Below are 221,908 nucleotides of genomic sequence, written 5' to 3' on the forward strand. Positions count from 1 at the left end.
GTCCTGTGGGCCATGCTCCGCGACGACGCTGGCTACCACGCTTCACCTCCGATTTCGGTGGCTGCGTGACTTGACAACCCCCATTGGGAAGTCCTTTGTGGAGTTCTCAACATCAACCCCGCCATCCGCCGAGAAAGAAGGGAAAGACCGATGGGCTCCGCCGCGATACCCTCGCGATATGGACGACGTCGAGGTCCGTGAGCTGCGGTACTTCCGCGCGGTCGCCGAAGAGCTGAACTTCTCCCGCGCCGCCGAGCGGCTCGGGATGGCGCAGCCCCCGCTGTCGCGCGCGATCCGGCTGCTGGAGCGGCGGCTGGGCGTCCAGCTCTTCGAACGCACCAGCCGGCACGTCGAGCTGACGCCGGCCGGGAACGTCCTGTTCGCGGAGTCGGCGAAGGCACTCGACGCGGTCGCGAACGCCGTCCGGCGCACCCGGCGGGCGGCTCAGCAGCCGCCGGCGCTCGTCGTCACCGCGAAACCCGGCGTGGCCACCGAACTGCTGCGGCGGATCGCCGACGGGTACCGGGGGCCGATCGAGATCCGGGTCAGCGGGTTCCCCGAGCGGGGCAGCGTGCTGCGCGACGGCCGGGCCGACGTGGCCGTGGTCGGCTGCCCGGGCGACCACGGCGAGCTGGACGTCGAGGTGCTCTTCACCGAGCCGCGCGTCGCCGCGTTGTCCTTCCGGCACGAGCTGGCCGACCGGTCCACGCTCAGCTGCGCGGACTTCGCCGGGCGGCCGACGCCGTGCTGGCCGGACGCCTCGGCCGCGGACCGGGCCTACTGGTCGGGCCAGGACGTGACCGGCCGCCCGATCACGCCGGGGCCGGTGGTGCGGGACAGCGCCCAGCTGCTGGAGACGGTCGCGCTCGGACAGGCGATCGCGCTGCTGCCGGCGTCGTTCGCGGAGTGGCACCCTCGGGCCGACGTCGTCTACCGGCCGGTCGGCGACGCGACACCGTACTCGCTCGCGCTCGCCTGGCCGGCGGGTGCGCGGGACGTGCGGATCGCGCGGTTCGTGCGGACCGCCGTCGAGGTCAGTGAAGCAGTACCTCGACCGGGTGCCGTCCCGGCGGGGTGACCGAGCGGACACCCCGTCGGCGCCGTCGAGCAGCGATGACTCAGCCCGCCTGCGCCGCCAGTTCGCCGCGGAACGTCGTGCGGTACGCGCTCGGTGACACCCCGAGCGCGGCCTGGAAGTGCTGGCGCAGCGACGCCGCCGTGCCGAAGCCGGCTTCGGTCGCCACTCGGTCGACCGGCAGGTCCGACTCCTCCAGCAGCTGGCGGGCGCGCTCGATCCGTTGCTGCGTCAGCCATTGCAGTGCCGAGATGCCGACTTCCTCGCGGAAGCGGCGGGTGAATGTCCGGGTACTCATCGCCTCGCGGGCGGCGAGCTCGCGCAGCGTCAGCGGGCAGTGCAGGTTCTCCAGCGCCCACGCGCGCGCCGCCTTCGTCGACGACGTGCGCGGCTCCGGCACGGGCCGGCGGACGAACTGGGCCTGGCCGCCTTCGCGGTGCGGGGAGACGACCGTGCCGCGGGCGACTTCGTTGGCGACGGCGGCGCCGTGGTCGTGGCGGATCATGTGCAGCACCAGGTCGATTCCCGATGCGACGCCCGCCGAGGTCAGGACGTTGCCGTCGTCGGTGTAGAGCACGTGCGAGTCGACGTCGACCTCCGGGAACCGGTTCTGCAGCTCATCGGCGGAGCGCCAGTGGGTGGTCGCCCGGCGGCCGTCGAGGAGACCGGCCGCGGCGAGCACGAACGCGCCGGTGCAGATCGACGCGATGCGCGCGTCCGCCGGGATCCGATCCAGTGCGGCCGCCAGCGGCGGGGTCAACACGTGCGCGAGGGGTTCGTATTCGGCCCGCGACGCGGGGACGATCACGGTGTCGGCCTCGGCCAGCACCTCGGGCCCGCGATCGACCGGGATGGTGAAGTCCGAGTCGGTGCGGACCGGGCCGGGTTCGAGCGCGCAGGTCACTACCTCGTACAGCGGCTCGCCGGACGCCGAGCGCGCCTGCCCGAAGAGCCGGTGGACGATGCCCAGCTCCATCACGAGCATGCCGTGCCTGACCAGCACGGCGACGTGGTGACGGTCCGGGTGCGCGAATTCGGCCATGGCTCGATTCTTGCACATGTTGGCTATCAGGCCACTCGATCAAGCGGGTGGCCGGAGTGACCATCGAGGCCATGAACGTGTTGTGGGTTTTCGCGCATCCCGAGCCGCGCTCGCTGAGCGGGGCCCTCCGTGACGACGGCGTCCGGACGCTCCGCGAACTCGGCCACGAAGTCCGGGAGTCGGATCTGTACGCGATGAAGTGGAACCCGGTGGTCGACGCGGCCGACTTCGGCACCGAGGCCGGTGACGAGCGGCTGATCGTCGGGGCGACGTCAGCCCGCGCGCACGCGCGGGGCGAGCTGAGCCCGGACATCGTGGCCGAGCAGGAGAAACTCGACTGGGCGGACGCGCTCGTCGTGCAGTTCCCGTCGTGGTGGTACGGCCTGCCCGCGATCCTGAAGGGCTGGTTCGACCGGGTGTTCGTGAAGGGCTTCGGCTACGGCGTCCGCGCGGAGGACGGCCGCACGTTGCGCTACGGCGAAGGCCGGCTTGCGGGCAAGCGCGCGATGGTGGTGCTGACCGCGGGAGCCCGCGAGCCGGCCATGGGCCCGCGCGGGGTGAACGGCGCGCTGAACGACGTCCTCTGGCCGCTGCACCACGGAACGCTGTTCTACGCGGGGATGTCGGTGCTGCCGCCGGTCGCGGTCTTCGGCGCCGACCGGGTGCCGGACGCCGAGTTCGCCGAGGCTCGGGAGCAGCTGCGCACGCGCCTGAGCACGCTGGATACGACGGACCCGATCCCGTTCCGCCCGCAGAACGGCGGCGACTACGACGACGACCTGGTCCTGCGCCCCGAGCACGCGCGAGGAGCGACGGGCCTGGCAATCCACCTCGCCTAAAAGCCCCTCAAGAACTACGCCGGCAACGTGAGCCGCTGGCCCAAGCCGCCGTCCACTGGCAGGTCCGCGCCCGTTGTGAACGTTGCCTCGAACGCCAGGAACAGCACCGCCGCCGCCACTTCCTCGACCGTCGCGTGCCGCTTCAACGGCGTCACCTCGTCGCCGGTCTTCTTGAACGCGGCGAGCACCGGGTCGGGCACCCCCGTCACGCCCATCGTCGGGGTGTCCGTGTACCCCGGGCTGACCACGTTGACCCGGATCCCGCGCGGCGCCAGCTCGGCCGCGTACGTCAGCGCGAACGACCTCACTGCCGCCTTCGCCGCCGAATACGGGCCCATTCCCGCGATTCCCGCGCCGGCCGCCACCGACGTCGTGAACACGAACGATCCGCCGGGCCGCACCAACCCCGCCAGCCGCTGGGCCGTGAAGTACGCGCCCTTCGCGTTCACGTCGAATGTCCGGTCGTAGATCTCCGGCGTCGCCTCCGCGTACGGCGTGAGAGTCGCGAACCCGACGTTGACGAACACCAGGTCCACCGTCCCGAGCCGGTCCGAAGTCGCCGCGGCCAGTGCGTCGATGTCGGCCAGCGACGACGCGTCCGACGACAGCAGGTGCGCCCCCGGGATGTCCAGCCCCGAGACGTCCCGGCCGGTCGCCAGGACCTCCGCGCCGCCGTCCAGCAGCGCGCGCACCACCGCCAGGCCCATTCCGTGCGTGCCGCCCGTGACGACCGCCTTCTTCCCCGCAAACTTCACCGGATCTCCTCGATGACACTCGCGATCGCGTGTGCGCCGTGACCCGAGGCCACCGCGCGGTCGAACAACTCCCGCAGCGCCGCGGGCACCGAAGCGGAGATCCCTTGGGCGCGGCTCGTCTCCACCAGCAGCCCCAGCCCGGTGGCGTTGATGTCCAAAGCGGACACCTCGGTCGAGTACTCCCCGCTCGCCACCTGCGAACCGATCCCCGGCAGGAACCCGCCGACCGCCGAGAGCCACGACAACGCCATCGGCGTGAACGTCGACGGCGCCACGCCTTCCGTCCCGACCAGCGCCAGCGCGTGCAGGTACCCGGCCATCGTCGACCACATGATGCCCAGCAGCGCCAGGTCGTAAAGCGCCGCCAGCCCGGCGTCCTCGCCGAGGAACACCGGCTCCCCCAGCACCGACAGCACGTCCCGCTGCGCGTCGAACGCCGTCGGCGAACCGCCGTAGAGGATCCGCGCGGCCGGAGTCCCGATACCCTGCGGGACGGCCATGATCACGCCGTCCACGTACTCGATCCCCGCCGACGATGCCCACAAGGCGGTCGAGCGAGCTTCCGCGGGCGTCCCCGAAGTCAGATTGATCAGCACCTTCGGCGAAGCCGCTTCCAGTAATGGTTGTTGAGTGTCGTATGTGGACAGACAGCTGAGGACGACGTCCGCCGAAGCCACCTCGGCGGGCGTCGCCGCGAGACGCGCCCCGCGGTCGAGCAGCGGCCCCGCCTTGAGCGGCGACCGGTTCCACACCACGACGTCGTGGCCCGCCCCCAGCAACGCGCCGGCGAGGGCGGCGCCCATCCGCCCCAGGCCGAGCACGCCCACCTGTTTCTTGCTTTCTCCCATAGCGATCATGCTGCTGACGCGCTTTACGATGGACAAGTACCGACTAATAAGTCAGGTACCCACCAAAACGTAAGGATCCTGGATGCTGGCGAGAACCTACCGCTGCGGACTGGACGCGGCAATCGACGTGGTCGGCGGCCGCTGGAAGGCCTTGATCCTCTGGGCGCTGCACGCCGAACCGCTGCGGTTCGGCGAGCTGAAGCGGAAGGTGGCCGGGATCAGCGAGAAGATGCTCATCCAGGCGCTGCGGGAGCTGGAGGCGGACGAAGTCGTGCACCGCGAGGTGTTCCACGAGATCCCGCCGAAGGTCGAGTACTCGCTGACCGAGCTGGGTCAGCGGCTGAACACGGCGTTGCTGCCCCTGGGCGACTGGGGCGAGGAGAACATGCCCGGCATCGCGAAGCGCCGCGGCGTCACACCGGCGCCCCCACATACTCCTTCAGCATGATGGCGTTGCCCGCCTTGAGCGGCAGCTCCTCGATCACCTTGCGCCACGTCAGGTACGGCAGCAGCTTGTAGTTGAGGTGGCACGCGTCGACGATCGCGACGCTCGTCCCCATGCCCGATGGTCGTATTCGAGCGAATCGGCGCCGAACCAGAACAGGGCCTTGGCCTCGGCGTTGTCCCGCGCGCTGTAGACGCCGACCTTGTGGTCGAGGCCGAGGTGGTTCGGCACCGTGCCGATCGAGACGCAGTAGCCGAGGTCGCGGCGGTACCAGGACTCGTCGCCGAAGACCAGCGAGCGCACGGCCGAGTGCAGCCCGTCGGCGCCGACGACCAGGTCGCGCGGGAAGCCCTGCTCCACACCGCGCTGATCGAGGCGAACGAAGAGTGGGGCGAAACGCTCGCCAAGGTACTGCAGGTCGAGACGCCCGCGGGCGCGTCACCAGCCGGGCGAACGCGCTGGAGCTGGCCCGCGTCGGCCTGGCGAACCTCTTCCCGGGCCTCGACCACGGGAGCGACGAGGCCCGGGCCGTCGGCACGGTGCACCAGGCCCTGCTGTCGGGCGTGGTGCACCAGTGGCTGATCGACCCGGACCGCGCCCCCTCGGGCGCCGACCTGCGCCTGATCGCGAAGGACTTCCTTACGCGGTGACCAGGTCCGCGCCGGCGAAGAACGTCGAGGCCGCCGACATCGCGTCGGCGTCCAGGAGCACGTCGCCCGGACGGCTTCCGTTGCCCAGGAGCACTCCGCCCCAGTTCATGGCCAGGTACTCCGCGCACAGCTCCAGCGTGCCGATCAGCGGCTGGGCCTCGCGCGCCGTTTCGCTCAGGACGCTCACGCCCCACAGCGTCTTGCCGCGCATCTTCGGCTTGAACTCGACCGGCAGCCGCATCCAGCCGGACCAGTAGTCCAGGTACAGCTTCACGCTCGCCGCGACCGAGTACCAGTACACCGGCGACACGATCACGATGTCGGTCGCCGCGAAGGTCGCGTCCATCAGCAGCTGCTCGTTCGCGCCGGGCTCCGGGTGCGAACCGGCGCCGTGGCGGCGGTCCTCGAACGGCGGCAGCGGCAGCTCGGGCAGCCGGAGCCACCGCTGCTCGACGTCGCAAGGCAGCTCCTTCGCCGCCCGCCGGGCCAGCATCTCGGTGTTCCCGCCGGCCCGCGCCGCGCCGACCAGGAAGAGGAAGTTCCGCGTCATCGTCGATCCCCTCAGTTACTTGCATGTACATATAAAGACTGCCCATGGACTATCCTGACGTCAAGAGGAGGGCGGGAAATGACCGTCGACGAACAGTCCTGGGGACGCATGCTCGTGCTGCACGCCCGGGTCGAGCAGGAGCTGGGCAAGGCGCTGCAACGGCGACACGGGCTCGGCCTGTCCGAGTACCGCGCACTCGGCAAGCTGGTCGCGGGCCCGCGCGGCGGCCTGCGGATGCAGGAGCTCGCCGAGGCGATCGGGCTCAACCAGAGCTCGGTCAGCCGGATGTGCGCGCGCCTCGAAGACGCCGGCCTGACCATCCGCGACCTGTGCGAAGACGACCGCCGCGGCGTCTACTCGGTGATCACCGACGCCGGCCGCAAGCGCTACGCCGAATCCGAGCCGACGTACTGCGCGGTGCTGCGGACTTCACTGGACAAGGCCGCGAGCGACCCGGAGCTCACCGCCGCGGTCGCCGCCGTCCGCGGCGCTTGACCCGTATATGCCTCGGTGGTTATATACAGGCATGCCCGCGAAACTGCTGACCGACGAGGACCGCCCCGCCCTCCGGCTGGAACGCCGGCTGAAGCACGCGCCCGAGCAGGTTTGGCGCGCCATCACGGACCCGGCCGAGCTCGAGCACTGGTTCCCGGCGAAGGTCGACGTCGAACTGCGTGACGGCGGCGCCATCCGGTTCACCTTCCCCGGCGAGGACCAGCCGACGACCGGGCACGTCGTCACCGCCGACCCGCCGCGCGAGTTCACCTTCGTCTGGAACGACGACACCCTGCGCTGGCTGATCACCCCGGACGGCGACGGCAGCCTCCTGGAGTTCACGCACACCTTCGGCCGCGGCGAACCGGCGATCGCGAAGCTGGCCGCGGGCCGCACCGCCGCCGGCTGGGACGTCTGCCTCGACGCCCTCGACGCGCGGCTGTCCGGCCGCGACGCCGAGCAGCCGAAGGACTGGCACGCCCGGATGGCGTCCTATGTGGACGAATTCGGCCTGGGCTACGGCGAAGTGCTCGCCGACGGCACGATCCGCTTCCGCCGCGACCTCGTGTGGAAGCCGGTGGACGAGGTCCGGGCGCTCCTGCCCGACGAGCCCGGCTGGCACGTGGTCCAGGAGCCGCTGGAAGGCACCCGCGTCGAGTTCACCGAAGCGGCCGAAGCGGACGTGCCTGCTCAGCTCGCCCGGCGGCACGAACAGCTCGACAAGCTGTTCGCCGCGACGCACGGCGTCGACCTGCCGGACTGGACGTCCGAGCACGTCGAGGCCGTGAAGAAGCATTACGCGGAGCGTCCGACTCAGGGTTGACGCGCGGCGCGGGCGTCCGCATTACGTTCGTCCCATGCGAATTCGCGTGGTGCTGGACGCGCTCGCGGTCCTGGTGCTCACGGTGGGGGCCGGCGGGAACCTCGCGGCCGGGGCGTGGTCGCTGCCGCTGTGGCTCCCCGCCTGGCTCGGCTGGACGATCATGCTGACGAGCGCCGTCCCGATCGTGCTGCGGCGCTGGTGGCCGCGGCCCGCCTACGTCCTGGCCCTCGTGCTGACCGCGGCGGCCGTACCGATCGGCGGGCCGGTGCTCGCGGTCGCCGTCGTGTCGGCCGGGTGCGCGCTCTTCACGTTCGTCGTGCACCGGGGCAGCCGGGCCTCGCGGGTCGGGTTCGTGGCCGGGCTGCTCGGCGTCGGCCTGCTCGGGGTCGTGGTGCCGAACCCGAGCACCGCCACCACCGTCAACTTCGGGGCGTCGGCGCTGATCGTCGGGTTCGCGCTCGGCGTCGCGGTCCACGGGCGCCGCGAGTACGCCGCGGCCGAGCGGGAAAACCACGCACGGGAAGCGGTTTCGGCGGAACGGTTGCGAATCGCGCGCGAGATGCACGACGTCGTCGCGCACAGCATGAGCCTGATCGCGGTGAAGGCGGCCGTCGGCAACCACGTCGCTTCGGAGCAGCCCGCGGAGGCGCGGGAAGCGTTGCGCGTCATCGAAGACACGAGCCGCGAGACGCTGGCCGAGCTGCGGCGGATGCTGGGTGTCCTGCGCGACGGCACGGGTGTCCCGGCGCTGGCGCCCGCCCCGACGCTCGACGACCTGCGCGCGCTCGCCGAACGCGCGGAGCTGGCGGGCCCATCGGTCGATCTCGCCATCGAGGGTCTCGACGAGCTGCCGGGCGGCATCGGCCAGTCGGTGTACCGGATCGTGCAGGAGGCGCTGACCAATGTGGTCAAGCACGCGGACGCGACGACGTGCCGCATCCGCGTCACGGGCGGCGAGGGCGAGGTGCGCATCGAGGTCCACGACGACGGCCGCGGCGGCGTCGCGACGCCGGGCCACGGGCTGATCGGGATGCGCGAGCGAGTGGCGGTCTACGGCGGCGACTTCTCCGCGGGCCCGCTCGAGCCCGGCTTCCGCGTGTTCGCCCGGCTCCCCTACGAGCCGGCGGTGGCCCGATGACCCGCGTCCTGATCGCCGACGACCAGGCGTTGCTGCGCGGCAGCTTCCGCGTGCTGGTGGACAGCGCCCCGGGCTTGGAGGTGGTCGGCGAGGCCTCGGACGGCGTCGAGGCGGTCGCGCTGGCCCGGCGCGAGCAGCCGGACGTCGTGCTGATGGACGTCCGCATGCCCTCGATGGACGGCATCGAGGCGACCCGCCTGATCTGCGCTTCGTCGGAGGTCCGGGTGCTGATGCTGACCACGTTCGACCTGGACGAGTACGTGTACGCGGCGCTGCGGGCGGGCGCGAGCGGGTTCCTCCTGAAGGACACGCGCCCGGCGGACCTGCTGTCGGCGATCTCGATCGTGGCGTCGGGAGAGGCGCTGTTGGCGCCATCGGTGACGCGGCGGCTGGTGGCGGAGTTCGCGCGCCTGCCGACGGGGCCGGTGAAGCGGTTGGAGGGAGTGACGGCGCGGGAGCAGGAGGTCTTGGCGTTGATCGCCCGCGGGTTGTCGAACGACGAGATCGCGGCGCGGCTGCACGTGGGGATCGCGACGGTGAAGACGCACATCGGTCGGCTGCTGCACAAACTGGCGGCGCGAGATCGGGCTCAGCTGGTGATCGCGGCCTACGAGTCCGGCTTGGTGCGTCCTACATCGCCCGCGTGAAGGGCGCGAAGCGGAGTGACGCGTCGCACCGAAGCCGACGACCCCGGCGACGCACCCGGCCCACCGTCGTCGGCGAACTTTCCGACGTGACCCCAGCACCCGCCGTCGAGCACGAAACCCATCGACTCGGCGTCCGGATCTCCATGGACGTTGTCTACGCCACACGCGAAGTGACCGGCAAGTAGCTAAGCTCCCGGGAATGAGCAGTGCGACGGAGCCGCTCGGGACGCCGCCCGAGGATGAACCGGACATCCACACCACGGCCGGCAAGCTGGCCGACCTGTACCGCCGCTACGACGAGGCGGTGCACGCGGGCTCGGCCCGCGCGGTGGAGAAGCAGCACGCCAAGGGCAAGAAAACCGCGCGGGAACGCATCGAGCTGCTGCTCGACGAGAACTCGTTCGTCGAGCTCGACGAGCTGGCCCGGCACCGCTCGACCAACTTCGGCCAGGAGAAGAACCGGCCCTACGGCGACGGCGTCGTCACCGGCTACGGCACCGTCGACGGCCGCCCGGTCTGCGTCTTCAGCCAGGACGTCACCGTCTTCGGCGGCAGCCTCGGCGAGGTCTACGGCGAGAAGATCGTCAAGGTCATGGACCTGGCCATCAAGACCGGCCGCCCGATCATCGGCATCAACGAGGGCGGCGGCGCGCGCATCCAGGAAGGCGTCGTCTCGCTCGGCCTCTACGGCGAGATCTTCCGCCGCAACGTGCAGGCCTCCGGCGTCATCCCGCAGATCTCGCTGATCATGGGCGCCAACGCCGGCGGGCACGTCTACTCCCCTGCGCTGACCGACTTCATCGTGATGGTCGACGAGACCTCGCAGATGTTCATCACCGGCCCGGACGTCGTCAAGACGGTCACCGGCGAGGACGTCACCTTCGAGGAGCTCGGCGGCGGCCGGACCCACAACACGAAGTCCGGCGTCGCGCACTACCTCGGTTCCGACGACGAAGACGCCATCGCCTACGTCAAGGAACTGCTCTCCTACCTGCCGCAGAACAACCTGTCGGACGCCCCGGTCTTCGAGCCGTCGGACGCGCCCGCCGGTTTCTTCGACGACGTGACCGACTCGGACCGCGAGCTCGACACGCTCATCCCGGACTCGCCGAACACGCCGTACGACATGCACGAGGTCATCAACCGCGTGGTCGACGACGGCGACTTCCTCGAGGTCCACGAGCTGTTCGCGCCGAACATCATCGTCGGCTTCGGCCGCGTCGACGGCCAGAGCGTCGGCGTCGTCGCCAACCAGCCGACGCAGTTCGCCGGCTGCCTCGACATCGACGCCTCCGAGAAGGCCGCGCGGTTCGTCCGCACCTGCGACGCGTTCAACATCCCGGTGCTCACCTTCGTCGACGTCCCGGGCTTCCTCCCGGGCACCGACCAGGAGTGGAACGGCATCATCCGCCGCGGCGCGAAGCTGATCTACGCCTACGCGGAGGCGACCGTCCCGCTGGTCACGATCATCACGCGCAAGGCGTACGGCGGCGCGTACGACGTCATGGGCTCCAAGCACCTCGGCGCCGACATCAACCTCGCCTGGCCGACCGCGCAGGTCGCGGTGATGGGCGCCCAGGGCGCGGCGAACATCGTCCACCGCAAGACGCTCGCCAACGCGGCGAACGAGGGCAAGGACGTCGACGCGCTGCGCGCCGAGCTGATCCAGGAGTACGAAGACACGCTCTTGAACCCGTACGCGGCGGCCGAGCGCGGCTACGTCGACTCGGTGATCGTGCCGGCGCACACCCGCGGGCACGTCGCGCGCGCGTTGTCGCTGCTGCGCAACAAGCGCGAGTCGCTGCCGCCCAAGAAGCACGGGAACATCCCGCTGTGAGCGACGACCGGAAGCCCCTGCTGCGGGTGGTCCGCGGGAACCCGAGCGACGCCGAACTGGCGGCGCTGACGGCGGTCGTCGCCGCGGCGTCGGCGGCTCCGCCCGCGAAGAAGCCGAAGCCGCGTACGTCGTGGTGGGGCGATCACGCTGCTTCGCTGCGTAGACCGCTCCACCCCGGCGAAGGTGCTTGGCGTGCTTCGGGCTTCCCCAGCTAGCTCACGGTGACGGCGGTGTCGTCGACGACGAAGGACGTCTGCAGCTGTGAGCCCTCTACGCCGCTGAAGCTGAGCGTCACGGACTGGCCCGCGTACGCGGACAACGAGAAGCTTCGCTGCTGATAGCCGCTGGCCGCGTTGAGGTTGCTGTACGTCGCCAACGTCGTGCTGCCCGCCTTCACCGTCAGCTTGTCGTACGCGGTCGTGCCCGTCTCGGCCGTGTCGATGTGCAGCCAGAACGAGAACGTGTACGCCGAACACCCGCTCGGCAGCGTCACGGTCTGGCTGACAGTGTCCGTGTGCGCCGAGCCGTAGCCGTCGAGCCAGGCGCTCCACGTCCCGGTGCGGGCGGGCTCGCTGGTGCCGTGCTGGCCGATCACGCTGGCCGAAGCCGTCCAGGCCGTCGCGCCCGACTCGAAGCCGGGGTTGGCGAGGAGCTGCCCGGCCGTGCAGCCGCCCGGCGGCGGGGGCGGCGTGGTGGTGCCGCTGCCCGCGAGCCACGCTGTCGCGTTCAGGCCGAGCGCCGCGTTGTCGGCCGTCGGGTCGGTCCAGCCGTTGTAGAGCGTGTTGCCGGACTGGCCGGTGCCGTCGTCGATGGTCGAGCTGTCACCCCAGATCGCGACGCGGCCGGAGCCGAACGTGCTGGTCACGAAGAAGGCGTTCGAGTTCCCCGGTGACGCCGTGCTCAGGTACACGAGGCCCTTCACCGCGGGATTGTCCGCCGGATTGAGGGTGAACGTCGTGCCGTTGGCGATCAGGCTGTGCTTGACCGTGCCGAAAGCGCCGTTGAGCACGGGGTTCGCCGAGTCGCTGATGGCCACCGGGTGGTCGCTGGAGATGTTCTTCAGGTCGACCGATAACCCGAACGGATCCGTGTTGTCGACGCCGTTGTTCGTCATCAGGTCGTTGATGATCTTCGGGGAGTCCCAGCCGTCGTTGTTGCGGTCGCTGCCGGTGTGGTCCGAGATCAGGAAGAGCCCGCCGCCGTTCTGGACGAACTTCATCACCGCGGTCTTTTCGGACGCGCTCAGCACGACGTTCGGCTCGGGCAGCACGAATTCGTCGAAGTTCTGGAGGTCGAGCGCGCCGCCGGTGCCGTAGGTGATGGTGTTGCCGGCGGGCAGCGTCTTCAGGCTGTACTGCCCGGTCTTCTGCAGCGCGACACCCCACGCCGAGAGCGCGCCGGTCCAGTCGGTTTCCTTCTGCGGCGCGGAGTTCTGCGCCGTCGGGTCGGGCTGGGACGTGCTGACGATCCAGTCGGCGTTGCCCGCAGTCTCGGCCTTCGTGTTGTCGAAGAGGACACGGTGGACGGTCGCGGCGTGCGCCGGGACGGCGAGCAATCCCGCGGCGACGGCGGCGACAGCGAAGGGGATGAGGCGCTTCATGGTGCTCCTCGACGGCAGGGGAACCTGGCGCTCCTACTGTCACCCGGCCGCGGCCCGACGAAAGTCGGAATCAGATGACGTCGAGGAAAACAGTCGGCACCTCGTTGTCGCGCACCACCCGGCCCAGCAGTGCCGCGAGCCGGTCGCGGTCCGGGGTGGGCAGGCCCGCCGCCAGTTCGTCCACGCGCCGGCACGTTGCCGCGTAGAACTCCTCCGCCAGGTCGCGCCCCTCGTCCGTCAAGACCACCTGGACCGCGCGGCGGTCGTCCGGGTCGGGCTCGCGGCGGACCAGCCCGCGCCGGACCGCGCGGTCGACCAGGCCCGTCAGGCTGGACTTCTCGAGGCCGAGCGTCGCGCCCAGGTCACCCATGCCGTACGGCCTGCCCATCAGCACGCACAGCAGCTGGCCCTGCTGCACGGTCAGCCCGTACTCGCGGGCCGACTCGGCGTAGACGGCGTTCACCAGGAACGACGCCCGCACGAGCCCGGCCACCACACCGAGGTCCTCCCCGCGTTTCCCCATCGCGCCAGCCTACTTCGCGACGGCTTCCCGCACGGCGGGCACGATCTCCCCGGCCCAGCGCGCGGCGGACACCGCGTCGGGGGTGCTGCCGCCGGGGCCGAAGAGGACGAACCCGGCGGCGGCGTGCTCCAGGACCGCGCCGGTCAGCTCCTCGACCCACTGGTCCGGCGAGCCGCCGATCCAGCGGCCGTCTTCGGTGCGGGTCTTCGGCAGCGGCTCCGCGATGATGCGGCCCGGGAAGTTGTAGACGGTGGCGATGTCGGCGGGGTCGCGCCCGGCGTCGACGGCGGCCTCGTCGATCAGCGGACGCGAAGTGCGGAAGCGCTCGCTGAGCCAGTCGGCGGCGCGGCCGGGCATCCACCCGTCGGCGACCCGCCCGGTGACCACGAGGGACTTCGGCCCGACGGACCCGGTCCACACGGGCGGCATGGTTTCGGCAGCAGGCTCAAGGTCGGTGACCTGGTAGAACTCGCCGTCGAAGGTGACGGGGTCGCCGCCCCCGCCGAGCATCTTGACCAGCCGGATGCCCTCTTCGAACGCGCGGACGGCCTGGCCGGGGGTCAGTTTGGGGAACCCGAGCCGCGCGATGTCGTCCCACAGCCCGCCGACGCCCATCCCGAGCACGATCCGGCCGCCGGTGAGCGCGGACAGGCTCGTGATGGTCCGCGCGAGCATCGACGCCGGGCGCGTCGGCAGGTTGGTGACGCTGACCAGGCCGGAGATCCGTTCGGTCCGCCCGAGGAGGACCCCGATTTCGGCGTACGCGTCGAGCCGGTCGGCGTGGTAGGGGTGATCGGAGACGGTGAGCAGGTCCAGCCCGGCGCGATCGACCTGGACGGCGAGGTCGAGGGTGCTCGGAACGGCGGCGACCGCAGTGGAGACGCCGATGCCGAAGTGCGTCATGATTCCTCCCAGTGGTAGTTCGTGTTACGAACTGACGATACATAGTTCTTAGCACGAACTAAGCCCTGATCGCCAGGCGCGCCGGAAGCCGGCCGGATATTCGGTTCCCTCGCGGCGCCGCGGCGGCTAACGTTGCTCTCGCCCGGTGCGGCGGTGAGGGTTACTTCTCTGGTATCCCATGGGTTCGAATCCCGAAAGCCTTCACCACTTCGATCTCGGGCACGCACTCCCGGTGCGAAGATCTCGGGAGCCGCGGCCACACCGATGCCCGGTGCGCAGGCGAGGGTTACTTCCTTGTAATGGGCGGGTCGGGGGTTCGAATCCCTCCCGGGCCACTCGGTCCGGTAGCTCAGCCTGGCAGAGCAGCAACGTACCTTCACCGAATTCGATCTCGGGCATCGCCGTGGCCGCGGCTCCCCACGAAACAGGGGGAGAAATGAGCAAGTTCAACACCGCACGCGCGCCCGCGGCGACTTCACCCGTCCGCAGCGAGGCGTCCGGGGTCACCTACGAAGGTGGCGCCGGTTACGCGCGCGACGCACGGTCCGAGCTCTTCCTGCTCGCCGTCACCAACATGGTCGGCGAGCACACCTTCTACGAGTCCGCGAACGCGCGCGACACGCGCTACACCGCGCTCGTCCACGCCGCGACGCTCGAGGATCCACAGTGGACCGCTCGGTTCCTGCGCTGGCTGCGGTCCGAGGCGAACCTGCGCACCGCGTCGCTCGTCGGCGCGGCCGAGTTCGCCAAGGCTCGCCTCGACGCCGGGCTCGACGGGCTCGGCCGGCAGGTCGTCGCCGACGTCCTGCAGCGGGCCGACGAGCCCGGGGAGCTGCTCGCCTACTGGACTTCCGTGCACGGCAAGAACATCCCGAAGCCGGTCAAGCGCGGCGTGGCCGACGCGGCGCGGAAGCTCTACGACGAGCGCTCCTACGTCAAGTGGGACTCGGCGGCGCGGGCGTTCCGCTTCGCCGACGTCCTCGAGCTGACGCACCCGGCCACCCGCGACGCCGCCCAGGGCGAGCTGTTCAAGCACGTCCTCGACGAGCGCCACGACCGCGGCAACCCGCTCCCGGGCGCGCTCCGGGTGCTGCGCGCCCGCGCCGAGCTGACGGCGTGGGACGCGCCGCGCCGGCGTGAGCTGTTCGCGCAGCCGGACGCGGCGGACGTCCTGCGCGCGGCGGGCATGACGTGGGAGTCGGTCGCCGGCTGGCTGCAGGGCCCCCTGGACGCGCGCGTCTGGGAGGCGCTCATCCCGTCGATGGGCTACATGGCGCTCGCGCGGAACCTGCGCAACTTCGACGAGGCCGGCGTCTCGGACGAAGTCGCGCAGCGCGTTGCCGCGAAGCTCGCCGATCCGACGCAGGTCGCAAAGTCGCGGCAGCTGCCGATGCGGTTCCTGTCCGCTTACCGGGCCGCGCCGTCGCTGCGGTGGGCGTGGGCGCTGGAGCAGGCGATCGCGCACTCGCTGGGAGGTGTTCCGGAGCTGCCCGGGCGGACGCTCGTGCTCGTCGACACCTCGACGTCGATGAACATGGGCTTCAGCCGCGACGGCACCCTGCTGCGCTGGGACGCCGCCGCGGTCTTCGGGCTCGCGCTGGGGCGGCGGTGCGCCGATGCCGACGTCGTGTCGTTCTCGGACCGGCTGCTCGGCGGCACGCGCACCAAGACGTTCAAGCTGCGGCCCGGCGGGTCGCTGCTCAGCGACGTCGAGCGCTGGAGGTCCGGCGGGTTCTTCCTCGGCGGCGGCACCAACACCGCCGGCGCGCTGCGGAAGCACTTCGCGAAGCACGACCGCGTCGTCATCCTCACCGATGAGCAGGCCGGCGACGGCGACGTCGGGCAGGCGCTGCCGCCGCACGTTCCGCTGTACACGTGGAACCTGGCGGGCTACCGGTTCGGCCACGCGCCGTCCGGCGGCGCGCGGCGGCACGCGTTCGGCGGCCTGACCGACCAGGGTTTCCGGATGATTCCCCTGCTCGAGGCGGGGACGAACGCAGACTGGCCGTTCTGAGAGAAGCCGCGGAGGCCCCCATGACGGGATCATGGGGGCCTTCGCGCTGTGTACGGACCGTCACAGGATTGGCCGTGGACCGGGCGCTAGTCTGCGCCGTATAGTCCACGTGGAATAAACGACCTGGAGTCATCCGAAGGGATTAACGATCATGGCCTCGGCCAAGCTGACCCCGCTCGGCATCGCCGTGCTGGAGCTGCTCCACGAGAAGCCCATGCACCCGTACGAGATGGCCCAGCTCATGCGCGAGCGGTACGTCGACACGCGGGTGAACGTGAAAGCGGGATCGCTCTACCACACCGTGGAACGCCTGCACCGCAACGGTTTCCTCGAGGTCGTCGACACCCAGCGCGACGGCAGGCGGCCCGAACGGACCGTCTACGGCATGACCCAGGCCGGCCTGGACGAGTTCAACCAGCGCGGCCGCGAACTCCTGGGGGACCTCACGAAGGAGTACCCCGCCTACCTGTCCGGGCTCGCCGTCATCGACGAGCTGGGCCGGGAAGCGTCGCTGCTCGAGCTCGAGCACCGCGTCACGCGGTTGCGCGCCGGGGTGGCCGCCGACCAGGCCGTGCTCGACCACCTCGCCGGGGACGGGACGCCGGAGATCTACTGGCTCGACTGGCGCTACCAGTGCGACCACCGGAAGTTCGAGCTCGAGTGGACCGAGCGGCTGCTCGAAGACCTGCGGTCCGGACGGATCCCGTTCCACGACAACCACCACGAACCCATCCTGAAGCTCATCACCGGGGAAGACGACGATGAACGCAAGACAAGCTAACCCGTGGGCGGCGCTCGGCGCGCTGTGCCTCGGCTTCTTCATGATCCTGCTCGACACGACGATCGTGTCGATCGCGATCCCGACCATGCTGCGCGAACTGAACGCCGGGCTGAACTCCGTCGTCTGGGTGATCAGCGTCTACCTGCTCACCTACGCCGTGCCGATGCTGTTCACCAGCAGGCTCGGCGACCGCTTCGGCCCGAAGCGGGTGTTCCTCGCCGGGCTGGTCGTGTTCACCGGCGCGTCGCTGTGGTGCGGCCTGTCCGGCAACGTCGAGATGCTCATCGCGGCGCGCGCGGTGCAGGGGCTCGGCGCCGCGCTGATGACGCCGCAGACGCTGGCGTTCATCACGCACCTGTTCCCGCCGGCCAAGCGCGGCCCGGCGATGGGCATGTGGGGCGGCGTCGCCGGCCTGGCGACGATCACCGGCCCGCTGCTGGGCGGCGTGCTCGTCGACCACTTCGGCTGGGAGTGGATCTTCTACGTCAACGTGCCGATCGGCGTGATCGCCATCGTGATGACGCTGGTTCTGGTGCCGGACTGGCAGCCGAAGCACTCGCACTCGTTCGACCTGCTCGGCATCGTCCTCTCCAGCGCGGCGCTGTTCTGCATCGTCTTCGGCGTCCAGAACGGGCAGCAGTACGACTGGGGCACGGTGTTCGGCGGCGTCACGGTGTTCGAGATCATCGGCGCCGGGGTGCTGCTGCTGGTCGGGTTCCTGGTGTGGCAGCGGGTGAACAAGCGCGAGCCGCTGCTGCCGCTGCAGGTGTTCTCGAACCGCAACTTCTCGGCGGGCACGCTCACGGCGACGACGGTCGGCTTCGCGATGACCGGCATGTTCCTGCCGCTGGTGATCTACATCCAGTCGGTGCTCGGGCTCACCCCGACGATGGCGGGCCTGCTGACCGCGCCGATGTCGCTGCTGTCCGGGATCGTCGCGCCGTTCGTCGGGAACCTGTCCGACAAGGTGAACGGCAAGTACCTGGTGATGTTCGGCCTCACGGCGCTGGCGGCCGGGCTGGGGATCATCGCGCTGCAGGCGGCGCCGGACAGCAGCCCGTGGAGCTTCATCCCGGCGCTGCTGGTGTGCGGCCTGGGGATCGGCTGCATCTTCTCGCCGATGAGCAACATGACGATGGGCTCGGTGGAACCCCGCCTGGCCGGGACGGCGTCCGGGATCTTCAACACGTCCCGCCAGGTCGGCGGCGTGCTCGGCTCCGCGGCGATCGGCGTGCTGCTGCAGGCCCGGGTGAGCTCCTCGATCGCGGACGAAGCGGCGAAGGCGGCGACGCAGCTGCCGGAGCAGTACCGGGCGCCGTTCGCCGAGGGGCTCGCGAAGGCGGCGGCGAGCACGGGCGAGTTCGGCTCGGCCGGCGGGCCGTCGCCGATGCCGGGGCTGCCGGCCGAGGTCGCCGCGCAGGCCGGCAAGCTGGCGACCGAAGCGGTCCACAGTGGACTGACGGACGCCGCCCGCGTGACGATGCTGCTGCCGATGGTCGTGCTGTTGCTCGGGGTCGTTTCGGCCGCGGTGCTGCGGCGGGTCAAGCCGCGCTGGGAGACTCCGGCACCGGCCCCCGAGGCCGCCGCGGCGTGAAAACCGTGCGAGCCTCCGGGTGTCGGGTACCGGAGGCTCGCACGGACCGCGGGAGCGGTGGCTTCAGCGCGCGGTCTTCGGCGTCGACGCCGAGTCCGCGCGGATGGTCTCGCGGCCCTTGGGGGTCCGGAGCCTGGCCCACCACAGCGGCTGCGACCTGGTGGCTGACGTGGCCGTCACCCGTACGGTCATCGGTCACCTCCGAGCATCCCGGTGCCATATGTTGCGAGCCACAACAAAATAACTCCGTTGCGAAGTGGCGCCGGTCACAATTCGGTCACGACGGGCACCCGGGTACGTTTCCCGCTGTGCCCGTTCAAGCTGTGCAGTTCGTCCTCGCCTCCCAGTCCCCCGCCCGCCTCGCCCTGCTGCGCTCGGCGGGCCTCGATCCGGCCGTGTTCGTCTCCGGCGTCGACGAGGACGCCGTCGCGGCTTCGCTGACGGATCCGTCGCCGTCGGAGCTGGTCGCGGCCCTCGCCGCGGCCAAGGCCGAAGCGGTCGTCGACAAGGTCGCCGCCATCCACCCCGACGCCGTCGTCGTCGCCTGCGACTCGATGCTGAACATCGGCGGCCGGATGGTCGGCAAACCGGCCGATCCGGACACCGCGCGGCAGCGCTGGGCCGCGATGGCCGGGACATCCGGTGAACTCCTCACCGGGCACGCGGTCGTCCGGCTCGAGGGCGGGACGCGCGCGAAGGAGACCAGCGGCTGGGAATCGACGACCGTCCGGTTCGGCACGCCCAGCCCCGAGGAGATCGACGCCTACGTCGCCAGCGGCGAGCCGCTGCACGTGGCCGGCGGCTTCACGATCGACGGCCTGGGCGGCTGGTTCGTCGACGGGCTCGACGGCGGCCACACGAGCGTCATCGGCATCAGCCTGCCTCTCACGCGCCGGCTGCTCGCCGAGGTCGGCGTGAGTGTCGTGGATCTCTGGCGTGGTTCCGCATCCTGAGAAAGGCGCCACACCCACGGGCGTTCCGGAAGAGTCCTCCCCTGCCTGACGTTCTCCTGATCAGGCAATACAGGAAACTTTCGAGCACCGGAGTAGCCCCGTGTCTTTTGTACGGACATACACCAAGCCGCGGGTGTTCGCGGCCGCGGTCCTCGGCTCGCTCGTCGTCGGCGCCGCGCTCGGCGTCGTCGCGCGGCAGACCGAGGCCGGCTGGCTGACCGATCTCCTCGACCAGATCGGCACCATCTTCACGACGCTGCTGCAGATCGCGGTGATCCCGCTGGTCTTCACGGCGATCGTGGTCGGCATCAACAGCCTGCGCAAGCTCGGCGGCGGCCGTACGGCTGCCCGCCTCGGCGGCAAGACGGTCATGTGGTTCGCGATCACGTCGTTCATCGCGTCGCTGATCGGCATCGCGGTCGGCCGGATCTTCAACCCGGGCTCCGGCGGGCTCGGCGGCGTCACGGCGACCGCCAAGAACGCCGGCAAGGCCGCGGCCAGCGTCGACCACTGGGGCTCGTGGAGCGCCTTCATCAACGGGCTGCTGCCGGAGAACTTCGTGAAGGCGTTCGCCGACGGCGAGACGCTGCAGGTGCTGTTCCTCGCGCTGGTGCTCGGCGCCGCCGCGTACAGCCTGGGTGACAAGGCCAAGCCGTTCGTGGACTTCACGACGAGCGTCTTCGAAATCATCCAGCGCTACCTCGGCTGGATCGTCCGGCTGGCCCCGATCGGCATCATCGGCCTGATCGGCGCGGCGGTGTCCAACTACGGCGACGCGCTGTTCCGCCCGCTGTTCTCGACGACGCTCGCGGTGTACGTCGGCTGCCTGCTCGTGCTGTTCGTCGTCTACCCGATCCTGCTGCGGTTCGTCGCGAAGGTCAGCCCGCTGAAGTTCTTCTCCAAGGCGGGCACGGCGATCCAGTTCGCGTTCGCTTCGCAGTCCTCGGCCGCGACGCTGCCGCTGACCCGCCAGTCCGCGGTGAACCTCGGCGTCCAGCCGGCGTACGCGGCTTTCGCGACGCCGCTCGGCAGCGCGACGAAGATGGACGGCTGCGCGGCGGTCTTCCCGGCGATCGCGGCGATCTTCGTCGCCAACCTGGCCGGGGTGTCGCTGAACTTCTGGCAGTACGTGGGCATCGTCGTGGTCGCCGTGGTCGGCGCGCTGGCGACGGCCGGCACCACCGGCTGGCTGACCGCGTTCACGCTGACGACGTCGTTCATCGGCCTCGACGCCAAGCAGGTCGCGCTCGGCCTGGCGCTGATCTACTCGGTCAACCCGATCATGGACATGATGCGCACGGCGACGAACGTGGCCGGCCAGATCGTGGTCCCGACGATCGTGGCGCGCAGCGAGGGCCTCCTCGACGACGAGGTCCTGAACGCCCAGACCGACCGCCCGCAGACCACGGACGACGGCTCGGTGGCCCGCCACACCGAACCGGCCCCCGCCTGACCTCAGGAGCTGGGGCAGGTGTGCAGGTCGGCGCGCGTCAGGCGGATGTCGGGCCAGCCGCGCAGGTCCGAGGGTGCGGTGTACCGCCGCGTGCAGCCGACCGACTTGCCCGTCAGGTCGTACACCTGCCCCAGCACCGGGGCCGCGTCGCACTTGGCCGTGCCCGAGTCCGCGCCGCGGCAGTCGTGGCGGACCACGATCACGTCCGGCCGCCCGTCGCCCGTGACGTCGTAGAGGGACAGCGTCCCGGCGTCCGCGAAGTACGGTTTGCCCTGGCCGCGCCACACTCCCCCGCTCGCCACGAGCAGCTCGCCGTACGCCGCCTTGCCGTCTTCGCCGACGTCGCCGCGGACCAGGCACGTCGGTGCCTCGCCGTCGATGCAGCGCAGCGAGTTCTGGTCCAGCCGCACGCCCAGCTGGGCGATCGACAGGTCGACCACCGTCCCCGGCTCGGCCCCGACGCGCACCCGCGCGGAACCGCCGGTCGCGTCGGTGAGCAGCACGACCGGCGTCCCGCCGACCGTCACCGCCGCGAGCTGGCGGCACGGGCCGCCGCCGCACGTCGCCACCGGGGTCACCGGGACGGCGGCGGGCTCGGCCGCGCCGGACGGCGCCTCGGGCCGCGGCCGCAGCAGGAACACCGCGCCGATCGCGCCGAGCGCCACCACCGCGGCCAGCACCGCGGTGAGCAACGCCGACCGAGGCGTCCGCGCTGCCGAAGTCCGCATGAGACAGAGCGTAAGCCGCTTCGCGACTGTGTGTGGGCAGCGCCCCGGCGGGGTGTGGCCGAAATCCCCCGGCCGCGCACCCGGCGGAGGCAACCCGTGGTAGCGGACTGTGCCCGTCTATGTTGTCCGGGTGACCAACCCGAACCTGCCCCCCGCCCTGTACCTGCCGACCGGCCCGGTCGACGTCGAAGCCGAAGGCGCGTCGATCGAGCTGCGCCGCACGCCCGACGGCCGCACCGCCCTGGTCGCGTTCACCGCGCTCGACCGGCTGGTCGACTGCTGCGGCGAGCACCAGCCGTGGGTCCTGGTCAACACCGAGCACCTGCCGAAGGTGCACGCGGCGAACCCGTACGACGTCATCGTGCTCGACTCGCCGCTGCCCCAGGAGCTGCGCCACCACGTCTGAGCGTGGTTCAGCTCTCACTCAAGGGACTCCCGACGCCATATCCGTAGACTCCCCCGTACCGCGAGGGCGGTCAGCAATGCAGCTGTCGGGACGCAGGAGGTGCGGGGTGGCCGAGCAGGTCGGCGAATCCACCGGTGGTCCGGTGACCAAGATCCTGGTCGCCAACCGGGGCGAGATCGCGGTACGCGTGATCAGAGCCGCCAAGGACGCTGGGCTGGCCAGCGTGGCGGTGTACGCCGATCCGGACCGCGACGCACCCCACGTGCGCCTGGCCGACGAGGCGTTCGCGCTCGGCGGCACGACGGCCGCCGAGAGCTACCTGAACATCGAGAAGCTCCTCGACGCCGCCAAGCGCGCGGGCGCCGACTCGGTGCACCCGGGCTACGGCTTCCTCTCCGAGAACGCGGACTTCGCCCAGGCCGTCCTCGACGCCGGGCTGACCTGGATCGGGCCGAGCCCGCAGGCCATCCGCGACCTCGGCGACAAGGTCACCGCCCGCCACATCGCGACGCGCGCGGGCGCGCCGCTGGTGCCGGGCACCAAAGAGCCGGTCAAGAACGCCGAGGAGATCGTCGCGTTCGCCGACGAGCACGGCCTGCCGGTGGCCATCAAGGCCGCGTTCGGCGGTGGTGGCCGTGGCCTCAAGGTCGCGCGCACCCGCGAAGAGATCCCCGAGCTGTTCGAGTCGGCGACCCGCGAGGCGGTCGCCGCGTTCGGCCGCGGCGAGTGCTTCGTCGAGCGCTACCTGGACAAGCCGCGTCACGTCGAGGCCCAGGTGCTGGCCGACATGCACGGCACCGCGATCGTCGTCGGCACCCGCGACTGCTCGCTGCAGCGCCGCCACCAGAAGCTCGTCGAGGAGGCGCCCGCGCCGTTCCTGAGCGACGAGCAGCGCAATCGCATCCACGAGTCCGCGAAGGCGATCTGCAAGGAAGCCGGCTACTACGGCGCCGGCACGGTCGAGTACCTCGTCGCGACCGACGGCACGATCTCCTTCCTCGAGGTCAACACCCGGCTGCAGGTCGAGCACCCGGTTTCGGAGGAAACCACCGGGCTCGATCTCGTCCGCGAGATGTTCCGCATCGCGCGTGGCGAGAAGCTGCGGATCACCGAAGACCCCGAGCCGCGCGGCCACTCGATCGAGTTCCGCATCAACGGCGAGGACGCCGGCCGCGGCTTCCTGCCCGCCCCGGGCACGGTGACGAAGTTCGTCGCGCCGAGCGGGCCGGGCGTGCGCGTCGACTCCGGGGTCGAGTCCGGCAGCGTGATCGGCGGGCAGTTCGACTCGATGCTGGCGAAGCTGATCGTCACCGGCTCCGACCGGAACAACGCCTTGGAGCGCAGCCGCCGGGCCCTGGCCGAGATGGTCGTCGAGGGCATGGCGACCGTGCTGCCGTTCGACCGCGTGATCGTCGACGACCCGGCGTTCATCGGCGACGAGAACGGCTTCAGCGTGCACACCCGCTGGATCGAGACCGAGTTCGACAACAAGATCGAGCCGTTCGTCGCTCCGGACGTCGAGACGCCCGAAGAGTCGCCGCGGCAGAACGTCGTCGTCGAGGTCGGCGGGCGCCGGCTCGAGGTGTCGCTGCCGGGCGGGTTCGCGCTCGAAGGCGGCGGCTCGGGCGGTACCGCGGTCAAGGCCAAGCCGCGCAAGCGCGCCGGCGGGGGCAAGGCCGCGGTGAGCGGTGACGCCGTCACCGCGCCGATGCAGGGCACCATCGTCAAGGTCGCCGTCGAAGAGGGCCAGAGCGTCGAAGCCGGCGAGCTGATCGTCGTCCTCGAGGCGATGAAGATGGAGAACCCGGTCACCGCCCACAAAGCGGGCACGGTCACCGGCCTTTCGGTCGAGGTCGGCGCCGCCGTGACGCAGGGCACGCAGCTTCTCGAGCTCAAGTAGCGCGGTTCGTTACAGATGTCGTGGTGGGCCGCCCCCGGGGCGGCCTACCATCGACTACGTGACCGAAGTCCCGTCTCCGCAGCTGCGGATCAGCGACCAGAACCGCGAGTCCGCGCTGTCCGCGCTCGGTGAGCACATGAGCGCGGGGCGGATCGACATCGACGAGTACGGCGAGCGCTCGGCGCGGATCACCGCGGCCAAGACGCGCGGCGAGCTCGTCGACGTCTTCGCGGACCTGCCCGCGCCGCACCCCCAGTACGAGGACGTCCCCCAGGCCGTCGCGCCGGCCCCGGAAGCCGCGCCGGCCCCGCGGCCGCCGAACCGGCCGGACGGCTGGTCCGGCGGGCAGCGGTTCGTCGCCGCGTTCCTCCCGCTGATCTGGATCGCGACCATCGCCCTGATCGCGACCGGCGTCGTGCACGGCACGCTGATCCTCGTCCCGATCGGGCTGAGCATCTTCGGCCGGGCGATGTGGGGCCACGGCGGCGGCCACCACGACCGCCACGACCGGCACCTGCGCGACCGGGAGCGCCGGCGCGAGCTGCGCGACTCCTACCGCGACCACCGGCGCGGCTTGGACCGCTGAGCCCGCCGTGAGCGACATGCGGCTGAGCGACGCCGAACGCCAGGACGCCCTGGACGTCCTCGAAGAGCACGTCCGCAGCGGACGGCTCGACATCGACGAGTACGGCACCCGCTCCGCGAAGGTCACCGCGGCCAAGCGGGTCAGCGAGCTCGTCCCGCTGTTCGACGACCTGCCCTCGCCGCGGCCGAGCGCCCTGCTCAACGGGGCCACCGCGCCCCAGGTGCCGGTGATGTCCGGCGACAGCCCGCTGGTGACCTTCCTTCAGCGCGGCGCGGTCCCGATCGCGATCGTGCTGGCGATCGTGGTGCTCGTCCTGTCCCGCGGCCGGCTGCTGATCGTCTCGGTCGCGCTGCCGCTGGTGATCGCGATGCTCGCGGGAGCCCGCCGTCGCCGCTGAGCCTGCGAGAATCGGCCCGTGATGGGCGTGGTCCCGGGCGTGCTGGACGCCCGGGGCGAACGGCGGGCGGGCCCGGTCTTCACCGGGGTCGGCCTGGCCGCGCTCGCCGCGTGCGTGATCTGGGGACCCGGGGTCCGGGGTGTCACGCTGGTCGTCGTCGTGCTGACGGCGGTGTGGGTGCCGCTGCTGGTCCCGCTGTTCCCGCACCGGCGGACGCACCCGTGGCTCGCCGCGGGCTACTACGCCGGGGTGCTCGCGGCGGCGACGGTGCTGGTGACCCGCGACGACACGTTCATGGGCTTCGCGTCCTTCGGCTATCCGCTCGCCTTCGTGCTCTTCCCGGCGCGCTGGGGGTTCTTCGCGGTCGCCGCGACCGCGACCCTGCCGCTGCTGGCCGCGAACTCGGATTCGCCGAGCCCGACGTGGGTGCTGGTCCTGTCGATGGCCGGCCCGCTGCTGTACGCGGCGTGGTTCGTCGGGGTGGAGAGCGAGCAGCGACGGAAGGCGAACGTCCGGCTGGAAGCCGCGTTGGCGGAGAACGCGAGCCTGCACGCGCAGCTCGTGGCGCGAGCGCGGGAAGCCGGCATCCTCGACGAGCGGCAGCGGCTGGCCGGCGAAATCCACGACACGCTCTCCCAGGGCCTGACCGGGATCGTCACGCAGCTGGAGGCCGCCGACGGCTCCGACCGCGACCTGCGGCTGGCACTGGTGCGGGAGCTGGCCCGCGACAGCCTCGTCGAAGCGCGACGCGCGGTCCAGGCGCTGCGGCCGGAGCCCCTCGACGCGGCCCAGCTGCCGGAAGCGCTTTCCGAACTGGCCCGGCGGGCGTCCGAGACGTCCGGCATCGCGGTCCGCGTCGAGACGACCGGTGAGCCCCGGCCCCTGCTGCCCGAACTGGAGGTGACGCTCTACCGCGTCGCCCAGGAGGCGCTGGCGAACGCGGAGAAGCACGCGAAGGCGTCTCGGATCGGGCTGACCCTGTCCTATTCGGACGATCTGGTCCTGCTCGACGTCGTAGACGACGGCGTGGGCTTCCGGCCCGGCGACCGCGGCGACGGCACCGGCTTCGGCCTGGAGGCCATGCGCCGGCGCGTCCAGCGGGTGGCGGGGACGCTGACGGTGGAGAGCACCCCGGGCGACGGCACGGCCGTGAGCGCCCAGGTCCCGGCCCTCTGAGGTTGCTCCGTTCGCGGGACAACCGGTTCCCCTTCCCGGACGTGGTGAGCACGCAGGTCGGGGGAAAGGGGACAAAATGAAGAAGACGTGGTTGCGGGCGGGGGCGATCGTCACCGTGGCGATCGCCGTCACCGCGCTGGGGGCGCCGGCGGACGCCGCGGCGATCCGCATCCCGTGGCGGCCGACGATCCTGCCGCTGCCGCCCGGTGCGACCTCGGGGAACATCACCGGGTCGGACGGCAAGGGCGAGTACACCGGCACGTTCACGGTCAACGGCGTGACGCAGGTCGTGAGCTGGCGCAACGGGCAGCCGGTCTTGCGCGGCGTACCCAGCGGGTTCGAGCGGGTGGACGCCAACGACGAGAACGACTCGGGTGTCGTGGTGGGCACGATCCACGACTACGACACCATGGTCAGCCGGACGTACACCCTGGACGCGTCGGGCTACCACATCAAGGACAACCCGGCGGGCTACCGGGAGGTGACCGGCGTCGCGATCAACACGCGCGGCGACGTGCTGGGTCAGGCCTACCAGACCGGCGGCAACTGGGCCGTCGTCCTCTGGCGAGCCGACGGCAGCGCGCCGGTGGTCATCCCGGAAACGGGAGACATCTCGTACCCGCGCGACCTGGACGACGACGGCACGATCCTGCTGGCCTCGGGCAGCGGCTCAGCGCTGTGGAAGGACGGCGTCCTGCGGTACCTGTCGCCGAGCCCGTCGGGCTGGGCGGAAGGCTACGCGATCCGGAACGGGATCGTCGTCGGCTCACGCTCCTGGGGTGGCAACCAGGCGGCCCGGTGGTCCACGCCGGACGGGTGGGTCGGCCTGGAAGGCGGCGGGACGGCGCATGACATCAACAAGGCCGGGTTGACCGTGGGCCTGGTGCCGACGCCCTCGGGGCCGCAGATCTACGGCAACGGAGCGGTGTGGCGCGGCACAGTCCCGGGCGTCGTGCTGGGCCCGAGCGGCTATTCGGTGTTCAGGCCGGAGGTCGCGGCCGACGACGGCACGCTCGCGGGCTACGCGTCGAACGACCCGCAGGTTTCGAGCGGGGTGCCGGTGATCTGGCGCTTGACGCCCTGATCCGGCCTTGATCGCCGGGCCGGGAGCGACGTGCTCCCGGCCTGGCTAGGCTGGGTGGAGTGGAACCGGTGGAGATCAACGCGGGCACGTATTACCTGCGCCAGCTGCGTGCCGACCGGCACCTCGACGACCGCCCGCTGCTGATGGAGGCGTTTGCCGACCCGACGCACCGCAAGTACGTGCTGAATTACCGCCTGCGCACGCTCGACGAGGCCACGGAGTACGTCGCGCTGCGGGCGGCCCAGTGGGCGGGCGACGAGCGCTGCTCGTGGGCGATCGCGGAGCCGACGTCGGGCTGGCTGCTCGGTGAAGTGGGGCTGCGCGAGCTGAACCTGGACGCGAACTACGCCGAGGCGACGATCTGGGTCCACCCGGCCGAACGCGGCAAGGGCATCGCGACCACGGCGTTGAGCGCGGCGCTGCGCTTCGGGTTCGGTGGCCTCGGGCTGAGCGAGGTGACCTACCGGTACGAGGAGAGCAACGCGGCCTCGGCGATCGTGGCGGAGCGCTGCGGGTTCACGCTGGTGGGCCCGGAGGCCGAGCGGGCGCCGACCGGTGAGCGGCTGATCCGCTGGCACCGGACGGCCTGACCGCCGCTCAGCTCACCGGCTCCACGATGCCCGCGCGGGCCTCCGGGGCCGCCGACCGCAAGGCGTCCGCCGCTTCGTCACTCGGCTGGGACTGCGACTCCCGCTCCGCCTCGACCCGCGCGTTGTAGACCTCGATCTCGCGCTTCACCGTTTCGGGTGACCAGCCGAGGACTTCACCCACCAGGGTCGCCACCTGCTCGGCGCAGTCGACGCCGCGGTGGGCGTACTCGATCGAAATGCGCGTCCGGCGGGCCAGGACGTCCTCCAGGTGCAGCGCACCCTCGTGCGAAGCCGCGTACACCACCTCGACGCCCAGGTAGTCCGGTGCGTGCTCGATCGGCTTGAGCAGCTCCGGGCGGCCGTTCGCCGTCGCCAGGACCTCGTTGACCAGCGAGCCGTAGCGGTCCAGCAGGTGCCGCACCCGGTAGGGGTGCAGGCCGTGCTCGGCGGCCAGGTGGTCGGCCTGGTTGACGAGCGCGTGGTAGCCGTCGGCGCCCAGCAGGGGGACCTTGTCCGTGATCGACGGCTGCGAGCGGCCCGGCAGGTCCACCGCCGCCGCGTCGACGGCGTCCGCCGCCATCACCCGGTACGTCGTGTACTTGCCGCCCGCGATCGCGACCAGGCCGGGGGCCACCCGCGCCACGGCGTGCTCGCGCGACAGCTTCGACGTCTCTTCGCTCTCCCCCGCCAGCAGCGGGCGAAGGCCCGCGTACACGCCTTCGATGTCGTCGTGCGTCAGCGGCGTCGCCAGGACGCTGTTGACGTGCTCGAGCAGGTAGTCGATGTCGTGTTTCGTCGCCGCCGGGTGCGCCAGGTCGAGGTTCCAGTCCGTGTCCGTCGTCCCGATGATCCAGTGGTTGCGCCACGGGATCACGAACAGCACCGACTTCTCGGTGCGCAGGATCATCCCCGATTCCGAGACGATCCGGTCGCGCGGCACGACGATGTGCACGCCCTTGCTCGCCCGCACGCGGAACCGCCCGCGGCCGCCGGACAGGCGCTGCAGCTCGTCGGTCCAGACGCCGGTGCAGTTGATCACCGCGGCCGCCGAAATCTCCGTCTCGCGGCCGTCCTCGACGTCGCGCACGCGCACGCCGGACACCCGGTCGGCCTCGCGCAGGAAGCCGACGACCTGGGTCGACGTCCGCACGACCGCGCCGTAGTGCGCCGCCGTCCGCGCCACCGTCATGGTGTGGCGGGCGTCGTCGGACTCCGCGTCGTAGTAGCGGATCCCGCCGATCAGGGCCGACCGCTTGAGCGCGGGCACCATCCGCAGCGCGCCCGCGCGGGTCAGGTGCTTCTGGCCCGGGACACTGCGGGCGCCGCCCATCGTGTCGTACATCAGCAGGCCGGCCGCGGTGTACGGCCGTTCCCACACGCGGTGGGTCAGCGGGTAGAGGAAGCTGACCGGCTTGACGAGGTGCGGGGCGAGGGTCGTCAACATCAGCTCGCGCTCGCGAAGCGCTTCCCGGACCAGGCCGAACTCGAGCTGCTCCAGGTAGCGCAGACCGCCGTGGAACAGCTTGCTCGACCGGCTCGACGTCCCCGAGGCGAGATCCCGGGCTTCGACGAGCGCGACCCGCAGCCCGCGCGTCGCGGCGTCGAGCGCCGTGCCCGCGCCGACCACGCCGCCGCCGATGACGACGAGGTCGAACGTCTCGTTGCCGAGCCGCTGCCAGGTCTCTTCCCGCTTGGCCGGGCCCAGTCGAGCCGGGTTCGTCTCCGCTGCGTACTGCGCCACGTGACATTCCTCCTCGTGCCGGCGAAGGCTTCCAGCATCGCACGACCTGGTGATCCTCCGCCCGTCCACGGATGACACGTGTGGCGTAACCGTCAGTGATCTTGAAAAGATTCGGCTAGCCGGTGCTTGGAATCCGCTTCTACGCCCCGGTAACGTCGCGCGAACGTGGGTCGGCAACGGTGCCGTGGCACGCCGTGATCGACCCTGCGCAGAGTGTCCAGTGTGGAGGTGCAGCGGTGAGTGCTGGAGCAATAATCGTCTGGGAACTACTGGGAACGGCCGCGCTGATCCTGCTCGGCAACGGTGTGGTCGCCAACCACGTGCTCCGCAAGAACAACGGGCACCAAGCAGGCTTCCTGTTCATCAACTTCGGCTGGGCGTTCGCCGTCTTCACCGGCGCCAGCATCGCCGCCCCGAGCAAGGCGCACCTCAATCCGGCGGTCACGCTGGGTCTCGCGATCGCCGACAAGACCAAATGGGCCGACGTACCTTTCTACTTCATCGGCCAGTTCGCCGGCGCCATCATCGGTGCGGTGCTGTGCTGGGCTGCGTACAAGCTGCAGTTCGACGACCACCCCGAGCCCGAGAACACGCTCGGCATCTTTTCCACCGCACCGCAGATCCCGAACGTCGCTTGGAACCTCGTCACCGAGATCATCGGCACCTTCGTGCTGGTCGCCTGGATCCTGCTCAGCCCGACCTACGCCGCCGGCGACGGCGGGACGCCGAACTTCGGCAACTCCGCGCTGGGCTACGCGGGTGTCTCGTTCGTGGTGTTGGTCATCGGCACCTCCCTCGGCGGGCCGACGGGCTACGCCATCAACCCGGCGCGCGACCTCGGTCCGCGCATCGCGTACGCGTTCCTGCTGCCGATCAAGAACAAGGCGAACGCCAACTGGGGCTACTCGTGGATCCCGGTCGTCGGCCCGCTGGCCGGTGGCGCGCTCGCCTCGCTGGTCTACCTCCTCGTCCACAACCTGAAGTGATCGCCCGTCCGAAAAGAATTCCTGGAGCACACATGACTTCGTACGTAGCCGCGATCGACCAGGGCACCACCTCGACCCGGTGCATGATCTTCAACCACGAGGGCCGCGTGGTCTCGGTCGACCAGCGCGAGCACGAGCAGATCTTCCCGAAGGCGGGCTGGGTCGAGCACAACGCCGAGGAGATCTGGGAGAACACGCGCCGGGTCGCCGCCGGCGCGCTCGCCAAGGCCGACCTGACCGCCAAGGACATCGCGGCCGTCGGCATCACCAACCAGCGCGAGACCGCGCTCGTCTGGGACAAGAACACCGGCAAGCCGGTGTACAACGCGATCGTCTGGCAGGACACGCGCACCGACCGGATCGTCACGGAGCTCGGCAACCTCGGCGGCGGCCAGGAGCGCTACCGCGAAAAGGTCGGCCTGCCGCTCGCGACGTACTTCTCGGGGCCGAAGATCAAGTGGATCCTCGACAACGTCGACGGCGCGCGCGAGAAGGCCGAAGCCGGTGACTTGATCTTCGGCAACATGGACACCTGGGTGCTGTGGAACATGACGGGCGGCGCCGACGGCGGCGTGCACGTCACCGACCCGACGAACGCGTCGCGCACGATGCTGATGGACCTCGACACCCTGCAGTGGGACGAGGGCATCGCCGGCGAGATGGGCATTCCGCTGTCGATGCTGCCGGAGATCCGGTCGTCGTCCGAGGAGTACGGCAAGGTCCGCGAGAAGGGCGCGCTGGCCGGCGTCCCGATCGCGGGCATCCTGGGCGACCAGCAGGCCGCGACGTTCGGCCAGGCCTGCCTTTCGCCCGGCGAGGCCAAGAACACCTACGGCACCGGCAACTTCATGCTGCTCAACACGGGCACCGAGAAGGTGATGTCGCAGAACGGGCTGCTCACGACGGTCTGTTACAAGATCGGCTCGAACGACACGGTGTACGCGCTGGAGGGTTCCATCGCGGTGACCGGTTCGCTGGTGCAGTGGCTGCGCGACAACCTGGGCATGATCACGACGGCGGCCGAGATCGAGGACCACGCGCGCAGCGTCGAGGACAACGGCGGCGCGTACTTCGTCCCGGCGTTCTCGGGTCTGTTCGCTCCTTACTGGCGGTCCGACGCCCGCGGCGCGATCGTCGGGCTCACCCGGTTCGTGAACAAGGGGCACCTGGCCCGCGCGGTCCTGGAGGCGACGGCGTTCCAGTCCCGCGAGGTGATCGACGCGATGAACGCCGACTCGGGTGTCCCGCTGAAGTCCCTGAAGGTGGACGGCGGCATGGTGGTCAACGAGCTGCTGATGCAGTTCCAGGCCGACATCCTGGGCGTCCCGGTGATCCGCCCGGTGGTGAACGAGACAACGGCCCTGGGCGCGGCGTACGCGGCGGGTCTGGCGGTCGGGTTCTGGAAGTCGGAGGACGACATCCGCACCAACTGGGCCCAGGACAAGCAGTGGGACCCGTCGATGGACGACGCCCGCCGCGAGCGCGAGTACCGCAACTGGAAGAAGGCGGTGACGAAGACGTTCGACTGGGTGGAGGACGAGGACTGAAGGCGAGCGGGCCGGGGGCGCTGAGCGCTTCCGGCCCGCTGGTTCGGCGGAGGCCACGCAGGTGGGCGGCGCTGGTCGGAACGCGCGCAGCCCGGCCTGCGCGGTCACGCACTGGGCCCGCCCGCGCAGCAAGCAGCCGGCGACCGCGCCGGGCGAGATAGCCGGCGCGGGAGCGCGGCGGCGGCTCGGCGGGCGAGCGACCGAGAGCGCCGCGCAATCAGCCGACCCTCACCAACAGCCCGGCCCAGCCCTCCCCCTCCCGGCCGGCCCTCCCCAACCGGCCCGAACCTCCTCAGTCCTCCCAGCCCTCCGGCTTCCCGGACTGCTCATTCGGCGCGATGACCAAGAACGGCACCCCCTGGTCGTCCATCACCCGCACCTGCCGCCCGTACGGCGAATCGAACGGCTGGTCCAGCACGCGCCCGCCCAGCTCGGTCACGCGAGCCGCGCTCGCGTCCGCGTCCGCCACCGAGAAGTACGTCGACCAGTTCGACGGCACCTCCGCCGGTACCGAGTCCGGCAGCGCGCCCAAGCCTCCGACCGGGCGGCCGTCGATCAGCAGCACCGCGTACGTGAAGTCGTCGTTCGACAGGTCCTGGAAGCCGTAGCCGAACACCTGCTCGTAGAACGCCTTCGCCGCCGGGTAGTCGCGGCTCATGCACTCGTTCCACGCCAGCGTGCCCGGGGCCGCCGTGACCTGGGTGCCCAGGTGGTGGCCAGGTTCCCACAGCCCGAACACCGCGCCCGCCGGGTCGGCTGCCACCGCCATCCGGCCTTCCTTCATCACTTCCATCACCGGCATCACGAGCTGGCCACCCGCTTCGGTGATCGCCGCCGCGGTCTTGTCCACGTCGGACACCGACAGGTACGTCGTCCACACCGGAGGCATCTCCTGCCCCGGCGGGATCTGGCCGATGCCGGCGACCGGCCGGCCGCGCAGCTGCGCCATGCCGTAGAAGCCGGTCTCCTCACCGCCCGTCTGCACGTCCCAGCCGAACAGCCCGCTGTAGAACGCCACCGCTTTCGCTTGGTCGGGCACCATCAGGTCCACCCAGCTGGGCGTGCCGTCTGGCCACCGCTCGTCCCGGAACAACATCTCTGCTCCAACCCTCGTCCGCGCCGCCTCGGGTGACGGCCGACACAGTCTGGCACCCACCACCGACAAAACCAGGGCCGAAGGACTCTCAACGCCCGATGAGGTGGGCGTACACCACGATGTTGTCGACGTAGTTGTGCGCGCCGCGGTCGAAGACACCGCCGCAGGTGATCAGCCGCAGCTCGGGACCGGGGGTGTCGTCGTAGACACCCTCCTTTTCGAACTCCTGCTTCGGCACCTGGTGCACCTTCGTCACCTCGAACAGCGCGGTCGTGCCGTCCTTGCGCGCGATCGAGACGCGGTCGCCCGCGGTCAGCTCCTTGAGCCGGTAGAAGATGCCCTTCTGGTGGTTGCCGTCGACGTGGCCGAGGACGACGGCCGGGCCGACCTCGCCGGGCGTCGGCGCGTACGTGTACCAGCCCGCCTGCAGCGGGGTGGTCACCGGCGGCACCTGGATCGTGTTGTCCGCGTTGACGCCCAGCGGGACCAGCGTCGAGTGCGCGGCGATCTTCGGGATGTCGATCGAAACCGGGTCGGACTTCGGCAACGCGGCGACGGCGTCGGCATCGCCGTCGGCGGCGGAAGCGGACGCGGGCTCCGGGTCGACCGCGACCGGCCGCGCGGGCGACGGCTGCGCGGTGGACGGCCCGGGGCCGTCGCCGAGCGTCAGCGCCAGCACCACCAACGCGGCCAGCAGCGCCACGATCAGCGCGATCAGGTACCCCCGCCTGCCGGTGGTCCTCGTGGTCATGTGCTCCCCCTTCCCGCGGGTTTACACGTCCGGGCGACCCCGATCGGGGGTCGCCCGGACGCTACCCCCACTCCCCCTCCCCGGGTCAGCGGCGCCGGGCCCGCTTGGCCAGCACGAGACCACCGCCGCCGACCGCGAGCACCCCCATGGCGGCCGCGGCCGCGAGCGGTGTGCTGGAGTCGCCGGCAGGGGCGTCGGTGCCGCCGGTCTGCGGCGCGCCCGCCGGCACCTTGGTGACCTGCTTGGCGGCCGAGGCACCCAGCACGGTGAACTTCGCGCTGATCTCCGCGCCGCCGCAGGAGAACGACACCGGGTAGACGCCCGGCTTGACCTGCTTGACGACCGCGGACGCGACGGCGGCCGGCGCCGTCGCGGGGTCGTTCTGCGGGCCGGTGCGGCGCAGCGAGCTGATGGTGAGCGCCGGCGACGTCAGGCCTTCCGTGCTCTCGGCGGCGCAGCCGAGGCGGATCTCCACCTTCCCGCCCGGACGGGCGACCTTCGGCAGCACGCGGAGGTACGCCTTCGGGACGCCCGCGTGCTCCGAAGCGGGCTGCGGCGTGGCGGTCGGCGTCGTGGCCGCCAGCGCCGCGCCGGGCGCGAGGACGAGGAAAGCCGCGGCGGCACCCGCGACGACAACGGTCTTCTTCATTCTTTTCTCCCCTGTGGAATGATTCGGCACGGCGTTTTCCGGACGCCGGTCGCAGTTCCCCCTGCCTCGGCGTTGTCCGTTTGCCTATATCCCCTAAGACGTCTCTACCTGCGACAGGTTGCGCCCGCGGAAAACAAAACCGCCCCGGAGCCGAGCTCCGGGGCGGTTCGCCGCACTAGAAGAATCAGCCGGCCATGCTGCCGTCGCCGGCTTTCGCGGCGCCGGAAGGCACCTTGGAAACCTGCGGCGCGGGCACGGTGAACTGCGTGCTGTACGTCTGGCTCCCGCAGGTGACGGTCAGCGGGTACGTCCCGGCCGCGGTGCCCGGCTTGAGCGCGGCGTCCGCGCTGATGTTCGCGTCGGCGCCCATGAACGGGCCCGGCGTGTAGTTGGAGAACGTCAGCGCCGGCGAGGAGAACGCGGGCGAAGCGCCGTCGCACTTGGCGAGCGCGACGTTCGGCGCGTCCCGGACGTACTTGTCCACGAGCGTCTGGTTGATCGCGGTGTTGACGTTGAGCTGGACGCTGCCCTTGGCCGGAGCGCCGCTCGGCGCGGGGACCGTGCTCTGCTGCGCCATCGCCGGCCCCGCCAGCGACGTCGCCCCGATCACCGCTGCCACAACGAAAACCACCGTCTTGCGCACCTATCGCACCCTTCGCGTCCTTCAGCCGTACAACCGACAAGACGCGACGGGGCGCGACGGGTTGCCTACTGATCTAATCCAAATCGTCGTGGCGCATGAGCTGGCGCCCGGCCTCGGTGATCGAGCCCGAGAGCGAAGGGTAGACCGAGAACGTCAGGGCCAGGTGGTCCACCGTGAGCTGGTTCTGGACGGCGAGCGCGATGGGCAGGATGAGCTCGCTCGCCTGCGGCGCCACGACGACACCACCGACGACCACGCCGGTGGCGGGGCGGCAGAACAGCTTCACGAAGCCTCGGCGGAGGCCCTCCATCTTCGCGCGCGCGTTGGTGGCCAGCGGCAGCATGATGGTGCGCGCGGGCACCTCGCCGGAGTCGATCGCGTGCTGGCTGATGCCGACGGTCGCGATCTCCGGGTGGGTGAAGACGTTGGCGGCGACGGTCTTGAGCTTGATCGGCGCGACGCCCTCGCCCAGCGCGTGCCACATCGCGATGCGGCCCTGCATGCTCGCCACCGAGGCGAGCATCAGCACGCCGGTGCAGTCGCCGGCGGCGTAGATCCCGGGCACGGTGGTGCGCGAAACGCGGTCGACGGTGATGAACCCGCCGGGGCCGGGCGAGATGCCGACCTTGTCGAGGCCGATGTCCTTGGTGTTGGGGACCGACCCGACGGTCATCAGCGCGTGGCTGGCTTCGATCACGCGGCCGTCGGCGAGGAAGATCTCGACGCCCTTTTCGGTGCGCTCGACGCGGTCGGCGCGCGCCTGCTTCGCGACGGTCGTGCCGCGCTGCGAGAAGACCTCCTCGAGCACCGCGGCGGCGTCGGCGTCCTCGTGCGGGAGGACGCGGTCGCGGCTGGAGACGACGGTGACCTTGACGCCCATTTCGGTGTAGGCGGACGCGAACTCGGCGCCGGTGACGCCCGAGCCGATCACGGCGAGGTGCTCCGGCAGCTCCTGGAGCTCGTAGAGCTGACGCCAGTCGAGGATGCGCTCGCCGTCGGGCACCGCGCCGGGCAGGACGCGCGGGGTGGCCCCGGTGGCGATCAGGACGACGTCGGCGGGCAGCTTCTCGGTGCCCTCGGACGTCGTGACGGCGACCTTGTGGGTCGCGAGGCCGGGCTCTTCGTCGCAGAAGCGGGCTTCGCCGATGACGACGCGGACGCCTTCGCGCTGGACGCGGGCGCGGATGTCGGCGGACTGGGCCAGCGCGAGGCCCTTCACCCGGCCGTGCACGGTCGGGAGGTCGACGCTGGTGTCGGCCAAGTCGGTGTTGATGCCGAGCTCGCCGAGGTCGTGCATCTTCGCCAGGGCGCCGGAGCTCGCGATGAACGTCTTCGAAGGAACGCAGTCGTAGAGGACGCAGGCGCCGCCCAGGCCGTCCCGCTCGACGATCGTGACGTCGGCTCCGTGCTGAGCCGCGACCAGCGCGGCTTCGTAGCCGGCCGGGCCCCCGCCCATGATCACGATCCTGGTCACCTGGGTCCTCCTCAAGGCTGTCCGTGCGGTGCTCTCACCGTACGCGGCGAAGGTGACCGGACACTGAAGTGGGCGAACACGGCGAGTGCGTCCACTCGGGTCAGCCAGGTGTCGCTACGCTGTCGGGCGTGCCGTTGTATGCCGCGTACGGATCGAACATGGAGCCCGCCCAGATGCTGGAGCGCGCGCCGCACTCTCCGATGGCCGGCACCGGCTGGCTGGAGGGGTGGCGCCTGACCTTCGGCGGCGAGGACCTCGGCTGGGAAGGTGCCCTGGCGACGATCGTCGAGGACCCGGCTTCCCGGGTCTTCGTCGTGTTGTACGACGTGACGCCGCTCGACGAGACCGGGCTGGACCGCTGGGAAGGCGGCGAGCTCGGGATCCACTCGAAGATCCGGCTGCGGGTCCAGACGATGGACGGCTCGGCGCTGGCCTGGCTGTACGTCCTGGACGCCTACGAGGGCGGCCTGCCCTCGGCCCGCTACCTGGGGGTCCTGGCCGACGCCGCGGAAGCCGCCGGTGCGCCCGCCGACTACGTCGACGACCTGCGGACGCGCCCCTGTTCGGGCATCACCGGCTGACTCCACACCCTGTGGACAACTCGGCCACCTGAGCGCTACCACGGCCCGCTGCCGGACCGCACCAGCACCCCCGCGACCACGTGGCCCCGAACCGTCGCGCCCGTTTTCCCGCGCCCTCACGCGAACCCGATTCACGTTGTCGCACAAGGAAAAGCGCAGGTAGACCGGGCTCCCGGAGCCAGGCCGTCGTCCAGTTTGCCGCCATGATCGCGGACACGCAAAACGGCCCTCCCCCGATCAGGGGAAGGGCCATTTCACGACCTGTGGACAACCGGGAAAAGCTGTGGACAACTCCGCTCAGGCGAGGGAGGTCAAAGCGGTGTGGACCAGGGTCCGGACCCCGCAGAGCAGGGCTCGCTCGTCGAGGACGAACGTGGGGCGGTGAATGTCGGACTGGGGGTCCGGCGCGCCGGGCCAGACACCCAATCGGGCGAAAGCGCCCTGGACGTGCTCCAGGTACCAGCCGAAGTCCTCGCCGCCGGAGGACTGCTCCGTCGGCGCGACCGCGCCCTCGCCGAGCGCCGCTTCCGCGCCCGCGCGCATCAGGGCCGTCGAGTCCGCGTCGGACACCACCGGCGGGACCCCGCGGCGGTAGTCCAGCGAGAAGCCGACGCCCAAGGGCGCCAGCAGGGACTCCACCGACGACGCCACCAGCGGCTCCAGCGCGGTCCAGACCTCGTGGTCCGCGGTGCGCAGGGTGCCGCGCAGGACGCCGTCCTGCGGGACGGCGTTGGCCGCCTGGCCCGCGTGGACCGCGCCCCAGACCAGGACCGTGCCCGAGCGCGGGTCGACCCGCCGCGAGAGCAGCGCGGGCAGCCCGGTGATCACCGAGCCCAGCGCGTGGACCAGGTCGGCCGTCAGGTGCGGCCGGGACGTGTGCCCGCCCGGCGAGGTCAGGCGCAGCTCGATCAGGTCCGCGGCCGACGTCAGGGCGCCGACGCGCATGCCGATCTTGCCGACCTCGAGCCGCGGGTCGACGTGCAGGCCGTAGATCCGCTCGACGCCGTCCAGCGCGCCGGCCGCGATCATGTCCAGCGCGCCGCCGGGCATGACCTCCTCGGCGTGCTGGAAGACCAGCCGCACGCGGCCGGGCAGCTCCGGCGCGCCGGCCAAGGCGCGGGCCGCACCCAGCAGGATCGCCGTGTGGGCGTCGTGGCCGCACATGTGGGCCGCGCCCTCGACGGTCGACGAGTAGGGCAGCCCGGTCGCCTCGGTGAGCGGCAGCGCATCCATGTCCGCGCGAAGCGCCACGCACCGCTCGCCGCTGCCGATGTCGCAGACGACGCCGGTGCCGCCGGGCAGCACCCACGGCTTGAGCCCGACCGAGCGCAGCAGCGTGACGACCAGTTCCGTGGTCGCGAACTCGTGGCGCGACAGCTCCGGGTGCGCGTGGATGTGCCGACGCCAGGCCAGCACGTCGGTCGCGTTCGCGCGCAGCCAGTCGTCGAGCCAGAACGGGCCGCGGCCCGCACCAAGGTCCTCCACGGGAGCCATGCTTACGCCCGCTTCGGAAATGAGCGCCTCGGACCCCTCCATGGGGTTGATGATGCGCCCATGGGGGTCGCCTGGAACGTCCGGTCGTGAGTCCAACACCGTCACGCCGCACCTCCTCCCGCAACACGGGTAACCCGGGCAGCGGCTGGGGTCACGCAACGTGCCGATCGATCTGTCGTACGCATTTGCAGACGATCGTGCACCATGCAGGCGGCAACGCGCGCCTCGAAAACGGCCGTCCTAGATGGCCGGTACCGGATCTGCGTTGAACGGTGTGCAGTACTTCGGCACACCCGAACGCGTCAGGAGCTCTTCGCCTTCTTCGAACGGATCCGCCGGCCCCAGATCACGATGCCGAGCAAAGCGACGGCGACCACGCCCGCGATCAGCTTGTTCTTCGTCTTCTCGCTGTTCGCCTTGTCGGTCTGGGCCGGGTCGAGGACCGGGCCGGGCGGCTGGGTCTGCGCCAGGACCGGCGCGGCGGGCGCGTGCGCCACCGCCACGGCCACCGTGTCGTGGGAACGCACCGGTCCGGCGTACGCCGGCGACGCGGTGAACAGCACCGCGCCCAGCACGCCGGCCAGGACCAGACCCCGCAGCTTCGCCATGTCATCCCTTCGCCTCGACCAGGCATTCTCCCGCGGAACGCCCGGCGCGTCAGCCCCCACGCGGTGGACCGAACGCGTCGAGGATCCGCTGAGCACCGAGGGTAGCCGTCAGCTCACCGTCCCGCACCGCCCGTTCGACGTCGGGAACGACCGTTCGCACGTCCGGATGCGCCGCCAGGCGACTCAGCAGCTGTTCGCGCACCATCGCCCACGTCCAGTCGACCTGCTGCTGCCGGCGGCGCGCGTCGAGCTCGCCGGACGCCGTGAGCGTCTCGCGGTGCCGCTCGATCGCGCCCCAGACCTCGTCCAGCCGCAGGTTGTGCAGGCCGCTGCAGGTGAGCACCGGCGGCGTCCACGACGCTTCGGGCCCGTAGATCATCCGCAGCGCGCCGGACAGCTCCCGCGCCGCCCGCTTGGCGTCCCGTTCGTGGTCGCCGTCGGCCTTGTTGACGGCGATGACGTCGGCGAGCTCCAGCACACCCTTCTTGATGCCCTGCAGCTGGTCACCCGTGCGCGCGAGCGTCAGGAACAGGAAGCAGTCGACCATGTTCGCGACGGTCACTTCGGACTGTCCCACCCCGACGGTCTCGACCAGGACGGTGTCGTAGCCGGCGGCTTCCATCAGCACGATCGTCTCGCGCGTGGCCCGCGCGACGCCGCCGAGCGTCCCGGACGTCGGCGACGGGCGGATGAACGCCCGTTCGTCGACCGCGAGGCGCGCCATCCGGGTCTTGTCGCCGAGGATCGAGCCGCCGGTGCGCGTCGACGACGGGTCGACCGCCAGCACGGCGACGCGGTGCCCGGCCGCGGTCAGGTCGGTGCCCAGCTGGTCGATGAATGTCGACTTGCCGACACCGGGCACGCCGGTGATCCCGACGCGCCGCGCGCCGCCCGACGACGGCAGCAGCTCGACCAGCAGTTCCTGCGCCAGCGCTCGGTGGTCCTCCCGCTGCGACTCGACCAGCGTGATCGCCTTCGACAGCGTCCCGCGGTCGCCCGCCAGCACGCCCTTGGCATAGGCGGTGACGTCGATCTTGCGCGGCAAGGGTCAGGACTCCTGCGCCGTCAGCTGGCCGAGCAGGTCGATGGCGGCGTCCGCGAGCACCGTGCCGGGGCCGAAGATCGCGGCCGCGCCGGCCTCGCGCAGCGCCGGGTAGTCCTGCGGCGGGATGACCCCGCCGACGACGACCATGATGTCCTCGCGGCCCAGCTCGGCGAGCTCGTGGCGCAGCGCGGGCACCAGCGAGAGATGCCCCGCGGCCAACGAGGACACCCCGACGACGTGCACGTCCGCCTCGATCGCCTGCCGCGCGACCTCGGCCGGGGTGGAGAACAGCGGGCCGACGTCGACGTCGAAGCCGATGTCGGCGAAGCCGGTGGCGATCACCTTCTGGCCGCGGTCGTGGCCGTCCTGGCCCATCTTCGCGACGAGGATCCGCGGCCGGCGGCCCTCCTCCGCGGCGAACTCTTCGACCAGCGCGCGGGCCTTCTCGACGTTCTGCGACTTACCCACCTCTTCGCGGTAGACGCCCGAAATCGTCCGGATCTGCCCGGAGTGGCGGCCCCAGATCTTCTCCAGCGCGTCGGAGATCTCGCCGACCGTGGCCTTCGCGCGGGCCGCGTCGATCGCCAGTGCCAGGAGGTTGCCGCCGTTGCCGGCGCCTTCGGTGAGCCGCCGCAGCGCGTCCTCGGTCGCCTGGCCGTCGCGCTCTTCCCGCAGCCGCCGCAGCTTTTCCAGCTGCTGCGTGCGGACGCCGGCGTTGTCGACCTTGAGGACTTCGATGTCCTCGTCGCTCGTGACCTGGTACTTGTTGACGCCGATGACGGGCTGGCGGCCGGAGTCGATCCGTGCCTGGGTCCGCGCGGCGGCTTCTTCGATGCGCAGCTTGGGGATGCCCGCGTCGATCGCCTTGGCCATGCCGCCGGCCTGCTCGACCTCGCTGATGTGGCCCCACGCCTTGCGCGCGAGGTCGTAGGTCAGCTTCTCGACGAAGGTGCTGCCGCCCCACGGGTCGATCACGCGCGTCGTGCCGGACTCCTGCTGCAGCAGCAGCTGCGTGTTGCGCGCGATCCGCGCGGAGAAGTCTGTCGGGAGCGCGAGGGCCTCGTCGAGGGCGTTGGTGTGCAGCGACTGCGTGTGCCCCTGGGTCGCGGCCATCGCCTCGACGCAGGTGCGCACGACGTTGTTGTAGACGTCCTGCGCGGTCAGCGACCAGCCGGACGTCTGGGAGTGCGTACGCAGTGAGAGTGACTTCGAGTTCTGAGGGTCGAAGCCCTTCACGAGCTTCGCCCACAGCAGGCGTGCCGCGCGCAGCTTCGCGACCTCCATGAAGAAGTTCATGCCGATCGCCCAGAAGAACGACAGCCGCGGCGCGAACTTGTCGACGCCCAGCCCGGCGTCGACGCCCGAGCGGAGGTACTCGACACCGTCGGCAAGCGTGTACGCCAGCTCGAGGTCGGCGGTCGCCCCGGCTTCCTGCATGTGGTAGCCGGAGATGGAGATCGAGTTGTACTTCGGCATGTGCTGCGAAGTGAAGGAGAAGATGTCGGAGATGATCCGCATCGACGGCTGCGGCGGGTAGATGTAGGTGTTGCGGACCATGAACTCCTTGAGGATGTCGTTCTGGATGGTCCCCGCGAGCTGTTCCGGCTTCACCCCCTGCTCCTCGGCCGCGACCACGTACAGCGCGAGCACCGGCAGCACGGCGCCGTTCATCGTCATGGACACCGACATCTTGTCGAGCGGGATGCCGTCGAAGAGCTGGCGCATGTCGTAGATCGAGTCGATCGCGACGCCCGCCATGCCGACGTCGCCCGAGACGCGCGGGTGGTCGGAGTCGTAGCCGCGGTGGGTGGCCAGGTCGAAGGCGACCGACAGGCCCTTCTGGCCGGCCGCGAGGTTGCGCCGGTAGAAGGCGTTGGACTCCTCGGCGGTGGAGAACCCGGCGTACTGGCGGATGGTCCAGGGCTGGTTGACGTACATGGTCGGGTACGGGCCGCGCAGGAAGGGCGCGATCCCGGGGTACGTGCTCAGGAAGTCCACATCGGACAGGTCGTCGGCGGTGTAGACCGGCTTGACGCCGATGCCTTCGGGCGTCTCCCAGGCCAGGGCGTCGGGGCCCTTGCCGGTGGCTTCCTGGACGGCCTTGGCCCAGGTGTCCCGGTCGCCCGGCGATGGCGTGCCGAGGTCGAGACCGGCGAAGTTCGGGATGCTCATCGGGAAACTCCCAGCTTGGCGTGCAGGCCGTTCAGGACGTCGAGGGCGTCGCAGCCGGCGAAGACGTTGGCGTCCACTCCGTCGTAGGTACCCTTGCCCGCCAGTAGTACGTAGTCGGCGCCGAGCGACTTCGCGACCTCGGCCGCCTGCGCCGCGTAGGCGTCGTCGGTGCCGCAGAGGCAGGCGATCTTCGCGCCGGACGCGCGGAACGCGCCCGGCAGGTCGTCGGTCGCGCCCGGGTTGACGGCTTCGAGCCCGCCCGCCTGGAAGAGGTTGGCGGCGAAGCCGGCTCGCGTGGTGTGCGCGGCGACCGGGCCCAGCGTGGCGAGGAAGATCTTCGGCCGTTCGCCGTGCTCGGCGAGGTACGCATCCGAAGCGTCGCGAAGCGTCTCGAAGCCTTCGGCGTACCGGTGCCGCGGCAGCCCACCGTCCACAGGGGACTCCAGCGGCGTCCGGACCACCGGTTTCTCCGCCAGGTTCGGGAACTCGCTGACGCCGGTGAGCGGGTCGCGGCGGGTGGCGATCCGCTTGGACCGCTTCTCCCACGTCTCGGCGAGCCGTCCGGCCAGCGCGCCGGACGCGAGTTCGTCGGCCAGGCCGCCCGCGCCCTCGATGGCGGTGAACTCGGCCCAGGCCGCGTGCGCGAGGTCGTCGGTGAGCTTCTCGACGTACCAGGAGCCGCCCGCCGGGTCGACCACGCCCGCCAGCTTGGACTCCTCCAGCAGCACCGCGTGGGTGTTGCGGGCGATCCGCGCGGAGAAGGCGTCGGGCTTGCCGATCGCCGCGTCGAACGGCAGCACGGTGACCGCGTCCGCGCCGCCGACGCCCGCGCCGAAGCAGGCGACCGTCGTGCGCAGCATGTTGACCCACGGGTCGCGCCGGGTCAGCATCGCCGGCGACGTCACGGCGTGCTGGCGCATCGGCGCGGAGAAGCCGCACACCTCGGCGACGCGCGCCCACAGGCGGCGGGCCGCGCGCAGCTTGGCGATGGTCGAGAACTGGTCGGCGGTCGCGGCGATCCGGAATTCCAGCTGCCCGGCCGCGGCCTCGACGTCGAGACCCGCGTCCGTCAGCGAACGCAGGTAGGTGACACCGGCGGCGACGAGCGCGCCCAGCTCCTGCGCGTCCGAACCGCCGGCCTCGTGGAACGGCAGGCCGTCGGCGACGATCGTGCGCACCTTCGGGTACTTCGCGGCGACACGCGCGGCGAGCGCGGCAGCCGGTCCGAGGTCGGCGGGCGAGCCGGTGCGCGCCGCGAGCCCGATCGGGTCGGCGCCCAGCACCGCGGTGGCCTCGCTCGCCGGGATCTCGCGTTCGGCGAACAGCTCGAACAACGCGTCGGCGGCGGCTTCGAAGTCGGCACCGGCGTCCAGGACGACGGGCGCCAGGTCGAGGTAGACCTCGTTGAGCGCGTCGGCCAGCGATGCGGGTGGCACCGCGAGCCAGATCGACGTCACACCGCCTTCGAGGTCGGCGAGGATCGCCTGGTTGACCGCGCGGGCGTCGTCGCCGGCGAACCGGGCCCGGACGTCCCAGCCGGTGCTCACCTGGCCGTCCGGCCGCGCGCCGCGCACGTAGGGCGGCAAACCGGGGAAGCCGGCGTCGCCCGGCGCGTCCTCGGCCGTGTACAGCGGCTGGATCTCGATGCCGTCGTAGGTCCGCGTGACGAGCTTGCTCTCCGGGGCGCCCGTGAAGTCTGCGGGGTCTTCGGGGAGCCTGCCGCTCTTGCGCAGGACACCGGCGACAAGCTCCTGCCACTGCTCGCGCGTCGCCTGGGGGAACTCGGCCGCGAGGTCGAGCTCGGAGATCGGCACTGACTCCGGACCGGCCACTTCAGTCATACCCAGTGATGGTAGAGGCACGGGCCGCGTCGGACCTGTGACTCTAGTCGCGCCCCTATGCGGTCAGGGGTGGTTCGGGTACGACACAATCAGGGGGTGCCCCCCTCCAGCGAAGAGACACGAGTGGTCGCCGGTCGCTACCGGCTGCGTTCGGTGCTCGGCTCCGGGTCGATGGGCACCGTCTGGTCGGCCTACGACGAGTTCCTGCACCGCCAGGTGGCCGTCAAGGAGATGAAGGTGCCGCCGGGCATCCCGGCGTCGCAGGCGGACGAGCTGCGGGAGCGGACGCTGCGCGAGGCGCGCGCCATCGCCGTGCTGTCCCACCCGAACGTGATCATCCTGCACGACGTCGCCCGCGAGAACGACCAGCCGTTCGTGGTCATGGAGCTGCTGCCCTCGCGCAGCCTGGCGCACATCCTGCGCGACCACGGGCCGCTGACCGTCGAGCAGGCCGCCGCCGTCGGCATCGCCGTCGCGTCGGCACTGGAGGCCGCGCACTCCGCCGGCATCACCCACCGCGACGTCAAGCCGGGCAACGTCCTGGTCGCCAGCGACGGCCGGATCAAGCTGACCGACTTCGGCATCGCCCGCAACGTCTCCGAGGCGACCATGACCCGCACCGGGATCATGCTCGGCTCCCCCGCCTACATCGCGCCCGAGGTCGCCTCCGGCGGCGCGGTCGTCCCCGCCGCCGACCTCTGGGGCCTCGGCGCGACGCTGTTCGCCGCGGTCGAGGGCGCGCCGCCGTACGACGCCGACGGCGACCCCCTGGAAACCGTCGGCAAGGTCGTCAACGGCAAGGTGCCCAAGCCGAAGGCCGGGCCGCTGGCCGACGTCATCACGGCGTTGATGAAGAAGGAGCCGGGCGACCGGATCACCCTGCGCGAGGTCCGGTACCGGCTCTACCCGCTGCAGACGAAGACGCCGCTCGACCTGTTCGGGCCCGAGCTGTTCCGCACCCCGGACGGGAAGAAGACGTCCGCGCAGCCGGACGCGACCGACACGCAGGTGATCAAGACCGTCCTGCCCGAGAAGGCGGGGAAGAAGTCCGAGGAGTCGAGCAGCGAGCTCGCCACGGACCCCGGTCCGCTGCCGTTCCTGCGGCCGCCGACGTCGGCGCCGTCCCCTTCCCCGATGCCGTCACCTTCGCCCTCGCCGGAGCCGGCGACGCTGTTCGTCGCGCCGCCGCGGACCGGGCGGCGCACCGCGCGGGCGACGGCCGTGCTCGTCGCCGTGGCGATCCTGCTCTTCCTGCTGGCCGCGGGCGGCGGGTTCGCGCTGGCCAGGACGGTCGGCGGGCAGTCGCTGCTGCCCCCGGCCGCCGAGCCGGCGGCCACGTCGAACGGGCCGACGGAGGTGCCGCCGCCGACCCTGGTCCACCAGATCGGCAACGGCAGCTACATCACCAACGACGGCGGCCAGTACGCCCTCGACGTGCCGCAGGGCTGGCAGAAGTTCGTCGCCCCGCACAACTCCAGGTTCGGACTGAGCCTGGTCGTGCAGTACGTCTCGCCGGACGGGCGCCGGTCGCTGCGCCTGGAGCGGCTGGCGAAGTACTTCGAAAAGACCGACGGCTACGACGACTACGTCACCTGGCTGCGGCAGTCCTACCCGAGCGACTCGTTCGCGCTGTACGGGCCCTGGCCCCAGCCGGACAAGACCGAGACGCTGACCTACCGCCTGGCCGAGGACGGCGCGCTCCCCCAGGGCGACGGCAGCGGGGGCACCCTCGTGACGTTCATGAAGATGGTCCAGGCCGGGACGAGCCTGTGGATCCTGTCGGTGACGGTGCCGGCCCCGCAGGAGAGCGCGGGCCAGCACGACGTCTTCGAGCCCGTGGCGAAGACGCTGCAGGTCTCCGACTAGGGCGCCCGGTTCAGCACCTCGCGGGACACGGACTCCTGCGCGAGGTGGCGCAGGCCGGTGAAGATCCGGTCGCCCAGGACCGTCGCGACCAGGCCGGCCTCGATGATCTTGTCGAACGACGTCAGGCCCGTCACGACCTCGACGTCCAGCTCCGCGACGCGCATCGCCAGCGCGAAGTACTCGTCGAGGCGGTCGGCGAGTTTCTCGTGCCCCAGCTCCTTCGCCGTGGCCAGCGCGGCGATCAGGTTGCCGACCGTGTGGTCCTCCGTCCCGTGCCACTTCCAGCCGTGGCGGTCGGCCAGGCCGTGCAGCAGGCCGGTCGCCCACTCGGCGGCTTCTTCGGACACCTTCGGCGGCGGCCCGGCCAGCTCGTCCTGGACGACGCCCATCGTCTCGTGCGGGGTCGCGTCGCCGTCGATCGCGGCGAGGACGGCCCCCACCGACGCCAACGGCAGCCCGCCGACCTCGGTGAGCGCCTTGACCAGCCGGAGGCGCTGGACGTGCGCCGCGGAGTACCGCGCCTGGTTGGGGCTGGTGCGCTCGCCCGGCGGGAGCAGCCCTTCGCGCAGGTAGTACTTGACGGTCGCGACCGGCACCCCCGACTCGGCGCTCAGTTCGGCCATCCGCATGCGCATCCGCTCCGATCCCGGGGTTCGCCTCCGGGGCAACCCTGAAGACTTTTCAGCATGGATAGTTTAGCTTCCCATAACGGAGAGCTTGACTATCCATTCTGGGAGGAACCATGACCATCCTTGCCGACGTCCGGAGCAGAACGCGCGGGTGGCACCGCCCGTCCGCGATCGCGGCCGCCACCCTGGGGGTGGTGGCGGTGCTGTGCGTCGCCGCGCTGCTCGTCGACCAGCGGACCTTGGCCGGCGCCCCGATCTGGGCGAAGCCGTTCAAGTTCGCGGTGTCCGGCGCGCTCTACTTCGCCACCTGGAGCTGGCTCGTCTCGCTGCTGCCGCGGTTCCGGCGCACGGCGTCCTGGCTGACGAACTTCCTGGTCCTGATCTTCGCCGCCGAGTACGTCCTGCTGGTCTTCCAGGCGGCCCGCGGCCGGGCGAGCCACTTCAACAACGCGACGCCACAGGACGCCTTGATCTACAACGTCATGGGCAAGATGATCATGGGCCTGTGGGTCGCCACGCTCCTGCTGACCGTCCTGGTCATGTTCACCAAGCTCGAAGACCGGGCGAGCTTCTGGGCCGTGCGCGCCGGCGCCGCGCTGTCGCTCGTGGGGATCTCGCTGGGCATCCTGATGACGGTGCCGACCGCGCAGCAGCTCGCGCGGTGGCAGGCCGGTGGCAAGCCGGACATGGTCGGCGCGCACACCGTCGGGCTCGCCGACGGCGGTCCGGGCCTGCCGATCCTCGGCTGGAGCACGGTGGCGGGCGACCTGCGGATCCCGCACTTCGTCGGGATGCACGCGCTGCAGTTCCTGCCGCTGCTGGCGATCGCGCTCGCGGCGCTGGCCCCGCGGTTCGCCCGGCTGCGCGACGACGTCGTCCGCACGCGGCTCGTGCTGATCGGCGCGGCCGGGTACGCCGGGCTGACGGCACTGGTGACGTGGCAGGCCCTGCGGGCGCAGTCGATCGTGCACCCGGACGCGGCGACGCTGGGAGCGTTCGCGCTGCTCGTCGCGGCCGTCGGGCTGGGCTCGTGGGCCGCGGTGCGCGTCCGATGACCCTCTTCTTCGACCTCGCGTTCCCGCTGGCCGTGCCGTTCTGGGCGCTGATGGTCCTGGCGCCGGCCTGGCGGTGGACGCCGCGGGTCATGGCGTCGCCGTGGGTGCCGCTGTTGCCGCTGGCCTGCTACTTCGCGCTCGTGCTGCCGCACTTCGGCGAGTGGGGGCGGGCGATGCTGCGGCCCGACCTCGGCGTGCTGCAGACGCTGCTGGGCACGCCGTGGGGCGCCGGGCTCGTCTGGGCGCACCTCATCGCGTTCGACCTCTTCATCGCGCGGTGGATGTACTTCGAAGGCCGGGCGCGGGGGATTTCGCCGTGGATCGTCAGCCCGATCCTGGTGCTGACGATCTTCCTCTCGCCGTTCGGCCTGGTGGTGTTCCTCGTGGTGAGAGCCGTCCGGATACGCTCCCTCGCATGAGTGAACACGAGGCCGCGGCCGCCATCGCCAAGCGCACCGGCGTGGACGCGCACGACATCGCGGTGGTCCTGGGATCGGGCTGGCGCCCGGCGGCGGACGTCATCGGGGAGTACGAGACGGAGATCCCGTTCGCCGAGCTCCCCGGCTTCACCACGCCCGGCGCGGTGGGCCACGGCGGCACCATCCGTTCCTTGAAGATCGGCGACAAGAACGTCCTGGTGATGCTGGGGCGGACGCACTTCTACGAGGGCAAGGGCGTCGACCGGGTGGTGCACAACGTGCGCACCGCCGCGGCGGCCGGCGTCCGCTCGGTGCTGCTGACGAACGCGGCCGGCGGGCTGCGCGAGGGGTTCCACGTCGGCCAGCCGGTGCTGATCTCCGACCACCTGAACCTGACGGCCCGGTCGCCGATCGTGGGCGCGAACTTCGTCGACCTGACGGACCTGTACTCGGCGCGGCTGCGCGGGATCGCGAAGGAGATCGACCCGTCGCTCGAGGAGGGCGTCTACGCGGGCCTGACCGGGCCGCACTTCGAGACGCCGGCCGAAATCCACATGCTGCGCACGCTGGGCGCGGACCTGGTCGGCATGTCGACGGTCCTGGAGGCGATCGCGGCCCGCGCGGCCGGCGTCGAGGTGTTCGGGCTGTCGCTGGTGACGAACCTGGCGGCGGGCATGACGGGCGAGCCGCTGAACCACCAGGAAGTCCTCGAAGCCGGCCGCGCGGCGGCCACCCGGATGGGTTCCCTGCTGCGCGAGCTGGTCACCCGCGCCTGAGGGCCGGGAGCTGGGCGGCCACCTCGGCCGGGGATGGCATCGCCGCGACTTCCCCGGCCAAGGTGCGAACCGCGTCGCGGACCGAGGAGTCCGTGAGCAGGTGACGGGCTTTCGCGGCCACCGCTTCGGCGGAGACCTCGGCGGCCAAGAGGCGGTCGCCGACACCGGCCGCGAGGACCGCGTCCGCGTTGCTGAACTGGTCCGCTCCCTGCGGCAGCAGCAGCTGCGGGAGGCCCGCGCCGAACGCACCGAGCGTCGTGCCGCTGCCGCCGTGGTGGACCACCAGGTCGACGTGCGGGAGCAGCGCCGCCTGCGGGACCCACGCCTCGAGCCGGACGTTGGCCGGGACCTCGCCGAGCGCCGCCGGGGCGACCGTCGGGCCCGTCGCGACCAGGACGTCGACGTCCAAACCGGACAGTCCGGCGATCGCCTCGCCCAGCACGCCCGCGTGGCCCATCGCGGTGCCCAGCGTCAGGTACACCAGCGGCCGCGAGCGGTCCAGCACCCCGGCCGGCAGCTCGCCCGGCTCGCTCCAGCCCACCGGCCGCAGCGGGACGCGCGTCGTGCGCGCCAGGAAACCCGCCTCCTGCACCGATTCCGGGCAGATGTCGATGAACGGCCCGCCGAACGCCAGGTCCTCCCCAACGGTGATGCCCAGTTCCGAAGCGTGCGAGCGGATCGCGTCGCGGATCCGCGTCACCATCGGGTCGTCGCTCGACACGCGGCCGAACCCGTGCGCCACCACCGGGATCCCGGCCTTCATCGCGGCGAACGCGCCGCCCGAGTTGCCGGACTCGCTGACGACGAGGTCGGGCCGGAACCGCGAAAACAGCGGCAGCAGGTCGGCGACGAACCGCTTCGGCATGAGCTCGCCGAACACCTTCGCGACGATCGGCCCGAGCACCTCCGGCGGGATCTCGCCCGGCGGGCGCCGCGGCCCGGGCGGCCCGGACCCGGCGAAGGCCTGCCCGAACGCGTCGCGGATGGCGAGCCCGGCGGCCGCCGTGTCCAGGCCGGCTTTCGTCAGCTGTGGCAGGAAGTCTTCCGAGGTGGCGAAGACGACGTCGTGGCCCGCGTCGCGCGCGGCGACCGCCAGCGGGACGAGCGGGAACGTGTGACCGAAGGACCCTAGTGAGGTGAAGAGCAAGCGCACTCCCCCGACCCTAGCCCGTAGGCTGGCGCGGTGACGATGGATTCCACCTTGCGCGACGCCGCCTTCCGCTGGATCGCCGACGACCCGGACGACGACGCGCGCGCCGAGCTGCAGAACGTCCTCGCCAAGGCGATGGGCGGCGACGCCGGCGCGGCCGCCGACCTGGCCGACCGGATGGCCGGGCCCCTCGAGTTCGGCACCGCGGGACTGCGCGGGCCGGTGCGCGCCGGGCCGAACGGGATGAACGTCGCCGTCGTCACGCGGACCACCGCCGGGGTCGCGGAGTGGCTGAAGGCACACGGGCACGCCGGCGCGCTGGTCGTCGTCGGCCGGGACGCGCGGCACGGCTCGGAAGCCTTCGCGACCGCGGCCGCCGAGGTCCTCGCCGCGGCCGGGTTCGACGTCAAGGTGTTCCCGAAGCCGCTGCCGACGCCGGTGCTCGCGTTCGCCGTCGGACGCCTCGGCGCGGTGGCCGGCATCCAGATCACCGCGTCGCACAACCCGCCCGCCGACAACGGGTACAAGCTCTACGACGCGACCGGCGGCCAGATCGTCCCGCCGTCCGACGGCGAGATCGAGCGGGCCATCCAGGCCGCGCCCGCCGCGGTGAGCGTGCCGCGGGCGCCCGGCGCCGAGGTCGTCGACCTGCTCGACCGGTACCTCGACGAGGTCGCGACGCTGCCGATGGGCGCCGAGCGCGCGGTGCGCGTGGCCGCGACGGCGTTGCACGGCGTCGGCGCCGACACGCTGCGCGCCGCGTTCGAGCGGGCCGGGTTCACCGACCTGCACCTCGTGGACGACCAGGCCGCGCCGGACCCGGACTTCCCGACCGTGTCGTTCCCGAACCCGGAGGAGCCGGGGGCGACCGACCTGCTGCTGGCGCTGGCGTCCGAAGTGGACGCCGACCTGGCGATCGCGCTCGACCCGGACGCCGACCGCTGCGCGCTGGGCGTGCGCGAGCGGGACGGCGGGTGGCGGATGCTGCGCGGCGACGAAACCGGCGTCCTGCTCGGCTCGTACGTCCTGTCCACAGTGGACCGCACGGTGCTGCCGGACCCGCTGGTCGCGACGACGATCGTGTCGTCGTCGATGCTCGGCGAGATCGCGAAGGCCGAAGGCGCCCGCTACGCCGAGACGCTGACCGGGTTCAAGTGGCTGGTCCGCGCCGGCGAAGGCCTGGTCTTCGCCTACGAAGAAGCACTCGGCCTGTGCGTCAACCCGGGCTTCGTCCGGGACAAGGACGGCATCGCCGCCGCGACGCTGGCCGCCGGCTACACCGCGCGGCTGAAGGCGCAGGGCCGCACGCCGCTCGACGTCCTGGACGAGCTGGCCGAGCGCCACGGCGTCCACCTCACCGACCAGGTTTCCTTGCGGGTCACCGACCTCGCCGTCCGCGGGCAGCTGATGGCGAAGGTGCGGGAGACGCCGCCGGCCGAGCTGGGCGGGGTCGCCGTCACGCTCGAAGACCTGCTGCCGGACGCGGACGTGCTGCGCCTGACCGGCGACGGCGTGCGCGTGGTCGTCCGCCCGTCCGGGACCGAGCCGAAGCTGAAGGCGTACCTGCAGGTCGTGGCGCCGGTGACGGCTTCGCTCGCGGAAGCCCGCGAGGCCGCGAACACGCGGCTGAGCGCGTTGCGGACGGCCGTCGAGGAGCTGCTCGCCTGATGCCCAGGCTGCTGATCGTGCACCACACGCCCTCGCCGTCGACGCAGGCGCTGTTCGAGGCGGTGCTGGCGGGCGCGACGCACCCGGACATCGAGGGCGTGGAGGTGGTCCGCCGCGCGGCGCTCGCGGCGACCGTCCCCGACGTCCTCGAGGCGGACGGCTACCTGCTGGGCACGCCGGCGAACCTGGGCAGCATGAGCGGTGCGCTGAAGCACTTCTTCGACACCGTCTACTACCCGTGCCTGGACGCGACGCGAGGTCGCCCGTTCGGGTACTGGATCCACGGCGGCAGTGACACGTCGGGAACCGAACGCCAGCTGCTGGCCATCACGACGGGCTTGGCCTGGGAGAAGGTGGCGGAGCCGGTGATCAGCACGGGCGAGCCGGACAAGCGGACCCTCGAAGCGTGCACCGAGCTGGGCGGCACGGTGGCCGCCACGGTGATGTCCTGAAGCTCGGGGTCCTGAAAAGTAAGGGGCCTGTCACCGGAAGCCCTGGGGGTCGACCTCCGGCAACAGGCCGTGACCAAGGGATCGCCGCTAGGGCGTTCGACCTTGGCAAGCTGAAGCGTACTACACCCGCGCGATCATGACGAGTCGAGAAGACACGACAGCCTCTCGTCTTGCGGTTCCGTACACCCCCAGGGTACGGAGAGCAAGACGAGAGGCGTGCCAACTGTAAACCACTGCATACGATAGCTGTCAACATGTGCGTACAGTGGTTTCCCGGCTAGAATTTTCACGGTGGAAACCTAGGGGGCGGGTATGGCACGGGAACGCACTTTCGCGGAACGGCTGAGCGCCCTGATCGAGGCGGCTCGGCTGGACGGGCGCGCGCCGCACAGCTACCGGGAGATCTCGGCGGCGGTCGAGCGGGCGGGTGGGCCGGCGATGTCGCCCGCCTACCTGCAGCAGCTGGCCACGGGCAAGCGCGTCAACCCGAAGATCCACTACGTCGAGGCCTTGGCGAAGCTGTTCGGGGTGCCCGTCACGTACTTCTTCGACGAAGAGGCAGCCGCGCCCCTGGCCGGGGAAGCGCAGCTGATGGCGATGCGGGCGCAGGAGCTCTCCCCGCAGGGGCGCCGGCAGGTGATGGACCTGCTGGAGCTGGTGGAGCGCTACGAACGGGCCGAACGCGAAGGCCGCAACCCGGAGGACGCCGCGCGATGAAGGAACGGGAGCTGCGCCGCCGCTGCCGCAAACTGCTGAAGCAGCTCGACATCGGCCCGCCGCTCGACGTCGAAGTGCTCTGCGCGCGGCTGGGCGAACAACGGGGCAAGCCGATCCGGCTGATGGCCTACCCGCTGGAGGTGCCCGGCCCGTTCGGGTGCTGGATCGCCACCTCTTCGGCGGATTACATTTTCTACCAGGCCGAAACCACGAAATCCCACCAGGACCACATCATCCTGCACGAGCTCGGCCACATGCTGGCCGACCACCACCCGCACGGCGACGCCGAGCCCGCCGACTTCCTGCGCGGGCCGGTTCCGGATCTTGACCCGGATGCAGTACACCGCGCACTGCGGCGGTCGTCCTACGATGACGCGCACGAGTGGGAAGCCGAGACCGTCGCCACCATCATCCTCGAGTGGGCGTCGGTCCTGAACTACACGATCCCGCGGCGCGCTGCGGACCGGGATCTCCGCCGGATCCAGGGGGCGCTCGGCGATCACCAAGGGTGGTTGTGAGCACACTTTTCAGCCCCGTGAACCTGATCGCGATGGTGCTGTTCGCCGTCGCGCTCGCGTGGCGGATCTACCAGGTGCAGCGCGCGCCGACGGTGCCGAACTGGGCCGTCACCGCGTGCGTCGCCGGGTTCGCCGCGGCGTTCCTGCTGCAGCAGCAGATCGTGTCCGACGACATCGACGCGGTCTTCGGCCGCGGCGCGGCGCGCGTCGCCAACAACGCGCTGCTGGCGTGCGCGGTGTGCGCGCTGGTCATCTTCTTCCTCGGCTCGGCACTGGGCCCGCGGCGCTACCGGCGGGTGGCGGTCGAGCTGGTGCCGCTGGCCGCGGCGATCACGCTGATGGTCGTCTCGATGGCGCTGACACCGCCGGAGCTGCGCGGGCAGGCGCTCGGGCCGGCGACGATCCACGACAGCGGGATCGCGGTGTTCTACCTGGGCGCCGGGCTGTACCTGATCTACGGCCTGATCGCGTGCACGGCGTGGATCGTGCGCTACCTGCGGGTGGCCGACCGGCACCTGCGGATCGGCCTGCGGCTGAGCGCGGTCGGCATGGCCTGCGCGGCGATCGGCAGCATCTTCCGCGCGCTGTACATCGTGGTCGCGTGGCTGTTCGGCCCGGTCGTCAAGGTTCTGCTGCTGCTCGGGGTGCCGTTCGTGATCGTCGGCGGGATGCTGTTCCTGCTCGGCGTCACCTACCCCGGTGTGCGGGCGCGGGTTTCCGCCTTGCGGCGGCGTCGTCAGCACCGCCGTGAGCACGAGGCGCTCGGTCCCTTGTGGACGGTCCTGGTCCAGGCGTTCCCCAGCATCGTGCTGCGGACCCCGCCGCGCCGGCGTGGCGAACGGCTGTCGCCGCGCAGCATCCACCGCGTCCACTACCGCCGGGTGATCGAGATCCGGGACGGCCTGGTGCAGCTGTCGCCGTACCTGGACGCGGGTTTCGGCGACGTCGTCGCGACCGATCCCGGCGCCGCGGCGGCCGCGTTGAAGACGGCGCTGGCCCGGCACGCGGCGGGCGAGGAGAGCGACGGCCACGCCAAGCAGGTCCTGCCCGCGCCGGCGGACGACATCGAATCCGACGTCCGGCCGCTGCTGGCGCTGTCGGCCGCGATGGAGTCGTGACGTGGACACGGTGATCACGGCCGGTCGCGTGCTGCCGCGGCCCTCGGCGCCGGTGCTCGACGGCGCGGTGCTGGTCCGCGACGGCGTGCTCGTGGCGGCCGGCCCGCGTGCGGAGGTGCTGCCCCAGGCCGCGCCGGACGCGGCCCGGTACGACTTCCCCACCGCGACGGCCATGGCGGGGCTGTTCAACGTCCACGTGCACCTGGCTTTCGACGCGTCGCGGGAGATGCTGGCGCACTTCCAGGCCGGTACTTCCGTGGAGGACGCGCGTTCCCGGCTGTCGTCGATGCTGCGCAGCGGCGTGACGACGGTACGGGACCTCGGCGACCGCGACCACCTGGGCGCGGCAGTCCGGCGGTCGTTCGCGGGATCGGCCGCGCCGCGGCTGCTGGTGTCGGGCCCGCCGATCACGGTGCCGCGCGGGCACTGCCACTTCTTCGGCGGCGAGGTGACGTCCGACGAGTCGATCCGCGCGTTGATCGACGCGAACGCGGCGGCGGGCGCGGACGTGATCAAGGTGATGGCCAGCGGCGGCCAGATCACCGAGGGCGGCGCGGACATGTGGGAGTCCCAGTTCTCCGCGCGCGAGTTGTCGGTGGTGGTGTCCCACGCGGTGTCCCACGGTTTACCGGTGGCGGCCCACGCCCACGGCGCGGACGCGATCGAGGCGGCGGTCGAGGCCGGGGTGTCGACGGTCGAGCACTGCAGTTTCCTGACGGGGCCGCGATCGTTCGACCGGCGTTCCGCGGTGGCCGCGCGGATGGCCGAGTCGGGGATTTCGGCGTGTTCGACGAGCAGCCGCAACTGGCGGGTGATCGTCGAGAAGCTGGGGGACGAAGCGGCCGAGGCGATGTACGGGCGGTTGCCGTGGCTGGAGGAGCACGGGGTCCGGCTGCTCGCGGGGACGGACGCGGGGTTGCCGGGGTCGGTGTTCGACGATCCGGTGGGGGCTTTGGAGCTGTACGAGTGGCTCGGGTTTTCGCGGCGGCGGATCTTGGAGATCGCCACTTGCGATTCGGCGGCCGGGTTGGGGTTGGCTGCCGTGACCGGGCGGCTCGAGGCCGGGTTGGCGGCGGATGTGCTGGTTGTCGAGGGGGATCCGCTCGCTTCGCTCGCCTCGCTGCGGAATCCGGTGCTGGTGATGGCTCAGGGGCTTATCGCTTAAGGCTGGGGCGCGAACGGGCTGCTTCGCGCGGGGTTCGCGGCGCGAAAGGACCGGTCGCTCCCCTCCGGGCGGCGCGAAAGGACCGCTCGCTCCCCTCCGGGCGGCGCGAACGGACCGCTCGCGCCGGGCGCGCGGCGCGAAAGGACCACTCGCTCCCTTCCCTGCGGCGCGAGGGGGCCACTCGCTCCCTTCCCTCCGGCCGGGACGGACCGCTCACGGGGGACTCGCAGCGCGAAAGGACCACTCGCTCCCCTCCGGACGGCGCAAAAGGACCGCTCGCGTCGGGGTTGCGGCGCGAAAGGGCCACTCGCTCCCCTCCGCGCGGCACGAACGGACCACTCACGCCGGGCACGCGGCGCGAAAGGACCGCTCGCTCCGGTCCGCGCGGCGCGAAAGGGCCACTCGCTCCCTTCCCTACAGCCCGAAGGGGCCACTCGCTCCCCTCCCCACCGCACGAACGGACCGTTCGCACCGCCCGCGTTCACCCACCCGGGCCCCAAACCACCCCACCCACCGCGAGCCACCCCCACCCCCGACCACCCCCACGGCAAACTCCCACCCGGCCACTTCCCCAACCGGGGAATGCCAACTTCGGTGACACCGTTTTAAAACAGTGTTACGGTATCCTCACCACCCCGACAAGGAGCCCCCGATGCACGGACCCACCCAGCTCTTCACCGTGATCACCCTGGTCTCGCTGCCCACCGTCATGTACGGCGGCTACGCCCTGATGGGCGTCCTGCGCGAGCGGAAACTCACCGAACACCAGCGCGCGATGTTCCGCGCCGGGCACGCGCACGCCGGCGTTCTGCTCGTCCTCGCCCTGGTCGCGCTCCAGATCCTCAGCCGGACCGACCTCTCCGGCACCACCCTCTGGGTCGCCTGCTTCCTGCTGCTCTTCGGGATCCTCGCCCAGTCCGGCGGCTTCTTCCTGCACCTGCTCCCCAACCAGGGCCGGCGAGGCGGGCGCGTCACCAGCGTCGGCGCCGTGCTGCTCGCCGCCGCCGTCCTCATCACCGCCTACGGCGTCGCCTGAACCGGTCGTTAAGCTGGTGACGTGCCTGAATACCTGCCGACCGCGCCCTACAAGGGGACCCGGGACTTCCTGCCCGCCGAAATGTCCGTGCGTACCCAGGTGTTCGGTCATCTCTACGACGTCCTGGAGCGCCGCGGCTTCGTCCGCTACGACGGCCCGATCCTCGAATCCGCCGAGATCTACGAGCGGAAATCGGGTCAGGAGCTCGCCGACAAGCAGCTCTACACCCTCACCGACAAGGGCGGGCGGCGCCTCGCGCTGCGCCCCGAGATGACGCCGTCGGTCGCGCGGATGATCGCCGGGAGCGCTAAGTCGCTGTCGTTCCCCGTCCGGTGGTACAGCCACCCGAACTGCCACCGGTACGAGGCGCCGCAGCGCGGCCGCGTCCGGGAGCACTGGCAGATCAACGCCGACATCTTCGGCTCGGACAGCGCCAACTGCGAGATCGAGATCTTCGAGCTGGTGCACGACATGATGGCCTCGCTGGGCGCGACGCCGGACATGTTCGTGCTGCGCGTCAACGACCGGAACCTGCTGACGTCGGCGCTGACCGACGTCGCCGGCGTCTCCGAGGACCACCTGGCCCAGGTGTTCGCGCTCGTCGACCGGTGGGAGAAGTACCCGCGCGAGAAGCTGGCCGAGAGCGCCGGTGAGATCGGGCTGTCGGACAAGCAGTTCGAGAAGCTGGCCGAGACGCTCGACATGGGTGAGGCGCTGCTCGAGGAGATCCCGGCCGAGGTGCGCGAGCAGTCGAACCTGGTCAAGGTGCTGAACAGCGGCGCCAAGGAGCTGGTGAAGTACGAGCCGATCATCGTGCGCGGGCTGGCGTACTACACGTCGACCGTGTTCGAGGTCTTCGACACCTCGCCGGAGAACCGCCGCGCGCTGTTCGGCGGCGGCCGCTACAGCGACCTCGCGTCGATGTTCACGCCGCAGCAGATCCCGGGCATCGGGTTCGGCATGGGCGACGTCACGCTGATGGACTTCCTCGACACGCACGGCCTGACCCCGGCCCCGCGCAGCGAGGTCGACGTCATGGTGATCCCGGTGACCGAGGACCTCTCGGACGCGGCCCGCTCGGTGGCGGCGTCCCTGCGCGGTGCGGGCCTGCGGACGTCGACGCCGATCGAGCACCGCAAGCTGGGCAAGGAGCTGACCCGCGCGGACAAGGCCGGCGCGGCCGCGGTCGTGATCATCGGCCAGGACGACTGGGCGGCCGGGAACGTGACGGTCCGCTCCCTCGCGACCCGCGAGCAGAACCCGGTCGCGATCGCGGACGCCCCCGCGGCGGTGCGGGCCCTGCTGAGCTGAAAACCGGCTCGACGCCCCTGGCACGCTGAGGGGGTGTTCGATGCCGAGATGCCCGACCTCGATGCCTTCGCCGCCGGTGACGTGCGGCGCTGGGCGGAGTTCGACACGGCCGTGCGGCGAGCGTGGTGGACCAACCAGCGCTGGTACAGCCATCCTGCCCGCGAGCACCCGATCCGCTCGCGGGCGGACCGGGCCGAAGCCGCTTGCCACGCGAACGGCCGGATGCGCGAAGCGGCGGTGAAGCTGCTGGCGGACAGCACCGATCCCGAAGCGCTGCCGCTGCTGCTGATCCGCTGCGTCGACTGGGTCCGGCCGGTGCGGGAAGCGGCGCGAGGAGCGGTGCTGTCCAAAGTGGACGAGTCGTCGCTGCGCGCGATGCTGCCGTTGATCGGCGTCCTGCGGCGGCGCGAGGTCGACGACTGGATGACCGCCCTGTTCCACGAAAACTTGCCGGAGCTGCTCGACGCCGCGCTGGGCCTCGAAGACCGGGAGACCCGTCGCTGGGCTCACCGCGAGGCGCTCGGTCTCCTTTCGCGTGAGCGACTGCTCGACATTGCCACGCGCGACGAGGACTTCGCGGTCCGCGCCATCGCGGGCAACGCGCTGCTCGACCGCGGCGAATGCGTCGAGGAGTTGCTGACGGACGGGGTGCCGAAGATCCGGATGCGCGCCCTCACCATGACCGGCCGGGCGGAGGAGTACCTGGCCGACCGGTCTTCGGCCGTCCGCTCGATGGCGCAGGCCCTGGTGCTCAAGGCCGGGGGTGATCCGGCCGAGCACTACCGCGCGATGCCCGTGTCCTTCGGCGTGCTCGCTGGGCTCGGCGAGACCGGCACGGCCGAAGACACCGCCCTGCTGGACCGGCACCTCACCGACGAGCGTCCCCGGATCCGGCGGACGGCCGTGCGCGGCCTGCGCCGGATCGCGCCGGAGTCGACCGCGGTGCTGCCGCTGCTGACCGACCCCTCCCCCGCCGTGACCCGCCAGGTGGTGGAGTTCCTGCGCGGCAAGTTCATCGAGGTCACCACGCTCCGGGAACTGCTGGCAGCGAACCGCCCCGTCCACACGCGACGGGCGGCCGCGGCCCTGCTGCGCGACCGCGACACCTGGGTGCGCCTGCACACCGACCTCGTCCTGCTGGCGGACCCGGAGCTGGCCGCCGAGGCCCACCAGGACGTCTGCTCCTGGCGCCAGCACGTGACCGGCATGTACACCCGACCGCCGGCCGGCTGGCGAGCGGAAATGGAGGTCCTCTGCGATCAGCTCGATCCGGCGCTGGCGCGGGAAATCCGCTTCGCTCTGGGCTTCACGGGCTGACCTCGCCGGCGCGGCGCAGCCGGAGCGTGAACGTCGCGCCCGCGCCCGGGCGGCCCGCCGCCGCGATCGTGCCACCGTGGCCCGTCACCACTTCGCGGACCAGTGCCAGCCCCAGGCCGAACCGGCGGCCGTCGCCGTCGGACCCGCGGGCGAAACGCTCGAAGATGCGGTCCGCGTCGGCCGCCGGGAAGCCGACTCCCGTGTCGCGGACCCGCAGCTCCACGTGCTCTTCGTCCGGGACGCCCAGCCACACCTCGATCGACCCGCCCGGCGGGGTGTGGCCCAATGCGTTGTCCAGCAAGGCGGACAGCACGCGTCGCAACGCCGTCGGGACGCCCTGGACCACGTACGGCCGCCGCTCGCGCGTCACCGCCAGCCGGACCCGGCCCTCCCCCGCGCGGTCCGCTTCCGCCGCGACGGCCTCCTCCGCGAGCGACCCCAGTTCCACCAGCTCCAGCGATTGCCGGTCGCACGCCCGCGCCGACAGCAGCAGGTCCTCGACGACTTCGCCGAGCTCCCGCGTGCCGCGGACGAGCTGGTCGAGGTCGTCCGCGTCGCGGCCGGACGCGCGCCGGGCCAGCAGCTGCGCCCGCGTGTGCAGGCGGGTCAGCGGGGCGCGCAGCTCGTGGGACGCGTCCGCGACGAACGTCCGCTGCCGGCGCAGCGCGTCGGCCAGCGGCCGGATCGCCCGGCAGGCCAGCACCCGGCCGCACAGGACCGCGGCCAGCAGGGCGAGCACTTCCGCGACCACCAGCCCGGACACCAGCGACGAGCGGTCCTGGATCTGGTACAGCTCCTCGAAGAACGCCTGCGAGACGACGCCACCGCGGTTCTCGACGCGGATCGTGTACGTCATGCCGCCGATCGAACGCCGTTCCGTGTGGACGTCGCCGGCCGCGGGCACCGTCGCGGCCAGCGCCGCGATCGGCATCCCGGCCGGCGGCCGGCCCGCGGGCGCGTGCAGGGCGGGGGTGAACAGCCAGACGCAGCCGGGCGGGGTCTCCGCCGGTCCCAGCTCGACCGTCCGGGCCAGCGTGCGGTCGGCCTCGGCGTGCTGGCGCGACAGCAGCATCGCGTAGGCGATCCCGCCCGCGACGGCCACCAGCAACGACACCACCACGGCGATCTGCGCGGTGATCGCCCACCGCGCCCGCCGCAGGGCCCGCTCCTCCGGGTCGGGGTTCATACCGCGCCGATCTGGTAGCCGAGGCCGTGCACGGTCCGGACGACGTCGCGGCCGAGCTTGCGCCGCAGGTAGTAGACATACGTGTCCACAATGGACTCCCCGGTCGAGTCGGCGAAGACGGATCCCCGCAGCGCCGCGCGCGGGTGGATCGCCTTCGGCCGCTGCGCCAGCGTCCGCAGCAGCTCGAACTCCCGCCCGGACAACGTGATCCGCTCGCCGCGCGGCAGCACGACCTCGTGCCGCTGCAGGTCGAGCGCCGCCGCGCCGAGCGGCAGGCACTCCGCGCCCTCGAGGTCACGGCGTCCGAGCGCGCGCAGGCGAGCCAGCAGTTCGTCGGCCTCGAACGGCTTGACGAGGTAGTCGTCCGCGCCGGCGTCGAGCCCGCCCACGCGGTCGGCCAGCTCGCCCAGCGCCGAGAGCACCAGCACGCGCGTGGTCACCGCGCGGGCCCGCAGCTGCCGCAGCAGCTCGAGCCCGTCCAGCACCGGGAGCCGGCGGTCGATGATCATCACGTCGTAGTGCCCGGTGAGCCCGAGGTGCAGGCCCCGCTGCCCGTCGTGCGCCGCGTCGGTTTCGTAGCCTTCGTCCGCGAGCAGCTCGGCGAGCATGCCCGCCAGTTCCCGGTCGTCCTCGACCAGGAGCACTCGCGGTTTAGTTGCCCCATCGTGCACGCATCCATACTGGCAGTGATTTTCCGAAATTGAACAGTCAACTTTTCCCGGTCACCGGCACCGGTTCCGCCATCAGGAGCACTTCATTGCTCCCCTTGCGGGTATCGCGCCGGTCGAGCCAGGCGAGCACCGGCGCGGTCATGATCGTGGTGACCAGCGCGACGAGCACCAGCACCGTGAACAACGCCGGCGAGACGATGCCGGCGGCGAGCCCGACGTTGAGGGCGATCAGCTGCATCAGCCCGCGGGCGTTGATCAATGTGCCGACGCGCAACGCCACCGGCTGCGACTCCCCCGCCAGCCGCGCCGCGCCCCAGCAGGCTCCGAGCTTGCCGACGATCGCGACGACCACGCACAACACCGCGAACGCGAGCAGCTTCGGGTCGGCGAGCAGCGCGAACCGGGTGTTCAGGCCGGAATAGGTGAAGAACAGCGGGAGGAACACGATCCGCCCGATCGGCATGATCTTCGCGAGCACGGCGTCCGCGGCGGGCACGCGGGGGAACACGATGCCGACGCAGAAGGCGCCGAACACCGCGTACAGCCCGATGATGTCGGTGAACCAGGCGGCCGCGAACAGCGTCAACGCCGTGATCAGCATCTTCTGGTCGGGGGAGATCCGGTCACTGCCCATCGCCTTGGCGAGCACCCGGCGGCCGACGAGCACGAGCAGCAACGCGAACAGCAGGCCGCCGCCCACGGCCAGCGCGACCGGGCCGGCCGAGTCCGCGTGCATGCCCAGCACGACGGCCAGCAGGACCCACGCCAGGACGTCGTCGAGGGCACCGCAGGCCAGCGCGAGCGAGCCGAACCGGGTGCCGCCGAGACCGCGTTCGGTGATGATCCGGGCGAGCATCGGGAACGCGGTGATGGCCAGCGCGACCCCGACGAACGCCGCCGACGTCGCGAGCGAGACGCCGTCCTTGCCGATGCCGGCCCAGGTCGAGCCGAACACGGCGACGCCGACACCGAGCGCGAGCGGCACCACCGTGCCCGCGGCCGAGATCGCGCCGACCGACTTCGCGGAGCCGCGGATGCTGCGGAGGCTGAACTCGTACCCCGCGCCGAACATGTAGATGACCAGGCCGATCTGGCCGCCGACGTAGAGCAGCGGGCGGATGCCGTCCGGGAACAGCGCCGTCTGCACGCCCGGGAGGACCAGCCCCAGCAGGGACGGGCCGAGCAGCACGCCGGAGATCATCTCGCCGACCACCGGTGGCTGACCCAGCCGCACCGCGACCACGCAGACGAGCCGGCACACCACGAGGATGACCGCGACGGCGAGGAAGAACGTGGGTGCCGCCTCGGACGGGGTCATGAGTTACCTCCGGCGAAGTAGGTGGTGCACAAGGCTTGGCGACGGGCGTCGAGGACCATGTACGTGCCGAACAGGAGCTGGGCGAAGCTGCGCCAGACGTCTTCCCAGCGGTCGCGGACCGCGAGCCACGCCAGCGGCGCTCGCCGGGTGCGCGCGCCGCGCGGGGTGAGCAGCGCCGGGCCGCGGTTCGGGATCGAGCGCGTGTGCCCGGCCGTCGAGGCGAGGCTGAACCGGCGCAGCACCTCGCGCGTCACGACGCGCATGGTGGGCGGGGCCAGCCCGCGGGCCGGGCAGGCCCGGTTCTGCGCGACGCCGAACGGGATGAAATCGTCTTTTCCGGACTGTGCGGCGTAACCCGGGTAGCTGAAGCACAGCACCGTCCCCGCCGGGATCGTCAGGTGCTCGAGCTCGATGTCCGCGGTGGAGATCCGGTGCGCGATGCCGAACAGCGGGAACTCGCGCAGGCCGTCGTCGATGACGCGGTCGAGGTAGGCCTCGTCGTCCGGGTTTTCGGCGAGCCGCCGTTGGACCTCCGGCCGCTGCGCGATGATCATCAGCAGGTGCGCCATCGCCTCCGACATCTGCACGACGGCGGTGTTGAAGAACGTCCCCTGCAGGTAGAACGCCTGCTCCTCCGGCGTCAGGGACTGCGGCAGCGGGTGCGGGACGTCGGCGAGGCGCCGCCGCAGGTACTTCGTGAGCCGGGCCCGGCGGCGCATGTTGCGCGGCCGCACGCACTTCAGGGCCGAGACGACGTCGTCGGCGTGCCCGACGATGAGGTCGCGCGCCTCGGGCGGGCACGGTTCCTCGAACACCAGCTCGTAGTACAGCTCGGCCCAGATCGGCATCATCTCGTCGCGGAACCGGACGAGCCCGGGCCGGACGCCGTCGAGGACGTGCGCGGCCACGCGCCGGGCCAGCTCTTCGGAGTCCTTTTTGGACCGGACGAGGATGTGCCGGGTGCACTTGGCGACCTCGTCGTAGCGCGGCCCGGCTTCCAGGTGCTCCTGGTGCACCTGGGGTCCGGGCGCGAGCCAGTACCAGAACAGGTCGGACAGCGCGGCGCCGCGGCTGCGGCCGTTCGCCGCCGGATCGGCGTAGACGCGCTTGAAGTCCGCGGGGCCGACCTGCTCCCCCGGGATCGTCACCGCGTCCTGGCCGTTGACCAGCGCGAAGATCTTCATCCGCAGCGCGACGACCCGGGCGGGCAGCCAGGCGGGCGCGGTCGCCACCGCGGCGGCGGCGAGTGCTTTCCCGATCATCGCCGCACCTGGTCCGGGGTCAGGTCGGCCGGGGTTCGGCCGCCGCACATCGCGAGGGCCTGGTCGAAGTCGTCGCGCAGCAGGTCCAGGACCCGCGTGACGCCTTCGCGCCCGCCCGCGGCCAGGCCCCACACGACCGGGCGGCCGACGCCGACCGCGTCCGCGCCGAGGGCCAGGGCCTTGACGACGTCGGTGCCGCGGCGGATCCCGCCGTCGAGCAGCACCGGGATCGCCCCGCCGACCGCCGCCGCGATCTCGGGGAGGACATCGATCGTGGCGGGCACGGTGTCGAGCTGGCGGCCGCCGTGGTTGGACACGACGACCCCGGCGACGCCGTGGTGCACCGCGAGCCGCGCGTCCTCTGCGTGCAGCACGCCCTTGATCAGCACCGGGAGTTTGGTTTTCGACCGCAGCCACGCGATGTGGTCCCAGTTCAGCCCGGCCGACATGACGATCTCGCGGACGTGGCTGGCGTTGCCGCCGCTGCGGTTCTCCCCCAGGTTGCGGAGGTTCTCCACGACCAGCCCCGGCGGCAGGTCGTGGAAGTCGTTGCGGTCGTCGCGCTCGCGGCGGCCGAGCACCGGCGAGTCGACGGTCACGACGAACGCCTTGACCCCGGCGTTTTCGGCGCGGCGCACGATCGCCTCGGTGAACTCCAGGTCCGGCTGCAGGTAGAGCTGGAACCACAGGCCCGGGTCCGGCGCGACCTCGCGCGCCGCCGCGGCGATGTCCTCGATCGCCGTGGTGGCGGCCATGCTGACGATCATGATCGTGCCCGCGCGGGCCGCCGCCCGCGCCGTCGCCAGTTCGCCGTCGGCGTGCGCGAGCCGGTGGAACGCCGTGGGCGCGACGAGGATCGGCATCGACGACGGTGTCCCGAGCAGCTCGATGCTGAGGTCCCGCTTGTCGCTGCCGCGCAGGACGCGGGGCAGCAGCCGCAGCTTCTTGAACGCCGTTTCGTTCTCCGCCACGGTGATCTCGTCCTGCGCGCCGCCGGCGAAGTAGTCGTAGTGCACCGGGTCGAGGCGCTGCCGGGCCGCCGCCTCGAACTCCGCGATCGTCCGCATCACAGCTCCCGGGTGAAGAACGCGGTCAGCGGCTCGACGTGCACCTCTTTGTCCCACTCGTTCTCGAGGTTCTCGGTGACGTGGTGGGTCGCGACCAGCTCGCCGCGGCGGTAGTGCCGGACGATCGGGTGCAGGTAGTGGCCTTCGCCGGTGTCGTTGGCCTGGTCCTGGGCGGCGCGCGCGACGAAGTCGAACGGGTCGATCTTGTCGTGGTCGGGCCCGTAGTCGAGGGTGACGACGTAGGCGTCGTCCGGAGGATCGGCCAGAACGCGGTCGACCGGCACCTCTTCGAGGTAGCGGGCGGTGTCGCCGTCGACGACCAGGACGTCGCCGAGGAAGCCGAACTGCTGGTACAGCGCGGAAGTCCGGTTGATCCGGGTGATCACGGCGTCGGTCAGCGCGTCCGGTTTGGCGGGCAGCTCGGTGCTCGGCCACGGCCTGTCGTGGTGACGCTCGTTCAGGACCTTGGTCAGCGCGCGGACGCCGTAGCGGAAGCCGTGGATGAACGCGCTAGTGGCCTTCTTGAAGTCGCGGACCTGCGTGATGGTGCCGGCGAAGTAGAGGCCGGGCACGTTGACCGACTCCCAGTCCGGCGTCTGCGCCGGGAAGCGGTCGTTGATGGTGAGCTGCGGGCGGCAGTCCTCGTCGAACAGCGACGCGTCGAAGCGGAAGCCGGTGCAGCCGATCACGCGGTCGTAGCGGATCTCCTTGATGACCTCGTCGGCGCGGGCGAAGGCGAACTTGACGTGGTAGCCGTCGGCGCCCTTGCGGACCTCGCGGACGTCGCCGTCGAGGATCGCGTGCTGGAGCTTGAGCTGGTACATGTCGAGGATGCCGGCGTTGTAGGCGCGCAGGTGGCCGACGAAGTGGGTGCGCCAGGCGAGCTTCACCGGCCGCGGACCGCCGACGTGCACGACCGCGGCCGTCTCGATGAGGTTGTCCGCGGTCTCGAACGCCGAGTTTCCCTTGCCCAGCACGAGAACGCGCTGGTCGGTGAAGCTCTTCGGGTCGACGTCGACGTCCACGTACTGGTCGATCAGCTCGACGCCGGGGAACTGCGGGAGGTACGGCTTGGTGACGCCGGTGGCCATGACCAGCCGTCGCGCCTGGAACTCTTCGTCACCCGCAGTGAGAACGAAGAGAGCGCTTTCCGGGTCCCGGCGGATGCGCGTCACCCGGGTGTCGTAGCGGACGTCGACTTCGTGCTTCGCCGCGTAGTCGGCGATGTAGCGCAGGAAGTCCGGGGCGTCCGGGAAGAGCTTCTCGCTGTAGTCGGTGAAGACGACCGGCTCGGCGTCCCCTTCGGCCAGGATCGAGTTCCAGTCCATCCGCATGCGCAGCTCCGGGTCGGCGTACCCGGTGTGCTTCTTGTTGATGGAGATGAGAGTCCGGTGCCGGGGGAAGGTCTCGAAGAAGTGGCCGGGCGCGGACCCGGCCTCCAGCACGAGGTACCGGTGCCCGGCGTGGCCGAGGTGCTGTCCCAGCTGCACCCCCGCGGGCCCCGCCCCGACGACCAGATAATCGAGCACTTCCTCCACCACGACCTCCTGAGGCTCGGCACCGACCTTGATCGGCGCCGAGCCTGCTCCGGAGATCTCAGAAAAGGCTCAGAAGCGCGTTACTTCCCGGCCGCGCGGGCCAGGCGTTCCGGGTAGCGCTCCCCCGCGATCGCGTCCGCGGGAGCCGCCGCCGCGATGGCCGCCAGGTCGTCCGCCGTCAGCTCCAGCGACGCCGCCGCGACGTTCTCCTCCAGGTACTTGCGGCGCTTGGTCCCCGGGATCGGGACGACGTCGTCGCCCTGGGACTGCACCCACGCGAGCGCCAGCTGCCCCGCCGTGACGCCCTTCTCCTCGGCCAGCTTGCGCAGCGCGTCGACGATCGCCATGTTGCGGGCGAAGTTGTCCTCGGCGAACCGGGGCAGGCCGCGGCGCATGTCGTCCTCGGGCAGGTCCGCGACCGACTTCACCGCGCCCGTCAGGAACCCGCGGCCCAGCGGCGAGAACGGCACCACGCCGATGCCCAGCTCGCGGCACGTGTCGAGGATTTCGCCCTCGATGCCGCGGGTCCACAGCGACCACTCGCTCTGCAGCGCCGTCACCGGGTGCACCGCGTGCGCGGCGCGGATCGTCGCCGCGCTCGCCTCGGAAATCCCGGCGTACCGGATCTTCCCGGCCTCCACCAGCGAAGCCAGCGCGCCCCAGGTCTCCTCGATCGGCGTGTCCGGGTCGACGCGGTGCTGGTAGTACAGGTCGATGTGGTCGACGCCGAGCCGGCGCAGCGACTCGTCGCAGCACTGCTTCACGTAGGCGGCGTCCCCGCGGGCGCCCATCGCGCCGTCGGTCCACACGATGCCGAACTTCGTCGCGAGCACGACCTCGTCGCGGCGGCCGGCGATCGCGCGGCCGACCAGCTCCTCGTTGGCGCCGGCGCCGTAGACGTTCGCGGTGTCGAGCAGCGTGACGCCGAGGTCGAGAGCCCGGTGGACCGTCGCGATCGACTCGTCGTCGTTGTCGCGGACGCCGTAGGCCTGGCTCATCCCCATGCAGCCGAGCCCCTGCGCGCCGACCTCCAGACCGCCGAGCTTCCTGGTCTTCACGCGGAAATCTCCTCCCTGCCGGGTTCCACGCCGAGCACGTTGCGCTCGACCTGGGCGTAGTTGTCGATCTTGTAGTCGAGGATGTCGAGGCACCCCTGCAGCTCGGCGATCCGCTCGGCGACCGACCGGCGCTGCTCCACCAGCAGGGCCTTGCGGCGGCCCGCGCTGGCCACGCCGTGGCGGCGCAGCGACGCGTACTCGCGCATGCTCTTGATGGGCATCCCGGTGGTGCGCAGCTTGGTCAGGAACCCCAGCCAGTTGAGGTCGTCGTCGGAGTACGCCCGGCGGCCCGCGGTGTCCCGGGCGGGCGGGTCGAGCAGTTTGATGCGCTCGTAGTACCGGAGAGTGTCGATCGACAGTCCGCTACGTCGCGCGGCTTCCGCTATCGAGTAGCTCATGAGCCGACACTACGACCTGGAGTGCACTCCAGGTCAACTCTTCACTCTAGCCATAAATAACAGTGTTGCACTACGCTGCGTAGATGGCTCGACCACGGACACACGACGAAGCTCTCCGGCTGAAGCTCCTCGACCGCGCCGGTGAGCTCATCGCGGCCGACGGGCCGAAGGCGCTTTCGCTGCGGAAGCTGGCCGCCGACGCCGGGACGTCGACCACCGCCGTGTACTCCCTCTTCGGCAGCAAGCCCGATCTGGTGAACGCGCTCTACACCGAAGGCTTCCGCCGCTTCGGCGCCCGCATGGCCGGCACCGCGCTGACCGGTGACGCGGTCGAGGACCTCGTCGCGCTCGGCAGCGCCTACCGCGCCAGCGCGCTGGCCGACCCGAACCTCTACGGGATCATGTTCACCAGGTCGGTGCCCGGGTTCGAGCCCAACGAAGACGCCGAGAAGCTCGCCCGCAAGACGCTCGAGCCGCTGGAGGCGATCATCCGCCGCGCGATCGCCGACGGCGTCTTCCTCGACGTCCCGCCGGAGACGGTCGCGGTCGGCTGCTGGGCCGTCGTGCACGGGCTCGTCTCCCTCGAGCTGACCGGCAACCTGCCGGAGGAGTTCGACGTCACGGGCTCCTACGAAACGGCCCTGCGCGCGAACGCCTCCGGCTGGCTGCGCCCTCAGAGCAGCCGCAACGACCCGTCGTAGACGGTCCGGCCGAGCGCGTCACGCGCGCGGACGTGGAAGGTCGCGTCCGGGGTCACGGCGACGCCGGCCGGGCGCCAGGCCAGCGCCATGCCGTCGACGACCACCACGTCGGCTTCGCTCCCCGGGCCGAAGTCCAGGGCCGCCCCGGTCGCCGTCGCGGGCAGCGCCACGACGACCGGGTTGCGGGCCTTCCCCGCCGGAGCGCCCGATTCGCCGGCGCCGAGCGTGCTCACCCCGAGGACCCGCGCGGGGGCCTGCCGGTTCTCGACGAAGTCCGGGTACACGCGGGCCTGGGTCTGCCCGGGGTGCTGGTAGTCCGGCTCCCGCGTGCAGACGATCACCCGGTCACCCCGGCGGCCCGTGACGACTTGGTAGTCGTCGTCCTGCAGGAGCGGCCCGGGCCGGTAGGCCGCGGCGTCCGGGACCACCTCGTCGGCGTCGGCGAGGCAGTCCCCCAGCACCCGGCCCGCCGGTGAGGTGCGGTCGGCCGGCTCCGGTCGGTCGGTCACCGCGAGCAGGGGCGCCGGCGCGCCCGGCAGGTCCACCTGCCGGGGCGTTCCGGCGCCGACGTCGGCGAGCGCGATCCGGGCCGGGCCGGGCCCGACGCGGGTGAACGCCGCGAACTGGCGGCTGACCGGCGAGGCCTCGAGCTCGTTCCCGCTCGAGCCCCGGGGCGTCGTGACGGCGAGGCTCGCCTTCGGCCAGGCCGGGTCGAGCACCCCGCCGACCAGCCCGGTCGGGCTGCGCAGCAGCAGCCCGGTGCGTGTGCCCGGCGCGTACGCGGGCGTGGCCGCCGGGTCCGACAGCGTCACGGTCGTCTCGGTCGTCTCGCAGAACATCGGTTTGCCCGCCGCGGTCGCCGCGACCATCGAGTCCGCCGCCAGGACCTCAGTGAACAGCGGGACCCACTCCTCGCGCGGCGGCACCCGGTCCGTCTTGCCGGCGGCCTGGACCGCCGCCCAGCAGCGATCCAGCGCCGTCGTCGCGAGCCGGACGTCGAGCGTCAGGCCGCCGGTGACCGCGGGCGGAACCTCGGCGGGCTGCCGCAGCTGCCGCGTCGCGACGACCGCGCCCGCGGCCAGGACGAGCACCGCGGCCGCGGCGGCGTACCAGACGCGGGGCGGCCGGCGCTTCCCGATGCCTTGGCGGACTTCGACGCGCAGCCGGTCGCGGACGTCGTCCGGCAGCGCGCGCCGCGGCGGGAGACCGAGGTCGTCGCTCATTTCTCTGCCTCCTTCAGCAGCGTGCGCAGGCGTGCGCGGGCCCGGGACAGGTGGGCGCGGACGGTGACCTCGGCGACGGCCAGCGCCGCGGCCGCGTCGGCGACGCTCAGGTCGCCGAGCAGGCACAGCTCGACGACCGCGCGCTGCGCTTTCGGCAGCGCCCGCACGGCTTCGACGATCTCGCGCAGCCGCTCCTCGCCGTCGAGCCGTTCGGCGACCGCGTCGGCGTGGTCGGACACCACCGGCGGGTCGGGGATCTTCCGGAGCAGCCGCAGCCGCCGTCTCGCGCCGCGGTGCTCGTCGCGGGCGGCGTTGCCGGCCACCGTGTAGAGCCACGGCAGGGCGCTGTCGCGCACCAGCGTCACGTCGGCGCGACGGCGCCAGGCGGTGAGGAACGTGTTCGAGGTGAGGTCCTCGGCGGCGCTCCACGACCCGGTCAACCGGTAAGCGTGGTTCCAGACGGCTTCGGCGTGCCGCTCGAAGAGTTCGCCGAAGGCCGTCTCATCGCCGCCCGCGGCCCGGTCCCACAGGACCCGATCGTCCACCGGCGCCCCCGTCGCATGGCTGGTCACACCCCTCAGTGGCCGGCACCGGCCGGGATGTTGCGCGCAACTCCCGCGGACCCGGCGGCCACTTCCGGTCGTGATCATGGAGCAGGTCCGGACCACGGACAACCTTCGCCTGCGGCTGCCCGCGGCCGTCGCGTGCGTGTCGGCGCTGGTGTTCGCGCTGGGCCGCCAGCACCTCATCGACGACACGTTCATCACGCTCGCGTACGCGCGCAACCTCGCGTTCCACGGGCACTGGGGATTGCTGGCCGACGCGACGTCGAACTCCGCGACGTCCCCGGCGAACGTCCTCGCCTTGGCGGCCTTGACGTTCGTGGTGCGGGACGCCGTCTTCGCGGCCGGAGTGCTGTACGTACTGAGCCAGGTCGCGCTGGTCCTGGCCCTGCGACGGCTCGGCACGGCGCTGCCGCGCTGGTTCCCGGCGCTCACGTTCGCGGCGCTGACCGTGAACCCGCTGCTGCTGTCGTCGATCGGGCTGGAGGTCGCGCTCGGCTCGGCGGTGCTCGGGTGGGTGACGGTGTTCGCGGCCGAACGGCGTCCGCTCGCCTTCGGGCTCGCCGCGGGCGCGCTCGCGCTCGTCCGGCTCGACCTGCTGATCTTCGCGGTCGTCTTGGGCTTCTCCGTGCGCTCCGGCCGGGCGGTGCTCGCCGCCGTCCTGGTGGCGCTGCCGTGGTTCGTGTTCAGCTGGGTCGTGCTCGGCGCTGCGGTGCCCGACACGGTCGTGATCAAGACGCTGCAGGGCGCGCAACGTGCTTGGGGCGACTGGGATTTCGGCAACGGCCCGCTCTTCTACGCCCGGACCGCCTGGTGGACGACCGTGTTGTCGTTCCTGCCGCTCGCGGTGGTGCCGTTCGCGTTCCGGCTGCGGCCGTTCAGGTCGCTGGCCTTGGGCGGCGCGCTCTACTACGGCGCGTACGTGCTGCTGAACGTTCCGCCTTACCACTGGTACTACGGGCCGGTGATCACCGCGGCGACGGTGTGCGCCTGCGCGTGGGCGGCTTCTCACCGCGTCGCGACCGGAGCCGTCCTCGCGGTGGTGGCCGCTTCCGTGGTCGCATACGCGGGCTCGTCACGGGAGTTCGCGCCGCTGACGTCGAACTACGCGTCGACGACTCGCTATGCCGAGATCGGCCGCGACCTGCGTGGTCTGGCCGGTGGCCGGGTGATCGGCAGCGCCGGCGAAATCGGCGTGCTGGCGTACAAGTGCGAGTGCGCGATCGTCGACGTCTTCGCCGACCGCGGCCTGCTCCCCGCGGCCATCGAAGCCCGCGGGGCGGGGAACCGCTGGGTGCGCGCGGCGCTACGCGTCGACTACGCGTTCTTCGACTTCGACGTCCGGCCGCGGCGGCCCGACCTGGTCCTGCGGCGCCTGCCGAGCCCGCCGCCGGACGCGCTCGCCCATTGGACGCTCGACGCGCCGACGCTCGGGAAGCAGGACCTCTACCTGGTACCGAACTGAGCGTCCGCGAGATCGAGTTCCGCGTGTTCGCCGCCTTCGAAGTCGGCGCCCTCCTCGAAGATCGTGCGCGAAAACTCGAACCGGCCCCCAGAGCGGATCCGGGTGAAGCGGACGTTGCCGGCGAAGTGCGCCCGGGAGAAGAAAGCGCCTTCCTCGAAGACCGACCGGTCGAAGTTCACGATGTCGCGGAACTCCGTGCCGTAGAACCCCACCTGGCGGGTGAAGCGCGTGCCGCGGATGTGGAGCTGACCGACGAAATGCGCGCGGCTGAAGTCGGCGGCGGCCAGGGTGCAGCCGCTCAGCCGGAAGTCGACGAGCGTGGCTCGCTGCAGGTCGATCGACATCCCCGGCCAGTAGCCCGCCGCGTCCTGGGTCAGGTGCGTCTTGAGCAGCTCCTGCACGGCCAGCCGGACGAGCAGTTCACTGTCCCCGGGGTCGTCGGCCAGGTCGCGGGCCGCGCTGCCCTTGAGCCCGAAGTCCGGGGCCTTGAACGGCATCCGCAGGTACGCGCAGAGCACGTTCACGATCGTCTGGCGCTGCTTCGGGTTGTCCTGCCCGAGCCGCTCCAGCGCGTACAGCCCGCCGAGCCGCACGGGTGCCTTGTCGTTGCCGAGCTGCTCGACGGCCTTCGTGTACAGCTCGGTGACCCGCCGCTCTTCGAGGTCGCGTTCGGTCACGCCCGCGACGCGGGTCGTCTCGGCGAGCTGCAGCTCCATCGTGCGCTGGCGGCGCGCCGCCAGCCACAGCGCGAAGACGCCGCCCGCGCCGGCGCCGATGCCGAACGCCGTCTTGACGGCGTCGATGCGCACCGGCGCGTCCGGCGTCCCGGACCAGCCCAGCAGCAACCACAGCAGCCCGGCCGTGACGACCGCGACCGCGGCGCCCGCGGCGGCGACCCACCGCCACTTGAGTACCGGCAAGGCTCAGACGGCGCCGTACTGGCGGTCACCGGCGTCGCCGAGACCCGGGACGATGAACCCCGAGTCGTTGAGGCGCTCGTCGATGCTCGCGGTGACCACGCGGACCGGCAGGCCGGTCTTTTCGAGGTGCGCCAGGCCTTCCGGCGCGGCTAGCGCGCAGATGGCCGTGACGTCGTCGGCGCCGCGGTCGGTGAGCAGCCGGATCGTGTACTCCATCGAGCCGCCGGTGGCGAGCATCGGGTCGAGCACCATGACCGGCCGGTCGGCGAGCGACTCCGGCAGCGACTCCAGGTACGGCGTCGGCTTCAGCGTCTCCTCGTCGCGCGCGAGGCCGACGAAGCCCATCTGCGCGTCCGGGATCAGCTTGTGCGCCTGGTCGGCCATGCCGAGCCCGGCGCGCAGCACCGGGACGAGCAGCGGCGGCTTGGCCAGCGTGTAGCCCTCGGTGCGCGCGACCGGCGTGTGGATCCGCTCGGTCTTGACCGGCACGTCGCGCGTGGCTTCGTAGACCAGCATGACGGTCAGCTCGTGCAGCGCGGCCCGGAACGCGGCGCTGTCGGTGCGCGCGTCGCGCATCGTGGAGAGCCGGGCCTTCGCGAGGGGGTGATCGACGACGTGCACATCCATGCGGGTCAATCTAGCCGTTTCGCGAAGCTCTTCACCCAGCCGCGCTGCCAGGGCGTTTCGACGGCGCGTTCGTGGTAGTGCTCTCGGGTCCAGGCGACGGCTTGGTCCGCGGGGACGCCGGAGAGGATCGCCAGGCAGGCCATCACCGTGCCGGTCCGGCCCGCACCGCCGTAGCAGGCGACTTCGACGGTCTCGGTCTGCGCTTTTTCGTGAAGGGCCTTGATCTGGCGGCGGGCTTCTGTTGGGTTCGTCGGCAGCAGGAAGTCGGGCCAGGTGACCCATTCGTGCGGCCAGGTGATGCCCCCGCCGTGCTTGCGCCGCAGCCGGCTGGTGCCCAGGTAGAGCCCGAAGTCCGGCTCGGGTTCGTCGGGTCGCGGGCGGGCGAGACCTCGCCCCCTTACGCGGGTTCCGTCCGGAAACTCGACCATAGGGGTCAGTGTCCTCCTGAAGGTGGACACGGTGGGTGGTTTTCGCCGCTAAGCTCCGCCGGGTGAGCGAACTGACGCCCGACCAGATGCGGGCTTCCGACGCGGACCGCGAACGCGTCGCCCAGGTGCTGCACAACGCCCTCTCGGAAGGGCGGATCACGGTCAACGAGCTGGAAGAACGCCTTTCGACGGTGTACGCGGCGAAGACGGTCGGCGAGCTCAAACCCGTGACGGAGGACCTGCCGTCGACGTCGGGGGCGGTCGAGCCGGCGACCACGCGCGCCCTGGGCTTCCCCGACCAGCGCATCGGCGGCCACCCGGGCAGCCCGGTGTCGATCGGCGTGATGTCCGGCGCGGTCCGCAAGGGCAGCTGGGTCCTGCCCCCGCAGCACACGAGCTTCGCGTTCTGGGGCGGCACGGAGATCGACCTGCGCCAGGCCCGCTTCGCCGACCGCCACAGCACGATCACGGCGATCGCGATCATGGGCGGCATCCAGATCACGGTCCCGGACGACATCAACGTCGACGTGACGGGCATCGGGTTCATGGGCGGGTTCGTCCTGGAGGACAAGTCCGGGGCGCCACCGGCCCCGCCGACGGCACCGACGGTGAAGATCAACGGGCTCGGCTTCTGGGGCGGCGTGGTCGTGTACCGGAAGCCCGCGAAGCGGGACGAGCCGCCGCAGATCGAAGGGGCCTGACCTCGGCGTTGTGACGCGTCACGCACCCAGCGTCACAACCAACGGGGGCTCGCGGTGCCGGACCCGCCGCCTAGACTCAGGCGCATGACAGCCACGACCAGCACGTCAGCGGCGCCGGCCACCCCGGCACCGCTGGTGGACGCGACTCGCGATGACGCGAGCCTGCGCCGCTTCCTGCTCGGGCTGCCCGGTGTCGACCAGGTCGGCGTCGAGCAGCGCGCGGCGGGCCTCGGCACGCGCAGCATCAAGAAGGACGCCAAGCGGTGGGCCATCGACACCGCCATCTCCATGGTCGACCTGACCACGCTGGAGGGCGCCGACACCCGGGGCAAGGTCCGGGCGCTCGCCGCCAAGGCCGTCCGCCCGGATCCCGAACGGCAGGACACCCCGCGCGTCGCCGCCGTCTGCGTGTACCCGGACATGGTCGCGACGGCCGTCGAAGCGCTCGGCAAGAGCGGCGTCCACGTCGCGAGCGTTGCCACCGGCTTCCCCGCCGGACGCACCAGCCGCGAGATCAAGCTGGCCGACACGAAGATCGCCGTCGACGCGGGCGCGCACGAAGTCGACATGGTGATCGACCGCGGCGCCTTCCTCGAGGGCCGTTATATGGACGTCTTCGACGAGATCCAGGCCATCAAAGCCGCCTGCGGCGACGCCCACCTGAAGGTCATCCTCGAGACCGGCGAGCTGGCGACGTACGACAACGTGCGCCGCGCGTCGTGGCTGGCGCTGCTGGCCGGCGGGGACTTCATCAAGACGTCCACCGGCAAGGTCTCCCCCGCCGCGACGCTGCCGGTCACGCACATCATGCTGCAGGCCGTCCGCGACTGGCACGTCCGCACCGGCGAGCTGCGCGGCGTCAAGCCCGCGGGCGGCATCCGGACCACGAAGGACGCGATCAAGTACCTGGTCGCCGTGCACGAGGTCGCCGGCGAGCAGTGGCTGACCCCGGACCTCTTCCGCTTCGGCGCGTCCAGCCTGCTCAACGACCTGCTGCTGCAGCGCCGCACCCAGGTGGACGGCCACTACAGCGGCCCCGACTACGTGACGGTGGACTGATGCCAGTTTTCGAGTACGCACCGGCGCCGGAGTCGCGCGCCATCGCGAACCTCAAGGACCACTACAAGCCGTTCATCAACGGCGCGTTCGTCGACGGCTCGGGTGAGCCGCTCAAGACGATCAACCCGGCCACCGAAGAGATCCTCGCCGAGGTCGGCACCGCGTCGAAGTCCGATGTGGACACCGCGGTCAAGACCGCGCGCAAGGCGTACGACTCGGTCTGGTCGAAGATGCCGGGCACCGAGCGCGCCAAGTACCTCTTCCGCATCGCGCGGCTGATCCAGGAGCGCTCGCGCGAGCTGGCCGTGCTGGAAAGCCTCGACAACGGCAAGCCGATCAAGGAGTCGCGCGACTCCGACGTCCCGACGGCCGCGGCGCACTTCTTCTACCACGCCGGCTGGGCGGACAAGCTGGAGTACGCGGGCTACGGCCCGAACCCGCAGCCCCTCGGTGTCGCGGGCCAGATCATCCCGTGGAACTTCCCGCTGCTGATGCTGGCCTGGAAGATCGCGCCCGCGCTGGCCACCGGCAACACGGTCGTGCTGAAGCCGGCCGAGACGACGCCGTTGACCGCGCTGGTCTTCGCGGAGATCTGCCAGCAGGCCGAGCTGCCGCCGGGCGTGGTGAACATCCTGCCGGGCGCCGGCGACATCGGCGCGTCCATCGTGGAGCACGCCGGCATCGACAAGATCGCCTTCACCGGCTCCACCGAGGTCGGAAAGGCGATCCAGCGCCAGGTCGCGGGCACGCCGAAGAAGCTGACCCTCGAACTGGGCGGCAAGGCGGCGAACGTCGTGTTCGAAGACGCGCCGCTCGACCAGGCCGTCGAGGGCATCGTCAACGGCATCTTCTTCAACCAGGGCCATGTCTGCTGCGCGGGCTCGCGCCTGCTGGTGCAGGAGTCCATCGCCGAAGAGGTGCTGGAGAAGCTGCACCACCGCGTCTCGACGCTGCGCATCGGCGACCCGCTGGACAAGAACACCGACATCGGCGCGATCAACTCCGCCGAGCAGCTGGCGAAGATCCGCGGGCTCGTCGAGGCGGGTGACGCCGAAGGCGCGGAGCGCTGGACCAGCCCGTGCCCGGTCCCGGACCGCGGGTTCTTCTTCGCCCCGACGGTGTTCGCGAACGTCCACCAGTCGATGCGGATCGCGCGCGAGGAGATCTTCGGCCCGGTGCTGTCGGTGCTGACGTTCCGCACGCCGGACGAGGCCGTCGCGAAGGCGAACAACACGCCGTACGGGCTTTCCGCCGGGATCTGGACCGAAAAGGGCTCCCGGATCCTGTGGATGGCGAACCAGCTGCGCGCCGGCGTGGTCTGGGCCAACACCTTCAACCGCTTCGACCCCGCCGCCCCGTTCGGCGGCTACCAGGAATCCGGCTTCGGGCGCGAAGGCGGCCGCACCGGGCTGGAGGCGTACCTGAATGTCTGACCGGATTTCCGTCGCGAAGACGTACAAGCTGTACATCGGCGGCAAGTTCCCCCGTTCGGAGTCCGGCCGGGTCTACCCGGTGACGGACGCGAAGGGAAAGTTCCTCGCGAACGCGGCCCACGCGTCCCGCAAGGACGTCCGGGACGCGGTGGTCGCGGCCCGCAAGGCCTTCCCGGGCTGGGCCGCGGCGACGGCGTACAACCGCGGCCAGGTGCTCTACCGGGTGGCCGAGGTCCTGGAGGGCCGCCGCGACCAGTTCGTCGCGGAAGTGTCCGCTTCGGAGGGTCTGGCGACGAGGAAGGCCGAGTCCATTGCGGACGCGGCGATCGACCGCTGGGTCTGGTACGCGGGCTGGACGGACAAGATCGCGACGGTCCTCGGCGCGGCGAACCCGGTGGCGGGCCCGTACTTCTCGTTCACGGTCCCGGAACCGACGGGCGTGGTGGGCGTCCTCGCCCCGCAGTCCTCGTCGTTGCTGGGTTTGGTCGAGGTGCTGGCCCCGGTCCTGGCCACGGGTTCGACGGCGGTGGTGGTGTCGAGCGCGGAGCGCCCGCTGCCGGCGATCACGCTGTCGGAAGTCCTGGCGACGTCGGACGTCCCGGGTGGAGTGGCGAACATCCTGACGGGACGGGCCGCGGAGCTGGGCCCGTGGCTGGCGTCCCACGGGGACGTCAATGCGCTGGACCCGACGGGAGCGTCCCCGGACGACCGGCCGGAGTTGGCCCGCGAAGCGGCGAACACGGTGAAGAGGGTGCTGACGGTCCCGGCGGCCGAACCGGACTGGACGGCGGCGCCGGACATGACCCGCCTGCGGCGGTACCTGGAGGCCAAGACGGTCTGGCACCCGCTGGGCGTCTGAAAGCAGTAACCAAGACAGCCATTCGGACTATTGGTAACCTCTCGATCACACAGCGACACGAGAGGGAAGCTGGTGGCCGATCAACCGCGATGGGGTTTCGAAGAGTACAAGGACTGGGACGACGAACCGGCGGCGCCGACACCCGAGGCGCCGCCGGAGGACGAGCCGACGCTGTCCGGGAGCGATCCGGACGGAGTAGTCGAAGTACTCGTCACGGCGGACGCGGCGATCGCCGCGGTCCGGCTCGCCCGCGACTGGCGCAGATCCCTCGACCCCCGCGCGCTCGACGGCGCGACCACGGAGATCGAGAGCGAATTGACCGACGTGCTGCGCAAGCTCCACGACGGAAGCACGCCCGGTGAACTGGCGGTCGACCCGCGGGGCCCGCGATCTCGGAACTCGGGGTCATGCAGGACAAGTCGGATTGGCACGTGATGCAGTGAGCACCTCTTGGCCGCCAAGACCGGCCGCGGGTGCCATGGCCGTGATCCTGGCCTTGGCGGACTGGATCGCCCTGGCGTGGCTCGGCGTCGCCGCGCCCGCGCGGACCCATCCGCTCGTCTACTTCGGGCTGATCTTCCTCGGCGCCGGCGGATTCGCGCTGCTCCTCGCCGGTGTGGGCGCGCTCATGGCCCGTTCGCGTGCGCTTGCCAGGCAGCTGACGCCGTCGTTCGTCACCGGCGTGCGCAACCTCGTGCTGGCGATGTGGTGGTTCGCGATCGTGACCGATGCTTTCGGCTGCCTGATCGTCGTCGGTGCCGGCGGGCGCGGCGGCACCGCGCCGCTCACGGCGAGCACCGTGGTCACGGCCTTCGTCGTCGCCGCGCTCACCGTCATCGCCGCCGGCGTGACGTCGTTCTCCGTACGCCGGGCCTACCGCCTCAGCTCATCGTCACCGAGAAGTCCGTCAGTGTGAACCGCGCCTTCCCGCCACCCGTCGAGCAGAACTCGATCCCGTAACCGATCTGGTTCACCGTCGGGTTCGGCGGGACCAGCCCCTTCCCGATCGCCCACGCGATCATCGCCTGCAGGTCGATGCTGCCCGAGTACTGCGTCGACCGGGACACGAACGCCACGTACCCGCTGTCGTCCGCCCACACGTCGTACGAAAGACCGCCCGCCGTGTACGTCGCCAGCTTGTCGCCCGATGGCTGCTGCTTCAGGTTCTCCGTCCACACCATCAGCTCGCTGACGCCCTTGCCGTCGCCGACGCCGTTCAGCCACAGGTCGTACGCCACGTCGTAGATGCCCACGCCCGGGCCGCGGCCGGCGAACGTCGAGCGGATCACCGAATAGTCGTTGAACGGTTTCCCCTTCTGGTCGTTTATGTCCTTGTGGACGTTCGGATAGGTTTTCACCGACGTCGAGTCCGGTTGGCTGGATTCGACGTACCAGTTGTCGTACGCGCACGCGCGCAGCGTTTCCGGGCCCGCCTCGGCCGTGTTCCACATGTTGTTGTGGACGTAGTAGCCGCCGTCCGACCAGCCGCCGTCGGCCTCCGACGTCGAGAACTCCGGGCTCCGGCAGCCGCGCACCGGTGTCGTCGACGGCGGGGTCGGAGTCGGTACCACCGCACGGGAAGACGGCGTGGCCGAGACCGGGACCGACGTCGGGGGCGCGACGGACGAACTCGGCGAAGGGGACGCCGGTGTCGATACGGGAGCGGCCGCGCCGGCGACCGGCCCGGAACCGCAGCCCGCGACCGCCAGAAAGGGAATCGCCAACAACCAGGCCGGCATTCTTCGTCGCATTTTTCCCGCCCATGACCACAATTCGGCAGAACGAGGCGGAACCCTAACACGAAAAAGCGGGAATCAGGCGTGGTCTTCCGCGGGGTCCAGGTCGTGCGACGTGATCGGGCGGCCCGGCAGCTCGGTGCCCGGCCGCGCGCTGAGGCCGTCGATCATGATGCCGACGCACCGGCGGGCCGCCATCTCCGCGACCTCCGGCGACTTCGCGCGCATCTGCCGCAGCAGCGTCGCGAACAGGATCGCGATGTCCCCCGAGCCGACGTCCGGGCGGAGCTTGCCCTCGGCCTGCGCCCCGTCGACGAACTCGTCCATGACCACCAGGATCTCGTCCCGCAGCCGGCGGACCTCCGGATCGTGCTTGAGGATGGCCAGCGCCCGGTGCGACACCATCGCCAGCTGGACGCTCAGCTGCAGCTCGACCGACTGCCGCAGGAGCCGCTCGAGCGCGCGCCACGACGACGTCTCCTCGGCGGCGATCGCCCGGGCGTCGATCAGCACCCGCTCGAAGTTGTCCATCGCGACCGCGCGCACCAGCGCGTCCCGGTCCGGGAACCGGCGGTAGAGCGTCCCGACGCCGACGCCGGCCGCGCGGGCGATCTCCTCCATCGGCACCTCGGGCCCGGAGACGGCGAAGATGGACTTCGCGGCGGCCAGGATCTGGTCGCGGTTGCGGCGCGCGTCCGCCCGCAGGGTGGTCTCGGGGTCTGCCGTCATGCCGTTCGCCTTCCGCTGAATCGCGCGGCCTGATTCTCGCATGGTCAAGCGGCCACACACCGGATCCACATCGGGTCACCCGTTAGCTAGTGGACGACTTCCTTCCGCTTCGGTACCTTGGACCTGGAACCGGAATGTAATCCTCCGCATACTTTACGTCCGTTTTAGGGGGCCCGAAATGACCGAAGTCGCCGAACCCACCACCCAGGGCGACGTCTTCCCGCTCGTCCGCAGCTGCCCGTTCGCCCCGCCGCCGGCGTACGAAAAGCTGCGCGAAGCGGGCCCGGTCCAGCGCGTCGGCCTGCCCGACGGCTCGGAGGCCTGGGCCATCACGCGCCTGGAAGAGGTGCGGCAGATGCTGACCGACCCGCGGTTCAGCTCGAACCGGTTCAACCCGGGCTTCCCGATCCTGACGAAGCAGGGCCGGCCGCAGCGCCGCCGCTTCACCGCGTCGCTGATCAACATGGACGCGCCGGAGCACACCACCGCCCGCCGCGAGGTCGTCGGCGAGTTCACCGTCAAGCGCATGAAGGCGCTGCAGCCGCGGATCCAGCAGATCGTCGACGAGCACATCGACGCGATCCTGGCCGGCCCGAAGCCCGCCGACCTCGTCTCCGCGCTCAGCCTGCCGGTGCCGTCGCTGGTCATCTGCGAGCAGCTCGGCGTCCCGTACGCCGACCACGAGTTCTTCCAGTCCCGCAGCTCCACCCTGCTGAACCGGGAGGTGACGCAGGAGGCGCGCATCCAGGCCGTCGAGGAGATGCAGGGCTACCTCGACCAGCTGGTCAGCGCCAAGGAGGCCGAGCCGACCGACGACCTGCTCGGCCGCCAGGTCCGCAAGCAGCGCGAGGAGCACGGCGACGTCGACCACGACTCGCTCGTCTCGCTCGCGTTCCTCCTGCTGCTCGCCGGCCACGAGACGACGGCGAACATGATTTCGCTCGGCACGGTCGCGCTGCTGGAGAACCCGGACCAGCTGGCGATCATCAAGAACGACCCGGACAAGACGCTCGACGCCGTCGAGGAGCTGCTGCGGTACTTCACGATCGCCGAGTTCGCGACCTCGCGCGTCGCCACCGAGGACGTCGAGATCGGCGGCCAGCTGATCCGCGAGGGCGAGGGCGTCCTGGGCCTGAGCTACTCCGGCAACCGCGACGAAACGGCGTTCGAGGACGCCGACCAGCTCGACCTCGAGCGCGGCGCGCGCCACCACGTCGCGTTCGGCTTCGGCCCGCACCAGTGCCTCGGGCAGAACCTGGCCCGGATGGAGCTGCAGATCGTGTTCGACACGCTCTTCCGCCGCATCCCGGAGCTGAAGCTGGCCGCGCCCGTCGACCAGCTCCCGTACAAGCACGACTCGCAGATCTTCGGTCTTTACTGCCTGCCCGTGACCTGGTGAAGGGGGAAGTCATGACCACCGTCGAAAAGCACGAGTTCCCGATGACCCGCACCTGCCCGTTCGCGCCGCCGCCGGCGTACGAGGAGATCCGCGAAGAGGAGGCGGTCTCGAAGGTCGGGCTGCCCGACGGCGGCTGGGCCTGGGTGGTCACCCGGCACGAGGACGTCCGGACCGTGCTGAACGACCGCCGGTTCAGCGCCGACCGGCAGCACCCGGACTTCCCGCAGCTGGTCAAGGGCGGGTTCCGGCGGAAGGGCGACGAGCGCACCATGATCACCATGGACGCGCCTGAGCACGGGCCGGCCCGCAAGGCCGTGCTCGGCGAGTTCACCGTCCGCCGGATGGAGGCGCTGCGGCCGCGGATCCAGGAGATCGTGGACGGGCAGATCGACGCGCTGCTGGCCGGGCCGAAGCCGGGTGACCTGGTCGAGGCGCTGTCGCTGCCGGTGCCGTCGCTGGTGATCTGCGAGATGCTCGGCGTCCCGTACGCCGACCACGGCTTCTTCCAGGAGCACACGGCCAAGCTGATCAAGCGGACGACCTCGCCCGAGGAGCGCCGGGCGGCCTTCGACACCATCCGCGGTTACATGGCCGACCTCATCGCGAAGAAGGAGGCGAACCCGCCGGACGACCTGCTCGGCCGGCAGATCGTCAAGCTCCGCGAGGACGGCACCTACCGACGGGAGTCGCTGGCCGCGACGGGCTTCCTGCTGCTCGTCGCCGGGCACGAGACGACGGCGAACATGATCTCGCTGTCCACCGTGGCGTTCCTGCAGAACCCGGAGCAGCTCGCGGCGATCCAGGCCGACCCGGGCAAGACGCTCGACGCCGTCGAGGAGATGCTGCGCTACTGGACGATCGTCGACGCGGCCACCGCGCGCCTGTGCGTCGAGGACGTCGAGGTCGGCGGGCAGCTGATCAAGGCCGGCGAAGGCGTGCTGGCGCTGGGCTACGCGGCGAACCGCGACCCGCGCGCGTTCGAGAACGCCGACGAGCTGGACATCGAGCGCGGCGCCCGCCACCACGTGGCATTCGGCTTCGGCCCGCACCAGTGCCTCGGCCAGAACCTGGCCCGGATGGAGCTGCAGATCGTGTTCGACACGCTCTTCCGCCGCATCCCGACGCTGGCCCTGGCCGCGGACGTCGACGACCTGCCGTTCAAGGACGACGCGAACATCTACGGCCTGTACCGGCTGCCGGTGACCTGGTAGAGATCGGACTGCCATCCCACCACAGGAAAGAAGGACCATGAAGATCATCGCGGACACCGGGAAGTGCGTCGGCGCCGGGCAGTGCGTGCTCACCGAGCCCGCGCTGTTCGACCAGAGCGAGGACGACGGCACGGTCATCGTCCTCGACGACCAGCCCGAGGGCGACCTGGTCGAGAAGGCCCGCGAAGCGGTGCACGTGTGCCCCAGCCAGGCTCTCTCCCTGCAGGAGTGACGGGGAACGGCCACCTCGCGGGTAAGGGGTTGCCGCGAGGTGGCCGTGGCCTTCTTTCAGGACAGGCGGAGCGTGGTCTCCGGGTGGAAGGCGTGGGTCTCGCCTTCGCCGCGCAGCCCGACCCGGACGTTGTCGCCCATCCGCGGCGGCGTGCGGCCGTCCACCCGGACGACGAACCGGTCGTCGCCCACCTTGCCGTGCAGGTACGCGTCCGCGCCCAGTTCCTCCACCAGCTCGACCACCAGCTCGAAGCCGCCTTCGGAGACCAGCTCCAGCGATTCCGGCCGGACGCCGAAGACGACCTCGCGCAGGTCGCCGGCGGCCGAAAGCACCGAGCGCGGCAGCGGCAGCACGACGTCGCCCAGCCGGACGCCGCCCTCGGTCAGCGGCAGCGTCGCCAGGTTCATCGCCGGTGAGCCGATGAAGCCCGCCACGAACGAGTTCGTCGGGTTTTCGTACAGCTCCCGCGGCGACGCGCACTGCTGCAGGACTCCGTCGCGAAGCACCGCCACCCGGTCGCCCATCGTCATCGCCTCGACCTGGTCGTGCGTGACGTAGATGGTCGTCGTGCCCAGGCGCCGCTGCAGCTGGGCGATGTTCGCCCGGGTCTCCACGCGCAGCTTCGCGTCCAAGTTGGACAGTGGCTCGTCCATCAGGAACACGCTGGGCTCGCGCACGATCGCGCGGCCCATCGCGACGCGCTGCCGCTGCCCACCGGACAGCGCCTTCGGTTTGCGGTCCAGGAACTTCGAGAGATCCAGCAGGCGCGCCGCTTCGGCCACCTTCGCGTCTATGTCCGCTTTGGACAGTCCACGCAGCTTCAGCGCGAAGCCCATGTTCTCGGCCACCGTCATGTGCGGGTACAGCGCGTAGGACTGGAACACCATCGCGATGTCCCGGTCCTTCGGCGGCAGGTGCGTGACGTCCCGGTCGCCGATGTGGATGGCGCCCTCGTCGATGTCCTCCAGCCCGGCGAGCATCCGCAGCGCCGTCGACTTCCCGGACCCCGACGGCCCGACCAGCACCAGGAACTCACCGTCCGGCACCGTGAGGTCGAACTTGTCGACCGCCTTCACCGGCGGGGAGCCAGGATAGATCCGCGACGCCTGCTCGTAACTGACAGCTGCCATGACTACTTCACCGCTCCCATCGAGAGACCCCGGACGAGGTGGTTCTGCGCGATCCAGCCGACGATCATCACCGGCAGCGAGGCCAGCAGCGCGGCGGCGGAAAGCTGGGCCCAGTACAGACCCTCACTGGTGATGAACCCGACGAGGAACACCGGCACGGTGCCGGCTCGCGCCGCCGTCAGGTTGACCGCGTAGAAGAACTCGGTCCAGGAGAAGATGACGCAGATCAGCGCGGTCGCCGCGATCCCGGGCGCCACCACCGGCATGATGATCTTTCGCAGCAGCGTCGGCAGGTTCGCGCCGTCGATCCGGCCCGCCTCGATCATCTCGTGCGGCACCTCGAGGAAGAACGACCGCATCATCCAGATGGCCAGCGGCAGGTTCATCGACGTGTAGAGGATGACCAGCGCCCACACCGTGTCCAGCAGCTCGGTGTTCTGGGAGATGATGTACAGCGGGATGATCGCCGCCACGATCGGCAGCATCTTCGTCGAGAGGAAGAAGCCAGCGCGTTCGACGTGCCCTTCACCGGCGCCAGCGACAGCGCGTACGCCGCCGGGACGCCGAAGAGCAGCACCAGGATCGTCGAGAGGATCGTGACGAACGCCGAGTTCGACACGTAGGGCAGGAACCCGCCGTTCAGGACGTTGGAGATCTGGTCGAACGTCGGGGTGAACAGCAGCTTCGGCGGGTCGGTGTAGGCGTCCGCCTCCTGCTTGAACGCCGTGAGGATCATCCACAGCAGCGGGAAGACGAACAGGATCGCCAGCACCCAGGTCGCCAGGGTCAGCGAGCCCTTGCCGTACTGCTTCTTGCGGGGACGTGCCGCGACGGCCGTGGTCATTTGATCCCTCCGCTCACGGAGAAGGTGCGGAACATCAGGCGCAGCGCGAAGGTCGCGACGATCATCGTCAGGATCACCACGATCACGCCCATCGCCGACGACTGGCCGACGTCGAAGCCCTCGAACGCGCGCTGGTAGATGTAGTACGGCAGGTTCGTGCTGGCCGTGCCCGGCCCGCCCTGGGTCATCAGGAAGATGGCGTCGAAGCTGTTCACGATGTAGATCGCGCCCAGCAGCGTCGCCAGCTGCAGGAACCGGGACAGGTGCGGCAGCGTGATGGACGCGAACGTCCGCCACCGGCTGGCACCGTCCACAGAGGCCGCTTCGAGGACCTCTTTGGACTGGCTCTGCAGGCCGGCGAGGATGAGCAGCATCATGAACGGCGTCCACTGCCACACGATCTGGGCCATCACCGAGGCCAGCGGGAACTCCGAAAGCCAGTCGGTGTCGGTGCCGAAGACGAAGTGCAGCAGCCCGTACGTCGGGTCGAACACCGTGGTCTTCCACAGCAGCGCGCCGGCCGCCGGCAGGATCAGGAACGGCGTGATCAGCAGCGTCCGGACGACACCGCGGCCGAAGAACTTCCGGTCGAGCAGGATCGCCAGGCCGAGGCCGAGCAGCAGCGCGACCAGCACGCACACCACCGTCAGCACGACGGTGTTGAGCAGCGCGACCAGGAACGTCGTGTCACTGAAGACGTCGATGTAGTTGTTCAGGCCGACGAAATGCCGGGAGCCCGGCCGGACCAGGTTCCACGACTGGAACGAGTAGAACACGGTGAGCAGGAACGGCAGCTGCGTCACCGCGATGACGAAGATCAGCGCGGGCAGCAGCGGCAGCCGCCGCTTGGCCGCGGTGCTCAGGCCTTTCTTCTCCTCGACCTTCGCGTGCGTGTGGGACTGGGGCGTGTCTACGGAGAGCGTGGACATCACTGCACCGCCTTGTAGGAGTCGCCCACCGTCTGGGCGTAGTCCTGGGACTGCTTCAGGGCGTCGGCCACCGATTCGCGGCCGGCGATCGCCGCCGAGAGCTGCTGGCTCACCCGGGTGCCCAGGTCCTGGAACTCGGGGATGCCGACGAACTGGATGCCGGGGTAGGGCACCGGGTTCGCCATGGCCTTCTGCTGGTTCGCGTCCGCGATGCCGTCGAGCGTCGGCTTCGCGTAGGCCGCCGCGGCCTTCGCGTAATCGGGGATGTCGTACGTCGACTGGCGCACGCCCGGCGGGACGCGGTTCCAGCCGTAGGTCTGGCCGACCTTCTGCACGTACGCCTTGTCGGTCATCCAGGCCATGAACTTCCAGGCCGCGTCCTTGTCCTTGGCGACCTTCGGGATGCCCAGGGCCCAGGTGTAGAGCCAGCCGCTGGCCTGCGTCTTGACGACCGGCGCGGGCGCGTACCCGGACTTGCCGACGATCTTGCTGCTCGACGGGTCCTCGTTGGTGCCCGCCATGACCGTCGCGTCGTACCACATCGCGGCCTGGCCCTGGGTGTAGCGCGTGCCGCACTCGGAGAACCCGGCGCTGGAGGCGCCGACCTCGCCGTGCTCGCGGATGAGGTTGACGTAGAAGTTCGCGGCTTGCGTGAACTCCGGCGACGTCAGCTTGGCGTTCCAGTCCTTGTCGAACCACTGCGCGCCGAAGGTGTTGGCCACGGTCGTGAACGGCGCGAGGCTCTCGCCCCAGCCGGGCTTGCCGCGCAGGCAGATGCCGCTGACGCCGGCGGCCTTGTCGTCCAGCTTCGCGGCGAAGTCGGCGATCTGCTGCCACGTCGGCTTGGCCGGCATGGTGATCCCGGCCTTGTCGAAGAGGTCCTTGCGGTAGGCCAGGAACGACGACTCGCCGTAGAACGGCACCGCGTACATCTGGTTCTGGTACGACAGCGACTGCTTGATGCTGGGGATGAAGTCGCCTTCGTCGTAGCCCTGGGTGGCCGCCATGTGCGGTTCGAGGTTCTCGAGCCAGCCGTTGGCCGCCCACTGCGGGGCCTCGTAGTTGCTGATCATGACGACGTCGAACTCGCCGCCCTCGGTGGCGGTCGACGCGGTGATCTTCGCGCGGGCCTGGTTTTCCGGCAGCGAAACGAACTTCAGGTTGATGCCGGTGGCCTTCTCGAACTCCGGCGCGAGCGAGATCGCGTCCTTCATCTGCGGGTTGGACACGATCGCGATGACGAGCGTCGAGTTACCGGTGCCGATCGAGCCGGCGCCCGCGCAGCCGGTGACCAGCAGCGATGTCGCGGCGAAGAGGGTGAGGAGCTTACGCACGGCCGCCTCCCGGGAGTACCTGCACCTTGAGGCCCGAGCCGCTGCGCATCTTGGCCAGCGCCTCGGGGTACTGCTCCAGCGGCAGCGTGTCCGTGAGCAGCGAATCCGTGTCGATCGCACCGGAGGCGACGAGGTCGAGCGCGGTGCCGAAGCTGTGCAGCACGGCCATCGAGCCGACGATGGTGATCTCGTCGTTGTAGATGCGGAACGGCGAAAGCGCGACGCGGGCTTCGGCCGGTGCGACGCCGAAGACGAGCAGCCGGCCGCCGCGGCGGATCGAGTCGAAGGCCGCTTCGATGGCGGGCGCGGCGCCGGTGGCGTCGACGGCGACGTCGAACTTCTCGCCGTTCAGGTCGCTGACGTCCTTCGCGGTGGCGACGGCACCGAGGCTTTTCGCCCGTGGCAGGCGGGCTTCGTTGCGGTCGACCACCGTGACCTGCGCGCCGGAGCGCTGCAGCAGCTGCTGCATGATCAGGCCCATGGTGCCGGCGCCGACCACGAGGAAGCGCTCGCCGGCTTCGACCCCGACGCGGCGCACGCCGTGCACCGCGCAGGAGACGGGCTCGACCAGCGCGCCCTGTTCCCAGGTCATCGAGTCGGGCATGCGGTAGCAGGTGGACGACGGAACGGCGACGTACTCGGCGAAGGCGCCGTTGACGGTGTCGCCGGTGGCACCCCAGTTCGCGCAGAGGTTGCCGTGGCCGGCGCGGCACGGGCCGCAGTAGCCGCAGAACAGCGACGGGTCGACGGCCACGCGGTCGCCGACCTTCCACTCGCCCGGCACGTCCGCGCCGAGCTCGACGATTTCCCCGGCGAACTCGTGCCCGGGGACGATGGGGTACGGGGTGGGCGGGAAGTGCCCGTCCGCGATGTGCAGGTCGGTCCCGCAGATTCCGCACGCTCCGACCTTGACGACGACCTGACGTTCCGCGGGTTTCGGATCGGGCACCTCGCCGACCCTGATCTCACCGGGCCGGTCGACGATGGCGGCACGCATGCCTAGCCCCTTTCTCGCGCTCATATGAGCGGCGTTGACCTATGGCGTCGAGAACACGTAAAGGCATTACAGGACTGACCTCGGTGTTACGTCAACCTTTCGGGCAGATTTCGCGCTATAGTGCTCAGATGAGCGCTTCTCGCAAGGGTGCCTCGCTCACGGAAGCGATGCTGCTCGCCACCGTCGCCCGGCGCTTCTACGTGCAGGGACGCTCCAAGCTGGAGATCGCCGACGAGTTCGGCGTCAGCCGGTTCAAGGTGGCCCGGATGCTCGACACGGCCATGGAGTCCGGGCTGGTCAGGGTGGAGTTCTCGCTGCCGGCGCCGGTGGACCTGGCGTTGTCGGACGAGGTGCGCTCGGCGTACGGCCTGAAGCAGGCACTCGTGCTCGAACGCTCAACCGAGCGCGAGCCGCGGGAGGTCGTCCGGGCCAAGATCGGGACGCTGGCAGCCCGGCTGCTGGAGGAGATCGCGACGCCGTCGGACGTGATCGGCCTGTCGTGGGCCCGGTCGGTGAACGCGATGACCGAGGCGATCCGGTCGTTGCCGCGGTGCCCGATCGTCCAGCTGTGCGGGGTGCAGGCGGGGATGGACATGCGCGGCCGGTCGGTCGAGACGGTCAGCCGCGTGACCTCGGTGTCCGGCGGCGACGCGTACCCGATCTTCGGGCCGTTGGTGCTGCCGGACCGCCGCACGACGGAGACGTTGCGGCGGCAGCCGGGCATCGCGGAGACGTTCGGCCAGTTCCGGTCGCTGACCAAGGCGGTGGTCAGCATCGGCGCGTGGCAGCCGGGCGAGTCGACGGTGTACGACGCGCTGGACGAAGCCGAGCGAGCGGCAATCGCGGCCCGCGGGGCGACGGCGGAGGTGGCAGCGCGGTTGTTCGATGCTTCGGGGAACGCTTTGTCGACCGGGTTGGCTCATCATGTGCTGGCGATCAGCCACGAGGAGCTGATGGCGGTGCCGGAGGTGATCGCGCTGGGCTACAGCCGCCCGAAGGCGGCGGCGGTGGACGCGGTCCTGAGGTCGGGAATGGTGTCAACGCTGATCACCGACGCGGCGGCGGCGGTGCCGTTGCTGGCGTTGGCGGCGAAGAACCCGCCTTCGTGACAACCGCGGGAGTACGGGCGGCCGGTTTCCGTACTCCACCGGCGTTGTCATTGGTCACGCTGATCGTGCTCGGTCTTGAGCGGCGACGACGTCGTCGCCGTGCTCGGCAGCCCACCGTCCGAAGCCCTCGATCGGCTCCAGGAAACTTGAACCCAACGCCGTGAGCGCGTACGCGCCTTCGCGGCGCTCGACGAGCCCGTCGAACTCCAGGCGCCGCAGGGTTTCCGTGAGCACCTTCGCGCTGATTCCGCCGATGGCTCGCCGCAGGTCGACGTGCCGGCGCGGGCCGTCGCGCAGTGCCCAGAGCACCACCGGGTTCCACGTGTTGGCGACCAGGTCGAACGCGAGCCGCGTCCGGCAGTCGGCGAGGAAGTCCATGGTTACCGTTCGGTTCCTTCCCGGGTTCCTACCGTCGTGCTGGACAGCCAAGCACAAGGAGGCGGCATGCGGATCGGGATCTTCGGCACCGGCGCGATGGCGGACGCGCTCGGCACCCAGTGGGCGCGCGCGGGCCACGAAATCAGGGTGGCGGGCCGCAAGACGGGAACGTGGCGCGAGGTGGCCGCGTTCGCCGAGGTGGTCCTCCTCGCCATCCCCGCGGCGGCGATCGGCGAGGTGCTCGCTAAGGCCGGGCCGCTGGCCGGAAAGGTCCTGGTGGACTGCACCAACGACCCGGCCCTGACCGGCGCCCCGGTGGCCTCGCGGATCGTGACGGAGGCCAACGTGGTTAAGGCGTTCAACCTGGCCCACGTGGACGTCTGGCGGATGACGCCACCAGTGTTCGACGGCCGCCCACTATCGGTCCCGCTGTGCGGCGACGACCCTTCGGCGCTGGACGCGGTGAGCACACTGGTCCGCGACATCGGCGCGAAGCCGGTGCCCGCGGGCGGCTTGGACCGCGCGGCTCTGCTGGAGGCCACGGCCGCGTTCGTCATCGGGCTGTGGTTCGCGGGCGAAGACGCCCAGGCGATCCTGACGCCGATGGCTTGAGGGGGCAGAGGCCGTACTCGATGGCGGTGGCGTCCGCGCCTGCCAGCCGGACGCTCCCGTCGATGCCGCCGACGCCGCACGAGCGCGCCCCCGCCCTCCTCTGGGGGGACGTCCCTAGTCCAGTCTATCGGCTCTGACCTGCACAAAAGGGTGACCAGCCGAATCTGTGGACAACCGAACCCGATGTGGATAACTCGCGCGAGACCGGCGCCGGGCGATTCAGCCCACCGCTTCGACATTTCCCGACGCCAGATCCGCCGCACGGGCGCGCAACGGCGCCCCGCCGCGCGGGACCACCGTCACCTCTGCCGAGGCCAAATCCGTCACCACCGTGCTCAACGTCATCAGCGGATCACCGCCGACGGCGTCCCGCCGCACATCCTGAGTCAACGCCGAAACCAGCCACTTCGCGTCCGGAGCGATCGGATCCAGGTGCGCACACACCTCGGCGCGAGCCAAGCTCTCCTCGGAAGCCGCATCCAACGAGGGCGACAACCGACGGAAATGGTTGGTGTGCCAAGCAAACCCACTGTCCACAGTGGTCACGGCGGTCTCGTGCCCCGCCGTCTCGACCACCGTCACCGAAGGCGAACCAATCTGACCCATCGTATAGGCGAACCCACCCGCGGAAGGACGCGAACGCAGGAGCGACACCGCCTCCGCCAACCCGGACGCGCGCTGCGCCGAGCGCGCCACGAAGTGGCGGCCCGCGCACGGCGATGGCTTCACCACGCTCACGCTGTCGATCCCCCACACCAGCCCGTGCGTCGTCAGCGTGAACGTGTTCGACGGCAGGAACCCCGGGTACCACCAGACGCACACGCCCGGCTCGCCGTCGATCAACAGCGTCAGCAGGCGGCCGATCCCGTCGAACATCGGGGCGCCGTCCTCGTTGTGGCCGAGCAGCGAAGGCGCGAACGCCAGGTCCGTGCAGCCCGTCCCGTCACCCTCGCCCAAGTCGCCGCGCAGGTTGGCCAGCAGCAGGTCGTCGAACGGCACTCCCGCGCCCGCCGCCAGCGCCGTCAGCTCGGCGTACGCGTCCGGGTGCTCGACCTGCGACGCCGATTCGATCGCGCGGAACAGCACCGGCGACCGCCGGGCCCGTGACACGACCGGCCACGACGGCAGACCGTCCAAAACGGTCCGGATGTCCGCCGCGGCGTGCGCGCCCAGCGCGTGGAAAGCGGCTTCCCGGGGACCTCGGACGATCGTCCAGCGCACGTCGCCGATGCGGTGCTCCCGCACTGTCGCCACCATGGGATCACGATGACTGACCAGTCAGGAATCCGCAACGGTCAGTGCGCCCACCTCCGTCACGCGCACCACGGCCATCCCCGCCTCGTCGGACGCCGCCAGGTCGACCTCCGCGCTGATGCCCCAGTCGTGGTCGCCCGCCGGGTCGTCGAAGATCTGGCGGACCTTCCAGACGTCCGGCTGCTGGTCGATCATCAGCAGCTTCGGGCCGCGCGCGTCCGGGCCGGTGCCGAGCGCGTCGTACTCCTCGAAGTAGTCCTCGATCGCGTCTTGCCACGCGTCGGCGTCCCAACCGGACGCCGCGTCCAGCTCGCCGAGCACCGACCACGCCCGCCGCGCGAACAGCTCGACCCGGCGGAACAGCTCGTTGCGCACCAGGACGCGGAACGCGCGCTCGTTGCGCGTCACGCCCGACGGCGTCGAAGGCGGCTGGTGCGACGGCGGACCCTCTTCCGTCGGGTGCCGCAGCGCTTCCCACTCGTCCAGCAGACTCGAGTCGACCTGCCGGACGAGCTCGCCGAGCCACTCGATGAGATCCTGCAGCGACTCGGTCTTCGCCTCGTCGGGCACCGTGTGGCGCAGCGCGTCGTAGACGTCGGCGAGGTAGCGCAGCACCAGGCCTTCCGACCGCGCGAGCTGGTAGAACCCGATGTACTCGACGAAGTTCATCGCGCGCTCGTACATGTCGCGCACGACCGACTTCGGCGAGAGCTCGTAGTCGTCGACCCACGGGTGGCCCTGCCGGTAGCTGTGGAACGCGCCCTGCAGCAGCTCCTCCAGCGGCTTCGGGTACGTGACGTTCTCGAGCAGCGCCATCCGTTCGTCGTACTCGATGCCCTCGGACTTCATCGCGTTCACGGCCTCGCCGCGCGCCTTGAACTGCTGCTGCGACAGCACCGGTCGCGGGTTGTCCACAGTGGATTCCACAGTGGATACGACGTCGAGCGCGTAGCTCGGCGACTCGAGGTCGAACAGCTCGATCGCCGCCAGCGCGAACGGCGAAAGCGGCTGGTTGAGCGCGAAGTCGAACTGCAGGTCGACGGTGAGGCGGATGATCCGGCCCTGCTCGTCCGGTTCGGACAGTCGTTCGACGACGCCGGCGGCGAGCAGCGCGCGGTAGATCGCGATGGCGCGCAGGATGAGCTTGCGCTGCGACGCGCGGTCCTCGTGGTTGTCCTCCAGCAGGTGGCGCATCGAGTCGAACGCGTTGCCCGGCCGCGAGATCACGTTCAGCAGCATCGAGTGCGTGACCTTGAAGCTCGACGTCAGCGGCTCGGGGTCGGCCGCGATGAGCCGGTCGAACGTGCTCTCGGTCCAGTTGACGAACCCCTCCGGGGCCTTCTTCCGGACGATCTTCTTTTTCTTCTTCGGGTCGTCGCCCGCCTTCTCCAGTGCCTTCGCGTTCTCGACGACGTGGTCGGGTGCCTGCACGACGACGTAGCCGTCGGTGTCGTAGCCCGCCCGCCCGGCACGGCCGGCGATCTGGTGGAACTCGCGCGCCTTGAGATGGCGCTGGCGGACGCCGTCGTACTTGGTCAGCGCGGAGAAGACCACCGTCCTGATGGGTACGTTGATGCCGACGCCGAGGGTGTCGGTCCCGCAGATCACCTTGAGCAGCCCGGACTGGGCCAAGGTCTCGACCAGCCGCCGGTACTTGGGCAGCATGCCGGCGTGGTGGACGCCGATGCCGTGGCGGACCAGCCGCGAGAGCGTCTTGCCGAAGCCGGCGGAGAAGCGGAAGTCGCCGATCAGCTCGGCGATGGACTCCTTCTCGGCCTTCGTCGTGACGTTGATGCTCATCAGCGTCTGCGCCCGCTCGATGGCCGCGGCCTGCGAGAAGTGCACGACGTAGACGGGTGCCTGGCCGCCGTTGAGCAGCTCGGACATCGTCTCGTGCAGCGGCGTGAGCGCGTACCGGAAGGTCAGCGGCACCGGGCGCTGCGCCGACGTGACGACGGCGGTCGGCTTGCCGGTGCGGCGCGTCAGGTCCTTCTCGAAGAAGGACACGTCGCCCAAGGTCGCCGACATCAGGACGAACTGGGCCTTCGGCAGTTCCAGCAGCGGCACCTGCCACGCCCAGCCGCGGTCGGGCTCGGAGTAGAAGTGGAACTCGTCGGCGACGACCTGCCCGACGGGCGCCTCGGCACCGAACCGCAACGCGATGTTCGCCAGGATTTCGGCCGTGCAGCAGATGATCGGGGCGTCCGGGTTGACGCTGGAGTCACCCGTCATCATCCCGACGTTGTCGGCCCCGAAGATCTCGATGAGCTGGAAGAACTTCTCCGAGACGAGGGCTTTGATGGGCGCGGTGTAGTAGCTGCGGCGGCCCTGGGCGAGCGCGGTGAAGTGCGCGCCGACGGCGACGAGGCTCTTCCCGGAGCCGGTCGGCGTCGAGAGGATGACGTTCGATCCGGAGACGATCTCCATCACCGCCTCCTCCTGCGCCGGGTACAGCTCGATGCCCCGGTCGGCCGTCCAGGTCGTGAAGGCTTCGAACAGGGCGTCGGGGTCGGGATCCGCAGGCAGGAGGTCGGTGAGTGTCATCAGACGTCCATCGTGCCATCCGCTCGTCGCAAAGTCGGCAGGGGCGATCGCATCGCGAGTGGTAAACCCGTAGGCTTCGCGTTACCGCGCTTCGACCGGGAGATACGGTGTCGCGCGCACACGGGCGGTACACCGGAGGGCTTAGGAATGGCACAGGACATCATCCCGATCGAACTCGGGCTGCCGCAGGGCGACGTCGTCACCCTGTGGGCCCCGCGCTGGCGGGAAGACGGCGAGGAGTGGGAAGCGTTCCTCGGCGACGAGGACGACCTGTACGCCTTCCCGGACGCCGCGCACCTGGCCGCCTTCGTCCGCACGTCGGAGCGGCACGACCTGATCGACCACCCGGCGTGGGACGCCGTGCCGTCGCTGAACGTGCCGGAGCTGATCCCGGACGAGGACCACACGTACGACCTCGTCGGCGTGCCCGAGCTCGTCGCCGAGGAGCCGGACGTCTGGCACATCGCCGAGCTGGCGGAGATCGTCGGCATCGTGCGGTCGCTCGCGGACGTCTGCGACCTCGAAGAGGTGCACGAGATCCTCGACTCGACCGAAGGCTTCTCGCTGCTGGACCAGGGCACCCTCCCGTTCACCGGGAGCGTCGGCGTCCAGGTGTGGAACGACCTGTCCGAGACGGTGTCGACGAAGTGGGACACCGTCCTGGACGCGATCGACGGGCTGGTGACGGTGCCGGACGTCGACGAGAAGGTCCTCGAGCAGACGGCCGAGGAGCTGGCGGCGTTCCACGAGGAGTCCGCGGAGGCCGAGGCCGGCGCCGAGGGTGAAGAGGACCTCGAGGCTTTGGACTCGGCTTCCGAAGACGACGAGGAAGAAGAAGAGGGCCCGGTCGGCTTCTGGGCCGAGGTGGGCATCGACCCGATCAAGATCATCACGTCCGGCGCGGAGTACTACACGCTGCGCTGCTACCTGGACGACACCCCGGTGTTCCTGGGCAGCGAGGGCGAGATCGACGTGTTCACGTCGGAGAAGGCCCTGGTCCGCGCGCTGGCCGACGGCAAGGACCTCGCCGACACGGACCTCGCGGACGTGTCCACGTGGGACGAAGTCCTGGCCAAGGCGACGGCCGGCGAGCTCGAGATCGAGGTCGACCCGGAGAACACGTACGTGCTGACGGGCCTGGACGCGGACATCGCGGAGGGCCCGGAGTCGATCGACCCGACGCAGCTGGAGCTGGCGGTCGAGCTGATCACGGACGCGGCGGACTGGGCGGGCGACGACTCGGCCGAGACGGCGCTGGCGGGCAACGAGAGCCTGGGCTGGCTGGTGTCGTTCGTGCTCCGCCCGGACCCGACGCGCCTCGAGCCGTCGGCGCCGTTCGACGCGGAGCAGAGCGCGTGGCGCAAGCTCGTCGAGGGTTTCGAGAACCGCCTGACGGTGGCTTGACCTTTCGGCTCACGAAGGCCGCCTCCCGTGGTTGGGGAGGCGGCCTTCGTCGTGTCCGGGGTGCAGGCGGAGGGTCAGGGCGACCCCAGCGCGCCCGAGTGGCCGCGCCTGACCTCAACGCCGCCCGGAGCGGGTGTCACTCCTCCGAAGCGGGCTCCGCCCGGACCGGGACCACCAGCACCGCCAGCGCCGGGAACACCGCCGCCACGCAGAACGCCAGCGCGTACCGGCTGTCGCCGATCACCAGGCCCAGCAGCGGCGGCGTCAGCGAGGCCGCGATGTTCTGGCCCGTGTTCTGCGTCCCCATCGCGCGGCCCGACCACGCCAGGCCCGCCAGCTCCGCCGATGCCGTGAAGCCCAGGCCGTTGTCCGCCACCGTGATGATCCCCGCCAAGGCCAGCGCCAGCAGCACCAGCCACAGCCCCGTCGCGTCCCCCACCGCCACCAGCAGCATGACCAGGCAGCTCAGCACCGCCAGCTGACGCATCGGCCGCAGCCGGCTGCCGACGCGGTCGGACCACCAGCCCGACCCGAGCCGGCCCGCCGCGCCCAGCACCTGGACCACCGCCAGGAACCAGCCCGCGGACAGGGGGCTCCAGTGCTGCACCGCCACCAGGTACGCCGGCGCGAACGCCGATACCGCGAACTGCGGCACCACCAGCAGCGCGCTCGCGCCGTGGACGCGCCACAGCGTCGCGTGCCGGTACGGCGAAGTCGGCTTCTCCCCCGAAGCCGGCCGCGGCGGCCGGGGCGGGTCCGTCACCAGCCACGCCACCAGCAGCGCGACGACGATCGCCAGCCCGGCCGGCAGCAGCACCGCCGCGCGGAACCCGAAGTGCGCGGCCAGCGGCGGCAGCCCGAGCGCCGCGACACCCACGCCGAGCGGCTGGGCCGTCTGGCGGATCCCCATCGCCACGCCGCGCTCGGACTTCGCGAACCAGCCCATCACAACGCGACCGCTCGCCGCGTTCACCGAAGCCGTACACGCACCCGCCGCCAAGAACACCCCAAAGAGCAGCCCGACCGGGTGAGTTCCTACCCCGGCGTACACCAGGAGTAACCCCGAGGCCCCCAGTCCGAGGGCCATGATCAGACGCTCTCCGTAACGGTCCGCAGCCGCGCCCCACACGATCAGGGTGAACAGGAGACCGATGCTCGGCGCCGCGACGACCGTGCCGGCCTCCGCCAGCGTCAGCCCCTCCGCGTCGCGCATGGCCGGGACCAGGAACGGGATGCCGTAGAGGAACGAGCAGCTCGCGGTCTGCGCGGCGAGGCCGAGCGCGAGGATGAGCCACCGACGGGAACTCGCGTGCAGCTGCTCGACCGGACCCTTCGCGACCTGCGCCATCGTCCCCACCGTCTCACTATTTGAGAACAACTTCCTATATAGTGAACGATAGTTGGCATGGCTAAGGACCGCAAGCGGCTTGCGGTCCTTAGCGGGCGGGTCAGCGCAGCGCGGCGTACCCGGGCTTGATGACGTCGTCGATCAGCGCGAGCCGGGCGTCGAAATCGATGAACGCGGATTTCATCGCGTTGATCGTGAACCACCGGAAGTCGTCGAGGTCGTACCCGAAGGTCTCGTGCAGAGTGGTGAATTCGCTGGTCATCGTGCATCCGCTCATCAGCCGGTTGTCCGTGTTCACGGTCACCCGGAAGCGCAGCCGCTTGAGCAGGGCGAGCGGGTGCTCGGCGATCGAGCGGACGGTGCCTGTTTGGACGTTCGACGACGGGCAGATCTCCAGCGGGATGCGACGGTCGCGGACGTACGCGGCCAACCGTCCAAGGTGGACCGTGCCGTCCGCGTCGGTCTTGACGTCCTCGACGATCCGCACGCCGTGCCCGAGCCGTTCGGCTCCGCAGTGCTGAATCGCCTCCCAAATGGACGGCAGACCGAACGCTTCTCCCGCGTGAATGGTGAAATGCGCATTGTTCTGGCGCAAATACTCGAAAGCGTCGAGATTGCGGGTCGGCGGGAATCCGTCTTCGGGGCCGGCGATGTCGAACCCGACCACGCCGGCGTCGCGGTAGCGGACGGCCAGGTTCGCGATCTCGAGGGCGCGGGCGTGCTGGCGCATCGCGCAGAGCAACGTCCCGACGCGGATGCTGCCGCCGTTCGCGGCCACGCGGCGAGTGCCCTCCGTGAACCCCGCCTGGACGGCCTCGACCACCGCATCGAGTGACAGACCGCGTTCGACGAACAACTCCGGTGCGTAGCGCACCTCGGCGTAGACGACGCCGTCGGCGGCCAGGTCCTCCACTGCCTCCGCCGCGACCCTGACCAGCGCTTCCTCCGTTTGCATCACTCCGCACGTGTGCGCGAAGGTCTCGAGGTAGGAAACGAGTGAGCCGGAGTCGGCCGCCCGGCGGAACCAGGTGCCCAGCTCGGCCGGGTCGGTGGTGGGCAGACCGGCATAACCGGTGGCGTCGGCGAGCTCGGCGACGGTGGCCGGGCGGAGGCCGCCGTCCAGGTGGTCGTGCAGGAGGACCTTGGGCGCGCGGCGGAGTGTCTCGCTGGTCAGAACAGGGCTTTCGTCAGGCATCCCCCAACGGTAACCTCGTTGTCATTCCCCTACATGGCCGTAAGTCTCAGGCTCGGGCTAACCCTCAGCGTTGACGATCATGTGACGAATCGGCCATCCGGGGGCAGCCTCCGCAATAGGCTCTTCACGGGGGCCATACAGACAGCAATTTTTGCAATCGATAAGCTTCGTGGCACGTCCCTCCATTTCCCCGCCGACGAAGGACACACAGCAGTGACCACTGACAACCACATTGCCGCCCCGTCCTTCGACCGGATGCGCAACATGCTGGTGCGCGCGGCCGAAGTGCGTGAGAGCGAGCAGCAGCAGATCTTCGACGCGCTCGACGACATCTACGCCCGCCTCGCGCCGGTGGACTCGCTGGGCGCGGTCCGCAAGCGGCTCTCCGAGATGCCCGACCGCACCGAGGTCAGCGTCCTGGCCGAGCGCCTCGACGAGACGATGTCGCGCCTCGAGGCCCAGGACAACGCGATCGCCGCGCTGACCCGCGCGGTCGAGAGCATCGTCGACAAGCTCGCCAAGCCCTTCGCGCAGCTCGACGGCCGCCTCGACGGGGTCGCCGCGCGGTTCGAGGGCGTCGCCGGGCGGATGGACGGGCTCGAGGACAAGCTCCAGAACATCCACCGCCGGCTCGACGAGCTGGGCGGCCACCTCGACAAGCAGGACGCGAAGCTCGACTCGCTGCCGCAGTCGGTGCACGGCCCGGTCCGCGAGCGGATCGAGCAGGCCGAGTCGACGCTGCGCGAGCGCGTCGACACCGCCGACCACGAGCTGCGCGCGAAGGTCGACGAGCTGGACCGCGCCACCAAGGAGCGGATCGGCGCGAACACCGAGGCACTCAAGACGGCGCTGACCGAAACCGGCGAGATGATCGACGCCTCGGACCGCCTGGAGAACCTCGGCAACCGGCTCGAGACGGTCACCACCCGCCTCGACGAGCTGGCCGGCCGCCTCGACAAGGTGGAGGACGGCTTCCTGTCGAGCCTCGGCGACCTCGACGGCGCGGTCAAGAGCGGCCTGGCCAAGGTCGAGGGCACGCTGTCCAAGCAGCCGGACACCGACTCGGTGGACACGCTGGTCCGCAGGAGCAACGACGAGAGCGTCCGCCGCATCGGCGGCCAGCTCGACGAGGCGATGGCGACCTTCGCGGAGCTGATGCTCGGCGGCGGTCCGGCGGTCCAGCAGATCTCCCCGCCCCCGCCGGCCCCGCGCCAGCCGCGTCGCAGCTCGCGCAACGGCCGGGCGCCGAAGGCCGCGGACGTGAAGGGCAAGACGGGCGAAGGCTCCGAAGAAGCCACGGAGTAGGACTCACTGTGCAGAAGGCCCCCGCCGGGATCCGGCGGGGGCCTTCTTCATACTTCAGATGCCACTCGGGCGGGTGATCACCTTCGCGACGATCATCACAGCCCAGCTAGCCGCGGATGGTCTCCACGACGATCGGGCCCGGCTCGGGTGCCGACGAAGCGATCGTGAAGCCACCCTCGAGAGCGGACAGGGCCGCCGGGACCACGTCCGGGGTGTCCGTGTGCAGCTCCAGCAGCGGGTCGCCCTCCGACACCGCGTCGCCGGGCTTGGCCAGGCACAGCACGCCCGCCGCGGCCTGGACGGGGTCCTCCTTGCGGGCCCGGCCCGCGCCCAGCCGCCACGCCGCGACACCCACCGCGTACGCGTCCAGCGAAGCCAGCACGCCCGAAACCGGAGCAACGACCGTGTGGACGTGCGAAGGCGTCGGCAGCGGCGCCGCCGGGTCGCCGCCCTGGGCGGAGATCATCCGGCACCACGTCTCGTACGCCTCGCCCGAAGCCAGCACCGCCGCCGGGTCCACGTCGAGACCGGCGAGGGCCAGCATCTCCCGCGCCAGGGCGAGAGTCAGCTCGACGACGTCCGAAGGGCCGCCGCCCTGCAGAACGGAAACCGACTCCGCGACCTCCACCGCGTTGCCGACCGCCCGGCCCAGCGGGACGTTCATGTCGGTCAGCAACGCCGTCGTCGGGACGCCGTGGTCGCGGCCGATCGACGTCAGCGTCGAAGCCAGCTCGCGTGCCTGGGAAAGCGACTTCATGAACGCGCCCGACCCGAACTTCACGTCCAGGACCAGCCCGGACGCCCCTTCGGCGATCTTCTTGCTCATGATCGAGCTGGCGATCAGCGGGATCGACTCCACAGTGGACGTGACGTCCCGCAGCGCGTACAGCTTCTTGTCCGCCGGCGCGAGCCCGGACGTCGCCGCGCAGACCACCGCGCCGACGTCCTCCAGCTGCGCCTGGATTTCCGCGGTGGACAGCGAAGCGCGCCAGCCCGGGATCGACTCCAGCTTGTCGAGCGTGCCGCCGGTGTGGCCGAGCCCGCGCCCGGACAGCTGCGGCACCGCCGCGCCGCACGCCGCCACCAGCGGCGCCAGCGGCAGCGTGATCTTGTCGCCGACCCCGCCGGTGGAGTGCTTGTCGACCGTCGGCCGGGAGACCGAAAGCGACAGCCGCTCGCCGGAGGAGATCATCGCGTGCGTCCACCGCGAGATCTCGGCGGCGGACATCCCGTTCAGGAAGATCGCCATGGCCAGCGCCGACATCTGCTCTTCGGCGACGACACCGTGGGTGTAGGCGTCGACGACCCAGTCGATCTGCTCGTCGGTCAACCGACCGCCGTCGCGCTTGGTCCGGATGACGTCGACCGCCGCGAACCCGCTCACGGCAGGTCGTCCGGGCCGAAGGCGTCCGGCAGCACGTCCGACATCGGCAGGATGCCGCTCGGCGTGTCCACCAGGCAAGCAGAACCGCCCAGCTCGAACAGGATCTGGCGGCAGCGCCCGCACGGCATCAGCAGGTCACCGGCGCCGCTGCGACACGCCACCGCGACGAGACGACCCCCGCCGGACAGCCGCAGCTGCCCGGCCATCGTGCACTCCGCGCACAGCCCGAGGCCGTAGGACGCGTTCTCGACGTTGCACCCGGTGACCACACGTCCGTCGTCGACGATCCCCGCGACCCCGACGTGCAGGCCCGAATAAGGCGCGTACGCATGGGAAGCAGCCTCGATGGCCTGCGCGCGCAGCGCGTCCCAGTCCACAGTAGACACTCAGTCCTCACCCCGCCGGTACGGCTGGCCGTCGGCTTTCGGCGGCCGCAGCCGCTGCGAAGCCACCGCCAGCACGATCAGCGTCACGAAGTGCGCGGTGTACGGGATCAGGTCGGACGGCAGCGTGTCGTTCGACCAGTAGATCGCGTACAGCACGCCGGCGCCGACGACGCCGAGCCCCGCCGCGATCCACTGACGACGGAACAGCTGCACGACGACGATCACGGCGACCAGGATCACCGCGCCGTACAGCAGCGCGAGCACCGCTTCGCCGCCGCCGGCGAGCTGCAGGCCGTCCGCGTAGCCGAACAGCGCCGCGCCGCCGAGCAGGCCGCCCGGCCGCCAGTTGCCGAAGATCATCGCCGCGAGACCGATGTACCCGCGGCCGTTCGTCTGGTTCTCCAGGTAGTCCGCGCCGCCGCGCAGCAGCACCAGCGAAGCGCCACCCATGCCGGCGAACGCGCCCGAGATGATCACGGCCACGTACTTGTGCAGGTAGACGTTGACGCCGAGGGACTCCGCGGCGACCGGGTTCTCGCCGCACGAGCGCAGCCGCAGGCCGAAGCGCGTCTTCCACAGGACCCAGAAGCTCACCGGCACCAGGATGATCGCGATCACCGTCAGCGGCGCCACCTCGGTGACCAGGCCGCGCAGGATGCCGGCGACGTCGGAGATCCCGACGCGCTGCTGCTTCTCCAGATCGCCCAGCCAGTCCGAAAGGAACGTCGCCGAGTAGGTGTCGAACTTCGGCACCGGCGGCGACTGCCGCGGGTTGCCGGAGATCGGCGCGAAGATCAGGTTCGCCAGGTACTTCGTGACACCCAGGCCGAGCAGGTTGATCGCGACGCCGGAGACGATGTGGTTGACGTTGAACGTCACCGTCGCCACCGCGTGCAGCAGCCCGCCCAGGGCACCGAACAGCAGCGCGGCCAGCAGGCCGGACCACACGCCGCCGTAGTACGAACCCCAGGCGGCGCCCCAGGTCCCGAGGATCATCATGCCCTCGAGACCGATGTTGACCACGCCCGCGCGTTCGGCCCAGAGGCCGCCCAGCGCGCAGAGCAGGATCGGCAGCGCCAGGCGCAACGCCGTCGACGCGGTGTTGGACGACGTCAGCGCGGAGACGCCGGTGGAGTACGACGCCGTCGAGATGACGGCGATCGCGATCACGGCCCAGATCACGCCGCGCAGCCAGCCGGGGACCCGGGACCGCTTGCGGTGCACCGGCATCGTCGTGCCGGCACCCGGTTCCGGCCGGGTGAAGTCGGTGACGGCCATCAGACCGCACCTCCTTCGGCGACCGAAGCGCCCTTGCGGCCGTTGCCGCCGAGCGCGCGGCCCACCTTGCGTTGTTCGGCCGCGAGGTCGGCCCGGCGCACGACTTCGTACGCCACGACGACCGACAGCACGATGATGCCCTGCATGATCGTCGCGATCTCCTTGGACACGTTGATCTGCTCCAGCGACACCGCGGAGGTGTCGAGGAACGCCCACAGCAGCGCGCCGAGCGCGATGCCGCCGGGGTGGTTGCGGCCGAGCAGCGCGACGGCGATGCCGGTGAAGCCGTACATCTGGGTCGCGGTGATGCCGTAGCTGTAGTCGCGGCCGAGCAGCTCCGGCATCGCGACCAGGCCGGCGACACCACCGGAGAGCAGCATCGCGATCAGCGTCATCTTCTTGGCGCTGACGCCGCCCGCGGCCGCGGCGGTGGTGGACTCGCCGGACGCCTTGAGCTCGAAGCCGAACCGCGTGCGGTTGAGCATGAACCAGTACGCGCCGCCGATGAGCGCGGCGATGACGACGAACCCGAACAGCGTGCCCGAGCCGAGCGGGATGCCCGGGATCCGGCCGGACGGCTCGATCACGCGGGTGCCGATGTTGTTGCCGCGCTGCACGCCGAACTGGTCGGCGTTGATGAGGAACGCGATGATGCCGGCGACGATCGCGTTGAGCATGATCGTCGAGATGACCTCGCTGACCCCGCGGGTCACCTTGAGGATCGCCGGGACCGCCGCGTAGGCCATGCCCGCCACGACCGCGACCACCAGGATCGCGATGACGTGGATGACCGGCGGCAGCTTCATGGCACCGCCGGCGATGGCGGCGACGACGGCGGCGAAGCGGTACTGGCCTTCGACACCGATGTTGAAGAGGTTCATCTGGAAGCCGATGGCCACCGCGAGCCCGGACAGGTAGTAGACGGTCGCCAGGTTCACCGTGTCGACCGCGGTGGAGCCCTTGAACATCTGGCCGATCATCGTGCCGTACGCCTGCAGCGGGTCGGCCCCGGAGATGATCAGCGCGATCGCCGACAGCAGCACGGCGAAGACGATCGCCAGCAGCGGCGGCAGCAGTTTCGTGCGCCAGGAGGTCATTCTTCGTCACCCTCTCCGGCGCCGGTCATCGCCGAACCCAGTTCCTGCGGCGTCACGGTGGCGGGGTCGGCCTCGCTGACGAGGCGCCCGCGCAGCATGACCCGGATCGTGTCGGACAGGCCGATCAGCTCGTCGAGGTCGGCGGAGATCAGCAGCACAGCGAGGCCCGCCGCCCGGGCCTGGCGGATCTGCTCCCAGATCAGGGCCTGCGCGCCGACGTCGACACCGCGGGTCGGGTGCGACGCGATGAGCAGCACCGGGTCGCCGGACAGCTCCCGCCCGACGATCAGCTTCTGCTGGTTGCCGCCCGAAAGCGCCGCGGCCGGGACGTCGATCCCCGGCGTGCGGACGTCGTACTCGCGCACGATCCGCTCGGTGTCGGCGCGGGCGCCGGCGATGTCGAGCAGCTGGCCCTTGGAGACCGGCTCGCGAGTCTGGTAACCGAGGATCCGGTTGACCCACAACGGTTGCGTGAGCAGCAGGCTGTGCCGCGTGCGGTCCTCGGCGATGTAGCCGATGCCGGCTTCGCGACGCGCCAGCGTGCCCGCCTTGGTAAGGTCACGCGCCTTGCCTTCGGCGTCGACCAGTTCGATCGTGCCGCCGGACGGCTTGCGCATGCCCATGATCGTCTCGACGAGCTCGGTCTGGCCGTTGCCCTCGACGCCGGCGACGCCGAGCACCTCGCCCGCGTGCACGGTGAAGGTGACGTCGTCGAGCGCGTTGCGGTCCGAGCCTTCGGCGCCGAGCGTCAGGCCGGTCAGCCGCAGCACGTCCCGGTCGGTGACCGTGGACTCGCGGGTCTCCGGGCTGGGCAGCTCCGACCCGACCATCATCTCCGCGAGCTGGCGCGAGGTGATGGTCTTCGGGTCCGCGGTGCCGACGGTGGTGCCGCGCCGGATGACCGTGACGGTGTCGGCGATCGCGCGGACCTCGTCGAGCTTGTGCGAGATGAAGAGGAAGGTGTAGCCGTCGGCCTTCATCTCCCGGACGGTCGCGAACAGCGCGTCGACCTCCTGCGGCACGAGGACCGCGGTCGGCTCGTCCAGGATGATGATCTTCGCCCCGCGGTAGAGCACCTTGACGATCTCGACGCGCTGGCGGTCGGCGACGCCCAGTTCTTCGAGCAGCGTGTCGGGCTTGGCGTGCAGCCCGGTCCGCTCGGCGAGCTCGGCCAGCCGGGCGCGGGCCGCGCGGCCGATGCCGTGCAGGGCCTCGGCGCCGAGGAAGACGTTCTCGCCGACGGTGAGGTTGTCGGCGAGCATGAAGTGCTGGTGCACCATGCCGATGCCGGCGCGGATGGCGTCCTGCGGGTTGCGCAGTTTCACCTCGGTGCCGTTGATCGCGATCGTGCCCTCGTCCGGCGGCTGCATGCCGTAGAGGATCTTCATCAGGGTGGACTTGCCGGCGCCGTTTTCGCCACAGATGGCGTGCACCTCGCCCGCGGCGACGGTGAGGTTGACGTCGGAGTTGGCCACCACGCCCGGGAACCGTTTGGTGATCCCGGTCAGCTGGACGGCGGGGACGCCCCGGTCGGGGACGGCCTCGGCCGGGGCCTCGGCTGTGCTCATGGGCGGGAGGATTCCATATCTCTGGAACGCGTGAGGGGCCCGGAGGAGAATTCCTCCGAGCCCCGGACACGTTGTGAGCTACTTCTGCGGCTTGTCCGAAACGGAGATCGCGCCCGAGATGATCTGGGCCTTGTACCCGTCGAGGACGTCCTTGATGTCGTCGACCTTGCCACCGGAGGTGGCGTAGCCGACGCCGTCGACCTTGAGGTCGAACCGCTTCGGCAGCACGCTCAGGTCACCCTTGGCGACGGCCTGGATGTAGTCGAACACCGCGACGTCGACGCGCTTGAGCATGGACGTGATGATGACGTCCTTGTCGGCGGCGACGGTCTTCTGGTTGTACTGGTCGGAGTCGACGCCGATGGCCAGCGCGTTGCCCGCCTTGGCGGCGTCGAACACGCCCTTACCCGAGGCGCCGGCGGCGTGGTAGATGACGTCCGCGCCCTTGGCGATCTCGGCCGCGGCCTTGGCGTTGCCCTTCGGCGGGTCCTGGAACCCGGAGAAGTCGCCGGCCGGGGTGAGGTACTCGTCCTCGATCTTGATCTTGGACGAAACCGTCTTCGCGCCCTGCAGGAAGCCCGCCTCGAACTTCTGGATCAGCGGGGTGTTGACGCCGCCGACGAAGCCGACGTGGCAGCTCTTGCTCTTGTACGCGGCGGCGACGCCGGCCAGGAACGAGCCCTGCTCTTCGGCGAAGACCAGCGGCGTCACGTTCGGGAGCGTGATCGAGTCGTCGTCGACGATCGCGAACTTGGTGTTCGGGTACTTGGCCGCGACGGCCTTGACCGCGTCGGCGTAGGCGAAGCCGACCGCGACGATCGGGTTCAGGCCCTGCGAAGCCATCTGGTCGAGGCGCTGCTGCTTGGCCGACTCGGCCTCGCTGGCGGACGCGGTGCTCTCGTTCACCGTCGTCACGCCGAGGTCGGACTTCGCCTTGTCGGTGCCCGCGGCGGCGGCGTCGTTGAACGACGCGTCACCCCGGCCGCCGACGTCGAAGGCCAGGCCGATCTTCAGCTTGCTGCCGTCCACCTTGCCACCGGCCGCGGCCGTGCTGCTCGACGCCGCGGGGGCCGCGGGCGGCTTCTGCGCGGTGACGCAGTCCGAGCCGCCACCCGACGAAGCCGCGGTGTTGTTCGAGCTGTTACCACCGCCGGAGTCCTTGGCGCACCCGGCCAGGGTGAGCACCCCGGCCATGGCCACGGCGGCCAGCGCGGTTCCACGCATGCGACGCAACGTGTTTCTCCCTCCCCGCTGATCCAGCGGACGATCAGGGCACGACCCGGCCCACTGCCGGGTCGACCGCCAGACCGTACCCAACGGACAGGAATGCGCCATAGGAACGGCACGCTACGTAACACAAACGTTTACTCAGGAGCCTTGCGCGCGACGAACTGGACACCGAACGTGATCATGAGGACCCGTTCGGCGCTACTTTCGCCGGGCGGCCGCGCCCTGGGACGGCCTAAATGCCACTTTGTGTCACTCAGCGTGCCGGGCTGACCGAAAGTTGGGCCAGCCCGGTCACTCTGTGAGATGACAGCGGTTCAGGCGCAGGTGAGCCGCGCGGCGGCCCGCTTCCGGGCGGTGGACGGTGCTTGACGGTGGGTTTGCGCGGCCGCACCGGGCGACCGGCGGCCAAGGGGACCGGCGCCCCGAGAACGCGTGACAACCCGTGTTGAGTGGCGAATCCGGGCTGCGAGGCAGACCGGGTCGCGCTCCCCGCTCCGGCGCCGGAAGTCGGTCCCACGGCCGACGAGATCGCGCCACCGAGCCGGAGCGGGCACTCAGGCGCAGGTGAGCCGGGCGGCGGCCCAGTCGGCGCGGTCGTAGGAGTTGCCGTCGCCGCCGTCGGTGACGACCAGCCGCAGGTACTGGGCCCCGTGCAAGTCGGCCACCAGGGGCAGCGCCGGGTCCTGCCAGGTCCGCAGGCCCGTCGAGGCCGCCATCGTGGCATCGGCGTAGACCTCGAACGTCGTCGAGCCCTGCTTGTTCGTCGCCTCGCGTTCGTCGTCGACGCCGACGTCGGCGGTGAACGCCGTGCAGCGCCCGCCCAGGTAGAAGACGACTTCGCTGGGTGCGTGGGCCCCGAGCCCCTTGGGGTAGACCACGCCGTTGATCGTCAGCGGCTTGCCGTCGCCGGCCGGGATTCCGCCGTTGGACATGTCGCGTTCGACCGGGCCGTAGCCGTTCTTCTCGGCCGCCCAGCGCAGGTCGCTCGCCCAGGCCGGCGCGGCGGGCGGCGCCACCGGCACGGTCAGCGCCTGCTCGCCGGCCCAGCTCCGCTGCCCGAAGCCGAGCGCCAGGTACGTGACGCCGCCGCGCAGAACCGCTGTCGTGCCTTCGGTGCCGGACGGCGGGGTCACGCGCCAGCGCCCGGCGGCGGTGTCGCCGGTGCCCAGCACGAACTCCCGAGGCCGGGCCAGTTGCTCGACCCGCCAGCCGGCGGGCGCGGTGAGCGTGACGCGCGGGTCGAACACCGGGACGCGGGCCTCGTCGGTCGCGGACACCGTCACCTCGAAGGGTTTCCCGGCGGGCGTGATCTCCCCCGGGACGCCGGGGACGGGCGCGGCCAGCTCGAGGCCGGTGCTGACCAGCGGTTCGGCGCGCAGCCACGCGCCACCGGCGTGGACTCGGTAGACCACGGTCGCGTGCGGCGGGACGACCGCGGAGAGCCGTCCGGCGGTCTGGAGGTCGCGGCGGGCCCAGAGGTCGCGCGCGGTGTAGCCGAGGGCCTTCGGGAGGCCGGCGGCCGCGGCGGTCGTGCCGATCGCGGCGCTCGAGGTCGTCTCGTTGAAGAGGGCGACCGCGACGTCGCGGTTGGCGAGGGGCTTGGCGAAGACCCAGTGACCGTCCTGGTTGGACAGCACGCGCGCCTGGACCCCGCGCGGGTCCTGGTCGAGCGCGATGACCTCGGTGTTGCGCAGGACGTCGAAGTTCGCCGGGGACACCTTGCGCAGGTCGGCGCCGATGAGCAGCGGCGCGGCCATCATCGCCCACAGCGAGAAGTGCGACTTGTACTCGTCGGTCGTCATGCCGCCGTTGCCGACCTCGAGCATGTCGGGATCGTTCCAGTGGCCGGGCCCGGCGTACGGCGCGAGCGGCGCGTTCGCCTTGAGGATCTGGAGCATCTTGGCCCAGTTGTCCTTGATGTCACCGGTGGTCCGCCACAGGTGGCCGACGTCCGCGCCCCACGTCCACGGCTTGTTCTCGCCCCACTCGCAAAGCGAGTACACGATCGGGCGACCGGTCTTTTTCAGCGCGTCGCGCATCTTCGTGTAGCGCTCGAGCGCGGGACGGCCCTGGTTGTTGCAGTTGTCGTACTTGAGGTAGTCGACACCCCAGTCCGCGAACGTCTGCGCGTCGACGTCTTCGTGGTCCAACGCGCCGGGCTGGGTCTTCGCGCAGGTCAGCGTGCCCGCGCTCGTGTAGATGCCGAACTTGAGGCCCTTCGAGTGGACGTAGTCGGCGAGCGCCTTGATGCCGCTGGGGAAGCGCGCCTTGTTCGCCTGCATGCGTCCTTCGGCGTCCCGCGCCGGCTCGGCCCAGCAGTCGTCGACATTTACATACTGGTAACCGGCGGCTTTGAGTCCTTTGTCGACGAAGAGGTCGGCGGTGTCGCGGATGAGCTGCTCGTCGACGGCGCACCCGGTGGTGTTCCAGTTGTTGAAGCCCATCGGCGGCGTCATCGCCAGTCCGTCCGGCAGCGCTTGCGCGGGAGTGACCGCCACCACGGGCAGCAGCGCCGCGACGGCGATCACCAGGCCGAGTCGTCTCACCAGAACGTCACCCCATCGTGAAAGGTCCGATGTCTGTGCGAGCGACAGTAAGAACAGCGCGCAAGTTGGTCAATGATTGACGGACTCAGCCAGCCTTTTGGCGTAGTGCATCAGATATGAGATTTCTCAGAGGTCAGACCTACAGCGTTTCCGGTGATCGGGACCTCCGCGCGGCCGAGTGCGCTGCGCCACACCACCGGGTGGCGGTGCGCCGGTACCGGTGTCTGGTCCATCACAGACAGGAACCCGGAGGTGAGCCGGGTGCCGGGTGCGGGTCTAGCATCCGATTCATCCAGGCTCGATGACGTTGATCTCGGCACTGCCGCCGTTTCACGGCGACTGCGGACCTCACGGCCACCGGGCACATAGTCAGACGTTGGAGGCCGTTCACCGATGTCCACCACGGCGAGCACTGCCCCCGAGGCAGGCGCGAGCGATCGGGCGGGTGCCTCACGCCGGCAGGGGACCTTCTACCGGGGTGACCCCGGCATGTGGTCCTGGGTGCTGCACCGCATCACCGGCGTGCTCACATTCTTCTTCCTGTTCGTCCACGTGCTCGACACCGCGCTGGTGCGCGTGTCGCCGAACACCTACGACCAGGTCATCGAGACCTACAAGACGCCGATCGTGAACCTCCTGGAGGTCGGCCTCGTCGGCGCGGTGCTGTTCCACGCCCTCAACGGCATCCGCGTCATGCTGGTCGACTTCTGGTCGAAGGGCCCGAAGCTGCAGAAGGCGATGCTGTGGGTCATCGGCGTGGTCTGGGTCGTCGTGATGGTCCCCGGTGCGTTCTTCATGCTGAAGCGCACCGTCGAAACGCTCTTCGGGGGTAACTGACATGGCCGACCTCGCCCTCGCGAACCCCCGCGCGCCGAAGCGCCCCGCCGCCCGCCGGAGCAACTTCGAGCTCTACAGCTGGCTGTTCATGCGGATCTCCGGCCTCGCGCTGATCATCCTGGTGCTCGGGCACCTGCTGATCATGAACATCCTCGACGGCGGTGTGCACCGGATCAACTGGGGCTTCGTCGCCGGCCGCTGGGCCTCGCCGTTCTGGCAGTTCTGGGACCTGGCCATGCTCTGGCTCGCCGAGATCCACGGCGGCAACGGCCTGCGCACCATCATCGACGACTACGCGCGCAAGGACAGCACGCGGTTCTGGCTGAAGATCCTGCTGTACGTGTCCATGGCGCTGATCCTGGGCGTCGGCACGATGGTGATCTTCACCTTCGACCCGAACATGCCCGCGAACTGACAACTGCGTCGAACTCGGAGACTTTTTCATGCAGTTCCACAAGTACGACGTGGTGATCGTCGGCGCCGGTGGCGCCGGCATGCGCGCGGCCATCGAGTCCGGCCAGCGCGCCCGCACCGCGGTCCTCACCAAGCTCTACCCGACCCGGTCCCACACCGGCGCGGCCCAGGGCGGCATGTGCGCCGCGCTGGCGAACGTCGAAGAGGACAACTGGGAGTGGCACACCTTCGACACGGTCAAGGGCGGCGACTACCTCGTCGACCAGGACGCCGCGGAGATCATGGCCAAGGAGGCCATCGACGCGGTGCTCGACCTGGAGAAGATGGGCCTGCCGTTCAACCGGACGCCCGAAGGCAAGATCGACCAGCGCCGCTTCGGCGGGCACACGCGTGACCACGGCAAGGCCGCGGTGCGCCGCGCCTGCTACGCCGCGGACCGCACCGGCCACATGATCCTGCAGACGCTGTACCAGAACTGCGTCAAGTACGGCACGGAGTTCTTCAACGAGTTCTACGTGCTCGACCTGGTCCTGTCCGAGGACGAGGACGGCAACCCGGTCGCCTCCGGCGTCGTCGCCTACGAGCTGGCCACCGGCGAGCTGCACGTCTTCCAGGCGAAGTCGATCGTGTTCGCCACCGGCGGCGCGGGCAAGATCTTCAAGACGACGTCGAACGCGCACACCCTCACCGGTGACGGCCTCGGCATCATCTTCCGCAAGGGCCTGCCGCTGGAGGACATGGAGTTCTTCCAGTTCCACCCGACCGGTCTGGCCGGGCTGGGCATCCTGATCTCCGAAGCCGTCCGCGGCGAGGGCGGGATCCTGCGCAACGCCGACGGCGAGCGGTTCATGGAGCGCTACGCCCCCACCATCAAGGACCTCGCGCCGCGCGACATCGTGGCGCGCTCGATGGTGCAGGAAGTGCTGCAGGGCCGCGGGTGCGGCCCGAACAAGGACTACGTCGTCCTCGACGTCACGCACCTGCCGGTCGAGGTCCTCGAGACCAAGCTGCCGGACATCACCGAGTTCTCCCGCACCTACCTGGGCGTCGACCCGGTCAAGGAGCCGGTGCCGGTGTTCCCGACCTGCCACTACGTGATGGGCGGGATCCCGACCAACGTGCACGGCGAAGCGTTGCGGGACAACGAGAACGTCATCCCCGGCCTGTACGCGGCGGGCGAGGTCGCGTGCGTGTCCGTGCACGGTTCGAACCGCCTCGGCACGAACTCGCTGCTCGACATCAACGTGTTCGGCCGCCGCGCCGGCATCGCGGCCGCGGAGTACGCGCTGGCGCACGAGCACGTCGAGCTGCCGGAGAACCCGACCAAGCTGGTCGAGGAGCAGCTCGCGGGCCTGCTGTCGGAGCACGGCGACGAGCGCGTCGCCGACATCCGCAAGGAAATGCAGCAGACGATGGACTCGCACGCGTCGGTGTACCGGACCGAGGACACGCTGAAGCAGGCGCTGACCGACGTCCAGGCGCTGAAGGCGCGTTACCAGCGGATCACCGTGGCGGACAAGGGCAAGCGGTACAACACCGACCTGCTCGAGGCCGTCGAGCTGGGCTTCCTGCTGGAGCTGGCCGAGGTGCTCGTGGTGGGCGCGCTGGCGCGCAAGGAGTCCCGCGGCGGCCACGCCCGCGAGGACTACCCGACCCGCGACGACACGAACTTCATGCGGCACACCATGGCCTACAAGCAGGGCTCGGGTCTGTCGTCCGACATCCGGCTGGACTACAAGCCGGTCACCTTCACCCGCTACGAGCCGATGGAGCGGAAGTACTGATGACTAGCGTTGCTGAAGCTCCTGCCTCTTCCGCTTCGGACGAGCACACGCCCATCACGGTCACGCTGAAGATCCTCCGGTTCAACCCGGAGGTGGACTCGGAGCCGCACTGGGAGTCCTACGACGTCCCGGCGCAGCGCACCGACCGGCTGCTCAACCTGCTGTTCTACGTCAAGGACTACATCGACGGGACGTTCTCGTTCCGCCGCTCGTGCGCCCACGGCGTGTGCGGGTCCGACGCGATGCAGATCAACGGCATCAACCGCCTGGCGTGCAAGGTCCTGATGAAGGACCTGCTGGAGAAGGACGGCAAGAAGACCACGATCACGATCGCCCCGATCAAGGGCCTGACGACGTTGAAGGACCTCTACGTCGACATGGACCCGTTCTTCGAGGCGTACCGCGCGATCAAGCCGTACCTGATCACGTACGGCAACGAGCCGACGCGCGAGCGAATCCAGTCCCAGGCGGACCGCGACCGCTTCGACGACACGACGAAGTGCATCCTGTGCGCGTGCTGCACATCGTCCTGCCCGGTGTACTGGAACGACGGCTCGTACTTCGGCCCGGCGGCGATCGTGAACGCCCACCGCTTCATCTTCGACTCCCGCGACGAGGGAGCCGAGGAGCGCCTGGACATTCTGAACGATGGTGAAGGCGTGTGGCGCTGCCGCACGACGTTCAACTGCACCGACGCCTGCCCCCGCGGGATCCAGGTGACGAAGGCGATCCAGGAAGTGAAGCGAGCGCTGCTCTTCAAGCGCGTCTGAGTTTCCACAACAGGCGGCCGGCAAGGCAACAAGACCACGAGGTCACCAGACCTCCCCCGCCCCTCATCCCAGCCGTCAGTTCAGTCGGCGCTCGGGTTTGTCAAGGCACGCTTTCCCGCCTTGACAAACCCGAGCGCCGACTGAAAATCCCACCGGAGGGGCGGGGGAGGTCGGACCCGCTAAGCCGCGGAAGACCTCTGCCGCGGCTTAACGGCACGCGGAAGACCTCTGCCGCGGCTTCAAAGAAAAAGCATGTCCTCGCCGGACGGGCAGGCTCCGGGATGACCTGGGCTTCCCGAGTCTCGTCACCTTTTCGAGGTGGGCCGCGGGGTGGTCATCCCGTCGCCTGAACGAGGCCTATCACTTTGAGCCGGGCCCGCAAGCCTGGCATGCTTCCTTGCGTTGGTCTCTCTGTTGCGGGCCCGGCTCAAAGTGATTTGACGGCCTCAGGCGACGGGATGACCACCCAGCTCCTCTATTGGCGTTGCGTCAGCGCACCGCGTCCAGGGCGTTGACCAGGCCGTGGCCGTAGTACGAGTTGTTCTTCGCCGGCCCTGTGCACTCCGTCTCCGTCGACGCGCACTTCACCACGTCGGCCTCACCTTCCAGCAACCGGGCGATGAACGACGGCGGTGCCCCGCGGAAGCGGGACGCCAGCAGCGCCGCGACCCCCGCCGCGTGCGGTGAGGCCATTGATGTTCCGCACTTCGAGCCGTACGGGCCGCCGAACACCGTCGTCGACAGCGGGCACGCGGGGCCCGCGCCGTCCGGCGGCAGCTGCGAGAAGTCCCCGCCCGGTGCCGTGACGTCGATTGAGCCGTAGTTGCTGAACGACGACTTCGTGCCCGCGTACCCCACCGACGACACCGTCACGACGCCGTCGATCGCCTTCGGGAGGATTCCGCACGACGAGTCCACCGGGTGCGGCCGGTTCGGGTCCGTCGTCTGCGTTGTCGTGTCGAAGCCCGAGTTGCCCGCCGCCGATACGTTCAGGACCCCGTGGCGCGTCGAGAACTCGATCGCGCGGCGGACCGCCTCATACGCCGCCGCGTCGCCCGGCTCGCGGGAGCAGAAGAACATCCCCGGGTCGATGTAGTAGCTGTTGTTCGTCACCTGGAAGCCGTGCTGGGCGGCCCAGACGAACCCGCACACCGCCGACTCCGGGAAGATGTAGCCGTCGTCGTTGACCACCTTCACCGACGCCAGGCGCACGCCCGGCGCGATGCCCGTGAAGCCCGCCGCCGGGTCCTTGCCCGCGATCGTGCCCGCCACGTGCGTCCCGTGGTCGGACGTCGTCGGCGCCCACGACGCCGGTGTGAGGTGCGGCGCGCCCGTCACGCAGCCCGCCGAAGACGCCGGAGAAACGGCCGCGCGAAGGGCCGGGTGGGTCGCGTCGATGCCCGAGTCCAGCACGCCGACCGTCACCGAACGGCTGCCCTGGTAGACCTTGTTCGCCTCGGGCGCGTGGATCGCCTTCATGTCCCACTGCTGCGCCGACAGGTCACCCGCCGCGGCCACCGAACGCGTGTCCTCCAGCGTCTTCACCGCACCGAGTGAACGAGCCGTGGCACCCGACGTCGAAGCCACGTCCTTGCCGCCCGAGTAAGCCCGGTAGACGCCGATCTTCTGCTGGAAGTCCGCGTTGCGCGAGCTGGCGATCGCGACGCCGATCTCGCCGTAGTACGCCACCTTCGTGCCGCACTTGGCGGCCAGCTCGCGATCGACGGTCGACGCGCGCGTGCCCGGCTGGTACGTCACGACGTAGGTGTACGGCGTGCTCGTCGTGTCGCACGCGACCGGCGCGGCCTCGGCGGCCGGGGCCGCGGCGAACAGGCCGCCCCCGACGGCCAGCACGAGCGGGGCCGCCATTCGGCGTAAACGGGACATTCCACCTCCAGAGTCGGTGGCGTCAACCTAAACCGGCCCCGGGGACCGCGCCACCGACCAAAGTCAGGAGGGGACCCGCGAAGAGGCCCGCACCCCGCGCCAGCCCAGCACGCCGATGATCGTGCCGAGCACGAACGACACGACCGTCAGCACCGCGTGCACGATGAAGTACGCCGTGGGCGAGCCGTCGGGGGTCCAGGCCCGGTCGCTGTCCCACAGGTTCTTGGCGAACGTGATCCAGATGATCCACGACCACACGCCGAAGGCCAGCAGGAACAGCGAGGTGCCTCGCGAAATGCGCATGCCCCTGAGTATGCGACGCGCGCCTCGGCGCTAGATTGCGTGGGTGCACTCCGCTGTCTCCCGGTCGCTCAAGGTCTTCACGACGACGCTCGCCGCCGCCCTCCTGGCCCTGAGCACCCCGGCCCTCGCGGCCGCGGCGCCGCCGCAGCAGGGCCAGTGCGCGAACCACCAGGCCCCGCCGGCCCCGGTCGACACGTCGGAGAAGCCCGCGCCCGGCAAAATCGTCCCGCCGCCGCTGGCCGTGCCCGCCGACCCGGTCGGCGGCCCGCGGATGGCCGAGTGCGGCCTGATCACCCCGGCGGGCTCGCTCAACCCGCCGGAGGGCAACACCGCGGCGTCGTGGCTGGTGCAGGACCTCGACACCGGCGCGGTCATCGCGGCGAAGGACCCGCACGCCCGCCAGCGGCCCGCGTCGCTGATCAAGACGCTGCTGGCGCTCGTCGTCGTCACCCAGCTGAACCCGCAGCAGGTGATTGTCGCGACGAAGGAGGACGCCGAGCAGGAGTGCACCTGCGTCGGCCTCGTCGCCGGCGGCCAGTACACCGTCGACCAGCTGCTGCACGGCCTGCTGATGCACTCGGGCAACGACGCCGCGCACGCGTTCGCCACCGCGCTCGGCGGCGTCGACTCGGCAGTCGCCAAGATGAACGTGCAGGCGGCCCGCATCGGCGCCCGCGACACGCGCACCGCGACGCCGTCGGGGCTCGACGGGCCGGGCATGTCGACCTCGGCCTACGACCTCAGCCTGATCTTCAACTACGCGATGAAGCAGCCGGAGTTCGCGCGGGTCGTCTCGACGAAGAACTTCGAGATCCCGGCGACCGGCGGCAAGCCGGCCATCCCGATCTTCAACGACAACAAGCTGCTCGGCGTCTACCCGGGCTTCCTCGGCGGCAAGACCGGCTTCACCGACGACGCCCGCCACACCTACGTCGGCGCGGCGCAGCAGAAGGGCAAGCGGCTCGCGGTCGTGATGCTGCGCGCCGAGCAGAAGCCGACGAAGGTCGTCGACCAGGCGGCGAAGCTGCTCGACTACGGCTTCGCGCTGGAAGCCGACCGCGCCGCGCCGGTCGGCCAGATCAGCTACCAGGCCCCGGTGGCCACGCCCGGCAGCACCGACCCGTCCGTGCTCGCCGACAGCGGCACCGGCAACAGCGGGACGTCCTCGGCCGCGGCCGGCGCCAAGGAGGACCCGTTCGGCGTCACCGGCTGGATCATCACGCTGATCGTGTTCCTCGTCATCGTCGGCGGGTTCGTCATCGGGCACCAACGCAAGAAGGCCGCGAACTAGCGGAACGCGGGCCCGGGTTCCGGGGTCACGTTGCCGGTGGCGATCGCGCCGCCGCAGTGTCCACAAGCGACATACGTGCCGGCGATCTCGCCGCAGTCGTCGTGCCGCAACCGGATCGGCGGCCCGTCCGGCCCGGCGAGGTGCTCGTCGCCCCACTGCATGAGCGTGACGACGGCGCCGAAGAGGTCCCGCCCGGCTCGCGTCAGCACGTACTCGGGCACGGGGTCGACGCGGTCGAGCACGCGGGCGTCGACGAGGGTCTTGAGCCGCGCGGACAGCGTCGGGCGCGGGATCGAGAGGTTGCGCGCGAACTCGCCGTAGCGGCGCACGCCGAAGAAGGCTTCGCGCAGGATGAGCAGGCTCCACCGCTCCCCGACCAGGTCGAGCGCGCGCCCGACCGAGTCGTGCGTGAACCGGTGCGTCAAGTCGGTCACAGCTGCTCCGTGCGGGTCGGGACGCCCAGCAGGAGCTTCCCGGGCAGTTCGAAGCTGGCCGGGTTGACCTGGAAGTGCGCGGTCGCGGTGTGGGCGTCGCGGAACCGGCGCTGCAGCGGCGAAGTCTCGTAGATCGCGGCGCCGCCGCCCAGGTCGTACATGCTTTCGGCGACCTTCGCGGCCGTGCGCGTGACGTGCGTGGCGGCCAGGCGCAGGCCCACCTTGAGCGCGTCCGGCACCGGCTCGGTGCCCTGCGCGGCCTGCCAGGCGTCGTCGATGCTGGCGTAGTAGAGCAGGCGCGCCGCGCGCAGGGCGGCTTCGGCTTCCGCGACGGCGGCCTGCGTCGCCGACCGCTCGGCCAGCGACCGGCTGGAGCCGAGCGGCTTGCGCGTCGAGGCGAGCTCGACGAGGTCGTCGATCGCGCCACGCGCGTTGCCGAGCGCGGCGGCCGCGACCGACAGCGCGAAGTAGCCGAAGAGCGGGAACCGGTGCAGCGCGACGGCGTCCGCGGGCGGGCCGCCCATGACCGAGAAGACGCGGTGCTCGGGGACGAACAGTTCGTCGGCCACGCAGTCGTGGCTGCCGGTGCCGCGCAGGCCGTTCGTGTGCCAGGTGTCGAGGACCTCGATTTCGGCCTTCGGCAGCGCCGCGACGTAAAGCGCGCCTTCGTGCACGAACCCGGCGAAGAGCCAGTCGCAGTGCGGGATGCCGCTGCAGAACGCCCAGCGGCCGGACACGACGTAACCGCCGTCGACCCTCCGCCCGACGCCGCGCGGCGCCCAGACGCCGGCGGCGACGGTCCTGGGGTCACCGAAGACCTCCTCGGCGCACTTCCGCGGGGCGTAGGCCGAGAGCAGGCTGCTCGTCACGGCGATCGAGACGCACCAGCCGGCCGAGGCGTCCCCGCGCGCGACCGTCTCCGCGGCTTCGAGGCTGAGCGCGGGCGGCGCTTCGGGGCCACCCAAGTGAGCGGGGACGCCGCTGCGCAGGAGCTGGGCGTCGGTCAGCTTGGCGACCAGCTCGGCCGGCAGGGCACGCCGCTGTTCGGTGACCGGGGCAAGGGACTTGGCGAGGTCGGCGCACTCGCGGGCGGCGTCCAGCATGAAACCTCCGGTTCAGATTTCTTACCGGTTCAGTTTCTTTACTGGGTGGATCGGTGTCAAGACTTGCGCCGGCCCCCGAGCCACGCGAGCAGCGCCCCGGCGCTGAACGCACCGGCGACGGCACCGAGCCCGGGCCCGCGCTGCACGGTGACGCTCTGCTCGAGCCGCACCGGGGGCGGGGGCTCGACGACCGTGCGCTGGTTCTCCTTGGCCGTCGCGGTCCACGCCGTGATGAGCAGCAGGAAGCGCGAGACGAGGTTGGCGAACACGAGCAGGCCGATGACCGGCCCGAACAGCGCGGCCGACGGCGACTTCGTGACGCTGGCCAGGTAGATCGAGCCGACCTGCTGCAGGACTACGAACCCGACGGCGGCGACGATCGAGCCCTTGATGGCACTGCGCAGCGCGACGTGCTCCCGCGGCAGCCGCGCGATCACCCAGAGGAAGACGAGCGTGTTGGCGAGCAGGCCGAGCACGATCGTGCCGGCGCGCAGCAGGTAGATCGCCCACTTCTGGTCGGCGAGCCCGACCTGTTCGAGCAGGAACTGCCCGACGCCGCCCCCGACCGCGGTCAGCGCGAAGGAGACGATGAGCGCGACACCGAGGCCGATCAGCGCGACGAAGTCCTTGAGGGTCTGCTTGACGATCGGCTGCGGCTGCTTCTCCTGGCCCCACTGCGCGGTGAGCGCGTCGCGGAGGTTCGACATCCAGCCGATGCCGGAGTAGAGGGCGATGAGCAGGCCGAAGATGCCGATGCCGCTGCCGGAGTCGAGCGCCCCGTTGACGATGCCGGAGACGAGCGACTGGAGACCTTGAGGCACGGAGTCGTTGATGCCTTTGGTGATCTTGTCGATGATCGTCTTGTCGTGGTTGACGACCAGCCCGACCACGGCGAAGGCGACCATGAACAGCGGGAAGACGGACAGCACGCTGAAGTAGGTGATGGCGGCGGCGTAGTGGTTGCCGTACCGCTCGCCGAAGGCCTCGTTGGCCCGGATCAGGTGATCGAGCCACGGGTACTTCCGCCGCAGCCGCGGCAGGAGCTTTTCCTTCGTTTCTTCGTTCGCCACCGTGAAACGCTAACCACGCCACGTGACTCCCGCAACGCGAGCGGGCCAGATGAGGGAGGCGGGATCAGGCGCCCGCCTCGGCCTCCGCGGCCATCGCGATCTCCCGATCCCGGCGCGGCCGCCGGTTGTCCACAGCGGTCGGCAGTTGTGCACAACCGGCTCGTCCGGCGCTGCAGAAACCCGAATCGTCGGTGGGCGCGGATAGACTGGACTTGGGGACGCCCCCCAAGGGAAGGGCGGGGGCCGCTTTCGGGTCGGCGGCGGTGGCCGCACTTGGCTCAGGTCAGGGCAGCGACCAAGTCCTGGTAGGTGGTCTCCCCGCCGAGGATCGCCGCCCGTGGCCGCGTCGAGGCGTACTCGGCCACGCGGTCGTACGCCGTGGCCAGGTCTTCCTCGGTGAGCGGTTGCGCCGTCTCGACTTCTGATTCCCCGCGCCCGGCAAAGCGCCTACGCGTTTCCTCGAGCCCCGGCAGCAGGACGATCTCGTGGAAGCTCGCGCCCGTCTCGTCTGCCAGCGCTTCGAGCCGCTCGGCGAAGCCCGGACGGGCCAGCAGCTGCGGCACCACGACGTCGTGTCCCGCCGACAGGTGCGTACGCGCCGCCGCCACGGCCATTTCTCGAGCCAGCAGCCCCGCCTCGCCCGGATTGGCTCGCCAGCCGCCGACCATCGCCCGGACGCGGTCGACGTCCAGGGCCACGGACGGCGGGTGGTCGTCGGCGTAGCGCCGGGCCAGCGTCGACTTGCCGCTGCCCGGCGGGCCGTTCAGCAGGATCAGCTTCACCGCACCGGCGGCAGGAACCCGATCCGCTGGTACGTCTTGGCCAGCGTCTTCGACGCCACTTCGCGCGCCCGCTCAGCACCCGTGGCGAGGATCTTGTCCAGCTCGGCGACATCGTCCAAATAGGACTTCGCCCGGTCCTGGATCGGCGTGACCCACTCGACGAACACCTCGCCGAGGTCCTTCTTCAGGTCGCCGTAGCCCTTGCCTTCGTACGCCGCTTCGAGGTCCGCGATCGTCCGGTCGGTCAGGGCCGAGTAGATCGTCAGCAGGTTCGAGACGCCGGCCTTGTTCTCCGGGTCGAACTTGACCTCGCGGCCCGTGTCGGTGACCGCCGAACGGATCTTCTTCGCCGACCGCTTCGGATCTTCGAGCAGCTCGACGATGCCGTTGGCGCTGGAGGCCGACTTGCTCATCTTGGCCGTCGGTTCCTGCAGGTCGTAGATCTTCGCCGTGTCCTTGATGATGTACGGCTCGGGCACCACGAACGTCTTGCCCAGCCGGTTGTTGAAGCGCTGCGCGAGGTCGCGCGTGAGCTCGAGGTGCTGGCGCTGGTCCTCGCCGACCGGGACGGCGTCCGCGCGGTACAGCAGGATGTCCGCGGCCTGCAGGATCGGGTAGGTGAAGAGGCCGACGCTGGAGCGGTCGGAGCCCTGTTTGGCCGACTTGTCCTTGAACTGCGTCATCCGGCCGGCCTCGCCGAAGCCGGTCTGGCATTCGAGGACCCAGCTCAGCTGGGCGTGCTCCGGGACGTGGCTCTGCACGAACAGAGCGCTGCGGTCCGGGTCGATGCCGATGGCGAGCAGCTGCGCGGCCGAGACGCGGGTGCGCTGCCGCAGCACCTTCGGGTCCTGCTCGACGGTGATGGCGTGCAGGTCGACAACGCAGTAGAACGGCTCGTGCGTGTCCTGCAGCCGCACCCACTGGCGCAGCGCACCGAGGTAGTTGCCGAGGTGGAACGAGTCGGCGGTGGGTTGGATCCCCGAAAGGACCCGCGGACGACGTTCGGTGGCAACGGTCTGCTCTTCGGACACGGGAGGATTCTTCCAGGCCGGGCCTGGTGGTGGGCGCGGAGGGGGTTGGAGCTGGGGATTCTTCCAGGCCGAGGGGTGAGCGGGACTTGCCTGGACCGCGGCGCACCGGCCGGCAGCGCGCAGGCGGCCGCGTAGGGCGCGGCGTGAGTCAGGCGCGCGGGTAAGGGCATCGGCAACCACCGGCGCGGAAGCAGCTCAGGTGTGCGGGTGCTGCGAGGAGCGGGGCCAACCGGCTATTGCAAGCGCCCAGAGTGCGGGCGACCCGATGCGCCACCAGCCGCCGCCGGGACCGGAGCGAGCCCAGGTGTGCGCGGGAGCGGACGAATCGGCGGGGCATCAGCCGCCGCTGGGGCCACGTGGGCTCGGGTGCGGGCGAACCGGCGCCCGTCTGGGTCAGGCGTGCGGGCGTTGCGTGAGGAACGGGCGGGTCGGCGTCGCGTCAGGCTCGCCGAGGACCGCCTCGGCCATCGCCGTGACCGGGCCCGGGGCCTCGGGGACCGCCGGGGCCGCCTCCGCCACCCGGGACTTGCGGCGCTGGCGCAGCACACCCAGCGTCATCCCGACGATGCCGAGCGCCACCGCGACCAGCCCGACCGGGCCGAGCACGCCGAAGCTCTCCGCGTTCGTGTCGGCCTGGGCGGTCGTCACGTCGGCGAACGCGTTCCCGCCGCCGGCCAGCAGCAGCGCGGCCGGGACGAGCGCGACCACCGCCGCCGCGCGAATTCCGCGCAGCGAGGACCGCATCAGGGTTTGACCTGGGTTGCGCACCGGAGTGCCTCCCGCGAGTGACTAGCGCTGCGACTTACCTAAATGCTCACCCATTCGAGTGAGACGCTGCGTGCTACTGGTCAAAAAACTACCGAGCGTGTCAAGACCTGTCGGTACCGATCGACTCGGGGGCCGAGACTAGCGCCCAACCGGGAACACGGTCCCGCCACCCCCACGGTTCACTCCAACCGCCCAAGCGGGTGTTGCGGGAGGCGGAACGCTCATACCCAAAGTAGAGAGTGGCCGATCCGTGTCCGGCCGCCTGTCACCCGTTCATCGCAAATTCGGCTTACCCTCTGCCATTCGTCGCAGTCCGGACTGGTCCGATCGCGTCGTCTTATCCGGAAAACTTTTCACTCGATAGTGATTGGTCTATACCTCTTGGAGTAGCCCATTCGGCTCGGTCGGACCGCGCACGACCGGCGTGACCAAGAGGAGTTCCGAATGTCGATCACCCGGTTCCTGAAGCGCGCCGGAGTGGCGGTGAGCGCGCTCGCCGCGGCGAGCGCCGCCGTCGTGCTCCCGGCCACCACCGCGTCCGCCGCGGCGGACGCCTCGTTCGTCGTGAGCGAGGCCCAGTTCGACCAGATCTTCCCCAACCGCAACAGCTTCTACACTTACAGCGGCCTGACCGACGCGCTGTCCGCGTACCCTGGCTTCGCGAACACGGGCGACGACACCGTGAAGAAGCAGGAAGCCGCCGCGTTCCTCGCGAACGTCAACCACGAGACCGGCGGCCTCGTCTACGTCGTCGAGCAGAACACCGCGAACTACCCGCACTACTGCGACGCGAGCCAGCCCTACGGCTGCCCCGCCGGCCAAGCCGCCTACTACGGCCGCGGCCCGATCCAGCTCAGCTGGAACTTCAACTACAAGGCCGCGGGCGACGCGCTCGGCATCGACCTGCTCGGCAACCCCTACCAGGTCGAGCAGAACGCGGCCGTCGCCTGGAAGACCGGCCTCTGGTACTGGAACACCCAGACCGGCCCCGGCACGATGACGCCGCACGACGCGATGGTCAACCAGCGCGGCTTCGGCGAGACCATCCGCAGCATCAACGGCTCGATCGAGTGCAACGGCGGCAACCCCGCCCAGGTGCAGAGCCGGATCGACAAGTACACCCAGATCACCGGGATCCTCGGGGTCCCCACCGGGGACAACCTGTCCTGCTGAGCCGGGCGCGGCGAGAAGGGCCTCCCCGGCCACTCGGGGAGGCCCTTTTTCGTTGTCAGGCCTGGGGATCGAGGTGACCGAGCAGCTTGCGCAGGACGTCGTCGAGCAGGTCTAGTTCCTTTTTGGATAGTCCCGACAGCAGCTCGGAGACGTTCGCGGTGTGCTCGGTCATCGCGGCGTCGACGGCGTCGAAACCACTGGCCGTCAAGCGGATGCGGAAGCTGCGGCGGTCGTTCGGGTCCAGCGTGCGCTCGACGAACCCGGCCTTCTCCAAGCGGTCGAGGCGACTCGTCATGCCGGCGCGGGACATCATCAGCGTCGCGGACAGCTCGGACGGGATCAGCGTGTACGGCCGCCCGGACCGGCGGAGCGCGGCCAGGACGTCGAACTCCCCGCGCTGCAGGCCGAACTTACCGAACACCCGCTCCTGCGCCGGGCCGAGCACGAGCGCGAGCCGGCCCATCCGGCCGGCGACGCCGATGGCGGCCAGGTCGAGGTCGGGGCGTTCGCGGTGCCACGCCGACACGACGGCGTCGACGGCGTCTTCGTCAGTCACGCCGCCACTCTATTCGACGCCAGCACTATTCGCCGCCTGATAGTTTGACAGCGAACTATCAGGCGTGGAACCATCACCGGCATGACGACATTGCTGGTCCGCCACGACGAAGCCGAGCAGCTCGGCTCGACCCCCGACACGATGACCCTGCTCGCCGACGTCTCCCAGACCGGCGGGCACCTGAGCACGAACCGCGCCTCGCTGGGCCGCGGGCGCGACGGCGCGACGCCGCACTTCCACACCTCGTCGGCCGAGATGTTCTTCATGCTGGACGGCGAGCTCGCGGTCCTGAACGGCGACGAGGTCGTGACGGTGCGGACGGGTGACATGCTGTTCGTGCCCCCGCACACGAATCACGCGTTCGGGGCGACCGAACGGTCAGGCGCGGACGTGCTGATCGTGTTCACGGCCGGCGTGGAGCGCTTCGAGTACTTCCGGATGATCGACCGGATCCGGCGGGGCGAGGCGTCGCCGGCGGAGATCCTGGCGTCGCAGGACCGCTTCGACAACCACTTCGTGGACAGCGCGACCTGGCGCGCCGCCCGCGCGGCCTAGATGTCGTAGGTGGCGGTGACCGGCGCGTGGTCGGACCAGCGCTGGTCGTAGGCGGCGGCGCGCTCGACGATGACGTCGACGACCTTCTCGGCGAGGCCGGGGGTCACGAGCTGGCAGTCGATGCGCCAGCCGGAGTCGTTGTCGAACGCCTGGCCGCGGTAGGACCACCAGGTGTACGGGCCGGGGCCTTCGGGGTCGAGGCGGCGCTGGACGTCGGTGTAGCCGGCCTCGGTGTAGACGCGGCCGAGCCAGGCGCGTTCCTCGGGGAGGAAGCCGGAGTTCTTGCGGTTGCCGCGCCAGTTCTTGAGGTCGACGGTGTCGTAGGCGATGTTCCAGTCCCCCACGACGACGACCTCGCGCCCGGCCGCGGCGGCCTTCGCGCGGAGCTCGACGAGGTAGGGCAGGAACGCGGCCATGAAGCGTTCCTTCTCGTCCTGGCGTTCGGTGCCGACGTCACCGCTGGGGAGGTACAGGCTGGCGACGACGACCTTCGCGAAGTGGACTTCGAGGTAGCGGCCGCTGTCTTCGAACTCGGGTTCCCCGAAGCCGATCCGGACTTCTTCGGGCTCTTCGCGGCTGTAGACGGCGACGCCGTTGCGCCCCTTGACGGCCGAGGGGGCGTGCACCGAGAACCAGCCTTCGGGTTCGACGACCTCCGCCGGGAGCTGGCTCGCCTCGGCGCGCACCTCCTGGCAGGCGACGACGTCGGCCTTCGTGGTGGCGAGCCACTCGACGAAGCCCTTCTTGGCGGCGGCACGGAGTCCGTTGACGTTCACGGTGGAGACGGTCAGCACGTCCCGCACGCTACCGGTTCGCTCTGCCAGACTGCCGGGCATGGGTGAGCTGACGGTGCTCGGCAGCTGCGGCGCGTTCCCCGAACCCGGGCGGGCGTGCGCGGGGTTCTTGTTGTCGCACAACGGGTTTCGCGTCGTCCTCGACCTCGGGTACGGCGCCGCCTCGCGGCTGTTCGGCCACGGGTTGCCGGACGCGGTGGTGGTGACGCACGAGCACCCGGACCACTGCGCGGACGTGAGCGCGCTCGGGCGGGCCTCGTACTACGGGGACGGTCCGCGGCTGCCGTTGTTCTGCACGCCCGGCACGGTCGGCCGGCTCGCGGCGATGGAGCCGCGCCCGCACCCGGCGGAGGTGTTCGAGGTGCGAGACTTGGCATCGGCTGCTTCGGTCGGGCCGTTTCGGCTGACGACGTTCGCGTTGCCACACCACGTGCCGAACTTCGGCGTGCGGTTGGTGGCGCCCGGGTTGACCGTGGCTTACACGGGTGACACGGGGCCTTCGCCGTTGCTGGCCGAACTGGGGCGCGACGCGGACCTGCTCATCTGCGACGCCACCTACCGGACGCCGCCCGCGGGGGACGAGCCGCGGTACTTGATGACGGCCGCGGAGGCGGGCGAGTGGGCAACCGCAGCCGGAGCGCGCCGGCTGCTGCTGACGCACTTTTGGCCTGGCACCGACCGTGCGGCGGCGGCCGCGGACGCACGCGCCGAGTTCGGTGGCGAGGTGCTGGTCGCGGCGGAAGGCCTGACGATCGAGCTTTGACGGCTCGGCTCGGCTTGCCGGTCCGCACGCGGAGCTGCCCACCCCCGCGCGCGGACCATCCCCTTGGCCCCGCAGCGAAACAGCCGACAGCCGCGCCACCCGGAAGTCCGGCGGGTCCGAAGGGATCCTCGCCTCGCGCCCGGACCCCCGTCCGGCTGCGTTCCCCAGGCTCCAACCCTCCGGCCCCGCCGCACAGCCCCCGTAGCCCCTGCCCGCGGAACTCCCCCTGGAGACCCCGCGGACGACACCACCTCGAACCCATGCCGCATTCAGTTGTCGCCCGGCCCCGGGCGTCGGCCACCTCCCAACTTCCGACCTACCGAAGTTCTAACACCCACCACCGACAAAAACTTGACCCCACAAGCTACGAGCATTAGCTTTAAAGCTATGCCAAGTAGCCGCCATGTCCCCTAGAGCCGGCCTGACCCCCGACGGCGTGGTCGAGCTGGCCCTCAAGATCATCGACGCGTCCGGGCCCGAAGCCCTCACCCTCGCCAAGGTCGCCGAGCGCGCCAACGTCGCCGCGCCCTCCCTCTACAAGCACGTCAAGAACCTCGCCGACCTGCGCCGACTGATCGACCTCCGGGTCGTGCAGGAAATGTCCGAGGCCCTGCAAAAAGCCGCCACCGGGCGCGAAAGCGCGGACGCCGTCCGAGCCGTCGCCGACGCCTACCGCGACTACCTGCGCCGCCACCCGCACCGCACCCACGCCCTCACCACCGCCCCCGACGAGACCGACACCGAACTCAGCAAGGCCACCCACGCCGTCGCCGAGGTCGTCTTCGCCGTCCTTCGCCCCTACGGCTTCGGCCACGCCCAGGTCGTGCACGCCACCCGCTGCCTCCGCGCCGCCGTGCACGGATTCGCCGGGCTCGAAGCCTCCGGCGGCTTCGGCCGCCCCGAGGACGTCGACCAGAGCTTCGAAGTCCTCAAAACCATCCTCGTCCAAGGCCTGACCACCTACTCGGAGCAGGAGCAGAAATGAGCTTCATCCTCGCCGTCCTCCTCTTCACCGTCGGGCTCGGCGTGCTCGACGCCCGGTTCCCCTGGACGGAGACCCGCCGATGATCGCCGGGCACTTCGGGCTCGCCGCCGCCGTCAAGGCCGGCCGGCCCGCCATTCCCGTGTGGACGCTCATGCTCGCCACCGCGTGGCTCGACGTCGTCTTCGTGCCGCTCTACCTCAGCGGCATCGAGACGGTCGACGGCGCGGGCTACGGCGGCGGCGTCATCCACGCCGACTACACGCACTCCCTCGTCGGCGCGCTCGTCCTCGCCGCGCTCTTCGGCGCGGTGGCAGCACACTGGCTCGGCCGCGAAACCGGGTTGATCCTCGGCGGGGTCGTCTTCTCGCACTGGCTGCTCGACCTCGTCGTGCACCGCGCCGACCTGCCGATCCTGCCCGGCAACGCCGGCGACCTGCCCACGTTCGGCTTCGGGCTGTGGCGGCTGCCCGCCGTCTCGGCCGTCGTCGAACTGCTGATGCTGGCGATCGGCATCGGCCTCTACTGGCGGGCCGCCGCGAAACGCGACCCGAAGCGCGCGCGGGTGCTGGGGCTGACCGCCGCGGTGTGTGGCGTCATCACCCTCGGCACCGATCTGCTGGGAGTCTGATCAGCAGGCGGATCCGGCGACCGGCTCGGTGAACGCGGCGGCCACCCACTTGTCGTCGGCCACCTTCCGGAAGCCGTTCTGCACGCCCGGCAGCGCGTCGAACTGGGCGTCGCGCAGGTACTTGCCGACGACCTTCGCGTTGCCGTCGGCCGTCTCGCGGGCGTTGAGGACGTCTGCGGTCACCGTCACCTTGCAGCCGGTCGCCGACGCTCCCGAAGCCTGCTTGTTCGTGTTCGTCACGTAGACGATGACGACCAGGACGATGGCGCCCAAGATGATCAGAGTCTTCTTCGACATGCCTTCCTCCAACCGCGAGCCCCGTCCCCCGCCAAGGGTAGGCAATCCTTTACCCGCACGGACAGCGCCGGACGCAGCAACCACCCGGAGGCGCCAGTCCGCATCACCCGCCGGTGACGCACGGTGCACGAAAAAGGCCCTCTTCCCGGCGAACCGGGAAGAGGGCCCCTCCGAAAGCACTCAGCCCTGGGCGATCTTCTTCGCCAGGTTGTCGTCCAGCGTCGCGAGGAACTCCTCGGTCGTCTGGTACGGCTGGTCCTTGCTGATGAGCAGCGCGAGGTCCTTCGTCATCTGGCCGGCCTCGACCGTCTCGACGACGACCTGCTCCAGCTTGTTGGCGAAGCCGATCAGCTCCTGGTTGCCGTCCAGCTTGCCGCGGTGCTCGAGGCCGCGGGTCCAGGCGTAGATCGACGCGATCGGGTTCGTCGACGTCGGCTTGCCCTGCTGGTGCTGGCGGTAGTGCCGGGTGACCGTGCCGTGCGCGGCCTCGGCCTCGACGGTCTTGCCATCCGGCGTGCGCAGCACCGACGTCATCAGGCCGAGCGAGCCGAAGCCCTGCGCGACCGTGTCGGACTGGACGTCACCGTCGTAGTTCTTGCACGCCCAGACGTAGCCGCCCTCCCACTTCATCGCCGCGGCGACCATGTCGTCGATCAGGCGGTGCTCGTAGGAGATGCCCTTGGCGTCGAAGTCGGCCTTGAACTCGTTCTGGAAGATCTCCTCGAACACGTCCTTGAACTGGCCGTCGTAGGCCTTGAGGATGGTGTTCTTGGTGGAGAGGTAGACCGGCAGGCCGCGGTCGAGGCCGTACTGCAGCGAGGCGCGCGCGAAGTCCTCGATCGACTTCTTGAAGTTGTACATCCCCATGGCGACGCCGCCGCCCTCGGGGAACTTCGCGACCTCGAACTCCATCGGCTCGGAGCCGTCGTCCGGGGTGTAGCTGATGGTCAGCGTGCCCGGGCCGGGGACCTTGAAGTTGGTCGCCTTGTACTGGTCGCCGTGGGCGTGGCGGCCGATGATGATCGGCTTCGTCCACGTCGGCACCAGCCGCGGGATGTTCTGGATGACGATGGGCTCGCGGAAGATCACGCCGCCGAGGATGTTGCGGATGGTCCCGTTCGGGGACAGCCACATCTTCTTGAGGCCGAACTCTTCGACGCGCGCCTCGTCCGGGGTGATCGTGGCGCACTTGACGCCGACGCCGTGCCTCTTGATGGCGTTCGCGGCGTCGATCGTGACCTGGTCGTCGGTGCGGTCCCGCTCCTCGATGCCGAGGTCGTAGTAGTCCAGGTTCACGTCCAGGTACGGGTGGATCAGCTTGTCCTTGATGAACTGCCAGATGATGCGGGTCATCTCATCGCCGTCGAGTTCGACGACGGTGCCCTGGACCTTGATCTTGGCCATGAGCAGCGGTGCTCCTTCCGCGGATCTTCGCGTTCTTCTTCTAAGTCTCGCCGGTAGCGGTACAAGCGTACTGCTTGACCGTCCTGGATGGTTCCAGTAGTGGCCGGTATCAAGTCTCCCCCCGCCGATTGTGGCCGGGGTCACCGGGCACGACCTGCCGTTGGACCGATCCGACCGCTCGCCGAGCGACCGTCGCGCGACGGGGTGAACCAAGGCACGATGCGACCCGTGAACTCATCATGCGGGAGGTGACGGCCATGTCGACCCATCGGTACGCCGAGTACGAAGACGACTACGAGGACTACGACGACACGACGGAAGCGCTCGACGAACGGCCGCGCCGCGGCGTCGCCCACCTGGTCAGCGCGCTGGGCGGGCTGCTGCTCACCCCGGTCGCGCTGGGGCTGCTGAGCTGGGGCGGGCTGCGCCAGCAGCAGCTGATCCAGGCGACGCTGAGCACCAACCGCGACCCGCTGGGCATCGCGCTGCTGGCCGGCGGGGCGATCCTGCTGCTGGTCGTCGCCGCGCTCGGCGCGCTGTCGGCGGCCGGCCCGATCCTCGGCGGCCTGATCTACGGCGTGCTGCCCGGGGTGGCCGCGATGGCCGTGCCGAAGTGGGGCTTCAAGCTGGTCAACCTGATGCCGAAGAGCGACATCGCGTACGGCGTCATGGACTTCCTGTTCATCGGCGGCCTGCTCGGCGTCGGGTTCCTGCTGGTCGGCAGCGGACTGGCCAACGCGCTGGTCCGGCGGCGCCGCGAGGCCTGAACCGGGCCGGTGGGATCATCGGGCGATGGGTTTGTTCACCGTCGCGGAGGCACGCGACGAACTGGCGCGGCTGCGGCCGGTCCTCGACGAACTGGTGCGCGTCCGGGCCGACGCTGCTGAGCTCGCGGCGTCACTGCGCCCGGGCGGGCGGGTTACCGAGCTGGGCGGGTTGCCCGAGTGGAAGGCCGCGCAGGCGCGGCTCGACGACCTGATGACGACGGTCCAGCACACCGGCGCCGAGCTCAAGGGGTTCGCGCCGCTGCTGATCGACTTCCCGGCCGAGCTCGACGGCACCGACGTGCTGCTGTGCTGGCTCGAAGGTGACCGCGAGCTGGGCTGGTACCACCGCACCGACCTGGGCTTCGCGGGCCGTCGGCCGCTGAAAATCGCTGGTGGCGCCCGCTAGGTTGGGTCGGTGACCGACAACACCCGCGCCGCCTTCTTCGACGAGACCGCCGAGCACTACGACCAAGACGATTTTCACGCTTTGGTGGCCGACGCGCTGGTTTCGCCACTGCCCGCCTCGCCGGGGCTCGTTCTCGACGTCGCCACCGGGACGGGTTTCGCGGCGTACGCGGCGTTGCGGCTGAAGCCTTCGCGCGTGCTGGCTGTCGACTTGTCGCCGGCGATGGTGGCCCGCGCCGAGGCGAAGGCGCCTTCGCTGGATCCGGCGGGCGTGATCACGTGGCAGGTCGGCCCCGCGGTGCCGATGCCTTCACCGGACGGGTCGGCCGACGTCGTGCTGTGCGCGTCTTCGCTGCACTTCCTGGGCGCGGTCGCGTTCGCGGACTGGCTGAGGGTGCTCCGGCCGGGTGGGCGGCTGGCGTTTTCGGTCGTGTCGGGATCGCGGTTCAAGCCGTCCGGCCCGTTCGCGGAGTTCGTGCCGGCGGACCTGTCGTTCCCGCTGGACGAGACCGGGGCCGGCGCGCTGGCCGCGTCGGCGGGATTCGTCGAGGTGTCGGCCCGGACATTCACCGTCGACGGCGGCGACCGGGTCCGGAGCGTCTTCCTGGTGCACGCCACGGCGCCGTGAACCTGGACCGCTTCGCCGACGGCCATCTGACGGAGGTCGCCGTGCGCGGGAGCGGGGTCACCGCGCGGCTGGAGGCCTACGCGGACTACCGCCGCGTGCCCGGTGACGTCTCGGTGGTCGAAGTCTTCGAGCTGACGGCGGATCCGGCCGACCTCGAACTGGCCGAGCCGCCGGTCGCCGACCACGTCATGGAGGAGCCGACGTCGTGGGAGCGCGACGGCCGCCGCACGATCGAGTTCTTCGCGCCGCTGCGGATCCGGGTGACGGCCGGTGGTGCCCGCGCCGTCCGCAAACGTTTGCACCTTCGACTTCGCCGAGCTGCCCGCGCTCGGGCCCGACGTGGTCTGGCGGATCCTCGGCGGCGACGCCGGTACGCCCGCCGATCCCGACGGCTGGTTCCTCCAGCGCCGAGGCCGGCTGGCGACCTCACCCACCGGCGTCTTCTGCCGGACGGCGGCGAACCGCGTCACCTTCGAACGCCGCGACGCCGACGACGAGCCGTGGCAGGCCGTGCGGCTGGCCGGAGCAGCGAAGGCGCCCCGCGTGTGGTGCGGCAACTGCGTGTTCCAGCCCCCGTGGCGCGGCTCAGGCCGTGAAGTGGACCTCGCCGCGGGTGGCCGGGCCGTCGGGGCTGTCGCAGCGCTGGACGAACGTCGCGTCGAGGCCGGTTACCGTGCCGTCCGCCGCGCGGTCCAGGCGGTCCACCGTGAAGTCCGCGTAGACGTCGCCGCAGCCCAGGCCGCCGCTGACCACCAGGAAGCCCGGCGTGTCCGTCGCCGGGTCCTCGGTCCAGCGGTAGCGCGCGCCGGTGTACGTGCCGGTGTGCAGCGTTTCGCCCGCCGGCGGGCTCATCTCGACCCGCAGGTCGCTGAACCCGGACTGGACGTCGACCTTCAGGACTCCCGCGTTGACCCATACCCGGACCTCGTCGCCCGGCCCGGCGTAGTGCGCGGTGCCGTGCAACGGGTGCGAGCCTGCCTCCGCGACGTAATCGACCGTCTGCACCGGGTCTGCCGAAGCGACCGGCACGAGCGCCACGCCCAGCCCGGCCGCCGCCGTCAGGACCACGCACGCACGACGAAGTGACTTCACGGAACCTCCCCAGTCCGAGCCGCTCTCCGCGGCACCGCCGATCATGCTGCCAGCGTCGGCGAGGTCCGGACAGGGGGTTTCTACTCAGCGGTGCAGCGACGCGCCCTTGAGGATCTTGTCCACCGCGTTCTTCGGGCCGTGCACCGCGAGCCCGGCCAGCGCCAGCTTCTCCCCCGCGACCGCGCGGACCGCCGCCCGGTTGTCGACGTCGTTGCCCGTGTGGAACAGCTCGTCGGTGAAGATCGAGATCCGCAGCCCGCGGCCCAGGGCCCGGGCGTGCGCCGCCGTCAGGACGTCCCCGGTTCCGCTGAACACCATCACCGGCTGGCCGAACATCGGCAGGTACTCCGTGCCGTCGGCGTCTTCGTAGGGCTCGCCCATCAGCTCCGGCGTCACGTGGGCGATTCCGCTCACCAGGAACGCGGTGACGTTGAGCCGCTGCCAGGACGCCAGGTCGTCGCGGAGCAGGACGGCGATCTTCGTGTCGAAGGAACTCATGCCGGACAGACTCGCCCGCCGGCCACCCGCGCGTCTTGTACGTTCTAAACATGGCGCAGGTCGAAGCGTGGCGGCCGGCGGTCCCGGGGATCGCCGAGGTCTTCCACGCGCGCTTCACCACCCACGCCTACCCGCTGCACACGCACGACACCTGGACGCTGCTGATCGTCGACGACGGCGTCATCCGCTACGACCTCGACCGCCACCACCACGGCGCGCTCGGGCCGGCTGTGACGCTGCTGCCGCCGAACGTCGCGCACGACGGGCGCGCCGCCACCAGCCACGGCTTCCGCAAGCGCGTGCTCTACCTGGACACGTCGGTGCTGGGCGAGGACCTGATCGGCGCGGCGGTCGACCAGCCGAGCGTCGCCGACGGTGTGCTGCGCACCCGCATCCACCAGCTGCACGAGGCGCTCGTCCACCCCGGCGACGCGCTGGAGGCCGAGAGCCGGCTCGCGCTGGTGGCCGACCGGCTGCGCACCCACCTGGGGCACCCGGCGACGCCCGAGCCGAAGCGCGGACTGGCCGACGACCTGCGGGACCTCCTCGACGCTCGCCTACCGGACGCCCTGACCCTCGCCGAAGCGGCGTCGACGCTGGGGGCGCATCCGGCGCACCTGGTCCGCTGCTTCGGGGCGCGGTTCGGGCTGCCGCCGCACCGCTACCTGACCGGCCGCCGCGTCGACCGCGCGCGCCGGCTGCTGCTCGCCGGCGCCCCGGCGGCGGAGGTCGCGGCGGTCACCGGGTTCACCGACCAGGCCCACCTGACGCGGCACTTCAAGCGCTACCTCGGGACGACGCCGTCGCGGTACTCGAAAGCTCGTTGACCTGCCGGGCGGTTGTGTCAAGATGACCGCATGCTGCGCGAACTGCACCTGACCGGCGACCCGGCCGCCGACAAGCTGCTCAACGACGACCCGTTCGCCCTGCTCGTAGGCATGCTCCTCGACCAGCAGTTCCCGATGGAGCACGCGTTCGCCGGGCCGCGGAAGATCGCCGACCGCATGGACGGCTTCTCGCTCGCGAAGATCGCCGTGACCGACGTCGAGAAGTTCGTCGAGATGTGCGTGGTGCCGCCGGCCATCCACCGCTACGGCGGCTCGATGGCCCGCCGCGTGCACGCGCTCGCGCAGCACATCATCGAGAACTACGACGGCCGCACCGAGGGGCTCTGGCTCGACGGGCGCCCGAAGCCGGACGGGCCGGAGGTCCTCAAGCGCCTACGGGCCCTGCCGGGCTTCGGCGAGCAGAAGGCGAAGATCTTCCTGGCGCTGCTGGGCAAGCAGCGCGGCATCCAGCCGAAGGGCTGGCGCGAGGCAGCGGGCGCGTACGGCGACCGCGGGTCACGCCGGTCGATCGCCGACGTCACCAGCGCCGAGACGCTCGCCGAGGTGCGGGCGTTCAAGAAGGCGGCGAAGGCCGCGGCCAACGCGGGCTAGCGGACCCAGACGCGCAGCGGGCCCAGCGGCTCGGCACCGTGGTCCAAGGCGACGCGCAGGGCGTCGCCGTGTTCGTAGCCGACCACTGGGTGGCCGGGGAACGCTGCCGCCACCGCCGCGACCGCGGCGGGCCAGCCGTCGGCCGGGCCCGCGAAGTTCGACAGCCCGACGACGCCGTCGCCGCGATGGGCCACGACTGCGTTCTCGCCGCGGGACAGCACCGCCACCGACGTCCCCAGCGGCGAACCGGCGCGCCGCCAGCCCGGCTCGGGGACGCCGGGGCCGCACGCGAGCCACATCGCCTCGAACAGCAGGGAAAAGCCCGGCAGCGCCAGCGTCGCGAAACTGTCCTTCACCGAGCAGCCTGCCGAGCCGTCGACGAAGGGGAGGACGTCGGCGGCCGTGGCGTCCGGGGTGAGTGTCACGGCGTCCGGGTAGTACTCCGGCGTTCGCGTGCGGCTCGCCCAGGCCCGCCGGCCGAACCGGCCCCCGCAGACCAGGTCGCACCAGGCCGCGTTCTCCGCGACCGCTAGTTCCGCGCGAACCACAGCACGTCCGGCTCGCCGCGCGGGACTTCCACCGCCACCTCGCGCACCGAAGCGAAGTGCTCCCGTAGCCGCGCGGCGAACGTCGGGGCCGCTCCCGCGCTCCACACCGCCAGCACGCCTCCCGGGTTCAGCAACTCCTTCAGCCGGGACAGCCCGGCACCGGAATACAGCGCGGTATTGCCCTCCGTGACCGTCCACTCGGGACCGTTGTCGATGTCGAGGCACAGCGCGTCGAACCGGTCGGACGGCGAGGCCAGCCACGTGACCAGGTCCGCCTCCACCACCCTCACGCGCGGATCGGCGAGCGCGTCGCCGTGGACCGTCCGAAGTGGACCCGAGCGGTTCCACTCGATCACCGCCGGCTCGCGTTCGACGACCACGACCGAACCCGCGCCCGCGTCGAGGGCCGCGCGCAGCGAAAAGCCGACGCCGAGGCCGCCGATCAGCACCGCCGCTCCCGTCGTCACCGCGCCGGTCACCAGGAGGCGCTCGGACTCGCCGTTGCGCGTGTCCATCAGGAACACGCCGTTCTCGATCACTTCGAGCGCTTCGCCGTCGCGCCGCAGGACCAGCTCGCCGCCGCGGCCCGCGACCGTCTCCACCAGTTCGACCACGTTCCGACCTTCTCACAGCAGGCCAGCGAGTTTGTAGAGAACCAGACTGCCCGCCACCGCGACGTTGAGGCTCGCGCCCGTGCCCACCATCGGGATTTCGACGACGGTGTCGAGAAGGTCGAGCACCTCCGGGGGAATCCCGGTCTGCTCGTGGCCGAGCACGGCGATCGTGCGGCCGCGGGCGGCCGGGAGGTCCCCCAGCCGCACCGCTTCCTCAGCCAGCTCGACGCCGACGACCCGTGTGCCCGCCGCGCGTTCGCGGGCCAGCCAGCCCGGCGGGTCGTGCACCCAGTGCACGCATGCCGGGCGCCGCAACGTGTTCCCGCGCCGCAACGCCTCCGGGACCCACGGGAACCGCGGTACCGCGAGGCACGCGCCGACCGCGTCGCACGTGCGCAGCAGCGTGCCGAGGTTCGCGCCGTGCAACGGCCAGAGCGGGGCGGCCACCAGGTGGCCCCAGCAGGGATGTGCCTTGTTCCGCCGGAACTTCCGCAGCTCGCTCGGCGTGCGGACCCGGACCGCGGGGCTCACCGGCGCCGAGGCGCGGCGCCTCCGATTTCATCGATCATGCGGAAATTCTAACCCGTTCGCCGGGACCACCGGGCGATCCGCGCTCCTACCCTGGACGCGGAGGTGAAGGCCATGCACGCAGGAGTGGGAGACGAAATCCAGGTACACGGCCGTACCGTCGGATCGGCCGAGCAGCGCGGCGAGATCCTCGAAGTCCGCGGGCCCGACGGCGCCCCGCCCTACCTGGTGCGGTTCGCCGACGGGCACGAGGCACTCGTCTACCCCGGGCCCGACTGCGAAGTCCAGGCCCACGCCGACTAAGCGGCGACCGGCTCGCGGACCCGCCCCCACGCCGCGCTGAGGAGCAGCAGCGCGAGCAGCGTCAGGGCGGCCGCGACCTCGGGCAGGACCAGCGGGCCGCCGGAGTCGAGCACCGCGCCCCCGACCACGCCGGACAGGCCGACGCCGAGGTAGATCGCCGACGCGTTGAGCGAGAGCACCAGGCCGGCGTGGCCCGGGGCCAGCTCGATCAGCCGGTGCTGCACCGGCGGGCTGAACGACCACGTCGCCATGCCCCACACGAACAGCGCGACGCCGGCCGTGATCGGGGTCGCCGTCGCGATCGGCAGCAGCGCCATGACGACGGTGATCGCGGCCGTCACGACGAGCAGCGGCGCGCGCGAACCCCAGCGGTCGGCCGCCCGGCCGCCGGCGAAGTTGCCGATCGCGCCGCCGACGCCGTAGCAGAAGAGCAGCACCGTGACCGCCGTGCCGTGCAGGCCCGCGGTGGCGGCCAGCAGCGGCGACACGAACGTGTAGACCATGAACGCGGCGAGGCACCCGAGGACCGTCACCGCCAGCATGACGAGCACGCGCGGGTCGCGGCCGGCGGCGAACCGTTCGGCCAGGGTGACCCGCGGCGGCGCGGCGACCGACGGCAGCGCCACCCGCACGGCCAGCGCGCTCGCCAGCGAGAACGCGGCGACCAGCGCGAACGCCGTCCGGTAGCCCAGGTGCTGCGAAATGAGGCTGCCCAGCGGTACGCCGAAGATGAGCGCGACGGTCAAGCCGCCGAACACGAGCGCGATCGCGCGGCCCCGGCGTTCCGGGGCGGTCAGCTGGGCCGCGACGGCGCTCGCCGCGGGGGTGAACACCGCAGCGCCGATCGCGGTCACGACCCGGGCCAGCAGGAGCGTGCCGTAGCCCGGCGCCAGCGCGGCGAAGAGGTTGCCGGCGGCGGTGACGACGAGCGCGGCGACCAGCAGCGTCCGGCGTTCCCAGGTGCCGGTGACGGCGGCGAAGATCGGCGAGCCGACCGCGTACGCGATGGCGAAGGCCGTGACGAGCTGCGCCGCGGCGGTCGCCGAGACGTGCAGCTCGCCGGTCAGCGCGGGCAGCAGCCCGGCGACGATGTAGCCGCTGGTCCCGACGCCGAACGCGCCGAAGGCCAGCACCGAGATCCTCGAGGACGAGGGGTTGGACATGGGTGGGTCCCCCAAGCGGAGCGGGCGATTGGTTCGATGAACGTCGTAGTTCGACGACTACCGTACTACGCCACTCCGACAATTTCGATCGGCGTCGTACAATGGGTCCATGGCCAAGACCGTCACGCTGCCGCCGATCGTCCACCCGACGCCGGACGAGATCACCGTCGAAGGCGTGCTCCGCGCCCTCGCCGACCCGGTGCGACTGGCGATCGTGCGCCAGCTCGCGGCCGTCGACCACGAGGTCGCGTGCGGCAGGCTGACCGTGCCGGTGACCAAGTCCACACTCACCCACCACCTGAGCATCCTGCGCCAGGCCGGGGTCGTGGCCGGCCGCCAGGAGGGGACGACCCGGTTCAACTCGTTGCGCCGCAACGATCTCGACGCGCTGTTCCCGGGCCTGCTGAACGGCGTCCTGGCCGCCCAGCGCTGATCACGGCGTTACGGTGTGGATCGTCACCTGATATCGGGATGACAACGACCCCGCTCGCTTGTTGGACTGTCGGTAGGCAGCTCACGGCGCTGGGGCCATGCGGCTGCCTTTCCTTTTGAACCTCCACTGAACCGATCCAGTGACCTCGGCCACGAGATCGGCCAAGTAATCGATTTCTCATACCTGGAAGGAGTGCCGTGCCCGTCGCGCTGCTCGCGCTCGCCATCGGAGCTTTCGGCATCGGGACCACCGAGTTCGTCATGATGGGCGTGCTGCCCCAGGCGGCCGCCGACTTCGGCGTCGACATCCCGACCGCCGGCTACCTCATCTCCGCCTACGCCCTCGGCGTCGTCGTCGGCGCCCCGCTGCTCACCGCGGTGGCCGTCCGGCTGCCGCGCAAGACCATGCTGCTGGCCATGATGGGCCTGTTCACGGTGGGCAACGCCCTCTTCGCGCTGTCGCCCAACCAGGAGTTCGGCGTCGCGTTCCGGTTCCTGGCCGGCCTGCCGCACGGCGCGTTCTTCGGCGCCGGCGCGGTCGTCGCGTCCAGTTTGGTCGGACCCGGCCAGCGCGCGAAGGCCGTGTCGATGATGTTCCTGGGGCTGACCCTGGCCAACGTCATCGGCGTCCCGCTGGGGACGCTGCTGGGCCAGCAGGTCGGCTGGCGCGCCACCTTCGGCGTCGTCGCCGTGATCGGCCTGGTCGCCGCTGCGGCCATCGCGAAGCTGGTGCCCCACCAGGGCAAGCCCGCCGACGCGTCGCTGCGGGGTGAGCTCGGCGCGTTCAAGCGGCCGCAGGTGCACCTGGCGCTGGCGATCGTCACGTTCGGGCTCGGCGGCGTGTTCGCCTGCCTGTCCTACATCACGCCGATGCTGACCGACGTCGCCGGCTACTCGCCGTCGAACGTCACGCTGCTGCTGTCCCTGGCCGGCGTCGGCATGACGATCGGCAACCTGCTCGGCGGCCGCCTGGCCGACCGCGCGCTGATGCCGGGCCTGTACGCGGCGCTGCTGTCGCTGGCCTGCGTGCTCGGGATCTTCACGATCACGGCGCAGGGCAAGGTCGGCGCGGCGATCACGATCTTCTTCGTCGGCGTCGCCGGGTTCATGATCGGCCCGATGATGCAGGCGCGGATCATGGAGAAGGCGGGCGGCACTCCGTCCCTGGTGTCGGCCGCCGTCCAGTCCGCGTTCAACATCGCCAACTCGATCGGGGCGTACCTCGGCGGGCTGGTGATCGCGGGCGGGCTCGGCCTGGTCGCCCCGAACTGGGTCGGTGCGCTGCTGGCGGTCTTCGGGCTCAGCCTGGCGATCGTCTCCGGCACCTTGGACCGCCGCGACGCCCGCGCCGAACGGCGTGAGCTGGCCATGGCGTCCTAAGAGGCCTCGAAAGGCGCCACTTTCCCTGGGAAAGTGGCGCCTTTTCGGCGTTCGGGCTCGGCCCGGTCTACGACCCATCGCCGCCGCGCTCAATAGGGGCCTACCTCGGCGGGCTGGTTGATCGCGGGCTCGGCCTGGCGATCGTCTCCGGCACCTTGGACCGCCGCGACGCGAAAGCCGAACGGCGTGAGCTCGCCATGGCGTCCTAAGAAGACGCGAACGGGCCGCCGGTGATCGTCAAGGCCACGTACAGCACCGCTGCCGCCAGCCCGGTGTAGGTCACGATGTCCACGACCTTGCCGCGGATCGCGAGCAGCCCGGCCCTGGCGGTCGGCAGCACCGCCCGCAGCACCGCGGCGAGGAGGAGCGCGGCGCCGATCAGCGCCGCGCCCTCCCGCCAGTGGTACTGGACGATCCTCAGCGCGGCCACGGCCACCACCAGCAGCACCGCCGCGAACGGGAGCTGGGTGAACCGGGACTGCCTGTTCCGGCGGTCGTCGACGTCCCGCCGGTCCTCGGTCATCGTCATCGGCCCTGGACCGAGCGCTCCGCCGCTTCGACGACGTTGCTCACGAGCATCGCCCGCGTCATCGGGCCGACGCCGCCCGGGTTCGGCGAGATCCAGCCGGCCACCTCGGCCACGTCCGGGTGAACATCGCCGGTGAGCTTGCCGTCCACGTGGGACACGCCGACGTCGAGCACCGCCGCGCCCGGCGCCACCATGTCCGGCGTGATGATCCCTGGCACGCCAGCCGCGGCGACCACGATGTCGGCCCGGCGGACCTCGGCGGCGAGGTCGCGGGTGCCGGTGTGGCAGAGGGTCACGGTGGCGTTCTCGCTGCGGCGGGTCAGCAGCAGGCCGAGCGTCCGGCCGACGGTGATGCCGCGGCCGACCACCGTGACGCGCGCGCCGTTCAGCTCGACGCCGTGGCGCTTGAGCAGCTCGATGATCCCGTACGGCGTGCACGGCAGCGCGCCCCGCTGGCCGAGGACCAGGCGGCCCAGGCTGACCGGCGCGAGGCCGTCCGCGTCTTTCTCCGGGTCGATGCGCTCGAGGACGCGGTTCGCGTCGAGGTGCTTCGGCAGCGGCAGCTGGACGATGTAGCCGTGGCACGCCGGGTCGGCGTTCAGCTCGTCGATGACGGCTTCGAGCTTCTCCTGGGTGATGTCGGCCGGCAGGTCGCGGCGGATCGAGTTGACCCCGATCTTGCCGCTGTCCGCGTGCTTCATCCGCACGTATGAATGCGACCCGGGGTCGTCGCCGACCAGGACGGTGCCCAGGCCCGGCGTCACCCCCTTCGCGGCCAGCGCCGCGACGCGCGGCTCGAGCTCCGCGAAAATGGCGTTCTTGGTGGCCTTGCCGTCGAGAATCTTCGCCGTCACGGGGCCCATTCTGGCAAAGCGACCCCCGCGCGTCGCTTCCAGGCGTGGGTGGTCGCTGCCCGTAGACTGGTCGCTACCCCACACGGTCCACTCGCGACGCTCGCCGCGATCAAGCTGTGATCTACCGCACTTCGCATCACGCGAGGTCAGACCGGGTGCCGCCGGGTCGGCGAGCGGCAAAACCCACATGCGGGGTGCACACGCGCGCGCGAACAGTCAAAATGTGCGGGTGGCACAACCGACGACGCAGCTGAACGCGACCGAGCAGGACACCCTGGTCAAGCAGATCGGACTTGCTCTGCTCCGTGCCGCCCCGCGCGACTGGCGCAAGGTCACCGCGGAGTACCGAGCCGTCGGGAGGTACCACGAGCTGACCGGCGAGATCGTCACCGAAGACGGCACCTCCCACGAGTGGCTCGCCACCCACGACATCGCGACCCTGTTCGGCAGGCTGCGCGGGGGCATGTACCGCGACGGCCGCGGAACGTGGTTCAACGCGCGCTACCAGCTGGACCACCCGTCCAGCTACAACCTCGAGTACAACCGCGACGAGCCGGTGTGGAACCTCGCGCCGCCGCCGCAGGCCTACTCCGACGAGCTGCGGATGTTCCCGCGCACCGAGGAGAACGTGCCCGAGTGGCTGATCCGGCGGATGTCCGGGCTCGGCCCGGAGCAGCCGGGTCCGCACTTCCGGATCGCCCGGATCTTCGACACGATCGGCCCGGCCGGCCGCCCGGTGATCAACCGCCCCGACCTCGAGGTCGAGGAGCAGGACCGGCTGCTGGAGTACCTGGACCACGCGCCGCTGGTCGTCACCGAGCGCGGCTACGACATCGACCGGCTCGCCGCGACGCCCGAGGCCACCGTGCCGGTCGCCTTCCACAGCGACGGCCAGTGGATCTGGCCCGCCGCCGTCAACTTCTACCTGCGCAAGTACGGCGTCTCGCCGGAGCTGGACCTGGTCGAGCACGTCCGGGCGGTCGGCTTCACGCTGCCGCCGGTCGACGAGCCGACGCTGCAGGCCGCCGGCGCGTACCTGACCCGGGGCAACCAGCCGCCGCCGCAGCGTCCGGGCGGGCCGCCGCCGCAGGGCCCGCCGCCGCAGCAGCAGGCACCCCAGGGCCCGCCGCCGACCATGGTCGCGCCGGCCCCGGGCATCGTCGCGCCGCCGCCCCAGCACCAGGAGCCGCCCGCGCCGGTGGACGCCGCCCACGCCCCCGAGGCGCCGGCCGAGGAGCACGGTTACCCGCAAGAGGCCGAGTTCGCCGAGGAGGCCTACGACGACCGGGAGTTCGAAGACCGCTTCGCCGAGGAGGACTCCTACGGCGAGGAGGAGTACGAGCACCCCGAGCACGCCGCGGGCTCGAACGGCACGTCGCCGGAGCCGGGCCGGGTGCCCGACCTCGAAGAGACCGCGGAGTACGTCCCCGACCAGCCGATCGGGCACGAGGAGGAGCCGCACGACGGCGCCGCGTTCGACGCCCCGCACGAGGCCGAGCCGGCGCACGGCGAGGACGACGAGCACCCCGCGTTCGACGCCGGCCAGCACCGCGAGGACGAGCACGCCGCGCACCGGGAGGACGACGAGCCGGCCGCGTTCGCGCCGGAGCCCGCCGGTTTCCAGGCCCACGCCGACGAGGAGCCGCCGGGCTTCCAGCCGCGGCCGGACGAGCCCGCGCACGCGGCCTTCGAGCCCGGCCGGCCCCGGCAGGAGGAGCCCGCGCACGCCGGGTTCCAGCCGCCGCGGCGCGAGGAGCAGCCGGCGTTCGACCCCGGCCCGCCGACCATGCTCACCCAGCCCGAGGTGCCCGGCGTCATGCCGGTGCCGGAGCCGCCGGCCCCCGCGCCCCAGGCCGAGCCCGCTGCGCCCCGCTCGGGCCGCCGCGCGCTGCGCCGCGAGACCCCGGACCACCCCGTGCTCGCCGGCCTGCAGGCCAAGCTGGACGAGCTCGAGGTGCCCGAAAGCGGCTACAAGCTGGGCGAGCCCGCCGAGCACGGCTGGAGCGTCGAGGAGGTCGACGAGGGCTGGCGCGTCGGCTGGTACGACGGCAAGCTCAGCAACCCCGCGGTGTTCGGCGACGCCGAGGACGCGGCCGCGTTCATGCTCGGCAAGCTGCTGCTCAACCCGGAGGGCCACGTGCCCGAACCGGAGCCGGAGCACGAGCCCGAGCCCGAGCCGGAACCGGCGCCGCAGCGGGTCGTCGCGACGGTGTCGCCGGAGGTCGCGACCGGGTCGTACCCGGTCCGCAAGCCGGAACCGGTGCCGCCGCAGGAGCAGACGGCGTTCACGAGCGCCGAGGAGCTCTTCGGCGACCTCGAGGACGACGAGCCGCCGGCCCCGCCGCGTCAGCCCGCCCCGCCCGCGCCGGTCCCGGCCGGACCGCCGCCGCTGGCGCAACAGCAGGCCGGCCCGCCGCCCGCGGCTCCCGCGCCGCCCCGGCGCGAGCCGCCGTCGGCGCCGACCGTCCTGGCCGCTCCGGTGCCGCCGAGTGCCCCGCTGGTCCCGCCGCCCGCACCGGCCGTCCCGCCGGCGCCCCCGCGTCGTGAGGAGCCGGCCCGCCCGGCCGTCAACGGCGGGGGCGGTGGTGGCCAGCAGCAGTGGCCGATCGGGCCGCTGGCCGGCGAGCCGCCGCTTACGTTGTTCCGCGGCAAGGAGCTGCGCGAGCTGCCCGCGGGCAGCGAGCTGGACCGCTTCGGCGGCCCGAACGGCAACCTGACGTACGCGGCGGGCACGCCGTTCGCCGAGCGGTCGCTGGTGCCCGAGTGGGTGAACCGGCCGTACCACGTCTACCGCGTGCAGCGGCCGCTGGAGACGCTGGCCGGCGTCGCGATCCCGTGGTTCAACCAGCCGGGCGGCGGGTCGGCGTACCTGCTGCCGGCGTCGATCGAGGAGCTGCTGGCCGAGGGCGACCTGATCGAGCTCGACCCGGGCGAACCCCCGATCGACTGAGTCCCGCTTCGAGGGCCCCGGCGCCGCCGGGGCCTTCGTCGTGTCAGCGGATGACGAGCCCGTGCGCGGCGGCGAAGGCGATGGCGGTCTCGACGTCGACCTGGGCACCCCGCAGATCGGCCTGGACCAGGGCGTTCGCGTCGAGTCGCGCGCCGCGCAGGTCCGCGCCGTCGAACTTGGTGCCCTGCAGGCGCGCGCCGGTCAGGTCGCTGCCGCGCAGGTCGGCGCCGGTGAGGTCGGCCTCGGTCAGGTTGGCTTCGCGCAGCCGCAGCCCGGACAGACCCAGCCGGCGCAGCCGCGCCTTCGCGAGCGACGCCAGCGAGAGGTCGCACTCGGTGAGGGCGATCCCGCCGAACCCGCTGTCGGAGAACGACGAGCCGAGCAGCGAGCACGACGTCCAGCGGCTTTCGACGAGCACCGTGCGGTCGAAGGTGCACGAGCGGAACGCGGAGGCGTCGTGCCGCGAGCGGGACAGGTCGGCCCGGCCGAACACGCAGTCGTCGAACGTGCAGCCGCGCGTCCGCAGCCCGCTCAGGTCCGCGCCGGTGAAGTCGCAGCCGGTGAACCGGCGCTTTTCCCACCACTGCCCGGACAACACCGCTTCGCGGTAGTCCTCCCCCGTCTCCAGCACGGGCCCCAGGGTGCCACACGGGTGCCGACGGCCCGCAACCGTCCACTAGCGAACGCGCGCTGCGGCGGCACTTCCTCCACGCCGTCGGCGCCGGCCCGAAGCAGCTGCACCGCGTCCGGCGGTTCCAGCGGTTCTTGCGCCTGCTGGAACCCCTCGCGGCCGGCCGGACGTCGCTGGCCGGGGTCGCCGCCGGACTCGGGTACGCCGACCAGTCCCACCTCGGCTGGGAATGCAGCCGCCTCTCCGGCTCCTCCCCCGCCTCGCTCGTGCGCGTGGCCGAAAAGTTCCAGACGCACGCGCCGCCCGCGCGCCAGGATCGTCCGCATGTTCCGAGTCACCATCGCGGTGCGCGCTGACAACCTCGACGTCCGCGGCCCGGTCTACCTCGCCTACGCCGACCACGCGCGCTGGGTGTGCGTCCAGACCGCCGGATCGGCCCGGTGAACCTGGAGACGACCGTGCGGTTCCACCGCGAACTCGTCCCGGGTGACGCAGGAGTTCCACGCGCCGGACGGCACGCTCGTCGCCGACGTCGCCAGCGTGTCCGGCCTGCTGGACCTGGACCGGCGGCGGCTGCTGCCCGACCCGGGCGCGTACTGGCGCGAGCTGGCCGCGCGGCCCGAACTGCTCGGCCTGGCCCGGAAAACCGCGTGATCTTTCCCGGCCCGCTCACTACCGTGTCGCCGTGCCCGACCACGACTACGTCGACCCGTACCTCGCCTCGCTCTACGACGCGCTGAACCCGCGCGAGAGCAGCGGCGACTTCGCGTTCTACCTGCCGATGATCATGGCCGCGGAGTCCGTCCTCGACGTCGGGTGCGGCACCGGGTCCCTCCTGCACTGGGCGCGCGAGTCCGGCCACGAAGGCCGGCTCGTCGGGCTCGACCCCGCCGAGGGCATGCTCGTCCAGGCTCGCCGCCGGGACGACATCGAGTGGGTGCACGGCGATTTGTCGACCGCGTCCTGGGAGGGCGAGTTCGACTTCGCCGTGATGACCGGGCACGCGTTCCAGGTGCTGCTGACCGACGACGAGCTGCGCACGGCGTTCGCGGCGATCCACCGCGCGCTGAAGCCGGGCGGCCGGTTCGGCTTCGAGACGCGCAATCCGGCACGGCGTGCCTGGGAGCGCTGGACTCCTTCGCACGTCTGGGAAACCGGCGGAGTGCGGTCGTGGAACGACGCCGGGCCCTTCGAGAACGGGTACGTCAGCTTCACGACTACGTACGAAAGTCCTCAGTGGGACGCGACGCAGTACAGCGAAAGCACGTTGCGCTTCCTCGACGTTCCGGCGCTTTCGACGTTCATCGAGGAAGCCGGTTTGGTCGTCGATGAGCAGTACGGCGACTGGGACCGCACGCCGGTGACCGGCGCGAGCCCGGAGATCATCACGATCGTCCGGCGCCCCCTCACCTGAAGTCGCGCGACTTCGCCTTGATCCGCATCGGCAGCGCCTCGACGCGGTCGGCCAGCACGCTGATCACGCCGTCGGCCTTCTCCACCACCCCGCGGATCAGCAGCGCCGGGCTGGCGCGCGCGACGCGGTGGTAGCGCTGCCACAGCCCGAGCGTGCAGATCACGTTGACCATCCCCGTCTCGTCCTCGATGTTGAGGAAGGTGACCCCGCCCGCGGTCGCCGGGCGCTGGCGGTGCGTGACGGCGCCGCCGATCAGCACGCGCGCGCCGTCGTCGAGGTCGGCCAGGCCGTTCGCCGGGACGACGCCGAGCGCATCGAGGCGGTCGCGGATGAACTCGGTCGGGTAACTGTCCGGCGAGACCCCGGTCGCCCAGACGTCCGCCGCCGCGAGGTCCAGGCCGTCCATGCCGGGCAGCGTCGGGGCTTGTGTGCCCACCAGGCCCGGCAGCTTCTCCGGACGTTCCCCGGCGACGGCGCCCGCGGTCCACAGCGCCTGCCGCCGGTCGCCGCCGAACCCGGCGAACGCACCGGCCGTGGCCAGCGCCTCGATCTGCGGGGTCGTCAGCCGCACGCGGCGGGCGACGTCGGCCATGTCGGAGTAGTCGCCGTTCGTGAGCCGCTCGGCCACGATCCGCTTCGCGATGTCCTCGCCGATCATCCGGACGGTGCTCAGCCCGGTGCGCACGTCGTGGAACTTCCCGGGGCCGGCTTCGAGGGTGGCGTGCGGGAGGCTGCGGTTGATGTCGGGGCCGTGCACCGTGACGCCGTGGCGCCGCGCGTCGGCGACCAGCGACTGCGGTGAGTAGAAGCCCATCGGCTGCGCGCGCAGCAGGCCAGCCAGGAACGCGTCCGGGTGGTAGAGCTTGAAGTAGGCACTGGAGAACACGAGGTGCGCGAAGCTCAGCGCGTGGCTCTCCGGGAAGCCGAAGTTCGCGAACGCCTTGAGCTTCAAGAAGATCTTCTGCGCGAGTTCGTCTTCGACACCGTTCGCGGCGGCGCCTTCGAGGAACCGCTGCCGCAGCCGTTCCATCTTCCGGTCCGACCGCTTCGACCCCATCGCGTGCCGCAGCTGGTCGGCCTCCGCCGCGGTGAAGTTCGCGACGTCCAAGGCGATCTGCATCATCTGCTCCTGGAACAGCGGCACGCCGAGGGTCTTTTCCAGGGCCGTCGCCAGCAGCGGGTGGTCGTAGTCCCACTCCTCGACGCCCTGCTTGCGCCGGATGTACGGGTGCACCGAGCCACCCTGGATCGGGCCGGGCCGGATCAGCGCGACTTCGACGGCGAGGTCGTAGAACTTCTTGGGCTTGAGGCGGGGCAGAGTGGCCAGCTGCGCGCGGCTTTCGACCTGGAACACGCCGATCGCGTCGGCGCGGCAGAGCATGCCGTAGATGTTCTGGTCGGTGAGGTCCAGCTCGGCGAGGTCGATCTTCTCGCCCTTGTACTCCTCGACGAGGTCGAGCATGTAGTGCAGCGCCGAGAGCATGCCGAGGCCGAGCAGGTCGAACTTGACGAGCCCGGCGGCCGCGCAGTCCTCCTTCTCCCACTGGATGACGCTGCGGTTCTCCATCCGCGCCCACTCGACCGGAACGACCTGGCTCACCGGCTCGTGGCACATGACCATCCCGCCGGAGTGGATGCCCAGGTGCCGCGGGAAGTCCTCGAGCGCGAACGCGAGCTGGACGACCTCGTCCGGGATGTCGTGGTCGTGGTCCTTTTCGGTGCTGCGCAACGAACCCCAGCGGTCGATCTGCTTGCTCCAGGCGTCCTGCTGGCCCGGCGAATAGCCGAGCGCGCGAGCGGCGTCGCGGACGGCGGACCGGGCGCGGTAGGTGATGACGTTCGCGACCTGCGCGGTTCTGAGCCGGCCGTGTTTCTTGAAGACGTACTGGATGGCCTCTTCGCGACGGTCGGACTCGATGTCGAGGTCGATGTCCGGGTAGCCGTCGCGGTCCGGGGCGAGGAAGCGCTCGAAGAGCAGCTTGTTGGCCACCGAGTCGACCTTCGTGATGCCGATCGCGTAGCAGACGGCCGAGTTCGCGGCCGAGCCGCGGCCTTGGCACAGGATTTTGTGGTCGTTGCAGAACCGGACGATGTCCCAGACGATCAGGAAGTACCCGGGGAAGCCGAGCTGCTCGATGATCGCGAGTTCGTGCTCGATCTGTTCTTGCGCTTTTTCCTCGTGGGGCTTGCCTTTGAAGCGTTCTTCAGCGCCTTTCCGGGTGAGTTTTCTGAGGTACGTCGCTTCGGTTTCGCCTTTTGGTACGTCGAAGGGCGGCAGCTTCGGGGCGATCAGCTTGAGCGGGAACGCGCATTCCATGCCCAGCAGGGCCGAGCGGCGGACGGCCCCGGGGTAGCGCCGGAACAGGACCTCCATTTCGGCGCCACTGCGCAGGAACGCCGTCCCGGCCGCGGGGAGCCAGCCCTCCAGCTCGTCGATGCCGCGGCGGGCGCGGATCGCGGCGAGGGCGTCGGCGAGCGGGGCACGTTCCGGGCGGGCGTAGTGCGCGGCGGTGGTGGCGACGGTGGGGAGGTGCAGTTCCTCGGCAAGTTTCGTGAGGACGTCGTTGTGGGTGCTGTCGAGCGGCTGGCGGTGGTCGGTGAGCTCGACGTAGACGTTGTCGTGGCCGAAGCGGTCGATCAGGTCGTTCAGCTTCTCCGCGGCGGCTCTTGGGCCGTGGTTGAGGAGGGCGGAGCGCACGGAGCCCTTGCGGCAGCCGGTGAGGACAACGCACTGCCCGGCGACCTCTTCGGCGACGGCACCGAGGTCGTAGATCGGCCGCCCCTTTTCGGCCTTCTCGTGGATCTGGCCGGCGGTGATGGCGCGGCAGAGGGCCCGGTAACCCTGGTCGCCGCGGGCGAGCAGCAGGAGGTGTTCGCCTTCGGGGTCGGCGACGCCGTTCTGGGGATTGGTGAGGCCGAAGCTGAGCTCGGTGCCGAAGACGGTGTTGACGCCGAGTTCCCGCGCGGCTTCGGCGAAGCGGACGACGCCGTACATGCCGTCGTGGTCGGTGAGGGCGATGGCGTCGAGCTGGAGGCGCGCGGCTTCTTCGACGAGCTCTTCGGGGTGGCTGGCGCCGTCGAGGAAGCTGAAGTTGGAGTGGCAGTGCAGTTCGGCGTAGGGGACGCGGACGGTCTCGCCGCCGTCGTCGTTGCGCCGGGTGGGGAGGTCACCGGGACGTCGGTAGGCCTCCCGGCGCCGGCCCCAGGCGGGGCTGTCGCCGTGGTCCCCGGGAGGAACCCCGCCGGCGAGGGTGCGGGCGAGGTCCTTCCAGGGGACGGGTGGGTTGTTCCAGCCCATCTAGTGGCTCCCGGGCTGGTCGGGGTCGGTTTGCTGGCCCGCCGCGCGGTGGCGACGGTGCCAGTTGCTGGGATGGTTCCAGCGGCTGCGGGCTTCGGCTTCGCTCATGCCGGGCTGGCCGGTGATGGGGCCAGTGGCCGCTTCGCCGGGCAGGCGCCCGGGCCTCAACTCGCCAGCCTCACTCACACCGGACAGGTCGGTGATTGCTTCGCCGGGCAGGCGCTGGTTTCGCGAGCGCCACTCGCCGATTTCGCCCGCGCTGGGCTGATCAGCTGCAGCCTCGCTGGGCAAGCGCCGACTCCAGGGCCGCCGCTCGCCAGCCTCGCTCATGCCGGGCTGCCCGGTGGCGGCCTCGCCAGGCACGCGCCCGTTCCGGAACCTCAGCTCATCGGCCGCTTTGCCGCGCGGCGTGCGGTTGCGTGAGCGCCGGTCGTCGGGGCTGCTCATGCGGCAGCCGTTCTCCTCCGATGCTCGCGGGACCGGCAGCGCGATCACCGGGCACACCCACTCCTCCTCGAGTTCCTCCACAACCTCCTCCTGCGGGAGCCGGCCGCGGACCGTCCAGCGGTCCGGGTCCGCCTGGGGCGCCGGCACTTCGCGCAGCCACTCGCGCTCCTCCTCCGCTCGGCGCGGGGTTGCCTCCGGTTCGGCGCTCAGCCAGGCCTGGAGCTTGCGTGCGTAGTCCTCGTCCATGCTCAGTCGTACACTCCCTCGACCGTCCACAGTGGATTTTCCGTGCCCGCGCAGTGCAGGAGCACCGCCTCGGGCGGGTCGTCCGGTTCGCCGGCGAGCAGCAGCTGCACCCGCGCGCGCCGCGGGCCCGGTCTTCGGCGGTCGCCCGCCAGGGGCCACGGGCCCGCCCACCCCACGACCTCCCGCCGCGGGCCGCCGGTGATGCTCAGGCCGTGCGGGACCGACGTCAGCTGGTCGCGCGCCGAAATGCCGACCGGGCTGCCCTCGGCGTCGAAGACCTGGGCCGGCACCGGGCGGTCGAGGACCGTCGCCGGGGACGGCGCCGGCAGCCGTCCGGGCCACGTCGCGTCCGGGGGCGTCACCGGCTCGCGCTGGTCGCCCCACGGCACCAGCCGGACGCGGCCCGCCGGGTCGCGGCCGCCGTCGAGCAGCGGCGTCACCACGCCCTCCGGCCCGAGCAGGCCCTGGACGCGCACGAACGCCCGCGCCGCGCGCTCGTCTTCCTCTTCGGAACCGCCGTTCCGCCACAGGTCGAGCTGCAGCGAACGCCCCTCGACGACCTCCTCGGGTTCCAGCCGCAGCCGCACCACGCCGGACGTCGGGCGCTGCCCTGGTGCCGCGCGCAGCCAGCCCTCGAACTGCCAGCGCACGCGGTCGGCGACCCCGGTGGGCGTCAGCGGTTCCGCGCACCGCCACGCGCGGCCGAGGTGTTCGCCCTCTTCGGTGACCGCGTAGATGCCGAGCCGGGTGCAGGCCAGGCCGTGGCCGGCGAGCCCGGCGCAGAACCGCGCGGCGAGGCCCTTGGCGAGGAACGCGGCGACGTCGACCCGCTCGACGACCGGGTCGAACTCCTCGGTCAGCGTCAGCTCGGGCGGCGGGCTCCGTCGCAGCGGCGGCCGTTCGGACCGCCCCCGCGCCAGCCGGTGGGCCAGCACGCCGGCGGCGCCGAACCGGTTGACGACGTCGCGTTCCGGCAGTTCCGCGAAGGCCCCGAGGGTGCGCAACCCGAGGCGCCGCAACAGGTCGACGAGCTCCGCGCGGTCGGCGCCGGGCTGGTCGAGCTCGGTGACGGGCAGCGGCGCGAGGAACTCGGCGACGCGCCCGGGTTCGACGAACTCCCCGCACCGCGCGGCGAGTGTGGCGGCGAAGAGCCCCTCGGCGACGCCGACCTGGCATTCGACGCCGGCCGCGGCGGACACCTCGTCGACGAGCCGTTCGACGAGGGCGTGCTCGCCACCGAAGTACCCGGCGGCACCGTCGACGGGCACGGCGACGAGCCCGGGCCGCACGACCTCGACCCCGACGACGAGCCCTTCGACGGCCCGCGCGACGGCTTCGAAGAGCCGGGCATCCCGGCCGTCATCGACGGCGAAGACGGCCAGGTCCGGACAGTTCGACTGCGCTTCCCGCCGCCGCAGCCCCCGCCGGACACCGTTGCGCCGGGCGGCGGCATTGCTCGCGACGACCCGGTTGGCACTGAAGACGGCGGCGGGGGTGGTGACGGGCACGCCACCGGCGGCCGCGGCGGCGGCGACGGGCCAGTCCGGACACCAGAGGACGAGCATCCGGGTGGCGAGCTCACCGGACCGCCGTTGCGCGGGGACGGTCATGAGGCCTCCCCGCGAGGAGTGCGGGTGTGGCTCGGGTGCGTGAGTGGAAGGCGCGCGGCCTCGGGCAGGCGGCCCGGTGCCGGGCGCAGGGGGCCGCGCGGGCGGCACGGTGCCAGTCGCGCGGGAGCGGGCGATGTTGTCCACAGTGGACTGACTGCGGTCATGCCGTCGCCTCCCCGCGGAGGGAGCGGGAAAGCGAACCCGCGGCCGAACCGGAAGCGGCGGCCGAGGCGGCGCGGCCGGAAAGCGGTGCTGCGGCAGCGGAGGCACCGGGCGAGCCAATGGGAGCGGAGACCAGGCCGGCGGTGGCGAGCGAACCAGCAGCACCGGCGGCGAGGCCAGGAGCCCCGAGCGAGCCGGTGGAAGCGGGAGCGCCGAGCGAACCAGCAGCACCGGCGGCGAGACCAGCAGCCCCGAGCGAGCCGGCGGAGGCGGCGGAGGCGGCGGCGCCAGCTACCGAACCCGCAGGACCGGGCAGCGCCAGCGAAGCCGTCACCGGACGAGCCGCGGCCCCCCGGCCGCGGGCCCGCACCGTCACCTCACGCTCGCGCAAGTGCCCGTAGCCACCCTCCAGCCCCCGCCACGCCGAAAACCGGCACGACAACTCGACGTCCGCCGCCGGCCACGCGCCGAACGCCAGCAGCACCGCCCCACGATGCCTGGCCCGGGCGGACAACCGGCGCGCCACCGCCGGCTGGACCGTCTCCGAATGGACCGCCACCAGGTCGACCCCGTCGAGCAGGGCCGCTACCACCGCCGGGAGCTCCACCCCCGGCCGCGGGACCAGCGCCACCCGGCTCAGGTCCACGCCGTACTCGGCCGCCGCCGCCAACCCCAGCGACGGCATGCCGACCACGGCCGCCCACGATCCGGCCGCGGTGGCTTCCGCCAGCAACGTGAGCAGCAGCGACGTTCCCCCGTGGACCGCCACCGTGCTCCCGCGCCGGAGCCCGGCGGCGGGCAGCAGCCCGGCCAGCGCCGGGGCGACCGGGAGCACCCTTCCCGTCACCCGCGCGCGCTCGGCCTGGGCCGCGACCCGGCTCGCCGTGCTGACCCCCGGCAGGGCCGCCAGCCGGGCCACCGGCGGCTCCACCACAGCGGTCACCGCACGCACCTCCCCACAACGGACCAGGCCGGCGGTCGGGCCTCTCCCAAAACACGACCGACGGCACACGTTCGCCGCGGGGAAGGCGGCGGTTCCACGTCGAACACTTGTTCGACGTGGACAAGTCAACCGCGAACCACCCGAGGTGTCAAGTCACCCACTGGTGGGGTACGAACCCTGGAACGCGAGGCGCGCGTCGGCCTCCGAAGCGATCCGCGCCAGGCGCTCGGGAACCCCGTGCGCCAGCAGCAACGCGTGCCCGGCCGGCTCGTGCGCCGAACCCGGCCCGGACAGCTCCGAGGGTTGCAGCACCTTCCCGACGTCGTGCGTGGCCGCGCCGAACAGCACCGCCTCGGCGTCGAACTGAACCCGGTCCGCGGCCCAGCGCGCAGGTGCGCCGCCAGCCGCGGCGGCGCGCCCAGCGTCTCCAGCAGCTCCCGCGCTCGCGAAGGCAGCGGCGCGAAACCCGGGGCGTCCAACGCGGCGCGCAGAAGATCGGTCACCCCGCCACGGTAATGAAGTTGCCCGCGCCGAACCTCGCTCGCTAGACAGACGCCGTGGAGCTCACCGAAGCCCGGCCCGAAGACTGCCCGGAACTGCTCGTCCTGCAACGCTGCTGCTGGGTCCAGGAGGCCGTCCTCAACGACACCCTCGACATCCCCGCGCTGCACGAAACCCTCGAAGACGTCCGCGACTGGACGAAGACGTGGTCGGTGTGGGTCCTGCGGGAGGACCACCGGCTGGTCGGCGCGGTGCGGGCCCGGCTCGAAGGCGACCGCTGGGAGCTGGGCCGGCTGATGGTCGCGCCGGACCTCGCCGGGCGCGGGCTCGGCCGGCGCCTGCTCGAGCACGCCGAAGCGCACGCGCCCGCCGAGGCGCGCCGGTTCGCCCTCTTCACCGGGGCCCGCAGCACCCGGAACATCACGCTCTACCAGCGCGCCGGCTACCGGCTCACCGACGCGCCCGACGCCGCCGGGCACATCAGCGGCGCGGTGTACCTCGAGAAAGACGTCACACAGCGCTAATAACCCGGTCTGCCCGCCTGACGCTGCGGCGTCGGCTAGATTCCCCGGTGGACTTCTGGGGGTGGGCGATGACCAAACGGCCGGTTCTGTGGGTCGCCGGAGCGCTGGTCGCGGCGGGTGCGGTGGCGGCCGTCGTGCTCACCGCGGGCGGTGGGGTGCCCGGTGCGAAAGCGGCGGCCCCCGGGCCGACGACGATGGGCGCGGAGTGGCGCTCGTTCCGCGCCGACGTCACCGGGATCCGGCCCGGCCAGGACGACGTCAGCCTGTTCGTGCAGGTCGCGCTGCCCGGCAAGGACCCCGGCTGCGTCCGGGAGCCGCGGATCGAGCAGGTCGTGGAGACCAAGACCGACGTGCGCGCCGACGTCGTCTACTCGACGCGGCCCGCGGCGGGCGGCTGCCAGGACAAGGTGCCCGCCGAGCTGCAGCTCACCACGTCGTCGCCGGTCGCGGACCGCACGGTGATCCTCAACGGCGACAACGGCAACGCCTGGCACAAGCTCGGCGCCGGCTGGGGCCACTGCGCGCCCCAGGGCACCTGCGCCCCGCCCGCCGACCACTGCGACCCGGCGTGGATCGGCGCCGCGGTGTCCGCGGCGGGCGCCGACAGCGCGGGCACCACCCGCGCCTGCGACCCGGACTGGCTGGTCCTCGACCTCCTGCTGCGCCAGACCGATCCGCCGGCCCGCGCGGCCTTCCGCTGGAGCGCCGCGGGCTGGACGTCGTTCGCGCAGGTCAAGACGGCCGGCTGCGCGGACATCCGGGCGGCGGACCCGAAGTTCCCGGTCGCGCTCTGCAAGACGCTGCCCGCCCCCGCGTGACCGACGTCGCGCTGCGGCCGTTCCGCGAGGAGGACCTGCCGGTCCTGGACCGGTTCGCGACGGACCCGGCGGTGCTGGGCACGCACCAGTGGACCGGGTTCGCCGACCCGCGGGTACGCCGGCGTCGCTGGGCCGAAGACGGCTACCTCGGCCCTCACGACGCGGCGCTGGCCGTGACGGCGGACGACGTCGTCGCGGGCATGGCGAGCTGGGAGGCCGCCGACCGCGGCGGGCCCGCGGGCGGCTGCTTCGAAATCGGCCTGACGCTGCTGCCGGAACACCGCGGCCGGGGCATCGGCCTGACGGCGCACCGGCTGCTCGTCGCGCACCTGTTCTCGGTCACCCGCGCCCACCGGCTCGAGGCGTTCACCGGCGGCGGGAACGTCGCCGAGCAGAAAACGCTGGAGCGAGCCGGTTTCCACCGCGAAGGCGTGCTGCGCGAAGTCACCTGGCGCGACGGCGGTTGGCGCGACGAAGTGGTCTACGCGCTCTTCCGGCCCTAGGGCCTGTCCTCAAAGCTGGTGCGGGTGGTCTGCTTTGATCTTGGGTTGTGGTGCGTAGGCACGAGCTGACTGATGAGCAGTGGCAAATGATCGAGCCGTTGCTTCCGGCGTCTGGCGCGAAGGGGCGTCCGCGCGTGGATGACCGTCGGGTGATCAACGGGATGCTGTTCAAAGCCAGGACGGGAGTTGCCTGGCGGGACCTGCCAGAACGGTATGGGCCGTGGAAGACGGTCTACAACCGGTTCTGGCGCTGGTCACGCACCGGCACCCTGTCCGCCTTGGTGGCGCAGGTCCGGGTGATCGCCGAGGCGATCGACGAACTCGACCGGGAAGTGTCGGTCGATTCCAGCATCGTGCGGGCGCATCAGCACGCTGCGGGCGCCCGTCGAAGGACGGCGTCCCACACGGGGGGGCGAACGGATCTTGCGGCGGGCACAACGAGCCAGATGATCATGCCATCGGCCGGTCCCGGGGCGGACTCACCACCAAGATCCACCTCGCCTGCGACGGCCACGGACGGCCCCTATCGGTGGTGCTGACCGGCGGCAACGTCAACGACTGCACCCAGTTCACCGCTGTCATGGCCGGGATTGAGTTCCGCCGCCCAGGTCCCGGGCGACCAGCGATCCGACCGAGCCGGGTGCTCGCCGACAAGGGCTACTCCAGCCGCGCCATCCGCACCTATCTGCGCCGACGGCACATCCCGGCGACGATTCCCGAACGCCGGGACCAGCAGGCCCACCGGCTGCGCCGCGGCCGGGCCGGTGGACGCCCACCGGCCTTCGACCGCGCCGCCTACAAACGCCGAAACATCGTCGAACGCTGCTTCAACCGCCTCAAACAGTTCCGTGCCATCGCCACCCGCTTCGACAAGACCGCCACCTCCTACCGGAGCATGATCGACCTGGCCACCCTGCTCATCTGGCTTTGAGGACAGGCCCTAGCGCCCCAGCTTCTTCACGACCTCCGCGCCGACGGCCTTCGCCGCGTCGTCGGTCTCCTGCTGCGGCATCGGGGAGTTCGAGAAGAACCCCTTGTCCCAGCCGGACACCTCGACGACGACCACCGTCGTGCCCTTCAGGACGTGCAGTTCCGACCCGCTGAACGCGCTCTGCGTCACCAGGTGGACCAGCGTCGCCTTGTCGCCGATGCCTTTCACTTCGGTCGGCGGCACCGCCGGGTTGATCGGCTGGTACAGGCGGTTCGCCCCCTCGCGCGCGTTCTCGCCGGAATACGCCGTGACCCGGACGCTCAACGTCGCGTCGCGGACGTTCTCGTCGGGGCCGGGCTTCCAGCCGCAGTTGACCTGCTTGAGACCGGGCAGGTTCGCGGTGCCCGGGCCGCCCGCCGCGAAGCTCGGGAAGCCCGCCTTCTCCAGCGTCTGGGCCGGGACCTGGCACTCGGCGGGCACCGGCGACGACGACGGTGCCGCGCCGGTGCTCGCGAAGTAGTCGCTCGCGAAGATCGCACCCGGGATGCCCACGCCGAGCAGCACGACCACCGCGCCGACGATCCCGAGGATCAACCCGGTCCGCTTTTTCTTCGGCGGCGGCATCGGCGCGCCGTAGCCGGGCCCGTAGCCGGGATAGCCCTGCGGCGGGTAACCGGGATGGCCTTGCTGCGGCGGGTACCCGGGCGGCGGGTAGCCGGGCTGCTGGGGATACCCCGGCGGCCCCTGCTGCCCGTAGCCCGGCTGACCCTGTCCGTAAGGCGGTGGTTGCTGCATCGAGCCCTCCCTCTCGAAGCGCGCGGGATCAGTGCGCGAAGTGGCGCGTTCCCGTCAGGTACATCGTGACGCCCGCCTTCTCCGCGGCCGCGATCACCTCGGGGTCGCGGACCGAGCCGCCGGGCTGCACGACCGCGCGGACGCCCGCCTCGATCAGCACCTCCAGGCCGTCCGGGAACGGGAAGAACGCGTCCGACGCGCCGACCGAGCCCTTCGCCCGGTCGCCCGCCCGCGAGACCGCCAGCCGCGACGAGTCGACGCGGTTGACCTGGCCCATGCCGACGCCGACGGTCGCGCCGTCCGCGGCGAGCAGGATCGCGTTCGACTTGACCGCGCGCAGCGAGCGCCACGCGAACTCGAGGTCGCGCAGGGTCTGCTCGTCGGCCGGGGTGCCGGTCGCCAGCGTCCACGACGCCGGGTCGTCGCCCGGCGCGTCGATCGCGTCGACGGTCTGCACGAGCACGCCGCCGGAGATCTGGCGGAACTCGATCGGGGCCGGGTGCGCGATCTCCGGCAGCTTGAGCAGCCGGATGTTCTTCTTGCGCTGCAGGATCTCCAGCGCTTCGGCGTCGAAGTCCGGCGCCAGGACGACCTCGGTGAAGACCTCGGCGATCTGCTCGGCGGCCTCGCGGCTGACCGGCCGGTTCGTCGCGATGACGCCGCCGTAGGCCGAAACCGGGTCGCACGCGTGGGCCTTGCGGTGCGCCTCGGCGATGTCCGTGCCGACCGCGATGCCGCACGGGTTGGCGTGCTTGATGATCGCGACGGCGGGCTCGGCGAAGTCGAACGCGGCGCGACGGGCGGCGTCGGTGTCGACGTAGTTGTTGTAGGACATGGCCTTGCCGTGCAGCTGCTCGGCGTGCGCCAGGCCGGCCCGGTGTCCCTTGTACAGCGCGGCCTTCTGGTGCGGGTTCTCGCCGTAACGCAGCACTTCGCCGCGTTCCCAGCTGATGCCGGAGAACTCGGGGAAGCCGGAGTCGTCCGCGGGCGCGTAGACGTTGGAGAACCACGACGCGACGGCGATGTCGTACGACGCCGTGTGCGCGTACGCCTGGGCCGCGAGGCGCTTGCGGTCGTTCAGGTCGAAGCCGCCGTCGGCGACGCGCTCGAGCACCCAGGCGTAACGGGCCGGGTCGACGACGACCGCGACGCTGCCGTGGTTCTTCGCCGCGCCGCGGACCATGGCCGGGCCGCCGATGTCGATGTTCTCGACGCAGTCCTCGGGACTCGCCCCCGACGCGACGGTCTGCTCGAACGGGTACAGGTTGACCACCAGCAGGTCGAACGCCGCGATGTCCAGCTTGCGCAGCTGCTCGACGTGGTCGGGGTTGCCCTGGTCGGCGAGCAGGCCGGCGTGCACGCGCGGGTGCAGCGTCTTGACGCGGCCGTCGAGCGACTCGGGGAAGCCGGTGACCTCTTCGACCGGCGTGACCGGGACACCGGCGTCGGCGATGACCTTCGCCGTGCCGCCCGTGGAGACGATCTCGACGCCGGCCGCGTGCAGGCCGGTCGCGAGGTCCAGCAGGCCCGCCTTGTCCGAGACGCCGATCAGCGCCCGGCGGACCGGGCGCCGTCCCAGGTCAGTGCTCACGAAATGTCACCTTTCGTCCGTCCACGGCGCAGCCGCCGCGGCCGAGTCGCTCGATCGTTTCCACCAGCAGCCTGCGCTCGACGGCCTTGATCCGTTCGTGCAGGACGTCTTCGGTGTCGTCGTGCTCCACGACGACGGCTTCCTGGGCGATGATCGGCCCGGTGTCGACCCCGGCGTCCGCGAAGTGCACGGTCGAGCCGGTGACCTTGACGCCGGCTTCGAGGGCGTCGCGGACCGCGTGCATCCCGGGGAACGACGGCAGCAGCGCCGGGTGCGTGTTGATCACCGTGAAGCGGCCGAGGAACTGCTCGCCGAGGATCTTCATGAACCCCGCGGAGACGACCAGGTCGGGCTGGTAGGCCGCGACGGCTTCGGTCAGCGCCTTGTCCCAGGCGGCGCGGTCGGGGTGGTCGGCGACGCGGACCGTGAACGACGGGATGCTCACGCGTTCGGCGCGGGTCAGCGCCTCGATGCCGGTGCGGTCGGCGCCGACGGCGACGACCTTGGCCGGGAAGCCGGACCGCGCGGTGGCGTCCAGCACCGCCTGCAGGAGGGTGCCGGAGCCCGACGCGAGGACGACGAGCTTCACCGGGGTGGGCAGCTCCAACCGTTGAGACAGAGCGGGCTCCTTGCCGCGGGCGGTGCGCAGCCGGTGCGCACGGCGCTTCACCAGGTCACGACAACCCTAACGGTCGGTCCCGTCCGCCTCGACGTCGCCGCAGGTCTCGGTGCCTCCGGTCACAGCTTCGCCGTCGGCCGGGACGTCTTCGAGACCGAGTTCGGCGTCGGCTTCCGCGTCGAACTCCGTGTCCTCGGCGGGTTCCTCGGCCTCTTCGGGCTCTTCGCCTTCTTCGGCTTCTTCGTCCTCTTCGGACGCTTCGGACGCTTCGGACGCTTCGAGTTCCTCGACGGCTTCGGCCGCTTCTTCGGCGTCGACCTCGTCGGCGTCCTCGAAGGCTTCGTTGTCCTCGAGGGCCTCCGGCGGCGCCGGCGGCTCGTGCTCGCCGGTGAAGAACGCGACGAACGAGCCCGGGATGACGATCCAGCAGAACGCGACGACCGACGCGACGCCGACCGGCACGCTCACCGGGTCGAACGGGCCGTCGCCGAGCCGTCCGCCGGACAGGGTGCCCAGCAGGACGCAGCCGAGCGCGACCACCGCGCCGGCCACCGCGACCGTGCGGATGCGCTGCGCCGGGTCGGCGTCCACCTTGCGCAGCGACCAGCCGACCAGCGCGCCGGCCGCCGCGGGCAGCACCAGCAGCGCCGGCCACCACGCCGCGTGGTGCTCGGGCAGGCCGCCGAGCAGCGGGACGCCGGGCACGGCGCCGGCGCGGTAGCCGAACATACCGACGGTCAGGTCACCGATCGAGAACCCCGGTCCGGCGACGAACGACAGCGTGGCCGCGACCGCGTTGGGCAGGTACAGAACGGAGAGCAGGAACATCCCGAAGCTGCTGCCGAACGCGGGCTCGTACATGTCGGCGACCGTCCGCCAGGACAGCGCGGTCGCGACGGTGAAGACGACGCAGCCGCAGGCCACCAGTACCGCGAGCCCGAGCGCGCCGGCCCGGACGCCGCGCAGGGCGAGGGGGTCGAGGCGTTCGGCGACGACGTCCGGTAGCCCGCAGTTCCAGACGACGCCCACGCCCGCGGCCAGCGCGGCCAGCAGCCCGGGCACGGCGAACGCGACCAGCGGGTCGGCCGTCACCGGCGAGCCCTGCGCGAAGAGCGCGACGACCAGCCCGAACAGCCCGTGCGCGAGGGCGATCGTGGCGAACACCGGCAGCGCTTCGCGGGGCGACCGGCAGCCGAGGCGCGTGGCGGCGCCGGACGCCGTCCTCGCTGCCAGCGCGAGCGAGCCCAGCGTCGGCAGGAGCGGCAGTACGCCGATCGGGTGGCCGCCGAGGTCGAGGCGCACCTGGTGCGCGGCGAGCCAGCCGGGGCCGGCGGCCAGCAGCACGCCGGTGCCGGAGAAGACGGTGCGTTCGGCGGTGAGGGTGACCAGCGTCAGCACGGTCGCGACGGCGGCGTAGCCGGTGACCAGCGGGCCGAGGGCGGCGGCGAGCAACACCCGCACCCGCGCCGCCCGGGAGAGTTCGACGTCGGGTCCGAGGTCGCTCACCGGCTCCTCAGGGGAGTCGGTGAGCAGGTCCATGATCCGCACCCTGACATCCGCGCTGGTCCGACCGGGTGAGCCACGCCGCCGGCGGCGGGAGTGGGGAAGCTAACCCACCCGGTCGAGTAACCCCCGGAGGGCAAAACACCCGCTGTGACACTCTGCGTCACAGCGGGTGTTGCGAAGGACCGCGTCAGTTCGACTTGCCGAACCCGCCGGGCGGCGTGCCCGGGTTGTCCGACGGCGGCTGCTGGAAGAACGAGCCCTGCTGCGGGGCGTACGTCGTGGCCTGCTGCCCCGGCGGCGGCGTGGTCGACGGCGGGTTCGGCGAGCCGTACTGGCCCTGCCCGAACGGCGCCTCGCCGCCCGGGGCGACCGGCCCGTGCCCCGGCTGGCCGAACTGCTGACCCTGCTGCCCCTGCTGCCCCTGCGGGCCCGGCTGCCCCGGCTGGCCGTACTGCTGCTGGCCGGGCTGGCCGTACTGGCCGCTGTAGGGCGCGGCGGCGGGCTTCGCCGCCGGCGGCTTGAGCACGCCCTGGTCGATCAGCAGCGCGGCGACCGCGGCGGCCATCTGCAGGATGCCCAGGATCAGGATGACGGTGACGATGCCGGGCGAGGTCTGCATCCCGATCAGCTGGTCGAGGACCTCGAGCGCGCCGAGGACGCTGAACAGCGCCGCGAACGGCAGCGTCTTCGGGCCCTTCGGCAGCGCCGTCATCGCGGCGAGCAGACCGCCGCCCAGCAGGAAGACCCCGCCGAGGCCGACGTCACCGGTGTCGGAGAAGCCCAGGAAGTACTGGACGAGGCCGAAGACCGCGACGCCGAGCGCGAGCATCAGCGGCAGGTTGTGCGTCAGGTTCGCGGCACCCCCCGACGGCGCCTGGTGCGAGTGGGGCGGCGGCTGCTGCGCCGGGAGGCCACTGGACGGCGGTCCGGGGGGCTGCTGGCCGCCACCCTGCTGGGGGTAGCCAGGCCCACCGCTGGGGAAGGTCATCGGATGCACTCCTGTCGGTTCGACCGGCACTCCGGGGTACCAGGACACCCGGGGAAGACAAGGCGGCTTGTGTGCGCAGAACGCTAGCGCACTCCGGCGCCGCCGACCCATCAGACGCGTGAATACCTCGGGAGGTTTCGTCCCTGAACGAGGTAAGGCCGGACACCCGTGTAGGTGCCCGGCCTCACCAGGAGTTACGCCTCGGACTCAGCCGAGGTTGTTGTACAGCTCACGCGCGAGGACGGCGGTCTCGCTCGGGGTCTTGCCGACCTTGACGCCGGCGGCCTCGAGGGCCTCCTTCTTCGCGGCGGCCGTGCCGGAGGAACCCGACACGATGGCGCCCGCGTGGCCCATGGTCTTGCCCTCGGGCGCGGTGAAGCCCGCGACGTAACCGACGACCGGCTTCGTCACGTTCTCCTTGATGTACGCCGCGGCGCGCTCTTCGGCGTCGCCGCCGATCTCACCGATCATCACGATGACCTTGGTCTCGGGGTCCTGCTCGAACGCCGCGAGGGCGTCGATGTGGGTGGTCCCGATGATGGGGTCACCGCCGATGCCGACGGCGGTGGAGAAGCCGATGTCGCGCAGCTCGTACATCATCTGGTAGGTCAGCGTGCCCGACTTCGACACGAGGCCGATGGCGCCGGCCTCGGTGATGTCGGCCGGGATGATGCCGGCGTTCGACTTGCCCGGGCTGATCACGCCGGGGCAGTTCGGGCCGATGATCCGGGTCTTGTTGCCCTTCGCGACGGCGTGCGCCCAGAAGTAGGCCGAGTCGTGCACCGGGATGCCCTCGGTGATGACGACGGCCAGCGGGATCTCGGCGTCGATCGCCTCGAGGACCGCGTCCTTCGCGAACTTCGGCGGCACGAAGATGACCGAGACGTCGGCGCCGGTCTCCTTGATGGCCTCCTCGACCGTGCCGAACACGGTGAGGTCCTTGCCCTCGATGGTGACCGTCTGACCGGCCTTGCGGGCGTTGACGCCACCCACGATGTTCGTGCCGGACTTCAGCATCTTGGTCGCGTGCTTCATGCCCTCGGAGCCGGTGAGCCCCTGGACGATGACCTTGCTGTTCTCGTTGATGAAGATCGACATCTCACGCACCTGCCGCGGCGAGCTCGGCAGCCTTGTCGGCCGCGTTGTCCATTGTGTCCACCACGGTGACCAGCGGGTGGTTCGCGTCCGCCAGGATCTTGCGACCCTCCACGACGTTGTTGCCGTCCAAGCGGACGACCAGCGGCTTGCTGGCCTCGTCGCCCAGGATCTTCAGGGCCTCGACGATGCCGTTCGCGACCGCGTCGCAGGCGGTGATGCCGCCGAAGACGTTGACGAAGACGCTCTTCACGTCGGCGTCGTTGAGGATGACGTCCAGCCCGGCCGCCATGACCTCGGCCGACGCGCCGCCGCCGATGTCGAGGAAGTTCGCCGGCTTCACGCCGCCGTGCTTCTCGCCCGCGTACGCCACGACGTCCAAAGTGGACATGACCAGGCCCGCGCCGTTGCCGATGATGCCGACCTGGCCGTCGAGCTTGACGTAGTTGAGGTTCTTGGCCTTGGCCTTCGCCTCGAGCGGGTTCTCCGCGTCCTTGTCCACGAGGGCCTCGTGGCCCGGCTGGCGGAAGTCCGCGTTCTCGTCGAGGGTGACCTTGCCGTCGAGGGCGATGATCTTGTCCTGCGGGTCGCGGACCAGCGGGTTGACCTCGACGAGGGTGGCGTCCTCGGAGACGAAGGTCTCCCAGAGCTTCACGACGACGTCGGCGGCTTCGTCGATGATCTCGGCCGGGAAGTTGCCGGCCTTCAGGATCTCGAGCGCCTTCGCCTTGTCGACCCCGGCGATCGCGTCGACCGGGATCTTGGCGAGCGCGTCGGGGCGCTCGACCGCGAGCTGCTCGATCTCCATGCCGCCCTCGGAGGACGCCATCGCCAGGAACGTGCGGTTCGCGCGGTCCAGCAGGAAGGAGAAGTAGTACTCGGACGCGATGTCCGAAGCTTCGGCCACGAGCACGCGACGCGTGATGTGGCCCTTGATGTCGAGGCCGAGAATGGCTTCCGCCTTCTCCTTCGCCTCGTCGGGCGTCTGGGCCAGCTTGACGCCGCCCGCCTTCCCGCGGCCGCCGACCTTCACCTGCGCCTTGACGACGACCTGGTTGCCGATCTGCTCCGCGGCGGTCTTGGCTTCTTCGGGGGTGCTAGCCACCGAGCCCGGCAGAACCGGTACTCCGTGGGCGGCGAAGAGATCCCTCGCCTGGTACTCGTAGAGGTCCACTACTCCAGTCTCCTGACGACACGCCACTGCAGGTGGTCCGCGACCGGACCGCGCTGTCGGACCAGTCGAGGTTAGCGACCTGCGCAGACGCAGGGGACTCCGCATCCGGTGAAGTCGGTCACCGTGCGCGGTCAGACGGTGTTCCCGAGGTGTGAGACCGCCCACCGCGCAACCATTCCACGGCTTTTCCGGGGTCCTCGCCGGCGAAGACGCGAACACCGTTCAAGGCTTCGGCGAGCCCGGGCGGCGGCCCGTCGCCGAGCACGCCGACGGCGTCCGGGTCCTCCTGCTCGGCCGTGCTGCAGAGCTGATCGAGGGTGTCCAGGGGTCCGGCGTGGACGACTTCCATGCCTTCGTCGCGCAGGACGCGGCCCAGCGCGACGGCGGCGGGGTCGGGCTTCCCGAACTCGACGAGCAGCACCCGGAGGCGCTCACGGCTCACGACGGCCCCCGGCCGCGGACATGCCGGCCGCGACGAGCAGCGCGGCCGCGGCGGCGAGGCTGACCCAGAAGCCGGTCGACGGGCTCGCGGCGCCGAGGGCGCCGCCGACGAGGGGCAGCTCCGCGGCGTGCAGCGCGGCGAGCAGGGCGGCGCCGGTCAGCAGCGCGGCAGCTTGCTTCGGTCGCGACCGCACGGCGAGCGCGGCCGCGCCGACGACGACCGCGACGGTCGTCCACAGACCCCACGAAGGGGTGTCGAAGTTCGACCAGAGCCCGGGCGCGACGTAGCCGGGCACGCTGAAGACGGGCAGCCCGAACCCGGCGACGGCGAGCACCGCCCCGGCCACGACCGGGGTGAGCACGCTCGCGTTCGCGGTGCCATCGCCGGCGTCTTCGCGTTCGACGACCCCGGTCCCGACGGCGGCGAGCGCGGTCAGGGCGGCGAGCACGAGCGCGGCGAACGTCCAGGCCGCGCCGGCGCCGAGGTCGTAGGTGAAGACCGGGGTGGCGCCGACGTCCGCCCCGCCGAAGCCGGCGAGGTTGCCGGCCTGGGTGGCGGTCAGCGCGGTGTTGAGGACGGCGGTGCCGGCCAGGACGATCCCGGCCCAGGTCACGCCGAGCACGGGCCGGGCCTTCGCCGCGGTCACCGGGACGAGCGTGAGCGCGGCGGCCACGGCGACGACCAGGGCGGCGGTGAGCAGGAACCACCGCGCGGGACTTTCGGCGGCGGCGGTGCTGGGAGCGGTGGCCCCGGGGTTGAGTGCACTGACGGCGACCTGCGGCGCGAAGGTCCCGACGAGGGCGGCCGCGGCGGTGGCGAAGCCGAGCACGCCGGTCGTCAGGCGCCACCAGAAGACGCCGGGGATGGTGACGTCGCGTTCGGCGTCCTTCGGCTTTTCGCTGAGCCGGGTGAAGGCGAGCCCGGCGACGAGGGCGGTCGCGCCGAGCGCGAGGACGGGTCCCCAGGTGACGTGCAGGTCATTTCGGAGGAGGCCGCTGAGAACCGGCGGCACGGCGACCCCGAAGGCCCCGGCACCGAGGCCGAGCAGCATGCCCCGCGCGGTGCTTTCGGAGGGAGCGGCGAGCGCGAGGGCGGCGGCGAGCGGCAACGCGGCGGCGAGGAGGAGGTAGCCGCCGAGGGCGGGCCAGGGCCCTTCGAAGGCGGCCCGGGCGAGGAGGAAGCCGTTGTCGGAGCCGACGGGAGCGGTGAGCAGCCCGACCGACGCGGTGACGGCGAGAAGCGGGACGAGCAGGCGCCAGCGTCGTCGTTCGGGTTCGTCATCGTTCCGGCTCGCCCGCCAGGCGGCGACCCCGCCGGCAACGGTGAGCAGGTGCCCGGCGACGAGGAGCCAGAACCCCGCGCCGACGGCGGAGCCCCCGATGAAGTGGTCGGGGAAGTAGAGCTCGGGGCGGATGGCGAGGGGGCCGTTGACGGCGAATTGCAGGTCGAGGACGAGCCGTCCGGGGGCGAGGGCGGCGAGGCCGAGGACGAGACCGTTGGCGAGGCCGGGTCTCTTGGAGGCGAGGGCCGCGGCGGCTGCGACGGGCGCGAGTGCGAGGAGGGCGAGCCAGGGCCAGCTGGTGAACCCAGGGGCGGCGGCCGGGGAGACGTGGGCGATGGCCGCGGCGGTGAGGGCGACGGCGCCCAGGGCGGTGAGGGTGAGGGGGATGGTCGGTTTGGGGGTGTCCTCGGCCCAGGTGGGAGGGGGTTCGGGCTGGTCACCCGGGGCGCGCTGGGGGCGGGTTCGGGTGGCTGTTGGGCTGGCGTCCTGGGGGCGGCTTCCGGTGGTTGCGGGGGCGGAGCCCGCCGAGCTGGCTGCGGAGGTTGCCGAGCCTGCGCCCGCCGGGCGCCCCCCGGTAGAGGCCGAATCCCTGCTGACCGGGGTGGCTGCCGAGCCAGCGACTCCAGGGCGGCCTCCGGCGGAGCCTGGATCCCCGCCGGTCGGGGTGGTTGCCGAGTCGGCGGCCGCAGGGCGGCCGTCGGCGGAGGCCGAGTCCCCGCCGGCCTGGATGTTTGCCGAGTCAGCACCCGCAGGGCGGCCGCCTGCGGAGGCCGAGTCCGCGGCGGCCTGAGTGTTTGCCGGATCGGCGGCCGTGGGGCGGCTTGCGGTTGCCGGGTCCGGGGCGGCCTTTGCCTCTGGCGAACCTGAGGTTTCGGTGGAGGCCTGCCGGGAAGCCTGTGCGCGAGGAGGCTTCCGCTTGCCGGTGGGACGGGTGGCCGCGGGGTCATGCGGGGAAGCCGGGGAGCCGGGGGTGTCCCCGGCCGGGGGCTCTGAGCGTGGGGGCATTGCCCGCGACGCTAGCAAGCCCGGGCGGCGAGGGAGGCTCCAGTGGGGCGCGAGTCGCCGAGTGGGCCCGCTGGGGGCGGGTCGCGAGTCCGGAAGACTTGAGAAGCCGGCGTCGGCTGCGGGTGCGAGGTGCCAGGGTCGGCGGCGCGAGGATTGCGCCGAGCGCTGAGGGACTACCCGCCTACCGCGGAGCGCTTGTCAATCGGACAAATCTGGCGTTGCCGAGCCGCTTACACATGCGAGTCGGTGAACGGTTCGCGTGTGTCGATGAACGGTCGGCTCTCCTTGCGGCCCCGACCCCTGATGGCCGCGCCCCTCAGCCCTGCCGAGGGCGGTTCGCGCGTCGAAAATGCTTGAACATCCCTGGCAAACCCTTATTCCGGTCTCCAGGCGCCACCCGGGGCTCAGTAGGTCCATCACCGCCCGCAAGGGTTGTAAGGCAAGTCACAACCAAAGCAGTAAACCCTCTCTAACTTTGGGTAATTTCCACAGGTCGACGCAAGATCTTGTCCACCCGTTCGGCCGCCGCCGGGGGCAGATCTTGCCTACAGCGGTGCCCCTTCGTTACTGTCCCCCGGTCCCCATTACAGTCAGGTCACGAAGTAGGACGACGAGCGAACCACCCCCGAGGTTGGCTCACCGGGTTCCCCCGCCCACAGTCCTCGACCCGGCTCCCCGACGATGGAAGGCCCTGTCTTGGCTTCACACCGCTCCCCCGGCGGCCAAGCTCCTTCCCCGGCACTGAAGGACGCACTCGAAGGTGCGGTCGTCCGTGTCCGGGGTGCGCACCGCATCGCCCCGCCCTCCTCGGCCCTGCGCGGCCGTGTCGTGGTCGCCGCCGTCGCGGCTGGTGCGTTCGCCGCCGCCGCTGCGGGCTCGACCCTCAAGACGGTCACCGACTCCGACGCCGCCGTGACGCCCCTGGCCAACAGCCAGGACGCCAGCGCCTCGTTCACGTCAGGAGGGGCGGGCTCCGGGGGCGCCCCCGAGCTCCTGCCGACCGGCCACGCCGTCGACGCCTCCGCCGAGGCCGCGAAGCTCTCCGACAGCGCCTCTATCACCCAGGCCCGTGAGCAGCGCGAAGCCGACGCCGCCAAGAAGGCCGCCGACGAAGCCTCTCGCCCCAAGACCTGCCTGCCGGCCCACGGCACCTTCACCTCGGGCTTCGGTGCCCGGTGGGGCACGAGCCACCTCGGCATCGACATCGCCAACGCGATCGGCACGCCGATCTACGCCGCCTCCGACGGCACCGTGATCGAGGCCGGCCCGGCCAGCGGCTTCGGCCTCTGGGTCCGCGTCCAGCTCGACGACGGCACGATCCAGGTCTACGGCCACATGAACAGCTTCTCCGTCAAGGAGGGCCAGAAGGTCAAGTGCGGCCAGCAGATCGCCGAGATCGGCAACCGCGGCCAAAGCACCGGCCCGCACCTGCACTTCGAGGTCTGGCAGAACGGCACCAAGAAGATCGACCCCCGCCCGTGGCTCGCCGCGCGCGGCATCGTGATCTGATCCGTTCACCCCATACCCCGCGCCGAAACGCGGAAAGCACGTCGTAGAGCCGTGATCCGCCCCTGAGGGCCGACGACGCCCCTCAGCCGGGCGAACGAGCACACCCAGCCGAGCGCGCATACGCGCCGCGAAGCCGCGAGCTGAAGCCTGCCGGTCGAGCAAAGCCCGAATGGTCCAGGCCACAGCGGAACGGGAACCGAGCACGCTCGGAGATGCACCAGGCCGCTTCGGCAACCCGAAGGCACCCGAGATCACCTTCAGCCTCGCCGAAGCCGTCACAAACGCCCTGAGCGCCCGGAAACGGCTACCGCTGCCCGCCCGGCAACCGCCGGATGAAGTACGCGACCGCCACCTGCCACACCGTGCACAGCTCCGCGGACCTGCGCACCGGCAGCCAGCCCCAGGCGACCTTCCCCCCGGCGCCCCCCGCGGAGCGGACACGCGCGGCACGACGCGTCGTCCAGCGGCGTCCCCGGCCGCAGGTGACACATCGGCCGTCAGCTCCCAGCTCGTGCTGCCTGAGCAGCGCTCGCCAGGCGGCGGCCAGCCGGCACGCCTCCGCTCCCGCACGCGAAGGATTTCCTGAAGCCCCCGAAAGGCCCGGACCCCGATCCGGAACCCTCGACCCCAGGACTCCTCGCAGGTATTTCTGTACCCCTTCGGCCAGCAGGTGAAACAGCACCGGGTCCACACCGGTCTCCCCCTCCGTCGAACTCGTGTTCGATGACGGGGTCAGTTCTACCGGCGGGGTACGACGATTCCGGGGGCGATCGCCGGGATCGGGGCCGGGTTCACTCGGACGGGTGTTACAGCTTCACCATCGGGACGCTGCCGATCAGCATCAGGCGGACCTTGCCGGCCGCGCCGAAGTCGATCGTCGCCGTGGCGCGCGGCCCGACGCCGTCGCACGAGATCACCGTGCCCAGGCCGTACTTGTCGTGGCTGACGCGGTCGCCGACGTCCAGCTTCAGCGCCACCGTGTCCTTCCAGCCCTTGCCGAACGACGGCGTGCCGGAGGACGAAGACGGCGACGTGGTCCGCCGGCCGCCCCACGTGGTCGCCGCCCGCGGCGTCCCGCCGCCACGCGACCCGGAACCGAACCCGAACCCGGCGCTGGAGGGCTCCAGCCGCCGCCAGTCGACGAGGTCGCCCGGCAGCTCGTCCAGGAACCGCGAAGCCGGGTTCATCGACGGCTGGCCCCACGCCGAGCGCGTGATCGCGCGCGAGACGTACAGCCGCTGCCGCGCCCGCGTGATCGCGACGTACGCCAGCCGCCGTTCCTCGGCCAGCTCGGCCGGGTCGCCCAGCGCGCGCATGTGCGGGAAAACGCCGTCCTCCCAACCGGTGCAGAACACCACCGGGTACTCCAGGCCCTTCGCGGTGTGCACGGTCATCAGCGTGACCACGCCCGCGCCGCCGTCGCCTTCTTCGCCGCCGTCGGGCGAAGGCACCGAGTCGGCGTCCGCCACCAGCGACACGCGCTCGAGGAACGCGGGCAGCGAACCCGGTGCCGGCACCCCGGGTTCCACGACCAGCTCGGCGTTTTCGTCCGCGGCCACCTCGGCGGTGATCTCGGTGAACTCGCGCGCGACCGTGACGAGCTCGTCCAGGTTCTCGACGCGCGTGTGGTCCTGCGGGTCGTCGGACTCTTCGAGCTCGATGCGGTAGCCGGTCTTTTCCAGCACGGCTTCGAGGACGTCGTGCACTTCGGCGCCCTCGGACACCAGCGTGCCCAGCTCGTCGAGCATCGCGACGAACCCCTTGATCGCCTTGACCGAGCGCGGGTTCAGCAGCGGCACCTTGTCTTCGGTGACGTCCCGGAGCGCCGCGGCGAACGAGATCCGCTCGCGCTCGGCGTGCGTCGCCACGACGGCTTCGGCGCGGTCGCCGATGCCGCGCTTGGGCACGTTCAGCACGCGCCGCAGGCTGACCGTGTCGTCCGGGTTCGCCAGCACGCGCAGGTACGCGATCATGTCGCGGACTTCGCGCCGCTCGTAGAACCGCACGCCGCCGACGACCTTGTACGGCAGGCCGAGCCGGATGAAGATCTCTTCGAAGACACGCGATTGGTTGTTGGTGCGGTAGAAGACGGCGACGTCGGAGTAGTCGGCTTCGCCCTTCTCCGCCAGCGCGTCGATCTCGTTCGCGACGAACGCGGCTTCGTCGTGGTCGTTGTCCGCGACGTAGCCGACGATCTTCTCGCCGTCGCCCGAGTCCGTCCACAGCCGCTTGGCGCGGCGGTTCGGGTTCCGCTCGATGACGGCGTTGGCCGCGGACAGGATCGTCTGCGTGGAGCGGTAGTTCTGCTCCAGCAGGATGGTGTGCGCGTTGGGGAAGTCCCGCTCGAACTCTTCGATGTTGCGGATCGTCGCGCCGCGGAAGGCGTAGATCGACTGGTCCGCGTCACCGACGACGACCAGCTCGGCCGGGTCGACGCCCGCCTCGTTCGGCGCGGTCCCGGCGAGTTCGCGCACCAGCGTGTACTGCGCGTGGTTCGTGTCCTGGTACTCGTCGACCAGCACGTGGCGGAACCGCCGCCGGTAGTACTCGGCGACGTCCGGGAACGCCTGCAGCAGCGACACCGTGCGCATGATGAGGTCGTCGAAGTCGAACGCATTGGCCAGCGAAAGCCGGCGCTGGTACTCGACGTAGACCTCGGCGACGCGCCGCTCCAGGTCGTTGGCCGCGTTCGCCGACGCCGTCTCCGGGTCGGTCAGCTCGTTCTTCAGGTTCGAGATGTGCACCGCGAGCGTGCGGGCCGCGTAGCGCTTCGGGTCGATGTCGAGGTCCCGCGCCACGAGCGTGATGAGCCGCTTGGTGTCGTCGGAGTCGTAGATGGAGAAGTTCGACGACATCTCGAGGGTCTTGGCCTCGCGGCGCAGGATCCGCACGCACATCGAGTGGAACGTCGACACCCACATCGCGTTCGCGCGGCGCCCGACGAGCGCCGCGACGCGCTCGCGCATCTCCGCGGCCGCCTTGTTGGTGAACGTGATCGCCATGATCTCGCCGGGGTGCACGCGGCGTTGCCCGAGCAGGTAGGCGATCCGGCGGGTCAGCACCCGGGTCTTGCCCGATCCCGCGCCCGCCACCACCAGCAGCGGGCCACCGGCGTGGGTGACGGCTTCGCGCTGGGACGGGTTCAGGTCGTCGAGCAGATCGGCCTGCCCGCCGGAAGCGGGCTTGCGCGCGGGGGTCTCGGCGGGGAGATCGAAGAGGGTGTCCATCGTCTGTCCACGCTACCCCGGGCGGGTAGGAGGGCGGCAGAGCGTGCCGACGCGGCGGGTCCGCCGGCCCATGCTCTGCCGGTCCCGGTCTACCGCGGCGGGCGTAGCGGGAGATGTCGCCTGGCGCCCGACGCGCGCCGGGCCGGGCGCGCGGAGCATCGGTTGACATGGAAGAGAACCGCACCGCCCGCATCCGGGCCGCCGACGCCGAACGCGAACGCGTCGCCACCGCCGTCCAGACCGCCGGCTCCGAAGGCCGGCTCACCCTCGAAGAGGTCGAAGAGCGCCTCACCCACGTCTACGCCGCCAAGTTCACCGACGAGCTGGCCGAGCTGACCGCCGACCTGCCGCGGCCCGCGCCGCCCCGGCCCGGCTTCCCGCTCACCCGCGCCGCGCTGCGGCAGTACGCAGCGCTGCGCCGGCACCTCGCCGTCGTGGTGGCGATCGCCGTCGTGATCGTCGTCCGGTGGGCCGTGCTGGGTGCCGGCTTCTTCTGGCCCGCGTTCCCGATCTTCTGGCTGGCGGTGAGCCTCTTCGTTCATGCCCGCGTGCGCTCGTTCCGGGAGCGCCCCGGCACGGCTGTGCCATACTGAGCGCATGCGGCACCACGCAGAGCGATTTTTTTACGGGAACCGGACTCCGGCTCCCGTGATCGCGTAGTGCCCGAACCGCCATCACGCCAGCCCCGGAGTCCACGGACCCGGGGCTGTCGCCGTACCTGGGGCCGGCGGGTCCGGGATTCGACGGAGAGGTCCCGATGAACGCACAAGCCACGAACGCCGACGGCCAGCCCGCCGAGCACACGCCCGCCGGGGACGACATCGCGGCGCTCCGCGAGGAGATCGACTGGCTGGACAAGGAGATCCTGCGGCTGGTGAAGCGCCGGGTCGAGGTGTCCAAGACGATCGGGGCCGCGCGGATGGCCGCCGGCGGGACGCGGATCGTCTACAACCGCGAGATGGACGTGCTCGCGCGGTACCGCGAGCTGGGCCCGGACGGCCGTCAGCTGGCCATGGCGCTGCTGAACCTCGGCCGCGGCAGGCTCGGCCGGTAACGGTTGCCCGAATTCCGGGTCTTCCCGGAGGCACCGGCGGGTCCGCTGCGGGCAGACTGGAGCCATGGACTGGCTCGTTAACCTCATCGCCGTCATCGTCGCGCTCGCGAGCGTGCTGGCCGCGCTGGGCCATGTGGGGTATCTGGCGCTGCTGAACAACGCGGCGGGTAAACGCGGTGCCAGTGGCGCGCCGGTCGGGCAGTACGTCCGCAGCCGCTGGGCCGTCGCCGGCGGTACCACCGCCGCGTCGTTGTTCGCCTGGCTGCTCACGGCCGGGGGACCGACGCTCGACATCGTGGCGATTCTCGTCGCGGCGGGTAGCGGTGTGGTGGCGACGAAGGCGCTGCAGTCCACGCGCGACCGTTACCGCACGGGAGGCTGACCCCTTCGAACTGGGCCGATGGCGCTGCGTGAAACTCCGCAGCGTCACCCTCCCCCGATCGGTCGCGCCCGACCGAGTGAAACCTGTGCAACTTGCAGGTTTGGACGGGACTTTCTACGCCGGATGCTCCTAGGGTTGACGCCGTGAGGACCCTTGCGTTCGGGTCGGGCGGAGCCCGCAGGACGCGCGGGGGCACTGGCCCCGCGCGCCCAGTCTCGCATGCGCGTGCATTTGCGCAGGATTCCGAACGCGATTCCGCTCGTGAGGATGCTCCGATCGGGTTCTGTTGCCCCCCAACGGCATCAGAGACGTACGGCCGGGTGGTCGAGTCCACATGACCCACGGCACGGAGTTCCACGGACGCGGCGGCGCGCCCGCCCATCCCGGGCGGCACCGGCTCGGCGGTACGGAAAGCTGGACGCCCCCGCTTCCCCCGACCCGCGCGGGGCGGCGCCACGCGGCCGGCCAGGCGCCGGTCGACCCGCCCGTGTCCGGGTCGCTGCCCCTCGCGCAGCCGAGGCCGGGCGGGATGCCCCTGCCTCAGCCGATGTCCGGCTCCCTGGCGCACCCCAGGTCGGGCGGTGCTCCCGGATCCGGGTCCTTCGCGCGGCCGGGGTCCGGAGCGCTTGCCGAGCCGATGCCGCAGTCGTTCCCCTACCGGCGGCCGGGGTCCGGAGCGCCCTCTCAGCCGATGTCGGACTCGTTCCCCTATCGGCAGCCGGAGTCCGGAGCGCTCCCCCAGCCGACGACCGGTTCTTTCCCGTTCCAGCAGCCGGGGTCCGGAGCACGCTCCCAGCCGACGACCGGGTCGTTCCCCTACCAGCAGGCGGGGTCCGGAGCGCTCCCCCAGCCGATGGCGGACTCGTTCCCGCACCAGCAGCCGGGATCCGGAGCGCTCGCCGAGCCGATGGCGGACTCGTTCCCCTACCGGCAGCCGGAAGCCGGAGTGCGCGCGCCCGGGCAGCCGATGTCCGGAGCGCTCCCCCAGCAGGTGTCCGGGTGCCTGCCCCTCGCGGAGCCGGGGTCCGGGGCGTTCCCCGAGCCGCCGGTGTCCGGCACGCTGGCCCAGCCGTCGCTGCCCCAGCCGCGCGACCGGCGGCCCGCGCCTCCGCTCTTCCCCGCTTCGCACGGCGACCTCCCGCTCGACGAGGACGAGGACGAGACCGAGCCCGTCGCCGAGCTGGCCGCGCGGCGCACCCGCGTCGCGCTGGTCTCCCCGCAACCGCGCGACGCGGACCAGGAGGACGACGACGTCCGCATCTACGCCGCGCCTCCGATCGATGGGCTCGGCGGCTTCACCATCGGGTCGGTGCCCGCGTCCGTCACCCCGCCCAAGACGTGGAAGAAGGCGGCCTGGTTCGCCACCGGCGCGTCCGGCGCCGTGGTCGTCGGGCTGCTGTTCGCCGGGTCCTACCTGGTCGGGAAGCCGGTGGATGACCAGGCCGTGCAGGGCGCGTGGCCGGGTTACCAGGGGGCGCCCACCGTCATCGACCCCACCGGGGAACCCGCGCCGACGTCCCGGGAGGGTGGCTCCGCCGCGGGCCCGGACTCCTCCTCGTCGCGGCCGGACCAGCCGGCCGGGCGGACCAGCGGCGGTGGCGCCGGTCCCGTGGACGGCACCGTCCCGCCGCCCGCCGACGACAGCAGCACCACGCCGGGGACGACCGGCACGGCCACCCCGGGCACGAGCGCGCGGCCGCAGAAGCCCCCGATCACGCCCGCCCAGCGCGAAACCCCGGTCAAGCCGCCGTGGTGGTACTCCTTCCCGCCGGACGCGCAGACCATGGGCGACAACTCGGAGAAGTTCTTCAACACCGTCACCACCGACCCCGCCGCGGCGTCCGCGGTCACCACCGGTGACCTGCACGACAAGGGCCCGCAGGCCCTCGCCGAGCGCTACGCCGGCATCGCCTACTTCGAGGTCCGCAAGATCAGCGTCGACCAGCAGCGCGGCATCACGGTCAACACCGTCGAGATCACCCACACCGACGGTTCCAAGACGATCGAGGAGCGGACGCTGACGTTCGGGGACGGCGACAAGATCGCGGCTGACGGCCAGTAACGAACCCTGCACGTGCGGTTCGCCCGTTCCGATGCACGTGCGGTGCGCCGAACGGTTACCCCTGGTCCGGGTGGGTGACATATGCTGCCGCTCGTCGTGTCGCGACGGCATTCCGGCGACAGAGCCTGGTGATGCTCGTCCGCACAGGGTTACCTGACCACAGCGGGTCCGGAACCGGCCACGAGTCGGCCACCCGGACCAACGGGAACCCGGCCGAACGGCCGAGTGACCGTCCCCGGAACCCCAGAGCGAGGACTTTCGTGCTTGATCGGCAGCGAACACGGCGTGAGGTACCCAACGCCGTCCGCGTCGAGGACGTCATCCCGGCCGAGATACTCGACGGCGTCGGCGACGCCGACCGCGACTACCTCGAGCAGGTCTTCCGCGATCCGCAGAAGTTCCTGCCGCCGCGCCCGGAACCCGTCCGCGAGCCGGAGCGGGACGAGGACGACGGCGAGCCCGAAAGCCGGTTCGTCCGCCGCGCCAAGCTGGCCGGGCTCGTGGCCGCCGGTGCGCTCGTCGCCGGCGCGGTGGTCGCCGCGCCGATGCTGACCAGCGCGCACCGCGCCGTGTCCGAAGGCGGCCAGTCCACGCCCGCCGGCTTCACCGGTGCCGCGGAGCTCGGCGGCCTCGCCGTCCCGCAGCACCAGGCCGGCGGCGGCGCGCCGGAGCAGCCCAGCACCCCCGCGCCCGGCACGCACTCCGGTGGCGCGCCGTCGGCGTCGGAGTCGACCGGCGGGAGCCCGCGTACCGAAGCGGCGCCGGCCACCGTGCAAGCGGTGCCGGACACGGCCGCCGACGCGCGCAGCGCGGCCCGGAAGATCCAGGCCGTCAAAGACTTCTACGCCGCCATCGCGAAGGACTCGTCGGGCGCGCTGGCGCTGCTGAGCCCGACGCTGGCCGACGGCGCGGCCGGCGAACTGGTCCGCACCTGGAGCTCGATGGACGCCATCGACGTGCAGGAGGCCGACACCCAGATCAAGCCGGACGGCTCGATCCTGGCGGTCGCGACGCTGCACCGGCCGGACGGCGCCCTGGTCCGCGTGACCCAGCTGTTCCGGGTCGCCGACAGCGGCGGGCTGATCACCGAAGCCGAGCTCGTCTCGGCCCAGTACATGTAGCCCTCGGCGATCACCCCTTCACCCGTGGTTCAAGTGCCCGTACCGGATTCGTGTGCGCAGAGTGAGCGCCTAGCCTTGTCACGGGCCGGTCTCAGTGAAGCCGGCACACAGCCCACGACATGTGCATACGCTCCAGCGAAGCGGCGTGCGCGTGGCCGCGTCACCAGGCACCGATCCTCACGCCCTGGTGAAGTCGGAGCCCAAAGGGAGGTCGCGTGAGCGACGAGGGTCGCCTGGTCGCCGGTCGGTACCGCATCGTCGGCCGGATCGGCACGGGCGCGATGGGGGCCGTCTGGCAGGCGCACGACGAGGTCCTGGGCCGCACGGTGGCCATCAAGCAGCTCCTGCTCCAACCGCACCTGGACGAGCACGACAAAGAGGACGCCCGGCAGCGGACGATGCGCGAAGGCCGGATCGCGGCCCGGCTGCACCACCCGAACGCGATCTCCGTCTTCGACGTCGTCACCGACGACAACGGCCAGCCGTGCCTGATCATGGAGTACCTCAACTCCACCAGCCTGGCCGCCGTGCTGCAGGAACGCCGCACGCTGCCGCCGACCGAGGTGGCGCGCATCGGCGCCCAGGTCGCCGCGGCGCTGCGCGAGGCGCACGCGGTCGGCATCGTGCACCGCGACATCAAGCCGGGCAACATCCTGCTCGCCGGCAACGGCACCGTGAAGATCACCGACTTCGGCATCTCGCGCGCCAAGGACGACGTCACCGTCACCAAGACCGGGATGATCGCCGGCACCCCCGCCTACCTGGCTCCCGAGGTCGCCATCGGCGGCGACCCCGGACCGGAGTCCGACGTCTTCTCGCTCGGCTCGACGCTGTACGCGGCCTGCGAGGGCCAGCCGCCGTTCGGGCTGTCGGAGAACACGCTGAGCCTGCTGCACGCGGTCGCGGCCGGGCAGATCATCCCGCCGCGCCAGTCCGGCCCGCTGGCGAGCGTGCTGGCCGTGCTGCTGCACCCGGACGTCCGGCACCGGCCGACCGCCGAAGAGTGCGAGGAGCTGCTCGCGGCCGTCGCCCGCGGCGAAACGCCGCTGGGCGCCCCGGCGGACGAGACCATGATGGCGCCGGCCGCGGGCGTGCTCGGCGCGGCGGCCGTCGCCGACCCGAACGCCACCCAGATGTTCGACGAGGTCCCGGCGGGCCACTCCGGCAGTCTTCTCGACGGCGGCCAGGCCCCGACGCAGGCCGTGCCGTACTACGACGAGGACGACTACCCGGAGGGCACCGGCTACCCGGAGGACGACTACGACGGGTACGACCGCTACCCCGACGAGCGCCAGCAGTACGTCGGCGGCGTCCCGCCCGGCCTCGCCGCGACCCGCGCGGTGCCGGTGCCCCCGCACGACCAGGGCTCGTACGCGGACGGCCAGTACGACGACTACGAAGACGAGCCGGTCCCGCCGCCCCCGCCGCGGCGTCCGCAGGCCAGCCCGGTCGATGACGACGACGAGAAGCCCGGCGCCTGGAAGCGCCCGGCCATCATCGGCGGCATCGTGGTCGTGGGCCTGGTCGCGCTCGCCGTGTGGCTGCTGAGCCCGAACAACCCGCAGGCCCCCGCGGCGCCGGCGTCGAGCAGCAAGCCGGCGCCGGTCGCGACGTCGTCGTCGCTGCCGTCGACGACGGACGACCCGATCAGCACGGCGGACGTGCCGCCCCCGGTTTCGGAGACGACCTCGGCGAAGCACACGACCACGCCGCGGACGACCGAGCCGGACAAGACCACGACTCCGAAGACGACCCCGAAGACGACCACCCCGGACACCACGGCGCCCACCACGCCCACAACGCCATCCGTTACGTCGCCGTCTCCCTCCCCGGCCGGTACCTGATCCCCCGAGGTTTGTGTTGAGTTCCGAAGGCACCATCGTCGGCGGCCGGTTCCGGCTGGACCAGCCGATCGGCCGTGGCCGCGCGGGCATCGTGTGGCTGGCGTTCGACACGCGGCTGTTCCGCACCGTCGCGATGAAGCGGATGTACCTCCCGGTCGGCGCCGGCGACCGCGCCGAGCAGGCGCGCGCGGGGGCCATGCAGGAGGGCAAGGACGCGGCCCGGATCGAGCACCCCAGCGCGATCAAGGTGTTCGACGTCCTTCCCGACGGCCAGGACGTCTGGCTGGTGATGGAGTACATCCCGTCGCGCAGCATGGCGACGTTCCTCGCCGAGCACGGCCGGCTCACCCCCGACCAGGCCGCGCACCTGGGCATCCAGCTCGGCAACGCGCTCGCCGCGATCCACGCGGCCGGGTTCGTGCACCGCACGCTCGAGCCGGGCACGGTCCTGCTGGCCGACGACGGCGGCGTCAAGCTCACCGACATCGGCATCAGCGGCGGCGGGCCGCACGCGGCGTACGTGGCGCCTGAGGTCGCGCGCGGGCTGCCCCCGACGCCGGCCGCCGACGTCTTCTCGCTCGGCGCGACGCTGTACACGTCCGTCGAGGGCGTGCCGCCGTTCGGGGAGGACGGGCAGTCGTCCGAGCGACCGGCGCAGAACGCGGGTGTGCTGACCGCGGCGCTGCGCAAGATGCTCCGCTCGGACCCGACGACCCGGCCGACGATGGCCGACACTGTCCGTTCGCTGAGCGCGATCACCGAGGGCCGCGAGACGGCGTTCATCCCGCCGACCGCGCCCGGGCTCCCGCCGCCGCCGGCTCCGCCGTTCAACCCGGGGCTGGCGCCCGCGGCGCCGCCGATGCCGCCGTCGGGACCGCAGTTCCAGCAGCAGGTCCCGGTCGCCGCGCCGGGCTACTCCTCGGCGGAGGAGACCCAGCGGATGCAGCCGGTCCCGCCGCCGACGCAGTACGCGCCGCCGCCCGCACCGGGGCCGCAGCCGTCGGCGCAGGCGTGGAACCTGCCGGTGTCGAAGAAGACGCTGATCACCGTGGCCGCGATCCTCGCGGCGGTGCTGGTCGGCATCCTCGTCTCGGAGCTGTTCTTCGTCTAAGCGACCTTCACGGTCGCCGCGCGCATGGCTTCCAGGAACGTCCGGACGGCTGGCTGCCCCCACGCTCGGGACGCGACCGCGGCGTGGATCGCGCGGACCGGTTCCGGGTTCCGGATCCGGCGGACGACCACGCCCGGGTGCTGGGCGCCGAGCCCCAGCTCCGGGATGAGCCCGACGCCGATGCCGGCGGCGACGAACCCCTGCGCCGTCTGGTAGTCCTCGGACTCGACCACGACGTTCGGCGCGAACCCGGCGGACGCGCAGGCGCTGTCGAGGATGTCGCGGCAGATGCCCGGCAGGCCGTCGACGCCGACCCACGGCTCCTCGGCGAACTCCGTCAGGTCGAGCACGCGCTTGCGGGCCAATGGGTGCGTTTTCGGCAGCACCGCGCGGTACGGGTCGTCGAGCAGGTGCACCAGCTCGACGCCCTTGCCGGGCGGCTTCTTGCGCGGGAAGACGGTGATCGCGACGTCGGCGTCGCCCGCTTCGACGTCGGCCATCGGGTCGTCCGGCTCGACCAGCTTGAGGTCGAGGCGGACGCCGGGGTGCTCGCGGCGGACCGCGGCGATGGCGGGCGGGACGAGGGACGCGCCGGCCGTCGCGAAGTAGCGGATGGCGACGCGGCCGGTGCGGCCCTCCTTGAGCTCGGTCAGCGCCGCCTCGGCCTTCGCGAGCTCGGTGCTGAGCTTCTCGGCGTGCTCGGACAGCAGCGAACCGGCGGGGGTCGGGCGGACGCCGCGGCCGACGCGTTCGAGCAGCTCGGTGCCCGCTTCGCGTTCCAGGGCCGACAGCTGCTGGCTGATCGCGGACGGCGTGTAGCCGAGGTTGCGGGCCGCGGCGGTGATCGACCCGCTGGTGATGACGGCGCGGAGGACCTGCATGCGTCGGACGTCGAGCATGGCTCCGATCGTACAGCTGAGCTTAAGCGTCCCTGCAGTTATTTTCGCTTGTCCTTACGTCTCGGCGGCGCGAAGCTGGCGCTTGATCGGTGAAGGAGGACTGGGGTGGGCGAGACGAAGACCCTGCTGAGGATCGGCGCGCTGGCGTTGATGTGGGGTTCGAGCTTCTTCTGGATCAAGCTGGGGCTGGGCATGTTCTCGCCGGTGCAGCTGGTGCTGGCTCGGCTCGTGCTCGGCGCGGCGATGCTGCTGGTGCTGTGCCGACTGCGGCGTACGCGGCTGCCGCGCGACGGGCGGGTGTGGGGCCACCTGGCCGTCGCGGCGTTCTTCCACAACGCGCTGCCCTTCCTGCTGTTCGCGATCGGCGAGACGACCGTCGACTCGGGGATCACCGGGGTGCTGAACTCGACGACGCCGCTGTGGGTGCTGCTGGCGGCGCCGATGATGGGGACGTCATCGCGGATGACCGGGACGCGGCTGGCCGGGCTCCTGGTCGGCCTCGGCGGGATCTTGCTGATCTTCGCGCCCTGGCAGGCGTCGGGGCTGCTCAGCTGGGGCGCGCTGGCGTGCCTCGCGGCGGCGGCGAGCTACGGGTTCGCGTTCGTCTACGAAGGCAAGTACCTGTCCTCTTCGACGTCCTCGCCGTACGCGATCTCGGCCGGGCAGATGCTGCTGGCCAGCGGGATGCTGGTCCTGGCGCTGCCGGTGGGCGGCCTGACGCCGGTGCACGTCTCGACCGGGCCGCTGCTGGCGGTGCTGGTGCTGGGCATCGGGTCAACGGGGATCGCGTTCGCGCTGAACTACCAGCTGCTGGCGAGCGAGGGCGCGGTGGCGGCTTCGGTCGTCGGGTACCTGCTGCCGGTGGTGTCAGTGCTGCTGGGCGCGGTCTTCCTGGGCGAGCAGCTGAACCTGCGGGTGATCGCGGGGATGGTGGTCGTCCTCGGCGGGGTCGCGCTGACCCGCCTCCAGAAGCCGGAGCGAGGGGCCCTGGACGTGGCCGGTGACCAGGCGGATGGGCTTGGTGACGACACCACCGGGCGCGCGCCCCGGCCTCTCGCTCCTCTGGCGGACTGAGTCAGACGAGACGTCGGTCGGAAGCCCAGCGGGAGAGCTCGTACCGGTTCGACAGCTGGGTCTTCCGCAGGACGCTCGACACGTGCGTCTCGACGGTCTTCACCGAGATGAACAGCTCGGACGCGATCTCCTTGTAGGCGTACCCCCGCGCGAGCAACCGCAGGACGTCCCGCTCCCGCGGCGTCAGGAGGTCCAGCTCCGGGTCGTTGATCGGCGCGGAACCGGGCCGGTCCGCGAACGCGTCCAGGACGAACCCGGCCAGCCGCGGCGAGAACACCGCGTCGCCGTCGGCCACGCGGACCACCGCGCGGACCAGCTCCTTCGACGAGATCGTCTTCGTGACGTACCCGCGCGCGCCCGCTCGGATGACCGCGATGACGTCCTCCGCCGCGTCCGAGACCGACAGCGCCAAGAACACCACGTCCGGCAGCTCCGGGCGCACCCGGCGCAGGACCTCGGCGCCGCCGCCGTCGGGCATGTGGACGTCCAGCAGGACCACCTGGGGCTTGGTCCGGGCGATCCCGGCCACCGCCTCCGCCACCGACCCGGCCTCGCCGACCACGCGGACCTCGTCGGTGATCGAGTCGAGCTCGGTGCGGACCCCCGCGCGGAACAGCGCGTGGTCGTCGACGAGGAACACCTTCACCGGTTCGCGCTGGGTGTCAGTCACGTCGTCGAGCATAGCCGCCTCACGCTGCCCCCTTGCCCGCTTTCACCGGCATGGCGAGCTGCACTTCGGTGCCCTCCCCCGGCGCGGTGCGGACCTTGCACGTGCCGCCGTGGCGGGTCATCCGGCCGCGGATCGAGTCGGCGAGGCCGTGGCGGTCGTCCGGGACGAGGTCGGGGTCGAAGCCCTTGCCGCGGTCGCGGACGAACACCGTCACCGCCGTCGGCTCGACCTCGGCGAAGACGCTGACCTCCTCGACGCCGGCGTGCTTCGCGGCGTTGACGATCGCTTCGCGCGCGGCCTGGACCAGCGCCACCAGCGAGTCGTCCAGCTCGGCGTCGCCGACGACGACCTGGCCGACGGAGATCGCGAACGTGTCCTCGACCTCGCCGCACGCCGTCGCGAGCGCTTCGGACAGCTGGCCCGTCGCTTCTTCGGCGGTCTCGACGGGCTTGCCGTAGCCGTTCGGGCCGTAGAGCCAGCCGCGCAGCTCGCGCTCCTGGCTGCGCGCCAGCCGCGCCACCTCGCGCGGCTGCTCGCTCTGCTTCTGGATCAGGGCCAGGGTCTGCAGGACGGAGTCGTGCAGGTGGGCGGCGATCTCGGCGCGTTCGTCGGTGCGGATGCGGGCCTTGCGCTCGTCGGACAGGTCGCGGACCAGCCGCAGCCAGAACGGGATGGTCAGGACGGCGACGCCGATCAGCGTCGCGAGGACCGCGATCAGGGCGAACTGGACCTGATCGAGCGTGCCGCTGCGCAGCACGACGACGGTGATGCCGGTGATCACCAGCGCGACGCCGGCGACGATCCGGATCGCGGCCGACCAGCCGCCCCCGCCGAGGAACGCCCCCGCGAAGCCGTCCTTGGCCCCGACCCGCCACCGGCGGCGCTGCGACTCGTCGGCCTCCCGCCAGACGACCGCGAGACCGAGCATGGCGACGGCGAGCGGCACGGCGACCCAGCCGCTGATGAACCCGGTGAGCGTCCCGCTGGCGACGGCGAGGCCGACGCCCAGCGCGATCAGGCCGAACGCCTGCTGGCGTTCCTTCGACGTCGGAGCTTTGGCGGTTTCGTCGGTCTGCTGCTGGACGAAGACCCAGAGGAGCCCGTAGGCGAGCAGGCCGGCCCCGTTGAGGGCGGCGAGCAGCGCGAAGGCGGTCCGGACCCAGACGACGGGCACCCCGAGGTGGTCGGCGAGCCCCCCGGCAACCCCGGCGATCGCCCGCCCGGACCGGCGCCGGAACATCTTGGGCTTCTCCGGAACGGTCACCTGGTCACTGGCGACGTGGTCGAGGGCATCCTGCACGCCGTCCATCGTCACACGCGGCCGTGCGGAGGTGCATCGGGGAAAATCCCGGAACGCCCGATCAGTGCCAGGGTGCCGGACCGGTCCGGCTCGCCCAGGCAGCGAGACCGTGCACGGTGTAACAGGTACCGCCGAACCGCTGCAGGTCAGGGCCGCCGACCTTGTGGGTGCCGCTGAAGCGCTTCGCCTGGAGCACGATCTTGCGCCCGATCTCCTGTGAACGGGCGACGTCGAGCTGCCACGCTTCCCGGGCCTCGCGCGCCCGCCGCTGCTGCCACAGCACCAGCACATAGATCGTCACGCCGAGCACGGCGGCACCGCCGGCGAGCGAGATGACCGGGTTTGCCGCCACGAAGCCAACTCAGCAGGAACTCGCTTGTCACAACCGCCCCCGAAACCCTCTCCGGGAAACCTCAGGGACCATCCCGGATGTCCGCCGACCACGGATCGCGCATGCTCTTCGGTATGAGTGGTGCGAGTGAGACGCGGGCACCGAAGCCGAGTCCGTTGAACGGCTTCGAGGAGACCGTGAAGGACTTCTGGGTCAGCCGGCCTCGGCGGCCGCACGCCGGGCGGAAGGTCGCCGGCGTCGCCGCGGCCATCGGGTACCGGTACGGGATCGACCCCGTTGTCGTGCGGGTCGCCTTGGTGGTCGCGACGATCTTCGGCGGCTTCGGCGTTCCCTTCTACCTGCTGGGGTGGCTCTTCCTGCCGGGCGAGAGCGACGAGATGTCCGGCTTCGAGAGCCTGATCGGGCGCGGCCGGTCGTCGGTGTCGCCGGCCTTCGCCGTCGTGCTGTGCGTGCTCACCGTGGTCAGCGTCGGGGGCTCCTTCAGCGGCTCGTGGTTCGACGGCGGGGCCCTCATCAGCTTCGCGCTCATCGCCACCGCGCTCTACCTGCTGCACCGCAACCGCGGCCAGGAGAACCGGCCCGCGCCGGTCGTCCCGCGGACTCGAGCCTTCACCGGGAACGGAGCCTTCACCATGACCGACACGGCCACGGCCGCCCCCGAGGCGAAGCCCGGCTGGGACCCGCTCGCCGCCGACCCGGCCGGCTGGGACCTGCCCGACCCGCCGTCGACGCAGCCGCCGCCTCCGCCCGCGCCGCCGATGCACCACCGCGACCGGCGGCCCGAACGGCGCCGCAACTCCAAGGTGGGCTCCGCGACCTTCGCGCTCGCCGTGCTGACCGCCGGCGGTGGCGTGCTGGCCAACCTCAACGGCGCGACCTGGTTCTCCGCGCAGCACATCATCGGCCTGGTGCTCGGCGTCGTCGGGATCGGCCTGGTCACCGGCGCGTTCGCTCGCGGCGGCCGCGGCCTGATCGGGCTCGCCGTGCCGCTGGCGATCGCCGGGATGGTGCTGACGACCGTGCCGTTCGAGAACTTCGACTTCCGCGGCGGCGCGGGCGACCTGCACGAGACTCCGCTCTCGGTAACCGCCCTGAAGCCGCTCTACCAGCACGCCGCGGGCAACATCGACCTCGACCTGACCGCGCTGCCCGCCGGTTCGCCGATCACCACCACCGTGATCAACGGCGCGGGCGACACCACGATCACCGTGCCGGACACCGCCGACGTCACCTACGACTGCCGCACCGGCGCCGGCAACACGGACTGCTTGGGCCACCAGACCGACGGCATCAGCCAGGACGCGCTGACCGGCGTCGACTACGGCACCGACGGCCCCGGCGGCCAGCAGATCACCCTGCACGTCAAGAACAGCGTGGGCAACGTGGAGGTGCGCCGTGGCTGACCAGAACCCCTACGCCTACGACAACCCGACGGAGACCCAGCCCGCGAAGCGCGGCGTGGACGTCTTCACCCTGATCGTCGGGATCGCGACGCTGCTGATCTCCGCCTACGTCCTCTCGGACGGCGCGAGCTGGCTGCCCCCGTTCGACTTCCGGTGGGTCATCGCCGGCGGCGCGGTGCTCGTGGGGCTGCTGCTGCTCGGCGCGTCGTTCGGCAGCAAACGCCGCCGCTAGCACCGAAAACTCTCGAGGCCCCGGATCCCACGCCGGGGCCTCGAGTCCTGTCTGGGAGTGGACTCACTCCCACTCGATCGTGCCCGGCGGCTTGGACGTCACGTCCAGGACGACCCGGTTGACCTCCGCGACCTCGTTGGTGATGCGGGTGGAGATCCGCTCGAGGACGTCGTAGGGCAGGCGCGTCCAGTCCGCGGTCATCGCGTCCTCGGACGACACCGGGCGCAGCACCACCGGGTGCCCGTAGGTCCGGCCGTCGCCCTGGACGCCGACGCTGCGGACGTCCGCCAGCAGCACCACCGGGCACTGCCAGATGCTGCGGTCCAGCCCGGCGGCCGTCAGCTCCTCGCGGGCGATCAGGTCGGCCGCGCGCAGCGTCTCGAGGCGCTCGGCGTCGACCGCGCCGATGATCCGGATGCCCAGGCCGGGGCCGGGGAACGGCTGGCGCTGGACGATCGTCTCGGGCAGGCCCAGCTCCAGGCCGACGCGGCGGACCTCGTCCTTGAACAGCAGCCGCAGCGGCTCGACCAGCTCGAACTGCAGGTCGTCCGGCAGGCCGCCGACGTTGTGGTGGCTCTTGATGTTGGCCGTGCCCTCGCCGCCGCCGGACTCGACGACGTCCGGGTACAGCGTGCCCTGGACCAGGAACTTGTAGTCACCCTGCGCCTTGAGGTCGCGCTCGGCCTGCTCGAAGACGCGGATGAACTCGCGGCCGATGATCTTGCGCTTCTGCTCCGGGTCGGTGACGCCGGCCAGCGCGTCGAGGAAGCGTTCGCGCGCGTCGATGGTGACGAGGTTGACCCCGGTCGCGGAGACGAAGTCCTGCTCGACCTGGGTGCGCTCGCCGGCCCTCAGCAGGCCGTGGTCAACGAACACGCAGGTCAGCCGGTCGCCGATGGCGCGCTGCACCAGCGCCGCCGCGACGGCCGAGTCGACCCCGCCGGACAGGCCGCAGATCGCGCGGCCGTCGCCGACCTGGTCGCTGATCCGCTGGACCTGCTCCTCGACGATCGACGACGTCGTCCACTGCGGTTCGATCCCGGCGATGTCGCGCAGGAACCGGCGCAGCACCTCCTGGCCGTGCGGCGAATGCGCGACCTCCGGGTGGTACTGGACGCCCGCGAAGCGGCGCTCGACGTCCTCGAAGCCGGCGACCTCGGCGCCGTCCGAAGACGCCGTGACGACCGAGCCTTCCGGTGCCTTGGTGACGCTGTCGTTGTGGCTCATCCACGCGGGCTGGTGCGCGGGCAGGCCGGCGTGCAGGACGCCGCCGTCGCCGGCGACGCGGATCTCGGTGCGGCCGAACTCGCGCACGCCGGTCGGCTCGACGACGCCGCCGAGCGCGCTGGCCAGCAGCTGGTGGCCGTAGCAGATGCCGAACATCGGCACGCCCGCTTCGGTGAGCTTCGGGTCCATGCCCGGCGCGCCTTCGGCGTACACGCTCGACGGGCCGCCGGAAAGGATGATGGCCGCGGGGTTCTTCGCGAGGATCTCTTCGGTCGACGCGCTGTGCGGGACGACCTCGGAGTAGATCTGCGCCTCGCGCACGCGCCGGGCGATCAGCTGCGCGTACTGCGCCCCGAAGTCCACGACGAGAACCGGACCGGTGGGGTTGGGCACCTGAGGACCTCCTGGCGAGAAGCGGGAATCCCCTCCATCGTCCCAGGTGGGCCCGGTCACCCCCGATTCAGGGCCGCCCCTGTCCGCGATCGGCCCTACGGTCCCCGGTATGGCTGTGAACTGGACCAAGGAACTGACCGACCAGCTCGACTTCCACTGGAACGTCCACACGCGCCCGAAGCTCGAGGGCCTCACCGACGACGAGTACTTCTGGGAGCCCGTCGCGGACTGCTGGACCGTGCGGCCGCGCAAGTCGGACGACGAGCCCGGCACGGGCCCGTTCACCATCGACTTCGCGTTCCCCGAGCCGACGCCGCCGCCGGTCACGACGATCGCGTGGCGGCTCAACCACGTCCTGGTCGGGGTGTTGGGCATGCGGTCGGCGTCGCACTTCGGCGGGCCGCCGATGACGTACGACGACTACCCGTACCCGGGGACGGCCGCGGAGGCGCTGTCCCTGCTCGACGAGTACTACGCCCGGTGGGTCGAAGGAGTGAAGTCCCTCGACGAAGAGGCGCTGGCCCAGCCGTGCGGCCCGGCGGAGGGCCCGTACGCGGAGTACCCGATGGCGACGCTGGTGCTCCACATCCACCGCGAGATGATCCACCACTGCGCGGAGGTCCTGCTGCTGCGAGATCTGTACCGCAACCGGTGATCTGTAACGCGGAGTCACTGCCGGCCCGATTCACCGGGTGTCGAGGCCAGCTCCGAGGGGGACCCGCGCATGCTCTACCGACTCCGCCCGCAAGGCGCCCTGACCCGGTGTGACTTGCCGGGGTACGTGGTCTGCCGCGCCGACGACCAGCCGCCGCCCGATTGGGAGCGGCTGTCGTGGGTGCCCGCCGAGACGCGCGCGTTCAGCAACGACCTGCTGCGGATCGCCGTCCGCTACGGCGCTCAGTCGGGCAGCGGGATCATCATCGACGCCCGGCACACCGAGGACCTGGGCAAGGCCGACGAGCTGCGCTGCGACCGGATCGCCCGGGCGGAGCAGTGCGACGCCGCGGACGAAGACCTGGAGTGGGAACGCACCGAAGAAGCGGCCCGCCAGGCCGAGGCGGATCTCGCCGGCCTCCTCGCCGTGCCGCCGCAGCCGCACCTGGTCGCGCACTGGTGCCGGCTCGGCGGCCGCTACCCGGACTGACCGGCCCGCGGGAGGAGCAGGAAGCCGAGCGCCAGGCCCAGCAGCAGCGGCAGGCCGTGGTTGTCGTGCACCAGCGTGTCGACCACGGCCAGCACCGGCAGCGCGAACGCCAGCACCCGGAACTGGACCGGCAGCACCACGCCGTAGCGGCGCGAAGCCACCATCACCACCGCCGCCAGACCACCGATCAGGCCCACGACGCACATCGAGTTGCCCGCCCCGACCGGGTTGAGCCACAGGTAGCTCATGACCTGGCCGAACAGGCCGCAGCCGAAGTACAGGACGAGCCAGCGGCCGCGGCCGAATACGCGCTCGGCCAGCGTGCCGAACACCGCCAGCCAAACCAGGTTCGACGTCAGGCCGAACGCCCAGCCGTCCTGGAAGAACATGCCCGTCACCAGGCGGTACCACTCGCCCGCGTCGATGCGCGCCGCGTCGCGGTGCATCGCGTCGTACAGCGGCGGGTGCGCCAGCTGCGCGATCCCGCACGCCAGCGTCACCGCGAAGACCGCCGCGGTCAGGTACGGGTGGCGGGTCACCGGGGCGAGGGCCGCGAACGGGTTGCGGGATGCGGTGCGCGGGGCCATGGACGAAAATCTAGGCGCGCCACCGGCGTCGCACCCCCGACGTTTGTCACGAACCCCCACGGGAAGGCCCCAGCATGCGAGCGACACTCATCTACGGCGCCGGCGACGTGCGGGTCGAGACCGTCCCGGACCCCAAGCTGGTGGAGCCGACCGACGTCGTGCTGCGGGTGGTGCGGTCCTGCATCTGCGGCAGCGACCTCTGGCCGTACGCCGACATGCCGCCGCGTGAGCACGGGCGCCGGATCGGGCACGAGTTCCTCGGGATCGTCGAGGAGACCGGCGCCGACGTCGCAGGCGTCAAGAAGGGCGACCTCGCCGTCGCCCCGTTCGTCTGGTCGGACAACACCTGCGAGTTCTGCCGGGAGGGCCTGCAGACGTCGTGCCTGCACGGCGGCGGCTGGGGCGCGAAGGGCGTCGACGGCGGTCAGGGCGAGGCCGTGCGCGTCCCGCAGGCCGACGGCACGCTCGTCAAGCTCCCGCCCACCGAGGACGACGAACTGCTCGCGTCCTTGCTGACGCTCTCGGACGTCTTCTCGACCGGCCACCACGCCGCCGTAAAGGCGCGGGTGAGCGAGGGCCAGAACGTCACCGTGATCGGCGACGGCGCCGTCGGGCTCTCGGCCGTCCTCGCGGCGAAGCGGCTCGGCGCCGACCGGATCATCCTGATGGGACGGCACCAGGCCCGGACCGACCTCGGCCGCGAGTTCGGCGCGACCGACGTCGTCGCCGAGCGCGGCGAAGAAGGCGTCGAGAAGGTGCGCGAGCTGACGAACGGGCGCGGCACGCACGCCGTCCTCGAGTGCGTCGGCACGCTGGGCGCCTTCGAGATGGGCGTCGGAGCCGTGCGTGCGGGCGGCGCGGTCAGCCGGGTCGGCCTGCCGCAGTACGAAACCGGTCCGATCGGCGTTGGGGTCTTCCGCCGCAACGTCACCATCACCGGCGGGGTCGCGCCCGCGCGGCACTACATCCCGGAGCTGCTGCCGGACGTCCTCGACGGCAAGTACCAGCCCGGTCGCGTCTTCGACCGCACGATCGACATCGAGGGCGTGCCCGACGGCTACCGCGCCATGGCCGACCGCGAAGCGCTGAAGGTGCTCATCAAGCCGTGACCCGTCCGGGTGGGGGTCCCACGACGAGTCCCCCACTCGGATTACGTTGGTACGCATGGACATGATCACCCCCGAGCCGCGCCCCGCCTGGATCGCCGGCCGCCCGGAGCCGGGCGCCACCACCCTCGTCGTGCACCACCCGTACGACGGCAGCGAGGTCGCCACGGTCGCCGTGCCGGGGCCGGAGCAGGTCGAGCGCGCGGTCGCCGCCGCGGTGTCGGTCGCGAAGGAACTGCGCGGCACCCCCGCGCACGTCCGCGCCGGCGCGCTCGAGCACGTGTCCCGCGTGCTCGCCGGGCGCGCCGAGGAGATCGCCGAGGTCATCACCGCCGAGAACGGCAAGCCGCTCAAGTGGGCCGAAGCCGAGGTCAAGCGCGCGGTGTCGGTGTTCCGCATCGCCGCCGAGGAAGCCCGCCGCTTCAGCGGCGACGTCCAGCGCCTCGACACCGACCCGGCGGGCGAGGCCCGGCTCGCGCTGACCCGCCGCGTCCCGCGCGGGCCGGTGCTCGGTATCGCGCCGTTCAACTTCCCGCTCAACCTGGTGGCGCACAAGGTCGCGCCGGCACTGGCGATCGGCGCGCCGATCATCGTCAAGCCCGCGCCGCGGACGCCGTTGTCGTCGCTGATCCTCGGCGAGATCCTGGCCGAGACGGACCTGCCGGACGGGTCGTTTTCCGTGCTGCCACTGGGAAACGAGGAGACGCAGAAGCTCGTCGCCGACCCGCGGCTGCCGGTCGTGTCGTTCACCGGCTCGGGCCCGGTCGGCTGGTCGCTCAAGGACGCCGCGCCGCGCAAGCACGTCGTGCTGGAGCTCGGCGGCAACGCGGCGGCCGTCGTGCTGCGCGACTGGCCCGACCCCGAAGGCGCCGCGCACCGCATCGCCACCTTCGGCAACTACCAGGCCGGGCAGTCCTGCATCGCCGTGCAGCGGGTGATCGTCGACGCCGCCGTCGCGGACGAGTTCGTGCCCGCGCTCGTGGAAGCCGTCGAGGCGCAGCGGACGGGCGACCCGTACGACCGCGCCACCGACGTCGGCCCGGTCGTCGACGAAGCCGCGGCCGAGCGGATCCTCGCCTGGGTCGACGAGGCCGTCGCGGCGGGCGCGAAGGTGCTCACCGGCGGCACCCGCGACGGCGCGACCGTCGCCCCGACGCTGCTCACCGACGTCCCGGCGGACACCAAGGCGTGGGCCGAGGAAATCTTCGGGCCGGTGCTCGCGGTGTCCGTTGTGGACGGTGTGGACGACGCCTTCCGCGCGGTCAACGACTCCGCGTACGGCCTGCAGGCCGGCGTGTTCACCACCGACGTCCAGCTGGCGTTCCACGCGTCGGCCGAGCTGGAGGTCGGCGGGGTGATCATCGGCGACGTCCCGTCCTACCGCGCCGACCAGATGCCCTACGGCGGCGTCAAGGGCTCGGGTGTCGGCCGCGAGGGTGTCCTCGCGGCGATGCACGACCTGACCGAGGAGCGCGTCACGGTCTTCACCGGCATCGACCTCTAGGCGGCCACACCCTGCCCGAACCGGAAGACGTTGAAGGGGTCGTACTTCTTCGCGACGTCTCCCAGCCGCTTGGCGTTGTCGCCGTAGTAGGCGGCCTTCCAGTCGGGCAGGGTGGGGTCGATGTAGTTGACGTACCCGCCGCCCGCGCCGGCCGCCGCGAGGCCCGCGACGACCTCCTCCACCGACGCCGCCACCTTCGGCCGGGTCTTCGCCGTCGCCGGCGCGTAGATCTGGACGCTCGCCAGCGCGTCGCGGTGCCAGAACGCCGTCGCGTCCTTCGCCGGCTCGGCGACCTTGCCGCCGAGGCCGTCGATGAGCAGGTCCATACCCGCGCGGCTGTCGGCGAGCGCGACGACCTTCGCCGGGTCGACCGGGCTGGTGATGATCCGCGACGAGGCCACGAACGACTGCCGGGCCGAGCTGCCGGAGAAGTAGTTCATCGCGCCGAGGTAGTCGAGGGCCTTCACCGTGCGCTGGGTCGGCCGCGCGCCGGCGTTGGCGGTGAGGTTGTTGAGCAGGGTGTTGAGCCCGGCGGGGGCCCCGACGTAGCAGCCGCCGACCCGGCACTGCACCGGCGAGCCGCCGGAGATGACGATGTTCGCCCACAGCTCCGGCGGCATCGCGGCGATCCACTGCTGCCACGCGCCGAACACGCCGGTCGCGGAACCGGCCGGGAAGTGCAGCGAGAACACCGTCAGGTTCGGCGCCGGATCGGTGTCGAAGGTGAACTCGGTGACGATGCCGAAGTTGCCGCCGCCCCCGCCGCGCAGCGCCCAGAACAGGTCGGGCTCGGAGGTCGCCGACGCCGTCACCAGCTTGCCGTCGGCGGTGACGACCTGCGCGGAGCTCAGGTGGTCGCAGGTCAGGCCGTACTTGCGGGCCAGTACGCCGATGCCGCCGCCGAGGGTCAGCCCAGCGATCCCGACCGTCGGGCAGGAGCCGGCTGGCAGCGCGCGCCCGGCCGCCGCCAGCCCGGCGTAGACGTCCTTCAGCTTCGCGCCCGCGCCGATCACGGCCTGGGTGCCCTGGATCTCCACCTTGTTCATCCCGGAGACGTCGACAACCAGGCCGCTTTCGGGGACGGAGTAGCCGGCGTAGCTGTGGCCGCCGCTGCGCGCGGCGAGCGTGAGGCGCCCGGCGGCGGCCTGGACGCAGGTCTGCACGTCCTGGGCGCTCGTCACCTTCGCGACCGCGACCGGGTTGTTGCCGTCGAAGAGCGGGTTGAAGGCGCGCTTGGCGGTGTCGTAGCCGTCGGTGCCCGGGCGCAGGAGGCTGCCGGTCAGCTTGCCGCGCAGGTCGTCCCAGTTCGGCGGCCCGGTGGGCAGCCGGGTGGTGGGCGGCCCGGACGTCGCCGGGGCGGCGGGGGTGCTCGACGCCGCCGGCGTCGTGGGCGACCCCGGACCGCACGCGGCCGCGACGGCACCGGCCGCCGAGACGCCCGTGATCCGGAGGAACGCCCGGCGGTCCAGGCGCGCCGGTCCGGCGGGGTGCCCGGTCACCGGGCCGGCCTGCTCACGCTGTCCACATCGGACTCCTCGCTGCGGGGGAGGCTCAGTTTAGGGCTGGACACCAGCCTCCGCGCCCCCTGATCACTACACGGAGGACGATCGAAGTCAGTTCAGCCCCAAGCGGGGATGCGAGGGACGTCCCCGTCGAGGGCCGCGCCGTCGGAGCGGCCGCTCAGCCAGGCCAGCAGCTGGCCGTTGCTGCCGCGGACCGTGGCGCCGGGAGCGGCGCCCATCGTCCACTCGGAGCCCTCCGCGACCAGGCGCAACGCCGGCAGGTGCGCGGCCCGGGACGTGATCGCGTGCTGGACGACGTCATCGGCGAGCGGTCCGAGCAGGCCGAGCACGCGGTCGAGGTCGTAGCCCCGGTCGAGGTCGGCGAGGTGGATGGCGAGCTCGGACAGCCGCATCCGCGCGACGACGGTCCCGGTGACGGGCGCGCCCTGCCGGTTGCGGGCTTCGCGCGCCCAAGCGTCGTCCGGCATTGCGGCGGCATACTGCTCGAAGCGCCCCGCCGAGGCGACGAAATCGGCGAGCAGCTCGGCGGCCGGGCGCTGCGACCCGGCCTCGATGTCGGCGTCGCGAGCCTCGGCGCTCGCGTACATCGGCGTCTCGACCCCGGTGTTCGCCCAGGTCAGGAGGTTCTGCAGCCCATCGGCGTTGCGGGCGACGTGCGCGAGGACGTGGGCGCGCGACCACCCGGGCAACGCGCTGGGGGCGCGCAGCTCCGGCTCACCGAGCCCGCCGATGACCTTGGCCCATTCGTCGTCGAGCTTCCGTACCCCGTCGAGCAGCGCGTGTGCCTTCTCGGATGCCGTCACGGCCCCGATCTTAGGACCGCCGGAGGGCCGCCGGGGCGTCGGCGGGCACCGCCGGGTTCTTCGGCGCCACCGGCTCCAGCCGCACGTACGACGAGTCCTGCGAAGGCCGCTGGTCCGCCTCGCCCTTGTTCGGCCAGAACGAGAACGCCCGCTCCGCCTGGGCCGTGATCGTCAGGGACGGGTTCACGCCCAGGTTCGCCGTGATCGCCGCGCCGTCCACCACCGACAGGCCCGGGTAGCCGAACACCCGGTGGTACGGGTCGATGACGCCCTCCTCGGCGGACGCGCCGATCGGGACGCCGCCGATGAAGTGGGCCGTGAGCGGGATGTCGAAGATCTCACCCCACGTGCCGCCCGCGATGCCGCCGATGCGGTCCGCCGTGCGCTCGTTCGCCTCGTGCCCGGCCGGGATGAAGCTCGGGTTCGGCTCGCCGTGGCCCTGCTTCGACGTGTACTTGCGGCGGCCGAACAGCCCGGGCCGCGTGTACGTCGTGATCGAGTTGTCCAGGCTCTGCATCACCAGCAGGATCACCGTGCGCTCGCTCCAGCGGTAGCCGTTGAGCAGCTTCGCCGTCTGGACCGGGTGCTTGACCATGAAGCTCACGGCCTGCCGCCACCGCGGGACCGGCGAAGCGCCGTCGGTCGCGATCGTCTGCAGCAGGCTCATCGCGTTGCTGCCCTTGCCGTAGCGCACCGGCTCGATGTGGGTGTTCTCGTCGGGGTGGATCGACGAGGTGATCGCGACGCCGCGGCTGAAGTTCCGGCTCTCGTCGACGTCGGTCCGGGCCGCGCCGATGATCGCCTCGGAGTTCGTCCGGGTCAGCTCGCCCAGCCGGCGCGACAGCCGGGGCAGCGTGCCGGTGTCCTTCATCTTGTGCAGCAGGTTCTGCGTGCCCCAGGTGCCCGCGGCGAAGACGACCTTCTCGGCCGTGATCGTCGTCCGGAACTTCTTCGAGGTCGTCCCGGTCTTCTTCAGGCTGACTTCGTAGCCGCCGTCGATCGGCCGCACGGAAGTCACCGTCGTCAGCGGGATGACCTTCGCGCCGTCCTGCTCGGCCAGGTACAGGTAGTTCTTGACCAGCGTGTTCTTCGCCCCGACGCGGCAGCCGGTCATGCACGCGCCGCATTCGGTGCAGCCGACGCGCTCGGGCCCGGCCCCGCCGAAGTACGGGTCGGCCGCCTTCGCCCCGGGCTTGCCGAAGTAGACGCCGACGGGCGTCGGGTGGAACGAATCGGCGACGCCCATGTCCTTGGCGACGTCGCGCATCACGACGTCCGAAGGCGTGATCGACGGGTTCGTCACCACGCCGAGCATCCGGCTCGCCTGGTCGTAGTGCGGCGCGAGCTCGGCCTCCCAGTCGGTGATGTGGGACCACTGCCGGTCGCGGTAGAACGGCTTGAGCGGCCGGTACAGCGTGTTCGCGTAGACGAGCGAACCGCCGCCGACACCAGCCCCGGCCAGCACCATGACGTCGTTGAGCATGTGGATGCGCTGGATCCCGTAGCAGCCGACCTGCGGTGCCCACAGGTAGCGCTTGAGGTCCCACGACGTCTTCGCGAACTCGTCGTCGGCGAACCTGCGTCCGGCTTCGACGACGGCTACGCGGTAGCCCTTCTCGGTGAGCCGCAGCGCCGCGACGCTGCCGCCGAACCCCGACCCCACCACGACGACGTCGTAGTCGGGGCCACCCGCACTGGTGGTGGTGTTACTGGCAGTCACACCTGGAGCGTAACCCGGGGTCCAGGTTCTGACCAGAGGTAAGTTACTGGTCAGTCACCCTTCTGGACGCTTGTCCGAGGACAACGGTGGGTATTTATCTGGGTGCTCGATGTCCACGTCGGCGAATCACCGCTGAGCGGGACACGATCCCTGGAGGCACCACGATGAGCCCACGAACGCTCACCGGTTGGCGCAAGTCGAGCCACAGCCACTTCGAGGAGAACGCCTGCGTCGAAATCGGCGCAGGTCCCGGCATTGTCGGGGTGCGGGACACCAAACAGCCGGTGCCCCGCCCGGTCCTCGTCTACTCCGCGACCGCGTTCACCGCGTTCCTCGACCACCTCACCGCCGGACGGTGAGGCCCACTCGCTGGAACTCCTTGAGGTCCGAGTAGCCCGTCTTCGCCATCGCCCGGCGAAGCGCCCCGAAGAGGTTCACGACGCCTTCCGCGTCGGACGACGGCCCGAACAGCAGGGTCTTGAGGTCGACGGCGTAGTCCGGCCCGGCCGCCACGCGCGAGCGCGGCAGCGACGGGTGCGCGGCCGCCGCCGTCCAGTACAGGCCCTGCCCGGGCGCGTCCGACGCGGCGGCCAGCGGGGAGCCGAGCATCACGGCGTCCGCGCCGCACGCGATGGCCTTCGCGATGTCGCCCGACACCGTCATGCCGCCGTCGGCGAGCACGTGCACGTACCGGCCGCCGGTCTCGTCGAGGTAGTCGCGGCGGGCGGCCGCGGCGTCGATGATCGCCGTCGCCATCGGGACGCCGATCCCGAGCACGCGGTCGGTGCTGGTGACGCCGGGCGTGTAGCCGTGGCCGACGATGACGCCGGCGGCGCCGGTGCGCATGAGGTGCATCGCCGTGCGGTAGTCGCTGACGCCGCCGGCGATCACCGGGACGTCGAGGCGGCCGATGAACTCCTTGAGGTTCAGCGGCTCGGCGTCGCGCTGGACGTGCTCGGCGGAGATGATCGTGCCCTGCACGACGAGGATCTCGACGCCGGCCGCGATCAGGTCCGGGGTCAGCTCGGCGGCGTGCTGCGGGCTGACGCGCGCGGCCACCGTGACGCCGGACTCGCGGACCGTCTTGATGGCTTCGGTCAGCAGGTCGAGCCGGATCGGCGCGGCGTGCAGCTCCTGCAGCACGCGGCCGACCGCGGTCGGGTCCTCGAGGTCCTCGGCCGCGCGGACCAGCTGGAAGATGGCGTCCTCGACGTTCGCGTGCCGCGCCCAGAGGCCTTCGGCGTTGAGCACGCCCAAGCCGCCCAGCTCGCCGACGGCGACCGCGGTGCCGGGCGAGACGATCGCGTCCGTCGGGTGCGTGACGAGCGGCAGGTCGAAGCGGTAGGCGTCGATCTGCCAGGAGGTGGACACCACCGAAGACGACCGGGTCCGCCGCGACGGCACGATCTCGACGTCGTCGAGGTCATACGCCCGCCGCGCGGTGCGGCCCATCCCGATCTCGACCAGGTCCCGCACGTGAAGCCTCCTCCGACGACGACAATCTGCCGTGCCCCATTGTCGCTAGTCCGCGTGGGTGACCTGCGCACGGGGGTCGGACCAGCGGCGGTCAGACCCGCACGAAGACGGCGACCGGCGCCAGCAGCGCGCCCAGCGCCAGGGCCAGCCACGTCGCCACCGGCGGGTAGACGTTCAGCCGAACCGCGCCGAAGTACACCGCGCCCAGCGCGAGCAGCGCCGCGCAGATCAGCAGCACCGGCCGCACCACGCCGGGCCGCAGGTCGATCACGGCGCCGCCGGCGAGCAGGTAGGCGATGCTGCCGTCCGCCGTCGAGACGTCGAGCGCGACCGGCTGCCCGGCGGGCAGGTCGAGGCCGGGGCCCACGGCGGTGATCCGGTAGAGCCGATGCCCGGCGTCGACCGCGATCGTGTGGCTGACGGCGTCCTCGTCCCCGCCGACCGGGAGCGCGCCCCGCTCGTGGGACACGACGTGCCCTTCGGCGCGGTAGGTGGGCGCGTCGCGGCCGGCCAGCACCTGGCACATGAGGCAGACGACGCCGCCGAGGAACAGCGAGACGAGCGCGACGGCCGTGAAGAACACCTTGCGCAGCACGCGGGTGAAGCCGCCGACCGTCATGCCCTCCAGTGCACACTACGACGGGCACGCAAGGCGATAGACCGATTACCGTAAGCACGCTAGGTCACGAGAACTCAGAAAGAGACCTTCTCCACGGAGTCCGAACGCAGTACCGACTCCTGCTGGAACTGCTTTTCGTAGTCGGCGCGCAGCCCTTCGATCTCCCGCTCGGCGTCCCGGTCGGCGAACGGGTAGAGCAGGACGATCACGTGGGTGTGCTCCCGCACGATCACACCGGACGCGCCGCGCCACTGGCCGCTGCCGTCGAGGCGGGTGAAGCCGTCCGGGAAGGCCGCGGTGATCTCCCGGTCGGAGAAGGCGGCGAACTCCTTGTCGGTGACCTCGGTCCCGTCCGGTTTGCCGGTGCCGAAGTACAGCTCGGTGCGCTTCCACAGCTCACCCGGCGACTGCGTTTCGGCCTGCGGAGTGGCTGAACCCGCCGACGCGGCCACGCCACCACCGGCGCCGAGCAGGGCAGCCGTCACCACGGCCACGATCATCCGTCGACGAGTCCCGGTCATGGGCCGAGTTTCCCGGCCCATGACCGACAGCGGAACGTGCGAAAGGGCGGACTACCGGGTCGTGTAGTTGGGAGCCTCGACGGTCATCGTGATGTCGTGCGGGTGGCTCTCCTTGAGGCCGGCCGCGGTGATCCGGACCAGCTGGGCCTCCTGCAGCTCCGCGATCGTGTTCGCGCCCGCGTAGCCCATGCCCGAGCGCAGGCCGCCGACGAGCTGGTGCACGACGTTGGCCAGCGGCCCGCGGAACGGGATCCGGCCCTCGATGCCCTCGGGGACCAGCTTGTCCTCGCTCAGCACGTCGTCCTGGGCGTAGCGGTCCTTCGAGTACGACTTCGCCTGGCCCCGCGACTGCATCGCGCCGAGCGAGCCCATGCCGCGGTACACCTTGAACTGCTTGCCGTTGACCAGGATCAGGTCACCGGGCGACTCGGCGGTGCCGGCCAGCAGGCTGCCCAGCATCACCGTGGACGCGCCGGACGCGATCGCCTTCGCGATGTCACCCGAGTACTGGATGCCGCCGTCGCCGATCACCGGGACGCCGGCCGGGCGGCACGCCTGGTCGGCCTCGAAGATCGCGGAGATCTGCGGGACGCCGACGCCCGCGACGATCCGGGTGGTGCAGATCGAACCCGGGCCGACCCCGACCTTGACGCCGTCCGCGCCCGCGTCGACCAGCGCCTGCGCGCCGGCCCGCGTCGCGACGTTGCCGCCGACGATGTCGACCGAGTCGCCGAGCTCCTTCTTCAGCAGCGAGACCGTGTCGACGACCGCTCGGGAGTGCCCGTGCGCGGTGTCGACCATCAGGACGTCGACGCCCGCGTCGGCCAGCGCCATCGCGCGCTTGTGGCCGTCCGGGCCGACGCCGACCGCGGCACCGACGATGAGCCGGCCGTCCGGGTCCTTCGTCGCCTTCGGGTACTGCTCGGTCTTCACGAAGTCCTTGACCGTGATCAGCCCGCGCAGCTTGCCCGCGCCGTCGACGATCGGCAGCTTCTCGATCTTGTGCCGGCGCAGCAGGCCCAGCGCGGCGTCCGCGGACACGCCGACCTGCGCGGTGACCAGCGGCGCCTTCGTCATGACCTCGGAGACCGGCCGGCTGTGGTCGACCTCGAACCGCATGTCGCGGTTGGTGATGATGCCCACCAGCGCGCCGGACGCGTCGGTGACCGGCACGCCGGAGATGCGGAACTTCGCGCACAGGGCGTCGACCTCGGCCAGCGTGGCGTCGGGAGCGCAGGTGACCGGGTCGGTGACCATGCCGGCCTCGGACCGCTTGACCACCTCGACCGCGGCGGCCTGCTCGTCGATCGGCAGGTTGCGCTGGAGTACGCCGATGCCGCCCTGGCGGGCCATGGCGATCGCCATCCGCGCCTCGGTGACCGTGTCCATGGCCGCCGAAACCAGCGGGATGCCGAGTGTGATGTTCCGGGTCAGCCGGGTGCTCGTGTCGACGGCGCTGGGGACCACGTCCGATTCCGCCGGCAGCAGCAGCACGTCGTCGAAAGTCAGGCCGAGCATGGCGAACTTGGCCGGAACGGGGGCGGTGATGCCGTCGCTGGTCATAGCGGGTGAAGGGCCTTCCTGGCGCGGGGTGAGCGGGGTCGCTGTGGCGACTCGGAGCCTTCCCCTCATGATATCCGGCTCGCGCCCCCGCCCCGGGTGGTGGGCGAGCCGCCGGGGCCGCCCGGTACCGTGCAGGCCGTGGCGCACGATGTCCTGCCTCCAGACCCGTTCGCGGACGACCCGGACGACCCGGCCCGCGCATTCGGAGACCCCGAGGACCTGCTGGACGAGCCGATCAGCGATTCCGAACGCACCGAGCTACTGGCCGACCTCTCCGATCTGGCCGTCTACCAGGCTCTCCTCGAGCCCCGCGGGGTCCGCGGGATCGTCGTGGACTGCGGTGAGTGCGACGAACCGCACTACCACGACTGGCACCTGCTGCGGGCCAGCCTGGAGCAGCTGCTGGCCGACGGGCGGATGCGCCCGCACGAGCCGGCCTACGACCCGAACCCCGGCGACTACGTGAGCTGGGACTACTGCCGGGGCTTCGCCGACGGCGTGACGGCCAACGAAAGCGCCTACTGATCTCCACGGAAAAAGGCCCTGGTGAGTTTCCTCACCAGGGCCTTTTCGTTCGCGGGGACTAGCTGCCGGGGGCGCTCTGCCCGCCGACGGAAGACTCGCTGCGCCCGGTGTTGGTGCCGGGGTCGTTGCCGCTCGCGGCCGTGCTGGTCGGCGGCGGCGCGTCGGTGGTCGGCGGCGCCGGGGTGGTGGTCGGCGGCGGGGGCGTCGGGGTCGGCGTCCCGGTGCCCGGCAGGCTGGTGGTGCCGCTGCCGCTGCCCGGGATCGACGTCGCCGAGCCGGCCGGCGGCACCGGCGTCGAGGAGACGCCGGGCGGCACCACGGTCGGCGTCGTCTTGGTCGGGCCTTGGACCGGCGCTTCCGGGTTGGTCAGCTGCGCGGCGAGCTGCCGGTGCTGCTCCATGAGCTGGTCGCGGTTGTCCTCGTCGCTGACCTGCGACAGCGCGGCCTGGGCGGCGTCGAGGGCTTGGCGCGCGGCGGCGAGGTTGCCGCCGGCGATGGCCAGGTTCGCCTTCTCGAGGTCGAGCTTCGCGTTCGCGGCGGCCTCGACCGAGCGGGTGTGATCGGAGTACAGGACCTTCGCGAGGCCCCAGAGGGTGTCGCCCGGTTGCGCGGAGCGCGCGGCCAGCCCGGTACCGGTGAACGCGATCGCCAGCACGGCGGCGGCGACGGCGACCGGGACGAGCAGCCTGCGGCGGCGTCCGCTCGAGGCGTGCTGTTTCGCGAGACTCGCGGTGGTGACGGTCCGCACGGCGGTGTCGACGTCGACCAGCTCGGCCAGTGGCTCGCTGTCGATGTCTCTTCGCCAAGCCACCAGCAACGCGTTGAGCTCCTGGTCGCCCAGACCGTCGGCCAGCGCCGGGTCGGACCCACCGAGGGCGTCGAGCAGCGCGTCATCGGCTTGGACGGCCGACAGGTCGGCGGCGAACTCCGCCTCCGACCCCGACAACCCACTGCCGAAGACGTCGTCCGGCTCGTAACCCTTTTCGTGACCGGTCACTCAGATCACCTCCTCCGCGGCCAGGACCTTTCTCAGCCGCGCGAGGGCGCGGTGCTGGGCGACGCGGACGGCGCCGGGCGTGGAGCCGACCGCGTCCGCGGTCTCCTCCGCCGACAGACCGACGACCACGCGCAACACCACGATCTCCCGCTGCTTGTCCGGCAGCACCTGCAACAACTGGGACATCCGCTCGTTCAGCTCACCTTGCAGCGCCCGCTGCTCGGGGCCCACCCCGCCTTCGATCTCGTCGGGGATCTCGGCCACCGGTTCGGCCCGGTTGCGCGCCGCCGCGCGGTGCGCGTCGGCCACCTTGTGCTGGGCGATCCCGTAGACGAACGCCAGGAACGGGCGGCCTTGGTCGCGGTACGAGGGCAATGCCGTTAGCACCGCGAGACACACCTCCTGCGCAACGTCGTCCGCCGAAGCGAACGATCGCTCCTGCCTGCCAACCCGAGCGCGGCAATACCGCACTACCAGTGGACGGATAGCAGCCAGCAGCCGCTCCACTGCCTGGGGATCTCCCTCGACAGCAGCGGCGACCGGTTCATCCAGTCCATCCCCCACATTGGCCATCGCAGACAACAGTCCCAGTGTTACGTGTAGGTGGGCAAAGAACCCGGCCCGTGGTCGCCTCCACCGCGCACCGGAGACCGCTACCGTACCTGCGGCCCCCGGCGGGGCGGCGCGCGCGGTGCTCCCGGGCGTGCCGCGGCCCCGTGAGGCGCCGAAATACGGATTTTCGTGCAGACCCGCGGTCGACTTCGCCGATTCAACGAGCGAGCGGCGTCACGGGTACGTGATCCGTCGGAGGGACGGGTGCCGGGACGGGGTTCCGCCCCGGGGGCTGCCCGAGCGGGCGCCGGAGTGTGATGGGGACCACACAGGTACGGGCCAGGGCGGTGTGCCCTGGCCCGTCGTCACCTGTAAACCGGCCGTGTCAGGAACGGGGAGAGCGACGGGTCAGCTGACCAGGCCGCGGCGGAAGCCGTGGGCCACGGCCTGCGCGCGGTCGCGCACGCCGAGCTTGCGGAACAGCCGCCGGGCGTGGGTCTTCACCGTGTCCTCGGACAGGTAGAGCTCGCGGCCGATCTGGCCGTTGCTCTTGCCCTGGCTCATCCCGCGGAGCACCTGAAGCTCGCGCTCGGTCAGCTGAACGCCCGGGTCGGACGGCTGACGGGGCGCGGGCACCGAGGTGCTCGCCAGGGTGTGGGCCAGTGCGGCGACCAGCTCCGGCCGGGACGCGTCCCAGCGGAGGTAGCCGCGGGCACCGCCGGCGATCGCGGCGGCGATGCTGCCCGCGTCGTCCGGGGCGCCGAAGACGATGACGTTCGCCTGGGGGTTCGCGGAGACGAGCCGCCGGGTGGCTTCGACACCTGTCGGAACCGCGCGTTGCGTTCCGACCAGCACGACGTCGACGGGCTGACGGGAGTACCGGGCCAGCAGCTCGTCACCGTGCGCTACGCAGTCGATGCGACTGACCCCAGGGACCGCGGACATCACTCGGGTGAGCCCTTCACGGACACTGCGTCGGTCGTCGCAGATCAAGACCGTCGTCACGGGGTTTCCTTCCTGCAGCCGGGTGACATTCCACTTCCCCTATCGGACGCTTTAGCCCGAACCTTGACACGATCCGGTGGCTTTTTTTGAAGTTTCTTAGCCCGGATGCCGGAACACCCCATTCCGACGGCTCAACCACCCGGGGCGGGGACCCATGGCGATTCCCCCGCGATCCTCCTCCCGCAAGGATCTGCGCTTCGTAACACTGCGTGCAACACCTCTGCCATTCTGAATCGATACTCCTCGGCGTGTCCTGGGCGCAGATCGGCCATGACGAGCGCCGCCGGCCACAAAAGTGAAAGCAGTTCGCATTCCTCGGCGGTCGCCATTGCGTTTCCGACAAGCCCGTCCGAAATCTTCCGGTGATCGGGACGCCCGGCGGCCCCCAGTGCGACGGCCAGCACAATCCCGGATTTCACGGCGTGCCGTCGCGCACCCCGCCCGACGGCGGTTTCGAAAGCCCGCTCGGCGGGCGCCACGGCGGCGGCGCCCTGACCAGCGGCGAGCTCGATCTCGGCGCCGACCCAGCCCCCGCGGACGCAGGCCCGCCACCCGGCGTGCTGGTCCTCGGCCCGCTGGGCGAGCCTCCGGGCGGCCGCGATCCGGCCCAGGGCGAGGTTGTCGGCGGCCAGCCCGAGCAGGGCGTCCGCCCGCGCGCCGGCGGCGTCGAGGCCATCGGGGTCGGGACTCGCTCGGAGGCCGGCGGCTTTGGCGAAGGCCTCGCCGTCGAGGGCCCGGGCTTGGCGGTGGCCGCCCAGCTGCCGCCGGTGGGCCCCGAGGGTGCTGGCGGCCAGGGAGGCGTGGACGGGGTCGTTCTCGCGCCGGAGGGGGTCGAGGAGGGCCGCGGCGGCCGCGTACCGGCCCTGGGCGCCGAGCACGATGGCGGCGAGCAGCCGTTCCCGAGGGGTGCCGGGCCCGCGCGTGACGGCGGGATCGGGCCGCGGATCGCCCCCGAACGCGGCGGCCCTCAGGGCGGGTTCGTGCACCCGTCCTTTCTAGCGGGTCCCACCGACAGAAACATGATCGAAGTGACGGATCACCCGCGCCCGCCGACCAGGACGTGCTCGATGCGGTCCGCCGCTCCCGGGAGGTCCGTCAGCAGCTCCACCTTGTCCGGCAGCCCCGCCGGGTCCCACCCGGGGCCGCACGCGAACAGCCGGCTGCGCTGCCTCCCCCGGGACACCCGCGCGAACAGCCGCGTGTCCGCGACCCCGCGCCGGTGGGCCCACAGCACCACCGCGGCCGGGGCGCTCCGGCGCACCGCCACCGCCAGGACCTCCGCCGGCAGCGGGACCCCGAACAGCTGCGCCCCGATGCGGCGGCCGGCCAGGGACGCCGCCAGCGCGTACATCGGCATCGTGTCGCGTTCCTCCGGGACGCAGCCCAGCAGCACCGGACGCGTGTTGCGCGGCTCGTCGAGCACCGGCGTCGCGCGGACCAGCGCCGCGAACACGCACTCCGCCAGCAGGTACTCGACCTCCGCCCCCGCGCTCGCGCCGCGCCAGCGGGCGCCCAGGGCCGACAGCACCGGCTCGATCACGCCCGTCCACGCCGGGAGGACGCCCAGCTCGGCGATCGTGTCCGCGAGCATGCGCTGGACCGCGCCGACGTCCATCGCCAGCGCCGCCGTGCTCAGGCGGCGGGCGAGGCGGGAGCGGACCTCGAGGCCGTCGTCGGCCTCCGACGCGTCGGCGGGCTCCGAAGGCTCCTCCGGCTGCGGCGGCCCCGAGCGCGGCATCTGCTCGAGGGCGTAGCGCGCCGCCTCGGCCGTCGACGCGCCGCTCAGCAGCGCGCGCTGCATCAGTTCGAGCCGGCCGATGTCGGAGGTGCCGTAGCGGCGGTGGCGGCCGTCGGTGTGCCTGCTCGGGCCGAGCCCGTAGCGGCGGTCCCAGGTTCGGAGGGTGGACGGGGCGACCCCGAGCCGGCGGGCGACCGAGGCCACCGGCAGGGTGGGTTCTTCGGTGCCCGACCCAGCTCCCACGAGCCTCAATATCCAGGCAGACCGCGGCGTCGGCAACCGGAGGCGAAACCCCTGCTCACACATCCGGGGGATGCCTAACGGCTGAATCGAACCGAATCGCTTGAACAACTATTGGCGCGCTTCTAACGTTACCGCCGTTGCACCGAATGGAGTATCGGCACCACAGCAGAGCAGCTAGCGGCATCGACCGATTGACGGAGGCGGTCAGGATGGCAGACACGCGCAGGCTCCCAGGACCCAACGCCGACATGTGGGACTGGCAGCTCGAAGGGTCGTGCCGGGGGATGGACAGCGCGTCCTTCTTTCACCCGGACGGCGAGCGCGGCCCGGCGCGGGCACGGCGGGAGGCCAGGGCGAAGGCGGTCTGCCTGAGCTGCCCCGTCCTCGAGATGTGCCGCAGCCACGCGCTGGCGGTGCACGAGCCCTACGGCATCTGGGGCGGGCTCTCGGAGTCGGAACGCGAGCACCTCATCAAGTCCGACAAACGCGCGCTCAGCATGTCCGGCGGCTGAGCGCCCCACAGACCTCGGAGGGCGGCACCGGGTGGGGTGCCGCCCTCCGTGCTTTCCGGACACGAGAGCGGGGCGGCACTCCCGAAGGAGTACCGCCCCGCTCTCGTCGGAAATCAGTGCGAGTGGCCGTGGCCCGCCGCGGCGGGCTCCTCGTCGGCCGGCTTCTCGACCACGGACGACTCCGTGGTCAGCACCAGCCGGGCGATGGAGGCGGCGTTCGCCACCGCGGACCGGGTCACCTTGACCGGGTCGACGATGCCGGCGGCCAGCAGGTCGGTGAGCTCGCCGGTGGCGGCGTTGAAGCCCTGCCCCCAGCTCTGCTCGCGCACCTTGTTGACGATGACGGCGCCCTCGTGGCCCGCGTTGGTCGCGATCCAGAACAGCGGGGCCGACAGCGCGTCCTTCACGATGCGCACGCCGGTGGCCTCGTCGCCTTCCAGGCCCAGGCCGCCCTCGAGCTCCTTGACCGCGTGCACCAGCGCCGAACCGCCGCCGGGCAGGATGCCCTCCTCGACGGCCGCCTTGGTCGAAGCCACGGCGTCCTCGATGCGGTGCTTGCGCTCGTTCAGCTCGGTCTCGGTGGCCGCGCCGACCTTGATGACCGCGACGCCGCCGCCGAGCTTCGCGAGCCGCTCCTGCAGCTTCTCGCGGTCCCAGTCGGAGTCGGTCGTCTCGATCTCCTTGCGGATCTGCGCGACCCGCCCGGCGATGGCGTCCTTGGAGCCGGCGCCGTCGACGATCGTGGTGTCGTCCTTGGTGACGACGATCCGGCGGGCCTTGCCCAGCGCGCCGAGGTCGACGTCGGACAGCTTGCGGCCGATCTCCGCGGAGATGACCTCGCCGCCCGTGACGACCGCGAGGTCGTCCAGGAACGCCTTGCGGCGGTCGCCGAAGAACGGCGCCTTGACCGCGACGGCGGTGATCGTCTTGCGCAGCGAGTTCACCACGAGGGTGGACAGCGCCTCGCCGTCGACGTCCTCGGCGATGATGAGCAGCGGCTTCTTGGCCTCGACGACCTTCTCCAGCACCGGGAGCAGGTCGGCCAGCGCCGAGATCTTCTCGCGGTGCAGCAGGACGTAGGCGTCCTCGAGGATCGCCTTCTGCTCCTCCGGGTTGGTCGCGAAGTGCGCCGAGAGGAAGCCCTTGTCGAACTGGACGCCCTCGGTGATCACCAGCTCGGTCGCCAGGGTCGACGACTCCTCGATGGTGATGACGCCGTCCTCGCCGACCTTCTCGACGGCTTCGCCGAGCAGGGCGCCGATGTTGGCGTCGCGCGAGGTCACGGTGCCGACCTGGGCGATGCTCTCGCGGCCCTTGACCGGGGTGGCCTTGCTCTTGAGGACCTCGATGACCTTCTCCGCGGCGGCCTCGATGCCGCGGCCGATCGAGGTCGGGTTGGCGCCGGCCGCGACGTTGCGCAGGCCGACCTTGACCAGCGACTGCGCGAGCACGGTCGCGGTCGTGGTGCCGTCACCGGCGACGTCGTTGGTCTTGGTGGCGACGCTCTTGGCGAGCTGCGCGCCGAGGTTCTCGAACGGGTCGTCGAGCTCGATCTCCCGGGCGACGGTCACGCCGTCGAGGGTGATGGTCGGGCCGCCGAACTTCTTGTCGAGCACGACGTGGCGACCGCGCGGGCCGAGGGTGACCTTGACGGCGTCGGCGAGCTTGTTCACCCCGCGCTCCAGCGCGCGACGAGCGTCCTCGTCGAAACTGATCTGCTTGGGCATAGCGTGTTCCGCTTACCTTTCGAAGTTTCCGGACGCAAGAACGCCCCGTCCCCCGGCGTTGTGCGGGGCCCGGGGCGTCATGCGCTGCGAGCGGACGTCAGTTGATGACGGCCAGCACGTCGCGGGCGGACAGGATGAGGTAGTCCTCACCGTTGTACTTGACCTCGGTGCCGCCGTACTTCGAGTAGATGACGACGTCGCCGACGTTCACGTCCAGCGGGACGCGGTTGCCCTTGTCGTCGATCCGGCCCGGGCCCACGGCCAGAACCTTGCCCTCCTGGGGCTTCTCCTTGGCGGTGTCGGGGATGACGAGGCCGGAAGCGGTCGTCTCCTCGGCCTCGCTCGTCTGGACAACGATCTTGTCCTCGAGCGGCTTGATGTTCACGCTCACCGGGTTGACCTCCACGGTCGTCGAAAGCGTTGGCAGGATGTGGTTACGGCTCTACCACCCCCGCCGTCGCGGGTGCCGGGGCTGTCGGGCCGTGCGATTAGCACTCTAGCCACGTGAGTGCCAGTCGTGCAAGGAGGGTGGCCCCCGACGTGTGAATCGCCCCCGAAAACGCGCTGACCGGCGACGACACACCAGCACACCGGCCGACGTCGCGACGAAGGGGCCGCAAAGGCCCTACACCTCCCCCACCCCTCGCCCCTGCCGCTCTCAGCACCGGCCGGCCGGGGTCAAGGGTGAGCGAAGCTCATCGCGAAGCGACGCCGAAGGCGCCCTTGACGCCGGTCGGACGGTGTTGAACGCTCGGCAGCGAGGGACGGCCACCACACAGGCGACCCCCTGGTCTTCCCACCACCACCAGCGGACACTACGACCGTGGACAAGGCGGCCGTTCACGCGGAGCTGGAGCAGGCCCGCAGGACCTTCCACCAGCTACTGGACACCGCGACCGAAAACGACCTGCGGCGCCCCACCATGGCCACCCGCTGGAACAACCGCCAGCTCCTCTTCCACATGCTGCTCGGCTACCTGATCATCCGCGCCCTGTCGACGCTGGTGCGGCTCTTCGGCCGCCTCCCCGACAGCGCCAGCCGCACCTACGCCCACCTGCTGAACGCGGCAACGACCCCCTTCGACGCGGTCAACTTCGCCGGCTCCCGGCTCGGCGGCACGCTGCTGCCGAGGCGGTGGATGCGAGCACTGTTCGACCGGACCATCGCCGCACTGCACCGCCGCCTGGACCGGGAGACGGACGACGACCTCGCCCGCGGCATGCACTACCCGACCCGGTGGGACCCGTATTTCCAGGACTACATGACCCTGGCCGACGTGTACCGGTTCCCGACGCGGCACTTCGACTTCCACCGCCTCCAGCTGACGCTCGACTAGGAGCAGCAGCCCTCCGGCGTGCCCGCCTCGGGCGTGCAGCACGTGGCCGCGAGGGCCGCGCTGTCGGTCCCGAACGCCTGCGAGTCCGCCTTGACGGTGTACACCTCCCACGGCTCCTGGCCGGGCCCGTGCACCCACACCTTGTCCTGGACGGCGTAGCAGCACGTCGTGTCGTCCTCGGTCAGCGTCTCCAGCCCCTCGCCCGTCAGCCGCTTGCTCGCCTCGCCGACCTGGTCGGTCGACTCGACCTCGACGCCGAGGTGGTCCATGACCGTCGCCTGGCCCGGCTCGCCCTCCAGGAGCACGAGCTTGAGCGTCGGCTCGGCGATGGCGAAGTTGGCGTACCCCGGCCGGAGCTTGGCCGGCTCGGTGCCGAACAGCTTCGAGTAGAAGTCGATCGACCCTTCGAGGTCCCCGACCCGCAGCGCGAGCTGTACCCGTGACATCCCATCCTCCTTGGATAGACATTCATCGAAACAGGCACTTAGATTGCTCTCTACTTAGAAGACTGTCAAGATAGACACATGCCGAAACAGCTGCCGATCGTCGCGATGGACGCGTGCTGCTCCCCGCTGGCCCGCGAGCCCTTGAGCGAAGACCAGGCCGCGGAGCTGTCGAAGTTGTTCAAGGCCATGGCGGACCCCGTCCGGCTGCGGCTGCTGTCGCTGATCGCCTCCCACGCCGGCGGCGAGGCGTGCGTGTGCGACCTGACCGACGCCTTCGACCTGACCGGCCCGACCATCTCCCACCACCTGAAGGTCCTGCGCGAGTCCGGGCTGATCACCGGCGAGCGGCGCGGCACGTGGGTCTACTACCGCGTCCACCCCGAGGTGCTGGCCCGGCTCTCGGCCGTGCTCGTCCCCGGTGCCGAGATCGTCCCGGCGTGAGCGGCACCGTCGTCGGGCGGCTGTCCACTTTGGACAGGTTCCTGCCCGTCTGGATCGCGGCCGCGATGGTCACTGGTCTCCTGGCCGGCCCCGGCTTGAAAACGGCGTTGTCCGCGGTGCAGGTCGACGGCATTTCGTTGCCGATCGCGCTCGGGCTGCTGGTCATGATGTACCCGGTGCTGGCGAAGGTCCGCTACGACCGGCTCGGCACCGTCACCCGCGACCGGCGGCTGCTGTGGCCGTCGCTGGTGCTGAACTGGCTGGTCGGCCCGGCGCTGATGTTCACCCTGGCCTGGCTGCTGCTGCCCGACCTGCCCGAGTACCGGACCGGGCTGATCATCGTCGGCCTCGCCCGCTGCATCGCGATGGTCATCATCTGGAACGACCTCGCGTGCGGCGACCGCGAAGCAGCCGCCGTGCTCGTCGCGCTGAACTCCGTGTTCCAGGTCCTCGCGTTCGGGCTCCTGGGGTGGTTCTACCTCGCGGTCCTGCCCGGGTGGCTCGGCCTCCCGCAAGCCGGCCTCGCCGTCTCCGGGTGGCAGATCGCCAAGAGCGTGCTCATCTTCCTCGGCATCCCGCTCCTGGCCGGCTACCTGACGCGCCGTCTCGGCGAACGCGCGAAGGGCCGCGCCTGGTACGAGTCGAAGTTCCTGCCGAAGATCGGCCCGGCCGCGCTCTACGGGCTGCTGTTCACCATCGTCGTCCTCTTCGCCCTGCAAGGCGACCAGATCACCGCCCGGCCGCTGGACGTCGTCCGGATCGCCGTGCCGCTGCTGGTCTACTTCGGACTGATGTGGGCCGGGTCCTACGCGTTCGGCAAAGCCGTCGGCCTGTCCTATGAGCGCACGACGACGCTGGCGTTCACCGCGGCGGGCAACAACTTCGAGCTCGCCATCGCCGTGGCCATCGCGACGTTCGGCGCGACCAGCGGGCAGGCGCTGGCCGGGGTCGTCGGGCCGCTCATCGAAGTCCCCGTGCTCGTCGCGCTCGTCTACGTGTCCCTGGCGCTGCGCCGCCGCTCCCCGGTGGAGGTCACCCCGTGAACACCCCCGAAGTCCTGTTCGTCTGCGTCCACAACGCCGGCCGCTCCCAGATGGCCGCCGCGCTGCTGGACCACCACGCCGCCGGGCGCGTCACCGTCCGCTCCGCCGGGTCGGCGCCGGCGGACGCGGTCAACCCGGCCGTGGTCGCGGTCATGGCCGAGCTCGGGATCGACGTCTCCCGCGAGTTCCCCAAGCGCCTGACCACCGACGCGGTCGAAGCCGCCGACGTCGTGATCACCATGGGCTGCGGCGACGCGTGCCCGGTCTTCCCCGGCAAGCGCTACCTCGACTGGCAGCTCGACGACCCCGCCGGCCGGTCCGTCGAGCACGTCCGCCCGATCCGGGACGAGATCGACCGCCGGGTCCGCGCCCTGCTCGCCGAGCTGGTTGCCGCCTGACCCTTCATCGTTTATCGTCGATGGACGATGAAAGGGGCTGCTGTGCTGGACCGAGCTACTGCCGAGACGTACGCCGGGTGGTTCCGGGCCCTGGCCGACCCGACCCGGGTGCAGATCCTCAACCTGCTGGCCTCGACCGGCTCCCCGATGACCGTCGGGCAGATCGTCGACCAGGTCGACGTCGGTCAGTCCACCGTGTCCGCCCACCTGAAGATCCTCACCGAGGCCCGGTTCGTGCTCGCCGAACCGCGCGGCACCGCCCGGCTCTACCGGGTCAACCAGCGTTGCGTGTCGTGCTTCCCGACCGCCGCCGACGTCGTCATGGGGCGCGCCGCCGTCACCTTCGCGGAGGTGTGCCCGTGAGCCTCGACCGCTACGCCGATGCCGCTCGCCGGGCGCTGGCCGGGGAAAGCGCCGGGCTCATCGCCGACACCGAGCGGCTCGGCGCCGTCCACTACGCCGGCGAAGACGCCCCTGCCGAAGTGACGGCGACCAGCCTCGGCTGCGGCAACCCGGTGGCCGTCGCCGACCTGCGCCCCGGGGAAACCGTGCTCGACCTCGGTTCCGGCGGCGGGCTCGACGTCCTGCTCTCCGCCCGCCGGGTCGGCCCGGCCGGCCGCGCCATCGGCCTCGACGTCACCGACGACATGCTCACCCTCGCCCGCCGCCACGCCGAGCGGGCCGGCGTCACCAACGCGGAGTTCGTCCACGGCACCATCGAACGGATCCCGCTGCCGGACGCGTCGGTCGACGTCGTCATCTCCAACTGCGTCATCGCGCTCTCCCCCGACAAGCCGGCCGTGTTCGCCGAGATCGCCCGCGTCCTGCGACCCGGCGGCCGCCTCGGGATCACCGACATCCTGGCCGCCGACACTCTCACCGACGCCGAACGCGCGGCCGGCACGGACGAATGCCTCGGCAGCGCGCTCACCGCCGAGCGGTACCGGGCGTTGCTCCGCGACGCCGGGCTGGCGGGCGTCGACGTCCGGTTCACCCACGAGGTCGGCGCCAAGCTGCACTCCGCGATCATCCGCGCCGTCCGGCCGGCGCCGGTCCGCGTCGTCCCGATGACGGCCGCGCATGCCGGGCAGGTCCTGGCGATCCTCCAGGCCGGACTCGACACCGGGGACGCGAGTTTCGAAACTACCGCGCCCGAGTGGGCCGACTGGGACGCCGCCCACCTGCCGGCGCACCGGTTCACCGCCCTCGGCCCCGCCGGAGACGTCCTCGGCTGGACCGCGGTCACCGCGGTGTCGTCCCGGTGCGTCTACGCCGGGGTCGTCGAGCACAGCGTCTACGTCCACCCGGACACCCGCGGCCGCGGGATCGGACAGGCCCTGTTGACCGCGTTGATCGCCTCAACGGAAGACGCCGGGATCTGGACGATCCAGAGCGGGATCTTCCCGGAGAACACCGCGAGCCGGAAGCTGCACGTGCGGGCCGGGTTCCGCGAGGTCGGCACCCGGCAGCGCCTCGGCCGGCACCACGGGCGGTGGCGCGACGTCGTCCTGGTCGAACGCCGGAGCACCCGGGCCGGCGCCGGCGAGGGCGGAACCTCGCCGGCGCCGCTCCGGGCTAGAACGCCGGGAGGATCCGGACGTCGTCCGCCTTGACGAACGCGATCCGGTGCCCGAACTGGATCTGGACGTACTTGAGCTTGCCCTTGACCACGACGTGGCCGGCCGGGTCGAACGTCACCGCGTAGTAGTACTCCGAACCGACCGTGCCGGCCGACGAGTACTTCTGGCCCGCCGACAGCGTGTACGGCAGCGGCGTGATGGTCTGCACCGGCACGTTCGCGGGGTAGGCCTCCGGTTCGGGGTACGCGCGCCCGTACACCGGCACCGTCGCGAGACCCGGCTTCGGCGTCACGACCCAGCCGATCGCCGGCTTGGCCACCCGAGCGCCGTACGGGTTGTGGAACCAGCCCTTCTGCCCGAGGTACCAGATCGCCGTCCAGTCGCCGCTGACGCCGGCGACGGCGTACTGCTGCCCGGTCGCGACGCGGCTGCCGACGTCCGAAACGTCCATTGTGGACGGTGAGCCGTCGGTGTGCAGGCCGGCGTCCTTCAGCAGCGGCGAAGACTCACTCGGCTCCGAGTGCAGCACCACGGCCTCCGAACTCCTTGGCGCGCAAGCCGTTCCGGGGCTGTCGCAGCCGGTGAACACGAGCTGGTTCTTCGCGAAGTCCGGGTCGATGGTGACCAGCGACGAGCCGGGCAGGCCGGGCCAGCCGAGCGGCGCGCCCAGCAGGTCGAAGTAGTGCGACCAGTCCCAGTAGGGGCCCGGGTCCCAGTGCATGCCCTTGATCGTCGACGGGACCGTGCCCGGCACGTTGTCGTGGCCGATGATGTGCGCGCGGTCGAGCGGAATTCCGTACTTGCGCGCGAGGTAGCCGACGAGCTTCGCGCTAGACCGGTACATCGCCTCGGTGTACCAGGTGCCCTTCGCCGCGAAGCCCTCGTGCTCGATGCCGATGGACTTCGCGTTGACGTACCAGTTGCCGGCGTGCCAGGCGACGTCCTTGGTCGGCACGTGCTGCGCGATCAGGCCGTCGCTGGAGCGGACCGTGTAGTGCCAGCTGACGTACGTCGGGTCCTGGGCGAGCTTGAGGACGCTGTCCCAGTAACCCTCGGTGTCGTGGATGACGATGTGGTCGATCTTCTGGCTCTCGGGCCGGTTCGCGAGGTCGTGGTTGCCGTAGTCGTTGTTCGGCAGCTCCTGGTAGGGCGCCGGGACGGACTCGCAGGCGACGGTCCGCGGGCACTCGACGTCCGGCGGGTTCCCGTTGTGCGCCGGAACCCGCACGTCCGGGGTCGCGGCGAGGGTGACCTGCTGGCCGTCATCGGTGGTCCGGGACACGCCGCTCTTGATGGTCTCGTAGACCTCGTCGGCGAACGTCTGCGCGGCGTCGCCGGTGGAGCCGCTGTAGCGCGCGACGGCGTCGTACCAGTCGGTCTGGCCGGCGTGGTACTTCGCGAGCAGAGCCGCGCCGCCGCGGATGTTCTGGGTCGCGTCGGTGCGCAGGGTCGCGGCGTCGGTGCCGACGAGCTTCGCCGCTTCGTCGACGGTCTGCAGCCCGGCCGGCGGCGCGGCGGGCCCGGCCTGCGGGTGCAGCGCGGGGCGCGCGTCGTCGCCGCGCGGGTCTTCGGTGCCTTCGTCGTGGTGGCTGGTCGCCACCCCGGCCTCGCGCACGTCGGTGAGGTGCATCGGGCCGTAGCCGGCCGACGTGCTGGGCGTGCCGGCGTTGAAGTCCCAGCGGGACTCCAGGTAGGAGACGCCGAGCAGGACGTTCTCCGGGACGCCGAACTCGCTCGCGGCGGCGGCGAAGTCCCGCTGCCGCTGGTCGCGGCTGGTGGCTTGGGCCGGCGCGGCGGCCAGGCCGGTCAAGAGCGTGACGGCGGCGATCAGCGCCGCCGATCTCGGGAGGAAACGGGCGGACATGGGCATAAACCCCCAGGGTTCAGGTGCCGGATGGTCAGAACCTAACCAGAAACTCACCCCGGAGGTAAGAGCTCACGCGTCGAGCGCGACCTTCGCGCCCCCCGCCTGCTCGGTGTTGCGACGCGTCTTCGCCCAGCCGTTGCGGCCGCGGACCAGCCGGAACAGCGCGCGCCACGACGTCACGTAGAACGTGTAGATGTAGGCCGCGTACGCGAAGCCGAGCCCGATGCCGCGCAGGACGTTGCCGCTGCGCAAGCACTTCAGCTGGTAGATCGGGCCCCAGACGAGGAACGGCAGCAGCCCGAACGAGCCGTAGATGGCGAAGAGGATCCACGCGCCGCCGGTGAACCACGCCCACATCTGCGCCGGGTCGCCCGCGGTGCTCGCCACCAGCAGGATGAACGGGATCGGGTACAGCAGCGAGCCGAGCAGCTGCAGCCACGGCTGGGCGAGGTAGTACATCATCTCCGCGGCGCCGAGCGTGCTGACGTGCGGCGAGTCCCAGATCCGGCGCAGGTAGCGGGCGCACTGCATGGTGCCCTGGCCCCACCGCGTGCGCTGCACCAAGAACCGGCGGAGGCTGTACAGACCCTCCTGCGCCACATGGGAGTCCGGGGTGAACCCGGTGCGCCAGCCCGCCGTCAGCAGGTGGACGCCGAGCTCGAAGTCCTCGAGCAGCGAGCCGCGCCACGGCTCTTCGCGCTCGCCCGCGATGGAGTCGAGGGCGGTGAGCCGGGTGAACTGGCCGTTGCCGCCCATGGAGATCGTGCCGGTGAAGCCGCGGGACGTCTGGATCGCCGCGATCGCCGTCCGGAACTCGAGGTCCTGCAGCTGCGCGAGCTTGAGACCGAACCAGCGCCCCACGGGATTGCGCGACGGCGGCGGCGTCCCGACGTTGCTCATCCACACGTCCAGCTGGACCGCGCCGATCCCCGCGTCGCCGAAGAGGTGGTCGGCCGCGCAGACCTCCAGGCAGTTCGGGGCCGGGCGGCCGTCGGCGTCGACGACCACCACGACGACGTCGTCCCGCGAGGCGTCCGGGCCCATCCAGTCGTTGAGGGCCCGGTAGGCGGCGTTGAGCGCGTCGCCCTTGCCCGTCCGGGCTTCGGGCCGCACGCGCGGCACCAGGTGCAGGTACGGGTCGTAGCCGCCGTGGCGCCGCCACAGCATCCGGACGACGCGGGCGGTGCGGTCCTCCGAGTCGTCGTCGACGACCCAGACGTGCGCCTTGCGGAACGTCGTGCGCAGGTAGCGGATCGTCTCGCGGATGACCGTCTGCTCGTCGCGGCACGGCACGAAGAAGTGCCACGTGAAGTCCGCCGGGTCGCCGACCGGGCCGGGCTTGCGGCGCAGGTACGGCACGACGATGACGACGACGTACACCAGGAACGCCACGCTCATCGTGAGCGCGAACGCCTGGGTGATCGCCAGCAGGACCTTGACGCTCATGCCTTCTTCTTCCGGGTGGCGAGCCAGACGAACAGGACGATCGAGACGGCGCCGCCGAACACGCTCACCATCGAGCCGAGCAGCGTGTGGCCCCAGTAGTAGCCCTCGTCGGTGCCGAACCAGTGCACCAGCCCGACGATCGTGAGAATGCGCAGCTGGTTCACCAGCACGACGACGAGCGCGGAAATGCCGAGCGAAAAGAACAGGCGCTTCGCATTCGACGGCCGGAAATACAGCATGGCCATGGTCACAACGAGCAGCGGGAGCAGAAGGAACGCCGAAGAGCATTCCGGAGTCATTCTCAACCCGAACGGAGCAGTGCTGCTCAACCCAAAGTAAACAGACTCTCGATCGGGAGCCACATAAACACCCGATGTAGTGATGACGTCGAGGATCGCGCCGGCCAGGCGCACTTCCAGTTCACGGTAGAACCGCTCGGCCAGCACGACCGCGACCCCCGCGGCCGCCAGCGCGCCCAGCGCGATGAACAGCGGAAACCTTGCCATGCCGGCGTTCGGAGCGCTCGCTACGGCCACGACGGTCCTCTCGGTGTCGGTTTTCGTTCCAGCTGCGGACCCCGGGGCGAGCGTAGAACACAAGTGCCGGGCCGCTCCACTCGGAGGTGTGGTTTGGAACCGCCTTTCGGCAGTTTCCGCGGCCGACTTGCTCGGCCGAACGGGTGACGTCGTGGCGACCAGCGGAAACCGCGACACAGAATACCCGATCCGGTGATTCGAGAAATATCCTGTGCTATTCGGGCCACTCTTCGCGATAGTCGATTCGCGTGCCGAGTCGAGGCAGACCGGTTCGATCCGCGCCGCCGTCACGCGAACTCCAGGGAAACTCAGCGAATTCGGAGGACCAGTTGATGAACAGCTCCCTCGCGCGCCGCGGCGGCTTGCTCGCCGCGGTCGTGGCGAGCTTCGTGCTCGCCGGCGCGGCGCCCGCGTCGGCCGCGCCCGGTGACGGGTCGGCCTACGGCGTGAAGGTCGACGTGACGCTGCTCGGCCAGCCCGCCGTGCACGTCGGGCCGCTCGCGGCCGCGAACACCGCGGGCCCGACGACGAACACGCTGGCGAGCGCCGCTGTGCCCGGCATCCTGACCGCGGGCGTGATCGCGACCGAGGCCAAGCGCGACGACAACTCCGGCGCGGTCACGGCGAAGGCGACCACCGCCGACGTCGGCCTGCCGCTGCTCAAGGCCGCGCTCGGCACCGTCGGCGTCAAGACCGTCGAGGCCGTGTGCACCGCGACCCAAGCCGGCGTCAAGGGCAGCAGCACGCTGGTCGACGCGAAGCTCGGGAGCATCGGCACCGTCGACGCCAACCCCGCGCCGAACACCCAGGTCAAGGTCGGGATCGCCGGCATCAACATCGCGACGATCATCCTCAACGAGCAGATCAAGAACAACGACGGCAGCCTCACGGTCAACGCCATCCACGTGAAGCTGCTCGGCGGGGTCGTCGGCTCGCTGGGCGCGGGTGACGTGATCGTGTCGTCGGCGACCTGCGGCCCGGCCGCGCCGCCGATGCCGCTGGCGTCCGGGGCCGGTCTGTGGATCGGGCTCGGGCTGCTCGGCGCCGTCGCGCTGCCGGTCGGCACGCGCATCTACCGCCGCCGCTCCGCGCGGGCCTGAGCGAGGCCCGCATGTACAAGATGCCGGGCGCGGGCGTCGGCGTGGCCGGTGGCGGGGTGGGCACCCTCGCCGCCACCGGTGCCGACGTCGGGTGGTGGCTGGCCGTCGGCGTGCTCCTGGTCCTGCTCGGGACCATCGCGCTGATCGCCGTCCACCGCCGCAACCGCCGTCTCTCCCAGGCGCGGGACTGAGGTGACGGGCCGTCGGCGTGTGCCCCTCGCACGCCGGCGGCCCCACTGGGAGATATTTGCTGGACACTGGACTATGTGGAGAAGGGGCACCGCGGGGTGGATGTGATGTTGCTGGCCGGAACGCGGCCGGAAGCGCTCAAGCTCGCGCCACTGGCGCTGGCGATGGAAGCGCACCCCGCGTTGCGGCCGATCCTGGTCCACAGCGGGCAGCACGCGGGCATGGTCGAGCAGGCGCTGACGCCGTTCGGCCTGGTCGTGGACGAGTGGCTGGCCGTGCCGCCGCGCGTGACCGGCGGTCAGGCGGAGCTCGTCGCGGGCCTGCTGCCCGCGCTCGACGACGTCCTGCGCCGGCACGCACCGGCCGCGCTCGTCGTCCAGGGCGACACCACGACGACGCTCGCCGGCGCGCTGGCCGCGTTCTGGCTGGGCATCCCGGTGGTGCACCTGGAAGCCGGGCTGCGCACGCACGACCTCACCGCGCCCTTCCCGGAGGAGGGCGCGCGGCAGATGGTGTCGCGGCTGGCGGCGCTGCACCTGGCGCCGACCCTCGGCGCGGCGGCCGAGCTGCGCGCGGAAGGCGTTGCGCGGCAACGGATCGCGGTCACGGGCAACACGGTCGTCGACGCGGTGCTGGAGATCGCGGCGCGCGACCTCCCGGCGCGCGACACGGCGCTGGCGTTGCTGGAGATGGAGATCGCGGAGGCGGACGAGCGGCTGGTGCTCGTGACGTCCCACCGGCGCGAGTCGTGGGGCGAGCCGCTGGAGCGGACGCTGGCGGCGGTGCAGCTGATCGTGGCCGAGCACCCGGACGTGCAGGTGCTGTTCCCGGCCCACCCGAACCCGCAGGTCCGCACCCAGGTGGAGGCGGCCTTGGGCGGCCTGCCGCGGGTGACGGTCACGGACCCGCTGGAGTACCCGGACCTGGTCCGCGCGTTGCGGTTGGCGTCGCTGGTGCTGACGGACTCGGGCGGGATCCAGGAAGAGGCCCCGACGTTCGGGACGCCGGTGCTGGTCCTGCGGGACGTGACCGAGCGGGTCGAGGTCGTCGAGGCCGGCTGCGCGTGGCTGGTGGGAACGGACACGTCCCGCATCGCGGACACGGCGGCGCGGCTGCTGAACGGCGAGCTGCAGCCGACGCAGGTCGGGAATCCTTACGGCGAAGGCAATGCGGCGGTGCTGGCGGTAGCGGCGATCGAGGAGCTGCTGGGCGTGGGCGCCCCGGCGCACAAGCACGCCGCGGCTTCCTGAGGCGCGGCGGTCAGAGCGAGACCACGTTCACCGGGAGGGCCGGGTTCGCGCTGAAGTCCAGCGGTGCCGTCGGGCGCTTGGCCGCCACCACGTGCGCGCCCAGGGCCGCGATCATCGCGCCGTTGTCCGTGCACAGCCGGGGTCGCGGGACCCGCAGCTCGATCCCCGCCGCCTCGCAGCGTTCCGCGGCCAGCGACGACAAGCGCGAGTTCGCCGCCACGCCACCCGAGATGACGATGGTGCCGATCCCCTGCTCCTTCGCCGCGCGGACCGCCTTCATCGTCAGCACGTCCGCGACCGCCTCCTGGAACGACGCCGCGACGTCGTCCACCGGGATCTCCTCGCCGCGCCGGGCGGCGCCTTCGACCCAGCGCGCGACCGCGGTCTTCAAGCCGGAGAAGGAAAAGTCGTTCTTCGCGTCGCGCGGGCCCGTCATGCCGCGCGGGAACGCGATCGCCGCCGGGTCGCCGTTCTTCGCCGCCTTGTCGATCGGCGGGCCGCCCGGGTAGGGCAGGCCGAGCACGCGCGCGACCTTGTCGTACGCCTCACCGGCCGCATCGTCCACAGTGGACCCCAGCTCGGTGATCGACGACGCGATGTCGTCGACGCGCAGCAGCTGCGTGTGGCCGCCGGACACCAGCAGCGCGAGGCACGGCGTGGGCAGCGGCCCGTGCTGCAGCGTGTCCACCGCGATGTGCCCGGCCAGGTGGTTGACGCCGTAGAGCGGCACGCTCAGCGCCGTCGCGTACGCCTTCGCCGCCGAGACGCCGACGAGCAGCGCGCCCGCCAGGCCCGGCCCGGCCGTCACCGCGATCGCGTCCACATCGGTCAGTCCGAGCCCGGCTTTCTCGAAGGCACGCGTGGTCGTCGGGACCATCGCCTCCAGGTGCGCGCGGCTCGCGACCTCGGGCACCACGCCGCCGAAGCGGGCGTGCTGCTCGACGCTGGAGGCGACCTCGTCGGCGAGCAGCTCCACCGTGCCGTCGTCGTGCAGGCGGACCAGGCCGACGCCGGTCTCGTCGCACGAGCTCTCGATGCCCATGATGATGCGTGACATCAGCCCGCCACCTCGTCTCGCGTCCGCGCAGGGCGGACCATCGTGTACGCGTCGGCGCCGGAGGGCTGGTAGTAGCGCTTCCGGATGCCGAGCCGTTCGAAGCCGTGGCTCTCGTACAGCGCGAGAGCCGTTTCGTTGTCCGTGCGGACCTCGAGGAACACCGGCGCCTCGAACTCGTCGGCCCGCTCCAGCAGCGCGCGCAGCAGCGCCTTGCCGATGCCCTGGCCCTGGTACTCGGGAGCGACGCCGATGGTGTGCACGGTCGCCTCGTACTCGCCGCGGCGCCGCCCGACGACGGCCAGCCCGGCGTACCCGAGCAGCTCGTCGGTCTCGTCCGGGCGCGCGGCCAGGTAGAAGTTGCCCGCGTCCAGCTCGGAGTGGAACGCGCGGGAGCTCCACGGGTCGTCGCCGGGGAAGAGGATCTGCTCGATCTCGACGCACCGGGCGATGTCCCGGCGGCGCAGCGGCTCGAGTCTCACTGCACGGTCACCCGTTTCGGGGCGGTGGGCTCGGCGGCGTCGGGCCGGCGCAGGTACAGGGGCGTCAGCGGCGCCGGCGTTTCCTTCGCGAGCAACGCGGCACGCGCGGCCTTCACCAGCCCGGCGGGCGAGGGGAACCGCGGCTCGATCGGCCGGACGTGGAGCACGTCGGCGTACAGCAGGGCACCGTCGCCCGCCGCGACCTTGACGTCGGTCCCGAGGTCGGCCGGGCGCTGGACGTGCGGGCCGTCGGTGCGGGTCCCGGCGGCGTCGTACGCCGCCCAGTAGACCTCGCGTCGGCGCGCGTCGGTGAGGACGAGGAAGGCGCTTTCGCCCGGGGGGACGTCGGCGGCGAGCGCGTCGAGGCTGCAGACCGGGTAGACCGGCAGGCCGAGCGCGTGCCCGAGGGCGGCGGCGGTGGCCATCCCGGCGCGCAGGCCGGTGAACGGCCCGGGGCCGACGCCGACGACGATCGCGTCGAGGTCCTTGAAGGTCACGCCGGCTTCTTCGGCGGCCGCGAGCGCGTGCGGCGTGATCAGTTCGCCGTGGGCGCGGGGGTCGACCGTGACGCGGTCTCCGCGCGTCTCGACCCCGCTGTCGTCCACCGCGACGACGCCCGCGGTCACCGCCGGGGTCGAGGTATCGATCGCCAGTACCAACACGGTGTCCCAGCCTACGACCAGGGCCTTCGGCACCTCGCTGCAGGGGACGGATCCGCACGGTAACGTGCGGTTGGAGTCCGACTCTGGGAGGTCCCCGCGGTGCCCGCCCCGTTGTTCCCCACCCTCGCCGACGGATCCGCCAAAGAGGCCCTGCGCTTCGGCGACCACGTCCTGTCCCACGCCGACCTCGCCGCCGTCGCCGGCAACCTCGCCGCGGAGCTGCCTCGCGGCCGCGTCGCCGTCTGGGCGACCCCGACCGTCCACACCAGCGTCGCCGTCGTCGCCGCGCTGCTGGCCGGCGTCCCGGCCGTGCCGCTCAACCCGAAGATCGGCGAACGCGAACTCGCGCACATCCTCGCCGACAGCGAGCCCCAGCTGGTGCTCGCCGAACCCGGCGTCGAGCTGCCCGCCGGGCTGGCCGGCCTGCCGCGGCGGGACATCCCGCTGACCGGCGAAGCCACCCCGCTCCCGGACGAGCCGGACCCCGAGACGCCCGCGCTGGTCGTCTACACGTCGGGGACCACCGGGCCGCCGAAGGGCGTCGTCCTCCCCCGCCGCGCGCTCGCGACCACGCTCGACGCCCTCGAAGACGCTTGGGGCTGGACAGACGCGGACACACTGGTGCACGCGCTTCCCCTGTTCCACGTGCACGGCCTGATCCTCGGCATCCTCGGCCCGCTGCGGCGCGGCGGCTCGGTGCGCCACCTCGGCCGGTTCTCCACCGAAGGCGTCGCGCGCGAGCTGGCGTCCGGCGCGACGATGATGTTCGGCGTCCCGACCATGTACCACCGCATCGCCGGCGAAGTCGGGACGGACCCCGCGCTGGCGGACGCCCTTCGCGGCGCGCGGCTGCTGGTTTCCGGGTCCGCGGCGCTGCCGGTGCACGACCACCAGCGGATCACCGCGGCGACCGGCCAGCAGGTCGTCGAGCGCTACGGCATGACCGAGACGCTGATGAACACGAGCGTCCGCGCGGACGGCGAACGCAAGCCCGGCACGGTCGGCGTCCCGCTGCGGGGCGTCGAACTGCGGCTGGTCGGCGATGCCGGCGAAGTGACCGAGGACGTCGAGACCGTCGGCGAAATCCAGGTGCGCGGGCCGAACCTGTTCACCGAGTACCTCAACCGCCCGGACGCGACCGAAGCCGCGTTCGACGGCGGCTGGTTCCGCACCGGCGACATGGCCACGCGCGACGCCGACGGGTACGTGAAGATCGTCGGGCGCAAGGCCACCGACCTGATCAAGAGCGGCGGCTACAAGATCGGCGCGGGCGAGATCGAGAACGCGCTGCTCGAACACCCCGGCGTCGCCGAAGCCGCCGTCACCGGCGAGCCCGACGACGACCTCGGCGAGCGGATCGTCGCGTGGGTCGTGCCCTCCGGCGAGCCACCGGCGGCCGAGGAACTCGCCGACCACGTCGCCAAACTGCTCGCGCCGCACAAGCGCCCGCGGGTCGTCCGGTACCTGGACGCGTTGCCGCGCAACGACATGGGCAAGGTCATGAAGCGAGCGCTCGGTGTCTAGGCTGCCGGCGCGCGAGGTCGTCGGCGCGATCGCCAACGGCTTCACGGAGTTCGCCACCCCGCTGCGCGAAGAGCACGCCGACGGCCCGATCGGCTGGCCGGGTTACCGGGAAGCGCGTTCCGCCGCGGAAGAACGCACCGGCGAGAAGGAGTCCGTCGTCTGCGGGACGGCGAAGATCGGCGACGTCGAAGCCGTGCTGATCGCCTTCGAGTTCGGGTTCCTCGGCGGGTCGCTGGGCCAGCGCACCGGCGACCGGATCGAGGCGGCGTTCGCGCACGCCCGCGACGTGCGGCTGCCGGTGGTGTCGCTGATCGCGACCGGCGGCAGCCGCATGCAGCAGGGCATGCGCGCGTTGATGCAGCTGCAGCGGGTGGCGCGGGCGTCGGCGTTGACGCGTTCGGTGGGCATCCCCCAGATCTCGGTGCTGCGCGACCCGACCACCGGCGGCGGCTGGGCGACGCTCGGCGCGGGCGCCGACGTCGTTCTCGCGCTGCCGGAAGCGCAGGTCGGGTTCGCGGGCTCGCGAGTGCGTCCGCCGGGCTCGCCGGAGGCCTACACCGCGGAGGCGCATTTCCGCTGGGGCCAGGTCGATGCCGTCGTCGCGCCGGACGAGCTCGGGACAGTGCTGGAACGGTGGCTGGGGCTGCTGACCGCGCATTCGTCGGCCGCGGCACCGCCGCCTTCCGCGCTGCGGGCCGCCGCGTTGCCTGCGACGGGCTGGGAAGCGGTTCAGGCAGCGCGTTCGCCGAAGCGGGCGCGGGCGGCGGAGTACCTCGATGCCTACTTCGACTGGCGGGAGGACATCAGCGGCGACCGCGTCGGCGGCGCGGACCCCGGTGTCGCGTGCGGCTTCGGCTGGCGCGACGGACGGACGATCGCGTACGCGGCCCAGTGCGGGACGCCGACGCTGCCGTCGGGCTTCCGGACGGCGGCCCGGCTGGTGCGGCTGGCGTCGCGCCTGGGCATCCCGGTGCTGACCCTGGTCGACACCCCGGGCGCGGCCAACGACGCCGCGGCGGAGCAGGCGGGCGCGGGCGGCGCCATCGCGGAGATGTTCGAGGCGGTGGCGACGGCCTCGGTCCCGGTGACGACGCTGGTGATCGGCGAAGGCGGCTCGGGTGGGGCGCTGGCGTTCGCGGCGGCGGGGTCGACGTGGGTCGCACCGGACGCCTACTTCTCGGTGACGTCCCCGGAAGCCGCGGCGGCGATCCTCAAGCGCCCGGCTTCGGAGG

At 71.3% G+C, this 221,908-nt stretch carries 222 protein-coding genes and 4 pseudogenes (1 of these 226 cut by a window edge); 108 read left to right on the forward strand and 118 right to left on the reverse strand.

Features of this window, described 5'->3' with window-relative positions; genetic code table 11:
- Positions 1-178 precede the first annotated feature (178 nt).
- On the forward strand, positions 179-1,078 hold the full coding sequence (locus ACZ7OH_RS08765; protein ID WP_470280327.1) for a LysR family transcriptional regulator: 900 nt from the start codon (positions 179-181) through the stop codon (positions 1,076-1,078).
- A 40-nt stretch (positions 1,079-1,118) separates the two neighbouring features.
- Here ACZ7OH_RS08765 and ACZ7OH_RS08770 read toward each other — a convergent pair whose 3' ends face one another.
- A complete protein-coding gene (locus ACZ7OH_RS08770) occupies positions 1,119-2,117 on the reverse strand; it encodes a GlxA family transcriptional regulator (protein ID WP_470280328.1) in 999 nt (332 codons plus the stop codon).
- A 71-nt stretch (positions 2,118-2,188) separates the two neighbouring features.
- On the opposite strand from ACZ7OH_RS08770, the gene ACZ7OH_RS08775 reads away from it, so the two are divergent.
- Positions 2,189-2,956: an NAD(P)H-dependent oxidoreductase gene (locus ACZ7OH_RS08775; protein ID WP_470280329.1), complete on the forward strand. Its 768-nt coding sequence runs from the start codon at positions 2,189-2,191 to the stop codon at positions 2,954-2,956.
- A 14-nt stretch (positions 2,957-2,970) separates the two neighbouring features.
- Here the strand turns inward: ACZ7OH_RS08775 and ACZ7OH_RS08780 are convergent, their stop codons facing one another.
- Both ACZ7OH_RS08780 and ACZ7OH_RS08785 read right to left on the reverse strand, forming a co-directional pair.
- On the reverse strand, positions 2,971-3,711 hold the full coding sequence (locus ACZ7OH_RS08780; protein WP_470280330.1) for an SDR family oxidoreductase: 741 nt from the start codon (positions 3,709-3,711) through the stop codon (positions 2,971-2,973).
- Entirely contained in the window at positions 3,708-4,559 is an 852-nt protein-coding gene (locus ACZ7OH_RS08785) for an NAD(P)-dependent oxidoreductase (RefSeq protein ID WP_470280331.1), read from the reverse strand. Before ACZ7OH_RS08785 ends, ACZ7OH_RS08780 begins: the two co-directional genes overlap by 4 nt.
- Before the next feature lie 82 nt (positions 4,560-4,641).
- On the opposite strand from ACZ7OH_RS08785, the gene ACZ7OH_RS08790 reads away from it, so the two are divergent.
- Complete coding sequence (locus ACZ7OH_RS08790) at positions 4,642-5,007, forward strand: winged helix-turn-helix transcriptional regulator (RefSeq protein WP_470280332.1); 366 nt, start codon at positions 4,642-4,644, stop codon at positions 5,005-5,007.
- A 48-nt stretch (positions 5,008-5,055) separates the two neighbouring features.
- Here ACZ7OH_RS08790 and ACZ7OH_RS08795 read toward each other — a convergent pair whose 3' ends face one another.
- The gene (locus ACZ7OH_RS08795; RefSeq protein WP_470280333.1) at positions 5,056-5,364 is read right to left on the reverse strand and encodes a hypothetical protein; all 309 of its coding nucleotides are present in this window, start codon (positions 5,362-5,364) and stop codon (positions 5,056-5,058) included.
- Positions 5,365-5,390: 26 nt separating this feature from the next.
- Here ACZ7OH_RS08795 and ACZ7OH_RS08800 point away from each other — a divergent pair, with 26 nt between their 5' ends.
- Entirely contained in the window at positions 5,391-5,654 is a 264-nt protein-coding gene (locus ACZ7OH_RS08800) for a hypothetical protein (protein WP_470280334.1), read from the forward strand.
- On the opposite strand, the gene ACZ7OH_RS08805 is transcribed toward ACZ7OH_RS08800, so the two are convergent.
- Entirely contained in the window at positions 5,644-6,204 is a 561-nt protein-coding gene (locus tag ACZ7OH_RS08805; RefSeq protein WP_470280335.1) for a flavodoxin family protein, read from the reverse strand. The genes ACZ7OH_RS08800 and ACZ7OH_RS08805 overlap by 11 nt on opposite strands.
- A 78-nt stretch (positions 6,205-6,282) precedes the next feature.
- Here ACZ7OH_RS08805 and ACZ7OH_RS08810 point away from each other — a divergent pair, with 78 nt between their 5' ends.
- The 6 genes from ACZ7OH_RS08810 (at position 6,283) to ACZ7OH_RS08835 (ending at position 11,359) form a co-directional block, all read left to right on the forward strand.
- The gene (locus ACZ7OH_RS08810) at positions 6,283-6,699 is read left to right on the forward strand and encodes a MarR family winged helix-turn-helix transcriptional regulator (protein WP_470280336.1); all 417 of its coding nucleotides are present in this window, start codon (positions 6,283-6,285) and stop codon (positions 6,697-6,699) included.
- Between the two features lie 31 nt (positions 6,700-6,730).
- Positions 6,731-7,522, forward strand: a complete 792-nt coding sequence (locus ACZ7OH_RS08815) for an SRPBCC family protein (protein WP_470280337.1) — start codon at positions 6,731-6,733, stop codon at positions 7,520-7,522.
- 34 nt (positions 7,523-7,556) lie between these two features.
- On the forward strand, positions 7,557-8,660 hold the full coding sequence (locus tag ACZ7OH_RS08820) for a sensor histidine kinase (protein WP_470280338.1): 1,104 nt from the start codon (positions 7,557-7,559) through the stop codon (positions 8,658-8,660).
- On the forward strand, positions 8,657-9,307 hold the full coding sequence (locus ACZ7OH_RS08825; protein WP_470280339.1) for a response regulator: 651 nt from the start codon (positions 8,657-8,659) through the stop codon (positions 9,305-9,307). Before ACZ7OH_RS08820 ends, ACZ7OH_RS08825 begins: the two co-directional genes overlap by 4 nt.
- A gap of 199 nt (positions 9,308-9,506) precedes the next feature.
- A complete protein-coding gene (locus ACZ7OH_RS08830) occupies positions 9,507-11,144 on the forward strand; it encodes an acyl-CoA carboxylase subunit beta (protein ID WP_470280340.1) in 1,638 nt (545 codons plus the stop codon).
- Positions 11,141-11,359, forward strand: coding sequence for an acyl-CoA carboxylase subunit epsilon (locus tag ACZ7OH_RS08835; protein WP_400900300.1), 219 nt, complete (start codon positions 11,141-11,143; stop codon positions 11,357-11,359). The genes ACZ7OH_RS08830 and ACZ7OH_RS08835 overlap by 4 nt, the downstream gene beginning before the upstream one ends.
- Here the strand turns inward: ACZ7OH_RS08835 and ACZ7OH_RS08840 are convergent.
- From ACZ7OH_RS08840 to ACZ7OH_RS08850, 3 genes are all read right to left on the reverse strand, one after another.
- On the reverse strand, positions 11,356-12,744 hold the full coding sequence (locus ACZ7OH_RS08840) for a hypothetical protein (protein ID WP_470280341.1): 1,389 nt from the start codon (positions 12,742-12,744) through the stop codon (positions 11,356-11,358). The genes ACZ7OH_RS08835 and ACZ7OH_RS08840 overlap by 4 nt on opposite strands.
- Before the next feature lie 70 nt (positions 12,745-12,814).
- Complete coding sequence (locus ACZ7OH_RS08845; RefSeq protein ID WP_470280342.1) at positions 12,815-13,267, reverse strand: MarR family winged helix-turn-helix transcriptional regulator; 453 nt, start codon at positions 13,265-13,267, stop codon at positions 12,815-12,817.
- A 9-nt stretch (positions 13,268-13,276) separates the two neighbouring features.
- Entirely contained in the window at positions 13,277-14,170 is an 894-nt protein-coding gene (locus ACZ7OH_RS08850) for an LLM class flavin-dependent oxidoreductase (RefSeq protein ID WP_470280343.1), read from the reverse strand.
- Between the two features lie 436 nt (positions 14,171-14,606).
- On the opposite strand from ACZ7OH_RS08850, the gene ACZ7OH_RS08855 reads away from it, so the two are divergent.
- From ACZ7OH_RS08855 to ACZ7OH_RS08865, 3 genes are all read left to right on the forward strand, one after another.
- Complete coding sequence (locus ACZ7OH_RS08855) at positions 14,607-16,184, forward strand: TROVE domain-containing protein (RefSeq protein WP_470280344.1); 1,578 nt, start codon at positions 14,607-14,609, stop codon at positions 16,182-16,184.
- Positions 16,185-16,335: 151 nt separating this feature from the next.
- Positions 16,336-16,965, forward strand: coding sequence for a PadR family transcriptional regulator (locus tag ACZ7OH_RS08860; protein WP_470280345.1), 630 nt, complete (start codon positions 16,336-16,338; stop codon positions 16,963-16,965).
- Entirely contained in the window at positions 16,946-18,559 is a 1,614-nt protein-coding gene (locus ACZ7OH_RS08865; RefSeq protein WP_470280346.1) for a DHA2 family efflux MFS transporter permease subunit, read from the forward strand. The genes ACZ7OH_RS08860 and ACZ7OH_RS08865 overlap by 20 nt, the downstream gene beginning before the upstream one ends.
- 63 nt (positions 18,560-18,622) lie before the next feature.
- Here ACZ7OH_RS08865 and ACZ7OH_RS08870 read toward each other — a convergent pair whose 3' ends face one another.
- Positions 18,623-18,751 (reverse strand): hypothetical protein, encoded by a 129-nt coding sequence (locus ACZ7OH_RS08870; protein ID WP_470280347.1) that lies wholly within the window; start codon positions 18,749-18,751, stop codon positions 18,623-18,625.
- Positions 18,752-18,882: 131 nt separating this feature from the next.
- Between ACZ7OH_RS08870 and ACZ7OH_RS08875 the strand changes: the two genes are divergently transcribed.
- Both ACZ7OH_RS08875 and ACZ7OH_RS08880 read left to right on the forward strand, forming a co-directional pair.
- Complete coding sequence (locus tag ACZ7OH_RS08875) at positions 18,883-19,512, forward strand: Maf family protein (RefSeq protein ID WP_470280855.1); 630 nt, start codon at positions 18,883-18,885, stop codon at positions 19,510-19,512.
- A 100-nt stretch (positions 19,513-19,612) separates the two neighbouring features.
- On the forward strand, positions 19,613-20,965 hold the full coding sequence (locus ACZ7OH_RS08880) for a dicarboxylate/amino acid:cation symporter (RefSeq protein ID WP_470280348.1): 1,353 nt from the start codon (positions 19,613-19,615) through the stop codon (positions 20,963-20,965).
- Positions 20,966-20,967: 2 nt separating this feature from the next.
- Here the strand turns inward: ACZ7OH_RS08880 and ACZ7OH_RS08885 are convergent, their stop codons facing one another.
- On the reverse strand, positions 20,968-21,693 hold the full coding sequence (locus ACZ7OH_RS08885; protein WP_470280349.1) for a hypothetical protein: 726 nt from the start codon (positions 21,691-21,693) through the stop codon (positions 20,968-20,970).
- Between the two features lie 130 nt (positions 21,694-21,823).
- Between ACZ7OH_RS08885 and ACZ7OH_RS08890 the strand changes: the two genes are divergently transcribed.
- The 7 genes from ACZ7OH_RS08890 to ACZ7OH_RS08920 all read left to right on the forward strand — a co-directional run bounded on the left by ACZ7OH_RS08890 (position 21,824) and on the right by ACZ7OH_RS08920 (position 27,832).
- Positions 21,824-22,099: an SAV_915 family protein gene (locus ACZ7OH_RS08890; protein ID WP_470280350.1), complete on the forward strand. Its 276-nt coding sequence runs from the start codon at positions 21,824-21,826 to the stop codon at positions 22,097-22,099.
- A 106-nt stretch (positions 22,100-22,205) separates the two neighbouring features.
- Positions 22,206-23,999, forward strand: coding sequence for an acetyl/propionyl/methylcrotonyl-CoA carboxylase subunit alpha (locus ACZ7OH_RS08895; protein WP_470280351.1), 1,794 nt, complete (start codon positions 22,206-22,208; stop codon positions 23,997-23,999).
- 58 nt (positions 24,000-24,057) lie between these two features.
- Positions 24,058-24,585 (forward strand): DUF1707 SHOCT-like domain-containing protein, encoded by a 528-nt coding sequence (locus ACZ7OH_RS08900; RefSeq protein WP_470280352.1) that lies wholly within the window; start codon positions 24,058-24,060, stop codon positions 24,583-24,585.
- Between the two features lie 7 nt (positions 24,586-24,592).
- Positions 24,593-24,982 carry a DUF1707 SHOCT-like domain-containing protein gene (locus tag ACZ7OH_RS08905; protein ID WP_470280353.1) on the forward strand — a complete coding sequence of 130 codons (390 nt, stop codon included), beginning with the start codon at positions 24,593-24,595 and terminating at the stop codon, positions 24,980-24,982.
- A gap of 21 nt (positions 24,983-25,003) precedes the next feature.
- Positions 25,004-26,158: a sensor histidine kinase gene (locus ACZ7OH_RS08910; protein WP_470280856.1), complete on the forward strand. Its 1,155-nt coding sequence runs from the start codon at positions 25,004-25,006 to the stop codon at positions 26,156-26,158.
- Positions 26,159-26,234: 76 nt separating this feature from the next.
- A complete protein-coding gene (locus tag ACZ7OH_RS08915; RefSeq protein ID WP_470280354.1) occupies positions 26,235-27,242 on the forward strand; it encodes a hypothetical protein in 1,008 nt (335 codons plus the stop codon).
- Between the two features lie 59 nt (positions 27,243-27,301).
- Positions 27,302-27,832, forward strand: a complete 531-nt coding sequence (locus tag ACZ7OH_RS08920; protein ID WP_470280355.1) for a GNAT family N-acetyltransferase — start codon at positions 27,302-27,304, stop codon at positions 27,830-27,832.
- Positions 27,833-27,839: 7 nt separating this feature from the next.
- Here ACZ7OH_RS08920 and ACZ7OH_RS08925 read toward each other — a convergent pair whose 3' ends face one another.
- Complete coding sequence (locus ACZ7OH_RS08925; RefSeq protein ID WP_470280356.1) at positions 27,840-29,573, reverse strand: glycerol-3-phosphate dehydrogenase/oxidase; 1,734 nt, start codon at positions 29,571-29,573, stop codon at positions 27,840-27,842.
- Positions 29,574-29,809: 236 nt separating this feature from the next.
- On the opposite strand from ACZ7OH_RS08925, the gene ACZ7OH_RS08930 reads away from it, so the two are divergent.
- Positions 29,810-30,559 carry an MIP/aquaporin family protein gene (locus tag ACZ7OH_RS08930; RefSeq protein WP_470280357.1) on the forward strand — a complete coding sequence of 250 codons (750 nt, stop codon included), beginning with the start codon at positions 29,810-29,812 and terminating at the stop codon, positions 30,557-30,559.
- 32 nt (positions 30,560-30,591) lie between these two features.
- Positions 30,592-32,106, forward strand: a complete 1,515-nt coding sequence (gene glpK, locus ACZ7OH_RS08935; protein WP_470280358.1) for a glycerol kinase GlpK — start codon at positions 30,592-30,594, stop codon at positions 32,104-32,106.
- 292 nt (positions 32,107-32,398) lie between these two features.
- Here the strand turns inward: glpK and ACZ7OH_RS08940 are convergent, their stop codons facing one another.
- The 5 genes from ACZ7OH_RS08940 to ACZ7OH_RS08960 form a co-directional block, all read right to left on the reverse strand.
- Positions 32,399-33,202, reverse strand: a complete 804-nt coding sequence (locus tag ACZ7OH_RS08940; protein ID WP_470280359.1) for a VOC family protein — start codon at positions 33,200-33,202, stop codon at positions 32,399-32,401.
- 88 nt (positions 33,203-33,290) lie between these two features.
- On the reverse strand, positions 33,291-33,953 hold the full coding sequence (locus tag ACZ7OH_RS08945) for a class F sortase (RefSeq protein WP_470280360.1): 663 nt from the start codon (positions 33,951-33,953) through the stop codon (positions 33,291-33,293).
- Between the two features lie 85 nt (positions 33,954-34,038).
- The gene (locus ACZ7OH_RS08950) at positions 34,039-34,602 is read right to left on the reverse strand and encodes a hypothetical protein (protein ID WP_470280361.1); all 564 of its coding nucleotides are present in this window, start codon (positions 34,600-34,602) and stop codon (positions 34,039-34,041) included.
- 184 nt (positions 34,603-34,786) lie between these two features.
- Positions 34,787-35,245 (reverse strand): hypothetical protein, encoded by a 459-nt coding sequence (locus ACZ7OH_RS08955; RefSeq protein ID WP_470280362.1) that lies wholly within the window; start codon positions 35,243-35,245, stop codon positions 34,787-34,789.
- A 73-nt stretch (positions 35,246-35,318) separates the two neighbouring features.
- A complete protein-coding gene (locus ACZ7OH_RS08960; RefSeq protein WP_470280363.1) occupies positions 35,319-36,719 on the reverse strand; it encodes an NAD(P)H-quinone dehydrogenase in 1,401 nt (466 codons plus the stop codon).
- 128 nt (positions 36,720-36,847) lie between these two features.
- Here ACZ7OH_RS08960 and ACZ7OH_RS08965 point away from each other — a divergent pair, with 128 nt between their 5' ends.
- Positions 36,848-37,300, forward strand: coding sequence for a gamma-glutamylcyclotransferase (locus ACZ7OH_RS08965; RefSeq protein ID WP_400900347.1), 453 nt, complete (start codon positions 36,848-36,850; stop codon positions 37,298-37,300).
- A gap of 297 nt (positions 37,301-37,597) precedes the next feature.
- On the opposite strand, the gene ACZ7OH_RS08970 is transcribed toward ACZ7OH_RS08965, so the two are convergent.
- The 5 genes from ACZ7OH_RS08970 to ACZ7OH_RS08990 all read right to left on the reverse strand — a co-directional run bounded on the left by ACZ7OH_RS08970 (position 37,598) and on the right by ACZ7OH_RS08990 (position 44,460).
- Positions 37,598-38,899, reverse strand: coding sequence for an amidohydrolase (locus tag ACZ7OH_RS08970; protein WP_470280364.1), 1,302 nt, complete (start codon positions 38,897-38,899; stop codon positions 37,598-37,600).
- A gap of 197 nt (positions 38,900-39,096) precedes the next feature.
- Entirely contained in the window at positions 39,097-39,402 is a 306-nt protein-coding gene (locus ACZ7OH_RS08975) for a hypothetical protein (RefSeq protein ID WP_400900350.1), read from the reverse strand.
- A 49-nt stretch (positions 39,403-39,451) separates the two neighbouring features.
- The gene (gene meaB, locus ACZ7OH_RS08980; protein ID WP_400900352.1) at positions 39,452-40,447 is read right to left on the reverse strand and encodes a methylmalonyl Co-A mutase-associated GTPase MeaB; all 996 of its coding nucleotides are present in this window, start codon (positions 40,445-40,447) and stop codon (positions 39,452-39,454) included.
- Between the two features lie 3 nt (positions 40,448-40,450).
- Entirely contained in the window at positions 40,451-42,619 is a 2,169-nt protein-coding gene (gene scpA / locus ACZ7OH_RS08985) for a methylmalonyl-CoA mutase (RefSeq protein WP_470280365.1), read from the reverse strand.
- Positions 42,616-44,460 carry a methylmalonyl-CoA mutase family protein gene (locus ACZ7OH_RS08990; RefSeq protein WP_470280366.1) on the reverse strand — a complete coding sequence of 615 codons (1,845 nt, stop codon included), beginning with the start codon at positions 44,458-44,460 and terminating at the stop codon, positions 42,616-42,618. Before ACZ7OH_RS08990 ends, scpA begins: the two co-directional genes overlap by 4 nt.
- Before the next feature lie 123 nt (positions 44,461-44,583).
- Between ACZ7OH_RS08990 and ACZ7OH_RS08995 the strand changes: the two genes are divergently transcribed.
- Positions 44,584-46,326, forward strand: a complete 1,743-nt coding sequence (locus tag ACZ7OH_RS08995) for a serine/threonine-protein kinase (RefSeq protein ID WP_470280857.1) — start codon at positions 44,584-44,586, stop codon at positions 46,324-46,326.
- On the opposite strand, the gene ACZ7OH_RS09000 is transcribed toward ACZ7OH_RS08995, so the two are convergent.
- Positions 46,323-46,955, reverse strand: coding sequence for a MerR family transcriptional regulator (locus tag ACZ7OH_RS09000; protein WP_400901904.1), 633 nt, complete (start codon positions 46,953-46,955; stop codon positions 46,323-46,325). The two genes, ACZ7OH_RS08995 and ACZ7OH_RS09000, sit on opposite strands and share 4 nt — an antisense overlap.
- A 113-nt stretch (positions 46,956-47,068) precedes the next feature.
- Between ACZ7OH_RS09000 and ACZ7OH_RS09005 the strand changes: the two genes are divergently transcribed.
- Genes ACZ7OH_RS09005 through ACZ7OH_RS09015 form a run of 3 tightly spaced genes read left to right on the forward strand, consistent with a single transcriptional unit; the run spans position 47,069 to position 49,205 of the window.
- Positions 47,069-48,010: a hypothetical protein gene (locus ACZ7OH_RS09005; RefSeq protein ID WP_470280367.1), complete on the forward strand. Its 942-nt coding sequence runs from the start codon at positions 47,069-47,071 to the stop codon at positions 48,008-48,010.
- Positions 48,007-48,429 carry an ABA4-like family protein gene (locus ACZ7OH_RS09010; RefSeq protein ID WP_470280368.1) on the forward strand — a complete coding sequence of 141 codons (423 nt, stop codon included), beginning with the start codon at positions 48,007-48,009 and terminating at the stop codon, positions 48,427-48,429. Before ACZ7OH_RS09005 ends, ACZ7OH_RS09010 begins: the two co-directional genes overlap by 4 nt.
- Positions 48,426-49,205 (forward strand): purine-nucleoside phosphorylase, encoded by a 780-nt coding sequence (locus ACZ7OH_RS09015; protein ID WP_470280369.1) that lies wholly within the window; start codon positions 48,426-48,428, stop codon positions 49,203-49,205. The genes ACZ7OH_RS09010 and ACZ7OH_RS09015 overlap by 4 nt, the downstream gene beginning before the upstream one ends.
- Here the strand turns inward: ACZ7OH_RS09015 and ACZ7OH_RS09020 are convergent.
- Complete coding sequence (locus ACZ7OH_RS09020) at positions 49,192-50,358, reverse strand: glycosyltransferase (RefSeq protein ID WP_470280370.1); 1,167 nt, start codon at positions 50,356-50,358, stop codon at positions 49,192-49,194. The genes ACZ7OH_RS09015 and ACZ7OH_RS09020 overlap by 14 nt on opposite strands.
- A 36-nt stretch (positions 50,359-50,394) precedes the next feature.
- On the opposite strand from ACZ7OH_RS09020, the gene ACZ7OH_RS09025 reads away from it, so the two are divergent.
- The 9 genes from ACZ7OH_RS09025 to ACZ7OH_RS09065 all read left to right on the forward strand — a co-directional run bounded on the left by ACZ7OH_RS09025 (position 50,395) and on the right by ACZ7OH_RS09065 (position 59,657).
- Complete coding sequence (locus ACZ7OH_RS09025) at positions 50,395-52,023, forward strand: phospho-sugar mutase (protein ID WP_470280858.1); 1,629 nt, start codon at positions 50,395-50,397, stop codon at positions 52,021-52,023.
- Positions 52,023-52,475 carry a flavodoxin family protein gene (locus tag ACZ7OH_RS09030; RefSeq protein WP_470280371.1) on the forward strand — a complete coding sequence of 151 codons (453 nt, stop codon included), beginning with the start codon at positions 52,023-52,025 and terminating at the stop codon, positions 52,473-52,475. Before ACZ7OH_RS09025 ends, ACZ7OH_RS09030 begins: the two co-directional genes overlap by 1 nt.
- 312 nt (positions 52,476-52,787) lie before the next feature.
- Positions 52,788-53,192, forward strand: a complete 405-nt coding sequence (locus ACZ7OH_RS09035; RefSeq protein WP_470280372.1) for an XRE family transcriptional regulator — start codon at positions 52,788-52,790, stop codon at positions 53,190-53,192.
- Positions 53,189-53,710: a hypothetical protein gene (locus ACZ7OH_RS09040; protein WP_470280373.1), complete on the forward strand. Its 522-nt coding sequence runs from the start codon at positions 53,189-53,191 to the stop codon at positions 53,708-53,710. The genes ACZ7OH_RS09035 and ACZ7OH_RS09040 overlap by 4 nt, the downstream gene beginning before the upstream one ends.
- The gene (locus ACZ7OH_RS09045) at positions 53,707-54,828 is read left to right on the forward strand and encodes an MAB_1171c family putative transporter (RefSeq protein WP_470280374.1); all 1,122 of its coding nucleotides are present in this window, start codon (positions 53,707-53,709) and stop codon (positions 54,826-54,828) included. Before ACZ7OH_RS09040 ends, ACZ7OH_RS09045 begins: the two co-directional genes overlap by 4 nt.
- A 1-nt stretch (position 54,829) precedes the next feature.
- Positions 54,830-55,993 carry an amidohydrolase family protein gene (locus tag ACZ7OH_RS09050; protein ID WP_470280375.1) on the forward strand — a complete coding sequence of 388 codons (1,164 nt, stop codon included), beginning with the start codon at positions 54,830-54,832 and terminating at the stop codon, positions 55,991-55,993.
- A 652-nt stretch (positions 55,994-56,645) separates the two neighbouring features.
- On the forward strand, positions 56,646-57,029 hold the full coding sequence (locus ACZ7OH_RS09055; RefSeq protein WP_470280376.1) for a hypothetical protein: 384 nt from the start codon (positions 56,646-56,648) through the stop codon (positions 57,027-57,029).
- 21 nt (positions 57,030-57,050) lie between these two features.
- Positions 57,051-58,340: a histidine--tRNA ligase gene (gene hisS / locus ACZ7OH_RS09060; RefSeq protein ID WP_470280377.1), complete on the forward strand. Its 1,290-nt coding sequence runs from the start codon at positions 57,051-57,053 to the stop codon at positions 58,338-58,340.
- A gap of 33 nt (positions 58,341-58,373) precedes the next feature.
- Positions 58,374-59,657, forward strand: coding sequence for a HEAT repeat domain-containing protein (locus ACZ7OH_RS09065; RefSeq protein WP_470280378.1), 1,284 nt, complete (start codon positions 58,374-58,376; stop codon positions 59,655-59,657).
- On the opposite strand, the gene ACZ7OH_RS09070 is transcribed toward ACZ7OH_RS09065, so the two are convergent.
- The 8 genes from ACZ7OH_RS09070 to ACZ7OH_RS09105 form a co-directional block, all read right to left on the reverse strand.
- The gene (locus ACZ7OH_RS09070; RefSeq protein WP_470280379.1) at positions 59,647-60,843 is read right to left on the reverse strand and encodes a sensor histidine kinase; all 1,197 of its coding nucleotides are present in this window, start codon (positions 60,841-60,843) and stop codon (positions 59,647-59,649) included. The genes ACZ7OH_RS09065 and ACZ7OH_RS09070 overlap by 11 nt on opposite strands.
- Entirely contained in the window at positions 60,840-61,487 is a 648-nt protein-coding gene (locus tag ACZ7OH_RS09075) for a response regulator transcription factor (RefSeq protein ID WP_470280859.1), read from the reverse strand. The genes ACZ7OH_RS09070 and ACZ7OH_RS09075 overlap by 4 nt, the downstream gene beginning before the upstream one ends.
- Positions 61,488-61,551: 64 nt before the next feature.
- Complete coding sequence (locus ACZ7OH_RS09080; RefSeq protein ID WP_470280380.1) at positions 61,552-62,832, reverse strand: cation:proton antiporter; 1,281 nt, start codon at positions 62,830-62,832, stop codon at positions 61,552-61,554.
- The gene (locus ACZ7OH_RS09085) at positions 62,829-64,094 is read right to left on the reverse strand and encodes a cytochrome P450 family protein (RefSeq protein WP_470280381.1); all 1,266 of its coding nucleotides are present in this window, start codon (positions 64,092-64,094) and stop codon (positions 62,829-62,831) included. The genes ACZ7OH_RS09080 and ACZ7OH_RS09085 overlap by 4 nt, the downstream gene beginning before the upstream one ends.
- Positions 64,091-65,161 carry an alpha-hydroxy acid oxidase gene (locus ACZ7OH_RS09090; RefSeq protein ID WP_470280382.1) on the reverse strand — a complete coding sequence of 357 codons (1,071 nt, stop codon included), beginning with the start codon at positions 65,159-65,161 and terminating at the stop codon, positions 64,091-64,093. Before ACZ7OH_RS09090 ends, ACZ7OH_RS09085 begins: the two co-directional genes overlap by 4 nt.
- Positions 65,161-66,702, reverse strand: coding sequence for an NAD(P)-binding domain-containing protein (locus tag ACZ7OH_RS09095; RefSeq protein ID WP_470280383.1), 1,542 nt, complete (start codon positions 66,700-66,702; stop codon positions 65,161-65,163). The genes ACZ7OH_RS09090 and ACZ7OH_RS09095 overlap by 1 nt, the downstream gene beginning before the upstream one ends.
- 77 nt (positions 66,703-66,779) lie before the next feature.
- Positions 66,780-67,703, reverse strand: coding sequence for an aldo/keto reductase (locus ACZ7OH_RS09100; RefSeq protein ID WP_470280860.1), 924 nt, complete (start codon positions 67,701-67,703; stop codon positions 66,780-66,782).
- 50 nt (positions 67,704-67,753) lie between these two features.
- Positions 67,754-68,155 carry a MerR family transcriptional regulator gene (locus ACZ7OH_RS09105; RefSeq protein ID WP_086673859.1) on the reverse strand — a complete coding sequence of 134 codons (402 nt, stop codon included), beginning with the start codon at positions 68,153-68,155 and terminating at the stop codon, positions 67,754-67,756.
- An 83-nt stretch (positions 68,156-68,238) separates the two neighbouring features.
- On the opposite strand from ACZ7OH_RS09105, the gene ACZ7OH_RS09110 reads away from it, so the two are divergent.
- Positions 68,239-68,856, forward strand: a complete 618-nt coding sequence (locus ACZ7OH_RS09110) for a TetR/AcrR family transcriptional regulator (RefSeq protein WP_470280384.1) — start codon at positions 68,239-68,241, stop codon at positions 68,854-68,856.
- On the opposite strand, the gene ACZ7OH_RS09115 is transcribed toward ACZ7OH_RS09110, so the two are convergent.
- Positions 68,829-70,079, reverse strand: a complete 1,251-nt coding sequence (locus ACZ7OH_RS09115) for a hypothetical protein (RefSeq protein ID WP_470280385.1) — start codon at positions 70,077-70,079, stop codon at positions 68,829-68,831. The two genes, ACZ7OH_RS09110 and ACZ7OH_RS09115, sit on opposite strands and share 28 nt — an antisense overlap.
- Positions 70,076-70,651: an RNA polymerase sigma factor gene (locus ACZ7OH_RS09120; protein WP_470280386.1), complete on the reverse strand. Its 576-nt coding sequence runs from the start codon at positions 70,649-70,651 to the stop codon at positions 70,076-70,078. Before ACZ7OH_RS09120 ends, ACZ7OH_RS09115 begins: the two co-directional genes overlap by 4 nt.
- A gap of 76 nt (positions 70,652-70,727) precedes the next feature.
- Between ACZ7OH_RS09120 and ACZ7OH_RS09125 the strand changes: the two genes are divergently transcribed.
- Positions 70,728-72,107, forward strand: coding sequence for a hypothetical protein (locus ACZ7OH_RS09125; RefSeq protein ID WP_470280387.1), 1,380 nt, complete (start codon positions 70,728-70,730; stop codon positions 72,105-72,107).
- On the opposite strand, the gene ACZ7OH_RS09130 is transcribed toward ACZ7OH_RS09125, so the two are convergent.
- From ACZ7OH_RS09130 to ACZ7OH_RS09140, 3 genes are read right to left on the reverse strand one after another with little or no spacing between them, the layout of a single operon-like run.
- Positions 72,089-73,027: a pentapeptide repeat-containing protein gene (locus tag ACZ7OH_RS09130; RefSeq protein WP_470280388.1), complete on the reverse strand. Its 939-nt coding sequence runs from the start codon at positions 73,025-73,027 to the stop codon at positions 72,089-72,091. The genes ACZ7OH_RS09125 and ACZ7OH_RS09130 overlap by 19 nt on opposite strands.
- Positions 73,028-73,030: 3 nt before the next feature.
- The gene (upp, locus tag ACZ7OH_RS09135; RefSeq protein WP_285455977.1) at positions 73,031-73,654 is read right to left on the reverse strand and encodes a uracil phosphoribosyltransferase; all 624 of its coding nucleotides are present in this window, start codon (positions 73,652-73,654) and stop codon (positions 73,031-73,033) included.
- Between the two features lie 5 nt (positions 73,655-73,659).
- Positions 73,660-74,082 (reverse strand): protein-tyrosine phosphatase family protein, encoded by a 423-nt coding sequence (locus ACZ7OH_RS09140; protein ID WP_470280389.1) that lies wholly within the window; start codon positions 74,080-74,082, stop codon positions 73,660-73,662.
- A gap of 86 nt (positions 74,083-74,168) precedes the next feature.
- On the opposite strand from ACZ7OH_RS09140, the gene ACZ7OH_RS09145 reads away from it, so the two are divergent.
- The 6 genes from ACZ7OH_RS09145 (at position 74,169) to ACZ7OH_RS09170 (ending at position 79,050) form a co-directional block, all read left to right on the forward strand.
- A complete protein-coding gene (locus ACZ7OH_RS09145) occupies positions 74,169-74,783 on the forward strand; it encodes a DUF1707 SHOCT-like domain-containing protein (RefSeq protein ID WP_470280861.1) in 615 nt (204 codons plus the stop codon).
- Between the two features lie 84 nt (positions 74,784-74,867).
- Positions 74,868-75,842: a deoxyribose-phosphate aldolase gene (gene deoC / locus ACZ7OH_RS09150; protein WP_470280390.1), complete on the forward strand. Its 975-nt coding sequence runs from the start codon at positions 74,868-74,870 to the stop codon at positions 75,840-75,842.
- Complete coding sequence (locus ACZ7OH_RS09155) at positions 75,842-77,275, forward strand: aldehyde dehydrogenase family protein (protein WP_470280391.1); 1,434 nt, start codon at positions 75,842-75,844, stop codon at positions 77,273-77,275. Before deoC ends, ACZ7OH_RS09155 begins: the two co-directional genes overlap by 1 nt.
- Positions 77,268-78,134, forward strand: coding sequence for an aldehyde dehydrogenase family protein (locus ACZ7OH_RS09160; protein WP_470280392.1), 867 nt, complete (start codon positions 77,268-77,270; stop codon positions 78,132-78,134). Before ACZ7OH_RS09155 ends, ACZ7OH_RS09160 begins: the two co-directional genes overlap by 8 nt.
- Positions 78,135-78,206: 72 nt before the next feature.
- Positions 78,207-78,569 carry a hypothetical protein gene (locus ACZ7OH_RS09165; RefSeq protein WP_470280393.1) on the forward strand — a complete coding sequence of 121 codons (363 nt, stop codon included), beginning with the start codon at positions 78,207-78,209 and terminating at the stop codon, positions 78,567-78,569.
- A gap of 43 nt (positions 78,570-78,612) precedes the next feature.
- On the forward strand, positions 78,613-79,050 hold the full coding sequence (locus ACZ7OH_RS09170) for a hypothetical protein (protein WP_470280394.1): 438 nt from the start codon (positions 78,613-78,615) through the stop codon (positions 79,048-79,050).
- On the opposite strand, the gene ACZ7OH_RS09175 is transcribed toward ACZ7OH_RS09170, so the two are convergent.
- Positions 79,016-79,705, reverse strand: a complete 690-nt coding sequence (locus tag ACZ7OH_RS09175; protein ID WP_470280395.1) for a GH12 family glycosyl hydrolase domain-containing protein — start codon at positions 79,703-79,705, stop codon at positions 79,016-79,018. The genes ACZ7OH_RS09170 and ACZ7OH_RS09175 overlap by 35 nt on opposite strands.
- Before the next feature lie 243 nt (positions 79,706-79,948).
- Complete coding sequence (locus ACZ7OH_RS09180; protein WP_400900423.1) at positions 79,949-80,599, reverse strand: TetR/AcrR family transcriptional regulator; 651 nt, start codon at positions 80,597-80,599, stop codon at positions 79,949-79,951.
- Between the two features lie 178 nt (positions 80,600-80,777).
- On the opposite strand from ACZ7OH_RS09180, the gene ACZ7OH_RS09185 reads away from it, so the two are divergent.
- From ACZ7OH_RS09185 to ACZ7OH_RS09195, 3 genes are read left to right on the forward strand one after another with little or no spacing between them, the layout of a single operon-like run.
- Positions 80,778-81,998, forward strand: coding sequence for a cytochrome P450 (locus tag ACZ7OH_RS09185; protein WP_470280396.1), 1,221 nt, complete (start codon positions 80,778-80,780; stop codon positions 81,996-81,998).
- Between the two features lie 11 nt (positions 81,999-82,009).
- Entirely contained in the window at positions 82,010-83,209 is a 1,200-nt protein-coding gene (locus ACZ7OH_RS09190) for a cytochrome P450 (RefSeq protein WP_470280397.1), read from the forward strand.
- 37 nt (positions 83,210-83,246) lie between these two features.
- Complete coding sequence (locus ACZ7OH_RS09195; RefSeq protein ID WP_400900429.1) at positions 83,247-83,441, forward strand: ferredoxin; 195 nt, start codon at positions 83,247-83,249, stop codon at positions 83,439-83,441.
- A 56-nt stretch (positions 83,442-83,497) separates the two neighbouring features.
- Here the strand turns inward: ACZ7OH_RS09195 and ACZ7OH_RS09200 are convergent, their stop codons facing one another.
- The 5 genes and pseudogenes from ACZ7OH_RS09200 to ACZ7OH_RS09220 form a co-directional block, all read right to left on the reverse strand.
- Positions 83,498-84,571 carry an ABC transporter ATP-binding protein gene (locus ACZ7OH_RS09200; protein WP_400900431.1) on the reverse strand — a complete coding sequence of 358 codons (1,074 nt, stop codon included), beginning with the start codon at positions 84,569-84,571 and terminating at the stop codon, positions 83,498-83,500.
- A gap of 2 nt (positions 84,572-84,573) precedes the next feature.
- Positions 84,574-85,415 (reverse strand): annotated as a pseudogene (locus tag ACZ7OH_RS09205) (carbohydrate ABC transporter permease).
- Entirely contained in the window at positions 85,412-86,344 is a 933-nt protein-coding gene (locus ACZ7OH_RS09210; protein WP_470280398.1) for a carbohydrate ABC transporter permease, read from the reverse strand. Before ACZ7OH_RS09210 ends, ACZ7OH_RS09205 begins: the two are co-directional and overlap by 4 nt.
- On the reverse strand, positions 86,344-87,678 hold the full coding sequence (locus ACZ7OH_RS09215; RefSeq protein WP_470280399.1) for an ABC transporter substrate-binding protein: 1,335 nt from the start codon (positions 87,676-87,678) through the stop codon (positions 86,344-86,346). Before ACZ7OH_RS09215 ends, ACZ7OH_RS09210 begins: the two co-directional genes overlap by 1 nt.
- Complete coding sequence (locus ACZ7OH_RS09220) at positions 87,671-88,675, reverse strand: zinc-dependent alcohol dehydrogenase family protein (protein ID WP_470280400.1); 1,005 nt, start codon at positions 88,673-88,675, stop codon at positions 87,671-87,673. The genes ACZ7OH_RS09215 and ACZ7OH_RS09220 overlap by 8 nt, the downstream gene beginning before the upstream one ends.
- 128 nt (positions 88,676-88,803) lie before the next feature.
- Here ACZ7OH_RS09220 and ACZ7OH_RS09225 point away from each other — a divergent pair, with 128 nt between their 5' ends.
- On the forward strand, positions 88,804-89,784 hold the full coding sequence (locus tag ACZ7OH_RS09225) for a sugar-binding transcriptional regulator (protein WP_470280401.1): 981 nt from the start codon (positions 88,804-88,806) through the stop codon (positions 89,782-89,784).
- A gap of 54 nt (positions 89,785-89,838) precedes the next feature.
- On the opposite strand, the gene ACZ7OH_RS09230 is transcribed toward ACZ7OH_RS09225, so the two are convergent.
- Entirely contained in the window at positions 89,839-90,162 is a 324-nt protein-coding gene (locus tag ACZ7OH_RS09230; RefSeq protein ID WP_470280402.1) for a winged helix-turn-helix transcriptional regulator, read from the reverse strand.
- Between the two features lie 66 nt (positions 90,163-90,228).
- Here ACZ7OH_RS09230 and ACZ7OH_RS09235 point away from each other — a divergent pair, with 66 nt between their 5' ends.
- On the forward strand, positions 90,229-90,774 hold the full coding sequence (locus tag ACZ7OH_RS09235; protein ID WP_470280403.1) for an NADPH-dependent F420 reductase: 546 nt from the start codon (positions 90,229-90,231) through the stop codon (positions 90,772-90,774).
- A 219-nt stretch (positions 90,775-90,993) separates the two neighbouring features.
- Here ACZ7OH_RS09235 and ACZ7OH_RS09240 read toward each other — a convergent pair whose 3' ends face one another.
- Positions 90,994-92,031 (reverse strand): C45 family autoproteolytic acyltransferase/hydolase, encoded by a 1,038-nt coding sequence (locus ACZ7OH_RS09240; RefSeq protein WP_470280404.1) that lies wholly within the window; start codon positions 92,029-92,031, stop codon positions 90,994-90,996.
- A 21-nt stretch (positions 92,032-92,052) separates the two neighbouring features.
- Complete coding sequence (locus ACZ7OH_RS09245; protein WP_470280405.1) at positions 92,053-94,572, reverse strand: DEAD/DEAH box helicase; 2,520 nt, start codon at positions 94,570-94,572, stop codon at positions 92,053-92,055.
- A gap of 147 nt (positions 94,573-94,719) precedes the next feature.
- Between ACZ7OH_RS09245 and ACZ7OH_RS09250 the strand changes: the two genes are divergently transcribed.
- The gene (locus ACZ7OH_RS09250) at positions 94,720-95,976 is read left to right on the forward strand and encodes a primosomal protein (RefSeq protein ID WP_400900453.1); all 1,257 of its coding nucleotides are present in this window, start codon (positions 94,720-94,722) and stop codon (positions 95,974-95,976) included.
- A 136-nt stretch (positions 95,977-96,112) separates the two neighbouring features.
- Here the strand turns inward: ACZ7OH_RS09250 and ACZ7OH_RS09255 are convergent, their stop codons facing one another.
- Positions 96,113-97,324: an MFS transporter gene (locus tag ACZ7OH_RS09255; protein ID WP_470280406.1), complete on the reverse strand. Its 1,212-nt coding sequence runs from the start codon at positions 97,322-97,324 to the stop codon at positions 96,113-96,115.
- Between the two features lie 100 nt (positions 97,325-97,424).
- A complete protein-coding gene (locus tag ACZ7OH_RS09260; RefSeq protein ID WP_470280407.1) occupies positions 97,425-98,519 on the reverse strand; it encodes an adenosine deaminase in 1,095 nt (364 codons plus the stop codon).
- A 213-nt stretch (positions 98,520-98,732) separates the two neighbouring features.
- Between ACZ7OH_RS09260 and ACZ7OH_RS09265 the strand changes: the two genes are divergently transcribed.
- On the forward strand, positions 98,733-99,824 hold the full coding sequence (locus ACZ7OH_RS09265) for a PA containing protein (protein WP_470280408.1): 1,092 nt from the start codon (positions 98,733-98,735) through the stop codon (positions 99,822-99,824).
- Between the two features lie 106 nt (positions 99,825-99,930).
- Here ACZ7OH_RS09265 and ACZ7OH_RS09270 read toward each other — a convergent pair whose 3' ends face one another.
- The 7 genes from ACZ7OH_RS09270 to ACZ7OH_RS09300 form a co-directional block, all read right to left on the reverse strand.
- Positions 99,931-101,208 (reverse strand): thymidine phosphorylase, encoded by a 1,278-nt coding sequence (locus ACZ7OH_RS09270; protein ID WP_470280409.1) that lies wholly within the window; start codon positions 101,206-101,208, stop codon positions 99,931-99,933.
- On the reverse strand, positions 101,205-101,594 hold the full coding sequence (locus ACZ7OH_RS09275; protein ID WP_125307342.1) for a cytidine deaminase: 390 nt from the start codon (positions 101,592-101,594) through the stop codon (positions 101,205-101,207). The genes ACZ7OH_RS09270 and ACZ7OH_RS09275 overlap by 4 nt, the downstream gene beginning before the upstream one ends.
- Positions 101,595-102,872 (reverse strand): ABC transporter permease, encoded by a 1,278-nt coding sequence (locus tag ACZ7OH_RS09280; protein ID WP_470280410.1) that lies wholly within the window; start codon positions 102,870-102,872, stop codon positions 101,595-101,597.
- Complete coding sequence (locus tag ACZ7OH_RS09285) at positions 102,872-103,969, reverse strand: ABC transporter permease (RefSeq protein WP_400900464.1); 1,098 nt, start codon at positions 103,967-103,969, stop codon at positions 102,872-102,874. The genes ACZ7OH_RS09280 and ACZ7OH_RS09285 overlap by 1 nt, the downstream gene beginning before the upstream one ends.
- On the reverse strand, positions 103,966-105,537 hold the full coding sequence (locus tag ACZ7OH_RS09290; protein ID WP_470280411.1) for an ABC transporter ATP-binding protein: 1,572 nt from the start codon (positions 105,535-105,537) through the stop codon (positions 103,966-103,968). The genes ACZ7OH_RS09285 and ACZ7OH_RS09290 overlap by 4 nt, the downstream gene beginning before the upstream one ends.
- 78 nt (positions 105,538-105,615) lie before the next feature.
- On the reverse strand, positions 105,616-106,761 hold the full coding sequence (locus ACZ7OH_RS09295) for a BMP family lipoprotein (RefSeq protein ID WP_470280412.1): 1,146 nt from the start codon (positions 106,759-106,761) through the stop codon (positions 105,616-105,618).
- Between the two features lie 560 nt (positions 106,762-107,321).
- Positions 107,322-109,313 carry an NPCBM/NEW2 domain-containing protein gene (locus ACZ7OH_RS09300; protein WP_470280413.1) on the reverse strand — a complete coding sequence of 664 codons (1,992 nt, stop codon included), beginning with the start codon at positions 109,311-109,313 and terminating at the stop codon, positions 107,322-107,324.
- A 393-nt stretch (positions 109,314-109,706) separates the two neighbouring features.
- On the opposite strand from ACZ7OH_RS09300, the gene sdhC reads away from it, so the two are divergent.
- From sdhC to ACZ7OH_RS09320, 4 genes are read left to right on the forward strand one after another with little or no spacing between them, the layout of a single operon-like run.
- Positions 109,707-110,150: a succinate dehydrogenase, cytochrome b556 subunit gene (gene sdhC / locus ACZ7OH_RS09305; protein ID WP_285456018.1), complete on the forward strand. Its 444-nt coding sequence runs from the start codon at positions 109,707-109,709 to the stop codon at positions 110,148-110,150.
- Between the two features lies 1 nt (position 110,151).
- Positions 110,152-110,565 (forward strand): succinate dehydrogenase hydrophobic membrane anchor subunit, encoded by a 414-nt coding sequence (locus ACZ7OH_RS09310; protein WP_470280414.1) that lies wholly within the window; start codon positions 110,152-110,154, stop codon positions 110,563-110,565.
- Between the two features lie 28 nt (positions 110,566-110,593).
- Positions 110,594-112,348, forward strand: a complete 1,755-nt coding sequence (sdhA, locus tag ACZ7OH_RS09315; RefSeq protein WP_400900472.1) for a succinate dehydrogenase flavoprotein subunit — start codon at positions 110,594-110,596, stop codon at positions 112,346-112,348.
- Positions 112,348-113,118 (forward strand): succinate dehydrogenase iron-sulfur subunit, encoded by a 771-nt coding sequence (locus ACZ7OH_RS09320; protein ID WP_400900474.1) that lies wholly within the window; start codon positions 112,348-112,350, stop codon positions 113,116-113,118. Before sdhA ends, ACZ7OH_RS09320 begins: the two co-directional genes overlap by 1 nt.
- A gap of 489 nt (positions 113,119-113,607) precedes the next feature.
- Here ACZ7OH_RS09320 and ACZ7OH_RS09325 read toward each other — a convergent pair whose 3' ends face one another.
- Both ACZ7OH_RS09325 and ACZ7OH_RS09330 read right to left on the reverse strand, forming a co-directional pair.
- Positions 113,608-115,005: a S8 family peptidase gene (locus ACZ7OH_RS09325; RefSeq protein WP_470280415.1), complete on the reverse strand. Its 1,398-nt coding sequence runs from the start codon at positions 115,003-115,005 to the stop codon at positions 113,608-113,610.
- 63 nt (positions 115,006-115,068) lie between these two features.
- Complete coding sequence (locus ACZ7OH_RS09330) at positions 115,069-115,308, reverse strand: SCO4848 family membrane protein (RefSeq protein ID WP_470280416.1); 240 nt, start codon at positions 115,306-115,308, stop codon at positions 115,069-115,071.
- Between the two features lie 43 nt (positions 115,309-115,351).
- On the opposite strand from ACZ7OH_RS09330, the gene ACZ7OH_RS09335 reads away from it, so the two are divergent.
- Entirely contained in the window at positions 115,352-116,599 is a 1,248-nt protein-coding gene (locus tag ACZ7OH_RS09335) for a D-alanyl-D-alanine carboxypeptidase family protein (RefSeq protein WP_470280417.1), read from the forward strand.
- Here ACZ7OH_RS09335 and ACZ7OH_RS09340 read toward each other — a convergent pair.
- The 6 genes from ACZ7OH_RS09340 to ACZ7OH_RS09365 form a co-directional block, all read right to left on the reverse strand.
- Complete coding sequence (locus ACZ7OH_RS09340) at positions 116,596-117,033, reverse strand: winged helix-turn-helix transcriptional regulator (protein WP_470280418.1); 438 nt, start codon at positions 117,031-117,033, stop codon at positions 116,596-116,598. The two genes, ACZ7OH_RS09335 and ACZ7OH_RS09340, sit on opposite strands and share 4 nt — an antisense overlap.
- The gene (locus ACZ7OH_RS09345; protein ID WP_470280419.1) at positions 117,030-118,136 is read right to left on the reverse strand and encodes an acyl-CoA dehydrogenase family protein; all 1,107 of its coding nucleotides are present in this window, start codon (positions 118,134-118,136) and stop codon (positions 117,030-117,032) included. The genes ACZ7OH_RS09340 and ACZ7OH_RS09345 overlap by 4 nt, the downstream gene beginning before the upstream one ends.
- A gap of 56 nt (positions 118,137-118,192) precedes the next feature.
- Positions 118,193-119,206, reverse strand: a complete 1,014-nt coding sequence (gene yhjD / locus ACZ7OH_RS09350; RefSeq protein ID WP_470280420.1) for an inner membrane protein YhjD — start codon at positions 119,204-119,206, stop codon at positions 118,193-118,195.
- A 278-nt stretch (positions 119,207-119,484) separates the two neighbouring features.
- Positions 119,485-119,988, reverse strand: a complete 504-nt coding sequence (locus ACZ7OH_RS09355; protein ID WP_470280421.1) for an AAA family ATPase — start codon at positions 119,986-119,988, stop codon at positions 119,485-119,487.
- Complete coding sequence (trpS, locus tag ACZ7OH_RS09360; protein ID WP_470280422.1) at positions 119,985-121,019, reverse strand: tryptophan--tRNA ligase; 1,035 nt, start codon at positions 121,017-121,019, stop codon at positions 119,985-119,987. The genes ACZ7OH_RS09355 and trpS overlap by 4 nt, the downstream gene beginning before the upstream one ends.
- 393 nt (positions 121,020-121,412) lie before the next feature.
- The gene (locus ACZ7OH_RS09365) at positions 121,413-121,763 is read right to left on the reverse strand and encodes a hypothetical protein (protein ID WP_400900492.1); all 351 of its coding nucleotides are present in this window, start codon (positions 121,761-121,763) and stop codon (positions 121,413-121,415) included.
- Positions 121,764-122,231: 468 nt separating this feature from the next.
- Between ACZ7OH_RS09365 and ACZ7OH_RS09370 the strand changes: the two genes are divergently transcribed.
- Positions 122,232-122,960: a chitinase gene (locus tag ACZ7OH_RS09370; protein WP_470280423.1), complete on the forward strand. Its 729-nt coding sequence runs from the start codon at positions 122,232-122,234 to the stop codon at positions 122,958-122,960.
- Positions 122,961-123,015: 55 nt separating this feature from the next.
- Here the strand turns inward: ACZ7OH_RS09370 and ACZ7OH_RS09375 are convergent, their stop codons facing one another.
- Positions 123,016-123,516 carry a MarR family winged helix-turn-helix transcriptional regulator gene (locus tag ACZ7OH_RS09375; protein ID WP_400900496.1) on the reverse strand — a complete coding sequence of 167 codons (501 nt, stop codon included), beginning with the start codon at positions 123,514-123,516 and terminating at the stop codon, positions 123,016-123,018.
- Between the two features lie 81 nt (positions 123,517-123,597).
- On the opposite strand from ACZ7OH_RS09375, the gene ACZ7OH_RS09380 reads away from it, so the two are divergent.
- Complete coding sequence (locus ACZ7OH_RS09380) at positions 123,598-124,071, forward strand: cupin domain-containing protein (protein ID WP_470280424.1); 474 nt, start codon at positions 123,598-123,600, stop codon at positions 124,069-124,071.
- On the opposite strand, the gene ACZ7OH_RS09385 is transcribed toward ACZ7OH_RS09380, so the two are convergent.
- On the reverse strand, positions 124,068-124,874 hold the full coding sequence (locus ACZ7OH_RS09385) for an exodeoxyribonuclease III (RefSeq protein WP_470280425.1): 807 nt from the start codon (positions 124,872-124,874) through the stop codon (positions 124,068-124,070). The genes ACZ7OH_RS09380 and ACZ7OH_RS09385 overlap by 4 nt on opposite strands.
- 31 nt (positions 124,875-124,905) lie before the next feature.
- On the opposite strand from ACZ7OH_RS09385, the gene ACZ7OH_RS09390 reads away from it, so the two are divergent.
- The 3 genes from ACZ7OH_RS09390 to ACZ7OH_RS09400 all read left to right on the forward strand — a co-directional run bounded on the left by ACZ7OH_RS09390 (position 124,906) and on the right by ACZ7OH_RS09400 (position 127,241).
- Positions 124,906-125,628: an MBL fold metallo-hydrolase gene (locus ACZ7OH_RS09390; RefSeq protein ID WP_470280426.1), complete on the forward strand. Its 723-nt coding sequence runs from the start codon at positions 124,906-124,908 to the stop codon at positions 125,626-125,628.
- 403 nt (positions 125,629-126,031) lie between these two features.
- Complete coding sequence (locus tag ACZ7OH_RS09395; protein WP_470280427.1) at positions 126,032-126,613, forward strand: TetR/AcrR family transcriptional regulator; 582 nt, start codon at positions 126,032-126,034, stop codon at positions 126,611-126,613.
- 79 nt (positions 126,614-126,692) lie between these two features.
- A complete protein-coding gene (locus ACZ7OH_RS09400; RefSeq protein ID WP_470280428.1) occupies positions 126,693-127,241 on the forward strand; it encodes a permease in 549 nt (182 codons plus the stop codon).
- Here the strand turns inward: ACZ7OH_RS09400 and ACZ7OH_RS09405 are convergent, their stop codons facing one another.
- A complete protein-coding gene (locus ACZ7OH_RS09405) occupies positions 127,242-127,538 on the reverse strand; it encodes a hypothetical protein (RefSeq protein ID WP_086682383.1) in 297 nt (98 codons plus the stop codon).
- Between the two features lie 180 nt (positions 127,539-127,718).
- Positions 127,719-128,942, reverse strand: a complete 1,224-nt coding sequence (locus tag ACZ7OH_RS09410) for an NADP-dependent isocitrate dehydrogenase (RefSeq protein WP_470280429.1) — start codon at positions 128,940-128,942, stop codon at positions 127,719-127,721.
- A gap of 257 nt (positions 128,943-129,199) precedes the next feature.
- Between ACZ7OH_RS09410 and ACZ7OH_RS09415 the strand changes: the two genes are divergently transcribed.
- From ACZ7OH_RS09415 to ACZ7OH_RS09425, 3 genes are read left to right on the forward strand one after another with little or no spacing between them, the layout of a single operon-like run.
- On the forward strand, positions 129,200-129,709 hold the full coding sequence (locus ACZ7OH_RS09415; protein WP_470280430.1) for a hypothetical protein: 510 nt from the start codon (positions 129,200-129,202) through the stop codon (positions 129,707-129,709).
- Positions 129,710-129,734: 25 nt separating this feature from the next.
- Entirely contained in the window at positions 129,735-130,115 is a 381-nt protein-coding gene (locus tag ACZ7OH_RS09420; RefSeq protein ID WP_470280431.1) for a DUF2203 domain-containing protein, read from the forward strand.
- Positions 130,116-130,124: 9 nt separating this feature from the next.
- Positions 130,125-130,742, forward strand: coding sequence for a class I SAM-dependent methyltransferase (locus ACZ7OH_RS09425; RefSeq protein ID WP_470280432.1), 618 nt, complete (start codon positions 130,125-130,127; stop codon positions 130,740-130,742).
- Positions 130,743-131,327: 585 nt separating this feature from the next.
- On the opposite strand, the gene ACZ7OH_RS09430 is transcribed toward ACZ7OH_RS09425, so the two are convergent.
- Together ACZ7OH_RS09430 and ACZ7OH_RS09435 are read right to left on the reverse strand one after the other, a co-directional pair.
- Positions 131,328-131,834, reverse strand: a complete 507-nt coding sequence (locus tag ACZ7OH_RS09430; protein ID WP_470280433.1) for a hypothetical protein — start codon at positions 131,832-131,834, stop codon at positions 131,328-131,330.
- An 84-nt stretch (positions 131,835-131,918) separates the two neighbouring features.
- Positions 131,919-132,332 carry a DUF2000 family protein gene (locus ACZ7OH_RS09435; protein WP_470280434.1) on the reverse strand — a complete coding sequence of 138 codons (414 nt, stop codon included), beginning with the start codon at positions 132,330-132,332 and terminating at the stop codon, positions 131,919-131,921.
- 50 nt (positions 132,333-132,382) lie between these two features.
- Between ACZ7OH_RS09435 and ACZ7OH_RS09440 the strand changes: the two genes are divergently transcribed.
- Together ACZ7OH_RS09440 and ACZ7OH_RS09445 are read left to right on the forward strand one after the other, a co-directional pair.
- A complete protein-coding gene (locus ACZ7OH_RS09440) occupies positions 132,383-133,159 on the forward strand; it encodes an AraC family transcriptional regulator (protein WP_470280435.1) in 777 nt (258 codons plus the stop codon).
- A 30-nt stretch (positions 133,160-133,189) separates the two neighbouring features.
- Positions 133,190-133,771 carry an HhH-GPD-type base excision DNA repair protein gene (locus ACZ7OH_RS09445; protein ID WP_470280436.1) on the forward strand — a complete coding sequence of 194 codons (582 nt, stop codon included), beginning with the start codon at positions 133,190-133,192 and terminating at the stop codon, positions 133,769-133,771.
- Here the strand turns inward: ACZ7OH_RS09445 and ACZ7OH_RS09450 are convergent.
- From ACZ7OH_RS09450 to ACZ7OH_RS09460, 3 genes are read right to left on the reverse strand one after another with little or no spacing between them, the layout of a single operon-like run.
- Positions 133,768-134,319, reverse strand: a complete 552-nt coding sequence (locus ACZ7OH_RS09450; RefSeq protein ID WP_470280437.1) for a hypothetical protein — start codon at positions 134,317-134,319, stop codon at positions 133,768-133,770. The two genes, ACZ7OH_RS09445 and ACZ7OH_RS09450, sit on opposite strands and share 4 nt — an antisense overlap.
- Positions 134,301-134,933: a spermidine synthase family protein gene (locus ACZ7OH_RS09455; protein WP_470280438.1), complete on the reverse strand. Its 633-nt coding sequence runs from the start codon at positions 134,931-134,933 to the stop codon at positions 134,301-134,303. The genes ACZ7OH_RS09450 and ACZ7OH_RS09455 overlap by 19 nt, the downstream gene beginning before the upstream one ends.
- 12 nt (positions 134,934-134,945) lie before the next feature.
- Complete coding sequence (locus ACZ7OH_RS09460; RefSeq protein ID WP_470280439.1) at positions 134,946-135,464, reverse strand: TrmH family RNA methyltransferase; 519 nt, start codon at positions 135,462-135,464, stop codon at positions 134,946-134,948.
- 111 nt (positions 135,465-135,575) lie between these two features.
- Here ACZ7OH_RS09460 and ACZ7OH_RS09465 point away from each other — a divergent pair, with 111 nt between their 5' ends.
- Positions 135,576-135,764 carry a DUF1918 domain-containing protein gene (locus ACZ7OH_RS09465; protein ID WP_284745509.1) on the forward strand — a complete coding sequence of 63 codons (189 nt, stop codon included), beginning with the start codon at positions 135,576-135,578 and terminating at the stop codon, positions 135,762-135,764.
- On the opposite strand, the gene ACZ7OH_RS09470 is transcribed toward ACZ7OH_RS09465, so the two are convergent.
- On the reverse strand, positions 135,761-136,927 hold the full coding sequence (locus ACZ7OH_RS09470; protein WP_470280440.1) for an MFS transporter: 1,167 nt from the start codon (positions 136,925-136,927) through the stop codon (positions 135,761-135,763). The genes ACZ7OH_RS09465 and ACZ7OH_RS09470 overlap by 4 nt on opposite strands.
- A 109-nt stretch (positions 136,928-137,036) precedes the next feature.
- Here ACZ7OH_RS09470 and ACZ7OH_RS09475 point away from each other — a divergent pair, with 109 nt between their 5' ends.
- Positions 137,037-137,360 (forward strand): ArsR/SmtB family transcription factor, encoded by a 324-nt coding sequence (locus ACZ7OH_RS09475; protein WP_470280441.1) that lies wholly within the window; start codon positions 137,037-137,039, stop codon positions 137,358-137,360.
- Positions 137,361-137,557: 197 nt separating this feature from the next.
- Positions 137,558-138,739 carry an MFS transporter gene (locus ACZ7OH_RS09480; RefSeq protein ID WP_470280442.1) on the forward strand — a complete coding sequence of 394 codons (1,182 nt, stop codon included), beginning with the start codon at positions 137,558-137,560 and terminating at the stop codon, positions 138,737-138,739.
- A 205-nt stretch (positions 138,740-138,944) separates the two neighbouring features.
- Here ACZ7OH_RS09480 and ACZ7OH_RS09485 read toward each other — a convergent pair whose 3' ends face one another.
- Positions 138,945-139,268 carry a DUF3017 domain-containing protein gene (locus ACZ7OH_RS09485; RefSeq protein WP_470280443.1) on the reverse strand — a complete coding sequence of 108 codons (324 nt, stop codon included), beginning with the start codon at positions 139,266-139,268 and terminating at the stop codon, positions 138,945-138,947.
- Positions 139,265-140,122 carry a bifunctional methylenetetrahydrofolate dehydrogenase/methenyltetrahydrofolate cyclohydrolase gene (locus ACZ7OH_RS09490; RefSeq protein ID WP_470280444.1) on the reverse strand — a complete coding sequence of 286 codons (858 nt, stop codon included), beginning with the start codon at positions 140,120-140,122 and terminating at the stop codon, positions 139,265-139,267. The genes ACZ7OH_RS09485 and ACZ7OH_RS09490 overlap by 4 nt, the downstream gene beginning before the upstream one ends.
- A gap of 223 nt (positions 140,123-140,345) precedes the next feature.
- Between ACZ7OH_RS09490 and ACZ7OH_RS09495 the strand changes: the two genes are divergently transcribed.
- Positions 140,346-143,072: a glycohydrolase toxin TNT-related protein gene (locus tag ACZ7OH_RS09495; protein ID WP_470280445.1), complete on the forward strand. Its 2,727-nt coding sequence runs from the start codon at positions 140,346-140,348 to the stop codon at positions 143,070-143,072.
- A gap of 43 nt (positions 143,073-143,115) precedes the next feature.
- Here ACZ7OH_RS09495 and ACZ7OH_RS09500 read toward each other — a convergent pair whose 3' ends face one another.
- Entirely contained in the window at positions 143,116-143,703 is a 588-nt protein-coding gene (locus ACZ7OH_RS09500; RefSeq protein ID WP_470280446.1) for a pentapeptide repeat-containing protein, read from the reverse strand.
- Positions 143,704-143,759: 56 nt separating this feature from the next.
- Here ACZ7OH_RS09500 and ACZ7OH_RS09505 point away from each other — a divergent pair.
- From ACZ7OH_RS09505 to ACZ7OH_RS09515, 3 genes and pseudogenes are all read left to right on the forward strand, one after another.
- Positions 143,760-144,059, forward strand: a pseudogene (locus ACZ7OH_RS09505) (helix-turn-helix domain-containing protein); the annotation flags it as partial.
- Positions 144,028-144,357, forward strand: a pseudogene (locus tag ACZ7OH_RS09510) (hotdog family protein). The pseudogenes ACZ7OH_RS09505 and ACZ7OH_RS09510, both read left to right, overlap by 32 nt.
- 31 nt (positions 144,358-144,388) lie before the next feature.
- Entirely contained in the window at positions 144,389-145,117 is a 729-nt protein-coding gene (locus tag ACZ7OH_RS09515; protein ID WP_470280447.1) for a class I SAM-dependent methyltransferase, read from the forward strand.
- Here ACZ7OH_RS09515 and ACZ7OH_RS09520 read toward each other — a convergent pair.
- The 5 genes and pseudogenes from ACZ7OH_RS09520 to ACZ7OH_RS09540 form a co-directional block, all read right to left on the reverse strand.
- Positions 145,110-148,415 (reverse strand): error-prone DNA polymerase, encoded by a 3,306-nt coding sequence (locus tag ACZ7OH_RS09520; protein WP_470280448.1) that lies wholly within the window; start codon positions 148,413-148,415, stop codon positions 145,110-145,112. The genes ACZ7OH_RS09515 and ACZ7OH_RS09520 overlap by 8 nt on opposite strands.
- Complete coding sequence (locus ACZ7OH_RS09525; protein ID WP_470280449.1) at positions 148,416-149,108, reverse strand: hypothetical protein; 693 nt, start codon at positions 149,106-149,108, stop codon at positions 148,416-148,418.
- Between the two features lie 2 nt (positions 149,109-149,110).
- A complete protein-coding gene (locus ACZ7OH_RS09530; protein WP_470280862.1) occupies positions 149,111-150,673 on the reverse strand; it encodes a DNA polymerase Y family protein in 1,563 nt (520 codons plus the stop codon).
- Between the two features lie 490 nt (positions 150,674-151,163).
- Positions 151,164-151,823, reverse strand: a pseudogene (locus ACZ7OH_RS09535) (hypothetical protein); the annotation flags it as partial.
- A 153-nt stretch (positions 151,824-151,976) separates the two neighbouring features.
- Positions 151,977-152,171, reverse strand: a complete 195-nt coding sequence (locus ACZ7OH_RS09540) for a hypothetical protein (RefSeq protein WP_470280450.1) — start codon at positions 152,169-152,171, stop codon at positions 151,977-151,979.
- Between the two features lie 209 nt (positions 152,172-152,380).
- Here ACZ7OH_RS09540 and ACZ7OH_RS09545 point away from each other — a divergent pair, with 209 nt between their 5' ends.
- From ACZ7OH_RS09545 to ACZ7OH_RS09560, 4 genes are all read left to right on the forward strand, one after another.
- Positions 152,381-152,848 carry a GNAT family N-acetyltransferase gene (locus tag ACZ7OH_RS09545; RefSeq protein WP_470280451.1) on the forward strand — a complete coding sequence of 156 codons (468 nt, stop codon included), beginning with the start codon at positions 152,381-152,383 and terminating at the stop codon, positions 152,846-152,848.
- A gap of 68 nt (positions 152,849-152,916) precedes the next feature.
- Positions 152,917-153,666, forward strand: coding sequence for a hypothetical protein (locus ACZ7OH_RS09550; protein WP_470280452.1), 750 nt, complete (start codon positions 152,917-152,919; stop codon positions 153,664-153,666).
- Entirely contained in the window at positions 153,663-154,169 is a 507-nt protein-coding gene (locus ACZ7OH_RS09555; RefSeq protein ID WP_470280453.1) for a GNAT family N-acetyltransferase, read from the forward strand. The genes ACZ7OH_RS09550 and ACZ7OH_RS09555 overlap by 4 nt, the downstream gene beginning before the upstream one ends.
- Positions 154,170-154,255: 86 nt before the next feature.
- Positions 154,256-155,100, forward strand: a protein-coding gene (locus ACZ7OH_RS09560; protein WP_470280454.1) for an IS5 family transposase whose coding sequence is annotated in 2 segments (ribosomal slippage) — positions 154,256-154,555 and positions 154,558-155,100 — 843 coding nt in all. Because the reading frame shifts where the segments join, the coding sequence is not laid out codon by codon here.
- 9 nt (positions 155,101-155,109) lie between these two features.
- On the opposite strand, the gene ACZ7OH_RS09565 is transcribed toward ACZ7OH_RS09560, so the two are convergent.
- The 9 genes from ACZ7OH_RS09565 to ACZ7OH_RS09605 all read right to left on the reverse strand — a co-directional run bounded on the left by ACZ7OH_RS09565 (position 155,110) and on the right by ACZ7OH_RS09605 (position 165,597).
- Positions 155,110-155,895, reverse strand: a complete 786-nt coding sequence (locus ACZ7OH_RS09565) for a hypothetical protein (RefSeq protein WP_470280455.1) — start codon at positions 155,893-155,895, stop codon at positions 155,110-155,112.
- 28 nt (positions 155,896-155,923) lie between these two features.
- Entirely contained in the window at positions 155,924-157,486 is a 1,563-nt protein-coding gene (purH, locus tag ACZ7OH_RS09570) for a bifunctional phosphoribosylaminoimidazolecarboxamide formyltransferase/IMP cyclohydrolase (protein ID WP_470280456.1), read from the reverse strand.
- Positions 157,476-158,093, reverse strand: a complete 618-nt coding sequence (gene purN / locus ACZ7OH_RS09575; protein ID WP_400901913.1) for a phosphoribosylglycinamide formyltransferase — start codon at positions 158,091-158,093, stop codon at positions 157,476-157,478. The genes purH and purN overlap by 11 nt, the downstream gene beginning before the upstream one ends.
- Before the next feature lie 78 nt (positions 158,094-158,171).
- A complete protein-coding gene (locus ACZ7OH_RS09580) occupies positions 158,172-159,653 on the reverse strand; it encodes a cell division protein PerM (RefSeq protein WP_470280457.1) in 1,482 nt (493 codons plus the stop codon).
- Positions 159,654-159,798: 145 nt separating this feature from the next.
- On the reverse strand, positions 159,799-160,599 hold the full coding sequence (locus tag ACZ7OH_RS09585; protein WP_470280458.1) for a DUF5336 domain-containing protein: 801 nt from the start codon (positions 160,597-160,599) through the stop codon (positions 159,799-159,801).
- Positions 160,600-160,806: 207 nt separating this feature from the next.
- Positions 160,807-161,697 carry a succinate--CoA ligase subunit alpha gene (gene sucD / locus ACZ7OH_RS09590; RefSeq protein WP_364462415.1) on the reverse strand — a complete coding sequence of 297 codons (891 nt, stop codon included), beginning with the start codon at positions 161,695-161,697 and terminating at the stop codon, positions 160,807-160,809.
- Position 161,698: 1 nt separating this feature from the next.
- A complete protein-coding gene (sucC, locus tag ACZ7OH_RS09595) occupies positions 161,699-162,868 on the reverse strand; it encodes an ADP-forming succinate--CoA ligase subunit beta (protein ID WP_400900562.1) in 1,170 nt (389 codons plus the stop codon).
- Between the two features lie 118 nt (positions 162,869-162,986).
- Positions 162,987-163,310: a hypothetical protein gene (locus ACZ7OH_RS09600; RefSeq protein ID WP_470280459.1), complete on the reverse strand. Its 324-nt coding sequence runs from the start codon at positions 163,308-163,310 to the stop codon at positions 162,987-162,989.
- Positions 163,300-165,597 (reverse strand): hypothetical protein, encoded by a 2,298-nt coding sequence (locus ACZ7OH_RS09605; RefSeq protein ID WP_470280460.1) that lies wholly within the window; start codon positions 165,595-165,597, stop codon positions 163,300-163,302. Before ACZ7OH_RS09605 ends, ACZ7OH_RS09600 begins: the two co-directional genes overlap by 11 nt.
- 828 nt (positions 165,598-166,425) lie before the next feature.
- Here ACZ7OH_RS09605 and ACZ7OH_RS09610 point away from each other — a divergent pair.
- Entirely contained in the window at positions 166,426-167,106 is a 681-nt protein-coding gene (locus tag ACZ7OH_RS09610; protein ID WP_470280863.1) for a M23 family metallopeptidase, read from the forward strand.
- Between the two features lie 806 nt (positions 167,107-167,912).
- Here the strand turns inward: ACZ7OH_RS09610 and pcrA are convergent.
- Positions 167,913-170,333 carry a DNA helicase PcrA gene (gene pcrA, locus ACZ7OH_RS09615; RefSeq protein WP_400900571.1) on the reverse strand — a complete coding sequence of 807 codons (2,421 nt, stop codon included), beginning with the start codon at positions 170,331-170,333 and terminating at the stop codon, positions 167,913-167,915.
- Between the two features lie 167 nt (positions 170,334-170,500).
- Here pcrA and ACZ7OH_RS09620 point away from each other — a divergent pair, with 167 nt between their 5' ends.
- From ACZ7OH_RS09620 to ACZ7OH_RS09650, 7 genes are all read left to right on the forward strand, one after another.
- Complete coding sequence (locus ACZ7OH_RS09620) at positions 170,501-170,926, forward strand: DUF1707 SHOCT-like domain-containing protein (RefSeq protein ID WP_470280461.1); 426 nt, start codon at positions 170,501-170,503, stop codon at positions 170,924-170,926.
- Between the two features lie 164 nt (positions 170,927-171,090).
- Complete coding sequence (locus ACZ7OH_RS09625; RefSeq protein ID WP_086862755.1) at positions 171,091-171,387, forward strand: chorismate mutase; 297 nt, start codon at positions 171,091-171,093, stop codon at positions 171,385-171,387.
- A gap of 64 nt (positions 171,388-171,451) precedes the next feature.
- Positions 171,452-171,769: a hypothetical protein gene (locus tag ACZ7OH_RS09630; RefSeq protein ID WP_400900575.1), complete on the forward strand. Its 318-nt coding sequence runs from the start codon at positions 171,452-171,454 to the stop codon at positions 171,767-171,769.
- Between the two features lie 691 nt (positions 171,770-172,460).
- On the forward strand, positions 172,461-173,831 hold the full coding sequence (locus tag ACZ7OH_RS09635) for a hypothetical protein (RefSeq protein WP_470280462.1): 1,371 nt from the start codon (positions 172,461-172,463) through the stop codon (positions 173,829-173,831).
- A gap of 260 nt (positions 173,832-174,091) precedes the next feature.
- The gene (locus ACZ7OH_RS09640) at positions 174,092-174,952 is read left to right on the forward strand and encodes a hypothetical protein (protein WP_470280463.1); all 861 of its coding nucleotides are present in this window, start codon (positions 174,092-174,094) and stop codon (positions 174,950-174,952) included.
- 215 nt (positions 174,953-175,167) lie between these two features.
- Complete coding sequence (locus ACZ7OH_RS09645; protein WP_470280464.1) at positions 175,168-176,796, forward strand: serine/threonine-protein kinase; 1,629 nt, start codon at positions 175,168-175,170, stop codon at positions 176,794-176,796.
- Positions 176,797-176,812: 16 nt separating this feature from the next.
- Positions 176,813-177,907, forward strand: a complete 1,095-nt coding sequence (locus ACZ7OH_RS09650; protein ID WP_470280465.1) for a serine/threonine-protein kinase — start codon at positions 176,813-176,815, stop codon at positions 177,905-177,907.
- Here ACZ7OH_RS09650 and ACZ7OH_RS09655 read toward each other — a convergent pair.
- Positions 177,904-178,806: a LysR family transcriptional regulator gene (locus ACZ7OH_RS09655; RefSeq protein ID WP_400900585.1), complete on the reverse strand. Its 903-nt coding sequence runs from the start codon at positions 178,804-178,806 to the stop codon at positions 177,904-177,906. The two genes, ACZ7OH_RS09650 and ACZ7OH_RS09655, sit on opposite strands and share 4 nt — an antisense overlap.
- A gap of 105 nt (positions 178,807-178,911) precedes the next feature.
- On the opposite strand from ACZ7OH_RS09655, the gene ACZ7OH_RS09660 reads away from it, so the two are divergent.
- The gene (locus ACZ7OH_RS09660) at positions 178,912-179,880 is read left to right on the forward strand and encodes a DMT family transporter (RefSeq protein WP_470280466.1); all 969 of its coding nucleotides are present in this window, start codon (positions 178,912-178,914) and stop codon (positions 179,878-179,880) included.
- A 1-nt stretch (position 179,881) separates the two neighbouring features.
- Here ACZ7OH_RS09660 and ACZ7OH_RS09665 read toward each other — a convergent pair whose 3' ends face one another.
- Genes ACZ7OH_RS09665 through ACZ7OH_RS09675 form a run of 3 tightly spaced genes read right to left on the reverse strand, consistent with a single transcriptional unit; the run spans position 179,882 to position 182,202 of the window.
- Positions 179,882-180,562 carry a response regulator gene (locus ACZ7OH_RS09665; protein WP_176173206.1) on the reverse strand — a complete coding sequence of 227 codons (681 nt, stop codon included), beginning with the start codon at positions 180,560-180,562 and terminating at the stop codon, positions 179,882-179,884.
- A 7-nt stretch (positions 180,563-180,569) separates the two neighbouring features.
- On the reverse strand, positions 180,570-181,865 hold the full coding sequence (locus tag ACZ7OH_RS09670; protein ID WP_470280467.1) for an ATP-binding protein: 1,296 nt from the start codon (positions 181,863-181,865) through the stop codon (positions 180,570-180,572).
- A 46-nt stretch (positions 181,866-181,911) separates the two neighbouring features.
- Positions 181,912-182,202 (reverse strand): hypothetical protein, encoded by a 291-nt coding sequence (locus ACZ7OH_RS09675; RefSeq protein WP_470280468.1) that lies wholly within the window; start codon positions 182,200-182,202, stop codon positions 181,912-181,914.
- A 113-nt stretch (positions 182,203-182,315) separates the two neighbouring features.
- Between ACZ7OH_RS09675 and ACZ7OH_RS09680 the strand changes: the two genes are divergently transcribed.
- Positions 182,316-183,605 carry a PspC domain-containing protein gene (locus ACZ7OH_RS09680; protein WP_470280469.1) on the forward strand — a complete coding sequence of 430 codons (1,290 nt, stop codon included), beginning with the start codon at positions 182,316-182,318 and terminating at the stop codon, positions 183,603-183,605.
- Complete coding sequence (locus ACZ7OH_RS09685; protein WP_470280470.1) at positions 183,598-183,837, forward strand: hypothetical protein; 240 nt, start codon at positions 183,598-183,600, stop codon at positions 183,835-183,837. Before ACZ7OH_RS09680 ends, ACZ7OH_RS09685 begins: the two co-directional genes overlap by 8 nt.
- Before the next feature lie 63 nt (positions 183,838-183,900).
- Here the strand turns inward: ACZ7OH_RS09685 and guaA are convergent, their stop codons facing one another.
- A complete protein-coding gene (gene guaA, locus ACZ7OH_RS09690; RefSeq protein ID WP_470280471.1) occupies positions 183,901-185,457 on the reverse strand; it encodes a glutamine-hydrolyzing GMP synthase in 1,557 nt (518 codons plus the stop codon).
- Positions 185,458-185,566: 109 nt separating this feature from the next.
- On the opposite strand from guaA, the gene ACZ7OH_RS09695 reads away from it, so the two are divergent.
- Complete coding sequence (locus ACZ7OH_RS09695; protein ID WP_470280472.1) at positions 185,567-186,112, forward strand: DinB family protein; 546 nt, start codon at positions 185,567-185,569, stop codon at positions 186,110-186,112.
- A gap of 69 nt (positions 186,113-186,181) precedes the next feature.
- Entirely contained in the window at positions 186,182-186,601 is a 420-nt protein-coding gene (locus tag ACZ7OH_RS09700) for a hypothetical protein (RefSeq protein ID WP_470280473.1), read from the forward strand.
- Here the strand turns inward: ACZ7OH_RS09700 and ACZ7OH_RS09705 are convergent.
- Positions 186,589-187,188, reverse strand: coding sequence for a rhomboid family intramembrane serine protease (locus ACZ7OH_RS09705; RefSeq protein WP_470280474.1), 600 nt, complete (start codon positions 187,186-187,188; stop codon positions 186,589-186,591). The genes ACZ7OH_RS09700 and ACZ7OH_RS09705 overlap by 13 nt on opposite strands.
- 74 nt (positions 187,189-187,262) lie before the next feature.
- Between ACZ7OH_RS09705 and ACZ7OH_RS09710 the strand changes: the two genes are divergently transcribed.
- Together ACZ7OH_RS09710 and ACZ7OH_RS09715 are read left to right on the forward strand one after the other, a co-directional pair.
- Entirely contained in the window at positions 187,263-188,297 is a 1,035-nt protein-coding gene (locus ACZ7OH_RS09710; protein ID WP_470280475.1) for a zinc-dependent alcohol dehydrogenase family protein, read from the forward strand.
- Positions 188,298-188,352: 55 nt separating this feature from the next.
- Positions 188,353-189,798 carry an aldehyde dehydrogenase family protein gene (locus ACZ7OH_RS09715; protein ID WP_470280476.1) on the forward strand — a complete coding sequence of 482 codons (1,446 nt, stop codon included), beginning with the start codon at positions 188,353-188,355 and terminating at the stop codon, positions 189,796-189,798.
- Here the strand turns inward: ACZ7OH_RS09715 and ACZ7OH_RS09720 are convergent.
- From ACZ7OH_RS09720 to ACZ7OH_RS09730, 3 genes are all read right to left on the reverse strand, one after another.
- Positions 189,795-191,297: an FAD-binding oxidoreductase gene (locus ACZ7OH_RS09720; RefSeq protein WP_470280477.1), complete on the reverse strand. Its 1,503-nt coding sequence runs from the start codon at positions 191,295-191,297 to the stop codon at positions 189,795-189,797. The two genes, ACZ7OH_RS09715 and ACZ7OH_RS09720, sit on opposite strands and share 4 nt — an antisense overlap.
- Positions 191,298-191,416: 119 nt before the next feature.
- A complete protein-coding gene (locus ACZ7OH_RS09725; protein ID WP_400900609.1) occupies positions 191,417-192,124 on the reverse strand; it encodes a maleylpyruvate isomerase N-terminal domain-containing protein in 708 nt (235 codons plus the stop codon).
- A 10-nt stretch (positions 192,125-192,134) separates the two neighbouring features.
- Entirely contained in the window at positions 192,135-193,844 is a 1,710-nt protein-coding gene (locus tag ACZ7OH_RS09730) for an FAD-dependent oxidoreductase (RefSeq protein ID WP_470280478.1), read from the reverse strand.
- 164 nt (positions 193,845-194,008) lie between these two features.
- Here ACZ7OH_RS09730 and ACZ7OH_RS09735 point away from each other — a divergent pair, with 164 nt between their 5' ends.
- On the forward strand, positions 194,009-194,203 hold the full coding sequence (locus tag ACZ7OH_RS09735) for a DUF397 domain-containing protein (RefSeq protein ID WP_470280479.1): 195 nt from the start codon (positions 194,009-194,011) through the stop codon (positions 194,201-194,203).
- On the opposite strand, the gene ACZ7OH_RS09740 is transcribed toward ACZ7OH_RS09735, so the two are convergent.
- The 4 genes from ACZ7OH_RS09740 to guaB all read right to left on the reverse strand — a co-directional run bounded on the left by ACZ7OH_RS09740 (position 194,187) and on the right by guaB (position 198,023).
- Entirely contained in the window at positions 194,187-195,320 is a 1,134-nt protein-coding gene (locus ACZ7OH_RS09740; RefSeq protein WP_013222686.1) for a GuaB3 family IMP dehydrogenase-related protein, read from the reverse strand. The two genes, ACZ7OH_RS09735 and ACZ7OH_RS09740, sit on opposite strands and share 17 nt — an antisense overlap.
- Before the next feature lie 91 nt (positions 195,321-195,411).
- Positions 195,412-195,939 (reverse strand): hypothetical protein, encoded by a 528-nt coding sequence (locus tag ACZ7OH_RS09745; protein WP_470280480.1) that lies wholly within the window; start codon positions 195,937-195,939, stop codon positions 195,412-195,414.
- A gap of 74 nt (positions 195,940-196,013) precedes the next feature.
- Positions 196,014-196,460 (reverse strand): DUF3574 domain-containing protein, encoded by a 447-nt coding sequence (locus tag ACZ7OH_RS09750; protein ID WP_470280481.1) that lies wholly within the window; start codon positions 196,458-196,460, stop codon positions 196,014-196,016.
- Positions 196,461-196,511: 51 nt separating this feature from the next.
- Positions 196,512-198,023, reverse strand: coding sequence for an IMP dehydrogenase (guaB, locus tag ACZ7OH_RS09755; RefSeq protein WP_470280482.1), 1,512 nt, complete (start codon positions 198,021-198,023; stop codon positions 196,512-196,514).
- Positions 198,024-198,152: 129 nt separating this feature from the next.
- On the opposite strand from guaB, the gene ACZ7OH_RS09760 reads away from it, so the two are divergent.
- Positions 198,153-198,548, forward strand: a complete 396-nt coding sequence (locus ACZ7OH_RS09760) for a DUF5319 domain-containing protein (RefSeq protein WP_470280864.1) — start codon at positions 198,153-198,155, stop codon at positions 198,546-198,548.
- 58 nt (positions 198,549-198,606) lie between these two features.
- Here the strand turns inward: ACZ7OH_RS09760 and ACZ7OH_RS09765 are convergent, their stop codons facing one another.
- The 5 genes from ACZ7OH_RS09765 to ACZ7OH_RS09785 all read right to left on the reverse strand — a co-directional run bounded on the left by ACZ7OH_RS09765 (position 198,607) and on the right by ACZ7OH_RS09785 (position 203,044).
- The gene (locus tag ACZ7OH_RS09765; RefSeq protein ID WP_470280483.1) at positions 198,607-199,545 is read right to left on the reverse strand and encodes an anti-sigma-D factor RsdA; all 939 of its coding nucleotides are present in this window, start codon (positions 199,543-199,545) and stop codon (positions 198,607-198,609) included.
- Entirely contained in the window at positions 199,546-200,118 is a 573-nt protein-coding gene (locus tag ACZ7OH_RS09770; protein WP_072474704.1) for a sigma-70 family RNA polymerase sigma factor, read from the reverse strand.
- A gap of 387 nt (positions 200,119-200,505) precedes the next feature.
- A complete protein-coding gene (locus tag ACZ7OH_RS09775) occupies positions 200,506-201,102 on the reverse strand; it encodes a response regulator transcription factor (protein ID WP_003073605.1) in 597 nt (198 codons plus the stop codon).
- 131 nt (positions 201,103-201,233) lie between these two features.
- Positions 201,234-202,088, reverse strand: coding sequence for a hypothetical protein (locus ACZ7OH_RS09780; RefSeq protein ID WP_470280484.1), 855 nt, complete (start codon positions 202,086-202,088; stop codon positions 201,234-201,236).
- Positions 202,089-202,138: 50 nt separating this feature from the next.
- Positions 202,139-203,044, reverse strand: coding sequence for a MerR family transcriptional regulator (locus tag ACZ7OH_RS09785; protein ID WP_470280865.1), 906 nt, complete (start codon positions 203,042-203,044; stop codon positions 202,139-202,141).
- Positions 203,045-203,292: 248 nt separating this feature from the next.
- On the opposite strand from ACZ7OH_RS09785, the gene ACZ7OH_RS09790 reads away from it, so the two are divergent.
- Positions 203,293-203,595: a WhiB family transcriptional regulator gene (locus ACZ7OH_RS09790; protein WP_043792619.1), complete on the forward strand. Its 303-nt coding sequence runs from the start codon at positions 203,293-203,295 to the stop codon at positions 203,593-203,595.
- A gap of 113 nt (positions 203,596-203,708) precedes the next feature.
- Here ACZ7OH_RS09790 and groL read toward each other — a convergent pair whose 3' ends face one another.
- Positions 203,709-205,322, reverse strand: a complete 1,614-nt coding sequence (groL, locus tag ACZ7OH_RS09795; RefSeq protein ID WP_470280485.1) for a chaperonin GroEL — start codon at positions 205,320-205,322, stop codon at positions 203,709-203,711.
- A gap of 97 nt (positions 205,323-205,419) precedes the next feature.
- Positions 205,420-205,713 carry a co-chaperone GroES gene (gene groES / locus ACZ7OH_RS09800; RefSeq protein ID WP_004559922.1) on the reverse strand — a complete coding sequence of 98 codons (294 nt, stop codon included), beginning with the start codon at positions 205,711-205,713 and terminating at the stop codon, positions 205,420-205,422.
- A 432-nt stretch (positions 205,714-206,145) separates the two neighbouring features.
- Here groES and ACZ7OH_RS09805 point away from each other — a divergent pair, with 432 nt between their 5' ends.
- Positions 206,146-206,658: a DinB family protein gene (locus tag ACZ7OH_RS09805; protein ID WP_470280486.1), complete on the forward strand. Its 513-nt coding sequence runs from the start codon at positions 206,146-206,148 to the stop codon at positions 206,656-206,658.
- On the opposite strand, the gene ACZ7OH_RS09810 is transcribed toward ACZ7OH_RS09805, so the two are convergent.
- Complete coding sequence (locus ACZ7OH_RS09810) at positions 206,655-207,104, reverse strand: ArsI/CadI family heavy metal resistance metalloenzyme (RefSeq protein WP_470280487.1); 450 nt, start codon at positions 207,102-207,104, stop codon at positions 206,655-206,657. The genes ACZ7OH_RS09805 and ACZ7OH_RS09810 overlap by 4 nt on opposite strands.
- A gap of 78 nt (positions 207,105-207,182) precedes the next feature.
- Here ACZ7OH_RS09810 and ACZ7OH_RS09815 point away from each other — a divergent pair, with 78 nt between their 5' ends.
- From ACZ7OH_RS09815 to ACZ7OH_RS09835, 5 genes are read left to right on the forward strand one after another with little or no spacing between them, the layout of a single operon-like run.
- On the forward strand, positions 207,183-207,545 hold the full coding sequence (locus ACZ7OH_RS09815; protein WP_470280488.1) for a metalloregulator ArsR/SmtB family transcription factor: 363 nt from the start codon (positions 207,183-207,185) through the stop codon (positions 207,543-207,545).
- Positions 207,542-208,588, forward strand: a complete 1,047-nt coding sequence (gene arsB, locus ACZ7OH_RS09820; protein ID WP_470280489.1) for an ACR3 family arsenite efflux transporter — start codon at positions 207,542-207,544, stop codon at positions 208,586-208,588. Before ACZ7OH_RS09815 ends, arsB begins: the two co-directional genes overlap by 4 nt.
- Positions 208,585-208,986 (forward strand): arsenate reductase ArsC, encoded by a 402-nt coding sequence (locus tag ACZ7OH_RS09825; protein WP_470280490.1) that lies wholly within the window; start codon positions 208,585-208,587, stop codon positions 208,984-208,986. Before arsB ends, ACZ7OH_RS09825 begins: the two co-directional genes overlap by 4 nt.
- Before the next feature lie 27 nt (positions 208,987-209,013).
- Positions 209,014-209,349: an ArsR/SmtB family transcription factor gene (locus tag ACZ7OH_RS09830; RefSeq protein WP_470280491.1), complete on the forward strand. Its 336-nt coding sequence runs from the start codon at positions 209,014-209,016 to the stop codon at positions 209,347-209,349.
- Positions 209,346-210,599: a GNAT family N-acetyltransferase gene (locus ACZ7OH_RS09835; RefSeq protein WP_470280492.1), complete on the forward strand. Its 1,254-nt coding sequence runs from the start codon at positions 209,346-209,348 to the stop codon at positions 210,597-210,599. Before ACZ7OH_RS09830 ends, ACZ7OH_RS09835 begins: the two co-directional genes overlap by 4 nt.
- On the opposite strand, the gene ACZ7OH_RS09840 is transcribed toward ACZ7OH_RS09835, so the two are convergent.
- The 3 genes from ACZ7OH_RS09840 to xrtP all read right to left on the reverse strand — a co-directional run bounded on the left by ACZ7OH_RS09840 (position 210,562) and on the right by xrtP (position 214,385).
- Positions 210,562-212,436 (reverse strand): N-acetylmuramoyl-L-alanine amidase, encoded by a 1,875-nt coding sequence (locus ACZ7OH_RS09840; RefSeq protein WP_470280493.1) that lies wholly within the window; start codon positions 212,434-212,436, stop codon positions 210,562-210,564. The genes ACZ7OH_RS09835 and ACZ7OH_RS09840 overlap by 38 nt on opposite strands.
- Positions 212,437-212,502: 66 nt before the next feature.
- On the reverse strand, positions 212,503-213,879 hold the full coding sequence (locus tag ACZ7OH_RS09845) for a glycosyltransferase (RefSeq protein WP_470280494.1): 1,377 nt from the start codon (positions 213,877-213,879) through the stop codon (positions 212,503-212,505).
- Complete coding sequence (gene xrtP, locus ACZ7OH_RS09850; RefSeq protein WP_470280866.1) at positions 213,876-214,385, reverse strand: exosortase P; 510 nt, start codon at positions 214,383-214,385, stop codon at positions 213,876-213,878. The genes ACZ7OH_RS09845 and xrtP overlap by 4 nt, the downstream gene beginning before the upstream one ends.
- Positions 214,386-214,747: 362 nt before the next feature.
- Here xrtP and ACZ7OH_RS09855 point away from each other — a divergent pair, with 362 nt between their 5' ends.
- From ACZ7OH_RS09855 to wecB, 3 genes are all read left to right on the forward strand, one after another.
- Complete coding sequence (locus ACZ7OH_RS09855; RefSeq protein ID WP_470280495.1) at positions 214,748-215,515, forward strand: choice-of-anchor P family protein; 768 nt, start codon at positions 214,748-214,750, stop codon at positions 215,513-215,515.
- An 11-nt stretch (positions 215,516-215,526) separates the two neighbouring features.
- On the forward strand, positions 215,527-215,706 hold the full coding sequence (locus tag ACZ7OH_RS09860) for an LPXTG cell wall anchor domain-containing protein (RefSeq protein ID WP_400900647.1): 180 nt from the start codon (positions 215,527-215,529) through the stop codon (positions 215,704-215,706).
- Between the two features lie 96 nt (positions 215,707-215,802).
- The gene (gene wecB / locus ACZ7OH_RS09865; protein WP_470280496.1) at positions 215,803-216,954 is read left to right on the forward strand and encodes a non-hydrolyzing UDP-N-acetylglucosamine 2-epimerase; all 1,152 of its coding nucleotides are present in this window, start codon (positions 215,803-215,805) and stop codon (positions 216,952-216,954) included.
- Between the two features lie 10 nt (positions 216,955-216,964).
- On the opposite strand, the gene tsaD is transcribed toward wecB, so the two are convergent.
- The 3 genes from tsaD to tsaB are packed head-to-tail and all read right to left on the reverse strand — an operon-like array spanning position 216,965 to position 219,152.
- Positions 216,965-218,011, reverse strand: coding sequence for a tRNA (adenosine(37)-N6)-threonylcarbamoyltransferase complex transferase subunit TsaD (gene tsaD, locus ACZ7OH_RS09870; RefSeq protein WP_470280497.1), 1,047 nt, complete (start codon positions 218,009-218,011; stop codon positions 216,965-216,967).
- A complete protein-coding gene (rimI, locus tag ACZ7OH_RS09875) occupies positions 218,011-218,490 on the reverse strand; it encodes a ribosomal protein S18-alanine N-acetyltransferase (protein ID WP_400900653.1) in 480 nt (159 codons plus the stop codon). The genes tsaD and rimI overlap by 1 nt, the downstream gene beginning before the upstream one ends.
- Complete coding sequence (tsaB, locus tag ACZ7OH_RS09880; RefSeq protein WP_470280498.1) at positions 218,487-219,152, reverse strand: tRNA (adenosine(37)-N6)-threonylcarbamoyltransferase complex dimerization subunit type 1 TsaB; 666 nt, start codon at positions 219,150-219,152, stop codon at positions 218,487-218,489. The genes rimI and tsaB overlap by 4 nt, the downstream gene beginning before the upstream one ends.
- Before the next feature lie 99 nt (positions 219,153-219,251).
- On the opposite strand from tsaB, the gene ACZ7OH_RS09885 reads away from it, so the two are divergent.
- On the forward strand, positions 219,252-220,676 hold the full coding sequence (locus ACZ7OH_RS09885) for an acyl-CoA synthetase (RefSeq protein WP_470280499.1): 1,425 nt from the start codon (positions 219,252-219,254) through the stop codon (positions 220,674-220,676).
- A protein-coding gene (locus tag ACZ7OH_RS09890) for a carboxyl transferase domain-containing protein (RefSeq protein WP_470280500.1) crosses the window boundary here: on the forward strand, positions 220,669-221,908 show its 5' portion. The gene runs 92 nt beyond the window's last position; the window shows 1,240 of its 1,332 coding nt (coding positions 1-1,240); it begins with the start codon at positions 220,669-220,671; its stop codon lies off the right edge, out of view. The genes ACZ7OH_RS09885 and ACZ7OH_RS09890 overlap by 8 nt, the downstream gene beginning before the upstream one ends.

This window comes from Amycolatopsis sp. NPDC114478, from assembly GCF_055633805.1.

Excerpts from the sequence above, each read along its gene's own strand:
- ACZ7OH_RS08765 (WP_470280327.1), top strand. The coding sequence starts at position 179 with ATGGACGACGTCGAGGTCCGTGAGCTGCGGTACTTCCGCGCGGTCGCC.
- ACZ7OH_RS08770 (WP_470280328.1), bottom strand. The coding sequence starts at position 2,117 with ATGGCCGAATTCGCGCACCCGGACCGTCACCACGTCGCCGTGCTGGTC.
- ACZ7OH_RS08775 (WP_470280329.1), top strand. The coding sequence starts at position 2,189 with ATGAACGTGTTGTGGGTTTTCGCGCATCCCGAGCCGCGCTCGCTGAGC.
- ACZ7OH_RS08785 (WP_470280331.1), bottom strand. The coding sequence starts at position 4,559 with ATGGGAGAAAGCAAGAAACAGGTGGGCGTGCTCGGCCTGGGGCGGATG.
- ACZ7OH_RS08790 (WP_470280332.1), top strand. The coding sequence starts at position 4,642 with ATGCTGGCGAGAACCTACCGCTGCGGACTGGACGCGGCAATCGACGTG.
- ACZ7OH_RS08805 (WP_470280335.1), bottom strand. The coding sequence starts at position 6,204 with ATGACGCGGAACTTCCTCTTCCTGGTCGGCGCGGCGCGGGCCGGCGGG.
- ACZ7OH_RS08810 (WP_470280336.1), top strand. The coding sequence starts at position 6,283 with ATGACCGTCGACGAACAGTCCTGGGGACGCATGCTCGTGCTGCACGCC.
- ACZ7OH_RS08815 (WP_470280337.1), top strand. The coding sequence starts at position 6,731 with ATGCCCGCGAAACTGCTGACCGACGAGGACCGCCCCGCCCTCCGGCTG.
- ACZ7OH_RS08820 (WP_470280338.1), top strand. The coding sequence starts at position 7,557 with ATGCGAATTCGCGTGGTGCTGGACGCGCTCGCGGTCCTGGTGCTCACG.
- ACZ7OH_RS08825 (WP_470280339.1), top strand. The coding sequence starts at position 8,657 with ATGACCCGCGTCCTGATCGCCGACGACCAGGCGTTGCTGCGCGGCAGC.
- ACZ7OH_RS08830 (WP_470280340.1), top strand. The coding sequence starts at position 9,507 with ATGAGCAGTGCGACGGAGCCGCTCGGGACGCCGCCCGAGGATGAACCG.
- ACZ7OH_RS08840 (WP_470280341.1), bottom strand. The coding sequence starts at position 12,744 with ATGAAGCGCCTCATCCCCTTCGCTGTCGCCGCCGTCGCCGCGGGATTG.
- ACZ7OH_RS08845 (WP_470280342.1), bottom strand. The coding sequence starts at position 13,267 with ATGGGGAAACGCGGGGAGGACCTCGGTGTGGTGGCCGGGCTCGTGCGG.
- ACZ7OH_RS08850 (WP_470280343.1), bottom strand. The coding sequence starts at position 14,170 with ATGACGCACTTCGGCATCGGCGTCTCCACTGCGGTCGCCGCCGTTCCG.
- ACZ7OH_RS08855 (WP_470280344.1), top strand. The coding sequence starts at position 14,607 with ATGAGCAAGTTCAACACCGCACGCGCGCCCGCGGCGACTTCACCCGTC.
- ACZ7OH_RS08860 (WP_470280345.1), top strand. The coding sequence starts at position 16,336 with ATGGCCTCGGCCAAGCTGACCCCGCTCGGCATCGCCGTGCTGGAGCTG.
- ACZ7OH_RS08865 (WP_470280346.1), top strand. The coding sequence starts at position 16,946 with ATGAACGCAAGACAAGCTAACCCGTGGGCGGCGCTCGGCGCGCTGTGC.
- ACZ7OH_RS08870 (WP_470280347.1), bottom strand. The coding sequence starts at position 18,751 with ATGACCGTACGGGTGACGGCCACGTCAGCCACCAGGTCGCAGCCGCTG.
- ACZ7OH_RS08885 (WP_470280349.1), bottom strand. The coding sequence starts at position 21,693 with ATGCGGACTTCGGCAGCGCGGACGCCTCGGTCGGCGTTGCTCACCGCG.
- ACZ7OH_RS08910 (WP_470280856.1), top strand. The coding sequence starts at position 25,004 with ATGGGCGTGGTCCCGGGCGTGCTGGACGCCCGGGGCGAACGGCGGGCG.
- ACZ7OH_RS08915 (WP_470280354.1), top strand. The coding sequence starts at position 26,235 with ATGAAGAAGACGTGGTTGCGGGCGGGGGCGATCGTCACCGTGGCGATC.
- glpK (WP_470280358.1), top strand. The coding sequence starts at position 30,592 with ATGACTTCGTACGTAGCCGCGATCGACCAGGGCACCACCTCGACCCGG.
- ACZ7OH_RS08940 (WP_470280359.1), bottom strand. The coding sequence starts at position 33,202 with ATGTTGTTCCGGGACGAGCGGTGGCCAGACGGCACGCCCAGCTGGGTG.
- ACZ7OH_RS08945 (WP_470280360.1), bottom strand. The coding sequence starts at position 33,953 with ATGACCACGAGGACCACCGGCAGGCGGGGGTACCTGATCGCGCTGATC.
- ACZ7OH_RS08950 (WP_470280361.1), bottom strand. The coding sequence starts at position 34,602 with ATGAAGAAGACCGTTGTCGTCGCGGGTGCCGCCGCGGCTTTCCTCGTC.
- ACZ7OH_RS08975 (WP_400900350.1), bottom strand. The coding sequence starts at position 39,402 with ATGGCGAAGCTGCGGGGTCTGGTCCTGGCCGGCGTGCTGGGCGCGGTG.
- scpA (WP_470280365.1), bottom strand. The coding sequence starts at position 42,619 with ATGAGCATCCCGAACTTCGCCGGTCTCGACCTCGGCACGCCATCGCCG.
- ACZ7OH_RS08990 (WP_470280366.1), bottom strand. The coding sequence starts at position 44,460 with ATGACTGAAGTGGCCGGTCCGGAGTCAGTGCCGATCTCCGAGCTCGAC.
- ACZ7OH_RS09000 (WP_400901904.1), bottom strand. The coding sequence starts at position 46,955 with ATGCGGATGGCCGAACTGAGCGCCGAGTCGGGGGTGCCGGTCGCGACC.
- ACZ7OH_RS09005 (WP_470280367.1), top strand. The coding sequence starts at position 47,069 with ATGACCATCCTTGCCGACGTCCGGAGCAGAACGCGCGGGTGGCACCGC.
- ACZ7OH_RS09010 (WP_470280368.1), top strand. The coding sequence starts at position 48,007 with ATGACCCTCTTCTTCGACCTCGCGTTCCCGCTGGCCGTGCCGTTCTGG.
- ACZ7OH_RS09015 (WP_470280369.1), top strand. The coding sequence starts at position 48,426 with ATGAGTGAACACGAGGCCGCGGCCGCCATCGCCAAGCGCACCGGCGTG.
- ACZ7OH_RS09025 (WP_470280858.1), top strand. The coding sequence starts at position 50,395 with ATGGATTCCACCTTGCGCGACGCCGCCTTCCGCTGGATCGCCGACGAC.
- ACZ7OH_RS09030 (WP_470280371.1), top strand. The coding sequence starts at position 52,023 with ATGCCCAGGCTGCTGATCGTGCACCACACGCCCTCGCCGTCGACGCAG.
- ACZ7OH_RS09035 (WP_470280372.1), top strand. The coding sequence starts at position 52,788 with ATGGCACGGGAACGCACTTTCGCGGAACGGCTGAGCGCCCTGATCGAG.
- ACZ7OH_RS09040 (WP_470280373.1), top strand. The coding sequence starts at position 53,189 with ATGAAGGAACGGGAGCTGCGCCGCCGCTGCCGCAAACTGCTGAAGCAG.
- ACZ7OH_RS09055 (WP_470280376.1), top strand. The coding sequence starts at position 56,646 with ATGCACGGACCCACCCAGCTCTTCACCGTGATCACCCTGGTCTCGCTG.
- ACZ7OH_RS09070 (WP_470280379.1), bottom strand. The coding sequence starts at position 60,843 with ATGAACCCCGACCCGGAGGAGCGGGCCCTGCGGCGGGCGCGGTGGGCG.
- ACZ7OH_RS09080 (WP_470280380.1), bottom strand. The coding sequence starts at position 62,832 with ATGACCCCGTCCGAGGCGGCACCCACGTTCTTCCTCGCCGTCGCGGTC.
- ACZ7OH_RS09085 (WP_470280381.1), bottom strand. The coding sequence starts at position 64,094 with ATGATCGGGAAAGCACTCGCCGCCGCCGCGGTGGCGACCGCGCCCGCC.
- ACZ7OH_RS09090 (WP_470280382.1), bottom strand. The coding sequence starts at position 65,161 with ATGCGGACGATCGCGGAGTTCGAGGCGGCGGCCCGGCAGCGCCTCGAC.
- ACZ7OH_RS09100 (WP_470280860.1), bottom strand. The coding sequence starts at position 67,703 with ATGGGGATGAGCCAGGCCTACGGCGTCCGCGACAACGACGACGAGTCG.
- ACZ7OH_RS09105 (WP_086673859.1), bottom strand. The coding sequence starts at position 68,155 with ATGAGCTACTCGATAGCGGAAGCCGCGCGACGTAGCGGACTGTCGATC.
- ACZ7OH_RS09110 (WP_470280384.1), top strand. The coding sequence starts at position 68,239 with ATGGCTCGACCACGGACACACGACGAAGCTCTCCGGCTGAAGCTCCTC.
- ACZ7OH_RS09115 (WP_470280385.1), bottom strand. The coding sequence starts at position 70,079 with ATGAGCGACGACCTCGGTCTCCCGCCGCGGCGCGCGCTGCCGGACGAC.
- ACZ7OH_RS09125 (WP_470280387.1), top strand. The coding sequence starts at position 70,728 with ATGGAGCAGGTCCGGACCACGGACAACCTTCGCCTGCGGCTGCCCGCG.
- upp (WP_285455977.1), bottom strand. The coding sequence starts at position 73,654 with ATGGATGTGCACGTCGTCGATCACCCCCTCGCGAAGGCCCGGCTCTCC.
- ACZ7OH_RS09140 (WP_470280389.1), bottom strand. The coding sequence starts at position 74,082 with ATGGTCGAGTTTCCGGACGGAACCCGCGTAAGGGGGCGAGGTCTCGCC.
- ACZ7OH_RS09145 (WP_470280861.1), top strand. The coding sequence starts at position 74,169 with ATGCGGGCTTCCGACGCGGACCGCGAACGCGTCGCCCAGGTGCTGCAC.
- deoC (WP_470280390.1), top strand. The coding sequence starts at position 74,868 with ATGACAGCCACGACCAGCACGTCAGCGGCGCCGGCCACCCCGGCACCG.
- ACZ7OH_RS09155 (WP_470280391.1), top strand. The coding sequence starts at position 75,842 with ATGCCAGTTTTCGAGTACGCACCGGCGCCGGAGTCGCGCGCCATCGCG.
- ACZ7OH_RS09160 (WP_470280392.1), top strand. The coding sequence starts at position 77,268 with ATGTCTGACCGGATTTCCGTCGCGAAGACGTACAAGCTGTACATCGGC.
- ACZ7OH_RS09170 (WP_470280394.1), top strand. The coding sequence starts at position 78,613 with ATGGCCGTGATCCTGGCCTTGGCGGACTGGATCGCCCTGGCGTGGCTC.
- ACZ7OH_RS09180 (WP_400900423.1), bottom strand. The coding sequence starts at position 80,599 with ATGACGGCAGACCCCGAGACCACCCTGCGGGCGGACGCGCGCCGCAAC.
- ACZ7OH_RS09185 (WP_470280396.1), top strand. The coding sequence starts at position 80,778 with ATGACCGAAGTCGCCGAACCCACCACCCAGGGCGACGTCTTCCCGCTC.
- ACZ7OH_RS09190 (WP_470280397.1), top strand. The coding sequence starts at position 82,010 with ATGACCACCGTCGAAAAGCACGAGTTCCCGATGACCCGCACCTGCCCG.
- ACZ7OH_RS09195 (WP_400900429.1), top strand. The coding sequence starts at position 83,247 with ATGAAGATCATCGCGGACACCGGGAAGTGCGTCGGCGCCGGGCAGTGC.
- ACZ7OH_RS09200 (WP_400900431.1), bottom strand. The coding sequence starts at position 84,571 with ATGGCAGCTGTCAGTTACGAGCAGGCGTCGCGGATCTATCCTGGCTCC.
- ACZ7OH_RS09210 (WP_470280398.1), bottom strand. The coding sequence starts at position 86,344 with ATGTCCACGCTCTCCGTAGACACGCCCCAGTCCCACACGCACGCGAAG.
- ACZ7OH_RS09220 (WP_470280400.1), bottom strand. The coding sequence starts at position 88,675 with ATGCGTGCCGCCATCGTCGACCGGCCCGGTGAGATCAGGGTCGGCGAG.
- ACZ7OH_RS09225 (WP_470280401.1), top strand. The coding sequence starts at position 88,804 with ATGAGCGCTTCTCGCAAGGGTGCCTCGCTCACGGAAGCGATGCTGCTC.
- ACZ7OH_RS09230 (WP_470280402.1), bottom strand. The coding sequence starts at position 90,162 with ATGGACTTCCTCGCCGACTGCCGGACGCGGCTCGCGTTCGACCTGGTC.
- ACZ7OH_RS09235 (WP_470280403.1), top strand. The coding sequence starts at position 90,229 with ATGCGGATCGGGATCTTCGGCACCGGCGCGATGGCGGACGCGCTCGGC.
- ACZ7OH_RS09240 (WP_470280404.1), bottom strand. The coding sequence starts at position 92,031 with ATGGTGGCGACAGTGCGGGAGCACCGCATCGGCGACGTGCGCTGGACG.
- ACZ7OH_RS09245 (WP_470280405.1), bottom strand. The coding sequence starts at position 94,572 with ATGACACTCACCGACCTCCTGCCTGCGGATCCCGACCCCGACGCCCTG.
- ACZ7OH_RS09250 (WP_400900453.1), top strand. The coding sequence starts at position 94,720 with ATGGCACAGGACATCATCCCGATCGAACTCGGGCTGCCGCAGGGCGAC.
- ACZ7OH_RS09255 (WP_470280406.1), bottom strand. The coding sequence starts at position 97,324 with ATGGCGCAGGTCGCGAAGGGTCCGGTCGAGCAGCTGCACGCGAGTTCC.
- ACZ7OH_RS09260 (WP_470280407.1), bottom strand. The coding sequence starts at position 98,519 with ATGCCTGACGAAAGCCCTGTTCTGACCAGCGAGACACTCCGCCGCGCG.
- ACZ7OH_RS09280 (WP_470280410.1), bottom strand. The coding sequence starts at position 102,872 with ATGGCCGTCACCGACTTCACCCGGCCGGAACCGGGTGCCGGCACGACG.
- ACZ7OH_RS09285 (WP_400900464.1), bottom strand. The coding sequence starts at position 103,969 with ATGACCTCCTGGCGCACGAAACTGCTGCCGCCGCTGCTGGCGATCGTC.
- ACZ7OH_RS09290 (WP_470280411.1), bottom strand. The coding sequence starts at position 105,537 with ATGAGCACAGCCGAGGCCCCGGCCGAGGCCGTCCCCGACCGGGGCGTC.
- ACZ7OH_RS09295 (WP_470280412.1), bottom strand. The coding sequence starts at position 106,761 with ATGCGTGGAACCGCGCTGGCCGCCGTGGCCATGGCCGGGGTGCTCACC.
- sdhC (WP_285456018.1), top strand. The coding sequence starts at position 109,707 with ATGTCCACCACGGCGAGCACTGCCCCCGAGGCAGGCGCGAGCGATCGG.
- ACZ7OH_RS09310 (WP_470280414.1), top strand. The coding sequence starts at position 110,152 with ATGGCCGACCTCGCCCTCGCGAACCCCCGCGCGCCGAAGCGCCCCGCC.
- sdhA (WP_400900472.1), top strand. The coding sequence starts at position 110,594 with ATGCAGTTCCACAAGTACGACGTGGTGATCGTCGGCGCCGGTGGCGCC.
- ACZ7OH_RS09320 (WP_400900474.1), top strand. The coding sequence starts at position 112,348 with ATGACTAGCGTTGCTGAAGCTCCTGCCTCTTCCGCTTCGGACGAGCAC.
- ACZ7OH_RS09325 (WP_470280415.1), bottom strand. The coding sequence starts at position 115,005 with ATGTCCCGTTTACGCCGAATGGCGGCCCCGCTCGTGCTGGCCGTCGGG.
- ACZ7OH_RS09330 (WP_470280416.1), bottom strand. The coding sequence starts at position 115,308 with ATGCGCATTTCGCGAGGCACCTCGCTGTTCCTGCTGGCCTTCGGCGTG.
- ACZ7OH_RS09345 (WP_470280419.1), bottom strand. The coding sequence starts at position 118,136 with ATGCTGGACGCCGCCCGCGAGTGCGCCGACCTCGCCAAGTCCCTTGCC.
- ACZ7OH_RS09365 (WP_400900492.1), bottom strand. The coding sequence starts at position 121,763 with ATGCGGTCCTCGCTGCGCGGAATTCGCGCGGCGGCGGTGGTCGCGCTC.
- ACZ7OH_RS09370 (WP_470280423.1), top strand. The coding sequence starts at position 122,232 with ATGTCGATCACCCGGTTCCTGAAGCGCGCCGGAGTGGCGGTGAGCGCG.
- ACZ7OH_RS09380 (WP_470280424.1), top strand. The coding sequence starts at position 123,598 with ATGACGACATTGCTGGTCCGCCACGACGAAGCCGAGCAGCTCGGCTCG.
- ACZ7OH_RS09390 (WP_470280426.1), top strand. The coding sequence starts at position 124,906 with ATGGGTGAGCTGACGGTGCTCGGCAGCTGCGGCGCGTTCCCCGAACCC.
- ACZ7OH_RS09395 (WP_470280427.1), top strand. The coding sequence starts at position 126,032 with ATGTCCCCTAGAGCCGGCCTGACCCCCGACGGCGTGGTCGAGCTGGCC.
- ACZ7OH_RS09400 (WP_470280428.1), top strand. The coding sequence starts at position 126,693 with ATGATCGCCGGGCACTTCGGGCTCGCCGCCGCCGTCAAGGCCGGCCGG.
- ACZ7OH_RS09405 (WP_086682383.1), bottom strand. The coding sequence starts at position 127,538 with ATGTCGAAGAAGACTCTGATCATCTTGGGCGCCATCGTCCTGGTCGTC.
- ACZ7OH_RS09410 (WP_470280429.1), bottom strand. The coding sequence starts at position 128,942 with ATGGCCAAGATCAAGGTCCAGGGCACCGTCGTCGAACTCGACGGCGAT.
- ACZ7OH_RS09415 (WP_470280430.1), top strand. The coding sequence starts at position 129,200 with ATGTCGACCCATCGGTACGCCGAGTACGAAGACGACTACGAGGACTAC.
- ACZ7OH_RS09420 (WP_470280431.1), top strand. The coding sequence starts at position 129,735 with ATGGGTTTGTTCACCGTCGCGGAGGCACGCGACGAACTGGCGCGGCTG.
- ACZ7OH_RS09435 (WP_470280434.1), bottom strand. The coding sequence starts at position 132,332 with ATGAGTTCCTTCGACACGAAGATCGCCGTCCTGCTCCGCGACGACCTG.
- ACZ7OH_RS09440 (WP_470280435.1), top strand. The coding sequence starts at position 132,383 with ATGGCGCAGGTCGAAGCGTGGCGGCCGGCGGTCCCGGGGATCGCCGAG.
- ACZ7OH_RS09445 (WP_470280436.1), top strand. The coding sequence starts at position 133,190 with ATGCTGCGCGAACTGCACCTGACCGGCGACCCGGCCGCCGACAAGCTG.
- ACZ7OH_RS09465 (WP_284745509.1), top strand. The coding sequence starts at position 135,576 with ATGCACGCAGGAGTGGGAGACGAAATCCAGGTACACGGCCGTACCGTC.
- ACZ7OH_RS09470 (WP_470280440.1), bottom strand. The coding sequence starts at position 136,927 with ATGTCCAACCCCTCGTCCTCGAGGATCTCGGTGCTGGCCTTCGGCGCG.
- ACZ7OH_RS09475 (WP_470280441.1), top strand. The coding sequence starts at position 137,037 with ATGGCCAAGACCGTCACGCTGCCGCCGATCGTCCACCCGACGCCGGAC.
- ACZ7OH_RS09485 (WP_470280443.1), bottom strand. The coding sequence starts at position 139,268 with ATGACGATGACCGAGGACCGGCGGGACGTCGACGACCGCCGGAACAGG.
- ACZ7OH_RS09520 (WP_470280448.1), bottom strand. The coding sequence starts at position 148,415 with ATGGGCTGGAACAACCCACCCGTCCCCTGGAAGGACCTCGCCCGCACC.
- ACZ7OH_RS09525 (WP_470280449.1), bottom strand. The coding sequence starts at position 149,108 with ATGGACGAGGACTACGCACGCAAGCTCCAGGCCTGGCTGAGCGCCGAA.
- ACZ7OH_RS09530 (WP_470280862.1), bottom strand. The coding sequence starts at position 150,673 with ATGCTCGTCCTCTGGTGTCCGGACTGGCCCGTCGCCGCCGCCGCGGCC.
- ACZ7OH_RS09550 (WP_470280452.1), top strand. The coding sequence starts at position 152,917 with ATGACCAAACGGCCGGTTCTGTGGGTCGCCGGAGCGCTGGTCGCGGCG.
- ACZ7OH_RS09565 (WP_470280455.1), bottom strand. The coding sequence starts at position 155,895 with ATGCAGCAACCACCGCCTTACGGACAGGGTCAGCCGGGCTACGGGCAG.
- ACZ7OH_RS09585 (WP_470280458.1), bottom strand. The coding sequence starts at position 160,599 with ATGACCTTCCCCAGCGGTGGGCCTGGCTACCCCCAGCAGGGTGGCGGC.
- sucD (WP_364462415.1), bottom strand. The coding sequence starts at position 161,697 with ATGTCGATCTTCATCAACGAGAACAGCAAGGTCATCGTCCAGGGGCTC.
- ACZ7OH_RS09605 (WP_470280460.1), bottom strand. The coding sequence starts at position 165,597 with ATGCCCCCACGCTCAGAGCCCCCGGCCGGGGACACCCCCGGCTCCCCG.
- pcrA (WP_400900571.1), bottom strand. The coding sequence starts at position 170,333 with ATGGACACCCTCTTCGATCTCCCCGCCGAGACCCCCGCGCGCAAGCCC.
- ACZ7OH_RS09620 (WP_470280461.1), top strand. The coding sequence starts at position 170,501 with ATGGAAGAGAACCGCACCGCCCGCATCCGGGCCGCCGACGCCGAACGC.
- ACZ7OH_RS09625 (WP_086862755.1), top strand. The coding sequence starts at position 171,091 with ATGAACGCACAAGCCACGAACGCCGACGGCCAGCCCGCCGAGCACACG.
- ACZ7OH_RS09630 (WP_400900575.1), top strand. The coding sequence starts at position 171,452 with ATGGACTGGCTCGTTAACCTCATCGCCGTCATCGTCGCGCTCGCGAGC.
- ACZ7OH_RS09635 (WP_470280462.1), top strand. The coding sequence starts at position 172,461 with ATGTCGGACTCGTTCCCCTATCGGCAGCCGGAGTCCGGAGCGCTCCCC.
- ACZ7OH_RS09655 (WP_400900585.1), bottom strand. The coding sequence starts at position 178,806 with ATGCTCGACGTCCGACGCATGCAGGTCCTCCGCGCCGTCATCACCAGC.
- ACZ7OH_RS09665 (WP_176173206.1), bottom strand. The coding sequence starts at position 180,562 with ATGCTCGACGACGTGACTGACACCCAGCGCGAACCGGTGAAGGTGTTC.
- ACZ7OH_RS09680 (WP_470280469.1), top strand. The coding sequence starts at position 182,316 with ATGAGTGGTGCGAGTGAGACGCGGGCACCGAAGCCGAGTCCGTTGAAC.
- ACZ7OH_RS09695 (WP_470280472.1), top strand. The coding sequence starts at position 185,567 with ATGGCTGTGAACTGGACCAAGGAACTGACCGACCAGCTCGACTTCCAC.
- ACZ7OH_RS09700 (WP_470280473.1), top strand. The coding sequence starts at position 186,182 with ATGCTCTACCGACTCCGCCCGCAAGGCGCCCTGACCCGGTGTGACTTG.
- ACZ7OH_RS09705 (WP_470280474.1), bottom strand. The coding sequence starts at position 187,188 with ATGGCCCCGCGCACCGCATCCCGCAACCCGTTCGCGGCCCTCGCCCCG.
- ACZ7OH_RS09710 (WP_470280475.1), top strand. The coding sequence starts at position 187,263 with ATGCGAGCGACACTCATCTACGGCGCCGGCGACGTGCGGGTCGAGACC.
- ACZ7OH_RS09715 (WP_470280476.1), top strand. The coding sequence starts at position 188,353 with ATGGACATGATCACCCCCGAGCCGCGCCCCGCCTGGATCGCCGGCCGC.
- ACZ7OH_RS09735 (WP_470280479.1), top strand. The coding sequence starts at position 194,009 with ATGAGCCCACGAACGCTCACCGGTTGGCGCAAGTCGAGCCACAGCCAC.
- ACZ7OH_RS09745 (WP_470280480.1), bottom strand. The coding sequence starts at position 195,939 with ATGACGGTCGGCGGCTTCACCCGCGTGCTGCGCAAGGTGTTCTTCACG.
- ACZ7OH_RS09750 (WP_470280481.1), bottom strand. The coding sequence starts at position 196,460 with ATGACCGGGACTCGTCGACGGATGATCGTGGCCGTGGTGACGGCTGCC.
- guaB (WP_470280482.1), bottom strand. The coding sequence starts at position 198,023 with ATGACCAGCGACGGCATCACCGCCCCCGTTCCGGCCAAGTTCGCCATG.
- ACZ7OH_RS09770 (WP_072474704.1), bottom strand. The coding sequence starts at position 200,118 with ATGGCCAATGTGGGGGATGGACTGGATGAACCGGTCGCCGCTGCTGTC.
- ACZ7OH_RS09790 (WP_043792619.1), top strand. The coding sequence starts at position 203,293 with ATGGCAGACACGCGCAGGCTCCCAGGACCCAACGCCGACATGTGGGAC.
- groL (WP_470280485.1), bottom strand. The coding sequence starts at position 205,322 with ATGCCCAAGCAGATCAGTTTCGACGAGGACGCTCGTCGCGCGCTGGAG.
- ACZ7OH_RS09810 (WP_470280487.1), bottom strand. The coding sequence starts at position 207,104 with ATGTCACGGGTACAGCTCGCGCTGCGGGTCGGGGACCTCGAAGGGTCG.
- ACZ7OH_RS09815 (WP_470280488.1), top strand. The coding sequence starts at position 207,183 with ATGCCGAAACAGCTGCCGATCGTCGCGATGGACGCGTGCTGCTCCCCG.
- ACZ7OH_RS09830 (WP_470280491.1), top strand. The coding sequence starts at position 209,014 with ATGAAAGGGGCTGCTGTGCTGGACCGAGCTACTGCCGAGACGTACGCC.
- ACZ7OH_RS09840 (WP_470280493.1), bottom strand. The coding sequence starts at position 212,436 with ATGCCCATGTCCGCCCGTTTCCTCCCGAGATCGGCGGCGCTGATCGCC.
- ACZ7OH_RS09845 (WP_470280494.1), bottom strand. The coding sequence starts at position 213,879 with ATGAGCGTCAAGGTCCTGCTGGCGATCACCCAGGCGTTCGCGCTCACG.
- xrtP (WP_470280866.1), bottom strand. The coding sequence starts at position 214,385 with ATGGCAAGGTTTCCGCTGTTCATCGCGCTGGGCGCGCTGGCGGCCGCG.
- ACZ7OH_RS09855 (WP_470280495.1), top strand. The coding sequence starts at position 214,748 with ATGAACAGCTCCCTCGCGCGCCGCGGCGGCTTGCTCGCCGCGGTCGTG.
- ACZ7OH_RS09860 (WP_400900647.1), top strand. The coding sequence starts at position 215,527 with ATGTACAAGATGCCGGGCGCGGGCGTCGGCGTGGCCGGTGGCGGGGTG.
- tsaD (WP_470280497.1), bottom strand. The coding sequence starts at position 218,011 with ATGTCACGCATCATCATGGGCATCGAGAGCTCGTGCGACGAGACCGGC.